142 protein-coding genes, 8 tRNA genes and 1 other RNA gene are annotated in these 181,696 nt (G+C 41.8%); 60 read left to right on the top strand and 91 right to left on the bottom strand.

Going from position 1 to position 181,696, the window contains the following annotated elements:
- The first annotated feature begins 373 nt into the window (after nucleotides 1–373).
- Nucleotides 374–1,579 carry an MFS transporter gene (locus H5164_RS03310; RefSeq protein WP_124016471.1) on the top strand — a complete coding sequence of 402 codons (1,206 nt, stop codon included), beginning with the start codon at nucleotides 374–376 and terminating at the stop codon, nucleotides 1,577–1,579.
- A gap of 45 nt (nucleotides 1,580–1,624) precedes the next feature.
- Here H5164_RS03310 and H5164_RS20005 read toward each other — a convergent pair whose 3' ends face one another.
- A complete protein-coding gene (locus H5164_RS20005; protein ID WP_259396723.1) occupies nucleotides 1,625–1,759 on the bottom strand; it encodes a hypothetical protein in 135 nt (44 codons plus the stop codon).
- 402 nt (nucleotides 1,760–2,161) lie between these two features.
- On the opposite strand from H5164_RS20005, the gene H5164_RS03305 reads away from it, so the two are divergent.
- From H5164_RS03305 to H5164_RS03295, 3 genes are all read left to right on the top strand, one after another.
- On the top strand, nucleotides 2,162–3,154 hold the full coding sequence (locus H5164_RS03305) for a catalase family peroxidase (RefSeq protein ID WP_182754747.1): 993 nt from the start codon (nucleotides 2,162–2,164) through the stop codon (nucleotides 3,152–3,154).
- A 165-nt stretch (nucleotides 3,155–3,319) separates the two neighbouring features.
- Entirely contained in the window at nucleotides 3,320–4,006 is a 687-nt protein-coding gene (locus H5164_RS03300; protein WP_182754745.1) for a glutathione S-transferase family protein, read from the top strand.
- 284 nt (nucleotides 4,007–4,290) lie between these two features.
- Nucleotides 4,291–4,467, top strand: coding sequence for a DUF6435 family protein (locus tag H5164_RS03295; RefSeq protein WP_124016469.1), 177 nt, complete (start codon nucleotides 4,291–4,293; stop codon nucleotides 4,465–4,467).
- A gap of 45 nt (nucleotides 4,468–4,512) precedes the next feature.
- On the opposite strand, the gene H5164_RS03290 is transcribed toward H5164_RS03295, so the two are convergent.
- Nucleotides 4,513–4,941 carry a lysozyme inhibitor LprI family protein gene (locus tag H5164_RS03290; RefSeq protein WP_124016468.1) on the bottom strand — a complete coding sequence of 143 codons (429 nt, stop codon included), beginning with the start codon at nucleotides 4,939–4,941 and terminating at the stop codon, nucleotides 4,513–4,515.
- A 178-nt stretch (nucleotides 4,942–5,119) separates the two neighbouring features.
- Between H5164_RS03290 and H5164_RS03285 the strand changes: the two genes are divergently transcribed.
- Both H5164_RS03285 and H5164_RS03280 read left to right on the top strand, forming a co-directional pair.
- Nucleotides 5,120–5,587: an N-acetyltransferase gene (locus H5164_RS03285; protein ID WP_259396722.1), complete on the top strand. Its 468-nt coding sequence runs from the start codon at nucleotides 5,120–5,122 to the stop codon at nucleotides 5,585–5,587.
- A gap of 242 nt (nucleotides 5,588–5,829) precedes the next feature.
- Entirely contained in the window at nucleotides 5,830–6,159 is a 330-nt protein-coding gene (locus tag H5164_RS03280; protein WP_182696994.1) for a hypothetical protein, read from the top strand.
- Between the two features lie 16 nt (nucleotides 6,160–6,175).
- Here the strand turns inward: H5164_RS03280 and msrQ are convergent, their stop codons facing one another.
- Together msrQ and msrP are read right to left on the bottom strand one after the other, a co-directional pair.
- Nucleotides 6,176–6,781 carry a protein-methionine-sulfoxide reductase heme-binding subunit MsrQ gene (msrQ, locus tag H5164_RS03275; protein WP_182754743.1) on the bottom strand — a complete coding sequence of 202 codons (606 nt, stop codon included), beginning with the start codon at nucleotides 6,779–6,781 and terminating at the stop codon, nucleotides 6,176–6,178.
- Entirely contained in the window at nucleotides 6,781–7,818 is a 1,038-nt protein-coding gene (gene msrP / locus H5164_RS03270) for a protein-methionine-sulfoxide reductase catalytic subunit MsrP (RefSeq protein WP_182743135.1), read from the bottom strand. Before msrP ends, msrQ begins: the two co-directional genes overlap by 1 nt.
- A gap of 297 nt (nucleotides 7,819–8,115) precedes the next feature.
- On the opposite strand from msrP, the gene rmuC reads away from it, so the two are divergent.
- The 8 genes from rmuC (at nucleotide 8,116) to recD (ending at nucleotide 25,840) form a co-directional block, all read left to right on the top strand.
- Nucleotides 8,116–9,618 (top strand): DNA recombination protein RmuC, encoded by a 1,503-nt coding sequence (gene rmuC, locus H5164_RS03265; RefSeq protein WP_182754741.1) that lies wholly within the window; start codon nucleotides 8,116–8,118, stop codon nucleotides 9,616–9,618.
- A gap of 136 nt (nucleotides 9,619–9,754) precedes the next feature.
- Entirely contained in the window at nucleotides 9,755–11,683 is a 1,929-nt protein-coding gene (locus H5164_RS03260; protein ID WP_182754738.1) for a transglycosylase SLT domain-containing protein, read from the top strand.
- Nucleotides 11,684–11,992: 309 nt separating this feature from the next.
- Nucleotides 11,993–12,904 carry a MoxR family ATPase gene (locus H5164_RS03255; RefSeq protein WP_124016462.1) on the top strand — a complete coding sequence of 304 codons (912 nt, stop codon included), beginning with the start codon at nucleotides 11,993–11,995 and terminating at the stop codon, nucleotides 12,902–12,904.
- Between the two features lie 14 nt (nucleotides 12,905–12,918).
- Nucleotides 12,919–14,037, top strand: a complete 1,119-nt coding sequence (locus tag H5164_RS03250) for a DUF58 domain-containing protein (RefSeq protein WP_182754736.1) — start codon at nucleotides 12,919–12,921, stop codon at nucleotides 14,035–14,037.
- The gene (locus H5164_RS03245; protein ID WP_182754733.1) at nucleotides 14,034–16,085 is read left to right on the top strand and encodes a DUF3488 and transglutaminase-like domain-containing protein; all 2,052 of its coding nucleotides are present in this window, start codon (nucleotides 14,034–14,036) and stop codon (nucleotides 16,083–16,085) included. Before H5164_RS03250 ends, H5164_RS03245 begins: the two co-directional genes overlap by 4 nt.
- A 103-nt stretch (nucleotides 16,086–16,188) precedes the next feature.
- Entirely contained in the window at nucleotides 16,189–19,953 is a 3,765-nt protein-coding gene (recC, locus tag H5164_RS03240) for an exodeoxyribonuclease V subunit gamma (protein WP_182754731.1), read from the top strand.
- A complete protein-coding gene (locus H5164_RS03235; protein ID WP_182754729.1) occupies nucleotides 19,953–23,798 on the top strand; it encodes a UvrD-helicase domain-containing protein in 3,846 nt (1,281 codons plus the stop codon). The genes recC and H5164_RS03235 overlap by 1 nt, the downstream gene beginning before the upstream one ends.
- On the top strand, nucleotides 23,792–25,840 hold the full coding sequence (gene recD / locus H5164_RS03230) for an exodeoxyribonuclease V subunit alpha (protein ID WP_182754727.1): 2,049 nt from the start codon (nucleotides 23,792–23,794) through the stop codon (nucleotides 25,838–25,840). Before H5164_RS03235 ends, recD begins: the two co-directional genes overlap by 7 nt.
- Nucleotides 25,841–26,123: 283 nt before the next feature.
- Here the strand turns inward: recD and H5164_RS03225 are convergent, their stop codons facing one another.
- Nucleotides 26,124–27,728, bottom strand: a complete 1,605-nt coding sequence (locus H5164_RS03225; RefSeq protein ID WP_182754725.1) for a methyl-accepting chemotaxis protein — start codon at nucleotides 27,726–27,728, stop codon at nucleotides 26,124–26,126.
- A gap of 364 nt (nucleotides 27,729–28,092) precedes the next feature.
- On the opposite strand from H5164_RS03225, the gene H5164_RS03220 reads away from it, so the two are divergent.
- Nucleotides 28,093–28,704 (top strand): Yip1 family protein, encoded by a 612-nt coding sequence (locus H5164_RS03220; RefSeq protein ID WP_124016455.1) that lies wholly within the window; start codon nucleotides 28,093–28,095, stop codon nucleotides 28,702–28,704.
- A 664-nt stretch (nucleotides 28,705–29,368) separates the two neighbouring features.
- On the opposite strand, the gene H5164_RS03215 is transcribed toward H5164_RS03220, so the two are convergent.
- From H5164_RS03215 to H5164_RS03200, 4 genes are all read right to left on the bottom strand, one after another.
- Complete coding sequence (locus H5164_RS03215) at nucleotides 29,369–30,619, bottom strand: hypothetical protein (protein WP_182754723.1); 1,251 nt, start codon at nucleotides 30,617–30,619, stop codon at nucleotides 29,369–29,371.
- A 335-nt stretch (nucleotides 30,620–30,954) separates the two neighbouring features.
- Nucleotides 30,955–31,218, bottom strand: coding sequence for a hypothetical protein (locus H5164_RS03210; protein WP_182754721.1), 264 nt, complete (start codon nucleotides 31,216–31,218; stop codon nucleotides 30,955–30,957).
- Between the two features lie 197 nt (nucleotides 31,219–31,415).
- A complete protein-coding gene (locus H5164_RS03205; protein WP_182754719.1) occupies nucleotides 31,416–31,760 on the bottom strand; it encodes a hypothetical protein in 345 nt (114 codons plus the stop codon).
- Nucleotides 31,761–32,084: 324 nt separating this feature from the next.
- Nucleotides 32,085–32,306 (bottom strand): penicillin-binding protein, encoded by a 222-nt coding sequence (locus H5164_RS03200; protein WP_182754717.1) that lies wholly within the window; start codon nucleotides 32,304–32,306, stop codon nucleotides 32,085–32,087.
- Nucleotides 32,307–32,761: 455 nt separating this feature from the next.
- Here H5164_RS03200 and H5164_RS03195 point away from each other — a divergent pair, with 455 nt between their 5' ends.
- The 4 genes from H5164_RS03195 (at nucleotide 32,762) to H5164_RS03180 (ending at nucleotide 37,977) form a co-directional block, all read left to right on the top strand.
- Entirely contained in the window at nucleotides 32,762–34,366 is a 1,605-nt protein-coding gene (locus tag H5164_RS03195) for an alkaline phosphatase (RefSeq protein WP_182754715.1), read from the top strand.
- Nucleotides 34,367–34,385: 19 nt separating this feature from the next.
- Nucleotides 34,386–36,305 carry an alkaline phosphatase gene (locus H5164_RS03190; RefSeq protein ID WP_404717399.1) on the top strand — a complete coding sequence of 640 codons (1,920 nt, stop codon included), beginning with the start codon at nucleotides 34,386–34,388 and terminating at the stop codon, nucleotides 36,303–36,305.
- A gap of 97 nt (nucleotides 36,306–36,402) precedes the next feature.
- Nucleotides 36,403–37,134 carry a hypothetical protein gene (locus H5164_RS03185; protein ID WP_182754713.1) on the top strand — a complete coding sequence of 244 codons (732 nt, stop codon included), beginning with the start codon at nucleotides 36,403–36,405 and terminating at the stop codon, nucleotides 37,132–37,134.
- Between the two features lie 516 nt (nucleotides 37,135–37,650).
- Complete coding sequence (locus H5164_RS03180; protein WP_182754794.1) at nucleotides 37,651–37,977, top strand: YkgJ family cysteine cluster protein; 327 nt, start codon at nucleotides 37,651–37,653, stop codon at nucleotides 37,975–37,977.
- A gap of 92 nt (nucleotides 37,978–38,069) precedes the next feature.
- On the opposite strand, the gene H5164_RS03175 is transcribed toward H5164_RS03180, so the two are convergent.
- Nucleotides 38,070–38,546, bottom strand: coding sequence for a hypothetical protein (locus H5164_RS03175; protein WP_124016447.1), 477 nt, complete (start codon nucleotides 38,544–38,546; stop codon nucleotides 38,070–38,072).
- A complete protein-coding gene (locus H5164_RS03170; protein ID WP_182697009.1) occupies nucleotides 38,546–39,718 on the bottom strand; it encodes a PepSY domain-containing protein in 1,173 nt (390 codons plus the stop codon). Before H5164_RS03170 ends, H5164_RS03175 begins: the two co-directional genes overlap by 1 nt.
- A 260-nt stretch (nucleotides 39,719–39,978) precedes the next feature.
- Between H5164_RS03170 and H5164_RS03165 the strand changes: the two genes are divergently transcribed.
- Together H5164_RS03165 and H5164_RS03160 are read left to right on the top strand one after the other, a co-directional pair.
- The gene (locus H5164_RS03165) at nucleotides 39,979–42,084 is read left to right on the top strand and encodes a TonB-dependent siderophore receptor (protein WP_182754711.1); all 2,106 of its coding nucleotides are present in this window, start codon (nucleotides 39,979–39,981) and stop codon (nucleotides 42,082–42,084) included.
- Between the two features lie 544 nt (nucleotides 42,085–42,628).
- The gene (locus tag H5164_RS03160; RefSeq protein WP_124016444.1) at nucleotides 42,629–43,639 is read left to right on the top strand and encodes a D-alanine--D-alanine ligase; all 1,011 of its coding nucleotides are present in this window, start codon (nucleotides 42,629–42,631) and stop codon (nucleotides 43,637–43,639) included.
- An 80-nt stretch (nucleotides 43,640–43,719) separates the two neighbouring features.
- On the opposite strand, the gene H5164_RS03155 is transcribed toward H5164_RS03160, so the two are convergent.
- The 7 genes from H5164_RS03155 to H5164_RS03125 form a co-directional block, all read right to left on the bottom strand.
- A complete protein-coding gene (locus H5164_RS03155) occupies nucleotides 43,720–44,319 on the bottom strand; it encodes a cytochrome c3 family protein (RefSeq protein ID WP_124016443.1) in 600 nt (199 codons plus the stop codon).
- An 8-nt stretch (nucleotides 44,320–44,327) separates the two neighbouring features.
- Entirely contained in the window at nucleotides 44,328–44,798 is a 471-nt protein-coding gene (locus H5164_RS03150; RefSeq protein WP_124016442.1) for a nitrate reductase cytochrome c-type subunit, read from the bottom strand.
- Nucleotides 44,799–44,809: 11 nt separating this feature from the next.
- The gene (gene napA / locus H5164_RS03145) at nucleotides 44,810–47,299 is read right to left on the bottom strand and encodes a nitrate reductase catalytic subunit NapA (protein WP_182754709.1); all 2,490 of its coding nucleotides are present in this window, start codon (nucleotides 47,297–47,299) and stop codon (nucleotides 44,810–44,812) included.
- A gap of 2 nt (nucleotides 47,300–47,301) precedes the next feature.
- Complete coding sequence (locus tag H5164_RS03140; protein ID WP_182754706.1) at nucleotides 47,302–47,559, bottom strand: chaperone NapD; 258 nt, start codon at nucleotides 47,557–47,559, stop codon at nucleotides 47,302–47,304.
- Between the two features lie 33 nt (nucleotides 47,560–47,592).
- Complete coding sequence (locus H5164_RS03135) at nucleotides 47,593–47,751, bottom strand: periplasmic nitrate reductase, NapE protein (RefSeq protein WP_124016440.1); 159 nt, start codon at nucleotides 47,749–47,751, stop codon at nucleotides 47,593–47,595.
- 382 nt (nucleotides 47,752–48,133) lie between these two features.
- Nucleotides 48,134–49,042: a class I SAM-dependent methyltransferase gene (locus tag H5164_RS03130; RefSeq protein ID WP_124016439.1), complete on the bottom strand. Its 909-nt coding sequence runs from the start codon at nucleotides 49,040–49,042 to the stop codon at nucleotides 48,134–48,136.
- A gap of 40 nt (nucleotides 49,043–49,082) precedes the next feature.
- A complete protein-coding gene (locus H5164_RS03125; RefSeq protein WP_182754704.1) occupies nucleotides 49,083–50,279 on the bottom strand; it encodes an AI-2E family transporter in 1,197 nt (398 codons plus the stop codon).
- A gap of 158 nt (nucleotides 50,280–50,437) precedes the next feature.
- Here H5164_RS03125 and folX point away from each other — a divergent pair, with 158 nt between their 5' ends.
- Both folX and H5164_RS03115 read left to right on the top strand, forming a co-directional pair.
- A complete protein-coding gene (gene folX / locus H5164_RS03120) occupies nucleotides 50,438–50,806 on the top strand; it encodes a dihydroneopterin triphosphate 2'-epimerase (protein WP_182754702.1) in 369 nt (122 codons plus the stop codon).
- A gap of 79 nt (nucleotides 50,807–50,885) precedes the next feature.
- Nucleotides 50,886–51,785, top strand: coding sequence for a TIGR01777 family oxidoreductase (locus tag H5164_RS03115; RefSeq protein WP_124016436.1), 900 nt, complete (start codon nucleotides 50,886–50,888; stop codon nucleotides 51,783–51,785).
- A gap of 10 nt (nucleotides 51,786–51,795) precedes the next feature.
- Here H5164_RS03115 and H5164_RS03110 read toward each other — a convergent pair whose 3' ends face one another.
- The 3 genes from H5164_RS03110 to H5164_RS03100 all read right to left on the bottom strand — a co-directional run bounded on the left by H5164_RS03110 (nucleotide 51,796) and on the right by H5164_RS03100 (nucleotide 54,778).
- Nucleotides 51,796–52,692: a LysR family transcriptional regulator gene (locus H5164_RS03110; protein ID WP_182754700.1), complete on the bottom strand. Its 897-nt coding sequence runs from the start codon at nucleotides 52,690–52,692 to the stop codon at nucleotides 51,796–51,798.
- A gap of 406 nt (nucleotides 52,693–53,098) precedes the next feature.
- Complete coding sequence (locus H5164_RS03105) at nucleotides 53,099–53,788, bottom strand: pseudouridine synthase (RefSeq protein ID WP_182754698.1); 690 nt, start codon at nucleotides 53,786–53,788, stop codon at nucleotides 53,099–53,101.
- Between the two features lie 129 nt (nucleotides 53,789–53,917).
- On the bottom strand, nucleotides 53,918–54,778 hold the full coding sequence (locus H5164_RS03100; RefSeq protein ID WP_182754696.1) for a DUF4010 domain-containing protein: 861 nt from the start codon (nucleotides 54,776–54,778) through the stop codon (nucleotides 53,918–53,920).
- A 444-nt stretch (nucleotides 54,779–55,222) separates the two neighbouring features.
- On the opposite strand from H5164_RS03100, the gene H5164_RS03095 reads away from it, so the two are divergent.
- Nucleotides 55,223–55,477 carry a TIGR03643 family protein gene (locus H5164_RS03095; protein WP_124016432.1) on the top strand — a complete coding sequence of 85 codons (255 nt, stop codon included), beginning with the start codon at nucleotides 55,223–55,225 and terminating at the stop codon, nucleotides 55,475–55,477.
- Between the two features lie 82 nt (nucleotides 55,478–55,559).
- On the opposite strand, the gene H5164_RS03090 is transcribed toward H5164_RS03095, so the two are convergent.
- Nucleotides 55,560–58,043 carry an ABC transporter permease gene (locus H5164_RS03090; RefSeq protein WP_182754694.1) on the bottom strand — a complete coding sequence of 828 codons (2,484 nt, stop codon included), beginning with the start codon at nucleotides 58,041–58,043 and terminating at the stop codon, nucleotides 55,560–55,562.
- On the bottom strand, nucleotides 58,043–58,789 hold the full coding sequence (locus H5164_RS03085; protein ID WP_124016430.1) for an ABC transporter ATP-binding protein: 747 nt from the start codon (nucleotides 58,787–58,789) through the stop codon (nucleotides 58,043–58,045). The genes H5164_RS03090 and H5164_RS03085 overlap by 1 nt, the downstream gene beginning before the upstream one ends.
- A gap of 61 nt (nucleotides 58,790–58,850) precedes the next feature.
- Here H5164_RS03085 and H5164_RS03080 point away from each other — a divergent pair, with 61 nt between their 5' ends.
- Complete coding sequence (locus H5164_RS03080) at nucleotides 58,851–59,408, top strand: arylesterase (protein ID WP_165870089.1); 558 nt, start codon at nucleotides 58,851–58,853, stop codon at nucleotides 59,406–59,408.
- Between the two features lie 173 nt (nucleotides 59,409–59,581).
- A complete protein-coding gene (locus H5164_RS03075; RefSeq protein WP_182697019.1) occupies nucleotides 59,582–60,652 on the top strand; it encodes a DUF3083 family protein in 1,071 nt (356 codons plus the stop codon).
- Between the two features lie 90 nt (nucleotides 60,653–60,742).
- On the opposite strand, the gene sohB is transcribed toward H5164_RS03075, so the two are convergent.
- On the bottom strand, nucleotides 60,743–61,753 hold the full coding sequence (sohB, locus tag H5164_RS03070) for a protease SohB (RefSeq protein WP_182754692.1): 1,011 nt from the start codon (nucleotides 61,751–61,753) through the stop codon (nucleotides 60,743–60,745).
- Between the two features lie 122 nt (nucleotides 61,754–61,875).
- Entirely contained in the window at nucleotides 61,876–64,353 is a 2,478-nt protein-coding gene (locus H5164_RS03065; protein WP_182754690.1) for a VolA/Pla-1 family phospholipase, read from the bottom strand.
- Nucleotides 64,354–64,615: 262 nt separating this feature from the next.
- Here H5164_RS03065 and H5164_RS03060 point away from each other — a divergent pair, with 262 nt between their 5' ends.
- On the top strand, nucleotides 64,616–65,353 hold the full coding sequence (locus H5164_RS03060; protein WP_124016425.1) for a YciK family oxidoreductase: 738 nt from the start codon (nucleotides 64,616–64,618) through the stop codon (nucleotides 65,351–65,353).
- Between the two features lie 105 nt (nucleotides 65,354–65,458).
- On the opposite strand, the gene H5164_RS03055 is transcribed toward H5164_RS03060, so the two are convergent.
- The 6 genes from H5164_RS03055 to pspA all read right to left on the bottom strand — a co-directional run bounded on the left by H5164_RS03055 (nucleotide 65,459) and on the right by pspA (nucleotide 69,889).
- Entirely contained in the window at nucleotides 65,459–65,794 is a 336-nt protein-coding gene (locus H5164_RS03055; protein WP_182697022.1) for a ComEA family DNA-binding protein, read from the bottom strand.
- 145 nt (nucleotides 65,795–65,939) lie between these two features.
- Nucleotides 65,940–67,031 carry a TIGR01620 family protein gene (locus H5164_RS03050; protein ID WP_182754688.1) on the bottom strand — a complete coding sequence of 364 codons (1,092 nt, stop codon included), beginning with the start codon at nucleotides 67,029–67,031 and terminating at the stop codon, nucleotides 65,940–65,942.
- A gap of 36 nt (nucleotides 67,032–67,067) precedes the next feature.
- Nucleotides 67,068–68,510: a YcjX family protein gene (locus H5164_RS03045; protein ID WP_182754686.1), complete on the bottom strand. Its 1,443-nt coding sequence runs from the start codon at nucleotides 68,508–68,510 to the stop codon at nucleotides 67,068–67,070.
- Between the two features lie 54 nt (nucleotides 68,511–68,564).
- The gene (gene pspC / locus H5164_RS03040) at nucleotides 68,565–68,960 is read right to left on the bottom strand and encodes an envelope stress response membrane protein PspC (RefSeq protein WP_124016421.1); all 396 of its coding nucleotides are present in this window, start codon (nucleotides 68,958–68,960) and stop codon (nucleotides 68,565–68,567) included.
- The gene (pspB, locus tag H5164_RS03035; protein WP_124016420.1) at nucleotides 68,947–69,186 is read right to left on the bottom strand and encodes an envelope stress response membrane protein PspB; all 240 of its coding nucleotides are present in this window, start codon (nucleotides 69,184–69,186) and stop codon (nucleotides 68,947–68,949) included. Before pspB ends, pspC begins: the two co-directional genes overlap by 14 nt.
- A gap of 19 nt (nucleotides 69,187–69,205) precedes the next feature.
- On the bottom strand, nucleotides 69,206–69,889 hold the full coding sequence (pspA, locus tag H5164_RS03030; protein WP_124016419.1) for a phage shock protein PspA: 684 nt from the start codon (nucleotides 69,887–69,889) through the stop codon (nucleotides 69,206–69,208).
- A gap of 192 nt (nucleotides 69,890–70,081) precedes the next feature.
- Between pspA and pspF the strand changes: the two genes are divergently transcribed.
- The 7 genes from pspF to fabV all read left to right on the top strand — a co-directional run bounded on the left by pspF (nucleotide 70,082) and on the right by fabV (nucleotide 77,864).
- Nucleotides 70,082–71,161: a phage shock protein operon transcriptional activator gene (pspF, locus tag H5164_RS03025; protein WP_182722132.1), complete on the top strand. Its 1,080-nt coding sequence runs from the start codon at nucleotides 70,082–70,084 to the stop codon at nucleotides 71,159–71,161.
- 83 nt (nucleotides 71,162–71,244) lie between these two features.
- Nucleotides 71,245–72,870, top strand: coding sequence for an ABC transporter substrate-binding protein (locus H5164_RS03020; protein ID WP_182722131.1), 1,626 nt, complete (start codon nucleotides 71,245–71,247; stop codon nucleotides 72,868–72,870).
- Nucleotides 72,871–73,902: an ABC transporter permease subunit gene (locus H5164_RS03015; RefSeq protein WP_182754684.1), complete on the top strand. Its 1,032-nt coding sequence runs from the start codon at nucleotides 72,871–72,873 to the stop codon at nucleotides 73,900–73,902.
- Nucleotides 73,889–74,779 carry an ABC transporter permease subunit gene (locus H5164_RS03010; protein ID WP_124016415.1) on the top strand — a complete coding sequence of 297 codons (891 nt, stop codon included), beginning with the start codon at nucleotides 73,889–73,891 and terminating at the stop codon, nucleotides 74,777–74,779. Before H5164_RS03015 ends, H5164_RS03010 begins: the two co-directional genes overlap by 14 nt.
- Before the next feature lie 3 nt (nucleotides 74,780–74,782).
- The gene (locus H5164_RS03005) at nucleotides 74,783–75,790 is read left to right on the top strand and encodes an oligopeptide/dipeptide ABC transporter ATP-binding protein (RefSeq protein ID WP_124016414.1); all 1,008 of its coding nucleotides are present in this window, start codon (nucleotides 74,783–74,785) and stop codon (nucleotides 75,788–75,790) included.
- Nucleotides 75,771–76,556 carry an ATP-binding cassette domain-containing protein gene (locus H5164_RS03000; protein WP_124016413.1) on the top strand — a complete coding sequence of 262 codons (786 nt, stop codon included), beginning with the start codon at nucleotides 75,771–75,773 and terminating at the stop codon, nucleotides 76,554–76,556. The genes H5164_RS03005 and H5164_RS03000 overlap by 20 nt, the downstream gene beginning before the upstream one ends.
- A gap of 105 nt (nucleotides 76,557–76,661) precedes the next feature.
- Nucleotides 76,662–77,864, top strand: coding sequence for an enoyl-ACP reductase FabV (gene fabV / locus H5164_RS02995; protein ID WP_182697026.1), 1,203 nt, complete (start codon nucleotides 76,662–76,664; stop codon nucleotides 77,862–77,864).
- A 157-nt stretch (nucleotides 77,865–78,021) separates the two neighbouring features.
- Here the strand turns inward: fabV and H5164_RS02990 are convergent, their stop codons facing one another.
- From H5164_RS02990 to H5164_RS02940, 11 genes are all read right to left on the bottom strand, one after another.
- Nucleotides 78,022–78,951, bottom strand: coding sequence for a GyrI-like domain-containing protein (locus H5164_RS02990; RefSeq protein WP_182754682.1), 930 nt, complete (start codon nucleotides 78,949–78,951; stop codon nucleotides 78,022–78,024).
- Nucleotides 78,952–79,076: 125 nt separating this feature from the next.
- Nucleotides 79,077–79,700 (bottom strand): pentapeptide repeat-containing protein, encoded by a 624-nt coding sequence (locus H5164_RS02985; RefSeq protein ID WP_182754680.1) that lies wholly within the window; start codon nucleotides 79,698–79,700, stop codon nucleotides 79,077–79,079.
- Nucleotides 79,701–79,778: 78 nt separating this feature from the next.
- Nucleotides 79,779–81,656, bottom strand: coding sequence for a SurA N-terminal domain-containing protein (locus H5164_RS02980; RefSeq protein ID WP_182754678.1), 1,878 nt, complete (start codon nucleotides 81,654–81,656; stop codon nucleotides 79,779–79,781).
- A 216-nt stretch (nucleotides 81,657–81,872) separates the two neighbouring features.
- Entirely contained in the window at nucleotides 81,873–82,148 is a 276-nt protein-coding gene (locus tag H5164_RS02975; protein WP_124016408.1) for an HU family DNA-binding protein, read from the bottom strand.
- A 261-nt stretch (nucleotides 82,149–82,409) separates the two neighbouring features.
- Nucleotides 82,410–84,761 (bottom strand): endopeptidase La, encoded by a 2,352-nt coding sequence (gene lon, locus H5164_RS02970; RefSeq protein WP_182754676.1) that lies wholly within the window; start codon nucleotides 84,759–84,761, stop codon nucleotides 82,410–82,412.
- A gap of 131 nt (nucleotides 84,762–84,892) precedes the next feature.
- Complete coding sequence (gene clpX / locus H5164_RS02965; RefSeq protein ID WP_124016406.1) at nucleotides 84,893–86,173, bottom strand: ATP-dependent protease ATP-binding subunit ClpX; 1,281 nt, start codon at nucleotides 86,171–86,173, stop codon at nucleotides 84,893–84,895.
- A 130-nt stretch (nucleotides 86,174–86,303) separates the two neighbouring features.
- The gene (clpP, locus tag H5164_RS02960; RefSeq protein ID WP_182754674.1) at nucleotides 86,304–86,915 is read right to left on the bottom strand and encodes an ATP-dependent Clp endopeptidase proteolytic subunit ClpP; all 612 of its coding nucleotides are present in this window, start codon (nucleotides 86,913–86,915) and stop codon (nucleotides 86,304–86,306) included.
- Nucleotides 86,916–87,006: 91 nt separating this feature from the next.
- On the bottom strand, nucleotides 87,007–88,311 hold the full coding sequence (tig, locus tag H5164_RS02955) for a trigger factor (RefSeq protein ID WP_124016531.1): 1,305 nt from the start codon (nucleotides 88,309–88,311) through the stop codon (nucleotides 87,007–87,009).
- 392 nt (nucleotides 88,312–88,703) lie between these two features.
- Nucleotides 88,704–88,779, bottom strand: a tRNA-His gene (locus tag H5164_RS02950).
- A gap of 8 nt (nucleotides 88,780–88,787) precedes the next feature.
- Nucleotides 88,788–88,864, bottom strand: a tRNA-Arg gene (locus H5164_RS02945).
- Nucleotides 88,865–88,950: 86 nt separating this feature from the next.
- Nucleotides 88,951–89,027, bottom strand: a tRNA-Pro gene (locus H5164_RS02940).
- A gap of 290 nt (nucleotides 89,028–89,317) precedes the next feature.
- Between H5164_RS02940 and folD the strand changes: the two genes are divergently transcribed.
- On the top strand, nucleotides 89,318–90,172 hold the full coding sequence (gene folD / locus H5164_RS02935) for a bifunctional methylenetetrahydrofolate dehydrogenase/methenyltetrahydrofolate cyclohydrolase FolD (RefSeq protein ID WP_182697030.1): 855 nt from the start codon (nucleotides 89,318–89,320) through the stop codon (nucleotides 90,170–90,172).
- A 71-nt stretch (nucleotides 90,173–90,243) separates the two neighbouring features.
- Here folD and cysS read toward each other — a convergent pair whose 3' ends face one another.
- On the bottom strand, nucleotides 90,244–91,623 hold the full coding sequence (gene cysS / locus H5164_RS02930) for a cysteine--tRNA ligase (RefSeq protein WP_182754672.1): 1,380 nt from the start codon (nucleotides 91,621–91,623) through the stop codon (nucleotides 90,244–90,246).
- Nucleotides 91,624–91,766: 143 nt separating this feature from the next.
- Here cysS and H5164_RS02925 point away from each other — a divergent pair, with 143 nt between their 5' ends.
- Together H5164_RS02925 and H5164_RS02920 are read left to right on the top strand one after the other, a co-directional pair.
- Entirely contained in the window at nucleotides 91,767–92,261 is a 495-nt protein-coding gene (locus H5164_RS02925; RefSeq protein ID WP_124016402.1) for a peptidylprolyl isomerase, read from the top strand.
- 2 nt (nucleotides 92,262–92,263) lie between these two features.
- Nucleotides 92,264–92,989: a UDP-2,3-diacylglucosamine diphosphatase gene (locus H5164_RS02920; protein WP_182754670.1), complete on the top strand. Its 726-nt coding sequence runs from the start codon at nucleotides 92,264–92,266 to the stop codon at nucleotides 92,987–92,989.
- A 64-nt stretch (nucleotides 92,990–93,053) separates the two neighbouring features.
- On the opposite strand, the gene miaE is transcribed toward H5164_RS02920, so the two are convergent.
- Complete coding sequence (gene miaE / locus H5164_RS02915; protein WP_182754668.1) at nucleotides 93,054–93,821, bottom strand: tRNA isopentenyl-2-thiomethyl-A-37 hydroxylase MiaE; 768 nt, start codon at nucleotides 93,819–93,821, stop codon at nucleotides 93,054–93,056.
- 355 nt (nucleotides 93,822–94,176) lie between these two features.
- On the opposite strand from miaE, the gene H5164_RS02910 reads away from it, so the two are divergent.
- Nucleotides 94,177–94,773: a Yip1 family protein gene (locus H5164_RS02910; protein WP_124016399.1), complete on the top strand. Its 597-nt coding sequence runs from the start codon at nucleotides 94,177–94,179 to the stop codon at nucleotides 94,771–94,773.
- Between the two features lie 65 nt (nucleotides 94,774–94,838).
- Here the strand turns inward: H5164_RS02910 and glnS are convergent, their stop codons facing one another.
- From glnS to H5164_RS02835, 15 genes are all read right to left on the bottom strand, one after another.
- A complete protein-coding gene (gene glnS / locus H5164_RS02905) occupies nucleotides 94,839–96,509 on the bottom strand; it encodes a glutamine--tRNA ligase (RefSeq protein WP_182754666.1) in 1,671 nt (556 codons plus the stop codon).
- 158 nt (nucleotides 96,510–96,667) lie between these two features.
- On the bottom strand, nucleotides 96,668–98,980 hold the full coding sequence (gene feoB / locus H5164_RS02900; RefSeq protein WP_182754664.1) for a Fe(2+) transporter permease subunit FeoB: 2,313 nt from the start codon (nucleotides 98,978–98,980) through the stop codon (nucleotides 96,668–96,670).
- A complete protein-coding gene (locus H5164_RS02895; RefSeq protein ID WP_011638067.1) occupies nucleotides 98,973–99,212 on the bottom strand; it encodes a FeoA family protein in 240 nt (79 codons plus the stop codon). Before H5164_RS02895 ends, feoB begins: the two co-directional genes overlap by 8 nt.
- A gap of 196 nt (nucleotides 99,213–99,408) precedes the next feature.
- Nucleotides 99,409–99,945 (bottom strand): GNAT family N-acetyltransferase, encoded by a 537-nt coding sequence (locus tag H5164_RS02890; RefSeq protein ID WP_182722124.1) that lies wholly within the window; start codon nucleotides 99,943–99,945, stop codon nucleotides 99,409–99,411.
- A 69-nt stretch (nucleotides 99,946–100,014) separates the two neighbouring features.
- The gene (locus H5164_RS02885; RefSeq protein WP_124016395.1) at nucleotides 100,015–100,293 is read right to left on the bottom strand and encodes a peptidylprolyl isomerase; all 279 of its coding nucleotides are present in this window, start codon (nucleotides 100,291–100,293) and stop codon (nucleotides 100,015–100,017) included.
- Between the two features lie 93 nt (nucleotides 100,294–100,386).
- A complete protein-coding gene (locus tag H5164_RS02880) occupies nucleotides 100,387–102,216 on the bottom strand; it encodes a DUF885 family protein (RefSeq protein WP_182754662.1) in 1,830 nt (609 codons plus the stop codon).
- A gap of 356 nt (nucleotides 102,217–102,572) precedes the next feature.
- The gene (locus tag H5164_RS02875) at nucleotides 102,573–103,820 is read right to left on the bottom strand and encodes a tetratricopeptide repeat protein (protein ID WP_124016393.1); all 1,248 of its coding nucleotides are present in this window, start codon (nucleotides 103,818–103,820) and stop codon (nucleotides 102,573–102,575) included.
- A 3-nt stretch (nucleotides 103,821–103,823) separates the two neighbouring features.
- On the bottom strand, nucleotides 103,824–104,441 hold the full coding sequence (locus tag H5164_RS02870) for an energy transducer TonB (RefSeq protein WP_124016530.1): 618 nt from the start codon (nucleotides 104,439–104,441) through the stop codon (nucleotides 103,824–103,826).
- A gap of 1 nt (nucleotide 104,442) precedes the next feature.
- Complete coding sequence (locus H5164_RS02865; RefSeq protein ID WP_124016392.1) at nucleotides 104,443–104,847, bottom strand: biopolymer transporter ExbD; 405 nt, start codon at nucleotides 104,845–104,847, stop codon at nucleotides 104,443–104,445.
- A 13-nt stretch (nucleotides 104,848–104,860) separates the two neighbouring features.
- Complete coding sequence (locus tag H5164_RS02860) at nucleotides 104,861–105,388, bottom strand: MotA/TolQ/ExbB proton channel family protein (protein WP_124016391.1); 528 nt, start codon at nucleotides 105,386–105,388, stop codon at nucleotides 104,861–104,863.
- A complete protein-coding gene (locus H5164_RS02855; protein WP_124016390.1) occupies nucleotides 105,388–106,743 on the bottom strand; it encodes a MotA/TolQ/ExbB proton channel family protein in 1,356 nt (451 codons plus the stop codon). The genes H5164_RS02860 and H5164_RS02855 overlap by 1 nt, the downstream gene beginning before the upstream one ends.
- Nucleotides 106,743–107,525 carry a DUF3450 domain-containing protein gene (locus H5164_RS02850; protein WP_124016389.1) on the bottom strand — a complete coding sequence of 261 codons (783 nt, stop codon included), beginning with the start codon at nucleotides 107,523–107,525 and terminating at the stop codon, nucleotides 106,743–106,745. The genes H5164_RS02855 and H5164_RS02850 overlap by 1 nt, the downstream gene beginning before the upstream one ends.
- Nucleotides 107,526–107,905: 380 nt before the next feature.
- Nucleotides 107,906–108,868, bottom strand: coding sequence for a class I SAM-dependent methyltransferase (locus H5164_RS02845; protein WP_182697037.1), 963 nt, complete (start codon nucleotides 108,866–108,868; stop codon nucleotides 107,906–107,908).
- 252 nt (nucleotides 108,869–109,120) lie between these two features.
- Nucleotides 109,121–111,733, bottom strand: coding sequence for a TonB-dependent receptor domain-containing protein (locus H5164_RS02840; protein ID WP_182697038.1), 2,613 nt, complete (start codon nucleotides 111,731–111,733; stop codon nucleotides 109,121–109,123).
- 538 nt (nucleotides 111,734–112,271) lie between these two features.
- On the bottom strand, nucleotides 112,272–114,692 hold the full coding sequence (locus tag H5164_RS02835) for a DNA polymerase II (RefSeq protein ID WP_182754660.1): 2,421 nt from the start codon (nucleotides 114,690–114,692) through the stop codon (nucleotides 112,272–112,274).
- 93 nt (nucleotides 114,693–114,785) lie between these two features.
- On the opposite strand from H5164_RS02835, the gene dinG reads away from it, so the two are divergent.
- The 6 genes from dinG to H5164_RS02805 all read left to right on the top strand — a co-directional run bounded on the left by dinG (nucleotide 114,786) and on the right by H5164_RS02805 (nucleotide 120,294).
- Nucleotides 114,786–116,861 carry an ATP-dependent DNA helicase DinG gene (dinG, locus tag H5164_RS02830; protein ID WP_124016385.1) on the top strand — a complete coding sequence of 692 codons (2,076 nt, stop codon included), beginning with the start codon at nucleotides 114,786–114,788 and terminating at the stop codon, nucleotides 116,859–116,861.
- 8 nt (nucleotides 116,862–116,869) lie between these two features.
- Nucleotides 116,870–117,643 carry a TSUP family transporter gene (locus tag H5164_RS02825; protein WP_124016384.1) on the top strand — a complete coding sequence of 258 codons (774 nt, stop codon included), beginning with the start codon at nucleotides 116,870–116,872 and terminating at the stop codon, nucleotides 117,641–117,643.
- On the top strand, nucleotides 117,640–118,302 hold the full coding sequence (locus H5164_RS02820) for a primosomal replication protein (RefSeq protein WP_124016383.1): 663 nt from the start codon (nucleotides 117,640–117,642) through the stop codon (nucleotides 118,300–118,302). Before H5164_RS02825 ends, H5164_RS02820 begins: the two co-directional genes overlap by 4 nt.
- 9 nt (nucleotides 118,303–118,311) lie before the next feature.
- Nucleotides 118,312–119,013 (top strand): DUF2057 domain-containing protein, encoded by a 702-nt coding sequence (locus H5164_RS02815; protein WP_124016382.1) that lies wholly within the window; start codon nucleotides 118,312–118,314, stop codon nucleotides 119,011–119,013.
- A gap of 2 nt (nucleotides 119,014–119,015) precedes the next feature.
- Entirely contained in the window at nucleotides 119,016–119,927 is a 912-nt protein-coding gene (locus tag H5164_RS02810) for a histone deacetylase (RefSeq protein ID WP_124016381.1), read from the top strand.
- A gap of 70 nt (nucleotides 119,928–119,997) precedes the next feature.
- Nucleotides 119,998–120,294: a late competence development ComFB family protein gene (locus tag H5164_RS02805; RefSeq protein WP_182754658.1), complete on the top strand. Its 297-nt coding sequence runs from the start codon at nucleotides 119,998–120,000 to the stop codon at nucleotides 120,292–120,294.
- Nucleotides 120,295–120,465: 171 nt separating this feature from the next.
- Here H5164_RS02805 and ffs read toward each other — a convergent pair.
- An RNA gene (gene ffs / locus H5164_RS02800) (signal recognition particle sRNA small type) lies at nucleotides 120,466–120,562 on the bottom strand.
- Nucleotides 120,563–121,153: 591 nt separating this feature from the next.
- On the opposite strand from ffs, the gene H5164_RS02795 reads away from it, so the two are divergent.
- From H5164_RS02795 to panP, 8 genes are all read left to right on the top strand, one after another.
- The gene (locus H5164_RS02795; RefSeq protein WP_182754656.1) at nucleotides 121,154–123,328 is read left to right on the top strand and encodes an OmcA/MtrC family decaheme c-type cytochrome; all 2,175 of its coding nucleotides are present in this window, start codon (nucleotides 121,154–121,156) and stop codon (nucleotides 123,326–123,328) included.
- Nucleotides 123,329–123,617: 289 nt separating this feature from the next.
- Nucleotides 123,618–125,579 carry an OmcA/MtrC family decaheme c-type cytochrome gene (locus H5164_RS02790; RefSeq protein WP_182754654.1) on the top strand — a complete coding sequence of 654 codons (1,962 nt, stop codon included), beginning with the start codon at nucleotides 123,618–123,620 and terminating at the stop codon, nucleotides 125,577–125,579.
- A gap of 96 nt (nucleotides 125,580–125,675) precedes the next feature.
- Nucleotides 125,676–126,665 carry a DmsE family decaheme c-type cytochrome gene (locus H5164_RS02785; protein ID WP_124016377.1) on the top strand — a complete coding sequence of 330 codons (990 nt, stop codon included), beginning with the start codon at nucleotides 125,676–125,678 and terminating at the stop codon, nucleotides 126,663–126,665.
- 12 nt (nucleotides 126,666–126,677) lie between these two features.
- Nucleotides 126,678–128,765, top strand: a complete 2,088-nt coding sequence (locus H5164_RS02780) for an MtrB/PioB family decaheme-associated outer membrane protein (protein ID WP_182754652.1) — start codon at nucleotides 126,678–126,680, stop codon at nucleotides 128,763–128,765.
- 472 nt (nucleotides 128,766–129,237) lie between these two features.
- A complete protein-coding gene (locus H5164_RS02775) occupies nucleotides 129,238–130,395 on the top strand; it encodes a sugar diacid recognition domain-containing protein (protein ID WP_124016375.1) in 1,158 nt (385 codons plus the stop codon).
- 130 nt (nucleotides 130,396–130,525) lie between these two features.
- Nucleotides 130,526–131,884 (top strand): GntP family permease, encoded by a 1,359-nt coding sequence (locus H5164_RS02770; RefSeq protein ID WP_124016374.1) that lies wholly within the window; start codon nucleotides 130,526–130,528, stop codon nucleotides 131,882–131,884.
- A 20-nt stretch (nucleotides 131,885–131,904) separates the two neighbouring features.
- Nucleotides 131,905–133,074: a glycerate kinase gene (locus H5164_RS02765; protein ID WP_182754649.1), complete on the top strand. Its 1,170-nt coding sequence runs from the start codon at nucleotides 131,905–131,907 to the stop codon at nucleotides 133,072–133,074.
- 370 nt (nucleotides 133,075–133,444) lie between these two features.
- Nucleotides 133,445–135,085 carry a pyridoxal-dependent aspartate 1-decarboxylase PanP gene (gene panP, locus H5164_RS02760; RefSeq protein ID WP_182754647.1) on the top strand — a complete coding sequence of 547 codons (1,641 nt, stop codon included), beginning with the start codon at nucleotides 133,445–133,447 and terminating at the stop codon, nucleotides 135,083–135,085.
- 545 nt (nucleotides 135,086–135,630) lie between these two features.
- Here the strand turns inward: panP and H5164_RS02755 are convergent.
- The 10 genes from H5164_RS02755 to H5164_RS02710 all read right to left on the bottom strand — a co-directional run bounded on the left by H5164_RS02755 (nucleotide 135,631) and on the right by H5164_RS02710 (nucleotide 144,285).
- Nucleotides 135,631–136,656, bottom strand: coding sequence for a hypothetical protein (locus H5164_RS02755; protein ID WP_182754645.1), 1,026 nt, complete (start codon nucleotides 136,654–136,656; stop codon nucleotides 135,631–135,633).
- 1,420 nt (nucleotides 136,657–138,076) lie between these two features.
- Nucleotides 138,077–138,162, bottom strand: a tRNA-Leu gene (locus H5164_RS02750).
- Nucleotides 138,163–138,211: 49 nt separating this feature from the next.
- Nucleotides 138,212–138,285 (bottom strand) — tRNA-Cys (locus H5164_RS02745).
- Between the two features lie 41 nt (nucleotides 138,286–138,326).
- A tRNA-Gly gene (locus H5164_RS02740) sits at nucleotides 138,327–138,402 on the bottom strand.
- Nucleotides 138,403–138,639: 237 nt separating this feature from the next.
- Nucleotides 138,640–139,188 (bottom strand): CDP-diacylglycerol--glycerol-3-phosphate 3-phosphatidyltransferase, encoded by a 549-nt coding sequence (gene pgsA / locus H5164_RS02735; RefSeq protein WP_124016366.1) that lies wholly within the window; start codon nucleotides 139,186–139,188, stop codon nucleotides 138,640–138,642.
- Nucleotides 139,189–139,232: 44 nt separating this feature from the next.
- Nucleotides 139,233–141,065 (bottom strand): excinuclease ABC subunit UvrC, encoded by a 1,833-nt coding sequence (gene uvrC / locus H5164_RS02730; RefSeq protein ID WP_124016365.1) that lies wholly within the window; start codon nucleotides 141,063–141,065, stop codon nucleotides 139,233–139,235.
- A gap of 44 nt (nucleotides 141,066–141,109) precedes the next feature.
- Complete coding sequence (gene uvrY, locus H5164_RS02725) at nucleotides 141,110–141,754, bottom strand: UvrY/SirA/GacA family response regulator transcription factor (RefSeq protein WP_011638098.1); 645 nt, start codon at nucleotides 141,752–141,754, stop codon at nucleotides 141,110–141,112.
- Between the two features lie 250 nt (nucleotides 141,755–142,004).
- Nucleotides 142,005–142,424 carry a secondary thiamine-phosphate synthase enzyme YjbQ gene (locus H5164_RS02720; protein ID WP_182742643.1) on the bottom strand — a complete coding sequence of 140 codons (420 nt, stop codon included), beginning with the start codon at nucleotides 142,422–142,424 and terminating at the stop codon, nucleotides 142,005–142,007.
- 702 nt (nucleotides 142,425–143,126) lie between these two features.
- Nucleotides 143,127–143,813 carry an LrgB family protein gene (locus H5164_RS02715; RefSeq protein ID WP_182754643.1) on the bottom strand — a complete coding sequence of 229 codons (687 nt, stop codon included), beginning with the start codon at nucleotides 143,811–143,813 and terminating at the stop codon, nucleotides 143,127–143,129.
- A 1-nt stretch (nucleotide 143,814) separates the two neighbouring features.
- Nucleotides 143,815–144,285, bottom strand: coding sequence for a CidA/LrgA family protein (locus tag H5164_RS02710; protein ID WP_182754641.1), 471 nt, complete (start codon nucleotides 144,283–144,285; stop codon nucleotides 143,815–143,817).
- 106 nt (nucleotides 144,286–144,391) lie between these two features.
- Between H5164_RS02710 and H5164_RS02705 the strand changes: the two genes are divergently transcribed.
- The gene (locus H5164_RS02705) at nucleotides 144,392–145,294 is read left to right on the top strand and encodes a LysR family transcriptional regulator (protein WP_182754639.1); all 903 of its coding nucleotides are present in this window, start codon (nucleotides 144,392–144,394) and stop codon (nucleotides 145,292–145,294) included.
- A gap of 168 nt (nucleotides 145,295–145,462) precedes the next feature.
- Here H5164_RS02705 and ptsG read toward each other — a convergent pair whose 3' ends face one another.
- The 5 genes from ptsG to H5164_RS02680 form a co-directional block, all read right to left on the bottom strand.
- Nucleotides 145,463–147,214: a PTS glucose transporter subunit IIBC gene (gene ptsG, locus H5164_RS02700; RefSeq protein WP_124016352.1), complete on the bottom strand. Its 1,752-nt coding sequence runs from the start codon at nucleotides 147,212–147,214 to the stop codon at nucleotides 145,463–145,465.
- A 47-nt stretch (nucleotides 147,215–147,261) separates the two neighbouring features.
- A complete protein-coding gene (ptsP, locus tag H5164_RS02695) occupies nucleotides 147,262–149,844 on the bottom strand; it encodes a phosphoenolpyruvate--protein phosphotransferase (protein ID WP_220492630.1) in 2,583 nt (860 codons plus the stop codon).
- A 494-nt stretch (nucleotides 149,845–150,338) separates the two neighbouring features.
- A complete protein-coding gene (locus H5164_RS02690) occupies nucleotides 150,339–151,634 on the bottom strand; it encodes a carbohydrate porin (protein ID WP_182754637.1) in 1,296 nt (431 codons plus the stop codon).
- Nucleotides 151,635–152,313: 679 nt separating this feature from the next.
- Nucleotides 152,314–152,763 (bottom strand): copper resistance protein NlpE, encoded by a 450-nt coding sequence (locus H5164_RS02685; RefSeq protein WP_182754635.1) that lies wholly within the window; start codon nucleotides 152,761–152,763, stop codon nucleotides 152,314–152,316.
- 898 nt (nucleotides 152,764–153,661) lie between these two features.
- Nucleotides 153,662–154,447 carry a PRC-barrel domain-containing protein gene (locus tag H5164_RS02680; protein ID WP_124016349.1) on the bottom strand — a complete coding sequence of 262 codons (786 nt, stop codon included), beginning with the start codon at nucleotides 154,445–154,447 and terminating at the stop codon, nucleotides 153,662–153,664.
- Nucleotides 154,448–154,620: 173 nt separating this feature from the next.
- Here H5164_RS02680 and H5164_RS02675 point away from each other — a divergent pair, with 173 nt between their 5' ends.
- Complete coding sequence (locus tag H5164_RS02675) at nucleotides 154,621–154,806, top strand: hypothetical protein (protein ID WP_124016348.1); 186 nt, start codon at nucleotides 154,621–154,623, stop codon at nucleotides 154,804–154,806.
- A 595-nt stretch (nucleotides 154,807–155,401) separates the two neighbouring features.
- Nucleotides 155,402–156,100: a Crp/Fnr family transcriptional regulator gene (locus H5164_RS02670; protein ID WP_124016347.1), complete on the top strand. Its 699-nt coding sequence runs from the start codon at nucleotides 155,402–155,404 to the stop codon at nucleotides 156,098–156,100.
- A 406-nt stretch (nucleotides 156,101–156,506) separates the two neighbouring features.
- Here the strand turns inward: H5164_RS02670 and H5164_RS02665 are convergent, their stop codons facing one another.
- Nucleotides 156,507–157,889, bottom strand: coding sequence for an NAD-dependent succinate-semialdehyde dehydrogenase (locus tag H5164_RS02665; protein ID WP_182754633.1), 1,383 nt, complete (start codon nucleotides 157,887–157,889; stop codon nucleotides 156,507–156,509).
- An 82-nt stretch (nucleotides 157,890–157,971) separates the two neighbouring features.
- Nucleotides 157,972–159,060 carry an alkene reductase gene (locus tag H5164_RS02660; protein ID WP_182754631.1) on the bottom strand — a complete coding sequence of 363 codons (1,089 nt, stop codon included), beginning with the start codon at nucleotides 159,058–159,060 and terminating at the stop codon, nucleotides 157,972–157,974.
- A gap of 607 nt (nucleotides 159,061–159,667) precedes the next feature.
- On the opposite strand from H5164_RS02660, the gene H5164_RS20000 reads away from it, so the two are divergent.
- Nucleotides 159,668–159,979: a hypothetical protein gene (locus H5164_RS20000; protein ID WP_235781782.1), complete on the top strand. Its 312-nt coding sequence runs from the start codon at nucleotides 159,668–159,670 to the stop codon at nucleotides 159,977–159,979.
- Nucleotides 159,980–160,096: 117 nt separating this feature from the next.
- Here the strand turns inward: H5164_RS20000 and H5164_RS19995 are convergent, their stop codons facing one another.
- From H5164_RS19995 to H5164_RS02630, 6 genes are all read right to left on the bottom strand, one after another.
- Complete coding sequence (locus tag H5164_RS19995) at nucleotides 160,097–160,990, bottom strand: FMN-binding glutamate synthase family protein (RefSeq protein WP_310736165.1); 894 nt, start codon at nucleotides 160,988–160,990, stop codon at nucleotides 160,097–160,099.
- Entirely contained in the window at nucleotides 160,990–161,586 is a 597-nt protein-coding gene (locus tag H5164_RS19990) for a hypothetical protein (RefSeq protein ID WP_259396719.1), read from the bottom strand. The genes H5164_RS19995 and H5164_RS19990 overlap by 1 nt, the downstream gene beginning before the upstream one ends.
- 9 nt (nucleotides 161,587–161,595) lie before the next feature.
- The gene (locus tag H5164_RS02645; RefSeq protein WP_182754629.1) at nucleotides 161,596–163,332 is read right to left on the bottom strand and encodes a thiamine pyrophosphate-dependent enzyme; all 1,737 of its coding nucleotides are present in this window, start codon (nucleotides 163,330–163,332) and stop codon (nucleotides 161,596–161,598) included.
- A gap of 103 nt (nucleotides 163,333–163,435) precedes the next feature.
- Nucleotides 163,436–164,785 carry an APC family permease gene (locus H5164_RS02640; RefSeq protein WP_182754627.1) on the bottom strand — a complete coding sequence of 450 codons (1,350 nt, stop codon included), beginning with the start codon at nucleotides 164,783–164,785 and terminating at the stop codon, nucleotides 163,436–163,438.
- A gap of 37 nt (nucleotides 164,786–164,822) precedes the next feature.
- Nucleotides 164,823–166,535, bottom strand: a complete 1,713-nt coding sequence (locus H5164_RS02635) for an FAD-dependent oxidoreductase (protein WP_182754625.1) — start codon at nucleotides 166,533–166,535, stop codon at nucleotides 164,823–164,825.
- A 167-nt stretch (nucleotides 166,536–166,702) separates the two neighbouring features.
- On the bottom strand, nucleotides 166,703–167,362 hold the full coding sequence (locus H5164_RS02630) for a DsbA family protein (RefSeq protein ID WP_124016339.1): 660 nt from the start codon (nucleotides 167,360–167,362) through the stop codon (nucleotides 166,703–166,705).
- Between the two features lie 403 nt (nucleotides 167,363–167,765).
- Here H5164_RS02630 and H5164_RS19985 point away from each other — a divergent pair, with 403 nt between their 5' ends.
- A complete protein-coding gene (locus H5164_RS19985) occupies nucleotides 167,766–167,888 on the top strand; it encodes a hypothetical protein (protein WP_259396718.1) in 123 nt (40 codons plus the stop codon).
- A gap of 275 nt (nucleotides 167,889–168,163) precedes the next feature.
- Here H5164_RS19985 and H5164_RS02625 read toward each other — a convergent pair whose 3' ends face one another.
- The 3 genes from H5164_RS02625 to H5164_RS02615 form a co-directional block, all read right to left on the bottom strand.
- A complete protein-coding gene (locus H5164_RS02625) occupies nucleotides 168,164–169,870 on the bottom strand; it encodes an amidase (RefSeq protein WP_182754790.1) in 1,707 nt (568 codons plus the stop codon).
- A 78-nt stretch (nucleotides 169,871–169,948) separates the two neighbouring features.
- The gene (gene aguA / locus H5164_RS02620; protein ID WP_182723311.1) at nucleotides 169,949–171,061 is read right to left on the bottom strand and encodes an agmatine deiminase; all 1,113 of its coding nucleotides are present in this window, start codon (nucleotides 171,059–171,061) and stop codon (nucleotides 169,949–169,951) included.
- A gap of 833 nt (nucleotides 171,062–171,894) precedes the next feature.
- A tRNA-Ser gene (locus H5164_RS02615) sits at nucleotides 171,895–171,984 on the bottom strand.
- A 273-nt stretch (nucleotides 171,985–172,257) separates the two neighbouring features.
- On the opposite strand from H5164_RS02615, the gene H5164_RS02610 reads away from it, so the two are divergent.
- Nucleotides 172,258–173,997, top strand: coding sequence for an AAA family ATPase (locus tag H5164_RS02610; RefSeq protein WP_124016527.1), 1,740 nt, complete (start codon nucleotides 172,258–172,260; stop codon nucleotides 173,995–173,997).
- Between the two features lie 75 nt (nucleotides 173,998–174,072).
- A complete protein-coding gene (fabA, locus tag H5164_RS02605; protein ID WP_124016336.1) occupies nucleotides 174,073–174,588 on the top strand; it encodes a bifunctional 3-hydroxydecanoyl-ACP dehydratase/trans-2-decenoyl-ACP isomerase in 516 nt (171 codons plus the stop codon).
- A 91-nt stretch (nucleotides 174,589–174,679) separates the two neighbouring features.
- Here the strand turns inward: fabA and rmf are convergent, their stop codons facing one another.
- The 5 genes from rmf to rlmKL all read right to left on the bottom strand — a co-directional run bounded on the left by rmf (nucleotide 174,680) and on the right by rlmKL (nucleotide 181,281).
- A complete protein-coding gene (gene rmf, locus H5164_RS02600; RefSeq protein ID WP_124016335.1) occupies nucleotides 174,680–174,856 on the bottom strand; it encodes a ribosome modulation factor in 177 nt (58 codons plus the stop codon).
- 230 nt (nucleotides 174,857–175,086) lie between these two features.
- Nucleotides 175,087–176,976 (bottom strand): DUF3466 family protein, encoded by a 1,890-nt coding sequence (locus H5164_RS02595; RefSeq protein WP_182754623.1) that lies wholly within the window; start codon nucleotides 176,974–176,976, stop codon nucleotides 175,087–175,089.
- A 25-nt stretch (nucleotides 176,977–177,001) separates the two neighbouring features.
- Nucleotides 177,002–178,918, bottom strand: coding sequence for an ABC transporter ATP-binding protein (locus H5164_RS02590; protein WP_182697068.1), 1,917 nt, complete (start codon nucleotides 178,916–178,918; stop codon nucleotides 177,002–177,004).
- Nucleotide 178,919: 1 nt separating this feature from the next.
- Entirely contained in the window at nucleotides 178,920–179,156 is a 237-nt protein-coding gene (locus H5164_RS02585) for a glutaredoxin family protein (RefSeq protein WP_182697069.1), read from the bottom strand.
- A complete protein-coding gene (gene rlmKL, locus H5164_RS02580) occupies nucleotides 179,143–181,281 on the bottom strand; it encodes a bifunctional 23S rRNA (guanine(2069)-N(7))-methyltransferase RlmK/23S rRNA (guanine(2445)-N(2))-methyltransferase RlmL (RefSeq protein ID WP_124016331.1) in 2,139 nt (712 codons plus the stop codon). The genes H5164_RS02585 and rlmKL overlap by 14 nt, the downstream gene beginning before the upstream one ends.
- A gap of 296 nt (nucleotides 181,282–181,577) precedes the next feature.
- Between rlmKL and H5164_RS02575 the strand changes: the two genes are divergently transcribed.
- Nucleotides 181,578–181,653: transfer RNA gene (locus H5164_RS02575), tRNA-Met, on the top strand.
- Nucleotides 181,654–181,696: the final 43 nt, after the last annotated feature.

Genomic DNA, 181,696 nt, shown 5'->3' with positions numbered 1-181,696 from the left:
CACTAAGATTAACCGCTAAGATTAACCGCTAAGATTAACCGCATGATTACATCACATTCACGACTTGGACAATAAAAGGACACATTAAATAATCATAATAGCCTGTTTATAATAAAAATTTAATTTATTGCGGCCTTTTATTAAAAATCTAATAAACTGTGGTGCTTTATGATGTCGCAGTCGCTAAGTTTCCCCTAATAATAGTGAATTTACTGTCGATGCAATCATGTTTAACCATTATGTCTTTGGCACATTAAAGCTTGTTGCTTGTTGCCAGATCTTAACCGTAATAATGTCTTTACATAACATGACTATCATAAGCTTAAAAATAAAACTCACCACTATTCGTCTCTTATCAATAACAGGATTACATATGACACCGGCGGCAACATCACCAAGCCAACTAAACACTACCGCCATTTTACTCGTGTTAGCGCTAGGCACCTTTATTTTGGGATTATCTGAATTTTCGATGATGCCAATGCTGCCATTAATTAGCGAGACATTTGCCTCTACGCCATCACAAAGCGGTTATGCTATTAGTGCTTATGCGATAGGGGTTGTTGTCGGTGCACCGATTTTGATGCTGACAACTGCCAATATGAAAAAACGTCATGCATTGGCGATATTTCTGACATTAATGTTTATCTCAAATGGCTTAAGTGCCATGGCCACTTCACTTGAACAGCTTATTGTATTTCGCTTTTTAAGCGGTCTACCTCACGGCGCTTATTTTGGTGCCGCAATTTTATTGGCTGCCGATATTGCCCCACAACATAAACGTGCCAGCTATATGTCTAAAGTGTTTATGGGCTTAACCATAGCGACCATTGTTGGGGTTCCAATTGTCACTTTAGTCGGCCAAAACTTAAGCTGGCGCTATTGTTTAGCAGGTGCATCTGCTCTCGCTTTAATCGCACTTGTGTGCGTCTATGTGGTAATTCCAAAAATAGAAAATAGCCAACCATCTAATTTAATTAATGAATTTAGTGTGTTGAAAAATAAATTGGTGTGGTCAATTTTAGGCATTGTGATTATTGGCTTTGGCGGTGTGTTTTGTATTTACACTTATATCGCCGACACCATCTTAGTAGTGACACAAACACCGGCCTACACGATTTCAATTGCCATGGTGATGTTTGGTATTGGTTGTACCTTAGGTAACTATGTATTAGGCAAAGCGGCCGATCGCGCCGCCTTAAAAACCACAGGTATCGCATTAGTGTGTACGATTATATTTTCTGTGGCCTATGTGAGCGCCAGCCATAATATTTGGCTATTGTATGCGGTGATTTTCTTTATAGGTTGCAGTGTGGGTTTAGCCACATTAATTCAAACCTTACTGATGGACGTATCGCCAAATGGTCACGCCATGATAGGTGCATTAGTGCAATGTTCATTTAACACCGCCAATGCTATCGGCCCTTGGGTGGGAGGTATGTTTATCGCACAAGGTGCCATGCCTAACGAGACCGGTTATGTGGCGGCAGTGCTATTTGCCGGCGGCTTAATCATGTGGCTGTTAAGTTATCTGCAAATGAACAAGAAAAATACTCAACTGGAACAGTGTTCAGCATAAATTAACAACGCTTTCCATTTTATGGAAAGCGTTGTTAGCTTCAAACTAGGTGCCAATATCAACGTGTGCGAATTTTAGCAGGAAGTGACTGAGAGCTGCCGCACCGACCACCGAACCAAGTAATACGTCTTTCCCTTGAGCGGTTAGGTCAATGTACAAATGGCCGGAAGTTTGTCCCATTAATACTTCATGGCCTCTGCTTGATGAGCATGAGATGCATTATAAAAATACCGCAACAGATAATGTTATGGTTTAACTCATAAGCAGCCTTCAAAACTTTCTCAATGCCCCAAAAAGTAACTAGAGAAAAATGCACTATCTAGTTAAGGGTACAACTTTAAAAAAAACCATTGGTAAAATCATCTAGGGGTTATTTTTAAGCCATCTCTTTATGACTAACACAATTATCTCGTTGACCTAAAAAATGATCAACGGTTCAAATAATGGCTGTCATTGATATACGTTACATTGAGATTTTTAATTTTTTTAAGCGTAAATATAAAATAAATACCTTAGCGGTGAAATATTTCACGGGTTCTGCCTGTCTATACTGATTACATTACCCCACTAGGAATAATAAAAATGACAATTCGTCGATATCAATTACTGTCAAAAATCTGTTTACTCTCTAGTCTTTCTATTCTATCAACGTCACTTTATGCATCAGAAAAAACCATGCAAGAAATCGTTGATGCTGTTAATGGCACACCTGATATGGCGAGTCGAGAAGCAGGTAAAAAAGTCAAACTGCGCAATCATGCTAAAGGATTCTGTACCTCTGGATATTTTGCACCTAACCCTAAATTAAATGATGAATTAGCAATTCCTTTCTTTGATCAATCAAAGATTAATGTCACCGCGCGTTTTTCAATGGGTGGCACAAATCCACACGCTTCAGATAAAACTGCCGGACGCTTTATGTCACTTAAAATTGATGGTGACAAAGAAAACCTCAATTTTGTCACCACAAACTCACCGGTATTTTTTGCCGGTAACCTAGATGATTTTTTTACTTTTCAAGTTAAAGTAAAACAAGGGCCAGAAGGCAAACAATGGTTAATCGATAACAAACCCGATGCCAAGGCATTTTTTGACTTCGTTAAACAGTTGCCACCCAGTGCCAGTTTTGCCAATAGCCCGTATTTCGGTGTTAATAGCTTCCTATTCACAACCAAAAATAACGACATAGTACCTGGCCGTTGGATTTTTGAACCTGAAGACGGCGTCGTTAATTTATCTCAAGCTCAACTTGCAGAGCTTCCAGATGACTTTTTAAAAGAAGAATTATTATCACGAATTAAACATGAGCCCGCAGTCTGGAATTTATTCATTAAGCTTGCAGAAAAAGATGATGAAATTAATAACCCAACGGTACTTTGGCCTGAAGACAGACAGCGTTTATTAGTTGGCCAAGTTATCATTAACGGCGAAAGAGATAACGAATCAACGATCCAAACATGTGGCAATGGTATTTTTAACCCTGTGTTGTTACCAAAAGGGATTACACCGTCAGCGGATCCTATTTTAAATGCACGGACTCCGGCTTATATTGAATCGTTTATTAGACGTCAGTAATAGCCGCTGACCGACACAGCATGATCCATTACATCTTTAGCAGGATCATGCTGTGAGGTTCAATCAGCCAGCGATATTTGCATTACGCTAAATGAAATCGTGATGGCTGCTCACTAGTAATTAACCTACCTAGCTTATGAATTTGTTAACTAACAAGGATCTATAATGAGCCTAATTGTCTATGGCGTGCCACTTTCTCCTTATGTACGTAAACTGCGTTTATGTCTGGCCGAAAAACAGCTCGATTATCAGTTGGTCATTGTATTGCCCTTTGATCAACCAGCTTGGTTTAAAAAACTCAATCCTCTGGGGCGTATTCCAGCTATGAAGGATGGTGACTTAACCTTGGCTGATTCAAGCGTGATCTGCCAATACCTTGAAGATAAATATTGTGAGCTTACTCCTTTACTAGGACAAACCGCAGAGCAACATGCCAAGGTACGTTGGTTAGAAAAATATGCTGATTATGAGTTGGCCCCACTGGTCACCTTTACCCTATTTCAACAGCGTATAATTAATCCCAGTATGGGCCATCTTTGCGATGAACCTTCGGTAATGTCAGCCTTAAATGAAAAACTCCCCATCCACTTTGATTACTTAGAATACACCTTAGGTAATGCTAAATTCTTTGTGGCAGACACCTTAAGCCTCGCAGATTTAGCGTTTGCCTCTCAGATGGTCAATATGGAGCACGCAGGAGAGCAACTAGATGCACAGCGTTGGCCGAGTCTTTCAGCGCTTTATACGCGGATCAAGGCCCGAGCATCAATGGCGGATTTATTACAAGGTGAGCAAAAAATATTATCTTCATTAAAAAAAGCCACATCAAAGCAAGCGTCATTTGAAATCTAATCAATAAAGGTGTGATGACAGCGCAATGAGTCATGCAAAAGATCTCCCTTGCACCGATTATTTTTAATGATATTAATTGATTATCTTACGAAAAATAGTCTGTAAACCTTCTTTGTCGACTAAATAATGGCAAGCGGTTTACCCAGTCTTTTGATTTTATCAATAGGCCGAACAACCAAGCATATTTGAATAAATGCTAAAATAGACAAAAACCTTATTCACATTGAGCTGAAACCTCAGTCACTTCGTATTTAATACCAATCGTCATCACAAAGAGCACTATAATGTTTTCATTTTTAAAGCCAGATCCAGTTAAAAAATTGCGCAAAAGCTACGATGCAATACTAGAGCAAGCCATGCAAGCGCAGCGAAAAGGCGATATTAAAACCTACTCTTTACTGACGGCTGAATCGGAACAAATTTGGGCTAAAATAGTCAGCTTGGAAGCAGAGAGTAAATAATCCTATACTAAGCCAATACAATGAGTAAGAGATCAATGGAAGTCATCATTGTGGCTCGGGTAATATAGGTTCACTTGAATCCATGTAGGTTAAATAGTTTTGCCAAATATTATGAGTACGCTGCACCGTAAGTTGCAGCATACATCCTTGATACATAACCCCTCTTATTGTGCCATCTCGCCATAATTGGTATATCGCATGGCAATAAGACTCTCGATAAGTCAGCCAGTCTCTTTGCGATAGCTGGAGTGCTTCAAGCACTACAGGATCATCATGAAAAGTGTCACTAGCCTTAGCGATATATTCATCTAACCTAACTTGCGCCACTTCAAACTCCTGTCTCGCGCATTGATTAATATCAACCGTACTCATTGCTGCATCGCAATCGATATCATGTTCAGTTTCTTGTGCCCTGCTGGCACCACTTATGATTAATGTGAAGCTGAGTAACCCTACAGCCATATATGCCTTCATTGCCAACACTCCTGTGGTGTTTACCTTAATTCAACAATCATTTGTAGCTTATTGATAGTGAGAATAATGCTATTGTATTAATTTTGCTAATAAGTGCTTTGTATCCATAAGGGATAATCACTAAAATCACTTTATCAGTCATCGCTAATCATAAGTTAGATAATAAGGATATTATATTTTGCCTCTTGATCAACTGCCGATCCATTTCGCCCAAAAAACTGATTTAGCTGATATCCATCAACTTGAAAAGACGATATTTGGTGAACCTTGTTACCCTGCCTTTTTCTTTAGACAAGCTTTTGATTGCTGGCCTAAAGGACTATTAGTTGCCAAACAGGATAGCTCATTATTAGGCTATTTATTATGGGTTGAGTCGAACGCTCAAGCTGGTGATGCTTGGATTTTATCATTGGCCGTTGCAACACAAGCTCGTGGTAAAGGAATTGCTCGTGGACTAATCAATCACGCTATCGCTACTGCCCGCGGTGAATCCAATGGGGCAATTAAACGTTTATTACTCACAGTTGCGCCTAACAATCTTGTCGCTTTGTCTTTATATCAATCAATGGAATTTATTATTCTGACTAACGAAAATGATTATTTTTCCCCTGGTGAAGCAAGGTTAATACTGGCGCTCAAATTGTAATTTAAGCCTGCGCCTAGCTAATCATCGCGCCGATAAATAATACCCTTGAAATAACCCTCAGTTAATCACTGATTATCGAGAATCATTAAGCTGACAAATAAGTAATTTGTGAACCACAGCCAACAATCAGCCATCATTTAACGCTATGCTGCATTATTCATCGCCAACGATATACACACTTATAACACTTTTGTAGTGGCACTATTGGCATTCGTTGTGGCGTATTAATGAGGAAGAATGGTATGTGGTGGCGAGTAACCATAATTAGTTTAGCTTACCTGTTATTAGGCGCGCATTTTTTACGTTTTGATCAGCACGTCTTAGCCATTATTGCCATGACCTTACCATTACTCATGCTTATTCGGCATTCATTTACCCACACATTACTCAAGATAGGTTTACTGGTAAGCGTAGTATTTGTCTGGTCGGTCAGCGCATTTAATTTTATTGATATGCGCATTGCACTGCAACAACCTTGGTTAAGATTGGCCATTATTATGCTGTCTGTGATGGTATTTACTGTGTTTGCCGCCTTTTCAACTAACGGCCTCAATCAAAAATTGAGACGTTAGTTAATAAAAAATAAGCTTATTTTTTCGGTTTAATCCATTTATAAATACTGTCTTTTCGGTACAGCAATAACGCTACAAACAGCACAATATAAATACTCGGCTCAATAATTTCAGACTTTACCGACCAATAAAAATGGATAGGTGCCAGAATCGCAGCCAGATAAATCCAATTATGTAATGACTGCCAGCGCTTTCCCATGCGGCGTTTGATGCTATTAGGTGACGTTAGCGCCAGTAATAAAATGATTAGTAATGCCGCAGCGCCAACTAAAATATAAGGCCGCTTAATCACCTCTTCAAACAATAATCCCCACGCAAACAGTAAGTCTAAACTGATAAAAGCACTAATATGTAACAGTGCATAGGCACACACATACAAGCCCACCAAGCGGCGAGTTTGGATTAGCGCGGCTATCTTAAAACGTTTAGCGATAGGTGAAATAAGCAAAGTAGCTAACAAGCTATTAAGCGCTCCCATGCCCGTATAATGAATAATATACTGCACAGGATCGCCGCCCGCATTGTCAGTTAACACTAGCGCCACGAGATAAAAGGCTGGCAATAAAAAGCTAATATGTAACAACACCTTTAGCCAAAACAGCCCTCGAGCACTTATGCGCATTAGTAAAACTTCCTCAGGTCAATATTTTTATACAGGTCGGCGACTGAATCGCCATAACCATTGAACATTTGCGTCGGAATACGTTTCGCGGAGAAAAGTCCACCCTCCCCAATACTGCGCTCAGATGCTTGTGACCAACGTGGATGATCAACCTCTGGATTGACATTGGCATAAAAACCATACTCACTCGAAGCTAATTGATTCCAACTCGTTGGTGGCTGCTTATCCATCACGCGGATTCTCACTACTGATTTAATGCTCTTAAAACCGTATTTCCAAGGCACGACTAAGCGGATAGGTGCGCCATTTTGTGGCGGCAAGGTTTTACCATATAAACCGACGGCTAAAAACGATAAGTCATTCATTGCCTCTGCAACCGTTAAGCCTTCAACATAGGGATAATGGATCCCACCACCCATTAAGCGACTCTTTTGTCCGGGCATTTGCTCTGGATCAAACAAGGTCTCAAAAGCAACGTGAGTCGCGTTACTTTGCACCCCAGCTTGTTTAAGTAAACTGGCTAACGAAAAGCCCACCCAAGGTATCACCATCGACCAAGCCTCAACACAGCGTAAACGATAAGTGCGCTCTTCAAGAGCGAAACGGGTCGTCAATTCATTAAGGTCTAAGGTGATCGGCTTATCGACCAAGCCATCAATGGTCAGAGTCCAAGGATCAACCTTAAAGTTTTGCCCATTGTCATAGGGATCGGATTTACTGGTACCAAATTCATAGAAGTTATTATGACGAGTCACTTTATCTTCTGGGGTTTTCGGATTGGATAACACAAACTTAGCGGGAGTTGTATATTGCAGACCTTGAGTCACAAAAGGATGTTGCGCTTTTTGCTCGCCAAATAAATCAAAAATACCGGCTTGAACTTGACCAGGCAAACTGGCTCCCAACGCTCCTAACCCAAGTGCTTTGATAATGTTACGGCGATCATTAAATACCGATTCGGGAGTCACTTGGTTATCAGGAATATGCCAAGCCGCACGTTGTTGTATGCCTTGAGTAAAGCGTTTTTTACCGGTCATAAATCACCTCAATAAAATATTTTTCGACAGCAAAGTATTACCATAATCTGCCATACTTATCTCAATAGACAGGTAAAAACCTATTTTTATTTCAGAATATGACTAAAAAAAACCAAAAGGCCGTCAACCTTTATCGATTGCCGAAATGGTGTCACTGCAAATGCTATACGAACCTATATAAGAGTTAGGTTTAAATTTAATCATTAACAATAATATTTGATTAAATCCTCAGTTTACCTCTTGCAGCGGATTATTAGCCGTGCGACCCTTAACCATTATTTTCTATCGGTTTTTGTTATGCCTTTTGCAGTGTCGTTAACTCCTCCTCAAATTGCAGCTTTGATTGCTGTCGCGTTTGTTGCCTTTCTCATTGGCGCCCTAATCAATCAACGATTAACTCGTAAACGATGGGAGCAACTTAAGCTTCAACATGAACAGCAAACGCTTCAACAACTCAATGAAGTCCAAATTGAAATGTCCAGATTACAAGATAATCTCGATGACAAAATTGATCACAGTAATCATCTGCAAAGTAAAATTGAAGATCTGATTGGCCAACTGTCTAGCGCAGAAACCAAAGCAGATCGGGTTAGTCTTGTTGAACAACAAATGGTTGATATTCAACATCGTTTAATGGAATCACAGCTCAATTTAGCGAAGTCTAATGCAGTGCAACAAACGATTCTGGTCAAAGCTGAAACTGAGCAAAAATCATTACAAGATAAAATAGCCTTACTCGAATCTGCTGAAGAACGCCTTAAACTGCAATTTGAAAACCTGGCAAATCGAATTTTCGAAGAACGCAGTGAAAACTTTAAACAACAAAATGTCTCGCAAATAGACGGTGTTATCGGGCCGCTGAAACAACAATTAGAAGGCTTTCGACGTCAAATTCAAGAGTCGTACACCCATGAGCAATCTGAGCGTAGCGCGTTAAAGCATCAATTAGACAATTTGCGCGATCTCAACTTAAAAATGAGCCAAGATGCCATTAACCTGACCAAAGCGCTTAAAGGTGACAATAAGCAGCAAGGTAATTGGGGCGAAGTGATTTTAGAACGCGTATTACAAGAAAGTGGTTTACGCGAAGGCCATGAGTATCAAACACAGCAAGATTTAAAAGACGATAATGGCAAGCGTTTTAAACCCGATGTTATCGTGCATTTGCCTGAGCAGAAAGACGTGGTAATTGATGCGAAAATGTCGCTAGTCAGCTATGAGCGTTACTTTAATAGCGAAGATAAAGACATTCGCGACCAAGCAATAAAAGAACATGCGTTATCAATTAGACAACATATTAAGGGTCTTGGCCAAAAAGATTATCATAAGCTGCATGGGCTGAAGAGTTTGGACTATGTGCTAATGTTCATTCCGATTGAGCCAGCATTTTTACTGGCCATTGAATATGATCCAAGCCTAGTTAACTTTGCCTTAGAGCAAAATATTATGCTGGTGAGTCCAACCAACTTATTAGTAGCTTTGCGCACCATCAACAATATATGGCGTTATGAGTACCAAAACCAAAATGCGCAAAATATCGCTAAGCAAGCCAGTCGTATTTACGATAAATTATGCGGTTACCTTGAAGACATGGAAAAGCTTGGCCGTGCCTTAGACACTGCAGACAAAAGCTATCAAAGTGCCATGGCAAAATTATCCTCAGGTAAAGGCAATGTCATTAGACAAGCACATTACATGCAGCAATTAGGTGTCGATACCAGCAAGCAGTTAGATAAACAATTGCTCAACCGGGCACTAGATGAATCAGTCGAAAAACACACTAGTGATAGTGAATTGTAATAATAAGTAATAATTAATCTTTATTTAATTAATAAGACTAATAGTGATTTAACAACGTACAACGACTGTTTAGCAAAAGCATTAATCACCCATTCTTTTTAGGAAACAAATTACTGTGGCGGAGATCCTTATTTAAATGCGTAACACTTGGGCAAACATGTTAATGGCTAGCGCATTATTATTCAGTACATCATTGGCCTTTATAAGCCAAGCTAATGCGCTGACCTCACAACAGCAACGCTATCTTGATGCTCGTCAAGCACTGGATAAAAACCAGCTGGATAAGTATCAAGCATTACGCAAAAAATTAGCCGATTATCCATTAACGGTTTACCTCGACTACCACGCAACCATCGACAGCATAGTGCACTCTCCAGGTAGCATAGCACTCAATGCTATCAACAAATTTGATACTACACCGCTGTACAATAATGCCCGTTATCGCTATCTGCTTAACGCAGGTAAGAAACAACGTTGGCAAGACTTTCTGGTGATATCACCAGACACGCCTAATGATATCCGTCTGCAATGTTATTACTACCAAGCACAACTTGATGCGGGTAATAAAGAAATGGCATACAAAGGTGTAGAACGCATATGGGTTTATGGCTATTCACGTCCGAAAGAATGTGATGCGGTGATTAATCAATGGACTAAAGCGGGCTATCGCACTCAAGAACTTATCTGGGCCCGCATGCTACTTAGTTTCGACGCTGGCCAATCCAGTTTACTCAACTATTTGTCTCAAAAGATCACCCAACATGATGACGAAGCCAAACTATTATTGTCAGTGTATCGCGACCCAAATAGCTTACGGCACATGAAAAAGTTTGCCAGCTCAAAACCTATCATAGGTGATATTGTTGATGCCGGATTGCGTAAACTGGCCTACAAGGATTTACATCAAGCAATTAAACTGTATGTGAAATATCAAAAATTAGATCGATTCAGTGACTTTGGCGGACGCCAACTTAATCGCTATTTAGTTCGCCGAGCACTGATAAAGCAAGACGATAAATTAGTGTCACACATTGACACCATGTTGCCATTACTCAAGTCTGATGATTTATATGAAATGCGTTTACGCTGGGCCATTCGTCAACAGGACTTTGCGACTGTAGAGAAGTATTTAGCCTTGTTAAGCGACCAAGGTAAAGCAGATCCTCGTTGGCAATATTGGCAAGCTAAGATGACCTCTAGCCATGACAAAACCCGTGCAACACAACTGCAGTTGACCTTAAGTGGTGAACGTAATTTTTACGGCTTTAATGCCGCAGAAGCGCTCGGTAAACCTTTGGCGATGAATGATAATAACTTAGCACCCAATCCAGAATTGCAAGCTAAGTTAAATCAAGATCCCGGCCTTGCTCGCGTGATTGAATTAATGGCTTTAGATAAGCAAATTGATGCTCGTAATGAGTGGTTGTATTTAATGCGCCGCCATAACAGTGACATGACGGCACAATACGGTTTGTTAGCCTTAAAAAACGGTTGGCATGCATTGAGCGTTGAATCAAGTATTCAAGGTAAGTTATGGGATTCACTGGCACTGCGCTTTCCGGAAGCGGCTAATGATGAGTTCGTTAACGCCAGTAAAAAATTCTCGGTTAATATTGATGAAATTCGTGCTATTTCTCGTCGCGAAAGTGCCTTTTATCTCTATGCAACCTCAGGTGTAGGAGCCAGAGGTTTAATGCAGTTAATGCCAGCTACGGCCAAACAAACGGCTAAAAGAAATAAAATCCCTTTTAATAACGTAAAAGACCTATACGACCCGAAAGTGAACATTATGCTGGGCAGTGCGTATTACAGTGAATTACTTAAACAATTTGATCAAAATAGAGTACTCGCAACTGCGGCTTATAATGCTGGCCCAGGTAGTGTTAAACGCTGGTTAAAAGACTCCAATGGTCGCCTAGATGTAATGAGCTTCATTGAAACAATTCCGTACACTGAAACCCGGGAATATGTTCAAGCAGTACTGAGCTATCGCATGATATTCCAACAGAATAAATCATCTAAAGACGGTATGTTTAGTAGTAAAGAGCTTAGCTATCGTTACTAGTAATGATAAATCGTGACCCGTTTTAGCTCTGGTTTGACGCAATAATCGCCATTCAATGGCGATGTATTTTGCTAACATGGGTTCACAAGATAACCTATGATATAGGTATTGTGCTGGCATCATAGGTGTTGAAGCGCTTGGTGGTGATTGATGCTAATCACAATGGTCATCTATCACCATTAACGCACAGTAATCATAAGCCCGAATGACAAGGATAGAGATTAAATACTGAACGACAAACCGTAACCCACAATAAACCCTTTCGACAACAAACCAATAAGGGGTTATTGCAAACAAGTTGGAGTTTTCGTGTCGCAATCAAATATTCAAACATTACTCACTCAACTCAGCCAAGTTCTGCTCGGTAAGCCAGAGCAAATAAAACTTGCTGTCGCTTGTATCCTCGCCAAAGGCCATTTACTGATTGAAGACTTGCCCGGCATGGGTAAAACCAGTTTATCCCAGGGTATTGCCAACAGTTTAGGCATGAGTTACCAGCGTATTCAATTTACCAGTGACATGTTACCGGCTGATATTCTTGGTGTATCCATCTACAGTAAAGAGCAGCAACAGTTTATATTTCACAAAGGTCCAGTGTTTAATCAAATGTTGTTGGCCGATGAAATTAACCGCGCGAGCCCGAAAACCCAAAGTGCTTTACTTGAAGCCATGGCAGAACAACAAATTACTATCGATGGCATAACCCATCAACTGAGCTCACCGTTTTTTGTTATTGCGACCCAAAACCCAGTTGATCAAGCCGGCACATTCCCCTTGCCAGAGTCGCAACTTGATCGATTTATGATGCGAATTTCCATCGGCTACCCTAGCGCAGAAGCGGAATTAGCCATGTTAAAATCGCGCACTCAAGCGAATAAACCGGCTTCATTATCACAATGCTTAACCCCGCAAGAGCTAATGCTACTGCAACAACAAGTGGCGCAAGTGTCGGCATCTGATGCGGTACTAAATTATTTAATTGCCTTGGTCGATTTTTCTCGGCAACACAATACCGCTAACGGTTTATCGCCACGCGCCAGTATTGCTCTGCTACAAGCGGCAAAAGCATGGGCTTTTATCAATCAACGCCAGTACGTAGTCCCTGAAGATATTCAAGCGGTATTTGCCTCAGTAGCAGAACATCGCATTCGCAGCAGTAGTCAATTTCAAGGCGAAGCGTTGTCTGACACTATCCTCGCTAGTGTTAACCCAATACGTTAACGGCGCAGATACCCATGGCTAAATCGACGACAGCAAAAAAGCACTCTTCGCCAACCTATGCCAATGGTGCTATCAAGCCGTCACGGTTGCGTCGTTTAATTCCAGCATCGTTAACCCAGCGCTGGTCAAGGTGGATAAGTAAGCGCCTACCAGCACAAAAGCAAATTACCCTCAGCCACAAAGGTATTTTTATTATCCCCAGTGGGTTTGGCTTGGTGTGGATTGGACTCATTGTTTTACTGTATTTATTTGGTACCAATTATCAAAATAACTTGGTGATTGGCTTAAGCTTATTACTCGCCAGTGTGTTTCATACCTGCATCATATACAGCTATAAAAACCTCGCTGGGTTAACCTTTAATCCAGTCACGCCGCCACAATGCTATGCTGGCGACAGCATGCCATTTCCCATCATGTTAACTGGTCATACTCGGCAGAAAAATCCCGATACCACCCACCAGCAAATTTGTTTGCAATTTAGTTATCAGCGCCATGTCCGCGTCAAACAAATGCACGAGCAAACTATTGCTATCGTGCCATTTGAAGGGGCTAAGCGTGGTCAATTAACCCCTGGGCGGATCAAAGTCTCATCCTATTTTCCGTTAGGATTATGCTGTGCATGGTCCTATGTAGACTTAGATATTCATCATGTTATTTTCGCTAAACCAGAAATGTGTGACATTGAGCTTGCAAGCCACATAAGTGACAATGATAGCCAATATGAGCACGGTAAATTACGCCCAGGCGTTGATGACTACAAAGGCTTACGCACTTATATTCCGGGGGAATCACTCAAACAAGTGGCATGGAAACAATGGGCCCAAGACAAAGGCATGTTATCCAAAGAGTTTGCAGAGCCTGAAGGATTACCCGTTTGGTTAACCTTGGCCAACACATCGGGCAATAACATTGAACACAAACTGAGTAAGTTAGCTTGGCAAGTTGATAAACTCAGCCAAACCAAGCAAGTATTTGGCTTAATTCTGGATGAGCATATTATCAGCCAGCAAACAGGCGAAGCACACCGAGTGGCTTGCCAAACCATGATTGCAACTTATCGTTTACCCGCCAATATGAACCCAGATTTTAGCCCAAGCGATGTGACTTCCTCAACGGTAGGTAAATCACTATGACCGATAACTTTGATGCCATTATTAGTCGCAATACCTTGTTTTGGCTTTTGGTCACTAATGTCGCCATCCTCAGCCCCTTGTATCAACAAGCCACCTTATGGAGCATCGGCATCTGTGCAATTTGCTTTGTTTGGCGAGTAGGCATTTTTCTCGGTAAAGTCGCTGCGCCGCCTAAATTACTGGTAACTTCTTTGGCGATTGGCGCCGCGATAACCCTTGCTTTAGTGTCATCTGAAATCGGTTTACTCAATGCCTTGGTTAACTTATTAATTTTAGGTTACGCATTAAAATACATCGAAATGCGCCAACTAAGAGATGTAAAAGCGATTGTATTAGTAGGGTATTTCCTTATTGGACTCACCCTGCTTGATCAACAAAGCATGCTTGATACCTTGCACTTATTGGCCGTTGCGGTGCTCAATACCGGTGTGTTAATCAGTGTTTATCAAGACACATCCAACAAAGCGGCTAACCTCAGTTTTAGTCTAAAAATCATCTTACAAAGCCTACCATTAGCCATATTACTGTTTGTGGTGTTCCCAAGGCTCGGGCCTTTATGGTTAGTGCCCAATATGAAAACCGCCAAAACTGGATTATCCGATGAAGTCTCCTTTGGTGACATAAGTAAGCTCACTCGTTCAGCAGAATTAGCCTTTCGCGTCGGTTTTGACAACCCAGATGGCAGTACCCTAGGACCGGCAAACCAAGACTTATATTGGCGCACCTTAGTGATGGAAAATTACGATGGTAAAACATGGCGCCAAGACCCAAGCATCAAACAAATTCAACAGCAGGCATATTTTAAAAAACCCGATCGCCAAGCCCCTGCTGCCAACAGCAATAATAGCAAAATCGATTATGTGGTGATTAGCGAGCCCAGTCATCAAAAATGGTTGTATGGCTTAGATGAAGCGTTTAGCAATAATGATCAAGTGGTTGAATTAGCGGATTATCGTTTGTATTCACTCAGGCCTGTCGATCAGCGCATGAGTTATCGAGTGACCTCATATCCCGATCAGATTATGGATAAAAAACTCGATCGCAATACCAAACAGCTAAACCTTGAATTACCGCCCAACAGCAACCCAAAAACCCTTGAGCTTGGTTTACAATTTGCCAAAGATTATCCAGATCCGCAGACGCGCATTAATGCGATGATGAATTATTTTGCTGAGCAGGCCTACTATTACACTTTAAGTCCGCCGAGTGTTGGTGAGCAGCAAATTGATGACTTTTTATTTGAAAACCGTGCTGGATTTTGTGCTCACTACGCCTCAGCGCTGGTGTTTATGGCTCGCGCCAGCGGCATACCAACGCGGATGGTTACCGGTTATCAGGGCGGAGAATACAATGCCAAAGCAGGCTATTACAGTGTGTATCAATACATGGCGCATGCTTGGACCGAAGTGTGGTTAGAAGGCCAAGGTTGGCAACGTTTTGATCCTACCGCAATGATTGCCCCACAACGGATACTCGATGGCTTTGATGCCACCTTTGACAGCCAAAGCAGCTACTTACAAGACAGCCCGTTTAGCACGCTGCACATGAAGCAATACCCATGGTTAAATGAATTACGCCAACAGTTTGCCAGTGTCGATTATTACTGGAGCGTGTGGGTATTAGGTTTCGATGAACAACGAAAACAACAGGTATTAGCCAAGCTATTGGGGGATGTCAGCAGAACTAAGATCGCCTTATTGATGATGTTTAGTTTTATCATTATCGCGCTGATTATTGCTTATTATGCTGGGTTATTTAGTACCGATCGCCAACAAGACCCACTCAATAAACGCTATCAGATCATTTGCCAACGCTTAGCCAAAAAAGGCATCGCCCGCCAACAAGGCCAAGCACCGTCCGATTACGCTGCGGCAGTCAGTGCACATTTAGGTGCCCTTACCCCTCAAGTGGCAGCGGACTTTGCGGCCTTGAGCAGTGCCTATGTAGCTCTTAAATATCAACCACTGACAGCGTCGCAAATCCAGCAACAACAGCAACATTTTAGCCAGTTATATCGTCGCTTACGCCTGCGACTCTTTCGCAACTGATCTTGTGCACTACAGCAGCAATCATCCTGATTATTAACGGTTTTGATTGATGATTTAAGGCAGAGTCCATAGAATGAATTAATCTCAAATTAGCGGGTCGCCCATGCTTACTTTAATTCAATCTAATCAGATGGAAGTATTATCTGAACAACTGGCCAAACTATTGGCTATTCGCTTAGATAATGTCAGTTTATTAGCCTGTGAGCATGTGTTAGTTCAAAGCCCGGGGATGTCGACTTGGCTGCGTTTAGAAATCGCTAAACACAATGGTATCGCCGCCGCATTATCGTTCCCGTTACCCTCGAGCTTTACCTGGCAATTATGCCATGACTTGCTGCCCGATGTGCCAAAAGATAATGCCTTTACCAAAGCGGCAATGACGTGGAAATTAATGGACTTATTGCCAAGTCTGCTAGATAACCCAGACTTTAGCCCGCTCAAACAGTACTTATCACCTCAAGTTGATTCCACAAGTGATATTACTGATACAGCTATCGATGCGAATACTGGTGCTGATATTGATACTGAAACTAATGTTCATACAGCAAACACCCACGCCATATTGCAGCTTAATCAGTCACATGACGCGATTAAGCTATTTCAATTGTGTGGCCGCATTGCCGATATTTTTGACCAATACTTAGTTTATCGTCCCGAGTGGATTTTAGCGTGGGAGCAAAATCAGCCATTATCGAGCCTAGACAATCGCTTAACGTTAGATGAAAACCAGCAATGGCAACCGATCCTGTGGCGAGCATTAATCGATTATAACCAACATCATTTACACGCCAGTCATTATCATCGCGCCAATTTACATGCCGATTTAATTGCAACCTTGGCGAATCCAGATACTGACTTATCCATGTTGCCGGCTCGATTATACGTGTTTGGTATTTCATCCATGCCGCCACAAACCCTCGATGTGCTGTACCATTTAGCCAGTCGCATTGATGTGATTATGCTGTCTCTCAGCCCTTGCCAGCATTATTGGGGTGATATTATTGAGCCGAAAACCCGTGCCCGCATGGCGTTGCAATATGCCAATAAAAAACAACTCGACCAAGACTGGGAAGACAAGCTAGAAGTGGGTAATCCTATACTGGCCAATAATGGTCAAATGGGCCGTGAACTACTGGATTTATTACTGTCCTTACCGCCAGAGCACACCGATTTTGGTTACGACTGTTATGTTGAACCTGAGCCGAATAATCTGCTGCACGGGGTACAATACGACATTTTACAAATGGAAACACTCGGTCAGCCATTAGGGCCAAATGCCAGTTTGTATCAAGATATTGATGCCCGACGCACCTTATTGCCAAGTGATGACTCGATTACCTTACGCAGTTGTCACAGTGCCTTGCGTGAAGTTGAAACCTTACATGATCACCTGTTAGAGCTGTTATCAAACAACAGCGACTTAAGCCCTAAAGACATAGTGATCATGATGCCCGATGTCGCGGCCTATGCGCCGTATATTGATGCGGTATTTGGCACAGCCAACAGTCAGTATTTTGCCGACAAAAATCCGCAAAAAGGCGATTACTACATTCCTTACGCCATTGCCGACAGGGGCGCAGCGCAAGAGTCACCGCTGATTAATAGCTTTTTAAGCCTGTTAAATATCAATCAAAGTCGCTTTGGCCTCACTGACATGATTGGTATTTTAGAAGTGCCGGCTATTTTGCGTCGTTTCCAACTCGATGATGACGAATTGTCATTAATCCGCCGCTGGTTAGATGATGCCAATGTCCGTTGGGGCCGCAGTGAACAAACTCGAAGCCAACTGGGTGTGCAGCCTTTTACGCAAAACTCATGGACATTTGGCATTAAGCGTTTAATACTGGGTTACGCCTTTAACGACGATGCAGATATTTATCGCGATACCTTAATGGTGCAAGGCATTGAAGGTCAGTCATCGCAGGCATTGGGTAAGTTGCTCAATTTCTTAGAAACCATCGACACCTATTTCACTTTATTTGCCAATGACTACAGCACCGCAGAGCGCCTTGAACAATTACAACAGCTACTCACAGATTGCTACGACACCACAGATGACGAGCGTGAACAAATCCAAGCCATTCGAGATGCATTAGTCACCCTAGATTCCGAGCTTGAAAGCGCCGGCCATCAAGGCCAAGTCGATATTGAAGTCCTAAAACAGTGGTTTAATCAACGCTTAACTGAATCTCGAGTCGGCCAGCGTTACCTTGCTGGTAGCGTGAATTTTTGTACCTTAATGCCAATGCGATCAATCCCCTTCAAAGTGGTGTGCTTGCTGGGCATGAATGACGGCGTCTATCCGCGAGTACAACATCCTGTCGGGTTTGATTTAATGGCGCATTTTGGGCCTAAAAAAGGCGACCGTTCGCGCCGATTAGACGACCGCTACCTATTTTTAGAAGCATTACTGTCTGCTAGAGAGCAGCTTTACATCAGTTATATTGGCCACAGTGAGCGCGATAATGCTGAACGTATCGCCTCAATGTTAGTGTCTGAATTGGTAGAATATTGCCAACTCAGCTACCTACCGCAATCCTTACAGCAACAGCTTGAACAGCAAGCCGAAATAAACCTTGATGATGCTGATAACTCCGTACTGGCACAGCTTATTCAAGCGCAACCTTTGCAACCATTTGACGCTAAACTATTTCGAGAGACACCACAATCAGCGGACAGTGTCAGTAAACTGCAACACAGTTTTAATGCCCAATGGTGTCCGCCAGCCGCCAATGCGACCATTAACAATCACTTTTTTGAGCAAGCATTACCCTTGTCAGCTGAACAGGCAGATGAAGTGTTCGCCCATAGTCACATCAATAGCGATGGCATAAAAGTGGTCGAACTCGAATTGTCGGCATTAATCCGTTTTTACCGTAATCCTGCGCAATTCTTTTTCAACCGCAGTTTAAAAGTTGATTTATCACTGGATATTCAAGCCGATGACAATGACGAGCCATTTAGCTTAAATGCACTCGAGCGTTATTTATTGCAATCACGCATGCTCGACAATGCCATTGAACATCAACTCGACAGCCCAGATCACGAATTACTCAGCAAGCTCAAAACCAGCGGTGAATTGCCCATGGCGCCGTTCGACGACTTGTTAATTAATCAATATTTACGCGATATATCGCCGTTGATTAATCGGGTGCAGTTTTTACAAGATCAACAAACCATGCACACGCTGAATGTGGATCTTAACTTTGATCTACCGATGCAGGATTTACCAGCAAGAGCAGATCCAAGCCAATCGTCGACAGTGCGAGTCAATCTTGTCGGCCGTATTGACGATATTTTGCCTAAAGGCTTAGTCAATTACCGCCCCGGCGCTGCCCACGGACGAGATTTTATTCGGGTGTACTTACGCCATTTATGCATCAACGCTATGGCCAATTCGTCAACCGCGGGCATGGGTAAAAATCAATTTAGTTACTTACTCGACATTGGTCATTTTCATGCCTTTGCGCCTATCACCGCCGAACAAGCGCATGCGCAAATCCTGCGCTTTATCAGTGGTTTCATTCAAGGGCAAACTCAACCCTTGTGCTTTATGCCTAAAACGGCTTTTGCCTATGTTGAAACCGATGGCGACCATGAAGAAAAGTTACTCAAAGCCCAGCAAAAATGGGATGACGGCCAAAACCCATTCGGCGAAGGCCACGATCCACATAACCAGCGATTATTCCATTTCCCAGAAGACTTTAGTGAAGCGACATTTGGCGCATTAGCCAGCCATTTACTGCAACCGATGTTAAGCCTGTATCACAAAGATAAACTGGCAGAATTAGACACCTTTGTCAGTGGCGCCGCAGTCGATATTCAAGCGCAACTCATTGCCAACGCAGCTAAACCAGGAGCGCATTAATGGACGCTATTACCGTGACACCGCTTAATGCCCTCACCTTACCTTTTAATGGTTCCAGCTTAATTGAAGCCAGTGCCGGTACGGGGAAAACCTATACCATTTCGGGTTTATACTTACGCTTATTGTTAGGCCACGGTGGTAAAGCGCCATTAAGTTGTGAGCAAATTTTGGTGGTAACCTTTACCAACGCTGCCACAGAAGAACTCAGAGACCGTATTCGTAAACGGATTAACTTAGCGTTTAAACGCTTTTTAGGCTTAGCCGTCAATGATGAGTTTATTGAACAGCTTTACCAAGACACCTTGGAAGATGAACGTCCTATTGCGTTAAGACGCTTGGACTTAGCGTTAAAGTCGTTAGATGAAGCGGCCATTTTTACCATTCACGCCTTTTGCCAACGCGTATTGTCAGACATGGCATTTGAGTCGTCACTGCTATTTGAGTCCGAATTCACCCTCGACGACAGTGAGTTTTTACACCATGCAGTGCGCGATTTCTGGCGTGAAGTGTGTTATCCATTACCGCCCTTTTTGGCCCAAGCCATTAGTGATGTGTTTGCTGAACCAGACGTGTTAGCGCAAAAGCTGCGCCCGCTATTAGGTGCAAGCCAAGCTGTGTTGTCAAAGCAACCACTGGCCTTTGAAACCCTACAACAGCAGCTAAGCCAAAGTATCAGCCGCTTCACCTTATTGTGGCAAAGCCTGCACGACAGTACCCTTGAATTACTACAATCGCTGCCGCTAAATGGTCAACGTTTTGGCAAAGGCGCCGACGGCTACCCTAAACTAAGTCAACTGTTTGATAGTATTAGCAACTGGGTAAAATTTGGCCAAGGATTACCGCCAATAAAAGCGCTGGAGCAATTGGCATTATCCGAGCTTAAACTCAATAAAGGGGGCGTTATTCCCACTGCTGCTGAAGCGCCGTTGCTGGATCATATCGAGCGCTTGCTTGAGTTAATTAATCAGCTTATTCCGTCTTTTTTAGTACGCGCCCGCGAGGGGATTCGTCAACGCTTTGCTGGCCAAAAACAGCAACGCAATTTAATGACACCCGATGACCTATTGCTCCGCTTAGCCATGGCGCTCAGCCAAAACCCGATCACCCTAGCCCATGCTATTGCTAAGCGTTTTCCGGTCGCATTAATTGATGAATTCCAAGACACCGACCCTCTGCAATTCACCATTTTTAATCAGGTATATCAACAGCCGCTAGCATCGCAACTGGACTTAACCACAGCGACCACTGTGCACAGCCCAGCTAATGAAGACAATAGTAATGACAACAAAGCTAACGACGCCAGTAAAGGTCAGCTGAGCTTATTAATGATTGGCGATCCTAAGCAGGCGATTTATGCTTTTCGTGGTGCCGACATTTATACCTATATTGCCGCGCGCCAACAAACACAGGCCCATTATAATCTTGACACCAATTACCGCTCATCGACTCAATTAGTCAATGGGGTTAATCAGCTGTTCAGCCAGCACCAAGACCCGTTTATTAGCCAAGCTATTCCCTATGATATTGTTAAAACCCCATCATCGGCAGCCAATAAAAACCTGAGTGAAGCCACAACCAATCCTGCCGCTCTGCGGATCCGTTTATTAGCAGAAGACGATGTTAATGGCCTCAATAAAATCAGCGCAAGACAACGCTTGGCCGCTGATGCTGCCAGCGAAATAAAGCGCTTACTCACCGAAGCGCAACAAGGGTTATGCCGAGTGAATACCAACCTTGAGCAGGAAGGTAAACCGCTCATTGCCAAAGACATTGCCATATTGGTGCGCGACCGTAACGAAGCCGCCGTGATGAAAGCGGCGTTATCAGCACGTAAAATTGGTGCGGTATTTTTAAGCCGAGACAGTGTGTTTAACACCATTGAAGCCCGTGAAATGGCTATTTTATTGTATGCCTTTGCCACGCCTAAAGATGAGCGTGCTATCCGCGCCGCACTGGCCACTGAGCTTGTCGGGTTTAATGCCCAGCGGATCCATCAATTTAACCAAGATGAAGAACAACGCCAACAGGTATTAGATCAATTCACTCATTGGCATCAGTTATGGCTACAACGCGGCGTTATGCCTGCGCTGCTTAACTTTGCCAGCGAAACCAAACTGATCCATCGTTACCTGTCGCAATCTGTCACGGCTGACATCAATAGTGTTAATGAACATAACGCTAATGCTCACAGTGATAGCACTTATAGCAGCAATAGTGACAACAATAGTGACAATAGCTTTAATGATGCTGATGACGACAACGCAGCAGATCTCAAAGCCTCTGGTGAACGACGCCTAACCGACTTTAGGCATTTAGCCGAATTACTGCAGCAAAAGGCCACTGAGCTCGATGGAAGCAGCGCGCTTATCAATTGGTACGAGCAACAACTGATTGGTAACAACGGCGGTGATGAGCAGCAACTGCGCTTAGAAAGCGAACAGAACTTAGTGCAAATTGTCACTATTCATAAAAGTAAGGGCTTAGAATATCCGGTCTGTTTTGTGCCGTTTGTCAGCTTAGCCCGTGGCAATAAAAAACGCCCTGCACCTATGATGTACCATAAAAATGAGCAGCTCATTTGGGATATCGACGCCACCGACGAAGGCTGGGAACAACTCAAACAAGAAACCCTCGCTGAAGATTTACGCCTACTGTATGTGGCGCTAACGCGGCCGGTTTACGTGTGTTATTTGTATATTGCCAACCAAAGCCGTCAGTTAAAAGCGGGGATCAGCAGCCAATTACCTGAAACAGGCATCGGTTATCTGTTGGGCATTACCGACAAGAAAACTGACTTTGCCCTTATTCAAGCCAAAGTGAATGCAATTGCCATCTTGCCAGCGATGAGTGTGGAATGCTTAAGCAACGATATTGACGATTCTGTGCTCGCCGATATCCACGACAATAATGAGCCACTAGCGGCCAAAAAAGTCACGCGAGTACAGAGCCTTGCATGGCGCGTGGGCAGTTATTCTGGCTTAGTAAAACATCTGCCTCATGAGAGAGTCGCGCCCGGTGCCGATGACGAAGACTTCACCGATGAGCTTATCCAATTACAGTTACAAGATGAGCTAACCAGCGAACCCGTACTTAATCGCTTTACCTTTGAACGCGGCGCCAACGCCGGTAGTTTTATGCATTTAGTGTTAGAGCTGTTTGATTTTACCCAAGCAGACACTGAACTGACACCTGCGCTAACGAAAGCCATGAAACAATATGGATTTGACGAAGCCCTGTGGCAACAGCCGTTAATGGACTGGTATCAGCAAATATTGGCAGCGCCGCTGTTTATCGAGACATTGTCAGAGGACACATCACTGACATTAAGCCAATTATGCATCAAGCAAAAAATGGTCGAAATGGAGTTTTATTTGCCTATTTCAACCTTACAAGCGTCGCAATTAAATCATATTTTGCAGCAACACGGTTATGTCGCCGGACTCGACTTTGACACCTTAAAAGGCATGTTAAAAGGCTTTATCGATTTAACCTTCGAGCACCAAGGCCAATTTTATATTGCCGATTATAAGTCCAACCATTTGGGTGATAACTATAGCGACTACACTCGCTCAGCCATGGCTAAAGCCATTGATGCTCATCGCTATAATTTGCAATACATCTTGTATACCTTGGCGTTGCATCGTTACTTATCGCTTAGATTACCAAACTACAATTATCAGCAACATATTGGCGGCTGCTATTACCTGTTTTTACGTGGCATGCATCCTGAGCATCCTGGCGCGGGGGTATTTTATGACAAACCACCGCAAGCATTAATCGAACAACTCGACCGCTTATTTACAGGTAATACAGACAATCGTGCGCCGGAGACGTCATCATGCTAATACTCACCCATCCAATCACTGAGTTATTGCACCTTTGGCAAGAACAGCGGCTCATTACCGCACTCGATCGTCATTTTGCTTTAGAGCTGGCCAATATTGAAACCATCAATAACGATCCCGCGATGAGCGAACAACAGCCGCAACTGTTCTTGCTTGTTTGCGCCATGCTCAGTCAGCAATTGTCTAATCAGCACAGTTGTTTAGTCATCGAGCAAATTGATTTAGCCAATCCCATGGCAGAGGATAACCGCGGCAACGCTGAAATCAATTGTCGGATTGAACTTAACCATCAACAATTGATTGAACAAATCGTGCTATTTGATGCCGTCGGCCAGCCCGGTGACAACAAACCAATGATTTTTGAACATGGGCGCTTATATTTAAATAAATACCACTTCTTTGAAACTCAAGTGGCGGCTAAGTTGACCCAGTTAGCCAATCAACAAATTGAAATCGACCTAGCTAACAGTAATCTGCCGCAACTGATTGAATGCTTATTTACCGCAGAAGACAGCAATAGCAGCCAGTTTAATTGGCAAAAAATTGCCACGGCCACAGCGTTGGCCAAAGCATTAGCAGTGATCACTGGCGGCCCAGGAACCGGTAAAACCACCACAGTAACCAAGCTATTATTGTTACTGTTAACCCAATCGGCGCTAACAATCCGTTTAGTCGCGCCTACAGGTAAAGCGGCAGCAAGGCTAAGTGAATCGATCAAGGCGTCTAAACATCGTTTACTGCAACAGCTAACTCAAGTCAGCGACCCAGCATTGGCGAAAGTATTAACAGATTCGCTAAAACAAATACCAGAAGAAGCCTCAACATTGCATCGACTATTGGGGGTTATCCCAAACTCATATCAATTTAGGCACCATCAGGATAATCCGTTGCGCTTAGATTTACTGGTGGTCGATGAAGCGTCGATGGTCGACTTACCCATGATGTACAAATTACTCAGAGCCCTACCGTCTCATGGCCGTTTGATATTGTTAGGCGACCAAGATCAACTCGCATCCGTAGAAGCTGGCGCAGTGCTCGCGGATATTTGTGTTGGCTTAAAACAAGCCAACCCGGTACAGGTATCCCCTTGGTCAATGCGTTACAGCGCCGCACAGGCAAAGCTCATTGAGCAATTAACCCAACAAGATGTCAGTCAGTTTATTCATCAACAGCCTAAAATTGGTGACAGTTTGTGTATGTTGATGCACAGCCATCGTTTTAAAGGTGATGCAGGTATTGGGTTATTGGCCAATGCGGTTAATCAATCAAATGTGCATGCGATTCGGCAAGTATGGCAAGATAATCATGCTGAATTGAATTGGTTTGAACATCAGCATAATGCCCAGGGAGATAACACAGGTAAACAAGCATTATTGGCATTATCGGTACACGCTTATGGTGACTACCTTAATTTGGTACTACAGAATCAACAGGCCATTATCGATCAAGCGGATCGGCAAGACAGCGCCATAACACTGCCGCATGCTGAACAAACCATCATCGACAGCTTTAACCAATATCGAGTCTTGTGTGCCATGCGAGCAGGTGAATTTGGGGTTGAGGGCATGAACATCGCCATCACCGACAGCCTTAAACACGCCAAACTGATTACTCCTCAAAATGAGTTCTATTTAGGCCGACCGATCATTATTCAAAGTAACGATTACAACTTAGGCTTATTTAATGGCGACATTGGTTTAATCTTGCAAGACAGCACTAAGCCAAGCCGCTTAATGGCCCACTTTGTTATGGCTGATGGCAGCCTGCTTAAAGTATTGCCCGCACGCTTACCCAGCCACGACACTTGCTACGCCATGACAGTCCACAAAAGCCAAGGCAGCGAGTTTGATAAAGTCAGCTTTGTATTGCCACATAAACCCAGCTCCGCCCAATGGCAATTACTCAGCAAAGAACTGCTTTACACCGCCATCACCCGCGCCAAAAACCATTTCTATTGTTTAGGCACGGCAATGATATTTGAAAAAGCCAGCAAACAAGCGACATCACGAGCATCAGGGCTAGCTTGGAGATTGTGGGGCTGATTTTAAGAGAAATAACATGAACGCTATTCAAGGGTAAGCAAATCTGCACTATCACAAATTAGTCGGGACCGAATTTGAACAGCTTTAGCTGACCTAAAGTTGAGCACTATGGGTGACAGCGAATAAAATCTGCCAGTGCACTTATCTGGTTTGTTGGCCATTTGAGCAAGCGGCTCATTCAAGCAACGTATAAGCCAACTTATTCCAAGCCCACTCACTAAAGTGGGCTTCTATTATCGTCTTTTGAACAACTTATAGGCAGCTAGAACGAGTTGAGCTCAACTTATTCACTTAAAAAAGAAGCTAACTCATCAACATGAGATTGAGTTTCATTGATGAGTAGGCCTATTTGAACCGCGGCGTCATTTGACGTTTTCGCAAGATTACGAACTTCGTCCGCAACAACGGCAAATCCACGTCCGGCTTCACCTGCTCTTGCTGCTTCGATGGCTGCATTGAGGGCTAATAGGTTAGTTTGATCGGCGACCGCATTAATGGTCGTTACTGTATTTTGAATTTTACTCAACACTATAGACATAGCACTGTGCGTTTCGGTCACTAACTTATTACGAGAAGAAACATTACTACCAAAAACAATATACTTAGAAATATTTCCATTCAAATCCGTAATTGAAGAAATAACACAATCTAAAATCACTTCATTGCCTTGATGAGTCAGTTTCATCATGACTGCTGTCGGTTCGCCTCGTTGGATCATCTGCGTACGAGAATGGTCTAAGTGGTCTTTTAAATTTCCCACTACATTTTGCATTTGTATATCGTCGTGTAAATTTAACTGCTTTTTAGTATAGTCATTAGCTGAAATAAACTGACCACTTTGATTAAACTCTAACACTGCCGAATGACTGCTTATTGCATCTCTTTGATTAATCTGTTCTAACACAATACGTTTGATTTCACGCACATCAGAGCTCACACCAACAAAACCTGTGTGCTCACCCTTGTCATTAAAAATCGGATTTACTGCCAATACAATCCAATATGGCACTCCATTTTTATCAAAATTCAATATTTCTTCATAGAAGGCTTGTTTTGCTTTGAGCTTTTGAGATATGCGCTTAATCGTTTCTTTGTCGGTTTGTTCTCGTTGCAAAAGTATACCGGGTTTTTTGCCCTTTACTTCTGCAAGGGTCAAGCCTGAAAGTTTTTCAAAACCAGGGTTTACATATTCAACTAAACCATTTTTATCAGTGATCAATACACTAGTGCTAGTGTTACTTACCACCTTTGATAACATTTCAAATTGCTTAATGTGCTGGTTTTGCTCTTGATGGGATAATACATAGGCGGTGAACTTTTGATTACCAGAATTTATTTGATGGCGCGCCACATGAACATAGACCTTATCCTGCTCAGATAAACAAAGTAGGTGTTCTTTATTGTTAAGCCCATTTTTTAACGTTCTCTGTAAATTGATATCTGCTTGATTTAAATAAATAGAGTCAGTATTTACTGGATCCAAATTAGCTGTTACTAACTTTTCATTGTTATCAAATACAACATAGGCCTTGCCACTGAAAGCTAATAACTCTTGCCACACACTTTCAGTTAATAACGGTGTTGATACAGCATCAAACGTATAAAGTGAGCAAGACTCTAAGTTTTTATAAGTCAGTTGGATAACTTGCTGACTAAGGAGTAGGTTTTCATCACAGCGAATAGTTTTGCTGCTACTGTCATAACGAGTAAGCAATAAAGTAAAGGTTTGATTATGATCAGCTTGTTTTAAGCGCTTGCTTAATTGATTAAAAGCATCATTAACGACAATAATATTTTGCTGAGCATCGACCACAACAGCAGCTGACTGATGCGTGGTAACTAGCTGCAATGCTAGCGCTTTCCGACTAATTTTCGAACTAAACCACATAATAGATCTCTAATAAAAAAGTAACAACGTCAATACGTTAGTCGAGCGTTAATCGATCACTATTTAGGGTCTCAGTAATTGGGGTCATCGCAATAACTGGTTTAGTCTTTAAATCATTACATTGAATATATAACGGGTAAAAAATATTGCTCTTATTTGAGAAAAGTAACAAAGCCAGCGATTTTTATGATGATTGCGCAAACACTCTTAACTGCAGTTGCCACTCACTAAAGGATAATAAAAATAGCGCCGAATAAAGCAAATATGCGCTTACCTCCTATACTGTTATTTAAGACACACCGTAGTGTGCCAGTAACCTTAGTTTTTATAAAAAACTGCAGCTTGAAAAAAGCGAGGAGGAAGCATGATTAATCACGTTTGGGGACTTGTACATCATCCTGATAAAGAATGGCGCAACATAAGTAATGAACATGAAACGGTCAGTCATTTGTACACGAGTCATGTACTGTGGTTGGCGGCGATCCCGGTGGTCAGTACTTTTATTGGTACGACACAGTTTGGCTGGACTTTTGGTGGTGAAGACACAATCAAGGTCTCAATGGAGAGCGGTTTAAGCCTGGGAATTTTATTTTATGTGTTAATTTTAACGGCAGTGACAATAGTCGGTAGTTTGATCCATGGGTTGGCGCGTAAATACCCTAATTGCCCAAGCAGAAATGAATGTATTGTCTTTGCTGGTTATATTGCCACACCGATGTTTTTAAGTGGCCTGTTTGCGATATACCCTATGATTTGGTTATGTACACTCGCCTGCATTATGGGGATTTGTTATACAGGCTATTTACTCTATCGTGGTACACCAAGCTTTTTAGGCATAAGTAATCAACAGGGCTTTATTATATCAAGCACGACGCTAGCTATTGGTGTATTAGTACTAGAGGTTTTACTGGCTGCTGTTGTATTGCTGTGGAGTCTTGGTGCAGACAATACCATTATCTGGAACCTATTCAGATAGACCATATGTTGTGAGTACATCGACGGAAAACGCCTTAATAATTTGGCCAAAGATACATGAGCTGTTAAGCATGAAGTTGAGTATCAGGAGATGAAAACCTGCTACTCATTTTTATGATGATATACTTGATAGAGCGAAACCGCTGAGGTTTTGGCTTGTGCAACTCTTGGGATAGGACGCGACTTCGCGCGGCCTATCTTACTTAGCCAAGGAAAGCCCAAAAAAGTGGTTATTATTGCATTCGTCAGTAAAGATGGTAGTCATCCTTAATTCGATGCTAAGAGATTGCTTTATGTAGTAACTTAGTTAATATTCTGAAATTATTACCAATAATGGCAGAATACCTAATAATAATTACTGCTAATAGCAGATCGATAAAGCATGTAAAAGAAACATAAAGCTTCCCCATTAATACTTCTAAATTGTGTCCCCATTCTTATGATTCATACAGATGCTCAAAACTTTCATCTGTCGAGTTTTAGATGGCACATAAAAAGGCTTTACACTCAATACACGAGTAATATTGATAAGGTGTATCTTCTAAGCTAACGATCATTTGTCTTAAACTAGCCACCTTCATTTTTAAGGAGAGTAATTAAAGCGTAGTTGAGTGTTCAATATTTATTCAAATAGAGCGATCAAATTAACATCACTTGGACCGTGACTAATGATTTTTTGTTGGTCCTTTAAACACTTGTTCTCCGTGTGCATTGAAACCAAATATGATGGATTCATGTAAAGGTAAACGTAGTACGACTTTTTCGTTTGGCTCCTCCTCAACACGTAGTCGGTCAAATGGTATAGCGTTTAATTCATTTTTCCTTCTTATTTCAATAATACATGGATATTTATCTCTACACCATTTACCTTCAAATGAGATTAAGTCGTGATTGTTAATATACCAATCTGGTCGAGTATTCGTGTATGTCGTCCTCGGCCAAACGACATCGACATCATGCTGCCCAGGCATAGTTGACCATACGCCGCCCAAATTATCAGTCAAAATAATGGGCTTTTTCGGGTTAAATTTGTTTAAAATTTTATTATAAATAGGATTTTCAAATTCTAACGTTTTCGACTCCATTAAATTAGTTTGACTAATTGTGAGCGGATTGACGCCAGTAAGATTAGCCAATTCGTTTGCTAGCCAGATTCTATTGTCTTTAATGTTTTTTTCTAAAATATGACTATAGCCGCAATGAATTATAACTTTGGCATTTTTATTAATAGAAAATGAAGTGTTATATATTTTTTTAGCTGCTACCTTCTCCCTTTCACTACCCGAAGAATCATCATACGTTATAATTTGATAACCAAGTTTTTTAGCGGTTCTGATCATTTCGGCATATACGGGTTCGTTAGAATATGTACCAGAGCGTTCGATAGCATACCCTCGAATATTGATGTCAACATCTCTCTTTGATAGAGTTTCAATTGCTAAGTAACGATATCCACTACTCCATAATTTTTGCAGTAAAGATGTTGTTAAAGTGCGATGAAGAGCTATGTGATGAGCCTCATTTATCATAACAATTTGAGTTTCTTTGGACATTGTTAGTATTTTTTCAACTGCCGATATAGGAGAAAGGTTTTCAATAAGGTCTTCGGAAATAAGTGGTTCATCAGTCGGAAAGCTAATAGCCTTTTCATACTGTCCTACATATGAATATAACGTTGTTAACGGTTGATTTATGGCGAACAGGCTTTGTTGGTCGCCTTTATATTTATCTTTTACTTCAATGACTTTACCAATTGCATCATTATATGATTTGTTTTTTGGCGCATCGATGACTTGCTTATACAAAAAACCTAACTCGCTTGGTTCATTAGCATATAATTGATTTGTATAAACCAGAAAGATAAGGGGAAGTAAGTAGATATTTGGCAATATAAGTAATTTATTATTCATGCGCATGTATATATCCTTCTAAAATTTTTAAGTGGTGGTGAAATTTAAAATATGTATATTTACGCATGTGTCAGTAACATTGTAATGATAGTACTCGAGCTTGGGCGAGATCATATTGTGTTAACGATAAGGATTATAATCATGGCCATATTATTGATATAAATGGCATGGGCTAATATCAGTATGAATACTATTTTTCAATTTAAACACCAATATATCCTTGTACATAACACAATAATTATCAAGCTATAATATTTTACTAAAGATTGTGATAACGGAGTAAAGCCAAACATCTTACGTATTTGTTAAATACAATTGTTATATCACGATTATGAGTGAACCTAAATAACACCTAGGACAAGTCCCACTACAAATATTATCCAGAAAGTAAATGTGTCTCTGAAGCGATCGAGTAGCCAAAAATAAATAAACGCTAATACGCCAGAAACAGCGGTACCAATTATTACATCGATAAAACCGACATCAACTATTAAGCTGAAAATGAAAAAAATTGCTGCATAAATACCAGCACACAGGCCTGGACTTTCTGTTTTGAGTAAAAGTTGCATCAAGCCGATTAACAACAAAATTTTAAATGCGATCATTTATACTTTCCTTAGTAATATAACGCTCCGCTATATGTGTTTAATTCCAACATTCACTGCAGTTTCAGCCACAGATTTTAGTATTTAATAATTTTCAAAAAATGGCTAAAGTAACTCTCCTGCATTTTAATAGTTAGTATTATATGAGTTAACAACATAAATCCAAACCAACTCTTTTTGTCCTTGTTTATTGATTCTTAGGTTTTTGTCAGTTCATATGCACGGGAGATAACTAAAGGAAAAAGATCTCCTTCCAAAATAACAGCCCATTGACCATCACCAAAACGTTCAACCCGATTAACATCCATTAAAACATTACACAGATCATCAGCAGATGCTGTTGTTATGTTGGACATAATATTCTTTATTTGTCGAGGATCGTAATCAATTTTCCCCCATGGAGGGCAACAAAGAGCATTCATAAATTTAGAGATAACGGCTGGATAGTTGGGATAACCACTCGATCTATCAATATCAGGTAATGCCTGTTTGGCTAGCATATAGCCCTCTTCAAGTTTTTCTACATCATTTTTTAAAAACATACTCACTCCATAAAATCTACGCCACAACAATAGACTAAGTGATTTTAGCTAAAATAGTCAGCAACGAATGCTCGCAAAATGTTACTGGTTAGCAGTGTATTGATGAATAGAAAATTCAGACGGAAATGATGCTGTAAAGCCAAACAAAAACGTCGGCATGGCGGAATGAACATTTAAAAGCATCTTTACGATATCCTTTGAATTATAAGTGTATGAACAAGATGACAATATAGTATTGCAACTAGAACCGCTTACTGGCATGCGAGTTTAAAAAGGCAAATAATCCATTTTTATCACGCCTTAACTGACATTCACTTTACTCTATCAATACGATGAGTTGGGCGTACTCTCAGGATTAACCTCACCATAAACCTCTTCAGGATCGACATCATTAATCAATAATATTTCCCTGACTGTTTCAATGTGATCTAAAATCTTTTGGTAATCATCACCATACTCATATTTAGTCACTTCAATTGATTTTGGCATGTAAGTAAACGCAATTTTCAATGCGTTTAGCGCGGATTCACTTATTTTTTCACTCATATAGAAGGTCCTTATCTGATAGTTTGAATTGATAACATCTAACTCAAGCATTCTGCCACTAGGTAGCATTGAAATTGATTGTGTCAACAAGCGCACAAGCGAGACCAGAACTCAACTGTACCCTTATACAGGTAAACAACTTAACCTCTTTGAACTCAGATTACGATAATTATTTTTGATCACTTACTTATAGAATATTTAATTTAATCATAGTATTGGATGTTAATTGCATTCAGGGTAATTCAAGTGCAGACAAGGTAGCAAGATTATTTATCTGCAAAATTACGAGACGGTATCAATTACTCAATAACTATAAAAATTAATAGCTTGATAGATATAATTAAAACTGAAACTCGATTGTAAACAAATTGTAACCCAGGTGTTACTTTATGTTCATTATAAACCTCTATGTTATGGCTAGGTCCTTAAATAACTTAACTACAACATAGGGTAATATGAATATGCTCAAACAAGGCTTATCAGTGGTTATCGCTAGTATATTGTCTTCGGCAACATACTCTGGTTCTGCAACCGCAGCGACAACGACTGACACACAACTCAATAATGCTTGGTATAAAGACGGCCAAGCAACCATCACCGAAAAATTACAACAATCAAGATCAACAAGAGCAAAAAATGTCATCTTGTTTGTTGGCGATGGTATGGGTATTTCTACACTTACCGCTGCTCGGATTTTAAAAGGACAATTAGCTGGTAATTCTGGTGAAGAAGGTTACTTAAGCTTTGAAACATTTCCTTATTCAGCTCTAGTTAAAACATACAATGTAGATGCACAAACACCAGATTCAGCTGGCACAATGACAGCCATGATGAGCGGCTTAAAATCAGACGCTGGTGTTTTGGGTGTTGACGAAGACGTCGTTCGTGGAAGTTGTGCTTCCGTTAAAGGCAACGAAGTTGTAACGGCTCTAGAGTTAGCCGAAATAAAAGGCTTGTCGACGGGTGTGATATCAACCGCTCGTATTACCCACGCAACGCCAGCCGCCACATATGCAAAATCAGCAGACCGTGACTGGGAAGATATCTCAGATATGGATATTGACAATAATGCTGAACGTGCAAATTGCGAAGATATCGCATCTCAACTGGTTAACTTTGAAAAAAATCTAGAACAACGTTATACCGGAGTTGATGTAAATGGTATTGATGTTGTTATGGGCGGCGGACGTCGACATTTTCTCCCTAAAGACGCCGCATTTAATAGTGTTGATGCCGTTAGCGCTATTGAAGGCGATCGAACCGATGGACGTGATTTGACCGCAGAATGGAGCGCTATGTATCCAAATGGTAAATACGTTATCGACCAAGCTGGATTTGATGCCATTGATACCGAAACGACTGAACGTGTTTTTGCTTTATTCAATGAATCTCATATGCAATACGAAGCTGACCGAGGCAATGATATTGCCGGCGAACCAAGCCTTTCTCAAATGACCGACAAAGCCATTAAAGTATTGGATAACAACCCAAAAGGTTACTTTTTAATGGTTGAGTCTGGACGAATTGACCATGGACATCATGCTGGTAGTGCAAGCACAGCCCTTAATGACGCTATTGAGTTTTCAAATGCTGTTCAAGCGGCATTAGATGCAACAAATGATGAAGAAACGCTCATTATTGTCACCGCCGATCACAGCCATGTGTTTACGATTGCTGGCTATCCTAAACGTGGTAATCCTATTTTGGGTAAAGTTGTTGGTATTGGTGCTTCTGAGCCTAGTGAAGATTCAGACGGCAATCCTTACACCACATTAGGTTATAGCAATGGACTGGGTTTCAGAAACTTAGGCGCAGAAACAGATGGCGACGCATCATATGCTGCTGAAGCTGTCGCTGGGCGTCAAGACATTACCGCAATCGATACAACAACCCCAGGTTATCACCAAGAAGTGACTGTTCCATTAGATAGCGAAACTCACGCGGGGGAAGATGTTGCTATTCATACATCAGGCCCAGGTGCGCATTTAGTTCAAGGTATTGTTGAACAAAGTGTCGTATTCCATTTAATCAATCGTGCTCTTGGTTTAGTTGGTCAATAGACCCTATAAGGTTTTTATGATGAATAAATTTATATTATCAACAATAACAGTTTCTTTGGTTTTTGCATTATCAGCTTGCGGCGACAACGGTGACAATGGCACAGATGGAAGCAACGGCATCAATGGTTCAAATGGATCAAACGGAACGAATGGTACTAACGGAAACAACGCGTTAATAACACAAACTCCCTTGCCGGTAGGTAATGAAAATTGTCTCAATGGTGGTGTGCAAATCGACTCGGGTATCGATACCAATGCTGATACCGTTTTAGATGCGTCTGAAATAACATCCACTCAATATGTATGCTCGCCTGCCGCAACCTCAGTAAATGATAGCGAACTGCTAAGCAGTTTAAATAACTCATGGTTTAAACAAGGTGCTGCCGAAATAGAAACGGCAGATGATGTTTGGAAAAAAATAGATAGCCAATTAGTAAATAATGCCAACGTATCGATTGCAACAGCATCTACCGCGGCTGAAATAACAGCACTTAAAGGCTCAGCTAAGAACGTGATTTTATTTGTTGGTGACGGTATGGGTATTTCAACTGTAACTGCCGCGCGTATTTTAGATGGTCAAAATAAAGGCATGATGGGTGAAGAAAACCAATTAAGCTTTGATAAGTTCCCATTTTCTGGTTTAGCAAAAACCTACAACGTTGATGCACAAACACCAGATTCTGCAGGAACAATGACAGCGATGATGTCGGGCATTAAAACGGATGCTGGCGTGTTAGGTGTTGACGAAAATGTGGTTCGAGGCAATTGTGCTAGCACTAAAGGCATTGAGATGATTACGGCCTTAGAATTAGCTGAGATTGCAGGTAAATCAACAGGGGTTATTTCTACCGCACGCATTACCCACGCGACACCTGCTGCGACTTATGCAAAGTCAGCAGATCGTGACTGGGAAGATATCTCTGATATGGATATTGCCAACAATCCTGAACGCGCTAATTGTGAAGATATTGCATTACAGTTAGTCAATTTTGAAGCCAACTTAGAAGCTCGATATACCGGTGTAGATGTTGATGGTATTGAAGTTGTTATGGGTGGTGGTCGTCGTCATTTTTTACCTAAAGATGCAGCATATAACAGCAATGACGCAGTCAGTACGATTGAAGGTGATCGTACTGATGGCCGTGACTTAACCGCCGAATGGCAAGCTAAGTATGCAACAAGTGCTTATGTATATGACCAGACTTCATTTAATGCTATCGACACTGAAACAACACCACACGTATTTGGTTTATTTAACGAATCACACATGCAATACGAAGCTGATCGTAAGAATGATATTGCTGGTGAACCTAGCTTGTCAGAAATGACAGCCACTGCCATTAAGGTGCTTGATAATAACAACAAAGGTTTCTTCTTAATGGTTGAATCTGGTCGAATTGACCATGCTCACCATGCCGGAAATGCTTACAACGCGCTAAATGACGCGATTGAGTTTGCTAAGGCTGTACAAGTAGCGGTTGATGCAACTAGCCAAGAAGACACCTTAATTATTGTTACAGCAGATCACAGCCATGTATTTACCATTGCAGGCTACCCTAAACGTGGTAACCCAATCTTAGGTAAAGTGGTTGGTATTGGTGAGACTGAGCCAAGTTTAGCCTCAGACGACATGCCTTATACAACGTTAGGTTATGCCAACGGCCTTGGTTTTAGAAATTTAGGCGCACAAACCGATGCTGATGCAAGCTATGCAGCTGCAGCAGTAACAGGCCGCGTTGACTTAACTGATGTTGATACATCAACTGCTGGGTTCCACCAAGAGTCGTTAGTACCACTCGATAGTGAAACGCATGCGGGTGAAGACGTTGGTGTTTTTGCTGTTGGACCTGGTGCCCAATTAATAACAGGAACTAATGAGCAAAGCTTAATATTTCACGTAATGGATTACGCAGGCAACCTTTCAGGTACAGCCCAGTAAAGAAGTAAAGCGTTATCAATAAAGAATAGGGGCTTGCCCCTATTCTTTAACGTTTAGCTTCCACCTTGATACTTAATCAGCCAAAAAGATGAAACACATGAAAACTCTATTATTAATAACCGCTATCACTTTGCCGTTATTTGCTTCAGCAAGTGAAGACTGCCAATCAACTACCCTTATGGCGACTTATAATATTGAACAAACAACTCACGATGCAGCATCAAACAAACAAAACCAACTGGTATTATTAAGAGCCCAAAACTCGGTATTTCACATCAGCAATCAACAAGTAGCAACACAATGGACCACACTGCCAAATAATCACATGAAAAAAACCTCATATTTTATGGATGATAAACGTGCAATTGAATACGAAGCGACCAAAACGAAATCTAATCAAGCATGGCAATATCATGCACAATTACTGAATCCGTTATTTAAAAACCAGTCAACACTCATTGAAACTACTGGACAAGGTTGCAACAAACTTGAGCATTATCAAAAACAAACAAATACAAAAACGGTTGATATATGGTGGTTTCCAGCAAAAAAATTAGTACAACGCATTAGTACTGTATTGTCAGATAAAAGTGAATCTGCAGATAAAGCCATAAATTGGCAATTAAGCGAAATAACTTACGACAACAACATTATTCAACAACAGTTAGATACATTATCTGCGTACCAATCGACCGACTTTGCTGATATTGGCGATAGTGAATATGACCCATTTTTTAGAAAAATGATCAACTTAGGTTTTATTGAGCACAGCGCATCAGGATTTTATGACAGTGAAGGTAATTCATTATCGTCAGCACATCAGCATTAACATTGGCATTGGCATTGGCATGAGCCATAGTACATATGGGTTTATGTGATCAAAGCCGTGACAGTTATTTTCGCTCTTCGCGCCCCAGTATTAAGTAAACTGAACATTAACCAGACTATTTGTCTCGCTATCACAGGGAAGTGAAGCGTTACTCCCGTAATGCGGGTCACTAAACATAATGCCGTGACAAACTAGACTGATTGAAGGCTTCTCGCTCAATATTGACAACACCTTACTAGACGTCGCGCTGGGTTAATGAAAATACGGCACATGCGACAATAAACTCAGCAGCGATGACACTTGCCTATGTGGTAGCGGCATTATTATTGCGAGCATGTATCAACCGCTAAAGTGGTTGTCTTATCATCCTCAACCACCAAGCGCTTTTGAGTGAGTTTGGCGAGTATTCTAATCTCATGATTATTTGCGCTAAGATAACGTCAACGCCGCAAAATTACGGTATCCTTAGTCCAAATGTTCAACTGCAGCCCTTAAATGCCCACCAATATCATTACCATGTTCCCTGAGTCGTCCGATAAATCATCGACTCCCGCATCGATAAGCGCTGTAGAGCAACCAGCAGCTGTGACCTGTTCAAATTGCCAGGCCTGTTGTTGCCGCTTAGAAGTAATGTTAATCACCGAAACCGGTGTACCTAAAGTGTATATAGCCAAAGATAATTGGGGCGGAGAAGTGATGCGCCGTCTTGATGATGGTTGGTGTGCCGCGCTAGACCGAGACACTATGATGTGTTCAATTTACGAAGTTCGGCCACTGATTTGCCGTGAATTTGATATGGCCGAATACGAATGTGTCTCTGAACGCGAAGCTTTCGGAATATAAGCCCTAAGACATTGATGTTAACTGTAATGCCATTACAGTTAACATCAACAAACTGCTCAATGAAATTAAGCCATCCCAAAAGCTACAATGCTTTAATTTGATGACTGATAAAATACATCTGGTAACTTCCAGCTAATAACTTGCTGTTGCCCCTGCCAATTTTCAATGGTTAACCACGCCTTGTGTTCTGCTGTTAATATTTCTGGCGCAATAGCATGAACTTCTTGTCCATGCTGACTTCCATGCAAGATACCTGCATCACCCATTTGCAGTGTTTCTAATGGTAAGGGCTCTGTGCCAATATTTAAATATGCTTGACGGATCTGGTTTACCTGCCCCTTACTAAACAATAATAAAAAATCTTTAGTGTAGGTACCATCGTGAAGATATGGCGGATCAAGATTATACGGCATAGGTGTTATTTCAAAATCTCCGACCGCTTGGGTTTCCCATGCATCAGGGAATTGCGGGAATAAAGACTGATATAGAAAATAACCAACTAGCACTAGCATTAAGCCATTTATTTTATACTTGTAACGATTCCATATGGTGTTTTTAATGCGGGCCATTAGTTACCTTCCTGCTCGACTAGCGATGAGTTATGCATTGTCAACGAATCGTCGAGTTCGGTTCTGGCAGCTTTTACGGTTCGACTTCCCCACATTAAAAATCCTGTGATAGACATACCCGTTAGAAATACACCAAAAATAAACCAAATCACCTTGGTCCACAAACCGCCGATAGTGCCGTAATGCAGGGGATTAGCGATATGTGATAGCGTTTGTAAAGTCGTCATTGCCGCTGGCGATCTTTCACTTTCAATATTGCCGCTCCAAGGATTAACCGTCACACCATAAGCGTATTGATCATAGAAAATATGATCTCCTTGACCATACACTTTGTAAGTATCTCGATTGTGCTCAGGAAGCATAATGTAAGTACTTTTAAAATCCGCAAAGGTTTGCTCTGCGAGATGAAGTGCATTAGCCAAAGTATATGGCCTAATTGGCGCACCATCGGTTGTCGTTATAAGCTGACTGACCTCCACTAAAGGAGGATGTTCTTCAATCTCGATATGATTGTGCCACATAATCGCCTGTGCTAAATACCATAACCCCGTAATGCTCATTAACATTAAAAACCACATTGACCACACGCCAGCCAATCGATGGAGATCTGCAAGCAGCGTTTTTTTACCTTGGTTTATTCGTAATTTAGGCTGAGTAAAAGCGCGCCAGAACTTTTTATAAATCACCAGTCCAGATACCAGCGCTCCTAACATAACAATGGCCATGAAACAGACAATGTAATAGCCAACACTGTAATTACTGTGCCAAGGAAACAGCAACCAGCCATGTAAGGAACGCATAAAATTAGTGAAGGTCATGCCAAGGTTGATTGCTTGTATTTGGCCTGTGTATTGATTGACGTAAGCGATAGCAAAAGGCACATCGCTATCACTAAAGATCACTGCATTAACTAGATAAGACTCAAAGCTCATCACTGTGGTGATGTTTGCTGTTGGGTGCGCTTGTTGCACAATGTCAACGAGTTCTGACATCGGCTTTTCAGTCAAATTTTGCGGATTAGTTGCGCGAGCGTCAGGATTGGTCAGCCAGGTTAACTCATGACTTATCACTGAAATGGTCCCGGTAAGGCACACAAAACAAAATATTATCCATACGGGTAATGAAAACCAGCCATGAAGCTTAAACCAAAATCGATTACTACGTTTTGCCATCTGTTTTCCAAATTTGTTCGCTGTCGTTATATACATGAATATCCCGCACATGCTAATACGATTGATAACCAATCTCAACAAATATTGAGTGATAATTATTATCAATTGTAAATTTTGGGTTAATCCTCGCATTTTTATCAATCTGACCTTAATTATATTTGCTAATGATAATCGTTAGCAATAACATTAGCATCTAATAAGCGCTATGGTTGGCCGTTAATATTATTCATCGTTTGAAAAAGATACAGGTAAAGCAAAACATGAAACCGAAACACATATTTGCACTTTCATCATTAGTTTTGGCGATGGGCTTTGTAGTACAGCCCTTCGCCCTAGCAGCCGAACAACAACAAAATGCTGACAACAATGATCAAAACATTGAAAAAATCCAAATCTTAGGTGTACGTTATAAACGCGTTAGCCAAGGTGCAACAGGCTTAACCATGGAGATTAATGAGACACCTCAATCAATCAGTGTGGTCACCAACGATCAAATAACTAATTTTGGCGCTAATAATCTTAACGACGTACTTCGTCTTGCTACTGGTATTAATGTTGAAGAATGGGAAACCAACCGCACACAATATACTTCTCGTGGTTTTGAAATTAAAAGTACCCAAATTGATGGCGTTGGATTGCCAAATGACTGGGGGATAGTCACTGGTGCAATGGAAGCTTATGGTTATGAAAAAATTGAAGTTATTCGTGGCGCTAACGGCCTACTAACCGGAATAGGTAATTCTGCTGGTACCATTAATTATGTGCGTAAACGCCCGACGAATGAAAATGAAGGTGAAGTAGGCATCTCATACGGTTCAGATGACTTTAAGCGCGTACAAGCTGACTACTCTGCCCTATTAACAGAAAGCGGTAGTTGGGCTGGTAGAGTTGTTGCGGTAGTAGAAGACAAAGGGTCATACCTAGATGGCCTAGAAAATGATCGTGGTTATCTTTACGCTGTCGTTGATGGTCAGCTAACAGATAACTCAACCTTAACGTTAGGGTTTTCTTACCAAGATGCCAACACAGACGGTAATACCTGGGGTGGATTAGTATTTAACTATACTGACGGTACCCAAGCTGAGTGGGATACTAGTGCGACTACGAGTCAAGACTGGACCATGTGGGACACCATTAATACAACCGCGTTTGTTGAGTATACTTACATATTGCCTAACGATTGGGATCTCAAAGTTGCCTATAATCATCAAGGATTAGAAGATGAAAGTAAGCTATTTTATGCTTCTGGCACCATTGATAAAGAAACTGGTTTAGGGTTAATGGGGTCGCCAGGTCGCTATGACACTGAATTTTCAGCCGATATGTTAGATATCACCACAATTGGTCATTACGGCTTATTTGGTCAAGATCACGAACTGACCTTAGGCTTAAGCGGCTCAAAAAGTAAAAAATACATGTACCAACATCCATTTGATTATACTTCCACGCCGGCATATGGGCCCACGCCAGCCTTCCCTTACGATCTCGATGCTATTCCTGAGCCAGAATGGGCCGATAAAATCGAGTACTCTGACATAGATGTTAGCTTACTACGCGCTTATGGTTCGACTAAGTTCAATATCAATGACAGCCTATTTGTCGTTGCTGGTTTTAATGCGATTAAATATACCCGCGAAGGTATTAATAGCGGTGTTGATATTGACAACGATGAGAGTGAATTAAGCCCTTATGCAGGCGTGGTTTACAGCATCACAGAGGATATAAATACCTATTTCAGTTATTCAGATATTTACCAACCACAAGAGCAATATGATTACGATGGGTATTTTTTAGACCCAACTAAAGGCGTCAATTACGAACTGGGGCTAAAAACCCTGTGGCTTGATAATGATTTAATGGCTACCTTTGCACTATTTAGTGCTGAGCAAAATAACCTCGCTAGCTACGCCGGCCTTAATGCTAACGGAAACTATTTTTATAAAGGTGTAAACGTCGAATCAAAAGGATTTGAAGTTGAAGTAACGGGACGCATCACAGACAACCTCAATGCAGTATTCGCTTATACGCTGCTTGATATCGAAGATGACAACGGCGCTGAAGCAAATGAGTGGGCAGCCCGAAACGTTGTTAACTTTTCGATGGATTATACCATGCCACAATTGCCAGAAGTAAGCGTTGGATTAGGCGGCAGATGGCAATCAGAAACCAAAAATGTTGATCCTAAAGTAGAGCAAGATGCCTATTTAGTGGTTAATGCTTTTGCAAGTTGGAACATTTCTGACGATCTTAACCTAAGAGCGAACATTAATAATCTCACCGATGAAAAGTACATTACTAGCTTGGCGACAATAGGCTATTACGGTGCACCTGTGAATGGTTCGGTGAACTTAACTTATCGCTTCTAAGTGGCATGAATACGCTAACGCGTAACGACTGAATTTATGCCATCAATTTAAGTATTTGCGTTTAATGCGTTGGTTACCACATCAATATAATTGGTGCGGTAACCACGCTAACAGGCAATATATTGATTGATAAAAAACCTCTTTTTATAAACATAAAAAGAGGTTTTTACTTTTACAGCTGATACATAAAATTATTTACAGGCCCAACACAAAGATAGCGTTGAGCTCGTCGTCTACAACTATATCGCCTTATTGACGATTCAATCTGCCGCAGGTTTTGCGCGCTTATAAAAGAGTGATAATCGAAACAGGTATAGCCAAAGCTTATAAATACCCTCACTTTGTCAGGCGAGTAGATATGCCGCTGTTTATTATTTCGTTGAACTTATTTAAGCTACTTAGCTTCGAAAATAAACCTAATAAGCTAAAATAGTATTAACTCTTACTTGCGCTGTATGGCTAAGGGTCTTTATCATAAGCATTACTTATTTAGGGCGAATCCAATCCAATCTAGCCCATTCTTTTTGGTCTTTCAGGAGCAAACATGCCAAAGATTAATCTGCTGCTATTGTGCGGCGGTGGCGGTGCAGAACACGATATTTCATTAATGTCTGCACGTTTTTTTGAGTCATCACTGGCAAAGTCAGATAAATTTTCGGTACTTAAGCTAGTACTCGATAAACACGGTCATTATCACACTGAAGACGGAAAATTATGCGACCTGACTAATCGGCGTGAGATTCGTTTTGAAGATAACAATACGCCAGCATGGCCGGTTGATTATGTGATCCCGTGTATTCATGGTTTCCCGGGTGAAACCGGCGATATTCAATCGTACTTTAACTTAATCCAACTGCCCTACTTTGGCTGTGAGTCTGAAGCCTCAAGTAATTGTTTTAACAAAATCACCGCTAAAATGTGGTTTTCAGCTTTAGGTGTGCCAAACACCCCTTACATCTTTTTACATCAACTAGATGATGATGCAATCAAGCAAACTGAAACAGCATTTGATCATTGGGGATCCGTTTTCGTTAAAGCTGCTTCACAAGGATCGTCTGTGGGTTGTTATAAGGTTGATGTGAAAGCCAATATCGCTAACGTACTTAAAGACGCATTCAGTTATGCCCCTTATGTGGTCGTTGAGCAAACTATCCATGCGCGTGAATTAGAAGTCGCCGTATACCAGTATCAAGGTGAAGTAGTCGCGACCTTACCGGGCGAGATTATTTGTGACAGCAATACCTTTTATTCATTTGATGAAAAGTACGCTAAAAATAGTAAGGCCCGAACCGACGTGGTTGCAGAGAACCTCAGCCCTGAGATCAGTCAACTGATCCGTGATTACGCAATAAAAGCCTTTAAAGGGATGAAATTACGTCACTTGTCGCGTATCGATTTCTTTTTAACTGATGATAATCAAATCCTTTTGAATGAAATCAATACCTTCCCTGGGTTAACGCCTATTTCAATGTTCCCGAAGATGTTGCAAAACCATGGTCATGATTTCACTGAATATTTAATTGATGTGATTGGGCAACAGCTTGATTTAACGTAAACAACTTTAGTTCGAAATGCATAAAACAAAAGGCCAGCAAATTTGCTGGCCTTTTCTATACGCTTACAATATTAACCCGTTTAGAACCCTTCTACACCCGCCATATCAGGTAATTGATGTGCAATCCCTTTATGACAATCGATACAGGTTTTTTCGCCGCTAGCCAGAGACGTTGAATGCATTTGTGATGCACGCTTAGACTGACGAGTGAAATCCATATAATCAAAATTATGGCAGTTACGGCACTCTAATGAATCGTTAGCTTTAAGGCGTTGCCATTCATGTTCCGCCAGCTCTCGACGCTTGCCTTCAAACTTTTCTCGCGTGCTAATAGTACCGAATACTTTACCCCACACTTCTTTAGACGCTTGCATTTTACGGGCAATTTTGTCGGTCCAGTTATGTGGCACATGGCAATCCGGACAGGTTGCACGCACACCACTTCGGTTAGTGAAGTGAATGGTGGTTTGCAGCTCCTGATAAACGTTGTTTTCCATTTCATGGCAACCGATACAGAATTGCTCGCGGTTAGTCAGTTCTAAAGCGGTGTTAAATCCGCCCCAGAAGATCACTCCTGCGATAAATCCACCAATGGTTAAGAAGCCAAGACTGTAATGGACACTCGGACGACGCAGCACTTTCCACACGAGTTTTAGTTGCTCAAATAATTTTGCAAACATAGTCACTCCTAGTGCTTAACTGCGGCTTTCGCCTTCATTAAGTGGTCTATATCGACAAAGTCATTTTCAACCAACAACTTGGCATCTAACTGCGGTGCATGACACTGAGTACAGAAATAACGACGGGGTGATAAATCAGCCAAGAAATTATTGTCACGGTCCATATAGTGAGTCACGCTCACCATTGGCGCCTGTGAATGACCGGTACTGGTACGCGCATGACACTGGATACACTTGTTCACTTTAAGATCGATTTGATAACCATCAATCTTGTGCGGGATCACCGGTGGCTGCATAGGATAATTACGAACCTGCTTAACATCGGTATTGATCACCGCTTGCATTGCAGGCGGTGTCGGTTCGATATTAATTGGCGCTAAACGTAATGTGTCGATTTTGTCTTCAGGTATGCTGGTAGCCATTACACTGACAGAGAAACCTAATAACGCGATAATCGATAATAATTTACCTGTTTTCATGGTCTGTCTCCTTAAGCCTTAACAATCTTTACTGCACATTTTTTATAGTCAGTTTGTTTTGACAAAGGATCTGTCGCATCTAACGTCACTTTATTAATGAGCTGACTGGCATCAAACCAAGGCACAAACACTAAGCCTACAGGCGGCTTATTACGTCCACGGGTTTCAACACGGGTTTTAATTTCACCACGGCGAGACACAACTCTAATCTCATCACCACGGCGTAAACCGCGCTTTTTAGCATCTTCAGGGTGCATAAAACACACTGCATCAGGAAAAGCTTTATAAAGTTCAGGTACACGTTGGGTCATAGAACCAGAGTGCCAATGCTCAAGCACACGCCCTGTTGATAACCAAATATCAAACTCTTCATCTGGCGACTCTGCCGCAGGCTCGTAAGGCAAGGCGAAGATAACCGCGCGACCATCTGGTTTACCATAAAACTCAAAGTCGGTACCGGCTTTAACGTAGGGATCTGACCCTTCACGGAAACGCCATTTGGTTTCTTTGCCATTCACCACAGGCCAACGTAAGCCGTGTTCTTTGTGGTACACATCAAAGTCAGCTAAATCATGACCATGACCGCGACCAAAGGTGGCATATTCTTCAAATAAACCTTTTTGAACGTAAAAACCAAAATGCTTAGCTTCATCATTTAAGTATTTTGGATCAGCATCTGCCAATGGAAATTTATCGACATTGCCATTGAGATAAAGCACTTCATATAAGGTTTTACCTTTAAATGAAGGATTAGCAGCTAACACTTCTGCAGGCCACACTTCGTCAGTGGTGAAACGCTTAGAGAATTCCATTAACTGCCATAAATCAGACTGTGACTCGCCGGGCGCCTTGACCATTTGATGCCAAAATTGAGTCCGACGTTCAGCATTACCATAGGCACCTTCTTTTTCGACCCACATTGCTGTTGGTAAAATCAAATCGGCGGCTTGAGTCGTCACGGTTGGGTAAGCATCAGACACCACGATAAAGTTTTCTGGATTACGGTAGCCCGGTAAACCTTCTTCGTTAATATTGGCGCCTGCTTGGATATTGTTGTTCACTTGTACCCAGTAGCAATTTAAATCACCATCTTTTAAGCGACGGTTTTGCTCTACTGCATGGTAGCCAGGTTTAGGGGGAATAATACCACTGGGAATGTGCCAAATCTCTTCGGCGCGCTTTCTGTGTTCAGGGTTAGTCACCACCATGTCCGCTGGTAAACGATGTGAGAATGTGCCCACTTCACGTGCTGTACCACAAGCAGACGGTTGACCCGTTAATGAGAATGGACTGTTACCTGGAGTAGAAATTTTACCGACTAACAAGTGAATGTTATAAATTAGATTATTACACCACACACCACGAGTATGTTGATTAAAGCCCATGGTCCAGAATGACGTTACTTTACGATCAGGATCAGCATACAGCTCTGCCAACTCAATAAGCTTATGTTCTGGTACTCCAGACAACTTACTCACAGATTCAACATCATAATCAGCCACAAATTTAGCAAATTCGTCAAAATCAATCGGTGTAGAGTCACCCGCTGTGGCTACGTTTTTGGCTTTCATTTCCAGTGGATGCGTTGGCCGTAAACCATAGCCAATATCCGTTGTACCCTTGCGGAAATTAACATGCTTTTTGATAAAATCTTTATTCACTTTGCCATTTTGGATAATGTAATTGGCAATAAAGTTAAGCATCGCCAAATCGGTTTGTGGCGTGAATACAATTGGCAAATCAGCCAGGTCAAATGAACGATGTTCAAAGGTCGACAACACGGCAACTTTAACGTGTGGCGCACTTAAACGACGGTCGGTTATACGAGTCCACAAAATGGGGTGCATTTCTGCCATGTTTGAGCCCCAAAGCACAAACGCGTCAGCCGCTTCCATGTCGTCATAACAGCCCATTGGCTCATCAATACCGAAGGTACGCATAAAGCCACCTACCGCAGATGCCATACAATGACGCGCATTAGGGTCGATGTTATTTGAACCAAAGCCAGCTTTCATTAACTTAACCGCGGCATACCCTTCCCAGACGGTCCACTGACCAGAACCAAACATTCCCACCGCAGTTGGGCCTTTGGCTTTTATGGTGGCTTTCCAACGCTCCGCCATAGTGTCGAAGGCTTTTTCCCACGTAATAGGAGTGAATTCACCATGCTTGTCATATTTACCATCAGTCATACGCAACATAGGCGTTTGCAGACGATCACGACCATACATAATTTTAGAAAGGAAATAACCTTTAATGCAGTTTAAGCCGCGGTTAACTTCACTGTTGGCATCGCCATGTGTGGCAACAACTTTACCCTCACGGGTGGCAACCATCACAGAACAACCGGTACCGCAAAAACGACAAGGTGCTTTGTTCCATTCTAATTTGGTTTGTTCTGAGCTAGTGATCAGGTTGCTTGCACTGGTCGGTAGTGCTAATCCTGCAACACTTGCCGCTGCGATAGCGGCATTGGCTTTCATAAAATCGCGTCTATTCATGTTCATACTTCACCTTCTTCAAGCTCTTCACTTTGGTGATACACCATGGTGGCCGTCAACACACCGGGAATGGCATTAATGGTTGAGATATCATCCATCAACGATCGTTGGCTCGAACCTTCAACGACAACCACTAACTTAACGTCATTATTAGCTGACAATTCAGCATTCTTGATGGCCATAATTTTTTGTCTTACGTCAGCCATTTTATCGGGGTGTACTTGGACAATTAGGCTGGTTACGTGAAGTTCATTACTCATACATCGCTCTCGCATTGTTGATTATTTTTAGGATTAGCCCGCGCCTGGAGGCCCAGTTAAAATTTGGCTAAACCAGATAGTAAAACCTAGTGCGCTAACCAGTAATACAGATAAAATTGGGGCTAGAAAGACAGTTAAAAAGATAAAAATCTTTAACTCTAAACCTTTTTTACTTTTGATTTGATTACTCATGGGTCCTCCAAGAGTGGGGATATAAGCAATAATTCATCATTGCTTTATTGCTTGTTTATTCGGTCCATGGGGAATGTTAGCGTTAATGCAGCAGCGAACTATATACTCACAAATTGGTAAACACGGATTAACATGATCTAAATCAACATTTTAAATAGCTAAAACGCGTGAACTGAGTGATTAAGCATAAAAAAGTAGTCAATAAATGCGGGCTCGATCATGGTTGAGGCAGCCATTTTGACTATTGCATCCTATTACTCATATATGAAATAGTGCAAATAATGACCTCGCCCACGCTGAAGATGGGTAGACTGAGCCGAGTTTATAGACAAAAAAAACCGACAGCCAAATGGCTGTCGGTTTTTTGTAACACACGAAGAGATTAGCTTAAGCGATAACGCAATACTTTTAATGATTTCTGTTCATCGATATCGGCAAAAATATGCGGATTAGCAATTCTTTCAATATAGGTAAGCTGTGGCGCCGTATTTGCCACTTGTTGCATCAAAAAATCACACCCTAGTTCTGGCGCATTTAAGCACAATAACACTTCGCCTTGAGGCGCCAGTAAGTCTGGCAGGCGTTTCAGTAGACGCTCATAATCTTTAGTGGCAACAAAACTGCCGCGTTGATTACTTGGAGGATCGGCCACAATCAAATCATACGGTCCAAGCTTAGTTAACTTACCCCAAGACTTAAAAATATCGTGGCCTAAATAACGCGCCCCTGCAGGTAAGTCATTTAACACATGGTTTTGCTTACCTATGCTTAATGCACCTTTACTCATGTCCATGTTGACAACTTCGTCTGCGCCGCCTTGCAAAGCCACTACCGAAAAGCCACAGGTATAGGCGAATAAATTAAGCACCTTTTTATGTTTTGCATGCTGTTTCACCCAGGCTCGACCATTGGCCATATCTAAAAATAAGCCGTGGTTTTGACCGCGTAATAAATGCACTAAGAAACGCGCACCGTTTTCAGTCACTATATGCTGCTCTGGTACTTCACCATGCAATAACTCACTCAATGTTTGGCCACCGTGACGGTATTGATAGACCAAATTAAGTGTTTCAGTTGGTCGTTGTTGCTGCCAAAGTGCCACTATGGCAGCAACTAATTCATCGAGTTGCTCACTTTCGAGCATCTTAAAACTGGTAAGCAATAATACCGGCTTGTACCAATCTAAACACAGGTGTTCATCGCCCGCGAATAACCCACCACGACCGTGAAATAAACGGCAAACATCATCGCCGAATGTCAAATTTGGAACTGCTTGTAAAAAACCTTTCATACACTCTCTTAACTCAATAAACTAAATACAATCAATAGGGTTATGCATCTTTCGTTGATGCCTTGGCAGCATTCTCCACGTCATGGTCATTTGCAACGTCATCAGTGACATCACTATCGGCTTGATGGTTGTTAGCATCACTCGATACGGTTGCTGTTTCAGTTGCAGTTTCAGTTTCAACATTATGGCTTGATTCACTGGGCAATTCATCGACATTATCTGACAATAAAGTCGCTAGCCAACTGCCAGACTGGCTCGATTCAAGACCAATTTTAACAATCATGGTTAAGGGAACCGACAACAACATGCCGACAGAGCCAAGCAACCAGCCCCAAAAAATCAATGATAAAAAAACCACCAAAGTAGACAAGCCTAAACCACGGCCCATAAAACGGGGTTCAATCACATTGCCCATAACCATATTGGTCCCCACATACAATAAGCCGGTAATACCTGCGGCGCCGGGACCCATTTGAATAAAAGCCAATAACACAGCAGGAATGGCCGCAATAATAGAACCAATATTTGGAATATAGTTAAACAGAAAAGCAATCACCGCCCATAACAAAGCATAGTCAACGCCAATGATTGTCAAACCGATACCAACAACCACTGCTGTGGCTAAACTAACCAGGGTTTTAATCACCATATATTGATTAACCGACTGCAAAAACTTGTCGATTTGCTTTAAACGCTTATCTGGAGCATCGAGGGCTAAATGAAACTTTCTAGGCATTGATTGCGCTTCAAATAACATAAACACTATGGTCAAAATAATCAGGAATAAATTGGCCATCACATTACCGACACCAGAGAGCATATTGGTGGTCATGGATAACGCCATACCAGGATCAAAGTAGTCGAGCACCTTTTGCTTTGAAATCTGAATATTAAAGTCTTTGAGTTTTTCAAGGATCCAGGCGAATTGTTCAATCAATTGCTCACGGTACTTGGGCATTTCCTTTGAAAACTCAGTCACTGAACTGCCCACTAAACTGGCCAGCCATAACCCCATTAACACTATAAAGCCCATTAATAAGATGATAGATAGCCATTTAGGAATATGATAACGCGTCATCAACACTATCGCAGGATTACAAATTACCGCTAAAAATGCGGATAATACAAAAGGTACGACTATCGGACTGGCCGTTTTTATCCCCGCTAAAATAATCACCACACAAGCCATTACCACAAAACTGCGCACAGCCATTGGAGATTGTTGTATTCCTTTCATAGGCCGAAAAATCCTTATTATTGCTTATTAAAATGATTCTATATGCTAAGCTGAACTCAGTAACATATTGCAAACTAAGTTAAAATTTGTTGTCGATTCGTATATCAGTTGATGGCAATATTGGCACATCACCACTTTCAGGGATCCACTGACATTATATGAAACCAGAAACCGCTATTATACGCATTAAAAACTTACGTTTACGTACTTATATCGGCATTAAAGATGACGAAATCAATAACCAACAAGATGTCATCATTAACGTAGTAATTCATTATTGTGCCGATAAAGCCCGAAATAGTCACAATGTCGAAGATGCATTGAATTATCGCACTATCACCAAAAAAATTATTGCTTTAATTGAAAATAATCGCTTTTCATTACTGGAAAACTTAACCAACCAAACCCTCGCCATTGCCAGTGAACATGACTGGGTTGAATTTGCCAGCGTCGAAATCGATAAACCCCATGCACTGCGTTTTGCAGACTCAGTGTCGATGGAGTTATGCTATCAAAAGCCCCAGTAACCACCATGGTATGCGCACAATGTGATCACATTTTAAGTTTACCATCGTATATTGCAATATAGAGTAAAGGGGAGTTTAGATGAAAATATTAATCACTGGCGCAACAGGGTTTGTTGGCAAACAGTTAGTCAAATCACTGAGTGACCACCAGCTAGTAATATTGACGAGAAATATTAATAACAGCAAAAACATTCTTGGCAGCCATCATCAGTACTGGCAAACGCTGGCAGACAAATCAGACCTTAACGATATAGATGCTGTGATTAATCTTGCTGGCGAACCGATAGTCAATAAACGTTGGAGCAATAAGCAAAAGAAACTGATCTGTGACAGTCGTTGGGATATCACCACGGCGTTAACTCAGCTTATCCGCAAAAGTACCACCCCACCGCATACTTTTATTAGCGCTTCAGCTGTAGGGTATTATGGCAGACAGGGTGATACCCCTGTGGATGAAACCAGCGGATTTCATGCTGAATTTAGTCATGATATTTGTCAAGAGTGGGAAAACCTTGCGCTTCAAGCTCAATCGCAACAGACCCGAGTATGCATTACCCGCATTGGGATTGTGCTCGGTAAAAATGGCGGCGCATTGGCGAAAATGTTACCGCCCTTTAAGCTCGGTTTAGGCGGTCCAATAGGCAATGGCGAACAAGGTATGAGCTGGATCCACATTGATGATTTAATCAAACTATTTAGCTACTTACTCAATAATTCGAACTCACAAGGCATTTATAACGCAACGGCACCTCAGCCTGTGAGTAATGCCGTATTTGCTAAAGCGCTAGGTAGCGCACTAAGCCGTCCTGCCAAAATAACTACGCCACCATTAGCGCTAAGACTAGCCATGGGTGAAATGTCAGAGTTGCTCACTACAGGCCAATTTGTATTACCTAAACGAGCTTTGGCGGCAGGATTTGAGTTTCAATACACTGACATCAACAGCGCATTACAACAGGTGGTCAATTCAGCAAACTAGGGCCCCGTCCCTAAACTAGCTGTTTAATTTTATCGATAATTGGCCCATAGCGTCGAGCAAGTGGTCGATGCTGTTTATAAATAATGAATAATGGCTCTGCAACCACCACATTATCGCCATGCTCATTGGCAAACGATGCAATACGGATATCTTGTGCTTGAGTAAAATGGTCGACCGCAAATTGTGGTAGCACAGCAAATGCCAGTCCTTTAGCCACAGGTACCAGAATTTGGTTTAATTGGTTAACATAACTGCGGATAGGCACCTGCAATGCTAGAGCCTGTTTTTCACTGAAGTACTGACAGGCTATTTGCGACCAATAATGCATAGCATCAGGATGACTCACCATGCCAAGCGCCATGAGTTGTTCAAATGTAACAGAGTGATGAGGGTATGACTGAGGCAACACTAAGCACAATGATTGTGCGGCTAATGGGGTTACCACCAGCTCATCCATATTAATCGATTGGGTAATGATGCCCACATCAATAGTATTGGCCATAACACTATCAATAATACGTTTATTGGGCGCCGCTTCCAGATAGATTTGTAGTTGATTATATGGCAACTGATAGTCAATAAGGTGAGGATATAGTAGCAAGGCCATTGAACCTGAGCAGGCAATACGACACTCACCAATATGCTCATCATCAACCGCTAATTGTGATAATACTTGCTGTTGTTGTTGCTGCCAAACTAACGCCCGTTGATGTAAAATAATCCCCGCTGCCGTCAGTTCAAAGCTTTTACCTATTCGAATGAGTAAATCAACACCGACCTGCTGTTCAAGCTTTTTAATATGCTGACTGACACCCGGTTGCGTCATAAAAAGCTGTTCTGCTGTGTGAGTAAAATGCCCTATTTCAACCAGTTTAATAAATGTCGTTAACCATTGTTGATTTAACATGCTAAGCCTCTATTGCATCAGATACTAGATCGCAGCCATCTATGTACACTCTCATTAATGGCGATCAAGCAAGACACTAGCATAGCCATTTTTAGGCTGACGATCACACAGTAAATAATATAAATTTATCGTTATACTAATTTTTGATAAATTGAAAATCATCGCAGTGATATCTGAGGTGCTAGCTTATCTCCACAAACGGGGAGAATAACTGCAATTTAGGCTAACAAGGAATATGGAAACCAGCAGAACCACATTTGGCTTATGTCAATCAAACTGGTTATTGTTTGCTAGTTTGGCGCAGTCCCGTATTACAGACTTAATCAATAACGAGCCGTTTGCAGATTATTGAACTGCGGTAACGAACGATCTGCTCATGGTTATCACACCCACTTACATTTTCTAATTAAGCATTAAATGATTTAACTTCTGCATCGGTTAAATACCGCCACTGCCCGACTTCCACATCGGCGTTGACAGCACCAATGCTTTCACGATGAAGTGAGAGTACTTTATTACCGATTGCGGCAAACATGCGCTTAACTTGATGAAATTTGCCTTCAGTTAATGTCAGCAAGACTTCTTTGGCTGTGATGATTTGCAATACCGCCGGTAATGTAAGCCCTTGCTCACCATCAAGAGCAATGCCTTGTAAAAAACGTTCTGCTGCATCATCAACCAGCGGTTTGGCTAACTTAACCCGGTAGACTTTATGACACTCGCCTGAAGGAGAGGTAATCGCAAAAGTCCAACGACCATCATCGGTAATTAGAACTAACCCAGTAGTATCGGCATCTAAGCGCCCGGCAATATGGAGTTCAGATAACCGTTCAACATCCAATAATGAAAAAATCGACGGATAGACACCATCAACATTTGAACAAAGCATATTGGTGGGTTTATTGATTAACAGATAACGAAACGCTCGAGCAGTAAGGTTTTGACCCTTTAAGGTAATTTGATTATTTTCATGCACCTGAACAGCTTCATTCCTAACAGCCACACCATTTACGCACACCTCACCATTATGGATATGTTGGATAGCGTCACACTTTAATAACTCAGTACTTTTACAAACAAATCGATCAAGACGCATAAATAACCTTAACTTGGGATAATCATTTTCTATTGGCTACTCAAGCGGATATTATGCCACAGACATAAATTGCTATTACTATTGGTATTGGTATTGGTGTTGGTGTTAGGGGAAATAGCCAACACATTACTAAAGCAATAAAGAGCAAAGATATGTAACACCGACACTTAACGCAAACCCCACCAACATCATTGCAATAAAAAACCATTTGTGAAAAAAATTGCTTCCTTTAAATACCAAATACGATTTACTGATGCTGTTACCGAGTAAAATTAACAACAATAATTTTATTAAATCAATACCCTGCGGATTCATCGACCATTCGGTCATCACAGAGACTAGAATGGCATGAGCTTCAAAAAATGATACTAGCAAAGTACTGATCCCTCGAGATAGACCAAGTTCACTGCCGATAAAATTCATGCCATAAACAAGTGCGAGGATAAAAATAGATAACTTAGCGACATTTTTCCAGCTTATTGGATGATCAATTAATAGCTCAATATCAACTGTAGATTGTCTTGATTGGTTGCTTAAAAAAAGCAAATTGGATGGGATCTGCACATATGTAATCACCGTAATAAAAAACATTAACTGTGTGACAAAGGGTATGTAAAAAATAAAGGATAATTGGTCGGCCAAAAAAAAGATAATAAATAGGCATTCCAGTAACATAGAGCATAAGGCAAACAGCAATGTCAGTAACAAGTCACGCTCACTTGTTGATGCAAATTTTTTATCATTTAGTATTTGTATAAAAACTGCCGTGCTGGAAATAAATCCCCCCAGAAAACCCTGTAACTGGAATCGGCGACGTTTTGCTAGCAAGTGAAAACTAAAAAAGCTGAATAACTCAAGACAGGCAACTAAAGGAACAATTTTTAAAAGAGGAACGTAGGCTGCCACCACGAACAAAGCCACCAGCATGGTCATGTCAAACCATATATGTTTGTCTTTAAAATGATATGAGAGTGGCGTCTTATGTTCCATCGACAATATTTTCCCCCAACAACGATTTATCAAGGTGGACTAAATCATACATGATTCAGAACTTACACTGTTTAATCACCAAATTAACCACTTTACTCCAAGAAATCGACACGGAACATTATTTAATATAACTGAATTATACTGTAAGCCAACTTAAATCGCCGCCTCCCGTACTCGTATTGATAAAACCTTATCTTAATTTATAGTATCAATGACTTGAGATTGAGTTGATAAAAATTTTTACACTCCAGTTGGTCAAGGCGCATCATATACTCACGCTAAATAAACATCACTCACTTATACTCGAGTTAACCATTAGGGTTAGTCAACTTAGGCCAATACTTTAACAAATTGATTAATCCTTAGCACAAATCATTCAAACACTAATCTAAACTCAGTTAACTAACGTACTGAAGTGCAAACCCAATAACATTATGATACTCAATGCTATCACCACAAGACACTTCAAGGATCATTGAAATGGCATGGGAAGACCGCACGCCATTTGAAGCCATTGAGCACCTTTATGGCTTAACCGAATCAAATGTGATTAAACTCATGCGCTCATCACTCAAACCCAATAGCTTTAAGTCGTGGAGAGCCCGTGTTAGTGGCCGTAAAACCAAACATCTTAAACTGCGCCCAGAAGGGATTGATAGAGCCTATTGCTCAACGCAATATAAAATGCCTCAAAAGTAATCACATCAGTGATTAACTAAGGTAAAAAAGCAGCATAAAAAAGGGAGATGACGATGCATCGCCCTTAAGATTTATAAGTACTTTAGCCCTCTTTTAACATGTCACTGCACGACTTATTAAGTAACTGACGACAACGCCATACCCCAAGAATCGCCACAATGATTGCTCCAGCAATTGGCGTTATCCCCCACCAAGGCCAATGCATATAAACGACCAACTCAAACACTTGGGTTTTAAGCATGTACAAAGCAAACTCAGCAACAATGACTGCCAATAAACCTGCGATGGCCCCAAGCAAAGCAAATTCAAATCCAGTAGCCGCTCTTAATAACCAACCTGATGCACCAAACGTTCGTAATACCGCCAATTCTCGCTGCCGAGTCGCCATACCAGCTTCAGTCTGGGCTATCAGTACTAAAGCACTGGCCAGTAACACTAGAACCAACACTAATGACAAAGATAATGACACTTGATCGATAATTTGTCGTAACTGTTCAACCATAGCGCCAACATCAATAATCGATACCGTCGGGAATTGTTGGATCAATTGCAGCACCACTTTATTCGCGCTCAGTAGGCTGCCGTCCGCGGCTAATTGCGCATCATTAAGATGAAAGCTCGCCATCGAGGTATAAGCAAATGGCGCCAATGCTTCTGGGGTAAAAATCATAAAAAAATTAGGCTGTAGAGTTTCCCATTGAACCTGCCTTATGCTGGAAACCTTAACCGAGAAGGCTTGATTATCTATGCTATAGGTTAGCTTATCGCCCAACACTATACCTAAGCGATCAGCAACACCAGACTCAACCGACACATCATTGTTAGCCTGATTAAACTCACCTTCAAGGAGCTTATTATTAGGTGGTAAGGTCTCTCGATACGTTAAGTTTAGTTCACGAGAAATACCTACTCGCCCTTCAACACCGTCCTCAGACTGCTTGCCTGAAATCAACTCTTCATCATTAATATGCGTCAAACGACCACGAACCACAGGATAAATGTCAGTCGCATTAATATGATTAAGCGTCAAAAAGTCATTCAATGGTTTAGCATCTTCAGGCGCGATATTGACTAAAAAGTAGTTAGGGGCATTTTCAGGTAACTGCTTTTGCCATTCATTGAGTAAATCTTGGCGCAAAGCCAAAATCGTTAACAGTAATACTAACGCACTACTAAAACCGACTAATTGCACCGCATTTTGGCGCGCACGGCGGCGAAGACCAGCCAAAGCTAATTGGAAGGGATTGGTGGTTTTCATGCCAATACCATGACCAAAACGGATCATCACAAATCCAAGCACGCTTAATAACAAACCTAATAGTAGTACTGCAAGCACCACTGTCATGGTCAAGGCTAAACTTCTTGAATATAAATAGCCTAACAAAGCCATGGCAGCCAAACTTAATAGCAGATGTAACCACATCCCCAGTTGCAAACCTTCTAATTGACGCTGCAATACTCTTAAGGGCGGAATAGCTAACAAGCGCATTAATGGATAAGCCGAAAACATAAATGCACTAATCAAACCCGTGCTAACGCCTAGTAATACAGGGCGTAAGTATGGTGGTGAATAAGCGGCGATTTCTTTAGGCAGAAATGCCGTTATACCAAGATCAAGTAATACTCCGCCAAGCAGCCCCAGTGCAATACCCAGTAAAGTCACCAAAGACAGATGCAGTCCAAATAATACTCTAATTTGCTTACCCGAGGCGCCAAAGGTTTTGAGCATGGCAACGACATCATAATGGCGTTGGCAATAACGCTGCGCCGCAATACCAATCGCCGCACACGCAAGGGCTATACCGAGTAAACTGGCAAGCAGCAGGAATCGCTCAGCACGTTGCACCGCCGAAGCGATCGGAGAATCTCCCGACTGCACGTCTACCCATCGTTGGCTGTTATTGAGTAAAGGTTTAGCTTGCTGCTCAAATACGGTTAATTGATCAGCATTTCCGGTAAATTGGTATAAATAAGTCACCCTACTGCCTGGCTGAATAATACCTGTCGCCGCCACGTCATCTAGGCGGATCAGTAACACTGGCGAAGATGCAAACGGATTAAAACCAGCATCAGGTAAACGCTTAATCTCTTCGGTTAGTGATAGCTCACTATTGCCTAACTCAATGCTTTGCGGGAAACCAAGTAAACCACCTAGACGACTCTCAAACCATGCTTGACCTGTCTTTGGCAACTCCTGAGTGACACCACTACTGAGTTCGATATCGCCTTTTAATGGGTAACCATCACCTACAGCTTTGACCGTCACTAACTGAAATTTATCTCCGGAATATACCATCGAATTAAATTGCATATTGGTGACATGGGCGAGACCAAGCTTATCCGCTATGGTCAGCACTTGTGGGTCAAGCTCAACTGGCGAGTCAATAATACGGTCGGCAGCAATAAAGTTGGCCGCTTCACCGTTAATAGCAACTTGTAAACGCTCACTGACTCGTGCAAGCCCAGTTACTGATAACACTGCTAAGGTAATCGCCAATACAATAAGAATTAATTGCCCTTGAGCGAGTTCACGTTTAAACAAGCGCCACGCAATTTGCCATTCCATTAATTAACCTCCGCAGTAAACTCAGAGTGTTGTTGACTCGAGAGATTGACTACATTGGGTTCTGATAAGTGACCATTTTCCATCACTAACTGCCGGCCACAGCGCTTCGCAAGATGCAAATCATGAGTCACCAAGACCAGCGTGGTGTCACTTTCTTGGTTTAAAGCAAACAGCATATCGGCAATTTTGTCACCGTTTACACTGTCCAAGTTGCCTGTGGGTTCATCTGCAAACAATACTTTAGGCTCGCAAATAAAGGCTCTAGCAATGGCAACACGTTGCTGCTCGCCACCGGATAATTGTTTAGGTAAGTGATTTAATCGATGAGATAAACCAACACGCTCGAGCATGGATTGAGCTTTTTGTTTGGCATCTTTAACACCAGAAAGCTCTGCTGGTAACATGACATTTTCTAAAGCCGTTAACGTGTCAACCAACATAAATGACTGAAAGATAAAACTGACTTTTTTCTTACGCAATGCGGCTTTTTGTTCTTCATTTAACCCAGATAGTGCTACACCATCTAACACGATTTCACCAGAGCTAGGAGTATCTAATGCAGCAAGCAAACCTAGCAGTGTCGACTTGCCTGAACCTGATGGTCCCAAAATGGCGATACTGTCTCCTTGCTTGACTTCTATATTAATGCCGTTGAGGATAGTCAACTCTCCCTCTTGGGTCACGACAGTTTTATTGAGGTTAGTTACAGTAATGGCACTGATATTTCGATCGATATTATTAGACATACAATCCTTCTTCTATTCGTCACTTAAACGCGTGCTTAGTAGTGTGTTTTTACTGATAGTAATGAGTGTACCAACCTATGCTGCCACGATTTTGATATTGGGTGATAGCTTAAGTGCAGGCTATGGCATGTCAGAAGAGCAAGGATGGGTGCAATTACTCCGCAACGAACTGCCACAGCATCAAATTATAAATGGCTCTGTTAGTGGTGAGACCACGGCGGGAGGATTACGAAGACTCCCGGGTTTACTGACCTCAAGCCAACCTGACTTAGTTGTCATTGAGCTAGGCGGTAACGATGGATTGCGGGGTTTTCCGCCCAGCAAACTGAAATCAAATCTTACACAAATCATTACCTTATCACAGCAACATGGCGCCAATGTTTTATTAACCGAGATAATGGTACCACCTAACTACGGCCCTAGGTACGCCAAATCTTTTACTCAGATTTACCACCAATTGGCCGATGAATATAGCATTAAGCTAATACCCTTTTTCATGCAAGATATTGCGCCAGACAAATCTCTAATGCAGCGTGATGGCATTCATCCAAATGAGCAGGCGCAAGCTACTATTACGCAATGGATGTTACCTTGGATCACTCAAGTATTATCCGAGTAAACACTTAAAATTAAATGAGTTTTGCTTAATATGTTAAAAAAAAATTAATATAGTGATCAAAAGTCATTTTAATTTAAGCATCTGTGTTTAAAATGGACACAGCAAGCAGATTAAATCACAATCAATAAATAACGATAAACTTTAGACAACAACAAAGGCAATAAGGAAATAATATGTCCGTCAGTCGTCAAAAAAAAGTATACTTGCCAACAGCAACACGTAAAAATCAATACATTACCATTGGTTTTCCATTAACCGATGAATACCTTAATACGTATGCTGACTTAGAAACTTGTTATGATGAGTTTAGTAAACTTGTCTATCAACTCGCCGAAAAACAAGAATTATATAACGTCCACGTTGTCACCACAGACAAACTGCCTATGGTTCGTTTCCATAGCGAAGCTTACTGCTTAAGTTCAAACGAACAATTACGTTTCTTTTATAATCCAGCCCACCATGAAGCTAACCGAATCCACAGCACTCCTGGGTTTCGAGCACGCAAATTACGTATTGTGTTCCTAGCCACAGGTGATGATCTACGCAGTAATTCAGCGAGTTTCCACAGTAAAGTTCAGCATTTTATTTCTGAACTAGCGCCATTATTGCCCGTTAAGAATGTGCCGATTAAAATTCGTGACCATCAACATATTTCTTATGACTTTTTTGCCAAAGCCAAAGGCTTAAAAGAAACTTATGGGTATAAATTACGAGCGGTTGATAGTCGCTACCAACGTCGTCACTGTGAACTGCCTGAAAACGTCAGTACTCTAAACTACGTTACCATCAATATCCCAGTTGATCGCAGGATTAAAAAACAATTACTGGCTAATGATAATGTCGACTTTGGCAGTATTTATCAAAATGTTTATGACAAGTTTGTCCAAGCTACGCAAAGTAAACAATTAAGCCGTGTCGCTATGGTTGCTAATGGTAAGTTGCCATTGGTACGTAATAGTAAATATGAGCAACTTACTAGCACTGATGAATTCCAGATGATTGGTTTTGACCCAAATGTCCAATCACCAGCACCTATCGGTCACTGGGACAGCAATAAACTAGTCGATGTATTTCGTTTTGTTATTGTCGCTGGCAAGAGTGATGAAACAGATGAAGGCTATGGTCGCTTTATGAACCAAGTTGAAGATGCGTTACGAATATTTACGCAAGAATTTGATATCGACAAAGAACACGTTGATGTCATCTTACGCTTCCACCAGCATATTAGTTATAAAGCACAATAATCTGAATCATTCAGTTTGATGCTTAATATAAAAAACGACAGCAAAGGCTGTCGTTTTTTATGATAAAACGTTTTACTTACCATAATCAGATTAAACCGATTGATTGCGCTCAATCAGTTTATTCATGACAGCATTAACTGATAACGAGGCACCATGGGCAATTTTATCAGCCAGTTTTTTCTTCATTTGATATCTAATTTTGATGACTTGATGGGTTTTTACAAAGTTTAGAATCACATCATCACTGGTAGACACTTCATCAATCAAGCCTAAATCGATCGCTTGTTGACCATACCAATGCTCGCCAGTGGCGACTTTGGCTATATCCATACTTGGACGATAACGACCAACAAACGCCTTAAATAGCACGTGTGTCTCTTCTAACTCTTGTTGGAATTTAGCACGACCTTCATCAGTATTCTCACCAAATACCGTTAACGTTCGCTTAAAATCACCGGCAGTGTGTTGCTCATAGTCAATATCATGCTTTTTAAGTAAACGATTGAAGTTAGGCACCTGCGCTACAACCCCTATCGACCCAACAATAGCAAATGGTGCGGCATAGACTTTGTTAGCCACACACGCCATCATATAGCCACCGCTTGCTGCCACTTTATCAATACAAATCGACAAGGGGATATTGGCTTGGCGTAAACGGTCTAACTGACTTGATGCTAGGCCATAGCCATGAACCATACCGCCACCACTTTCAACATTAACCAGCACTTGATCATCTTTATCGGCAATCGTTAGAATAGCAGTCACCTCTTCACGTAATGAGGCAACCTCACTGGCATCAATACTGCCTTTAAAATCAATTACAAATACTTTCCCTTTGGTTAAATCTTGTTTCTCAGCGGCTTTCTCTTCTGCTTTTACTTGCTTTTCGTAGGTCTTAAATTGCTTTTTAGTCAGTAGTTCTTCTTTCAACTCATGTTTAAGTTGAATTAGCTCGTCTGAAATATCGGTCAGGCGTAATTCACCTTTATCAGCTTTATGCTTCATGCTGCTAGCGAGCACCAAGATCACCACGGCAGCTATCGCTAGCACTATTGTCACAGCTTTCGCTAAAAATAAGCCGTATTCATATAAAAATTCCAAATCTCGCTCCATACAAGGAAAACATTCTGGCGACATTTTAACAGTAATCACCAATAAATAGAGAATAAAAAACCCAGCAAATTGCTGGGTTTTAATTAAAAACGAACACTAATTAGTAAGTATTAGTTACAACTCTTAATAACATCGCTATTTGACACGACTATCGTTGCTTGTCCAGCACCTGCCGACTTAGCAAATCCAGCTACTTGAGATTGCATTTCAGCCGTTGCTGCAGCAGCCATACCGTCAGTGACACCTTCCACTTCACCAGGGCTCACAATAGAACTGTGATGACCTTTAGAGAAACGAACCGCACCTGAGCCTGGCATAGTTGAATCAACACAACCTAAACCAATTGCACTAATTAAAGGCTCAGTACCCGATAATGGGAAGCCTTCAACACTGTTAGGCAATGTCTGGTCTGGTAAGTTTGTCGCGTCGCCAGCAACTTCAATTAAGTGAACAGGTAAACCTGTTGCCGCTAACATTGCACCATGGTTTACAGGATCTGCAGAGTCCATAGCTGTTTGTACCGCTAATGCAAACGATGGAAGAAATCCAGCGTATACCGCTTGTACTAACGCAGCATATTCAGGAGTGCCTTCTTCGTAACCGGCAGTATTTGCCGTAGCTAATAAAGCAGCGAACGTGCTTGAGGCCGTGACATTATCAAATAATTGTGGACCAAAAGCAGCAGAGCCGGCAAATGCGCCAGCCAAACCACCCGCAGGAGCCACTAACGATGCTGCGTTAATCGCATAAGCGTTAGGTAAAGTATCGCCCGTCATTGGGTTAACTAAACCTGTGCTGGCATAAGTAGCAAATGTTGTTCCTACAATGCCACCTAAGCTTAAGCCTTGCGCACTGATTTTTGACACATCAAACACTTGTGGTTGATTTGCCGCCGCTAATTGCTGCGCCATTCCGGTCAATAATAAGCGTAATGCTAAATGGTCTAAGGTTGCCTGACGGAAGTTATCACGCACCGTTAATGTACTGGCAATGTTAACAAACACTAGCGGGTTACCATTTTCGAAAGCATCAGGAGTACCAATAACATTACCAAATGCAGGTGCTGTTGCTGAAATCTCATAGATACCATCTTTATCTAAATCAAACGAGCGAGCACCATGCAAAGGCATATCGATTGAAATAGTCGCCACACCAGCAGCTGCATAAGTTCCTGCATAAGCTAGCGCCATTTCTTTACCACCGCCTAAACCATGCATAGCAATTGTCACAGGCCAGCCATTGGTTGGTGCAACAAATGCATCACCTTGAAACGCTGCTAATTTAGCCGCGTTGGGTATGGTAATTTGCACTGGAATCGTTTCATAACCTTTAATAGCAGGGATTGGGTTAAGACGAGTTAGATGCTTAGTTTTATCAGCTGATGTGCCGTCGTCAAGCATCCATTGCTTACCAGCAAGTAATGCAGGATTGGCTAACGCAGCTTGTGGGTCAACACCTTGTTCAGACGCTTGAGCGAAGAAATTAGCTTGGCTTAATGTTCCCGCCTGAAGTGACAACAATACTGAAACTGGACTATCACCTTGAGCAAACCAGCGACCGTTTGGTGCAGTTGGCTTACCATCAACAACAGGAATCACACAGCTGGCAGAAGAACAGTCACCATAGAATGGCACTTTAATTTTTGCCGTATACACGTCGGCAATATTGGCTAGCGTATAAGCTAAACCACTCGCTTCCGTTAAACCAACAGCCTGAGCAACCGTGTAACCTGCTGGTGTTGGCGCTTGGACAAATGAAGGTGTATAGGCAGGATTAGATGCCATTAATAACTTAGTGGTTTCATATACATTAGCAACTGACTGAGTGGTAAATAAGCCAGAGTAAATAATATTGTCTGGATCAACACCATGGGCTGCTGCAGCCCCTTTTTCGTAGCTATTAACTAAACCTTGTAATTGTAACTGCGCTGCAGTTTCTAGCGGCTTAGTTTCAATATCTAATTTTAATAAGTTATACGTCGTCGATGCAGCAATACTTCGACCCAATGAGTCGTGGATTAAATCAGTTGCAACATATAAATAAGATTGGATCGGCTTAAGCGGCTTAAGTGGCACAATAACAACGTTGTTGCCTGAGGCTTTAGTCACAAAATCAACACCAAATGTTAATTCTTCACCCACTTTACAAGCTGAAACTGAGGCCTGTGAAGTACACTCAGGATCGGTAGATAATGAACCGCCCACTGTGGCTTCAAAAACGCGCACCGCGCCTGGCTGGAATACTGAGTCAGCATCAATCGTTAATGCATTACCTTGAAGGTCTTTTGCTAACTCCATTGTTATTGATATTGGTGAGCTAGTTGACCATCCATCTAATGCACCCAGTGCAGTTTGAGGATTGGTATAATCGACACCGGTTTCACCCGGAATTGTCAACGTGCCATCCGTGGTGCCACTAAACAATAAATCGTTCGGTAAAGGTAGCTTGCCATTAGCAGGATCGAATTGAACGTGTGATAAAGGCACCAAAGGTTCAACATTATCTTTTGCTTCGTTAAAAGTATCACCACCACATGCCGTTAAGCCAAGAGCAGATGCAATTGCAACACCCAAAATGAGTCTTTTCATCTTTTTTTCCCCAAATCTTGTTTTAATAATTTTGTTTTCCCCAAGAATTGGTCACAATAGTCCTATCATGCGACCAAATAAGGACTTATGTTAGTCCTCAACTATTCTCAAGTTAACGTAAAATTATTGAGTTAGCTACAAGTTTGTTACATGCAAATGACCTATTCATACACAATTATCAATCATTTGTTTCAAACGGTCGTTTATTTTTTATCCGGTACTAGATTTGACGGGCGATTGCGCGTAGAGGAAATAATTAATCATGTTGGAATATCAAGCGACAAAAGATTTACTGAATAACAAAACAATCTTGGTTACTGGTGCTGGAGACGGTATTGGCCGTGCAGCATCAATCGAGTTCGCGAAACACGGCGCAACCGTTATCTTACTGGGTAAAACGGTCAAAAAACTTGAAAATGTATACGATGAAATAGTGAATGCTGGATATCCAAAACCAGCTATTGTGCCCTTAGATATGAAAGGTGCGACTGAACAGAATTATATTGATATGGCAGACACCATTGCTGAACAGTTTGGTTGTTTAGATGGCTTATTGCATAATGCGTCACAATTGGGGGCATTAGGGCCATTTGAGCATATTGATTTAACCTCTCTTGAAACCATTTTAAAAGTGAATGTCACCGCTCAAGCCATCATGACCAAATCGTTATTGCCGATTATGCGCAAAAGTGAACATGCCTCAATTATCTTTACCTCAAGCAGTGTGGGTCGTAAAGGGCGTGCTTATTGGGGACCTTATGCTTTTTCTAAATTTGCTACCGAAGGCATGATGCAAGTTTTAGCCGATGAATGTGATAACACTTCCGTAAGAGCCAATAGTATTAACCCAGGTGCGACTCGCACTGAAATGCGCGCAAAAGCTTATCCTGGTGAAGATCCACAGACATTGAAAACAGCACAAGAAATCATGCCTACTTATTTATTTTTGATGGGTAATGAATCTATTGGTACAAATGGCCAAGCATTCAACGCTCAATAATCAGCTGACATAAGGCTAGATTTTAGTTTTTACTGAGATGACTTTAGCTTTGCATAAAAAAACGGAAGCCATTGCTTCCGTTTTTAGTGTGAATGAGCATCTAGCCTAGAAGCTCATATTCTCGGCATTCTGGCTAACTAACTTATCACCAATACCTGTAACCAAAGTGAGCTGTTGCACATCGGTGAATTTACCGTTTTTGGTTCGATAATCCACAATCGCTTGTGCTTTGGCTTGCCCAATACCTTTGAGCGCTTGTAATTCTTCTGCGCTGGCTTTATTTATATTGATCTTTTGCATTTTGGTTGATGTTGTCTCAACCGTTTTGGTCACTTTTTTTGTGGGTTCGGCCATCGTCTTAGCCGTTTCTGCTGCATAGGTATGGCTACTGAGCAAGCAGCAGGCCCCTAAAAACACTGCTGTTAAAGTCAATGATTTCATTCGATTCTCCTTTCTTTCCTTGATTTGCTGGTATGTTGTCCTTCTCCATTACCAAGCTCGAAAGATCCGCAACGCTTTACCGTTTGCGGATCGGAGGCTAAATGTAGTCAATAAAATCGAATTGTTCAAAAAAAATACATATTTTTTATTCACTCTTGTCGACTGTTTGAGTTTGTTTCGATTTACTTTTAGACATCATTGACGACGTAAACTGCTTTAATTCGCCCAGTAAATGCTGATGTACATGTGATAATTTAGGCTTATTGTGTTTATTAAAGGCAATGGGACGACACAAGGTCATCGCTTGATAACCTAGCCGTGCGGTAAGTAAACCACCACCAAGCCCTTGTGCAATTCGGGCAGATAACTTACCAGTCATTTCTACTGATAATAATTGGGTTCCTAAATCGGTAATCACCTCGGTACTGCCTGCATAAATAATATTAGTCACAATGCTACGGATCAGTTTTATACGGCTCCAGTACCCCAATTCCACCGCATAAATTGCAGCAACTTCATTAATCATTTTTTGATTTCGCCACAAAATAATAGCCATATCCAAAGCAGCTAATGGACTTGCGGCTAATAGTAATGCCGATTCAGCAGCAAAGCGGTTAACACGTTTCTTGGCCAGTAAATCACGTTCGGACAACACAATATCTTCAAATAATAATACAATCTCAGCATCATTATGTTCATGGCTACAGGCTTGTAAATATTGTTGTTTAGCCTGGTTATTAGGATATTTTGCCAATATTGGTGCCAAAAATGATTTGGCCTCGCCCATTTGCATACTTAGTGACAATCGTTCAGCTTTAGCTTGATGATCGCTGACCTTTTTAAGATTAACTAATTTGCGCCATTCTTTGAGGGTAATCACACATGCCCACAAACTCACAATAGCCAGCACTGCGGCATAAAAACCAAATAGCCATGGACTTTGCTGCAAAGAATCAATTAAGCCCATCACGGTTTGCACTACAACCAATAGCACCAAAGCAAATACTGACAGTTTGGCCAGTAGCGACCAACGCTTTGATTTTGGAGGTTGAATGCTTTCTTCCATTGATGCTGGTAATTCTGTTAGTGATTGCTCACAAATAAAATCAACTTCTTCAAACGATTTAGTCGGCTTAATAGTTTGTTCAGCAGAATGAGTTTCATCTGCCACAATAAGGTCTGACTCGGTAAATAATTGCGATTTCTTTATCGGCGAATTGCGTGTAGGTTCATTCATAACTAATGCTCACATTTATTCTCAAAATAAAAACTATTAAGATAATTTATCGCCTAATAGAAACTCCAACAGGTGGTCGAGACGAATGTGTTCGAATTGCGGATTATTATCATGCATATGGCTCAAGTTGGGCGGTAGAAAAGCACTAAAGCTAAAGCCTTGTTGTTGCCAAAACTGAGCATCGGGTAATGATGTAGGTACATCTCCTGGGTATACAGTGACTTGCTTACCATCAAGCCCAGTGCCTTTTACCACTTCTTGTTGACCCCCCGCTATATTAACCATCCCGTGCTGAGTGGCTTTAATGGCACTTATCGCCATGGTTTCAACTTCACTGCCTTCAAAGTTGGCATAATGCTGGCTTTGTTGCAGCATGGCGGTTAACAAACTAAGCACATGACTTTGCTGATCACGGGTCACTCGGTCTACTTGGCTGGCAGCAAATAACACTTTATCTATCCGTGGTGAAAATAAACGTTTAATTAAGCTCGATTGGCCAAACTGAAAACTTTCCATAATGCTGTTTAACGCACGCCCCATGTCATTAAATTGTGCCTGACCATGATTAAGTGCGTTTAAACAGTCAACCAATACTAGTTGACGATCAAATCGAGAAAAGTAGTCGCGGTAAAAAGGCTTAACCACTTGTGATAAGTACTGATCATAACGGCGTTTAAGAACGTGGTAGTTTGAGTCACTTGAGCTTGCTGATAATTCTGTGTGCTCAATAGGACTTAAACTAAGCAAGGGAAAGAATGTCAATAATGGAGTATTTTCATACTCTCCTGGTAATAACATGCGCCCAGGCTGCGCGTGGTAAAAGCCCTGTTGTCGTACCAAATCAACCAATAAGATTTGATACAAATCGGCAATGTGTTTAAGTTGCTGCTCGTCAGCTAATTGACTTAAGTCTAACTGTTCTACAGCCTGATTAAATGCACTGAATAAAGGTGAGTGGCGTAAACATGACACATTAATTTGTTGTGATAAGCACCATTGGCTGAAATCTTGTTTAAGCATAGGTAAATCAAGTAACCACTCACCGGGATAATCAACAATATCAACATACAAGGTTGCGGTATGGGTAAATTTAGCTAACAAACCTTGTTGTGGCTGGTACTTAATCGCTAAACGTAATTCAGTAATATTTTTGGTCGAAGCAGGCCAATAAGGAGGTGATGAGCTTAATGCATTCATTGCGCCTTGATAATCAAAACTGGCAATGTCTAAATCAGGTTGCATAGCCCGATTAACGGCAATTAACCGACCTTCACGTGCGACTTGCCACAAGGGTAGCGGATTGTGCTTAGCACTTTTACCGGCATGCAATAACTGATTGACTAAACCACTGATAAAAGCTGTTTTTCCTGCTCCTGATAACCCAGTAACGGCTAATCTGACATGACGATCTGTACTGCGATGAACCAAAGATTGCGCGGTTTGAGTGACACGAAACAAAGAACGGTCTAAAAATCTCATGATGGCTGATGGCCCCCCTAAAGAACAAGGGCGGATAACCGCCCATTAGAAGAATTAAAGACTATTGATTTGGCGTTTAAGATCGAAATTGTCTGATGTGACATGTTCCTCGAGTCGTCTTAATCGGACTTCTAATCCATTAAATTGACGATTAACATCAAACAATGCTTGCTTTGCAGGCTCACCTGCTTGCCAAACTTTCTTTTTAATTTCAATATCTTTGTACTGTTCCTTGTGTTCTAGGTCTTGTGGTTTAATATCTAATATCATCCATAATGCGATATAAATAACCAACACGACCCCTGTCCCACCCAGTAACAATATCGACACAGCAATCACTCTTACTAGCCATGTCTCAAAGTTAAAGTAATCAGCAAGACCTGAACACACCCCAGCCACTTTACCACTTTTTGGGTTGCGGTATAGGGTACGACCATTAGCTGAGCTCATGTTTTGCTCTCCATTCTGGTGATTCAGTATCTAAAATCGCTTCTAATGTTTCGATGCGACCACTCATTTTTTCTGCTTTAGCGATTAGACCATTAAGCTGATTGAATTCTTCCTCGGTGAGCCCCTGGCTCACTTGTCGCTTACTGCGATAATGAAGAACCAACCAGATAGGTGCCACAACCACCATAAAGATGATAATTGGTGCAATAAGAAGATCCATATCCATAACTCACCTCTGAATAAATTTACGCTTTCGATTTAGGTTGTGCTTTTGCACTCATTTTTGCTTTCAATGCTGCTAATTCATCATTGACAGAATCTTCTGCCTCTAATGCTGCAAACTCGTCAGCAAGGACGTTCTTTTTACCTAAATCATATGATTCTACTTGTGCTTCAAGTCCTTCAACTCGACGCTCGTATTGTTCAAACTTCATCATGGCATCATCAATTTTGCTTGAATCAAGCTGCTTCTTTACTTCAAGACGTGAAGTAGCAGTTTGCTTACGCATAATAATGGTTTTTTGACGAGCTCGAGCATCGTTCAGTTTTTCTTGAAGTTGGGCTATTTCGTCTTTTAAACGGGCAACATGTTCTTCAACAACTTGTAGCTCGTTTTCAAGACTGGTTAATAAACCAACCGTTTTTTGTTTCTCACCTAAGGCTGCTTTTGCTAAGTCTTCACGATCTTTGGATAGTGCTAACTCAGCTTTATTTTGCCAATCTTGGACCTGCTCTTGAACGCGAGCAATTCGGCGAAGTAATTCTTTTTTCTCAGCTAATACTTTTGCAGAGGTTGAACGAACTTCAACAAGTGTGTCTTCCATTTCTTGAATGATAAGACGGACCATTTTTTCTGGATCTTCTGCTTTATCAAGTATTGCGCTAATATTTGAATTAACGATATCGGCGAAGCGAGAGAAAATTCCCATAATGTGTTCCTCAAAGTTAACATGGATGTCGCAATAGGTATTACACATTACGTGCCAACATTTCCAAATACAATAATATCAATCGTTTAAACAAAAAATTAACTTTTTCTTTCATTTATTACTTAAGCCATTTATCATGATTTTCACTAATTATTAGTCGAATTCACCAACAATTTTGCGAGTAAGCTAACTGTGAGCAAACAATTCCAGCAAGATAATCTCATCGGCCAATCTAATGCTTTACTTGAAGTATTAGAACATGTGTCTAAAGTTGCGCCATTATCAAAGCCTATACTCATCATTGGTGAGCGCGGTACTGGCAAAGAATTGATTGCTGAACGATTACACTACTTATCGCCTCGTTGGGATCAAAACTTTATCAAATTGAACTGTTCTTCACTGAGTGAAAATTTACTAGAAAGTGAACTGTTTGGCCATGAGTCTGGTGCATTTACTGGTGCAAAAGGACGACATGAAGGCCGTTTTGAACGCGCTGACGGTGGCACACTGTTTTTAGATGAGTTAGCCAACACATCTGGATTAATCCAAGAAAAATTATTACGTGTTATCGAATATGGTGAATTTGAACGGGTTGGTGGCAGTAAAACGGTTCAATCTGATGTTCGGCTTATTTGTGCCGCCAATGAAGATTTACCCACCTTGGCTGACAATGGTGAGTTTAGAGCAGATTTACTCGATCGTTTAGCCTTTGATGTGATTACCTTGCCCCCATTAAGGCATAGAACCGAAGACATTATGCCGTTGGCAGAACATTTTGCGATTAGTATGGCAAGACAACTATCACTAGAGTATTTTGGTGGATTTAGTCCACTCGCGATAGAACAATTAATGATGCACCGCTGGCCTGGAAATATCCGCGAATTGAAGAACGTTGTTGAGCGAAGTGTGTATCGTGAAGGGGCTGATGGCCAAGAAATTGATCATATTATATTAGACCCGTTTGCATCGCCCTATCGTCCGGTTAATCGAATCAAAACCCGCGAGCGTCAATCGGCGCCAGTTGAACATGTTGCAGACATCATCACAGAACACCAAGCGCCAAGTACTGAAACAGATGCATCAGTGTTGCTCAATAGCATCGAATTTCCAATAGATTTTAAAGAATATACCGAAAAAAGCGAAATAGAATTATTACAACGCGCGTTAGCTGAAGGCCAGTATAATCAGAAAAAAACCGCAGATTTACTAGGTTTAAGCTATCATCAACTGCGCGGAATTTTGAAAAAGTACAACTTACTCGACAAGAGCTGATTCTAGGTGGGACATGCTCATTGCCCCAATGCAATGAACACTGTTAAAATGTACCTTCAAAATCGAAAAAATATGATCACACTATGCCTGTTATTGTAAAACGCTGGTATCAGCTGATGTCTTTATGCCTCGCCAGCATCATGTTGACTGCGTGCGGACAGGCTCAATTGCCTTCTGGCTTGGTATATTGCAGTGAAGGTAATCCAGAAAGCTTTAATCCTCAGCTTGTGACATCAGGAACCACTATTGATGCCACTTCTCACCAAATTTACAGCCGTTTAGTTAACTACAGCCAAGAAAAAGCCGTTATCACACCCGGTTTGGCGACATCATGGCAGGTGTCTGACGATGGCTTAAGTTATCAATTTACCTTGCGTGAGCATGTGAGTTTTCATAAAACACGCCATTTTAGTCCCAGCAGAGACTTTAATGCAGATGATGTATTGTTTTCATTTAACCGTATTATAGATCCGCTCCACCCCTACCATTTAGTCAGTAGAACTGGTTATCCATTTTTTCAAAGCATTGGATTTGCAGAGTTAATCGACAATATTGAAAAAGTAAATGACTACCAAGTTATCTTTCATTTAGTGCGTAAAGATGCATCTTTTTTATCTAATCTCGCTACTGATTTTGCCGTTGTGTTATCGGCTGAATATGGCTATCAGCTTTTAGTCCAGGGCACCCCTGAAGATATTGATTATTACGCCGTCGGCACGGGTCCTTTCCAGCTAAGCCAATATGTGAAGAACGAATATATTCGTTATAAAAAGAATCCTGTTTATTGGGGCCCCACGGTTGAGATCGATCAATTAGTGTTTGATATCACTCCCAGAAGCACCGCACGTATTGCCAAATTAATTACCGGTGATTGCAGTGTGTCAGCACTACCCAAAGCCGGCGAGTTAGCCGTGCTTGATCAACATAAAGATATTATTGTTGATGCCAAACCTGGACTAAACGTCGCATTTTGGGCCTTCAACACTCAAAAACCACCGTTGGATGATGTGCGAGTAAGACGAGCCCTTGCACATGCTATTGATAAAAAGAACATTCTAGACGTGGTGTACAATGATACCGCAGTAGAAGCGACGGGGGTGTTACCACCAGCATCTTGGGCTTACAGTAAAAATTTATCGCCCAATGAATATAATCCTGAAAAAGCCAAGGAATTACTTAAACAAGCAGGTGTGTCTAATTTATCGATTAATGTGTGGGCCATGCCTGTAGCGCGAATATATAACCCGAGTGCACTGAAAACAGCTGAGCTCATCCAAGCAGATTTAGCCCGAGTTGGGGTAAAGCTGAATATCATTAGCTATGATTGGAGTGTGTTCACACAGAAGCTAGCCAGTTCCAATTATGATTCGGTTCTCATTGGTTGGAATGCCGATAATAGTGACCCTGATAATTTTTTCACTCCGCTACTGAGTTGTGCAGCGTTAGCATCTAACAATAATCGCTCTCGCTGGTGCCAAAAAGACTTCGAACATCTATTAACTCAAGCTCAGAGCGTGTCGACCCAACCTGAACGTAAAGCGTTTTATCAATCAGCGGAAGCCATTATTAGCGATCAAGTTCCGATGGTGACGCTCGCTCATGCTAAAAAAGTGGTGTTAAAAAAGAACAATATCACTACCATGCAAATTAGGCCTTATGGCGGTATATCTTTTGCTAAAACAACCCAAATAATAGAGGGAAGCGAATAAATGTGGCGATACCTTTTTAGTCGCATAACCCTGTTTATGGCTACATCATTGATAATGATAGCCGTATTATTTATGGCATCGGGGCAGTTTCCTGTAAGTAAAGCGTATTCACTTTCGGGTATCCAATATCCAACGATTGAACAACAACAGCAAATTGAACAGGATTACCAATTACAAGATAACCAACTACTGCAATTTACCGCTTACTTGCGCCAACGCTTATCAGGTAACTTTGGTATTTCCAGTAACTCACAGCAAGAAGTATTGGAAGAGTTAGAAGCGGTATTGCCAGCCTCTTTTGAATTATCGTTATTTTCTGGTTTTATTGCGGTGTTCTTTGGTGTTCCTATCGGCATACTCGCCGCGTTAAGCACTAATAAAGCACTGCAGAATAGTATTTTAGCTGTTACTTTAACCGGCTATTCTATCCCAGTGTTCTGGCTTGGCTTAAGCTTATCCATGTGGTTTGGGGTCAATCTTGGCTGGTTGCCTATTTCAGGACAGATTAATTTACTGTACGAAATAGAACCCGTCACAGGGTTTATGTTGATAGACACCTTATTATCCGAGTCGACATATCGGATACCTGCATTTCATGATGCATTGCTGCACTTAATATTACCGGCAGTAACCTTAGCAGTATTGCCTTTTACCTTGGTCGTGAGGATCACTCGACAAGCCATTTTAAATGTGATGAATCAAACCTATATTCGCGCCGCTGAAGCACGAGGCTTACACACGGCTAAAATTCTGTTTCGTCATGTATTGCCCAACGCCTTAATTCCGGTAATAAAAAGTATTGGCTTAATGTTAGGCTCATTTGCCAGTTATGGCATTGTAGTTGAAGTTATATTTTCATGGCCAGGAGTCGGCAGTTGGCTAGCATCGGGCATTTATCAACGCGATTATACTGTGATTCAAGCGGGTATTTTATCTGTCTCATTATTAATTATTTTCTTAAGCATTTTAATTGATTTACTGCATACAGCAATCAATCCAATGAGCAGAAAGGAATTGTATGCCTCGAATTAAGATATACCAAGAAGACCATATAGCCTCTCCTATGTGGCGGATGTGGCAAACATTTTCGGCAAATCCTTTTGCCGTGATAGGTTTGTGGGCAGTGATTTTTTTATTAATACTCACCATTTTCGCGCCACTGCTTGCGCCATATTCACCCGAAATGCAGGACCAACAAGTACTGCTGTTGCCGCCATCTTGGGATCCTGCCGGATCTGTAGAACACTTTCTCGGCACCGACGATCTAGGACGTGATATTTTTAGTCGTATTTTACACGGCGTGCAATTAACCTTTGGCATGTCATTAATTATTGTTGCCGCGTCGCTATTTATTGGCTTTATTATCGGTTCGCTTTCAGGAATGATGCGCGGAATTAAATCGAGTATTTTAAGTCATTTATTTGATGCTTTGCTGTCTATCCCTTCGTTACTCATGGCTATTTTAGTGGTTGCCGTAATGGGACCTGGGCTTAATAACGTGTTTTGGGGCGTTGGAATTGCCATGGTTCCGCAGTTTGTACGCGCGATCCATCTCGCTGTGCATGAAGAGCTTCAAAAAGAATATGTTACTGCCGCAAAATTAGATGGTGCAAATTCATTGCAAATTTTTTGGTATGTCATTATGCCAAATGTGTGGGATGTAGTAATTATTCAGGTCACAATGGCCATATCAGCAGCAATATTAGATATCGCAGCATTGGGTTTTTTAAACCTTGGAGCTCAAGCACCGAGTCCAGAATGGGGGGCGATGGTCGCACAAGGGCTGGATAATTTGTTACTCGCCCCTTGGACGGTTACTATACCGGGTGTCGCAATCTTGTTTACCGTATTATCGGTCAACTTAGTTGGCGATGGTTTACGTTCTGCGCTTGCACCGATAAGAAATTAACCTATGCCTTTACTTGATATTCGTAATCTCACCATTGAATTAGATACCCCTGAGGGCACAGTAAAAGTGCTTGAAAAAGTCAGTTTGACCATCAATCCCGGAGAGATCCATGGGCTGGTAGGTGAATCAGGCTCGGGACGCAGTTTATTAGCCAAAGCAATATTAGGCGTGCTCGGTCCTAATTGGCATATTATTGCCGATCGTATGATGTGGGATGGAAAAAATCTATTAGAAATGAGCGCCAAACAAAGACGTAACCTAATGGGTAGCGAAATGGCAATGATTTTCCAAGATCCGTCAGGCAGTTTGGACCCAGTCAAAACCATAGGTAGTCAATTAATCGAAGCTATGGTGCCCAACAAAAACATTCCTTTTTGGCGCCGTGGACATGATACCTATTTAAATGCCCAGAAATGGCTTCACAAAGTTGGCATAAAGAAGCCCAGAATGCTGATGAAATGTTATCCATGGGAATTGTCCGAAGGTGAATGTCAAAAAGTGATGATTGCGATGGCGGTAGCGAATCATCCTAAATTATTGATTGCCGATGAGCCGACCAACTCCATGGAGGTCAATACCCAAGCGCAAATTTTTAGGTTGTTATCGCAACTCAACCAACTGCAAAATGTGTCGATTTTATTAGTAAGTCATGAACTTGAAACCATGGTGCATTGGTGTGATAACTTAACGATTTTGTACAGTGGTCAGGTGATGGAATCTGGACCTGTGAGCGAAATGGTCGCAATGCCCTATCACCCTTATACTCGGGCATTATTAAAAAACCTGCCTGACCACACTGAGAAAATGCGTCACAAGGCAACCTTGCCCACATTGCAAGGATCGTCACCGTCGTTACAACATTTACCAGCCGGTTGTCGACTTGGTCCTCGCTGTCCAGAAGCGCAGAGAAAATGTGTAAAACAACCTAATCTTGAACATATAAAAGACCGCTATTTCGCCTGCCATTTCCCTTATCAAAGTGAGCAAGAAGATGACGACGCCATTGCTTAAAGTTACCGACTTAAGTAAACAATACTTAACTGGTTACAAGCATTTTAAACCTCAATACTATCAGGCATTATCTCCAGTTTCATTTGAACTGGGTCGTGGTGAAACCTTAGCGATTGTAGGGACTGTTGGTTCAGGTAAAAGTACCCTAGCCCGAATTCTCGTGGGCGCAGAACAACGCAGTGGCGGCGAAATATTTTTTGAAGGTGAAGCCTTAGGTTCACGTAATTTAAAACAACGCTGTCGTTTGATCCGGATGATTTTCCAGGACCCAACGACCTCGCTAAACCCACGTTTATCGATTGGTAACTTGCTTAAAGAACCCTTACGGTTTAATACTCAGCTAAACTCACAAGAGCGTAAAACCTTGGTGATTGAAACCTTAAGAAAAGTGGGCTTATTACCAGAACACGCAGAGTTTTATCCACACATGATTTCAGAAGGGCAAAAACAGCGAGTCGCTGTTGCGCGGGCCTTAATGCTTAACCCTAAAATTATTATTGCAGATGAAGCACTAACAGCTTTAGATTTATCGGTTAGATCTCAAATTATTAATCTGCTATTAAAGCTGCAAAAAGAGATGGGATTATCGTATATTTTTGTCTCGCATAATCTCAATATTATCCGACATGTGAGCGATAAAATCATGGTGTTGCAAAATGGTCATATGGTTGAAAAAACAACCACAGAAGCCTTATTTACTTCACCACAGCATGAATATACTCAGCGACTCATTCAAGAACAAAGTCAATTTATGCAAAAACGCTAAACTGCTCCAACCACTATGGTTTAGAGGCCGTTTTTGTAAAAATTAGTGCCATTTGGCCGCCGAACTATTTATCCTAGAGCCAATGTTAAAGGAAGAAGCTTAAATATGATTATTAAACCTAAAATTCGTGGCTTTATTTGTACCACAACTCATCCTGTTGGTTGTGAAGCTAACGTTAAAGAACAAATCGAACTCATTAAAGCCAAAGGCAAAATTGCTAATGGCCCTAAAAAAGTATTGGTTGTCGGCTCTTCAAGTGGCTATGGCCTTGCGTCTCGTATCACGTCAGCATTCGGAAGCGACGCTGCAACCATCGGCGTGTTTTTCGAAAAACCCAGCTCTGAAACTAAACCTGGTACAGCAGGTTGGTACAACACAGCGGCATTTGATAAGTTTGCTAAAGCAGAAGGCTTATATTCAAAAAGTATCAACTGCGATGCATTCAGCCATGAAGCGAAACAAAAAGTCATTGAATTGATCAAGCAAGATTTAGGTCAAATCGACATGGTGGTGTACTCGTTAGCCTCACCGGTTCGTAAAATGCCAGACACAGGTGAAGTTATCCGTTCATCACTGAAACCCATTGGCCAAACTTATACTGCCACGGCTGTTGATACCAACAAAAACACCATTATTGACACTTCTGTAGAGCCTGCAACTGAGCAAGAAATTACTGATACCGTCACGGTAATGGGCGGCCAAGATTGGGAATTATGGATGAGTGCGCTAAGCGACGCTGGCGTATTAGCTGACAACTGCAAGACAGTTGCATATAGCTACATTGGTACTGAATTAACTTGGCCTATTTATTGGCATGGCGCCTTAGGTAAAGCCAAAATGGATTTAGACCGTGCAGCCCACGCCCTTGACAGCAAATTATCTGCTACTGGCGGCTCTGCTAACGTTGCAGTGCTAAAAAGTGTCGTGACACAAGCAAGCTCAGCCATTCCAGTCATGCCGCTTTATATTGCTATGGTGTTTAAAAAGATGCGTCAAGAAGGCTTACATGAGGGCTGTATTGAGCAAATACAGCGTTTGTTTAGTGAGCGTCTGTATCGTGTTGATGGCCAAGCACCCGCAGTGGATAGTGAAAACCGTTTACGCCTTGATGACTGGGAACTTCGTGAAGAAATCCAGCAGCATTGTCGTGATTTATGGCCACAAGTGACTACTGAGAACTTGAGCGAATTAACAGACTACAATGAATACAAAGAAGAGTTTTTAAAACTGTTCGGTTTTGGTATTGATGGTATCGATTATGATGCAGAAGTCGATCCTAATGTTAGCTTTGATGTAATTGAATTATAAATAATATCGCTCTTAGCTAGTGTGAACAAAAAAGCCATAATGCCGTGCATTATGGCTTTTTTATTGTCTTAATCTTCAGCGATCACGCTGAGAATTAACACATGTTAGCATTGTGTCACTCACGCTGCATGTTGGATATATTCGCTGCAACACAAACTTAAACTATGGGTAAAAAGATAAGCAGTTGCGGTGAACCCGCTAACGATTTGGCTTGTTGATCTTCGATCATCTTGTCAGCAATCACATCTCGCTGCACAAACAATGGAAAATTCCTTAAGCTGACATCGTTCAAATTAAGCCAATTGCGATACAGGTAGTCTATTGCAACCCCTAAGCCACTATCATTGACCGCTTGCTGGCCACTTAAACGGATCATGGCACATCGTCCCTGTGGGATCGATTTAAGTTTAATCTGACTCGATTCTAACGCCACTGTCTCTAAGCTTGTCAGTGTCTCGTTATCTAACGAGACACCAATATCAATTCGATATTGCGCTTTAGCAGCTAACTCAGAGGTTGAATAAAACAGATTAAAGGTTTTACTGCCCATAGGAGATAAGCCATGCTGGCGACGCCATTCAATAAATCGCGCAATGGTTTGAGGTAATAACGAGGGATCACCATGATGTTCCATCACAGCTAATGTTTGCGCAGCAAACGAAACAATCTCAACTGAATAAGATTGCTCATCTTGCTGATTAACTTCTGTTTGAAACGATTGTAGCGGTTGTTGCTTAGCAAAAAAATTGCCCCAATCAGGTGCTTGTTGGAACGATTCAGGGCTTTGACCAATACTGCGAGTGAACGATTCGATAAAGTGTTGTTGGTTACGATAAGCCAGTTTTGCCGCTATACTGGCAAAAGGTACCTGCTTACCAAAACCTAATAAATGGGCAGCCTCTAAGCTTTTAAGCAGTTCGACATAAGCTTCAATTGATATGTGGTACAGCGCATAAAATAACGCTTCAAAGTGGCTTTGGGGAAGCTGGGCAATATTGGCCAACATGTTGAGGTCAACAGGCTCATTTAAGTGTTGATCTAAATAGGCAAGTGCCCGCTCAAATGCTTGATCTAGTCTGTGGCTCATGCCCTCTCCTTTTGAAGTAAATTATTGCAGCCTAATATTTATCATAACGAAAAAAATGTAAATTAACCTGTGGTTTCTGCGCGTCTAATCAGCGCATTTTGGGGTTAAAAAGGTGACGATGTAAACTAGTCGACTAATTGAATATCCAACCCCTCTAGCAAACTCAGTGCCTCAAATCGACTAAATATGGCTTGCTTAACGGTATTAGCCGTAATATCAATTTGATAATTCGACGCATCAGTAAAATTGGCGCCAGTTAAATTAGTATGACTAAATTGACTTAGATTAAGATCGGTTAAACGCAAATCGGCTTTAGTTAAATTAGCCTCTCTAAAGTCGACATCATGGGCACGACAATCAGCAAGTGTAAGCTCGGGTAAATTAAGTGAGTAAAAATTACTGCCGTCGAGCAAACATCGTTCAAACTGAATCGTAGTTTGGGTCATAAATTGTGGCCAATGGGCTTTAGTCCAATCAATACCTATAGCTTTACAGTCGCGAAAAATAACTGCATCAAACTCAGTACCAATCACAGACAACACACTCAAGTTACACTGACTAAAAGTACAATCGATAAATTGGCAATGATAGAAATCGCTCTGGTTAAAATCACATTGCATGAAGTAACAGCGCTCAAACGTAATGTTCTTGAACTGTAAATCCACTCCTTTAAGGAACTCGAATGAATCATCATTATAGTGCGATAAGGCAAACAATTTACTCGTTTGTTCTCTAGTTACCTTGCTCATGGTTGATATCCCCTTATAAACAAAAAGACCTAGACGTGAGCCTAGGTCTTTAATATTTCATTGACTACAAAAACGTAATTAGTCTGCTACAGGATACTCAATTTGAGCATCTGCCTTAAGTGAGGCAACTACAGCACGGTAATCAGCTTCGCTGTATTGAGGTGCAATACGCTGTTTAAGCGACTTAATCAGATTGTCATTAATGCCTTCGGCTTCATTGACCTTATCAACTACAATCACCGCATAACCAGTTGCTAACGCTGCGGTATCAATAGTGACACTATTCTCAGCAGGTGCAGCAATCTTAAAGGCTTTATTGGTGATAGCTTGATCGATATCCTGATTAAAACGACCTAACTTAGCTAACGTGGTTAATGATGCGCCCGTTAAGGTATCATTACCCGCTTTTAACTGTGCCATATACTCAGCAGCTTTATCACGAGCACCATCATTGGCTTTATCTTGCTTCAAACGTTCAACAATACCCGATTTAACATCAGCAAAACTCATGATGCCAGCAGTCTGATGTTTTTTCATGCGCACAACCACAACATGGTTTGGCGCAAGCTCAATGACATCACTATTCAAACCGCTCGCTAATACTTGGTCAGAAAATGCTGCTTTGATGAACTCAGGGTTATTGAACTCAGCGGGTACATCATCACGAGAAAATAACGCCGTTGATTGCACTTTGGCGTTAACAGCTTGGGCTGTTTCGGCTAAAGTATCCGGGATTTCGTAACTGGTATCAGCTAATTTGGTTTGTAAGCTATAAAACACATCAAGTGCTTTCTTTTCTTGAAGTTGAGCAACAATTTTCGCTTTAACATCTTCAAAAGCAGTAGCTTGACTTGCTTGAACATCTAATAGCTTGATGATGTGATAACCGAACTCACTTTTCACAATAGATGAAACTTGACCTTTTTGTAATCCAAAAAGCGCTTCATCAAATGCAGGATCCATCACACCTTGTTCAAACCAATCTAACTTACCGCCTTCTTGTGCGCTAAGGTTATCATCAGAATCCGTTTTAGCCACTTCGGCAAAATCTTCACCCGCGGTTAACTTAGCTTCAATTGCATCAGCTTTAGCTTTGTCGGAACTGTCATCATCTGTTGCGGCAACAAAAATATGCGCAGCAAGACGTTTTTCGGCTGTTTGATATTGTGCTTTGTTCTCGTCGTAGTAAGTTTTCACTTCTTCGTCAGAGACGTCACTGTTTTTAGCCATGTCAGCAGCATTTAATTCAACATACACTAGGCTAACTTTTTCAGGGCTCATGTATTGCGACACGTTAGCATCATAATAGCTTTGCGCTTCTTCATCAGACACAGAAACAGTTGATAAGAAAGGCGTTGAATCAACAACGAGATAACGGATATCACGAGTTTGACCTTGGACTTCAGCAAGTTGCTTAGCTTCACCGTCTAACACAAACTCACTGCCCACGAGTGCATTTAATAACTGACGACGGGTCATATCGACGCGCATCATGTTTCTAAAACTTGTGGTTTGATAGCCTAACTGACGCAATACCGCTAGATAGCGCTCATTATCAAATTTACCGTCAGTTTGAAATGCAGGCTCTTCAATAATAGCTTTTTTAATTTGCTCATCAGATACACGCAAGCCGAGTTTATTGGCTGCTTGATCAATGAGTTTGTCAGCAATTAAACGATCCAGTACGTTTTGTTTAATGCCATTCATATAACTTTCGTCAGCGGCTAATGCTGTAAACATTTCACCAAGCTGTTGCTCTATACGAGAGCGTTCATTTTGAAAAGCCTGCTCTAGCTCGTTGGCACTAATTTCGTCACCATTAACAACAGCAGCAGGTACACCCGTGTTCGAGCCTAAATAACTGCTCACACCGGCAAAAGCAAAAGAAAGTATCACAAGTACTAGAATTGTTTTTGCAACAATCCCCTGTGATCCTTCACGAATTTTTTCTAACATCTGAATTCTCGCTTGTTGCGATTAATAAAATAAAAAGGCGCATCACCTTGTGGATGCGCCTTATTGTAAATTATATGGAGTTATCAGACGCTACCACGGGTATGACCCAATACTCCCAATATTGATTATGCAGAACATAACAATATTGCTTTTCGTAAAAAGCACCGCCTAAGCAGTGCTTGTATTACGAATGCCTTACAAAGGCAACGTTATTAACTATGAGTTAACCGCGTCTTTTAGCGCTTTGCCAGCTTTGAACGCAGGAATGTTCGCAGCAGCAATTTTAATTTCATTACCCGTTTGTGGGTTACGGCCAGTACGTTCAGCACGTTGACGTACTTCAAATGTACCAAAACCAACTAGAGAAATCTTATCGCCATCTTTAAGACCTTCCGTTACAGCAGCGATAAAAGAATCCAGTGCGCGGCCAGCAGCAGCTTTAGAAATATCAGCACCAGATGCGATTTTCTCGATTAGTTCAGATTTGTTCATGTCATCCCCTTGAATGTTATTGTCGCGCCGCAACCAAATCTATGTTTAGAGCGGTCTGCGGAGGCTTTATTTTATAAGCTTGATAACACATCAAACTTAGTACGAAAACCAAAAAATGAAATTGGATACAGCTCAACGTCAGATGCCCCAAGGGCTTGGTGCGTCTGACTCTCCACCAACCTAGGCTACCACAGGTCAGCGTTTTGTTAAGCCCCTTTTTTGATTTTTTTTATGCTCTATAGCAATTTTTTGACTAACAAGCTATTTTTTGACCACTTCGAAGCCTTCAACTGGTCGCTCAAGCGCCAATTTTAGGACTTCATCAATCCAACGTACTGGATGAATGGTTAAATCTGCAATCACATTCGCTGGAATTTCTTCCAAATCGCGTTCGTTTTCTTGAGGGATCAATACGTGCTTGATTCCGCCACGATGTGCAGCCAATAACTTTTCTTTTAAACCACCAATTGGCAGAACTTCACCGCGAAGGGTTATTTCACCTGTCATGGCAACATCACTACGCACTGGATTGCCTGTTAAGCTCGACACTAACGCAGTACACATAGCCGCGCCTGCTGAAGGGCCATCTTTTGGTGTTGCCCCTTCAGGTACATGGACATGAATATCACGTTTTTCATAAAAGTCGTTATTAATACCCAAATTTTCCGCGCGGGCACGAACGACTGTCATCGCAGCTTGAATAGACTCTTTCATGACATCACCGAGTGAACCGGTATAGGTTAATTTACCTTTACCTGCTACAGATGTTGCTTCGATGGTTAATAAATCACCACCTACTTGAGTCCATGCAAGTCCGGTCACTTGGCCTATTTGGTTATTCGATTCAGCTTTACCAAAATCAAAACGTTGTACGCCAAGGAATGACTTTAAATTATCCTGGTTAACTTCGACTACTTTGACTGTTTTATCAAGCAGAATATGCTTAACTACTTTACGACAAATTTTTGATAATTCACGCTCTAATGAACGCACACCCGCTTCACGAGTGTAATAACGAATAATCCCTAAAATAGCACTGTCATCGACAATGATTTCTTTTTCTTTAAGGCCATTACGTTCAATTTGCTTGGTCAGTAAATGCTTCTTCGCGATATTAAGCTTTTCATCTTCGGTATAACCCGATAAGCGAATCACTTCCATACGGTCAAGTAAAGGACCCGGTATATCCATAGAGTTTGAAGTAGCCACAAACATTACATCAGATAAGTCGTAATCAACTTCAAGATAATGATCGTTAAACGTTGCGTTCTGCTCTGGATCAAGTACTTCTAACAAGGCTGACGATGGATCGCCACGCATGTCTGAACTCATTTTGTCGATTTCATCGAGCAAGAACAATGGGTTTTTAACGCCCACTTTGGCCATTTTTTGAATGACTTTACCTGGCATTGAACCTATGTACGTACGGCGATGACCACGAATTTCTGCTTCATCACGCACGCCACCTAGTGCAACACGGACATATTTACGTCCAGTGGCTTTAGCAATTGACTGCCCCAGTGAGGTTTTACCTACACCCGGTGGTCCAACTAAACACAAGATAGGTCCTTTAAGCTGTTTAACACGACTTTGAACCGCTAAATACTCAAGAATACGTTCTTTAACTTTTTCAAGTCCGTGGTGATCGGTATCAAGTACTTCTTGTGCTTTGGCTAAGTCACGCTTAATTTTTGAGCGTTGTTTCCAAGGCACAGCTGTCATCCAGTCAACATAGCTGCGCACAACCGTGGCTTCAGCAGACATAGGCGACATCATTTTAAGCTTGTTTAATTCAGCAATGGCTTTTTCTTTCGCGTCGGTTGGCATACCAGCGTCTTCAATCTTACGCGCCAATACTTCAAATTCGTCGTGGCTTTCGTCAATATCGCCTAATTCTTTTTGAATGGCTTTCATTTGCTCATTCAAATAGTATTCTCGCTGACTTTTTTCCATCTGCTTTTTAACGCGGGTACGGATGCGTTTTTCAACTTGCAGCAAGTCAATTTCTGATTCCATCATCGCCATCAGATATTCAAGACGCTCACCGACATTGATCATCTCAAGCACAGATTGCTTATCTTCAAGCTTCAATGGCATATGTGCAGCCATGGTATCAGCTAAGCGAGCCGCTTCATCAATACCCGATAATGAGGTTAATACTTCAGGTGGGATCTTTTTATTTAGCTTGATGTAGCCTTCGAATTGGCCAATAGCACTGCGTACTAAGACTTCTTCTTCTTTATCACTTAACTGCTCAGACTCTAGGTATTCAGCCGTTGCAGCAAAAAACTCTTCTTCTTGAGTGTATTTCTTGATTTTGGCACGTTGGCCACCTTCAACTAATACTTTTACCGTGCCGTCAGGAAGTTTAAGAAGCTGTAAAATAGAGGCTACGGTACCAATATCAAAAATGTCGTCTTTGGTCGGTTCGTCAAGATCTGCATCTCGCTGAGCAACTAATAAAATTTGCTTGTCTTGTTCCATTGCCGATTCCAGGCAACGAATTGATTTTTCCCGTCCTACGAATAGCGGAATTACCATATGCGGGTAAACCACCACATCTCGCAGTGGTAATACGGGGAGTTTGATATGCGCTTCACGCTCTTTAGTCATGGCTCGATTCCGTTTAATGAAATAGACTTAATACTGATTATATTGGGGTGATGTTATCAGTTTCAATGGTCAATACGAAAAAAGGAGTCCAATGGACTCCTTATTTTTCAACTTACTAGTTATCAGTACAATTATTGCTCGCCTGAAGCGGCCAGAGTCTCTGTATTTTCGTAAATCAAAATTGGAGCTGATTCACCTTTAACAACGGATTCATCAACAACCGCTTTAATCACTCCCTGAGTCGATGGAATATCGTACATGGTATCAAGCAAAATGCTTTCTACAATTGAACGTAATCCACGTGCACCCGTTTTACGTGACATCGCTTTTTGAGCAATCGCTTGTAATGCATCATCACGGAACTCAAGTTCGACATTTTCCATCTCAAATAATGCGCTATATTGCTTGGTTAACGCATTTTTAGGCTCAGATAGAATTTGTACCAGTGCAGCTTCGTCTAACTCAGTTAGCGTAGCAACAACAGGTAAACGACCAATGAACTCAGGGATCAAACCAAATTTCACTAAATCACCAGGCTCTACTTGGCTTAGTATTTGTGAAATGGTGGCTTTATCCGCCTCGCCTTTTACTTCTGCACCAAAGCCAATCCCGGTTCCTGTGTGAGCTCGTTGTTCAATGACTTTTTCAAGTCCAGCGAACGCACCACCACAGATAAACAGAATTTTAGAGGTATCCACTTGCAAAAATTCTTGCTGTGGGTGCTTACGTCCGCCTTGTGGAGGAACAGAAGCTACCGTGCCTTCAATTAGCTTCAGTAGCGCCTGCTGAACACCTTCACCCGACACATCGCGAGTAATTGAAGGATTGTCAGATTTGCGACTGATTTTATCAATTTCATCGATATAGACGATACCGCGTTCAGCTTTTTCAACGTCGTAATCACACTTTTGCAGTAACTTTTGAATGATGTTTTCAACATCTTCGCCCACATAACCTGCTTCGGTTAGCGTGGTTGCATCTGCCATAGCAAAAGGAACATTGAGTGAGCGTGCCAGTGTTTCAGCTAATAATGTTTTACCACTACCAGTTGGACCTAATAGCAAGATATTACTTTTACCAAGCTCAACACCGTCTTTTATTGCGCCATTACGTAAACGCTTGTAATGATTGTATACCGCAACAGATAGCACTTTTTTAGCTTGATCCTGACCGATTACATAGTCATCAAGATGTTTGCGTAGCTCATGCGGTGTCGGCAACTTGTCTTCATCACGCTTAGGTGAAATCTCTTTGATTTCTTCACGGATGATGTCATTACATAAATCAACACACTCATCACATACATAAACTGATGGGCCAGCAATCAGTTTTCTGACTTCATGCTGACTTTTTCCGCAAAAAGAGCAGTACAGCAATTTGCCGCTGTCACCGTTATTTTTGTTATCGCCCATTATTCTACCTCTGTTTCCAACTTAGGTTAACCCTAAGCGCTGCTTGTAGATACTTATCATAACCACATAGATGACTTAACGTCTTTCAGTACAGAATACCTGAAAGATTAGAGAAAATCAGCTATCGGTTTTAGCCGCGACTTGTTAGTAATGAATCGACAATACCATAATCAACAGCTTGAGTAGCACTCATGAAGTTATCACGGTCAGTATCGCGTTCAATGATTGCCAACGGTTGGCCAGTATGATCAGCCAACATTTGGTTTAATTTATTCTTGATGCCTAGGATTTCCTGAGCATGAATGGCGATATCTGATGCTTGACCTTGGAAGCCACCTAATGGCTGATGGATCATCACACGAGAGTTAGGTAAGCAATGACGTTTACCTTTAGCGCCGCCGGCGAGTAAGAATGCACCCATACTAGCAGCTTGCCCCATACACACTGTACTGACATTAGGCTTAATAAACTGCATGGTGTCGTAGATCGCCATACCCGCTGTAACTGAACCGCCAGGTGAGTTAATGTACAAATAAATATCTTTATCTGGGCTTTCTGACTCTAGGAATAATAACTGAGCAACAATAAGGTTAGCCATGTGTTCTTCTACTTGGCCAACTAAGAAGATGACTCGCTCTTTTAATAGACGAGAGTAAATATCATAAGAACGTTCACCTTTAGCTGTTTGTTCAACAACCATAGGTACAAGAGCATTGAGTACTGATTCTGGTGCTTTATGCATTATTCATTTCCCTAAAAATAAAAATGGCCCGCATGAGGAACCTCATACGAGCCATTATAAATGGCGAACCACTTGTTAAGTCAAGCTTAGCTTACGCTCGTCCAGTAGCCTTGTTCATAAATTCTTCAAAAGCAACGTCTTTAACGGTTACTTTTGCTGATTTTAACAATGCTTCAACAGCTTGCTCTTCAAGCGCTACGTTGCGCATGTTTTGCATGAGTTCTTTATTTGAGTTGTAGTATGAAACAACTTCAGATGGATCTTCATACGCTGAAGCCATAGATTCGATCAATGCGTTAACACGATCATCTTCAGCTTTTAGCTCGTTAGTCTTAATCACTTCGCCTAGTAGCAAACCGATTTTAACACGACGCTCTGCTTGCTCAGTGAAAAGTTCAGCCGGAAGTTCAGGCATATTTTCAGTTTGGCCACCAAAACGCTGCATTGCTTGTTGACGAAGCACATTCACTTCACCTTCAACAAGTGCTTTAGGGATAGAGATGTCATTTGCAGCTAATAAACCAGTAATAACTTGCTCTTTCACATTCGCTTTCAGCGCTTGCTCTAGTTCACGAGTCATGTTTTTACGGATTTCAGCTTTAAGTGCGTCTAAGCCACCTTCAGCAATACCAAACAAAGAAGCAAACTCATCATTCACTTCAGGTAAGTTAGCTGCTTGAACTTCAGTTAACGTAATAACGAACTTAGCCGCCTTACCTTTTAAGTTTTCAGCATGGTAATCTTCAGGGAAAGTCACTTCGATTTCGAATTCATCACCCGTTTTATGACCAATGATACCGGTTTCAAAACCAGGGATCATACGATTGCTGCCTAATTGAAGTTCAAAATCATCAGCTTTTCCGCCTTCAAATTCTTCACCATCAATAGAACCAATGAAGTTCATTTTAACTTTGTCGTCAGCTGTAGCTTCACGTTCAACAGCAGCAAAAGTAGCATGTTGCTTACGTAACGTTTCAATCATTACATCAACGTCTGCATCATTAACTTCAGCTTTAGGCTGTTCAACTGCAATGCTATCTAAACCCGTTAAAACAACTTCTGGGTAGATTTCAAATGTTGCAACGAATTCGAAAGAATCACCTTCAGTTGAACCAGGAGTAAATACTGGTGCGCCTGCTGGGTTTAACTTCTCAGCTACAATAGCTTCTATAAAGTTGCGTTGCATCACTTCACCAGTGATGTCTTGACGAATGGCTTTACCATAACGCTTGTTGATTTCGCCGATAGGCACTTTACCTGGGCGGAAACCTGGAAGACGAGCACGCTTAGCTTCACGCAATACATTGTCTTTAACCAATTTCTCGATTTGCTCAGCAGGTACAGAAATAGTTAGGCGACGCTCTAGGCCTTGAGTTGTTTCAACAGAAACTTGCATTTTTTTACCTCGAAATATGTCTAACGTTCTTTGAATGGTCGACAACTCAACCATTAGGTATTCGTTTCTTGACTACGGGTTTAGCTCTGATACCCAGCACAGCGATAATATCGATGCTGAAGACGCTGTTGGTATAGGTAGCTTATTTTTGATATTTATCAAGACGCGACATTATAGCTACCGTTTTTAACAGAGTCGAGCCTGAAAAGGTCGATTTACGTGATAAAAGAGCTAACTGATGGTCAATTTTGATGTGTTTGCACGTTTAATGCGCGAAATGAGTTTTTATCAGATTGGATATGGATTGCAGTAAATCAACTATGGTAAACAAATACATTTATCAGCAACACAATGAGTGTCTCAAAATACACGTTGATTTGAACAGAAAAAAATGGGGTGACTGATGGGGCTCGAACCCACGACAACCGGAATCACAATCCGGGACTCTACCAACTGAGCTACAATCACCATTGAAATGGTACGCCCGGCAGGATTCGAACCTGCGACCACCCGCTTAGAAGGCGGGTGCTCTATCCAACTGAGCTACGGGCGCATAGTTACAGCAATAAGCTGTTTCCTGTCTGGCTGAACAAGTTTACTTGTTCTATTACTCGCTACTATAGCAAATAACATTTAATTTGGTCGGTGATAGAGGATTCGAACCTCTGACCCTCTCGTCCCAAACGAGATGCGCTACCGGGCTGCGCTAATCACCGAAATCTTACTTTGTTTTCGAAATGTTTATTACTGCTATACAGTAACCTTGTTGTCTCGAGAACGGAGCGCATCTTAACTAGTCACCTTGATATCGTCAACGATTTTTTTAACTCTGGATGCTATATGACGAATTTAGCAGCAAAAACCATGATTAGCATCATAGCGCGAATAGTTTATTCACTGTATTTTCATCGTCTAGCAAATGACACTCTTCATTGCGCCTGCTAGAATAACCGCCGTTCGACCATCGACTTCAACACCTGCGTCACTCAAAGGAAACTCTACAGCCATGACTGCTCAACTTATTGACGGTAAAGCCATTGCACAATCTATCCGCACCACACTAAAACAAAAAGTAGCACTTCGAAGACAAGCTGGATTCCGCGCGCCAGGTCTTGCGGTTATTTTAGTGGGCAGTGATGCCGCATCTCAAGTCTATGTCGGCAGTAAACGCAGAGCTTGTGAAGAAGTCGGTTTTGAATCTCAATCTTTTGACCTGGACACAAGTACAACCCAAGCTGAACTATTAGCGTTAATCGATGAGTGTAATGCTAATCCCAATATTGACGGGATCTTAGTACAACTTCCTTTACCTGATCATATTGATGATTCAAAAGTCATTGAGCATATTCGTCCAGATAAAGATGTTGATGGTTTTCATCCATACAATGTTGGCCGTTTAGCTCAACGTATCCCGGTTCTGCGCTCTTGTACGCCGATGGGGATTATGACGTTAATCAAGTCTACCGGTATTGATACTTACGGTTTGGATGCTACTGTTGTCGGAGCGTCGAACATTGTCGGCCGTCCAATGACACTGGAACTCTTATTAGCTGGTTGTACTACAACCACCTGTCATCGTTTTACCAAAAACTTAGAGCAAAAAGTGCGTCAAGCCGATTTATTGGTTGTTGCTGTGGGTAAGCCTGGTTTCATTCCTGGTGAGTGGATAAAACCTGGCGCTATTGTGATTGATGTCGGTATTAATCGCTTGGAAAACGGCAGTTTAGTCGGTGATGTGGAATTTAATATTGCCGCCGAAAAAGCCGCATTTATAACTCCGGTTCCTGGCGGCGTTGGTCCAATGACCATTGCGAGCTTATTAGAGAATACTCTTTATGCTTGCGAGCAGTATCATAGCTAGTCCAGCTGGCTGCGGATGAATAATAAAAAAGCCTGCTATTGCAGGCTTTTTTGTTTTATGGGCAAACTAAATTACTTTTTACGCCATGTCGTTCCGCTAGGGCCGTCTTCTAACACAACGCCTAACTCATTTAAGCGATCACGCGCGATATCGGCTGCAGGCCAATCTTTTTCAGTTCGGGCACGGTTACGCTCAACAATTAGTGCTTCAACTTCTGCCACTTCATCGTCACTGCCCTCACCCTTAAAGAAAGCCTCAGGCGTTTGGCTGATAAGACCAAGTACATCGGCTAATTGCTTCAAGCTGACACCTAATGCCGATGCAGCTGCCATATCGGTTATTTTAAGACGATTAATTTCACGTACCATATCAAATAAAACCGAATAGGCTTCAGGCGTATTAAAATCATCATCCATAGCAGATTTGAATTTGGCAACAAACGCTTCAGCAGGCGCGGCGTCGACAGTCAAATCTAAATCTTTAATGGCTGTGTATAAACGCTCTAATGCTGCACGTGCTTGCTTTAAATTATCTTCAGAATAATTTAACTGGCTACGGTAATGACCTGACAATAAGAAATAACGTACAGTTTCAGCGTCATAATGCTTAAGCACGTCACGAATGGTAAAAAAGTTGTCTAATGATTTAGACATCTTTTCACGGTCAACCATCACCATTCCGGTGTGCATCCAGTAATTTACATAAGGCGTGTCATGGGCACAGCAAGACTGCGCAATTTCATTTTCATGATGTGGAAACTGTAAATCAGATCCGCCACCATGAATATCAAAATGTAAACCTAGATGCTTACTGTTCATGGCAGAACATTCAATATGCCAACCTGGGCGACCAGGACCCCAAGGTGATGCCCATGTAGGCTCACCGGATTTAGACATTTTCCATAGCACAAAATCCATAGGATTGCGTTTAGCATTATCAATCTCAACCCGAGCACCAGCTTGAAGTTGGTCAAGGTTTTGCCCAGAAAGCTGGCCATATTGAGGGAACGACGCAACACTAAATAATACATCACCATTACTGGCAACATAAGCATGGTCGCGATCAAGCAAACGCTGAACCATATCGATAATTTCTTCAATATGTAACGTAGCTCGCGGCTCAAAATCAGGTCGTTTCATGTTCAGCGCATCAAAATCTTGATGCATTTCGCCAATTAAACGCTCAGTAAGTGACTCACATGACTCATTATTTTCAGCAGCACGTTTGATAATTTTATCATCAACGTCAGTAATATTGCGCTGAAAGTTCACCTCATAACCTATGTAACGTAAATAACGTACTATCATGTCAAACGAAACAAAGGTACGCCCGTGACCAATATGACATAAATCGTAAATGGTCACGCCACAGACGTACATTCCGATTTTACCTGGATTTATTGGTTTAAATTCTTGTTTATCACGGCTAATACTATTGTAAATCTTCAACATCGATTGTTCTCTTTTACACTAATTTATAACGGTAAATGTTAATGCAGATTCTAACATGATGTCACCTGTTTTGAACACTGCACTTTAAGCGGCAGTTAAGATAAGTTAGAATCGCGCAAATTAATATTTTCAAGTGAGATAACATGATTACTTTACATACCAATATGGGCGATATTACTTTACAACTAAATGAAGAAAAGGCGCCTATTACTGCCGCTAACTTTATGCAGTATGTTGAAGATGGCTTTTTCGAAGGTACTATTTTTCACCGTGTTATTGACGGTTTTATGATCCAAGGTGGTGGTTTCACTGAAGACATGAGCCAAAAAAGTGTTAAAGCATCAATCAAAAACGAAGCTAGCAACGGTTTATCTAACCGCAAAGGCACTGTTGCAATGGCGCGAACCTCTGATCCTCATTCAGCAACTGCACAGTTTTTCATTAACGTCAAAGACAATACGTTCCTTGATTTTAAATCAGAAACCTCGCAAGGCTGGGGTTACTGTGTGTTTGGTGAAGTCGTTGAAGGGTTAGACATCATTGAGCAAATCAAAAATGTCCCAACAGGAAATAATGGTATGCATCAAGATGTACCATTAGAAGCTATTGTGATCAAAAGCGTTAGCGTTAAAGCGTAATTTTGAAAACAACAATCTTTGTGGGCGATTTGCACTTAAGTGCTGATCGTCCCGATATTACTCAAGCCTTCGTGTATTTTCTAAATCATGGTTTAGACGATGCTGAAGCGCTTTATATCATTGGCGATCTATTCGAAGTGTGGATGGGTGATGATATTGCTGAGTCATTTAGTGTTGCTATCGCTGATGCAATCAAAATGGTATCAAACACGCTACCTGTATACTTTATTCATGGTAACCGTGACTTTATGGTGGGTAAACAATTTTGCCAACGAGCAGGCATGCAAGTATTACCTGAAGTGTATTGTATCGACTTGTACGGTGTGAATACTGTTATCTTGCATGGTGATAGCCTTTGCACACTTGATGTTGACTATCAGCGATTCAGACGCTTTAGAAGCTTTAGAGTCGTGCGCTGGTTATATGCTCGCTTACCTAAAAAGACACGCTTAAACATTGCTGCAAAAATTCGTCAAAAAAGTGTCCAAGGTAATCAACAAAAACACTACGAAATTATGGATGTTGAACCAAGCGCAGTGACTGCTCTGCTGGCGAGTACTGGCTGCCAACGCATGATCCATGGTCATACGCATCGTCCGGCGATTCATCAATTATCTGTAACACATCAACGCGTAGTAGTGGGCGACTGGTATACTCAAGGTAGCGTCTTAAATGTGAATGAACATGGGTGCGAGTTAGTTACACTGCCCTTCTCAGACACCAAATAGGCTCACTTGTGATAATGATGACACATTATCTGTGAGCCTTAATGAGATGCGCTCAACCATTGAGCTATTGACTCGGTACACCACTGTGAAAACGAAATTCGCTGTCCTCAGCCAAAATCAATCTCTTCTCAATTTGTCGAAAGTAATCAATTCGTTCGCTGATATTAACGCCTGCTATATCTTGAGCAAGGGCTAAATAATCTTGAAAATGCCGAGCTTCAGAACGAAGTAATGAGGTGTAAAACTTAGCCAGCTCATCATCTAAGTGTGGCGCAATTTTAGCAAATCGCTCACACGAACGCGCTTCAATAAACGCCCCAATAATTAATTTATCAATAATGGTCAGTGGCTCATGGGTTCGCACATGAATGATCAATTGCCTGGCATAACCCCCTGCGCGAATATTACTGTAATCAATACCTCGTGCCGTCATAATCTGTAGTACTTGTTCAAAATGATGGAACTCTTCTTTGATCAGGCGCACCATTTTACTCATGACATCAGCACTATAAGCTAAGTGCTCATTGGCGACTAATTCACTAGTGATATCATTCTTTTTACTATCGCGAGCCAAAAAGGCATGTGCGTCACGGTCTTGTTGGTAAACAAAATCCTCGTAGGGCTTTGCCCAAGCCTTTAATAGATGAGCGCTACTTTTATCAATCGCATATTTGCGGATCATTAAAATAGCTGTTTGCGCAGCTTTGAGCTCGCAGTTGCAATGGTCAATAAGCAATTGGATTAATTGCGACGGTTGTTTTGCTTTTTCAACCCAAAGGTCTGGGGTCTCACAACCTAAAAAGTCATGAATTGGCGCAAGTAATTGCTGCATAGAATGAATAACTCAGTCAAGAATCTACGCTCAGTTTACCTGTAGAGTGATCATTTCTGAAGCCAAAAACGTAATACTCCTTGACGAAAGTCTATTTATGTTCAATAAATAAGCTAAGCATCTAATTTAACGCTTTTATAACAGATGCAATCGATCACCTTAAATGATGATTCTAGTGTGGGATAGGGTCATAACTGAACAACATAGATATTGGCAACGATGGAATGAGTTTACTGCCAATACAAAATAGGTTGTTAAGTTGATGTGGACTGATTAAGGCGATGGATAAAAAGCTGTAGTCAGTTCGTCGTTGTTTGGCGAGCTAGGTCAAAAATGCTAAACAAGGATAACGATAATGGTATTGAATCACTTAATGGGGCTTTACACTCATCCGAAAAAAGAGTGGCAAACAATTGAAAAAAATCATGAAGCACTGAAAAGCAGCTTGAGTCATATATTGCTTATTGCGCTCATTCCTGCCGTTTGTGCTTATTTTGCAACGGCTCATATTGGATGGCATCCAGGCGTCGGAGAACCACTATTTCTGACATCACAAAGCGCACTATTAATGTCAATTGCGATGTATTTTGGCTTAATTATTGGCGTTCTGGCACTCGCCTACTTAGCTTTTTGGATGGGTAGAACATTTGATGCAGATCCAACCTATACTCAAGCGCTCGAATTGGCTTCCTATACTGCAACCCCCTTATTCATGGTCGGTCTTGCAGCACTCTATCCTGTATTATGGTTCATAATGGTCATTGGATTAATCGGATTATCCTATTCGGTGTATCTGCTCTATGCAGGAGTGCCCATCATTATGAATATACCTGAAGAAAAAGGTTTTATTTATGCCAGCTCAGTTGTTACAGCAGGTTTAGTATTACTGGTTGCACTGATGGCAAGTAGTGTCATTTTATGGAGTATTGGTTTAGGCCCAATGATGCAATAATCATTTAGTTAAAAATATAATAAAAAAGGCGCTTAAAGCGCCTTTTTTGTATCATTCAACACTCATTAAGCAAAGGTGTCTCTTAACGGTACCGTTAAGTTAAATACTAAGTGATCAGCGCTGGAATCTTTACTGTCTGCGCAGAAATAACCTTCACGCTCAAACTGATAAGATTTCTCAGCAGGAGCATTGACTAAACTAGGTTCCACTAGGCCATTTAACACCACCAAAGACTGTGGATTAATGACCTCATCGACAGTTTCAAATGTCGCAGGATTTTCTTTGGTAAATAGACGATCATAGATACGAAACTCAGCTGGTTTCGCCGTTGCCGCGTCAACCCAATGAATCACGCCTTTAACTTTACGGCCATCGGCAGGGTTTTTACCTAAAGTATCTACATCGTAACTACAATAAACGGTAGTGATATTGCCATCAGCATCTTTATCACAACGTTCAGCTTTGATGATGTAAGCATTACGTAGGCGGACTTCTTTACCGAGTACAAGACGTTTGAAATGCTTATTAGCCTCTTCTTTAAAATCTTCTACATCAATAAAAAGTTCTTTGCCAAAAAATAACTCACGAGTGCCCATAGCCTCATTATTAGGATGAGCAGGCGCCGTAATGGCTTCTGGTTGTGCATTAGGATAGTTTTCAATCACGATTTTAATCGGTCTTAAAACAGCCATTGCACGAGGGGCATGTTCGTTAAGCTCTTCACGGATACACGCATCTAGCATGCCTACTTCGACTAAGTTTTCTTGTTTAGTAACGCCTATACGCAAGCAAAACTCTCGAATTGATGCAGGAGTATAGCCGCGACGACGAAGGCCAGCGATAGTTGGCATACGCGGATCATCCCAACCGTCGACTAAGTTACGGGTAACTAAATCGTTTAATTTACGTTTAGACATCAGAGTATATTCAAGATTTAAACGCGAAAACTCATATTGACGAGTACGGTTTGGTGCTTGAAAATCATCTAAATGATCCAGTACCCAGTCATATAAGCGGCGGTTATCTTGGAACTCTAACGTACAAATCGAATGGGTGATATTTTCGATCGCATCAGAAATACAATGGGTGAAGTCATACATTGGATAAATGCACCACTTATCACCTGTTTGATGATGGTGAGCAAAACGGATACGGTAAATAATAGGATCGCGCATGCACATAAATGGCGATGCCATGTCTATTTTTGCGCGCAGAGCACATTCACCTTCTTTGAATTCGCCTAGACGCATTTTTTCAAATAATGCGAGGTTCTCTTCAACACTAGTATCACGATAAGGGCTATTTTTACCCGGCTCTTTTAACGTACCACGATGTTCTCTGGTTTGTTCCCCATTTAAGAAACAAACATAAGCGAGACCTTTGGTGATTAACTCAACGGCATACTGATGTAATTGGTCAAAATAATTTGATGAATAACGGATATCGCCAGACCATTCAAACCCTAACCAACGCACATCTTCCTGAATAGACTTAACATAGTTAATATCTTCTTTTTCAGGGTTAGTATCATCGAAACGTAAGTTACATTGACCTTGGTAATCTTTTGCGATACCAAAATTCAAGCAAATAGATTTAGCATGGCCAATATGTAAATACCCGTTTGGTTCCGGTGGAAAGCGTGTATGTACTTGGCTGTGCTTACCGCTTTTTAGGTCTTCGTCTATGATATTACGAATGAAGTTACTTGGACGTACTTCAGTGTCCATATGACTCATGGAATTCCTCTTGGCGCACAATGGCAATATGAATAAAAATAGATGATCCTACAGATCTTATGTAGTTACAACTCCTAGGCTTGAAAAAGTTAACCCGATAAAGCAAATAAACCCAGCTTTGCTGGGTTTATCGAGTAAATCAAAACGTTTTAGCTTAACTACTCAGTGATGATGCGTATTCCAGGAATAATTTGTTGAGCCTTTCTGCCCTTTTTGTTTAACCAAAAATAAAAACCAATCAAAGCCATAACAAAAAAGCCGATCCAACTGGCAGATTGCAGAGGATGCTGAGTAAAGGTAGCCCCTTGATATACAACTGTAGCTGAGCCGTAGGCTAATGAGAATGTCCAAATAGCAGCAAAACGCGCCCATTTGGTACCAAACTCATGCACCAAAGCTCCCATAGCCGCCACACACGGGGTATAAAGCAAAATAAATAACAAGTATGAGAACGCCGCTATCTGACTTTTAAAGCCCGTTTGCAGCGCACTGAAGGTCGTAGAGTCAACAGATAATGCGATGGCAGCTTCATCTAAATCACTAATACCCGCGATAGCAATCGATAATGGATCACCAGCCTCAATACCAAGTAAATTTGCAGGAATAGTGGCTAAACCTATTTTGACGCTATCCCAAATTGAAACCAGTTCAACTTGTTCGCCTTCATCATTGCTATATAAACTATTCAATGTACCGACGACAGCTTCTTTAGCAAAAATACCGGTGATAATACCTACAGTTGCCGCCCAGTTATCTTGCTCTATTCCCATAGGCCTAAACAATGGGGTAATTTGTTGACTGGCAACACTGAGCATAGATTCTTTACTATCTTCATGTCCAAAGGAGCCGTCAGTACCGATAGCATTGATAAAGTTAAGCAGTGTGACGACGATAATGATAGTTTTACCTGCGCCCATAATAAAGCTTTTAGTGCGTTTCGTGGTGCGAGAGAAAACCGCTTTAGATTTAGGCATTTCATAACTTGGCAATTCCATGACAACAGCGCTACTGGTTCCAGGCAAAACTGTTTTTCGTAATAATAACCCAGTACCAATCGCGGCAAAAATACCAATAATGTACAGTAAAAATACTAAATTTTGACCAGACTGCGGGAAAAATGCCGCGGCAAATAATGCATAAACCGGTAGCCGAGCACTGCAAGACATGAATGGCGCCATCATTCCAGTAACGATACGTTCACGCTCACTGCCTAAGGTTCTCGTTGCCATAATGGCAGGCACCGAGCAACCAAAACCAACAATCATAGGCACAAAAGCTTTACCCGGTAAACCAATGCGACGCATTAGACCATCAACAACAAAAGCTGCTCGAGCCATATAGCCTGAGCCTTCAAGTACCGAGAGAGCCAAAAATAGTGCGGCAACAACAGGAATAAAGGTCGCAACAGTTTGAATACCTTGGCCAACGCCGCCAGCCAAAATGGTTACAATCCAATCTGGCGAGCCTATTGACGACAACAAGGCACCAAAATGATCCACAAAAATAGCGCCAGCAGTAATATCAAAGAAATCAATAAATGCATTACCAACATTAATACTAAATAAAAACATTAGGTACATGACAAACAAGAAGATAGGGATACCTAGCAGTGGATGTAACACGACTTTATCAAGCCTATCGGTGACACTAACATGTGTGCCAGTACTTACTGATGCCTCAAACACCTGTTGAACAAAATCATAACGGGTGGTGGCGATCATAATATCGATATCTTGACCGGCTTGTTCAACCCGTTGAGTACACTGTCTTACCGTGTCATGTAATTGGGTTTCACTTGAACCACAGTCATTACCATGGCTGTTAGCTAAAATAGCCAGTGCTTGTCCACGACTTAGCTCTGCAAGTCCTTGTGCATCATTTTGTATCTGTAAAGCAATAACACTTGCTTCTATATCAGCATGATACTGCAATAATAAAGATGCTGCGGTATTACCTTTTTTCAATAATGACAATAGTTCAGTTTGTAGATGCTTAACATCGGCTTGATTTCGAGAGCAAATTGCAATGACAGGACAACCGAGGCGGACCGACATGTCGTCAACATTAATGTTAATCCCCAGCTTTTTCGCTGCGTCAATTTTATTAATGACAACGATAATAGGAATGCCTAACTCACGTAATTGGGTAGTCAAATACAGATGACGCTCAACATTGGTTGCATCAACTAAGTTGATGATAGCGTCCACTTGTTGGTTTGAAAGATACGCTTGCGCAATTTGTTCATCGAGTGAACAATCACAACTATTTCCGGCTGGTAATAAATCATAAATACCGGGTAAATCGGTGAGAAAAATATCTATACCAGAGTCACTAAACTTCCCAGTCTTCTTTTCTACGGTAACACCGGACCAATTACCCACCTGCTGGCTAGCGCCAGTAAGGGCATTAAAAAGAGTCGATTTACCCGCGTTTGGATTGCCCACAGTGACACAATGAAATTGTTTAGTCATTTTTTAGAACTACCTCGATAATATCGGCTAAATCACAACGCATACATAGTTTACTGCCACGTAAATCTAACTCAACACCCGAGCCCATAGGGGCACGGCGAATAAAATGAAAACGAGTGTTGGGAGTAATGCCCATGGATAACAATTTACGTTTAACCGTTTGCGGTAAAGTTAATTGACCGATTTCAGAAATAATTGCCTGATCACCTGGCTTAAGTTCACTCAGCTTCATGTCACACTACCTTCAACAACATTAATAACGCTAAAAATTTTATCTGAACTGAACCAGTCAAACTCAAATCTAGATCAAAGTTTCACTTGTTAACGAGAATAGTTTTCAGTTGTATTACGTATTATGTGACAAATGCACGCTAGAATATAGTACCAAGAAGATTTAATTTTATTTAAAGACGCGATGAGTAAAAGCGTTACTCTCTTTGCGCTGTCAACAATCCCATGTAGCAATCATCTGACCATATTTGATCAATACAGTTATTATGTCTTAACGTTCCTTCAAGAATGAAACCGACTTTCTCAAGGACTCTACGTGAAGCGGTATTGTGTTGGTCACAAATACCGATGTATTTATGCATATTAAATTGCAAAGCTCCCCAGTCGGTTACGGCTCGCAAGCTTTCAGTAGCGAATCCAAAACCGTGCTTTTCTGGTGCAATAAGGTAACCCACCTCTGCTCTGTTTAATTGAGCATCATCACATCGAAAGCCAATAAGGCCGACAAACTCATTCGTGTCGATCTGCTCAATGACCAGAGATAACCATTCACCAGATTCAAATTGCCAAGCGGCTTTACGTTGCTCAAATTTAGCAACGATATCTGACTCAGATTCAATACGGCGAATATATTGATTTATATCTTTATCGAGGTGCAAGCGAAGAAAGTTCGGCCAATCCTTCGTTTGTAAATTTCGTAATATCAACCGATCGCTAAAAAGATTTATGTCCATACACCCTCTATTTCTTATCAAGAAAAATGGCAGCCTAGGCTGCCATTTTTGATACTTAATTAATATACACTAGGCGCGACTAGTCACTTCAAGTAAATGATAACCAAATTGAGTTTTTACAGGTCCTTGAACAACATTTAACGGCGCACTGAACACTACTTCGTCAAATTCTTTGACCATCATGCCAGGACCGAAAGAACCTAAATCACCACCCTGTGCTCCAGACGGGCAAGAAGAGTTTGCCTTAGCAATCTCAGCAAAATCGGCGCCGGCTTCGATCTGTTGCTTAAGTGTTTCACATTGTTCCTGATTACTCACAAGTAAGTGTCTAGCTGTTGCTTGTACCATGATATGGCTCCTATAAATGTAATATCTACTAAAAAATAACACTAACATAATGACAAAATGATGACACCATTTAGTCACCAAACTTGTGCAACATTATTTGGTTGATTCAGATTGAATCCAATCAGCAATCTTGTTTTCCATCACCGCCATAGGTAAAGAACCTGACGTTAACAACTGGTCATGAAAAGCTTTAAGGTCAAACTTGTCGCCAAGCGCTTTTTCGGCATCAGCACGCAACCTTAAAATTGTCAGTTGCCCCACTTTGTATGATAAGGCTTGACCAGGAATTGCCATATAACGCTCTACTTCAGCAATGATATCGGACTCTGCCATTGGTGAGTTGTCCATCATGTATTGAATAGCTTGCTCACGACTCCAACCTTTGGCATGAAGACCTGTATCAACCACTAATCGCATAGCTCGAAGCATTTCATCTGATAACTTACCGAAATACTGATAAGGGTCGTTAAAGAGGCCCATTTCAACACCTAAATACTCTGAATACAGTGCCCAACCTTCTTCAAACGCAGTATAACCTTGGAAGCGTTGAAATTGCGGTACCTCGGTCAACTCTTGCTTAATTGAAATCTGAAAGTGGTGACCAGGTGAAGCTTCATGCAAAGAAAGGGTTGTCATTCCCCATTTCGGCTGCGCTTTTAAGTTATAAGTATTGATATAAAAGATCCCCGGACGAGAGCCATCCACAGCAGGAGATTCATATGATGCACCTGCTGCTGACTGTTCACGGAAACTTTCTACTGGTTTAACAATATAATCGGCCTTTGGCATCACATTAAAATACTGCGGTAACACCTGATTAATTCTATTTTTAATGGTCATATAACCATCAATTAAATCTTGTCTATCTGTAAAGAAATACTGAGGTTCTGAAGATAAAGAGGCAAAAAATGCCTTTAGATCACCGCTGAAACCAACTTGTACTCTAACTTTGTCCATTTCGGATAAAATACGCGCAACTTCAGATAATCCAATTTGATGTATCTCATCGACAGGCAAAGTGGTAGTTGTGTGACTATTGGCTAAATGCTGATACCAGTCTTTACCATTAGGTAATCCCCACCAACCATCAGAAGCACGGGAGTTTGGTAAATAATCATTCTTTACGTAATCACGCAACTGAGTTAAAGCAGGTAATAATTCGGCATTGATGAGTTGAGTATACTCAGTAGTAAGTTGTGATTTTTGTTCCGCAGTAAAATCATCTGGTAGCAAGTTTATCGGTGAATAAAATATACTACTCTGTGCATCCGTAACAAGTTGAGCATCTAACTGAGGAATGATGCGCTCCACAAGTACTCGTGGTAATACGACTTTGCTAGCGATGCCCTCATCCATTCGTTGTTGGGCAAGCTTGGTCCAGTTAATAAATCCACGTAAACGAGCCAACCAATTTTGATAATCTTTTACCGTCTTAAATGGTTGAGCACTTTCACCACTTCCTAACTGAACCATAGTAAATACTGTGCTATAAAACTGGTTAATTGGTAAGAAATATTCAGGATAAGTTTCGCCAATAAGCTCCATATTTCGATCGTAGATAAACATGTCGTAACTGAGTTTAAGTGAAGCAGGAAGCTTATCAACATCAATAGTTTTGGCTTGACTGAAATATTGACTATTCAACTCATGACGAGCCTTTAAGTATTCATCAGTTAATGCACCACCAAATTGATCGTTATAATCATTTACGCCTACAAAAGTGGCATAAATTGGTTCAAGCTTAAGTTGATCATTAAAAAAATTATCTACCATAGCTAAATACTGCTCAGAGACAGATTGAGGCATAACGGCTGCGCTAGGCTCTGAAGTGGTTTTAGATACAGACGTAACCGTTGAATTGTCAGAACAACCTTGGGTAGCTAGGAGTAAGGACACAGTTAACGCCAACAATGTTTTATTCATTTTTATTATTCCTTAAACACAAATTAACTCACGCCTTGTTATCCTTAAAAGGTCAAAGGCTTAATATAAAGATGACGATGTATCACAGTACAGTTTTTAATCTAAACAACATTATTAACCTTGTACAATAATGTCATTGTAACTTTGGCTTGCTCGACAAGAAACTAAACTTCACTAAAAACACACAAACTAACAATTAATCGGTAGTGAATATGTACTGATATGCATTTACAACTATGATGACAGACCGCTAAACATCGGAATAAAAACCATTTCAAAGACATAACCAATTGATTTAATATTTTTTAATAGCTAATAAAAAAGCCCCTAGAAGGGGCTTTTTTTGCGAGCTTAAATTAAAGCGCTACGTTGTGAATCCGAGCTTTTTCTTTGATGTAAGAAATATAGCTCTTAGCACTACGTTCGGTCTTCTTATCATTCGCGGCAAGCACCGCACGATTATAAGCAGACTTGTACTTTTTCAGGCTTAAGTATGCTAAAGCTAGCTCAAACTGAGCTTCACCCGGATTATCGATGCCTGCATCAAGTGCTTTTTTAAACACAGGAATAGCGTCATCGAACTTTTGATCTAAAGCAAGAATGCGACCTTGTTTTAAATACAAATCACCCTTATTACTAACGGCAGCGGCTTTTCCATAATAGAAAGCGGCTTCTTTTAGCTCTTTAGCATTATGATAAAAACCAGCAAGGGTTGATAAGCTCTTCTCGTTTTCAACAATAAGACCAGACTTTAAATGCTTTTCGAAAATGGTAGCAGCTTTGTAAGGCGAACCTTTTTGTGCTAACAACTGAGACAAACGGGTAATGTTACTGTCTGTCTCTAAAAAGCCATTCTTATAGGCTAAATCATATGTTGCAAGTGACTTATCATAATCTTCAGTCATTAAGTAAAACTGAGCTAACTGTACCCAGAGACGTTTATCGTCTTGGAACAAAGGCACCATAGTTTCTAATACTTTTACGGCTTCTTTGTATTTTTTCTGGTTAAAGTAAGCGGTTAACTTCATCTGATATAGGCCCTTGTCAGGCGATTCAGCTAAAGATAAACCTTTGTCAGATACTTGAAGGACTTTATTCCAATCTTTTAACTCAGTGTAGGCAATACCAATACGGCGATACATTTGCGAATCAGCCTTACAGGTAAAATCCATCCACTTGTAGTAGTAAGGAATAGCCTCTTTAAACATTTTTTCCTGGAGTAATAAATCAGCATACAAACGCATTGTTGCAGCATGATCGGTACCACCAAGAATATCAGCGTCAACAGCAGTCTTTAAATATTTGATTGCTGTCTTCATCTGGCCTTTTTCGGCATAGAAGTTACCTAACATACGATCGACATAAGCTTTATCGAAATCGTTTTTAGCATTAGCCTCAAGCAAAATTGAAATAGCTTGGTCTAAATTTCCTTCAGTGTATGCTTCAAAAGATTTTTGAACTTTTTTTGCAGCGCTTTCGCCAACAGCACGAGATTGACGTTTATCAATTTCACACTTTTCAGCAGCCACTACAGAGTTTGACAATAGTGCGCTTCCACAGACTGAAAGTAATAACGCTGTAGCGATACTAGTAACTTTACGCATTATCTACCTCCCTTTCTCTAGTGTGAAGTCAAGCTGAACTGTCATACCGGTTTGTTTTAATGGCTTGCCATCAACGATCTTTGGCTTATATTTCCATTTCTTCAATGCGCGAATCGCTTCGCGATCGAATAAACGTTTAGGTTCAGCCTGGATGACAGAAACATCATCAACACCACCAAGTTCGTTAATCGTAAATGAAAGTTGAACATAACCCTCTTTACCATCACGAGCAGCAGCAATTGGATACTGTGGCTCAATACGAACGATAGGGGTAGCATCACCATCACGAGTCATCATATTGCCAAGTTTAAAACCTGTACTTGGTCCACCAGCTTCGATACCACCCATATTGAACGCCATATTAGTGTCAATATTAGTTGATGAATCTGGCGGAGTAGTATCCGGCTTCGGTGGCTGCTCCGGTGGTGGAGGTGGCTTAGGTGTAACCCTTGGTTTTTTCTGTGCCTTCGAATCCTGTTTATCCATCGTAATTTCAATAACAGGGGATTCCACTGAGTCGCCGTTGCGTTGTGCGCCACCGCCGACTAGGAAAGCCATGAAAGCAAACAGCCCAAAAGTCACTGCAGCACCAATGATTATTGATACGAGTGCTCTTAGCATATTACTCATTCCCCGCTGATACTGAAATTTTGTCAATACCGGCAGCTTTAACATTATCAAGCACTTTAACGACTAAACCATGTAAAGCGTCTTTGTCTGCTTGAATCAATACAGCTGCTTCTGGTGCTTCCGCTAACATACGCTCTACGTTTGCAGTTACACGCTCGATATCAACCTGACGGTTTTCCATCATAATGACGCCAGTTTTGCTGATGCCAATAAAGATGTTTGCCGATGGTTTAGACGTAGCCTGTGACGCTTTAGGCTTGTTGTAGTCTAAGCCTGATGGCTTAACAAACGATGTTGTTACAATGAAGAAGATCAGCATGATAAACACGATGTCTAGCATCGGGGTCATATCAATCTGCGCTTCCTCTTCCATACTGGAATGCTTCTTACGTGCCATGTTCAATCTCTCTCTAGTGGTGAGGCATGCTGTCTTTTAGCTTTTCTAAACTGATTCTCATTTTTGAGTCTAAACGAGTGCTAAAGAATACACCCGATAGAGCTGCAACCATTCCTGCCATAGTTGGCATAGTGGCCATAGAGATACCAGCGGCCATTAAACGAGCATTACTCGTCCCCTGAACTGCCATCACATCGAATACTGAAATCATACCGGTTACAGTACCTAATAAACCAATCATTGGACAAATGGCTACTAAGGTTTTGATTAACAGCATACGTGCATTCAAATCTTGCTTCGCTTGGGATAACCAAGCTTCACGGATACGGTGAGCATGCCAAGAAGTCGTTTCTTCTCTTGCTTCCCATGACGCGATAACGGCTTGATGTTGTTTTGGTGATATCCAGTTGAGATACCAGTAACGCTCAAGCATTAACACCCACATTAGGAATAGCACAGCTGCAACCAGCCAGAGGACATCGCCTCCGGAGGCCATGAAGCCCCTGACGGAATCCCATACGTCCATCAGGATTAGCATCATTAGTCAGCCCTCTTCTCAGCATGTTCTGCAATGATACCAGCACTTTGTTCTTCAAGAACTTGAACAATAGACTTGCTACGAGCTACTACGATTGCATGTAATAACATTAGAGGCAATGCAGCGATAAGACCTTGAACAGTCGTAATAAGCGCCATTGAAATACCACCAGCCATCAATTTAGGGTCACCAGTACCGAATAATTGAATTGATTGGAAGGTTGCGATCATACCGGTAACAGTACCCAATAGACCCATCATAGGAGCAATAGCTGCGATAACTTTGATGATAGAAATACGCGCTTCTAAAGCAGGTGTTTCTTTTAATATCGCTTCATCAAGTTTCAGCTCAAGTGTTTCAACATCAACATCTTTGTTTGATTGATACACTTTTAAGATGCGACCTAAAGCGTTATTACCAGGCTTCTCAATGTTCTTACGTTGGCTATTAACTTTACCGCCAATGATAGTAAGAGTCACTAGACGCTCAATAGCAATTAATGCACCCAATGCTAATAAAGCAAGAATGATATAACCAATAGTTCCACCGGCTTCTAAACGATCTTCTAGGCTAGCTTTGTTAGTGAAAATATTCAATAACACGCCACGAGCAGGATCGATATAGAAAGGAGCTACACCTGAAGTAGTGTCTTCCCATGTACCAACAGCGCTAACTTGGTAACCTTCTGGCTGTTGTGATAGCTGTTGAATTAAACCAAGTTCTGGCTTGTAAACAACATATTTACCATCAGCAGTTAAGTTGAAAGGACCTACACGGTGGATAGAAGTGGTCTCAACATTGCCATCGATCGCGGTGACGTCACCTTGGAATTTAACAACTTTACCAGATTGAACCATTTCAAAAAGCTGAGCTTCCCAAAACTGCTCTAACTCTTCAATTTTAGGTAGTGACTTACGCGCACCAAGTTCAGCAATAAAAGCATCGCGACCTGGATACTGAGCACTAATGTTAGATGCTGCTAGCTTACCAGCGAAATCACCAGCTTCACCTTTAACAACACCAAACATCTCACCTAAGTCACCTTGTGCGGTTTTTAAGTCTTCTTCTAACTGAGCAATTTTACGCTCGTTATCTAAAAATGCTTGGTTTAAATCTTTACCACGTTGCTTTTCAGCAGCAAGGGCATTTTTCTCGCGCTTAAGTAATTCAGCTTTATCACCACGTTCAGCTTGAAACTCTTGTTCACGCTTAGCGTTTGTTTTGCCTTCATTAGCACGATCAACTTTAACTTGTTGTAATAGTTGATCAATGGTTTTTGGTGCATCTGCAGCAGAAACCATACCAGCCGTTAAAGAGAAAGTTGCAGCCACTAGCACTGATGTAATTAACTTCTTCATTATTGTGCAGTCTCCGCAGCAGGAATTGGTAATGCGAATAGGTCTAATGCGCCTTGCTTACGAGCAATACGGATACCTTTAGTAATGTCGCGTAGATAGCTGTCGTCTAACTTGTTCCAAGACTTAGCATCAGCATCGTACATCCATGCTATTTTTTGATCTAAGCTTTGTGCGTAAAGTGCAACGCGGCCTAAATTAAAGAAATCAACTAGCACTTCTTTGCCGTCAAGGCTTAGCTTACCGGTATGTACAGCAACGAAATTACCATACTCACGCTCAATGCTATAAGCATCAAGGATTAGACGATATTTCTCTGCCAATGTAACTTCTGCAGTATTAAGAATATCTTTTAGATTTTTAACACGGTTCTGACGAACTTCCGTATTAAAAGGTAAATCTAAATTAACAAACTGTTCTAGAGCATCAACCATTTTAAACATTAATGGCACAACACCTTGACGAAGTTTATCAACGCCATTGATATCAGTTTGAATTAAATCAAGTGAATTTTGTTGATCAGCTACCAAGCCTGCAACGTAATCATTGTATGCTTTCAATGATTCACGCTCATCAGCTACGCTGCCATACTCAAAAAGCATGTCTTGTGCTTGGTCAAAATATTTGTCGACTTTCTGTTGTGACGCAGCAGAAGCAGCATTAAGGCTACTATCCGCTTTTTGAACGTCAGCTAGAGGATCTGCAACAACGAAGTTGCTACTAGCTAAAGCCAGAGCGCCAACAAGTGCAGTAGCGATTTTTGTTCTATTGCTTACCTTGGACATAGTTCCCAACCAATTTGAAGTGAATTAAAAAGTTCAACTTTGTGAAATAGCGATGATCTAAAATTGTGATCAATGTTACTTCAACTAAGTACGTCTTTTTCTTGTGATTGTTAGTTTTTCTTCCTTTTTCTGCACCTATTAAGGCGCAGACCCATTAGCATCATTCCACAAAATGTTGACCTATGTCAACATTTGAAAAGTTTAAAAACTAGTAGAAAGAGCCGTTATAGGAGCGAATGTTGATGAAAGGTTAATAATTAAACATGTGCAAGATGATTATGTAGTAATTAAGTGTTAAGGGATAATTTTTATTTGTTTTTATTCAATAGCTTACAAAGTAATGGCCAAGTTACTTTATTGTAACCTCACCTTTTTTCTAATTATGAAAATAATTTTGAAGCATGCAAATACCAAGCTAATACTTCATCTTGATCATTCTTAAGTATTTTAAGTTCATTTAACGTCATATTATTGAGCTGTAGTTTTTCCAAAAAAATAGCTAACTTTGATTCATCAAAAGATGCATCAACCAATTCAGTTAAACGTAATTTTAACGTATCCATTTGTATTGTAATAAATTCAATAAACTCTAACTTTTTTGTAACAGGCCAGAATAATCCATTTTTAAAAAATTGAGCCACAAAGCGCATCAACTCGCAATCTTGAGCTGCCGCGTCATCAAACATTACTAGCGATTTAATCAATTGATTGATTTCTGTTCTAACGCTCTCACATTGTGGATCTTTTTTAATACGATCAACATCTTTCGAATTATTGACATTGCCCATTGCATTAGCCATTTTGACTAAACACTCTATAAGCAAATTGACTTCTTTTTTCTGTATTAAATTCAAAATTCTTCGGTTTCGATTGAGGATCATCGAACGTTTATGGTGAAACACAATAACAAACTGACCATCACTTTTTATGACTCTATTTGCTTCTTGAAGAGATTTTTCGACATTTGAATACTCAAAACCAAATTGGGATATATAAAGGTCTACGGAGTTTGCCTCAAATGGGAGCTGTTCACAGCGAGTATTAGACATCAAGGCGATATCAATATTATGATTATTTTGGTTTTCAGAGCTAGCTAAACTAACTTCTGCTAAATCGACACCAACAACCTTACCGGTTAATTCACTGGTTAATAATTCATCGCGAAGTAACAGAGGTAATGAGCCATTACCAGTACCAACATCGACAACTAAAAATTTTTCAGTTAAGCCATTAAAAATCGGTTTCCACACACTTTTCAATATGCCGTCATAATTACCAGATAAAGCCTCACCGAATGACGTGGTGTGTCCTTGCTGCCAATATTCACTCCAGTGATTATTCATTGATTCTCCTTAATTAATGACAATGTATTGCTTAATTATCTCAACTCAGGATGAGATAAATTGATAAAAATGAGTTTAACTCAAGCCAACGATACCTAACCTTCACATAAATATACTCACAAGGAATAATATTGATATCTGAATTATTTTCCATTATGAGTTAAACAGCTAAGCCAAAAATACCGTGGGTAAATATAAACTAAATAAAAAGGCTCCCGAAGGAGCCTCTCTTGTCTTATGTCTAATTAAATATTAGAACTTAAGAGTATAACTTGCACGGTATTCACGACCGTAGTTGTTATATAGATCAGGGTTTTCGTATATTCCAACAGAACTCAGTACTGGATCTTCATCTGTTAGGTTGTTAACACCTAATAACAATGAACCATAGTTACCTGCATCATACACGTAGCTGATATTGTGGATTAACCAAGAATCTAAATGGCCAGTATCATCATCTTCATAAGTAGATGCTGTGTAGCTCATGTTCCATGAGAATCTGTGATCGCCCATGCTGTAGTTAGTGGTAAAGTTAGACTTGTAGTCAGGTGAACCATTCCAACCAGCGATGTCAACGGCTTCAGAACCACCTTCAACTTCTTGGATATAATCTAGCACGAAACTGTTGTTCCAGTTGAAGCCGATATCACCAATTGCCGTTTCAAACTTAGCGTTAAGCGCGACGTCAATACCAGTAATTTCTAATTTGTCACCGTTACCATAACCAGTACCAACTTCTAAAGCACGTCCTAATGAACCATCAACGCCATTTGGAGCACGTTTAACATAGAAAGTGTCATTTTCTGCTAGAGTACCAGCACCAATACCACGCATAACGTTGGTAATTGTACGACGACTGATTACGTCATCAATTTTTAAGTTAAAGTAATCGACCTTAACACCGATATCATCAACGATATCCCATGCAACACCTAGGTTAGTATACTTAGATGTTTCAGGACCTAGGCTATCGTTAGCACGAATATAAGTATCATACTGTTTTGAACTACAATCTGCATCAGAGATACCTGCAGATTCACAGAACGGATAATCGGTACCTGTATCAGCACTGAATGTTGTTGCTGCATACAACTGATCTAATGAAGGCGCACGGAACGCTTCAGAGTAAGATGCACGTACTACAACGTTATCAAGAGCTTGCCAGCGAACAGAAGCTTTTGGTGCTACGTTATCACCAAAATCACTGTAATCATCGTAACGAGCTGCAAGGTTTAATTCAATGTCATCTGTTAACGGTAATACCGCTTCATAGAACATTGCCCATACTTGACGATCGCCACCAGCAGAGTTACCAGCACTACCACCAACTAAGCCAGCTTCTGACTGAGCGTCATACACTTCGCTATATTGTTGGTCGAAATATTCCATACCAACGTAATGTGCAACAGCACCACCTGGTAATTCGAACGCGTCAAAACCAATACCAGCACTGTATTGATCAAATGTAGCACGACCTTGTGTTAAGGTTGTGGTTTTCATGTTATTGATACCAGCTTCAGAGCCTAAATCAATATCATTTGCTTGGTTATAAGCTAGACCAGCATAGCTTAAGTAGTACTCACCGATAGACTTGTTATCAGCGATGTTGTGGTGGTAGTAAAATTCCCACTCAGCATCGTTTAGCGCACTAATCGTACCACGCAAACCAGTTAAATAATCTTGGTTGTAATCGTCAACGTTACCGTCACGAGTACCGATACCAACCCAACGGAAATAGCCAGTGGTTTCTTCACCATATGGATTATGTGGGTTGTCTGCTGCCATGCTATTCCAAGCTGCTGCAGGAGGCGCATAACGACCAAATGAGTTACCAGCAGTAACCATCACACGGCCAAACCATTCAATGTCTTCTGCAATTTCATAGTTAGCATCAACATAAACAGTATTACGCTCTGTAGATGCTTTGTTATAAGAAACGTTAGCAAAAGCATACATACAATAAGTAGAGCCAGCTCCACCCCAATCATTGTCAGCTTTAACAGTTTGGAATACATCTGAACCATACTGTGCTTCTAAGTCATTACATAATAATGATGCTTGTGCAGTAGAGAAATCTGGAGCAGCTACAGTTGCACCATAAATACTCCAACCTGAAGTTTCTTCATAAGCTTGGATTTCACCGTCGCCGTTGAAATCTGTCATGCTCGCTGCAGTGTATGGACGGTCAGCGTCAGAAATACCTTTACGATCCTGGTGGTCAAACGAGAAAGTAATGTTACCTTTGTCCATTTGATAACCAGCAACAACAGAGAATTCTTTACTTGTTAATCCGCCGTCTTGGTCACGAGAACCACCGCCAACGTTGAATTCGATACCTTGATAATTCTTCTTCATGATGATGTTAACAACACCAGCAATCGCGTCAGAACCATAAGTAGAAGATGCACCGTCAGTCAGAATGTCAATACGTTCTACTGCGGCCATTGGAATAGCGTTCAAGTTAGCAGATGCACCACCTAGAGTAGGTGAACCTGGGAAACGCTTACCATCGATAAGTACTAGAGTACGGCTTGAGCCTGCACCACGTAAATCGATCGTTGCTTGAGATTGTGCAGAACTACCTGAACGCTCAGAGAATGAACCGAAAGAGTTCAAGTTACTGTTACGAAGTGCGTCAGCAACTGTAAAGTTACCTTCCATCTTCATATCTTCAGTTGTAATAGTCGTAATTGGTGAAGCGCCTTCAAGGTCAGAACGCTTAATGCGCGATCCAGTAACCTCAATACGTTCTACTTTTGCGCCATCTTCATCAGCAGCAAAAACTGCTGGTGAAGCGAATGCAGCTGCTGCTGCACCACTGATCAGTGCTAAGCGCACTGATTTAGCTAATACGTTCTTATGCATTGTCTATCTCCCTGGACTTTTTTATGTCTTTCTTATAATGCTAACAACTTTTTAGTTGTTAGTTCAATGAGAGGATGCAACAGAAAACAATCACAACCACCCAATTACAGATGCAATAAAATCACATTTGAAACAACTAATCAACAACTGATGAACTGTAAGCACAAAAGTTAATCAAATGTAACAAAAGCAACTGTTAACAATTATGAACAGGGTGTTTTTTTTACTATAAAAAACAACAGACTAGGTTTGACGGCTTTTTAAGTAAGGCTTTGCTAAATCTAAATAGAGAAAGTTAACATTATGTTTTAATTTACCATTTGTTCGAAGTAAGCTTTTTTCATCACTTGGAGCAAATATAAAAATCTTATCGACTAATAAAAAGAGATATGTTGATAATAATTTAACATTTCATCAACTGGATTGCTTTTGATAAATGTAAACAATCCTAACCTCTCTTATGGAAGAGTACTTAACCATTCCAGCTAAATGCATGCTGTTATCTTGTGGCGACAAGCTAATATTTGAGATGAATAGATTAAAGTAATAGCAGTTGATTATTTACCAGTGAGTCAAAAGAATGCCCACAAAGTTGTAGGATGGGTTCTGCGATGGGTTGAATTTGTTTACTGATGTAATATTCATAATCAATATTAGTCGGTTTGGCTTCAATGGCCTGTGCTCCCGTTAGAGTCATGACATAGCGGATTTTTTGGCCTTTTCGGGTAACGTTTTTGTCTCCTAGAATATCGGCAAGCTGTTTAGCCGCTTTCACATGAGGTGATGATTTTGCGGTATAATCTTCGACATTACGTCTTAAGCGCTTTGTAAATATCAGTTCATTGTCCCTGGCTCCATGATTAATTGCTGCCAGCTCATTGGTTAAGTAATCAATCACATCTTCGCCTTTAAAAAACAGTTCGTACAAATGGTATTGCATCCTACGGGCAATCGGACTCCAATCGCTTCTTACCTGCTCCATACCTTTAAAGGTTAATAGCAATTGTTGAGCCTCATTTAATACAGCACCAACATAGCGTTTTTTACTGCCTTCATCTGAGCCTCTTAGTGTGGGCATAATAAATTGTTCGAAATGTGTTTCAAATTCAAGTTCGAGATAACTGTCTAATTGATATTCTTGCGTGCACCATTGAAGCCAACGCTGAGTAATCGATACCGACAGGTGCTTACCCACAGCTTGAATATCGGTAATGCCATGATTATCGCCTAACCACACAAAAGTGGAATCGGTGTCACCATAAATCACCTGATAACCGCACTCTTCTATCCACTGTTTAGTCAGTTTCATAATTTGGTGACCGCGCATGGTAATTGAACTGGCTAATTTTGCATCATGAAAAACACAACCTCGAGAGCCGAGCACTCCATATAAGGAGTTCATAATAATTTTTATTGCTTGCGATAAAGGCGCATTTTTATCACTTTTGGCTAACTCTCTTTGTTCTGCAAGACTAGCAACCAGTGCCGGTAAAATTGGCGAGTTACGACTAAAATGAGCCCCTAAATACCCTGCTACTGTGTTTGTGTCACCTGTGACATCATTTATATACATGCCTTCGACTAATCCTTTAGGATCAATAAGAAATGTTCTGATTATCGATGGGTATAGACTTTTAAAATCTAATACTAAAACATCTTTATAATAGCCAGGGATAGAGGACATAACATAGCCACCAGGACTCTCTAAACCATTACTGGCAGGATGTGCTGGTGCCACAAACCCACTTCGATGTAAGTGAGGAAGATACAAGTGATAAAATGCCGCAATTGATGCGCCAACGCGGCCAAATTCCAAACCGGTTAACTTGGCACGTTCAAGTGCGAAGTTTAATAACTGAGTTTTTTCAAAAATATCCCAGACTAAGCGACAATCGGTAATATTATAAAAAGCCAGCGCATTTTTATCTTGTTCAAATAAATGGGTAATTTCCTGACCACGATTTTCAACATGGTCAATGGCTTTTCCTTCTGCCAATAATTGTCGCGATACAGACTCTAACGAAAAGCTATCAAATTGATAAAAAGCCGCTTTAAGCCAATCAATGCCATCCAACACCACTCGCCCTGGGAGCGATAAGGTTTCTGGTCGATATTTTTCGGCTACTTTCCAGCTTAACTCGGTATTTCCACGGCCAATGATTAAAGGGATGTTATGTAATACGCAACGTTTATATAATAAAGCTAAATCGAAGGTGACCACTGCCCAACCGATAATAATATCGGGGTCATATTCACTAAACCACGCAATTAATAGCTGTATCAGCTCAACTTCATCTTTAACCCAAGTAATAAATTGATGACAATCCGCTTGCGGCTCGCCAACCATAAATACACATTGATATTCGCGGCCATACAAACCAACAGAATATAACTCTCCTGCAAAGCTGCACTCAAAATCTAACGAAATCATCTTAAGCGGTATACTAACCACTTGGTCTGCAGGTATTTTTCTGGCACGATTAATCGATAACACTGGCATTGATGAAGCGGAATACATATCTTGATAACGACCAACACACTCAATGTCTAAAGCGATAAAGCGCTCAATAAGAAAGCGTTGTTCTGGCCTGATATCGGTTTCAAATAAGGTAATACCGATATCTTGAGCAATGCGACTGACTAATTTTAGCTGGGTATTAGACTTTAGATACAATGCACTAATCGGTTCATGGGCAAAACTCATCAGTGATATTGATTCCGCTTTAAGGACGAAACCGACTTTTGGGCTCAATAGATCAACATCTTGCTGACGACAGAAACATATCACCTCACTGTGATAAAGCTCTGCTAGCACAGGCCCCTGAGCGGTTTTAATATAATATTGCAAGACTAATTGCCCATGTCGATAAATCGCATGGCGCGTTAATACTTGTCCCTGAACATTATGATCAGTAGCCGGGTTATTTGTTGGCTTTACTTCGGGTTTGAATTCCTGCACCAGTTTACTCAATTTGATTTATTACTTCGTGGCATGCTAATTCACTGTTATTATGTACAGCATAATTCAGTCTATGTAGAAATCATACTTCCTATGCTACCGGATAAGATAAAAAGTCAAATTCGTACCATTTATAAAGAAATTGCCACATCAATGCCGCAATTTCGCTCGCGTCGCGAGCAAAACTATATGGTAGCGGAAATATCTAAAACGTTAGCAGGTGAATATGACAAAGACCGTCGGATTATTGTGGTTGAAGCGGGTACTGGTATTGGTAAATCCTTGTCCTACATTTTAGGCGCTATTCCTTTAGCCGTTGCCACGAAAAAGAAAGTCTGCATTGCCACTGCAACCGTAGCACTTCAAGAACAATTACTGCATAAAGACTTGCCATATTTTTTACAGCAATCCGGTATTGATTTTAAATTTGGTCTGGTAAAAGGCCGTCAACGCTATGTCTGTTTAGCCAAGCTTGAAGCTATGATCGGCGCACAAGACAGCTCGCAAATTGCTATGTGGCAAACCAAGCCCGATCAAAGTCAAATTAATGAATTACAAAAGCTACATCAAGATTTCCACCAAAAACGTTGGAATGGTGAAATCGATACTTTAAAGCACCCTATCCCTGATTTTTTATGGCAACAAATTTGTTGTGACAAACACAGTTGCCACCGTCAAGTATCGGCGCACCATAATTGTCCATTTCATAAAGCCCGTGAAGACGTCGACACATGGGATGTGTTAATTGTTAACCACAGCCTCTTATTTGCCGATTTAGAGCTTGGTGGTGGCGTCATTTTACCTGAACCGGAAGACATGTTTTATGTCATCGACGAAGCTCACCATCTCCCCATTGTCGCAAGAGACTTTTCCAGTGCTCAAGCCACATTGCGAGGAGCATGTGATTGGTTAGAAAAGGCCTCAAAGACCTGTTCTAAGCTGCAGAATCAGCTCAAAACCACCCATATTATTGCCCCAGTGCAAGCGATGCTTGATCACACCACAGATTTAACTAATTTACTCACCCAAGTGGCTCATTATTGTGATACTCAGCCGCAGCTATTTGCCAATCCTGAATCTCGGCTTCGGTTTGAACATGGCAAATTACCGCCATCATTATTAATACAGGCAGAAAACCTGGCCACGGCATCGGGTTCTGCTGTAAAGCAGTTTAATAAAGTCGTTTCTGTGTTAAATGAAGCCATCAAGGATGGAGAAGTCCCTAAGCATCAATCTGAAGGTTTGCTGTCTGAAACAGGCTTCATCTTACAAAGACTAGATAACTTACATAAGTTATGGAAAATGATGGCTAAAGAGGACAGCAAAAAAGGCGCACCAATGGCACGTTGGGCTGAACTAATAACAGGCAAACAGCAAGATTATCTATTTTGTTCATCGCCTATAGAAGTCGGCTTTATGCTTGAGTCCATGCTGTGGCAAAAAGCCGCTGGAGTCGTATTGTGCAGTGCCACCCTGCGGGCATTAAATAGCTTTAACCATTTTGCTCACCAAATTGGATTATCAATCAACGATGGCAGTCGTTTTTTAGCTTTACTGTCTCCTTTTGATTATGAAAATAATGCCACCTTATTCATTCCTCAAATGGTTAATGAACCTACCGACGATAATTACACTGCAGAACTGGCACAACATATTGTGACATTAATTGATGGTGAAATGGCCACCCTAGTGCTGTTTGCTTCCTACTGGCAAATGGACAAAGTGGTTGAATTAGTTGAAGGAAAAATTTCTAAAGAACAACTTTTTGTGCAAGGCGCTATTCCACGTCAACAAATATTAGAACAACATAAAAAGCGCTGTGATGACGGCTTACCTAGTATTATTTTCGGCACGGGCAGTTTTTCTGAAGGTCTTGATTTACCCGGTGATTATTTAACAAATCTCATCATTACAAAGTTGCCATTTGCAGTGCCGACATCACCGGTTGAACAAGCTCACGCGGAATACTTAAAAGTAAAAGGCGGTAATCCATTTTTACAGCTGACAATTCCTGATGCTTCACGTAAATTAGTCCAAAGTTGTGGCCGACTGCTACGCAAAGAACAAGATTATGGTCGTGTGACCATTTTAGATCGTCGTTTAGTCACTAAACGTTATGGCAAATCATTGATTGATGCCCTTCCTCCTTTTAGACGTGTCATTGAATAGGTATTGAGTTGGATTTATTATTAGACCCTAGCCACTGGGCTGTATTAGCGGTCATTGGTATTATTGCTGGTTTTATTGATGCTATTGTTGGTGGTGGTGGGCTGCTTTCTATTCCTGCATTACTGACTGTAGGTATTCCACCTCATCTAGCGTTAGGAACAAATAAGCTGGCAGCTTGTTTTGGCTCCTTTACCTCAAGTTACACCTTCTACAAAAAACAATTGTTTACCCCCGCATTATGGAAAACGTGCTTTTTTGCTACCCTTATTGGATCGATAGCAGGTTGTGGCTTAGTGTTTTTGATTGACCCACAATGGTTAGATAAAATATTACCACTGCTCATTATTAGTATCGCGATATATACTTTATTTAGCCCCAAAGCGATGGGCCAAGAAAATATACCCGCGCCAAAATTTAGCTCATCTAAGTACAAACAAATTAGCCAAGGATTTATTTTAGGTGGCTATGATGGTTTTGCCGGCCCAGGTATTGGTGCTTTTTGGACGGTATCGTCTATTTCGCTGTATAAGCTGCCTCTTCTGCAGAGTTGTGGATTAGCACGAGTCATGACAGCAGTGAGTAACATCACCGCATTAATCATTTTTGCATCGATGGGTCAAGTGCAATGGATGCTGGGCTTATGGATGGGGGTATGCATGATGGCAGGTTCGTTTATCGGCGCAAGAAGTGCGATTCGATTTGGAATACCTTTTATTAAACCAATATTTATTATTATGGTATTGTCGATAGCGGTCCATCTTACGTGGAGTGCCTGGGCATGAACACCCAACAATTGGTCTCAATGTTAAAACAGCAGCTTGCACAACTTGAGCAAGATGCGTTAATCCACGACCAAAATTTAGCACCGTCACAACGGCAATCATTAATCGACATTGAACGTTTTAACAGTCAACTGTTTGCTCAACAAGGCGCTCAATTAAGCCCTTGCATCATCCAGTTGCGCCAAGACATTAAACAACTTGAAAAACAACTATTTCTTAAGTTGGGTGGTAATGTTATTCAACTCAGTTGTAATCGTATTCAAGACAGATTTAGTGCCTTGCGCAGAGCATTACTCACCACAGATATCAATCTTAAATCCGAACAACAGCGCAAAGCCAGTAATCGGGCTCGATATGCAAAAAAACAACAACAAGCTATTCAAGACAGTGGTTTTGGCTGGATAGCCAGTAATGTGATGCAAAACAGCCATCAACTCTATGCCGAACTCAATAAACATTTAAATTGGGCGAAAAAAATAGAGCAAAAAATACAACAAATGGAAGCAACGCTTGAATTCTGTCATAGTAATGACAAAATAAAATTGCAAAATGATATCCTTTCAATGCATCGTCGCTTAGGGAAATGCAAACAAGCAACCAGTTATATTGAAGAGCGTATTCAACTTTTTGAAAGACCTCGCCAAAGTTACCCACGTTAAGGAGAAACAATGAAATCTTTATTTACAACAAGTGCGCTTTTGGCATGTTTAACATCATCATCGGTATTAGCTGCTAATTTAACCATCCCAATGTCTTTTGAGTACCTTGCACTTGATGGTACAGAAGTTGAAACGAGCATGTTCAATCACCAATCGGATTTAGCCTTAACCAATGGCACCCATAAGATTGCGATTCGTTATCATGATGTGGTCGATGATTCCTTTAGCGATAGTCAAACGTTTATAAAATCAACCCCGCTAATTGTTACCTTAACGGTGGATGGCGATCATCAGTACTTATTGCAACCCGCTCAAGGTGACGTGATTAAGAATCCAAAAGCATTTGCAAAAAAACCACAAATCAACATTAAGCGTCAAGATAATATGGCTGTAACTTACAGCGTTGAACAAACTAATTTTACTGAAGACTCATTTATTACCAGCCTATTTAACAAAAAAAACCAAAATGATATTGAAACCCTATCGGCTTCGGCAACGGGTAGCGGTATTCAACCAACACAAACAGTAGCAGTGCAATCAGATGTTGCATCGGCTACAACAATCAGTGCACCAGTTATCGCAACAGTGCCTGCAGCAGCGGCTCAAAAAACCACCCCAGCACAAGCAGAACAAATGCTCCAGTATTGGTGGTTACAGGCCGACGATAAAACCCGTAAAGAGTTTATGGGCTGGGCAATCAAGCAACTCTAGTCTTGAAGTATATTCCCTTTGTATATCACGCCAGCTATTCACAGCTGGCGTTGCCTAGCACCCATCGTTTTCCAACCAGCAAATATCATAATTTGTACCAGCATGCACTCAAGCATCAATTGTTATTTGAGCAGTATCGCCAAACTCCTTCGCCCATTGATAAAGAAATACTGTATGGCATTCATTGTCCTCTGTACGTAGAACAATTTATTAATGGCACCTTAGATCACAAAGCCCAGAGACGTATCGGCTTCCCATGGAGCAATGAGTTAGTCAGGCGAACTTTACACGCCGTAAATGGAACTCGTTTGTGTGCTGAGCTAGCGCTTGAGCACGGTATAGCGGTTCATTTAACTGGTGGCTATCACCATGCACATTACGATTTTGGCAGTGGTTTTTGCATCTTTAATGACTTAGTCATCGCGGCTAGATCGGCCATTGATGCTAAAAAAGCAGATAAAGTACTTATTTTTGATTGCGACGTGCATCAAGGTGATGGCACCGCCACATTGACTCAAGGTCACTCAGACATCATTAGTTGTTCAATACACTGCGCGCAAAATTTTCCATCAAGAAAACAGCAATCTGACCACGACATCGATCTCGATAAAGGCTGTACTGATAGTGATTATCTTGACCACATAAGACAAATATTGCCTTACCTCATTCGTCTGCATCAGCCTGACCTGATCATTTATGATGCTGGAGTCGATATTCATCAGCATGATGACCTTGGCTACTTTGCTATTTCGACTCAAGGTATTCTCGATAGAGATAAACAAGTCATATCGATCGCAAAAATGCACAACATCCCACTTGCAGCGGTTATAGGTGGAGGCTATAGTCGTAATGAAGATGAATTAACACTCAGACATAGCCAATTATTAATTGCAGCAAATCAATTATGGTTGTAGCAGAGTAAAAAAATACTCTCGACATCGAAGTGAATGTCGATAAATCGAACCGTCTCAATGGAGCGTAATAATGCAATTAGAGATCCGAAACTATTATGAAGTTCTATTAATGGAAATGCTGAGAGATGAAGGCTTAATGGACGAGTTGCCAGAAGAATACTTAGCCGATTTATGTTGCGTCACATTGAATCAGTTACCGGTTAGGTACATTCGTCATTTAGTCGACACCTATTTTTTTGAAAATTATCAAGAACTCAAACAGATGAAAACTGAAATAAGTGAAGCACTGGAACGTTCAAGAAAATTTCTGAAAATGAATTTGCAAAAACGCTTACAAGAAGAAGCTGAAATTGCTAGCGAGCAATAAGGTATGGCGAAACCATGTTTAACTGGCAACTAATAAGTTAAGTCGGTGCTTTAGGTATGAGTTGAAATAGACTAATAGGGATTTATTATTCAATAGTCGCTAGATTAAGGTATTTATTAAGCGCATTGATTGATGCTGTTGAGTAAGTCATTGGGGGGAATAATGGAGGTTCCCCTAGAGCCACACCCCGGCACACGAGTCACTTGCTGCGGTTGCTCCCTTCCAGGCCTGGCCGAGTTCACAAGTTATCATTGCGGGGGGACCCTAGGGTCACCATTGACTTCTGAAACATGAAATATAACGTTTATGTGTCAGAACGGGGCGATTATCCCCTAACCTATTGCCTTGATCAAGCCTTTATCTTAATAAGTTCTCAATCACTTACCTAACTGCGCAATACTTAACCTTAACGCGAAATTCAACATGTAATAACTGCAGGGTTAACCGACAAAAATTTATCCATTTTTAGATCATCTATATCAAACTCCCCCATTCATTAGCTAACAAGACTCATTTACGCAGCATATTTCAGCAGCTGGCAGTCCATTTAAGCAGAAGATATCGACAAAGAGTCATTGCTTAGGCCTTATCATTGACGAGATAAAACAAGAACCATATGACTGCTTAATGGATCCATTAATACCTGTACTCACGTCTTAAGCTAATGCGATATCTCCTATCAACATAGGCCAATCTTCATCAAGTATTGTTACCCACAAAGGAATAGTCAGATCTTAGTCACAACTCTAGACTTAATTCAATGAGTAAGTCGCCAAGGTTAGCTAACATAAGAATTGAATAAAATCCGCATACGTTTAACCAACAGTGAATGCGAGATAACAAAAAATGCAGGGAATACATGATGAAGACAATAACAGTTAGTCCCGCTACAAAGGCGGTATTTAGTGCAGGGCTTATTGCTTTTGCGCTTACAGGGTGTGGAGGCAGCGATGGAACTAATGGCGAGGACGGACCTGACGGCATTATTGGTGTCAATATTGATGCAACATCGACCTTAAAAGCAACTTTTACTGACGCAAGCATAGTCGATGGGAAAGTCAGTGTTGCCTTTAACCTTAAAAATGCCAATGGCGTTGCGGTATTGGGACTAACAAAAGATCATGATCTCCGTTTTGGTATTGCCCAATTAACCCCAGTGACCGAAATGGTTGGTGCTGAGGGGGCTAAAGTTGAAGTTGACCGTGGTTATCAATGGCAGTCTTATATCAACTCGGCCAAACAACCTAATGCTAGCTGGATAGCTGATGGTGAAACCAACATATCTCCTTCAGCACAATATCAAGCTGAGGTTGAAGCTGCATCAAAGTGTGTTGACTGCTTAGTGGATAATCTCGATGGTTCATACTCATACACTTTTCAAACTAATATTGCTCAAGTAACAGACCCAATAAGTATTACTTACCAAGCTGATGACACTCAGCGTATTACCTTAGAATTAAAGCAGCCACTAATCACTGCAAATGCCCATTATGATTTCCAACCATCAACCGGCTTAACCGAAGGTATTGCGTCACGGGATGTAGTATCGATAACGGCTTGTTATACCTGTCATCAACCGGAAAGCTTAGCATTACACGGTGGTCGCCGAGTCGATCTTGAAAACTGTGCTTCTTGTCATACCGCAACATCAGGCGATCCTGAAACCGGCAACAGTGTTGATTTTACCTATATGATCCATGCGATTCATAAAGGTCAAGATCGCGTCACCAGCACCGCAGACGGCGAAGTAGCTGCCCCTTACAAAGTCATTGGTTATGGCGGCGGATTGCACGATTACGGTAAGGTTATGTACCCACAAAAGCCTGCTGCAGATTGTAGTGCATGTCATGTTGAAGGGACTAATGCTCCCAAAGATGCCGCGCTGTTTAATGCCAATAAAAGTGATACCGCTTGTATTGCATGCCATACAGAATTGGCGTCTCAACAACATGTTGGTGTCGGTACAAATTGTACTTCTTGCCATGTGGAAGAAGGCTATGGTCGCAGTGCAAAAGAAGCTCATGGCGATGTCATGAAAGCCTATAATGAAACCCAAACCATGAAGGTAGTCTTTAGCGATGTTACCGTGACAGCTGATAACAAGTTCAGTACTAATGTGAGCTTTACTGATGCCAGTGGTCAGATATTACCCGCTGAGTATATTGATGATGGTAGTCGTATTGTCATGGCATGGGACAGTGACAAAAACTACCCTACGTATCAAGATGCCAGTTACAGCAATCGTCGTATTAAATTAAGTGAAGGTACTGCCAACACAGATAATAGCTGGACGTTAGTTTGGGATAAGGTCACCTTACCAACAGATTATGTGGGTAAAACATTTGAACTATGGTCAGCAGTCACAGCCTGCTTTAATCATGGTGGCTACGGTAGACCGGAAGTTAAACTCACTGCTTGCAGTGCTGATGATATCCAAACAGTGGAAATCAAAAGTGAGCCTTATCATTTTGTTATGGCTGCAAGTGTAATAGACGATAGCCAAACCGCTACCGTACGTAGAAATATTATCAATACCCAAAGCTGCCAAGGTTGTCACAACCAAGAAGTGTATCACTATGATAATGGTGTAAATTGCCAAACATGTCATACCGCAGATAAGACTCTTAAGACTGACAACACTTATCCTGGTGGCAAAAAATCAACCAGCTTTGCCTTTAAAGCTCACAGTGCTGAAGGCCATTACCTCAAGCATGCCGGTGTAGAATCTGGCACTGTGTTAAAAACCGACTGTAAAACCTGCCACACGGCTGATGGGATACAACTTGGTAGAGCCGCTGACAGAGTATGGCGTTATGGCGACATAGAAACGGGTGCAGATGTGTGGATGTCATCAGATACTGGAGCCTGTTTAAGTTGTCATCAAAAGTATCGTACCGATGCCACTGTGTCTCATATTGAGTCCAATGGCGGTATTGTTGATGGTATGAGTGAAGACGATGTTCATACTCGTGCATCTGAAATATGTTCAACCTGTCATACGGTTGAACGAGTCACTAAAACCCATGGTTTCTAAGCTTAATATATAAATACTTAAATTGTTTTACCCATCAAAGACCTTAGCATATTGCTAAGGTCTTTTTTCTAGCGAGAACAATCATTCCCCTACAAACCCTGTATTTTATGTACCCCTTAATTAATAGGCAGATCGCCATCACACAATTACGTTCGCTTTACAGACGAGTTGCCGTTTGTAAAGTAATCTTAGTGTTGGGAAAATTAATTCCAACATCAACTTAACTGAAAAAGATAATTGCAGAAGATACTGCCAGTAAGTTAGATGGATGACCTTTGCAGGGAAAAATATGATGAATACAAAATACACAAAAATGGCATTGTTACTTGCTATGTCAGCGTCAATGACACTAGTAGGGTGTGGCGGAGGCGATGATGGTGAACCTGGCAATCCTGGCAACCCTGGCGGCGAGCCTGCTGAAGCGATCAAAACACTAAACTTAGATATCACCAAAGTCACTTATCAAGACAACAAACCGACTATTGAAGTTTTTGCAACCAATGAAAAAGACCTTCCGATTGCAGGCCTTAAAGACTTGGAAGTGAAAAAAGTGGTTCAATTGATTCCAGTTGGCGCTAGCGGACCGGGTAATTCAGCGCAATGGCAATTTATTGGATCCGAAAAAACCTTTACCGACCACGGTAACGGGAATTACAGTTTTACCGTCAATGTTGAAGGTTTTAATCCAGAGCTGACACAACGTTACAACGTCATAGCAAGTGCTTCTACTTTGCAAGACGGGGTTACCAGTGTTCCGCGAACCGAAATCACCGAAGATTTTGACGGCGAAGGGTTTCAAGCTAAATACACCAAAAACATAGTAAGCGGAGCCACTTGTAATACCTGCCATGCAAAGGGTGAAAGCATTTATCATAGCTACACTGACTTAGAAACCTGTACATCTTGCCATACCAACGAAATGGCCATTGAAAAAGACAAGGTTCAAGTTGAATTTAGCCATTTGATCCATAATGTTCATAACAATGCCAAAATGTATGGCCGCAACTTAGACAAGAGTGCAGAAGCAGCATATGCGATAGTCCAAGACAATTGCACCACTTGTCATGTCGATTCAGAACAACTAAGCGAATCGAGCAATTGGTCTCGAATTCCAACCATGGAAACCTGTTCAAGCTGCCATACCAATATTGACTTTAAAACAGGTCAAGGCCATCCACAACAAGTGGACAATTCAAATTGTATTGCATGCCATAATGCAAGCTGGACAGAAGAAATACACACCACTTCATATACTCAGAAAAAAGCATTTATCGACTCATATGGCATGACCGCCACATTGACCGCGAATAAATCTAGCCCTGAAGACAAATCAGCAACGCTATCGGTAACGATTTTAGATGCTAAAGGCGTAGCCATTGATGCTGCAAGCTTAGTCAGCAAAATTCAACGTGTTGAAACGCTAACTAACGTTGGTCCTAACTTCCCGATTATGGGATATAACCCTAGCCCAGGCAGTGGTTTAGCTAAAATCAGCAAAGACTTTATCAAAGCGGGTCTATTACAAGCGGATGTGGTCATTGAATCAGGTAACTTGGTATATACCATTCCATCATTACCGTTTGGTGCCGGCGACACAGATACAGCCTTTAGCTTTATCGGTCTTGAAATGTGTAATGATGGTATCCAAGCCATTGATTGTGCAGACGGCGTAGCAACCACCAGCATGAAAGCTGAACTTACCGTTGGCACTTTCTCTGGTAATGCCCCTAGCTATCGTCACACTGACTCGGTCAATTTTGATTCATGTGATAATTGTCATGGCGACACGTTTGAGCTCCACAAAGGTCACCATGCTGGTTTTGTCATGTCAGAACAATTAGGCCGTGAGCTTAATGGCGAACTTACCGTAGGTTTAGACGGTTGTGTGGCTTGTCATACACCCGATGGCACTTATGCATCTGGCGCTAATCAAGGCGCGATTGAAATGAAACTTCACAGTGTTCATGGTGAACAAGGCATTATCAAAGACTGTACTCAGTGTCATAACGACTTTAATCTTGATGCATTCAAAGTTAAAGGTGCACTCGCCACTTCTGCTGGCCTGTATACCACGCCTATCACAGCGACATGTGCTTCTTGTCATGGTTTTGACACGATTAAACAACATGCTGAAAGTCAGGGCGCAATTGTGAATGGTAGCTATCAAGAAGCCAATGATGCTGCGCAGTTAGAAACCTGTTTATTCTGCCATGCACCTACCATTGAAAATCACACACAAGTGAAATTTTAATTTGTTCATTGAGAGAGAAGCACAGCTTCTCTCTCATGCTATGACTTACTTCATCAAATGTTGATCATCAAAATGGACAAATTAGGAAGTCTACTTATGAAGACCACAAACTCAATCAATACCTTATTTTTCGCTCTACTGTGTCTAACAGCTTCGACTGTTTTTGTGTCGACTCACGTACAGGCGGCAAAGTGGGATGCCAGCATGACGCCGGCAGAAGTTGAAGCCACGTTAGATAAAAAATTCGCCGAAGGCAAATACTCGCCTAAAGGCGCCGACTCATGCCTGATGTGCCATAAAAAGTCTGAAAAAGTGATGGACTTATTTAAAGGCGTTCATGGCGCTATCGACTCTTCAAAAAGCCCAATGGCAGGCTTGCAGTGCGAAGCGTGTCACGGCCCACTAGGTTCACATAATCGTGGTGGTAAAGAACCCATGATCACCTTTGGTCCTACCTCTACACTCGCTGCAGATAAGCAAAATAGTGTGTGTATGAGCTGTCACCAAGATGATAAGCGGGTAGCATGGGACAGCAGCCATCATGCCAATGCTGATGTAGCTTGTGCATCTTGTCATAGCGTGCATGCTGCTCACGACCCTGTATTGTCAAAGCAAACTGAAATGGAAGTGTGTACCAGCTGCCATACCAAACAAAAAGCCGATATGAACAAGCGCTCAAGTCATCCTATGAAATGGAACCAAATGACCTGTAGTGATTGCCATAATCCACATGGCAGTTTGAGTGACTCAGATCTGGTTCAACCAACGGTTAATGAAACCTGTTACTCATGCCATGCAGAAAAACGGGGACCAAAGCTTTGGGAACATGCACCCGTTACCGAAAATTGCGTCAATTGCCACAACCCACACGGTTCGGTCAACGACGCTATGCTTAAAACTCGCGCGCCACAGTTATGCCAGCAATGTCATGCAAGTGACAACCATACCAGCAACGCTTATCTAGGTAACACGGATATGGGTTCAACTGTCAATGGCAATACCTTTACGGGTGGTCGCAGCTGCTTAAATTGTCATACTCAGATACATGGTTCAAACCATCCTTCTGGTAAATTACTGCAGCGCTAAGGAGATAATATTATGAATACTAAATTAAACCTCATTACCTTAGCGTTACTCACTAGCACCAGCTTTAGTCTTATGGCTGATGGGTATGGCCTAGCAAACGCTAAAACTGACAACATCAAATATGATGCTTGGAAATGTAAAGGCTGTGTTATCGCAACCGGTACCACTGGCACTGTTGGTGTGGGTATTGGTTACAACAGTGAAGATGATGTTCAATCCGCGAATGCATTTCATAGCAGCAATCAAACTGCAGGCAAAGTAGATGCTGATATTCGCTATCGCGGGAGTGATGGCTATCAAGCAAACTTGGCAGCCAATAACTTAGGTATGGACAACGGCCGCATGGAAATTGATGTTGGTAAACTAGGGTTGTATCGAATCAATCTTGGCTATCGATCCATTGCGACCTATCAAAGTAACAATGCATTAAGCCCTTACCAAAATATCGGTAGCGATAACCTAACTTTAGCCAGTAACTGGATTACCGCAGGTGCAAGTTCAGACATGCCAATGTTGTATAGCAGTTTAAACCCATTTGAATTGTCGCTTAAACGTGAACGTGCTGGACTTGGGTTTGAATATCAAACTGAATCAATGTTCACCACTTATGTTAATTTTCAGCGCGAAGAAAAAACGGGCACTAAGATCACCTCAGGCAGTTTCTTCACTCAATCGATGATGTTGCCAGAGCCTGTTGATTACACTACAGACATTTTAAACGCTGGGATTAAACTCCGCGGTGACAACTGGTTTACTAGTATTAACTACAATGGTTCAGTGTTTAGTAATAATAACCAGCAACTCGGCTTTGACAGTGCTTTTAATCCAACCTTTGGCGCACAAAATAGAGGTTACATTGCATTAGACCCCGATAACGAAGCTCATACCATTTCGTTGTTAGGTCAATATAACGATTCTATTACCAGTCTAAGTGGTCGTTTACTCTTAGGCCAAATGACGCAAGATCAACAATTGACCCAATTAGGGTATAGCTACTCATTACCTGCAGACAGTATTGATGCCAAAGTCGATATTACTGGCATGACACTTAAAGCGGTAACTAAACTCAGTCGTGCATGGCGCCTCACTGGTAGCTATGATTATAACGACCGTGAAAATAATACCCAAATTGAACAATGGACCCAAATTAGCATTAGCGATGTTACCGGCAAAGTAAGGGATAACACCCCATACGATCTCACCACTCATAGAGCTAAATTATCAACTGACTACCGTATCAGCCATGGTATCAAACTCGATGCTGGTTATGATTTCAGGCGCGATGAGCGCAGTAATCAAGGGCGAGAAACCACTGACGACAATAACGTTTGGGCTCGTTTACGCCTTAATAATTTTGATATGTGGGACATGTGGCTTAAAGGCAGTTTCAGCAAAAGAGATGGTTCTGAATATAAAGCATCAGAGTCATCATCAGCGGAGCAGAATCCATTATTGCGCCGCTACTACTTAGCTGATCGCGACCGCACTCAAATTGAGGCCCGCGTTAATCATAGTCCTATGGATAATTTGAATGTCGATTTTGGAGTTCGTTATGCTCTAGATGACTATACCAACACCCAGATAGGCTTGACTGAGTCCAAAGACACTAACTACGATATCAATATTAACTACATGATTAATGACGATATCAATGCGAGCACATTTTATAACCATCAAATCATAACATCCGCTCAATCTGGCAGTGCTAATTTGAATATTGCAACTTGGCAAGCCGAGATAGAAGATACAGTTGATGTGGTTGGTGCTGGCCTAAGTTATAACAACTTAATGGACAGTCGTTTACGCTTAGGCGTAGATTATACTTACTCAGACTCAGACAGCACGACCCAAGTCAGACAAGGTATTAGTGGTGATTACGGCGACTATTTTGCCAAAGTACATAACATTAATGTTTATGCACAGTATCAAGCAACCGAAAAAGTAGCCTTGCGAATAGACTACAAAATGGAAAAGTATCTTGATAATGACGACGCCAATGATATCGAACCCGATACCATTTGGAATGTGATGAGTTTCGGCAATTTACAGCATGACTACACAGCACACATGATTATGCTCAACGTCAGTTATAAACTGTAAGTAAAATAATAATGATGTGACAAAGTCAGTCATATTACAGAAAACGCCAACCTCTTTAGGTTGGCGTTTTGCTATCTGTCGGTTTGACATTAGCTATCGCGTAAATAGCTTTCTCGTCTAACGCTTAAGCTCATCGATTAATTTTAGAGCTTCACTGTATAAAAAACTTGCAATCCATACATATTTAACATTATATTAACAAAGTGAATTGCTTGTGATTGAAAATTGGGCAAAAGGATTTTGCCCCCCATTTTATTATTAATTGTTTTATGTCTCGCCTCCCCCGTCAAAATTAGCACTGCTAATCTTTATTATCTTATCGGTTATGTTCAGGTGCTTTATAGGCGCATTGTTTAGGATTAACAGTAACGGACTTTTTACTCATCAAGTCCATATTCACATCAACCAACTCCCACTACTTAAGCAACATCAGGTATCATTCAATACCGATATTGATGACTCAGAGAAATTCATGTTTCAGATTGATACCCAAATTGCCGCTAAAATTGTCAACCGGACCATGAAAATTATTGGCCATAATATCAATGTTATGAATGCGCAAGCCGTCATACTAGGTTCAGGCGAAGTCGAGCGAATTGGCACCATACATGAGGGCGCATTATTGGCTATTAGCCAAAATCGCAATGTTGAAATCAATCAAACCATCGCTTCAAATTTACAAGGGGTGAAGCCCGGGCTTAATTTGCCATTACATTATCAAGGTCAAGTTGTTGGTGTGATTGGTATCACGGGTGAACCAGACACATTGAGCCACTATGGTGAGCTACTTAAAATGACTGCCGAAATGATTGTTGAACAAGCTAACCTACAAGAACAATTACAATGGCAAAACCGTCAAAAAGAAGAGTTTATTGCTCAATTGATACATGCAAATGAGCAAGACTTACCCTCATTAAAACAATGGGCGCTGCAATTAGGTATCGATTTTAGCGTACCTAGAGTGGCGGCGATTATTGAACTCGACAGTCATAACCCTTTGTATCAGCAAGACAACCAGGCATTGAAACAAGTTCTGTATTTATTACAAAATCCGGTACGAGATAACTTAATTGCCATGACGTCGCTCACTCAGCTGGTTATTTTGAAACCCGCTTTTTTAGACGGAAAACAATTTGATCCTGAACTTGAAAATCAACGCATCAATAAATTACTCAAACGCTTGCCCGCGAACATGCAGCTTAGCTTGCACATTTCCTTAGGCCATTATTTCAGTGGTGATTTAGGCATCAGTTACTCTTACCGTACGGCCAAAGAAACCATGGACATTGGCAAGAAACTGCATCCGCAAAAAAGCAAATATTTATACCAAGATTACAGCTTACAGGTGCTGTTATCCGGCTTACGTCATCACTGGCGCGGTAACGCACTGGCAAGTCCCTATATGAAACTGATTGAAGTAGATAAAAACCAACAATTACAAAAAACACTCGCCGCGTATCTTGAACATATGGGTGATATACAAACCTGTGCTAACAGTCTATTTATCCATAGAAACACATTACGTTATCGATTAGATAAAATTCAAACCATCACCAATATTGATTTGCACAGCTTTAATGGATTACTGAGTTTGTATTTAGGTCAGCTCATCCACCAGCCCAGCGCTTAGTTGTGCATTAGTACAAAAATAGTCTATTTGAGCATTGTTATTAGTGCGGATGAACAAAGTAATTTATCACTAAAGGTTTACTATGATGAATAACTAAACCACTCCAATAACAATAAATAACGAGTACTCTATGGGACTAATCTTGATCTTACTCGGCGTGATCGCCTTCATCGTCATCGCCACCTCCAGATTCAAACTTCACCCTTTTTTAACCCTTATCTTAGCGTCGTTTCTCACCGCATTTGCTTATGGCTTACCCAGTAACGAAATCGCTAAAACCATCACAGGTGGTTTTGGTGGAATTTTAGGTTATATAGGCCTAGTCATTGTATTAGGAACAATTATTGGCACTATCCTTGAAAAAAGCGGCGCAGCAATCACCATGGCAGATGTTGTCATTAAATTGTTTGGTCAACGCTTTCCAACCTTAACCATGTCAATGATTGGCTATTTGGTGTCTATCCCTGTGTTTTGTGATTCAGGGTTTGTGATTTTAAACTCATTAAAGCAATCAATGGCTAACCGCATGAAAGTGTCTCAGGTTGCCATGAGTGTCGCCTTAGCAACTGGGTTATATGCTACTCATACCTTTGTACCGCCAACGCCAGGCCCAATTGCAGCTGCAGGTAACTTAGGCCTTGAATCACAACTGGGGTTAGTTATTGCCGTCGGTGTGTTTGTTGCCGCGATTGCCGCTTTTGCAGGTATGTTATGGGCCAACCGTTTTGCCAACGAACAACCTGACGGCGAAGGGGCTGAAGAACTTAATGCACAACTACCAGACTTTGACGATCTGAAAAAGGCATACGGCGAATTACCTAGCCCGCTAAAAGCCTTTGCGCCAATTTTTGTGCCTATTATCTTCATTTGTTTAGGTTCTATTGCCAATTTCCCTTCAAAACCGCTTGGTGAACAAGGTTTATTCGATTTATTAGTCTTTTTAGGCCAACCGGTAAACGCCTTAATGATTGGCTTATTTTTATCATTATTTTTACTTAAAGGGACTGAAAAAGTTAAAGAGTTTAGTGAACGTATTAGCCAAGGCTTAGTGGTTTCGGCGCCAATTCTATTGATCACCGGTGCTGGTGGAGCCTTCGGCGCGGTGTTAAAAGCCACTGAAATTGGTGCATTTTTGGGTAGCAGTTTATCGGCATTGGGCGTGGGTATTTTTATGCCATTTATCGTCGCGGCCGCGCTCAAATCGGCACAAGGATCATCAACCGTTGCCTTAGTCGCCACCTCGGCCTTAGTGGCACCATTGTTAGGCGATATAGGCTTAGCCTCAGAAATGGGCCGCGTTCTTACCGTTATGGCCATTGGCGCAGGGGCAATGACAGTGTCACATGCCAACGACAGTTTCTTCTGGGTTGTGACTCAGTTTAGCCGCATGAGCGTCAAACAAGCTTACCGCGCGCAAACCATGGCGACATTAATTCAAGGTATCACGGCGATGATCACCGTTTATCTACTGAGCTTAATTTTACTGTAATTTATTATTCAGAGTCTTATATGAAAATCGTTATTGCTCCAGATTCATTTAAAGAAAGCTTAAGCGCCCTTGAAGTGGCTAATGCCATTGAAGATGGCTTTAAACAGGTGTTTCCTGATGCACAATATTGCAAAGTGCCGATGGCAGACGGCGGTGAAGGTACAGTACAAGCCATGGTTGATGCTACTCAAGGGCAAATCATTAATCTTACTGTTACTGGCCCGCTGGGGTTACCTGTTGACGCTTTTTACGGTGTGTTGGGGCAACTCTATGAAGACGGTAAGCAAACTGCAGTGATTGAAATGGCTGCGGCATCAGGGCTACATCTGGTGCCCGTCAATCAACGCAATCCGTTATTGACCACCAGCTTTGGCACAGGTGAATTAATTGCCGATGCGTTAAATCGCGGCATCCGTCATATCATCTTAGGTTTAGGTGGCAGTGCCACCAATGATGCAGGCGCAGGAATGATGCAAGCCTTAGGGGTAACACTTAGCAATATGGCTAATGAGCCACTGCCTTTTGGTGGCGCAGCCCTTGCCGCATTGCATCATATTGATGTTCAGTCGTGCCATCCTGCCATAAAAGAGTGTGTTATTGAGGTAGCTTGCGATGTCGATAACCCATTGTGTGGTCCTCGCGGTGCCAGTGCGATTTTTGGTCCACAAAAAGGGGCCACAACCGAGATGATTGAACAGCTCGATCATGCTCTAGGCCATTTTGCTCACACGGTTAATCAACAACTTTATCAATCTGTTGATACTCACTGCCAACTGCACCCTGGGGCTGGCGCGGCTGGAGGTATGGGTTTTGGGGTGATGACAATATTAAATGCCTCCCTAAAACCTGGGGTCGATATTGTCACCAACAGTGTAAAATTAGCAGAGTATTGCCACAATGCCGATTTAGTCATCACAGGTGAAGGTCGTATTGATGGTCAAACTGTGTTTGGTAAAACCCCCATGGGCGTATTACATGTCGCTAAACAGCTCAATATCCCAGTGATTGGCATTTCCGGATGCCTAGGCCCAAATGCAGATGCGATTTTAGCCGAAGGCATGCACGCTATTTTCGCTATTATTCCGGCACTACAGCCATTAGAACAAGTGTTGTCTGAAGCACAGGTGAATCTCACCAATACCGCCCGTAATATTGCGGCAATGTTGTCATTATCATTAGTGAAAAAGTAATCCTGTCAGCATAAATATCAATTGATATTTATGCTGACTTTACAATGCTAAGCAGCATTTATCGCAGTATGGCTCCCCTATTGATATCCATTTTAGATTAATAACCTAGTATTGATCTCGAGTCACACATGCGCCGACCAATAACCACAATGTCATCTGCATTATCACCAAGAGTATTCTGACCACAACAGATAAGCAGTCATCAGTATTTTTTCTACCCTAACCATCAGCATTAACACGATAAATACTTGAAGCCTAACCAGCCATACAGTAAAGTTAGCACCCTCATTTCGTCCTGAAGGTGCAGCGTTAATCGTAATGCATCAGTCAATGCTAACAGGATGGAGTTTTCATCATTACGGCAAGCAAAATGACCTCGAAAATCACCCGTCAAGCATACGCTTCAGAAGACAGCTTACTGCGTATTTTTACCGCACCTGAAGATTCAACCTCGACGTTGAGCATTATTGAACAGAAGTTGTCACAAGACCTTGCAGGGTTTTTAGGTAACAGCATCGCCGCACTGGAAAAGCCGCTATCAGAAATAGAAACCGATTTTAACGCTTATCAGATCCCCACCGATCCTAAGTTCGTTTCTGATTATGCCGACGAAATCATGCAAAATTTAGTGGCGCACTCAGTTCATACCGCTGCACCGAGTTTTATTGGTCATATGACATCAGCATTGCCTTATTTTGTGTTACCGCTGTCGAAGATGATGGTGGGACTGAACCAAAACTTGGTTAAAATCGAAACATCAAAAGCCTTTACGCCTCTTGAGCGCCAAGTATTAGGCATGATGCACCACTTGGTTTATCAACAATCAAACGACTTTTATGACCAATGGATGCACAGCGCAAATCATTCGCTAGGCGCATTTTGTTCAGGTGGCACGGTAGCCAACATTACCGCCCTGTGGATAGCCCGAAACCGATTATTGCAACCTAGCGGCGAATTTAAAGGTATTACTCGTGAAGGCATGACCAAAGCATTACGATTTTATGGTTATGATGACCTTGCCATATTAGTGTCTGATCGGGGTCATTACTCATTAGGGAAAACGGCCGATTTATTAGGTATTGGCCGAGATAACATCATTAGTATCCCTACGGATGAACATCATAAAGTCGATGTTGCTGCCATGCGTGCAACCGCGGCTAAACTAGCACAACAAAATATCAAAGTGATGGCGATTGTCGGCGTGGCTGGCACAACCGAAACCGGTAATGTCGATCCATTAACTGAGTTAGCCGCTTTAGCCTGCGAGTTAAATTGTCACTTTCATGTCGATGCTGCTTGGGGCGGCGCCAGTTTATTATCCAACAAATATCGCCACTTACTAAAAGGCATCGAGCTAGCTGACTCAGTCACGATCGACGCCCATAAGCAAATGTACGTGCCAATGGGCGCCGGTATGGTGCTATTTAAAGACCCAGAACTGGCCAAAGCAATTGTGCATCATGCTGAATATATTTTACGCGTGGGTTCAAAAGATTTAGGCAGTCAAACGCTGGAAGGTTCGCGCCCAGGCATGGCGATGTTAGTGCACGCTTGCCTACAGATAATTGGTCGCGATGGCTATGAAATACTCATTAATAACAGCCTAGAAAAAGCCCGTTATTTTGCAACGATTATTGAGCAACATAAGGATTTTGAATTAGTCACTGCGCCTGAGTTATGTTTACTAACCTATCGCTACGTCCCCGCATCGGTACAAGCAATATTAACAACAGCTATATCGAATCAAGACACTGAGTTAGTTGCAACAATCAACGAACTACTGGATGGATTAACTCAATTCATTCAAAAACATCAACGTGAACAAGGCAAATCATTTGTGTCACGAACACGGATTAAACCGGCAAAATACTTGCGCCAACAAACCACAGTATTTCGTGTGGTACTCGCTAATCCGTTGACCAGTCATCAAATATTACATGATGTCCTGAGTGAGCAAGTTGAGATTGCCGCATTAGACAGTGAATATTTACCACAACTGTTGGCGTTGTAGAGCACAGACTCATAATAACTTCGATGTTTATAGCTTGTTAGCGACCTTTTCGTCATCCCGGCAGTGTTTTCAAGCCGGGATCCCGGTGTTTTCTTTGTACTTTTGTACTCATGGCCTACGGCCACTCACGTCGTGGCGCTTCGCCCACACCAGACCAAGAGGAAACCAACGGCTGTTCCCTCTTGGAACTCCCAGCCGCCCCGCAACATTTTCGCTTTTTACAAAACAACAGCTGCGAAAAGTCGCCATGGGGTCAGATTTAACTTTGACCTACATTTGCAGACTGCTTCGGCCTTATTCGAAAATGCTATCGCTTCCGATAGGCCATCCATGGCCAACGAAAGCTAGCCTGACGTCCTGTCAGGCTCACGCTATTTTCTTCAACGGCCTCAAGTGCAAAGCTGAATTTAGGCTTTTTCAATCAAGGAATCTAAATCATTTATGGACAAAAGTGAGTCAAGGCTTAGGTCTCAATTTGAATCGTGGTATTAATAAATCGATGATAATCTGCCATATCGTAACACTATGCATAACTGCAAATATTGTTAGGCATTTTTATCAAAATCTCTAGATAACATTTGGGATGCAGCAGAAGCCTCATACATACCAACCCCTTTAATTTGCTTTGCTACGTCATATCCTTCATCTCTAAATTTGGCAAGCATTGAACTTAGCTCAGTCAACTTGCTTGTATTCAGAACCATTCGAACTGCCGTACCTCGGCATACATGCGAAAGTTCAATATGTTCTTTTCCACTATCATCGAGCTTAATTCCGTGATCACCAGAACAGATCAGAAAACTGCCACCTAAACGGCAAATTCTATTATTCATATACAGCCCAAACCCTGAGTTATGCCAAGGGTTCTTTGTATCTATAAATGCTCCTTTATAATTTTTACTAGAAATTGCGGGCATTAAAGCTTGCTGAATAGCATCACAATGAGTGTCAATTTGAACATGAGGGTTATTCTTAAGGGAAGCTTTCAGACCTATTCCATGGTCAATAATAGCAATCTCAACTTTGTTATAGATAGGCCAATACTGCGCGCAATACTCTAAACTCTTCGACTTGCTGTGCTCATATACATTGCGCATGATCTCACGTATTGAAAATGTAAGCGCATCAACAAGATTTCCGTTATTCTGTCGAGTCAAAATTCCAGCAAGCTGAGCTGATCGACGCTCTATAATTTCCTGTTCTGCTTCCCACTCATTAGTGGCCTCATCGACAATAGTTTGCACTCGGAGAATTGTATAAGGAACAAACTTATCATTTCCATCAACGCAATTAGGCTCTCTGCCATACTTGAGCCCGAAAGCTCTAAAGAACGCCATATTTGCTGCATAATCCTTATATTCATAGCCGCAACAAGAAACTACAGTGTCTTTGTTTCGTCGATTAAATTCCCTGATAAATTTTGCAACATAAACCATCGTAAATGGCTCTATCCGTCCCATACTGGAAAAATTAATTACAACCTCTTTCTCTCCTGAGCATTCTTCAATCTCATCACAAAATTTAAAAATGGCTTTTAGGTCACATGTTGAAGGATAGTTAATTAATGGCACATGACCTCCGTAGGCCCAACATATTAGCGATAACTCTGATAAACATTCTGGTTCACATCAGGATAAACCGACTTTGATACTTTAATTATTAATAGTTTTAGTAAAAAACCAATTAAATTGCATTAAAACAATCATACTTTCGACTAGGTAAAGCGATAATTAGATAAACGAGAATATTTGCTTCAAGTTATGTATATTCAACTTTCCATAAAACGTATAACTTCAAGCAATTAATTTCTCCATAAAAATAAAACTGCAAATTTATTAAATTACATAATAATATTTAAATCATTGATTTTTTAATACTATTAATAGAAAACTGTATTGTGATACCTAAGGCGTAATGGGGCAAAACCAAGTTAGTTTTTAACTTAACATTCGTACCAAATGAAGCTAAATCGAAGAGATAGTATGAACCAGTGTAGATGCGACTGAGGGTATCGAAAACAGGGACGTTTTCGTTAAGCGGCCATGGATGGCGCAAAGCGTCCCGAAGCAGTATCTGCACATAAGCCCACTGCAGGTGATTGACGACAATGAAGGTACAAGCTTCAAACCCATTTAACCAATACCCACTCAGCTAAACACTACTCAACCAAACATAAAAAATGCCAAACCTTCATTCGAAGGCCAAAAAACTTCGAGCACAAATGTGTTACATACCTTGCTTGTAAAAAGTGAGATTCAATTCTGAACTTGAGGACGTTGAAGAAAATGACATGTAACTAACATTCTATGGTCACATCATACATAAATATCACTGTGCTAATTGTGAAACCAAACAACCTACCTACTTTCCGAATCACCCGCGCTTATAGCCGCGTAGCGAACTAGCAGGACGAAGTCCGCTCTAGTATCTAGGTTCTCGACACACCACTCTCTATTGCTAGAGATTATAATGGTACCCGAGGCCGGACTTGCGCCTGTACGTCTGATGTTCAACCAGAGCGCGAGGGATTTTATCTTCACTGCTTATGTCTTCTTACCTTTGAATATATAAGCCAAATTGCAGACGTAAAAAAGCCCCAACTAATGTTGAGGCTTCTTTACACCATACTTACGTATGTAAATGATGGTACCCGAGGCCGGACTTGAACCGGCACGCCTGATGTTCAACCAGAGCGCGAGGGATTTTATCTTCTCTGCTTATATCTTCTTACCTTTGAATATATAAGCCAAATTGCAGACGTAAAAAACCCCAACTAATGTTGAGGCTTTTTTACACCATACTTACGTATGTAAATGATGGTACCCGAGGCCGGACTTGCGCCTGTACGCCTGATGTTCAACCAGAGCGCGAGGGATTTTATCTTCTCTGCGTATATCTTCTTACCTTTGAATATATAAGCCAAATTGCAGACGTAAAAAAGCCCCAACTAATGTTGAGGCTTTTTTACACCATACTTACGTATGTAAATGATGGTACCCGAGGCCGGACTTGAACCGGCACGCTTATTCAGCGAGGGATTTTAAATCCCTTGTGTCTACCGATTCCACCACTCGGGCAAAGTGTTGTTTTAACCGCTACTAAAAGTAACCATTAAACGCAATTTTGTGGAGGCGCGACCCGGAGTCGAACCGAGATAGACGGATTTGCAATCCGTAGCATAGCCATTCTGCCATCGCGCCATCTTTAACCAAATTCAAATCCATCGGATAAGATAAGAAATTGGAGCGACATATCGGGTTCGAACCGATGACCTATACCTTGGCAAGGTATCGCTCTACCAACTGAGCTAATGTCGCGTATTCAATCATTTTTATGCTTCATTACATCAAAAAGAAAGGTATCGTTTTTCAACCTATCTAACTGAGCTAACTATTCATAAATCGTGTTGGTTAACATCGCGCCCTAGGGTTTGTTGTTGACTCATCACTTGTCTACGGGGTGGCATTCTACCGAATTAACCTCGTGTGTCAATTATTGATTTATGCATTTTTGACTGTTTGCACACTAAATAATCTTATTGAACTATTATTACGCTATTCTGCCGTTAAATCTTTCCAAGCTGCTGAAATGTAACTCATCATCGACCAGAACGTCAGCGCTGCTGCAATATAAAACAACCCATAAGCCACATCAGTTAACCAAGGTGTAGGCTTCCAAATTAATCCAATAATGGCGATCATTTGCGTGGCTGTTTTGTATTTACCGATCCAAGACACCGCAACAACACCGCGTTTACCTATTTCAGCCATCCATTCACGCAAGGCTGAAATAACAATTTCGCGGCCAATCATAAATAATGCAGCTAAGGTTAAATACACATTGTCATTTTGCTGAACCAACAACACTAATGCTGTCGACACCATCACTTTGTCAGCTACAGGATCTAAAAAAGCCCCAAATCGGGTTAATTGGCCGAGTTTACGAGCAGCGTAGCCGTCTAACCAATCGGTCAAAGCGGCCAGCCAAAAAATAAATGCCGAAACAAATGGTGCCCATGAATATGGTAAATAGAAAACCGCGATGAATACAGGTAACAAAGCAATACGGAATAATGTCAGTGCAATAGGTAAATTAAACGGCATAAAAAGACCAATTTGTCAGAAGCAGCGCCAATCTTGCCTTAATTTTAGCCCCCTCGCAATGCATCATGAATTGTTTGTGCCATTTCTAAGCTAATTCCGGGAACTTTTGTCAATTCTGCCACGCTAGCGCCCTTCACCTCTTGTATTCCGCCTAAATGTTGCAACAAAGCTTTACGTCTTTTAGGCCCGACTCCGGCGATAGATTCTAAGGTTGAGGTGTTACGCGTTTTCTGACGTTTATTACGATGCCCGGTAATCGCAAAGCGATGGGACTCATCACGAATATGCAACATTAAATGAAATGCTGGTGAATCACTCGCAATATCAAAACTTTGCTCACTGCCACCAACAATAAAGGTTTCAAGCCCTGCTTTACGGCCCTCACCTTTGGTCACACAAATGAGTAACGGTGGATGGTCGATATTGACACACTTCTCATCGACAATCGTTTGCGCCACTCTTAATTGACCAATACCACCGTCAATAAAGACTAAGTCAGGTATTTTGCCATTATTATCAATTTTGTCGAAGCGACGACTGATTGCTTGTTCCATCGCTGCATAATCATCTCCCCCCGTGATGCCAGTAATGTTGTAGCGGCGATAATCGGCTTTATGTGGCCCTTCACGATTAAACACCACACAGGAGGCAACAGTGCTTTCGCCCATAGTGTGGCTAATATCAAAACATTCCATTCGCTTAATCGGCTCATTAAGCTCAAGTGCCTCTTCAAGCAATTGGAATCGTTGCTCAACCGTGTTTTTATGCGACAACCTGGTGGCAACAGCATTACTCGCATTGGTCATCGCTAAGCGTAAGAAATTAGCTCTGTCGCCACGCACTTGGGTTTTTAACTCAAACTTTTTATCCAGTGCATGCTCTATCGATGCTTCCAACTCTTTTATACCATCAAAGTGATGGCTGAGAATGACTTCTTTAGGAATAGTGCGCTGGATATCCGCGTTTAAATAAAACTGACCTAAAAATGACGACAGCACTTCTTCGATTTCAGTTTCTGCTGGTACAGAAGGATAATAACTACGACTGCCAAATATTTTACCGTCGCGAATGAACAATAGATGAAAACAGGCAATACCAGAGGCGTAATCGACACCAATGACATCCATATCACCTTTATGATTAGACACTTCTTGCTGCTCTGCTACACGCCTTAATGCGGTAATTTGGTCACGATACTGAGCCGCTCGTTCGTATTCCATCTCAATTGCAGCGGTTTCCATTTTCGCCACCAGCTGAGATATCACTTGCTTGTCTTTGCCGCGTAAAAATAAACTGGCTAATTTGACCTGCTCACTGTATTCCTCATCACTGACAATCCCCACACAAGGCGCACTGCAACGATCCAGTTGATACTGTAAGCAAGGACGAGAACGCGATTTATAGTACAAATCATCACACTGGCGGATAGGAAACAGTTTTTGCATTAAGTGCAAACTTTCACGCACTGCGCCGCCATTGGGATAAGGACCAAAATAATGGCCTTTTTCACGCTTTGGACCGCGATGATATGCCAATCGAGGATGCTTATGGCCGCTCAATAAAATATACGGATAAGACTTATCATCACGCAGCAACACATTGTATTTAGGCATGTACTGTTTGATGTAATCGTTTTCAAGTAATAACGCATCGGTTTCGCTGTGCGTAACGGTTACATCAATATGATCGATATGCGAGACCAATGCTTGAGTTTTTACATTGGCAATGTTAGCTCGAAAATAAGAAGTCAGGCGTTTTTTGAGATCTTTGGCCTTACCAACATAAATAACCTGCTGGCGCTTATCGTACATACGATAAACACCAGGTGCTGAGGTAACATTTTTTAAAAAAGATTTGGCGTTAAAACCACTGGACATGATTAAAGCTACTTAATGCGTTGCGAGGAATACACTATTCCTGACTAAAATGAACCTGTATCAAGCATTTTGTAACGGATAGCTAAACGGGTTAACTCAACGTCACCGCCGATCCCAAGCTTAGCGAATAACCGATAACGATAGCTATTGACGGTTTTCGGGCTTAAATTTAATTTTTCAGAAATGTCATTCACCTTCTCGCCATTAGTAATCATCATCATGATTTGTAATTCACGTTCAGACAAACTGCTAAATGGGTTCTCATCAGAGTGATTAAATTGGCTCAACGCCATTTGCTGAGCAATTTCAGGCGATAAATACCGCTGACCACGGGCCACTTGAGTAATAGCACGCAACACTTCAGGTGATGTTGACCCTTTGGTCAAATAACCAGAAGCTCCCGCCTGCATCACTTTGGTCGGAAATGGGTCTTCAGTCTGCACCGTTAACACGATAATTTTTGCATCTGGTTGATAACGTAAAATTTTACGGGTAGCTTCTAAGCCGCCCATACCTGGCATATTCATGTCCATTAAAATGACATCAGCTTCATTCTGTCGAGACCACTGTACTGCTGTTTCTCCATCTGGCGCTTCACCGATGACTTTAATACCGCGTTCATCTTCCAAAATACGACGGATCCCCGTTCTCACGAGTTCATGGTCGTCAACCAAATATACAGATATCACGTTAACCCACCTATTATTATGCGTAATTCATTTTTGAATTTTAGGGCCGTTTTTTTATATATAAAACATTTATTTGCAAAATGTTATATCAATATTTCGCAGCTAAAAGTTACATTCATTTCATCTCACTTATCTGAATGAATTTAACATCTTTACATTTACTTACACAAGCAAAGTCACCATTGACCGCAAAAGATGCATATAAAACAAACAGCTTTGTTACCTAAGTATTACAATTTAACCTTTTTAATCATTCACCTTGAAGCGTCACAATAATCGTGCGCGCCGCAGCATGATCACGATGCTCGCATAAATATAGCCCTTGCCAGAGACCTAGGTTCAATCGTCCGTTGGTAATTGGAATAGACTGACTAGAACCAATCAAGGTCGACTTGATATGAGCAGGCATATCATCTGCCCCTTCAAAAGTATGCTCAAAGTATGGCGCACCTTCTGGTACTAGCACATTAAAATGTCGCTCCATATCACCACGCACTGTCGGATCGGCATTTTCGTTAATGGCCAGTGATGCCGAAGTATGCTGAATAAACACATGCAATAAGCCAACCTTGATATCTCTTAGCTGTGGTAGCTTCGCAATCACTTCATCAGTGATTAAATGAAATCCACGCCGGTGAGGCTTAAGTGTTATCTCTCGTTGAAACCACATCACATAAATCCTATATCCAGACAACACTCGTAAGCACTAAACACGTATACGACTAATTATTAACAATATATTTTGCCGCACTGTGGTAAATGATACATCAGAATGAGGTAACGTTTAACATAGTAATCCATCTAGTTTTTACTGAGCAGCTTAACAATAAATAGTACCATCAATAGTTGCGACTAAAATACAACTATTGCGTCACACTATAACGATTGGCAGTAATAATAAAAAGTTGTCTGACTATGGAGCAACCCACTCAACACCTTTATTGATAGCCCAGCGTTTTTGGAATATTGATTATCGTTTGTCATCCCAGCGATATCGCCATATGGCCACGATATGCACCACTGGCCATTAAGCGATTGACGACCAGCACACAGTTACCCGAATATCTTAGCTACAAACAAAAAAGCCCCATGATTTAAATGAGGCTTAAGGTCATATTAATTAACTACACAGATACAAGATTACTTTTTTGTGAACCATGATGACCATCACGCTTCCAATTGACATCAAGTAATTCGGAGCCCGACAAGCTAATCAACTCGGCATTTGTATTATGGCTTTTATCGGGCTAACCCTATGCTCTGGGGAATCATCAATTTACATTTAGACTCAATCAAATCACTAGCGAGTACGACCTGTAAACCTACGATTGGGGTTGTTGTGATTTCAATATACAAAGCCAAACACTCGCGATTAAAAAAGCAATGCAAATAAGGGCGCGGTAATGACCATGGCAATACCGGTAAAAATCATGGTTAAACTGGCGATAACGCCTTCTTCCCGGCCAATTTGATTCGCTTTAGCCGCTCCAGCGCCATGTGCTGATGCACCTAAAGAAATCCCTCTGGCTAAGCTGCTTTTTATGTTCGCAGCTTTAAAAAGGGGATCGCAAATCAGCATGCCCATTATACCTGTCACTAAAACTAACATCGCGGTTAATTCCGGTATGCCACCAAATGCGCTCGTGGCCTCTATCGCAAACGGAGTTGAAACCGATCTAACAATCAAGCTTTTAGACAGCTCAGACGGCATATGGGTAAATTGAATAATCAACCATGACGATCCCACGCCCAAACATAACCCTACTATCACCCCGATACTGATGGTTAATGGGTAACGCTTAATCAATGCGCGCTCCCGATAAATGGGTACCGCAAACGCGATAGTTGCAGGAGCTAATAACGCGGGTAGCCAATGGGTAAATTGAAAGTAGTCAACCAGTGGGATTTGAAATATTACTACGGTCAGCAAAATAATCGTCGGTGCCATTATGATCGGAGCAAACCAAACACGTTGCCGACGTAGATAAAGTCGCTTACTAAAGTAATAGCCTGCCAATGTGAGTAACAAACACAAAAAGCCTAATAATGAACCATTCATGCTACTGCCTATTGTATTCAAAATTGAGCGGAGTTTCTTTAAGGTGTAAGCGCTGTGATGTAATGCTGTTTAACCTTTGTTTACGTTCAAACTTAAATAACTTATCAACGATAAATGCCGTGCCTAATAATACGCTAGTGCTGGCCAGTAACATGCATACAATCAGCTCAGCACCATAGCTTTCGAGTATTAATTGATATTTGGTAATCGCCACAACTGGTGGAATAAAAAATAGCAGTAAGTCACCAATTAACCATGCTGAACCTTGGTTAACGATTTTTTCGGGTACCCAGTGGCATGACAATAAGACTAATAGAATGCCTAAGCCTATAACGCTACCAGGAATAATTGAATCAACAGATTGAGCAGCCCACTGACATAACCAAGCAAATAGGCACAGACCACTCACTTGAATGAATAAGGTTGTTTGGCACTTTAAAAAGGCGCTATGGGTATTTAATGAAGATAACATTTGATTTCACACTGGGTGTTTTTAGTTAATATGAACAGTTTACTCTTGCTTAATTCATAAAAAAAATGAATATTAATGATTGATTGAATCACTTTTGGTTATGTATATGGATCTTAAAGCACTGCACTATTTCACTGAGGTTGTTAACGCCGGTGGTTTCGCTAAAGCGTGTCATGCGGCATTTGTTACTCAACCCGCTCTCTCAAAGGCAATACGCTTGCTTGAAGAAGAACTTGATATGGTATTGCTAGAGCGCGGAAAACGCGGCTCTCAGATCCGCTTAACTGAAGCTGGGCAAGTTGTTTATCGCCATGCGTCTACTTTGTTAGAAGGTCGCCAACTGATGATAACCGAGCTGGATCATTTGCGAAATTTAAGTGGCGGTTTACTTAAATTAGGCTTAGCTCCCTTAGGCAGCGCCGAATTATTTGCTCCAGTAATAGCAAAATTTAGGCAGCTACATCCTAACGTTGAATTACAGTTACTGGTGCGCGGTGGGATTGAACAAACAGTGGCCTTACATAAAGATGAAATTGAACTTGCAACAGGCATCATTGATTTTGACGATGAATTTGATGGTATTCGCGTCCGTAATGATTCAATGGTGGTCGTATTGCCTTCGGCCCATGTGCTCGCGAGTAAATCAATACTCCAACTCAGTGAGCTTAATCTATTGGCTCAAGTAATGTTTGAACCCGAATATGCCCTATATGAGCTGGTACTTGAAGCGTGTGCAAAGGCGGGATTTAAGCCAACAAATATCACTCGAGTCAGTCATGCTGATTTTGGTATTGCCCTGGTAGCCGCTGGCACAGGAGTCATGATACTGCCAAAAATTATTGCCGAACGATACCGAGTTGGCGCGGTTGTCAATATTCCTTTAGCAAGTGAAGACTTACGCTGGGAATTATCATTGTTTTGGCGTAAGCAAAAACATTTGTCTTTTGCCGCGCAAGCAATGATAGCGCTGGTTAAGCAGCACTTGAGTCAATTAGAGAGTGAAACGTAAATATAGTACGTTCAACACTCGAGATAAGAGATGCGATAAGTGAGACTAAACGGCAGGCACCACACTAAAAAAAGCGCCTATTGGCTATCAATAGGCGCTTGAGGACGTAGATACTGATTTAACCTTTACAGGTAAAAAACACCATTATTAATGGCTTGAACCTCAGGTTTAATCGGCAAAAGTCTCGTTCAATACATTGGCGATACCCGCAGTATTGGCACTAAAAATTAAATGCACCAAATTCGGATTTAATACCAATATGGCTTCAATTCCCTGAGCTTGCAAAGCCGTCTTATCTAATTGACTTGCATCTTTCACTTCAAGGCGTAAACGGTTATCCGCAATTGCACGACATGAACTGACCTCACCTAAAAGTGGTTGAATGGCAAGCGCTTGCTGGCGATCACTCGACGTAATGTTAACGGCATCCGTTTCTGTGCTTGCCACAGGACCAGCAACAACATAACCACCAGAAGCGAGCATTTCATCAATTTCAGTGCGTGACACTTCGGCGATAGTTCCCACAATAGCTTGTACGGCATTGCCTGAAATCAACACACCACTAGCGCCGAGTTGCTTCAATCTCGCCTGATCCACTTTACTGGTATCAACCACATCCATACGTAAACGGGTGATACAAGAATCAACATTGGTTAAATTCTCAGGGCCACCAAAGGCTTCAATAAAGTTACGCGCTCTTTCCGTTCCTTGTGTTGATACAACCTCTAATTCAATATCCATGCGTCCAGGCGTTTTCAAATCGAACTTTAAGATTAAGAATCTGAATACCATGTAATACAGCACAGCATAAATGAGGCCTAAAACAACCAATAACCAGATTTTTTGCGAATGACCAGAAAGAACAAGGAAATCGATTAAGCCATGCGAAAACGAGGTTCCATGAACCACACCCAACATATTCACTAAAACATAAGCAAAACCAGCCATTAATGCATGCACAACATACAGTAACGGTGCCGCAAATAAGAAAGCAAACTCAATAGGTTCAGTGATCCCGGTTAAGAATGCAGTTAACGCCGCCGAAATCATGATACTGCCGACCATCACTCTATTTTCTGGGCGCGCAGTATGCCAAATCGCCATTGCAGCAGCTGGTAAACCAAACATTTTAAATAAGTAACCGCCGGCTAATTGACCAAAACCATTCCCCGCAGCTCGGCTAGCATCGTCTGCTTGCAAATAACATGTCAGTACGCCTGTTGCCGGTTTACCTAAACTGTCAACACAATTACCCGCTTCGAAGAAGAAAGGCACGTTCCATACATGGTGCAAACCAGCTGGAATTAACGAGCGTTCTACCACACCGTAAATACCAAAGGCTAATGTTGGATTTTGATATGCCGCCCAATGAGAAAATGCAGCAATAGCATTGCCTATCGGAGGCCAAATAAACGATAAGATAACGCCAGCAAAAATCGCTCCAAAACCGGTAATAATAGGTACACTTCGTTTACCTGAAAAGAAGCCCAGATAAGAAGGCAATTGAATTTTAAAGAAGCGGTTAAATGTCGAAGCCGCAATTGCACCTGCAATCATACCGCCAAACACCCCGACATCTGTGCCTGGTTCAAGTACACCAATGGTTCTAACCATGATAGCGTATCCAACCAACGCCGCCATAGCAGCCACACCATCATTTTTAGCAAAACCTAACGCAATACCTATGGCGAAAAGTAATCCCATGTTGCCAAAGATAGCTTCCCCGGCTTGGACCATTAACACATTGACGATATCGGGTAATACGCTAAAACCTGCGCTCCCAACACCTAACAGAATACCCGCGACAGGTAATACAGAAACCGGCAACATAACCGATTTACCCACTTTTTGTAATACCGAAAATGCGCCACTCATCATGGCCTTCTTCGGCTTAGCTGTTTTTATTGTTTTAGATGTCATAATACAACCTTAGAAATTTCAATAGATAACCAAGTGATCAACGCTTTTTAGATCTCGCCTTTAACAGCTATTAGCGTATTAGGATCTCGCATTAATGCTCGAACATCTTTGGCATCTGCGCAGCTCATCGCTTTAGCAGCAATAAGCTGACAAGCTTGCTGATTTAGATGACGTACTTGATGTTTCACTTCAGGGATCGAAGGCACACTCACGGACAATTCATCAATGCCTAAACCAACCAATATAGGCACTGCATCTTTTTCGCCAGCCAAACCACCACAAATACCAGCCCACTTACCTTTGGCGTGCGCGGCTTTAACGGTCATATCGATAAGGCGTAATACTGCTGGGTGTAAGCCATCAGCAATGGCAGCCAACTTAGGGTGACCACGATCAATCGCTAAAGTATATTGAGTTAAATCGTTGGTACCGATAGAGAAAAAGTCAACATGCTCAGCTAATACATCTGCCATTACAGCAGCTGATGGCACTTCAATCATGATACCAATCTGAATACCACTGATATCAATCGCCAATTTTTCGGCTTCTTCTTTTACCACTTGTTTGGCTAACTTAAGCTCGAACAAAGACGCCACCATAGGGAACATAATGCGTAAGTTACCCGCATCGGCCGCTTTCAATAAGGCTCGTACTTGTTGGCGTAATACTGCCGGTTTATCTAAACCAACCCGGATCCCTCGCTCTCCAAGGAATGGGTTATCCTCTTTAGGTAAAGGTAAATACGCTAAAGGCTTATCACCGCCGACATCTAACGTGCGCACCACCAATGGTCGCTGGCCTAAGGTCTGCAGTACCGCACGATAGACTTGCTCCTGTTCATCTTCTGAAGGAGCAACAGATTGATCTTGATATAGGAACTCTGAGCGTAATAAGCCAACGGCTTCACCACCCATGTCGACTAATTTCTGGGCATCGCTGACTTTGGCAATATTACCGGCGATTTCAAACCGCACTCCATCCAAGGTCACGGCTGTTTCATCTTTTTGCGCAAAAGCTAAGGCTTTTTGTTCTTCCGCAGCATCTTTAATGACGTTCAATTCGGTCATTTCAGCTTCGGTTGGCGACAATAATAGGTAGCCTTTAGCGGTGTCGAGTAATACCTCGGTACCGTGCAAGGACATGATCTTAGCTTCAACGCCAGCCATAGCAGCAATGCCCATTGCTCTTGCCAAAATAGCACTGTGGCTCGATGCCCCACCTAATGTGGTGCAGATGCCTTTAACAAATGCAGGATTGAGTTTTGCGGTATCAGAAGGGGTTAAATCTTTAGCGACTAGAATAGTATTTTCAGGGAGATCAGTAGGAATCGTGTCTTGAGATAATCCCGCCATAATCCGTGAGACACGGTTGCCGACGTCCATAAGATCCGTTGCACGTCCAGCCAACAAGGGATTATCCATCCCAGCAAGTTTATCGGCTTGGCGGCAGATGCTCTTACTCCAAGCATACGGGGCTGACTTGCCTTGTTGTAATTCAATAATACAATCGTCGTACAAATCTGGATCTGACATTAGCTCTTGATGAGCGACAAAAATATCGGCTTTTTGCCCCATATTTTTGCGCTGTAATTCTTCAACTAACTCAGCTAAAGTGGCATCGGCTGTTTTCATCGCATCGTCAAGAATGTTTTGCTCAACCTGTGCATCATCAGCAAAAGTGTCAAATTTAGGCACCTCAGCGTTAATCACATATAAACGCCCTCTCACTTGACCTGGAGATGCTTCTACCCCAATTAACTGACGGGGATCTTGGCTTGTTTGCAGTAGCAGTGACGGCTCGGAAAAAGGATCAAAATCACTTTTAACCTTGTTAGTCACCTGTGATGCATCTGCACCCTCTTCACCTAAACCTGAGCTTATCGCCTCAGCTAATGCCGCGATTGCCGCTTGTTGATCTTTGCCTTTAGCGAGAATAACAATCTGCTCCCCAAAAGCGATGTCTAACCCCATCAGACCAACCACACTGCGGGCATTGACTTGCTTGCCTGCTTTTTCAATCATCACGTCACATTCAAATGACTTAATCGCGGTAACGATGGCGGCAGCGGGACGAGCGTGGATACCGGTTGGATTAATGACAACGATAGGGTCTGAGCTTATCATGTCATCTGACTTTGTTACCGCTTCACCTGCCGCAGCTAACTCAGCACTAAACAACAAATCTCCGGCGTTAACACATTTTTCCATGGTCGGAGTTAAGTTAATAATTCTTGTCATATCGGTAAGCAGTATCACTGTTCGCAAACTTTTGACGCTACAACCTACTTTATCTAAATCTAACTCAATGAGTGGCGTTTTGGCTTTGACAACATCCCCCACCTTAACCAAAGCCTTAAAACCTTCACCTTTCAATTTAACGGTGTCGACACCTATATGAACCAGAATCTCAATGCCTGTGGCAGTTAATAAGGTCACGGCATGCTTTGAAGGGTGTATTTGACTAATAGTGGCATCACATGGCGCGTGAAGTATGTTTTCAATGGGGTCTATCGCTAGACCATCGCCGACCATCTTTTGTGAAAATGCGGCATCAGGAACCTGACTCAGTGGACAGCAAACTCCTGTGAAAGGGGCGAGCAACTGAATAGTGGTTGAAGTTTTTTTGTTCATTGGAACTCCGAATTAAACACTTAACTGCATAATATTAGTGTATTTTTTATTTATTGCAGTGGAATAGGCAAAGTAAAAAAGCGGCTGCTTACATTTTTACTCACTATTCCAATATCAATCAGACTATTAGTACAATTTAATGTACTTATTAAGGAGACCAACGATTACCACTCCTTAATTTGTAGGAATAACTACACTATTTGGTTGAAACCTCGAATAGTCGAGGTGACTACGTGAGTGATCAGACATCAATTTAACAAAGCTAAGATGTGATGTCACAATCAGATCTCCAAGATATGATGTCGGTAACAAAATTACCTAATTGTTACCAACATCCTAAATAGTTCAAACCATCGATAAAGGTTACAAACCATCCTTTTATGTGGATTTCACTCACTCATTTTTCATAAAATCGAAAAACTTAATATAACGGCAATATCTTTATTAGCACTCAATTAAGTGACTCTGACAATAACTTGCCATTTGAACCTTACTTAAAATGCGATATCACCTTTAAGTGTCACCACCCAAGTATCGTCATTCTCACTGATAGCACCTGGATTAATGATGTATTGAATTTCAGGACGAATAGCAGCATATTTAGTGACTTGAAATTTATAATAGCTTGCAACTACCGTCTCAGTGTCTTTGACAGGCATATTAACTACATGATTATTATTGTAAAGATGTGCACTATCGGCAAAACTATCGTTTACATGTAAATAGGTTGCGGCTAAGCCCCACTTATCATTTGCACGTGCTGCAAATGGACCTTGATAATTAACACCTAATGCCAAAGAGTGATCAACAGTAGTGATATCTTGGTCGTTCAACGTCCCCATAAAGAACACACTAAGACCACGTTCAGAATCACCACCAACAGAAGTCACTTGTTGTTCAGCAACAAAATAAGCCCCATCTTTACTGTCATGTTGGCGTGCTTTACCGCCATCAATAATCAAGGGGTTACCCTCTTCATTGTAGTAAAGGTCTTCACCGCCAACGGTATCATGCCAATAACCGAGTTTATAAGTACCCGGTAAGCCATTAATCTTCGGCATCCAAGCAAGTTCAACAGGAATCGTCACCCCCAAAGTGCCGTGAGGACTGTCTAAGTTAAGATTTTGGCTGTTTTTAAGCCAGCTTGGGTTCATCTGGTAAATACCTGTTTTGACATACCACTCTGGCGCTAGCTGATATTTAACAACACCAGCCCATTGACTGATAGGCCAGTTGTATATAGTTGAATTAAAGTTACCAACTTGCGAACCACAGAATCCAAGATAGGCAAATTCACACTGAAAATCGCCAAACTCAGCGCCCACATTCATTCGGCCTAATTTGATATTGAGGTCACCGCTAAGCAAATGTTGCTCATAGTAGAATTCTGAAATACGGGTAACTCGGCCACGACCAAACACTTCTATTGACTGCATTAATTGGCCAATTTCGGCTTTATCATTAATGTTTTGGCTCTGCCCACCTCGATTAGTTAACGCAACGTGGAAGTTGACACCGGACAGTTCAAGTAATTTTTCGAGGTCGAAATTAGCACCAAGGACAGTTTGGTCGGCATAGCTAGTCGCATGACGTTGTCCACCGTTTAGGTTGCCACCTGTTTCAAAGGTATAACCTAAGCTAACGTCAACACCAGCATTATGCATCTGGCTGCGAATACCACCAATATCACCAAACAGGTAGTTATCAGCAGAGAAATTATCGGCTTGCACTGGACTACTGCAAATAAGTAACAGCACTGAGGCTGTCGTAAGAGTGTTGATACTTTTCATTGAATACTTCTTATAGTCAATTGGAAAAGGCAATGCATCGTTATAAGATAAATGCACTATGGAATGTTACTTAAAAGATTTTTTTGTATCAAAAATAGTAATTACAGAACAATAATACAGTAATAAATTTACACGCTAATGCGGAAAATGTTGATTTTGAGCGTTTGATCTCAAGTTGGTAAATGTCATTATGATTGCTGAACACCTTGTATTTAGTTGGCTTTTAGATTGCATAGTGATTAAGAGAAGCAGGCTCAACACCCACTGTAGAAAGGACTATCGACAACCGTCAGCGCTTTTAAGTATCAATACTTAGTTAGATTTACATTCAATAAGCACACCGACTTAGCGTTGAAATAGATGTATATTTCAAACAGAGCTCCATCAGCCTGCTTAGTATTCGTGCTGACCTAACGCCATTAATGACTAAGTGGGTGAGCAATCTCGATAGCGGATCCTTGGTACTTGTGGATTCAAAGTCACGCTTTAGCTGAATATGTCATATTGCGGTACAGCCCAAACTAGAATTGATATCGTCAATATCGATAAGAGTTACTCATGTCTGAGTCTGATAACCGTTCCCTGGTTGAGCTGTTAATATTTAATGTTTTAGAGGCTAGCGTATTTTTCATTGCCATAAACTGAAGTGCGACGTTCAGTTCTTCATATAAACCCGCTGCTATGGTTTCTTTTTCAACACATAATTAGCAGCAAGCTGACTAGTAATTCTATTGCCTTGAGTGTCCAATCTGATCAGCTGATTTTCACCAACTAGATATTGTGTGCCATCTGGCAAGATGATTTTTTGGCCCTGCTCGCCCCATGTCACTTTGCCAATCAGTTTGAAAATTTTCTCGTCTTTGCCCAAATAAACAGTTTCCTCAACAAAGCTATTATCAGCTTTAAGTGTCATTAGGGTTTGTATACCTTCACAACTTGCGCAAGGCAACACACCTTCATAGCTACCTGCCCAATCGAGCGAATGTTGACTGCTGTCACCCACAGGCACAGGATTGGAAACATCTGTTTGAACTTGGCTCGTACTAGCTGCAATGTCTTCTTTCGGGGCTTCAGAGCAAGCCGCGGTGAGTAAAACCAAAACGGCGATACAAGATATTGATTTGTTCATAATTTCTCCAAGACAATTTGGGCATAGTAACGCGTTATGTTCATTCATCATACCTGCCAAAAACGAGCTAGTCTAAGTTTGACTATTTTTATTTTATAACAGCAACTTAAGTTGTATTTTTGTGATATTTAAGTAGTGAAAAGGTTGGTAATTCATGCCAAAGCTGTAATTAATGATGAGAATAATATCTCTTTGAAATTCGTTACTTTCAACATCAAATCTATACTCAAAATCAACCATGAAACCCACTTATTGAGTCAATAACATAATGATTTAGCGATGAGGTTGCGATAGATCTTGTGCTATTCCAGATGTCGATTATCACTCCACCTGTACACATATTGAGTCAGAAATATGAAGTTTGTCACTTAGCAGCTGAGACAAACCCTGCCTTTAAATAGTCAGCATGATTAAATTGAAATAACCTAAAAACCGGGGCTAATCATTATCGACCAGTGCACGCCCGATGACGATATCGCGCGGTTTGGTCAGTAGGAAGATGTTATATCCGCAGAAAACCAAGAGTCAGTCAATTAGCGGCCAATGCCATGCGGTTTAATAGGTGTTATTTGTGACTCGACATCTTGTTATCAAAAGCGGGCACATATGTCTCAGTTTTCCATTTTTGGCCTGAGAATATGATTGTTCAAATGCTATAAAGAAAAAAGCCATTGATTATCAATGACTTTTTGATTTTAAAATGCGACCAAGGGATAGTAATTTGCACCTAAGGCCCTCGTATTAAATGTAAATTAGTGTTGTATTTTCACATACTAATAAAAGTTAATTGCCAATAGACACGCAATGGCTAACTGAGATTGCCTATATTTTCACATTGAAATTATTAAATGATTCACGTAAACACACCAGCTAAAGCCCAGATAAAGAGGTAATAAGGTTATTTATCATTACGACCATAATGAGTTTGCAAATTTTGCTCATGTTCAAGACTAAAAGGCACTGAGGGGTCGAAGGTGGGTGCATCTTTCACTTGCTGCTGCGTCATATCTACATAAATTTTAGAGGTAGGCCAACTTACCTCTTTAATCCACTTAGGCGCAACCAAAACTAGATGACCCAACCACCAATTACTGGTGTTAATAATCAAATAACGGATAGCCCAAGTGTCGGTATCTATCAACATACCTTGTAAGTGGCCCAATTCACCGTCTATGGCATCAAGGTGATAATCCGTCACGGCCTCACTACTGCGCAGATGATGATCATCATCCCGTGATAATGCAGCATCGACGTCTGCGGACATCTCTGAGTTATCTATGTTATCTGGTTTTGGCGCGACACTATAATAACCAGGAGACATCATATTAGGACTGGGCTCACTTCCCCAAATACCTGTGTTCCCCCAGTAATGTTGGTAACCATAATATTCCATATGATCGACCTCATGCTGCCTAGAGACGGGTTTTTCGCTATCGATGTCAGGGCTATTTTTTACCTGCTCTCTTGAGATTGTGACAGTAAGCGTCTTCTGCTGCTGATTAAACTCTTTGATTGATATGGGTGAAAGCAATATTTTTTTGCTTGATAACCAAGATCCCGTTTCCACCACCAAGTATCGGATGACCCAATGCTTGTCATCAAAATAAAAATCTTTAGTTAATCCAATATCGCCATCAGAGGCGTGAATAGCTAAACTTTTTAAATCATTCAGTGTATATAACATGATGTATTTGCTCCAGATTAAAGATGGCAAACAATAAGTCATTGCTTTGCTAATAGAGTGAATAACTATCAGCTTGCACCAAATTTCCTATTCAATCTGTTCGGTGTCGCACTGAAGAAGCACGAATACTAGCCTAATCTAAATCTATCTATACATTTTTAAGGTGAACTAGCATGACTGACATAGAAAAATTAGAGTTAGCGGCCCATCGCAGCGATATCATCGATGACGTCAACAATTTGATTGAGAAATATCGCGCTATTTTTGGATGGGATGTGCCCGATATCGATGAAGACTTGGCAAACAGATTAATTTTGAATGAAGTTCGTCAGGCACTTGATGATATTCAAAATAAATAAATGGCAAATATCAGCCAAAACACCTCAACATGTGAGTTATAAGTAGATGAAAAAGTCAGGTGCTAAGTGCACCTTGCATCAGACTGCACCTAAACTTAAAGCACATAAACTTAACTAACTCCGGCGGTGAGGCCGACTGTCTAGCCGCTATAAAATGGCTCTTGCCATCACTTTGCTGCTCAGCCTTTTTATGCCATTCATCTTCACAAAATAGCAACCTTAGTCGCTGACTTTCTGCCTCAAAGTAATCGCTGTAGGCTGTTGTTTAGTCTCTTTCCTATGAGCAAAACGCAGCTTTGCAAAGACCTTTTTTACTATCTGCCCTCACTAAATTTCCTGTCGATATCCATAAATACCACCCAAAATGCAATAGCTTTTACACGGAAAATAATGGCTCCACTGCCTGCAGTGATAGCTAATGACGCTAATGACGCTAATGACGCTGAGCAATGCACTTTACCCTACTCGATTCAACAAACTCTGTTATATTGATAATGAGATTACTTAAGCATTATGCAATCTTGAATAAAAGCAATAACATAGGAAATTTCATAGCTAGTGGTGAATGATTCACTTTAATATAAAAAGGTTATCAATGATTGACCCAAATGAGAACGCATTACTTAAAGCATTACCTGAAGAGACAAAAAAGCGCTTATTTCCGCAGTTAAAGATAATAAAACTGCCCTTAGGTAAAGTTATTTATGAAGCTGGTCAAAACCTTGAAAATGTCTATTTCCCCATCGACAGTATTGTCTCTTTACTGAACGTTCTCGAAGACGGGGCATCGGCAGAAATATCTGTTGTCGGCAATGAAGGTTTAGTGGGCATTGCGGTGTTTATGGGGGGAGAAAGCACCATAAATCGCGCCATAGTACAAAGCGCAGGTCGAGCCTATAAATTGTCCGCATCAGTATTGTTCGATGAATTTAACGATAATCAAAACCTTCGCGAATTGTTATTACGTTACACCCAAGCACTGATGGCCCAAATGGCACAGACGGCAATATGTAATAGACACCATTCTATCGATCAGCAACTTTGTCGTTGGCTGCTGCTATCACTTGATAGACTGGCTAGCAACAATCTCACTATGACCCAGGAGTTGATCGCCAACATGTTAGGCGTCAGACGAGAAGGCGTAACTGAAGCCGCCGGTAAACTGCAAAAACTTGGGGTAATCAACTATAAGCGCGGCCAAATTACCGTGACCAACAGACAAAAACTCGAAACCCTGTGCTGCGAATGTTATGCCGTAGTAAAAACTGAAACCGATAGACTAGAAACTTATTAACTAAAATATCTATGCTAAGTTTCACTCATTGGCGTCTTGACAGATAAGCGACTATCTTGTGATTTAACATAAATCATCCCAGCCTTATAGAATATCGTCGTGCCGTTTCGATATCCGCCAAGCAAGGTTAATCGGCTTCACAACTAGACGCTTAAGATGAAATGAATTGATTTCATTTCATTCAAACCCAGTGTTGTGAAGCCATGATATTTTGAAACCATAGCATTATGAAATCATAGCATTGTGAAACCATAGCCACCTACCCCATTGATTTACTTGAGTCCTCAATAGTGATGTCGCTATCTTAGGTGACTATGCGCGTTCGCCATGTTATGCCGTTGCCTTATAGGGTATTGCTTGTGAAATATTAATATTTTCATTTTGCTAGCCCCTAGATGTGCAACCGTTACACCGGTGCTGCCATCGAAATGGTGCGAACCAACTTCTTATTAACGAACTGCTGAATGCCCATTTCGCCGAGCTCGCGGCCATAACCGGAATCTTTGACGCCGCCGAACGGCAGCGCGGCATCGGTCCAATCAATATTGTTGATGAACATCATGCCGGTATCAATCTGACTGGCGACGCGTTTGCCACGAGCTGCATCTTCGGTAAACACCGACCCACCAAGTCCGAAGTCTGAGTCGTTGGCAAGCGCGATGGCCGCAGCTTCGTCCTTGACCCGAAAAATTAACGCGACTGGGCCGAAGAACTCAGTGCGATAAGTAGGATTGCCTGGCGCAATGTTGGTCAGTATCGTGGTCTGCATGAACGATCCCGGGCAATCGATACGCTTGCCGCCCATTAACACCTTAGCCCCATGGGCTACAGCATCATCGACCTGCTTCAAAATATTAACCAGAGCGGCTTCTTGCGACATCGGCCCCTTGGTGGTCTTTTCGTCCATCGGATCGCCAGGTTGCTGAAGTTCAAGCGCGGTTTGAAACTTGTCGATGAATTTATCAGCAATCGAATCGAGCACAATAAAGCGTTTCGCAGCACAGCAGGTTTGTCCCTGGTTGTACATACGTCCCCAAACGGCCCAAGGAATAGTGTTGTCGAGATCTGCGTCATCAAGCACGATAAAGGCATCACTGCCACCGAGCTCCATTGACGAGGGTTTGAGGTTCTGCCCTGCTCGGGCGGCAACGCTTCTGCCAGCGGCAAAACCACCCGTCAGTGCCACGCCCTTGACGCGCGGGTCGTCGATAACCTGGTTAGACTGTTGGTGCGAAACCAGCAGGTTGGTGTACAGGCCTTCTGGGGCGCCCGCATCAATCAGCAACTGCTCAAAGGCAATTGCACACTGGGGCACATTGCTGGCATGTTTCACCACCAAAACATTGCCCGCCATCAGTTGCGGGCCAGCGACACGAGCAAGTTGATAAAAAGGAAAGTTCCACGGCTCGACGCAGAAGATCACGCCTATCGGGCTGCTTTCCATATGGGCTTCACCATGTTCCGGGTCAAGTTTCTCTGGAGCTAAAAACGCTTCCGCGTGCTCTGCATAATAGCTGAGGATTTTGCCACTGAAATTCACTTCGCCACGGGCTTCATCAATTCGCTTGCCCATCTCCAGTGTTGCCAGTTTGGCATAGTCATCAGTATGCGCATGCAGAAGTTCAGCAGCCTTGGTCATAATAGCGGCGCGTTGCTTATAGCTGGTGTTTTTCCATGTTTGGTAACAGGCGTGCGCAGCGGCAAGCTTGATCTCAAGCTGTTCATCACTGATTTCATCAAAGGTCTTCAAGATTGTTCCGTTATTGGGATTAATGCTTTTGTAGGTCATAGTGAAATCCTGTTTTAATTTGGTCTTATGGGCGCCGCAAGCTTGTGTTTAATTTGTGCGGCCTCGGCGATGACTTTTGACGTTAACGTTCTTGTGACGTCGCCAGAGTGGGATAGTCGGTGTAGCCCTTGGCGCCAGGTACGTAAAAAGTCGCTTCGTCTGGAGTGTTGAGCTCGGCACCTTGGCGCATCCGAGCGACGAGATCAGGGTTAGCCAAAAACGGACGGCCAAAGGCGACCAGATCACCATGTTTATCGCGTAACGCCTGTTCAGCACTTTGATGATCGAACCCTCCTGAGAGGATAAACAAGCCATCGAAACCAGCGCGCAGCTTGAGCTTGAAGTCGGCAGGTACAGTTGGCGCCCCCATGGATGAATGATCAACCAAGTGGATATAGAGAAGTCCCTGCGAGGAAAGCGCCTTGGTCAATGCCAGGTACTGCGTCTCTATGTCAGGGAATGCACCGGTGCCATTGAACACACCATAAGGCGAGAGCCGGATGCCGACCCGGTCGCTACCGATGGCAGCCACTGTCGCAGCCACAATTTCCAGCGCGAGTCGGTTGCGGCCTTCAATGCTCTCGCCATAACCGTCAGTGCGTAGGTTGATTAGCGGATTCAAAAACTGCTCAATCAGGTAGCCGTTGGCGCAGTGTATTTCGACACCGTCAAAACCGGCTTGCAGCGCGAGTTTTGCCGACGTCACATACTCTTTTATCACATGAGCGATGTCGGCCTCGGTCATTTTGCGCGGCGTACTGTGGGGCTGCATGCCTAGGGCGTCGGTATACATCTCGCCGGGACATGCCGCGGCATCAGGCCCGAGTATTTCGGCACCTGCCGGCAAGTTGTCGACATGCGCAACTCGACCGCAGTGCATCAACTGTAAGAAGATTTTACCGCCTTGGGCGTGTACCGCTGAAGTGCTTGCCTGCCATGCATTCATCTGAGCGCTATCGAAAAGACCGGGAATGCGTGGGTAACCCAGTCCGTTGGGGCTGGGCGAAGTGCCCTCGGTAATAATCAGTCCCGCCGTTGCACGTTGGCCGTAGTAAGTTGCCATCAGCGCGTTCGGCATATGCTCAGGCGTAGCCCGACTGCGTGTCAACGGTGCCATTACCATGCGATTGGCTAGCTCTAGCGAGCGGTTAGAAAACGTTTCGAAAAGCATAAGCTAGATATCCTGTTATGTATGATGAGGATGAAACCTGCCGAGCCCGAGGAAAAGATCATTGCGGCAAGTCCTGATAATTACAGCTTGCGCGCTGGCATTTGGCTGGTCTGTTCGTTAGAACACATACCCACAAATGGCGTCTGCAAATCTAATAGGGTCATTGGCTGGCAGAAAGTTCGCTAGCGAACAGATGAAATGTCATCAATAGCATATTGTATATGTGATGCTTACTCGTCAGACATGAGAGCCAAGATGATTTAACAAGGAGTCTCGTGAATGCTGCGCCTTCTGTGTTTGGATCTGGCTTAGCCTGCTTGTTCGCGCCCCTACCACTGAGCAGAGGAATACTATGATATCCAGACCAATGATACCGACAACACTTTGGGGATCAGTATCCCGACACATTACTGAACTGACCCTACTTGCAATACTAACCCTATGTGGGCCGACCGCTGTCGCAGGCGATGGACCATGGCCGTCATTTACAGCGACGGCGCTTAGCGGCGAAAAAGTTGACAGTAACAAACTGATAGGTCAACCGACACTGCTGATACTTACGCCGTCTCGCAATGCCGCAATATCCACTCGGGAGTGGGTTAACACATTGCGCTCAGAGATAGATCATAGTAAATATCGGGTTCGCGACGTACTGGCTGTCAATTTACCCTTCTTTATGTCGGAAGAAGATGTCATTGGCCGCGCCAAAGAACAAGTGCCGCAGCGCTATCACGATCAAACCTGGATTCTCAACTCACAGATCATGGAAAGCGCCTTGGGTGTGCCGTCCGATAGCGAAGAGGCGGTCATTGTTGTTTTGGATAAAAACGGTAATTTGATCTCGCAGGTTCATGGTAAAGTCACGGCGGCGCGGATGAGTGAGATCACCAATGCTTTGCAGAGCCTCGCGAGTGACTAATAGTCTCCGTCACTGACAATTGTTGTACGTAATATCCCTGCCAATAGTATATTGGCAGGCGTGGACCCTTCTTCTGTTATAACGATACGGCGATTGGAGCGGCATGATTCATAAAAATCAGCGGGCTTTTACCACTTCAGCATAGGAAAGCCAGTGCTTATCCACCTTCCTGTAAATTAAATTTTGATTCATTTCTTCAAGTGAATGGCAACCCGAAGCGGCCATTAGTTGCAAAAAATCGTCCAACATATGTTGGTGATAATTCCTGACCCTTTGCCATTTTTCTGCAACCACCAAGCCTCGCACTAATTTGGGGTTATTTGTGGTGACGCCTGTAGGACACTCATTGGTGTTGCATTTCAAGGACTGAACACAACCCAAAGCCAGCATCATGCCCCGAGCGGAGTTACACACATCAGCCCCGATACAAAGGGCTTTAAACAAATCAAAAGCGGTAAATATCTTAGTCGCCGTAATCACTTTTATGTCTTGTTTGAGCTTGTAGGTATTGAGCGTATCCACGACAAAAAGCAGTGCATCTTCCCAAGGCATACCAACATAGTTTGAGAAATCGATAGGTGCCGCGCCCGTTCCCCCTTCTGCACCATCCACAGTGATGAAATCGGGTTTGATGCCTGTTTCGAGCATTTTTTCACATATTTCAATAAACTCTTGTTTACTGCCTATAGCAAGTTTGAAGCCGACAGGTTTTCCGTTGGATAACACTCTTAATTGCTCAACAAACTGTAATAACCCTGCTGCATTGCTAAAAGCGGAATGGCCGGGAGGTGAAAGCACATCGGTATGGGGTTTAACGCCTCTTATGTCAGCAATTTCCTGATTATTTTTGGCTGCGGGAAGTACTCCTCCATGGCCGGGTTTGGCACCTTGTGAGAGTTTAATTTCAATCATCTTCACCTGCGCCCAATTGGCCTTTTGTTTAAATTTTTCCGCATCAAAACAGCCATTTTCGGTGCGACAACCAAAATACCCTGTACCGATTTCCCACACTAAATCGCCACCTTGTAAATGATATTCGGATATACCGCCCTCGCCGGTATCGTGAAAAAATCACCGGCTTTAGCGCCCAAATTTAAGGCTTGAATGGCATTTTTGCTCAAAGCACCAAAACTCATGGCTGAGATATTAAATAGACTAGCACTGTAAGGTTGTTGGCAATCTTTGCCACCAATCACAACCCGTGGCGGTGTGTCCATTTTCTTAGCGGGATAGATGCTGTGCTGCATCCATTTATAATTATCATCATATACATTGAGCTCAGTGCCAAAGGGAGATGTTTGATTCTGCTCTTTGGCTCGCTCGTAGATGTACCTGCGATGATTCTTATTAATCGGTTTACCATCAGTATCCGACTCCACGAAATATTGATGCAGCTCTGGACCTATCATTTCTAATAGGTAACGAATATGACCAATGACAGGAAAGTTTCTCAGTATCGAGTGTTTTGTTTGAAATAAATCATACAATCCAAGCAGCACGAGCAAGGCTACAAGAACAATAAGACCCGCTAAAGGCCAGAGTATAATGCCGATAATGACGACAAAAATAACCAGGACGATTGTGGTGAACCTAATAGCTTGCTTCATAATGTTTTATCATAATTCCCGTAAGTATTTTAAATCGTTCTTAGTGGTATCGACTATTTCGGCAAATTTTCCATTGACCATTAATTTTGTCATCGATGCCGCAAAGCCTTTTACTTGCTCAAAGTTTAAGGTAGGTGGCATTGCCAAGGCATTGGGATCAGTAAAAATATTGATTATCGCAGGTCCCTTATGCTTGAATCCGTTTGCCAGTGCAAGCTCCACATCTTTGGACTCCGTCGCCTCCCATGCAGCAATGTTCATCGCCTCTGCCAATTTTATAAAATCAGGATTAACCATATCCGTCTGCCACTCCATATAACCTTCTACCCGCATTTCAAGCTTCACCATAGCTAACGAACGGTTATTAAAGATGATGATTTTGACAGGAATTTGATATTGGCTAATGGTCATTAAATCGCCGAGCAGCATTGAAATACCGCCATCACCACAAAATGCAATCACTTGCCGGTCTGGTTGTGATAAGCCTGCCCCCATCGCCATAGGCATAGCATTCGCCATCGAGCCATGATTAAAGGAACCTGTCAGGTAACGATTGGCTCCCGCTTTCAAATAACGCGCGGCCCATACGGCGCTCATGCCCGTATCAACGGTAAATATCGCATCATCATCGGCGAGTTTATCCACCAAATGGGCAACATATTCTGGGTGAATATTTTTTTCAGAACCCTTTTCTTCCACATAGCTCTCATAGATAGCTTCAATTTCTTGATGCAGTGAACGGGTTTTGTCGAGAAAATCCGTGGACATTTTGACATCAATTAACGGCATAAGATCTTCAAGGGTTGATTTAATATCACCACAATAGCCCAAGTCCACTTTAGCTCTGCGACCTAATTTTTCGGGTTTAGTATCTATCTGAATAATTTTGCATTTTTCGGGAAGGAACTCACTATAAGGAAAATCCGTGCCCAGCATCAACAGGACATCGGCTTGATGCATAGCTTCAAAACCGGATTTATTGCCTAACAGCCCATTTAATCCAACGGCATAAGGATTTTCTTTACGCTCAAAAAATATTTTGCCTCGAAAGCTATATCCCAATGGGGCATTAAGCCTTTTGGCCAATTGCATGACTTCTTCAACGGCATAGCGACAACCATGGCCGCAAAACAGCATCACTTTTTCATGTTCATTAATGACGTTTGCCAGTTCTTGAAGCTGTTCATGGCTTGGGGTTATTCTGGGTTGGGTATAGAAGTTTTTATTCGCCGTATGCACAGATTCCAGACTTGCTGAAGCCACATCACCGGGAAGCCCGAGCACAGCGACCCCTTTCTTGCTGATGGCATGCTGAATCGCCGTTTGCAAACCATTGACAGCTTGTTTAGGGGTATTGGCGAGAAATACATATTTTGAGCAATCTTGAAATAACGCTTCGGGTCTTGTCTCTTGAAAATTGTCCAGGCCCATTTTTTCAGTATGGATAGTTGAAGCAATCGCAATAACCGGATTTTCAGCTCTATTGGCATCATAGAGTCCATTGACTAAATGAACATGCCCAGGACCACTGCTGCCCATGCAACAACCGATACCATTTAGCTCAGCTTCCATAGATGCCGCATAGGCGCCAGCTTCCTCGTGCCTAACATGGATCCATTGCAGTCTACCATCCCTTCGCACAGCATCGTTGACCGGATTAAGGCTATCGCCAGTCACGGCATAAACTCGCTTAACACCGGCTTCTACCAGCATTTCGACTAAATGATCTGATACGTTTTTTGACATAATTAGCTCCAATGTTTACATAAAAATATTCGATATAATGACCAAGCTAACCTGCAGCAAAGAAGCACAGCGAAATGTCCATCTGCTGCAGCTACTATTTACTTTATCCGTGTTTGTGGTCTTTTGATTCGATAGGGTGATGCCTTAAAAACAGCACCTCGACAAGCAGAATAGCCAGCATGACCGCACCAGCGACACCGACCACCAATGGATCACTGTTTATCTTGACCCAGACAAAACCACCCAGAACAATCAGATCAAGGATAATGGCGGTGATCAAAATACTGAGTTTTGCATCTATGTCATGGCGCAAATGTCGCAAGATCCCCCAATGTACCGCGATATCCATAATCAGATAAAAGATGATGCCCATAGCCGCAATCCGCGTCAGGTCAAAAAATATGGTCAACAGCAAACCTAAAATGACGGTATAAACCAGGGTGTGCTTTTGGATGCTACCGGGCATGCCAAAATGGCTATGGGGAACAAGTTTCATATCGGTCAGCATTGCCAACATCCGCGAAACCGCAAATATGCTAGCGATAACACCGCCTGCTGTTGCCAACATGGCCAGAACAACCGTAAACCAGACGGCATATTCGCCCAGTGCAGGCCTTGCAGCGGCGGCCAACGAGTAATTTCTTGTTTCGATGATTTGCTGAAGTGACAGGTTACTGGCGACGGAATAGCCCACCAGCGTATAAATCACCACACACAAAGCAATAGCGATCATAATGGCTCGGCCTACATTTCGGTGAGGATCGATAAGCTCTGAGCCACTATTGGTAATGGTGGTAAAGCCCTTAAAGGCCAAAATACCCAGCGCGGTTGCACCAATAAAACCAGCGATTGTTGCACCAGAAGTTGAAGCGTCTGGACTGACTGTTGAGAAATCGACTTCTACCGAGCCAGCCACCATTACGCCAACGATACCGAACAAAACGATACCGCCAATCTTAATAAAGCCGAGCACCGACGCGACACCTTCGATCATCTTGTTGGCGGACAAATTGATCAGAAATGCCACCAGCAATAATCCGGCACCCAATGTCGGCACCAACAAGCTAGTATCATCGATACCAAACAGCTGCAATGTATAAGTACCAAAGGTACGCGCCAGAAAACTCTGAGCTATCACCATTGAAAAATACATCAGCAGGGAATGAAAAGCGGTTGTCACCGTGCTGCCGTAGGCTTTTTTCAGGTACATGGCTATGCCACCGGCGGAAGGATAGGCATTGGACATTTTGACGTAAGAATATGCACTAAATATGACAACCACCGCAGCCGAAAGAAATGCCAGCGGGAAAAGGCTTCCGGTCATCTGGGCCATCTGGCCCGTCAAGGCAAATATACCAGCGCCAATCATAACGCCAGTGCCAAGCGCAACGGCACCGACCAATGTCAGGCTATCTTTTTGATAATGCGACTTTTTATCCTCATGATCATGCATAAGTCCTCCGCTATTTGTGTTTTATATAAGCTACTCTTTATCCGGCAAGCCCAAAGGCGATTAGACTTATTGATAACATAACCATGACGATTAAACCAACATCCAACACGTTTGGAAGTTTGCAGTAATAAAGCACATCGTCTATTTTCCCAAGGACGTTCAACACCAGAAAGTTCGACTGTGGAATGACCTTAAGTTGCGGCTCAAAAACCTTTACCGCCAGCTTGCCACTCTCAACCGCGGCCTCAATGCTCCACACATCTGCGGTCGTTTGGGTGTGAGCTCCGGCAAGAACAAGGTTGGATATTGTCGTCTTTTGCTGTGGCATATATTGCTGGGTATTGGTCGAATTCACCCATTTGGGTTGCGCCGATGTTATTCCTTCAGGAGAAAACGTCCATTCATGCCAAACTGTGATTTTTACAATGGAAAAATCTTGCCAGCTTTTGCCGCCGTTAGCCTTTTTCACCAGTTCATCTAGGGCATGACTCTGTTTTAATTGAAATAACACTTCATCAAGAAATTGTTCCTCAGTGCATTGTTCCAAACAAAGACCATGAACCGGGCCTGGGACTTTTGAAACGCAAGCGGTGACAGTCCACAATGATTGAATATCGTCCCCCAGAGAACTCGACTCTCCCCACGCTTGTTCCTGAGAAAAAAGCGTCAGGTTAAAGGCGGAGTCTGATATAACCAGCGCGCATCTTTGTCGCAGCCAAGACATTTTTTCTTTGAAGCCAATTCTAAAAGACACTTGGGTGTGAGGCCCCTGTTGTACCAAGGATTTAAAAAGATTAAGTTGCGGTTTATTTTCAAGCACAGGGGTTCTTGCCAAGATATCTGCCGCAGAAAAAGGATTCAGTGCCAGGACATAGATATCGGCTTGAACGGTTTCGCCATTGGCGAGCTCTGCCGCTGTGATGCTGTTATTCTCAAAACTCAAACGATAAAGTGGGGTCTGCCAATGAAACTCGACCTGCTTTTGCTTCAGATCATCGACCCATTTATCAAACCAAACCTCACTGCTTGGCCCGTTCAGAAGCAGCCAACCGTCGCGCGCCGTGTGATCCCACGGGCCGCCTTCTCTGTCTCCTGAATGATGATACGAATACTTGGTGACTAATTGTTTACGAAAAAAATGCGCCACATGATGGAAAGAAACATGACACCAGTCGGAACCCACCCAAGGGCCAAAAGTGGAACTCCAGGTGCTCAGCGTCGAAGGGGCTAAATAGGGGCGCCAAGCTTCTTTAGCATTGATGTTGCTGTACTTTTGGCTGCTCCTATTATTTGAACACCATGCTTTTCCCATCAGCCAACACCAAAGCCATTTTTCTTTGGTCGTCATACTAAACAGGTTTTCCAAATCGACATTTTTGGAATTAGAATCACCAAAATGCGCCGTGCCTGAATTGGGCGCCAAGCCGAATACTACCGGCCTTGAAAGGATGTTGTCATAAAGACTGGAGTGTTCATCAAAGGGGATTTCCTTGATGAGTTCGAAAAAATTGTTATACCAAGGGCCCATTCCATGCCAGGAGTATTCAGAAGGCATATCTTGATCTTCTTTTCTTCTAGCACTTCTAAAAAAACCACCGGCATCAGGATTGGCTTCGAACACTTTGACTTTATAGCCAAGTTTTACAAATTCATGCGCTGCCGTTAGTCCGGCAATACCGCCACCAAAAACAGCAACCGTTTTCGCTTGTGTGGCTGATTCTGTGGACGTATACATAGATTCGACTACCATTTATCACCTCTTAACATTATCGTCGCTCTTGTCTAACGTGCTTGTAGGGGGGATTTTAGGATTCGTGTTTCTCTTTATGTATCGAATGGTCCAAAATCCCTTCATCGCTAAGCAGGCATCTGATCGATGTCACTATCGATAGCATCAATGAGCGAGTCGCGCTCATTTCAGCACCAGCTTGCCTCATCTGTTGGATGCTTTAAAAGCTCTTCAACATTGGCAAGAATGACGCGAAAACCTACGTCGCCGTACAATATTTGTCGCCCACCATCAAGCACAAAAGACGGGCTACCGTTAATGTTTTGTTGCTTTGATTTTTGATAATCACCCATTAAAGACGCCATAGCAGAACCATCACGAATACTGGTATCGATGGCGTTTAGGTCAAGTCCATTGGCGTTAGCTAAATCATAGAGCACGTCAAGATTGCTAATATCCAAGCCATCGACAAAAAATGCACTTCGAAACGTTAGCGCCATATCGATACTTTTCTTTTTATCATAAGTAATCTCTATCGCTTTAAGCATCAAATGCGCATTGGCTGAAGTCGTGGGTCTAACTTGCGTCCATACTTTCGGGTTTACATGAGCGTATTCAAAGGCAGACACAGACTGTTGTATGTGCTCGGCAAAGCCAATAAAACCGCCTTTTGATTGCCACTGGGTGTTTATTTTTGTCGGGACATCACCAAAAACATCAACGTAGTAACATTGAAGTTCGATGCTGTTTGCCAATGTTTTATTAAGTTCATCGACACGTTTTTGAGCAATCCAAGCCCAAACACAAAGAATGTCAGTGTAATAATCTATGACTAAGGTTTTATTCATTTGGCATGTCACTCCTGCACCTGAGGCGGTTTAATGACACTATGGGATAAGGTCAGAACTTCAAATGATGCCATCAGTCGATCACACTGTCTGTGCGACTGCGTACATACACTTATCTACAGACATCTCAGCACCATTACCTGTCAACAAGCGTGCAAATGAATGGCACGATTTCGTAATCTCTTGAGCCTTAGTCAATAGCTGGCCTAGTGCAGAAAAAGAATTTCTGTTCTAGGTAAAGTGCTGACAATTAGGTTTGATTGTGATCAGTAACTTCAGGTGTGAGTTTGCCCTTAACACTGATCAACCATTTTATTGAAAGTGATTCGACTGAATCGGTTTAGATCACAACATTTTGGCAAATTGATAACCCAACGACACCCTTTCGCGCTGAGAAAAAGTGATGGGGCAAGCGCTTTTAGCTGAACGATCAGCGAAAGGCTTAGTTAAGATTGACCTTGGGCTTGGCGCACCGTTGAGCGTTGGCGGCCAATATATCGCCGTCGAGTCTCTGTGGAAACAATGACGATTAATGCGTAACAAATAGGTGACCATTTTACATGCCACTCATTTGCTCAAACCTAGATCACAGTATTGATTTCGCCATTAATAATCGACGCTATGATTGGCAGTAAAAGGCCGTCTTAAGTGGTGTTTTGAGGACGTTTGCTCTTTGACTATGCTCAACGACATCTTTGCATCATGTGTATGTTAACGATGTATTTACGTTGGCGTTAAAAAACGGGATTGACGTGTAGACGCCAATCCCGTTCTGTATTACTAAGTGCTTTGGCTTAGTGCTTATTGACTAAGCTCTGGCGTGCGCGCAGGTATGATGCGCTTGCTACCAGTTGCCTCAAATGCACCAGCAAACCTCAGCAGATTATTGTCGTCATAAGCACGGCCCGCGAACGTCAAACCGACTGGCATGCCAATATCGGCCATAACCCCCATAGGCACGGTCACCGTTGGTACACCTAAGTGACGAATCGCTAGGTTGCCGTTAGCGACCCAAATACCATTACTCCAGGCAATATCTGCGGAAGCTGGATTAACATGCGCATCCGCCGGCCCCACGTCTGCCATGGTTGGGAACAGCACGGCATCAAGTTTTAACTCGTCCATCCAATCTTCGAGATCCAGCTTGCGCGTCTTCTCTAAGCCACGCAAACCATCCGGTATGCTGTCGATTTGGTTATACGACTTGAGACCTCGTTTGGCCATGTTGACGTACTCATCCATACCAGCGGCAAGATCGCCCTCACGATTTGGCAAGGTGCCAAGGTCGTGCGGGAAAATCAAATGGCCGTTGACGTCAGCCAGTTTGTTGAGTTTAGGATCATTATTGGCACGCAAGAATTCATCAAATGCCCAGCCCGATAGTGCCCACAGCTCATCATCGAGAAATTCAGGCGTAACGATGCCGCGATTAAACACAGTCGGCGCGCCTGGGCGGTCACCTTCGCAATTTGACACCAGCGGGAAGTCAACTTCAATCACTTCGGCTCCGGCAGCTTCCAGCGCTGTGCGTGCAGCTTGCCAAAGGTCGATCACTGATGCACGCGTATTAATACGCTGACCGGTCGGGCCGCCAATACCAGGGGTTTCGCTGGTGCCAGCTAATTCATCCTTATTAATATACATGCGCGGCACCCCGAAACGCTTACCTTTGAGCGTATCGGCTTGAGCGGCAAGCGCCACATAAGATGCTGGACGGATTGTTGATGCTTTGGGAATTTCGACCCAAGGTTGCAGACGCCATAGATCGCCACGGGTGATAGGGTCGTCAGCAACGATAACATCCAGCACTTCGAGCATGTCTGCCATAGTGCGAGTGTAAGGCACCACTACATCCATGGTCGGTGTCAACGGCCAGTTGCCGCGCACAGAAATCACGCCCCGAGACGGGGTATAGGCACACAGACCGTTATTTGATGCCGGCCCACGCCCGCTCGACCATGTCTCTTCAGCTAGGCCAAAAGCAGAATAGCTTGCTGCCGTACCAGTACCCGCGCCGTTAGAAGACCCCGAGGCAAAAGGTGCGGTGAGGTAGTTAGCGTTGTATGGACTTTCGGCGCGACCGTAGTGACCGCGTTGCATACCACCATTGGCCATAGGTGGCATGTTGGTTTTACCTAAACAGATAGCACCCGCAGCGCGCAAGCGCTCAACGGCAAAGGCATCGTATTGGGCAACCAAGTCCTTGAACGCTGGGCTTCCAGAAGCTGCCGTCAGCCCCTTAACCAAGTAGCTGTCCTTGGCAGTATAGGGAATACCGTCAAGTGGGCTAAGTGTTTCACCATTAGCTCGGCGTGCATCTGAAGCCTCAGCTTCCTTGATCGCATCAGGATTGCGGACTACTAATGCATTCAGCTTAGTCTGTGTCGCTGGGCCGTCGTAAGCATCAATTCGTGCAAGATAAGACTGCACCAGTTCAACCGCAGTAGTTCGACCGGATTCGAGGGCGGCACGTAGCTCGGCAATAGAAACTTCAGTTACTTCAAACATGCGACACGCTCCTAATGAAAGCCAATTGTGTTGCAACAACAGTGACATACATGGTCATTGTGTTCTCCTTGGGTTCACTTATTTTCCAGAGGGGATCTGTTGGGTAATACAATGGATATTGCCACCACCTAATAAGATCTCGCGAGCAGGCACACCGACAATCTCATACTCAGGGAAAATCTCCTGCAATTTTTGGGCTGCGATATCGTCGGTTGCAGGATCGAGTAGCGGGAAAACGATACGCTGATTGGTGATTAAAAAGTTCGCATATGAACCCGCTAAACGCTCACCCGCAGTGCGAGGCACACCAGTTCCTTCTATTACGCCTTGAGATTCCTCTTCGGTACAATACAAAGGACCCGGTTGTGGCAATAGATGGATTTTTAACTTACGCCCCTTTGCATCCACAGTACTTTGCAAAATATCCAACGCGGCTTTTGAACGAGGATACTGGGGATCGGTTTGATCATCAGTCCAGTGTAAAACCACTTCGCCAGGGCGAACAAAACAGCACATATTGTCAATATGTCCGTCGGTCTCATCCATGTACACGCCTTCTGGCAACCAGATAAACTGCTGCACATTTAAATAATCGCCCAGTAATGCTTCTATCTGTTCACGACTCAGATCTGGGTTGCGGTTGCTGTTGAGCAAACATTCGGCTGTCGTTATGCAGGTGCCTTCACCATCGACATGAATTGAACCACCTTCGAGGATCAGCGGCGCGACATAACGTTCAAAATCATGCTGTGTTAGCATCTTTTGTGCGACTTGTTCGTCCTTATCCCATGGAGAGTACAAGCCACCATTGTGACCTCCCCAGGCATTAAAGCTCCAATCAACACCACGGCGTTCGCCCTTGGCATTCATTACTACAGTAGGCCCAGTATCGCGAGCCCAACAATCGTTGCTCTCTATTTCGACCAAAGTGACATGGGAAGGCATCACTGTCTTAGCTTGAACTAAAAATTCTTTAGGAACACCCATATAAACGGGTGTAACTGCACCAATGGCATCGGCCACTTTGGCAAACGTCGCCTGAGCATAAGCCCCAGCAGAGCGCCAGTTATCAGGACGATACGGCCAAATCATCCACACCGCTTGTTGCGCTGCCCATTCAGCGGGCATGTAAAAACCATCTTGTGATGGCTTAGTCGTTAACTGCGTGGCATCCACTGTCACGTTTGTCATGAGTTTTGTCTCCAGTAATGCTGAAAATCTATAAGGGTGTGCGTCCTAACATAGGACGACAGAATAAAAATACACCTAACGTTAATCAAATCAATAAATCGAATTACCGCATTCATCAGGCGATAGTTAGGCCAAAATTGCCACGTCTTCACTCGGTGAGTTTCAGCTTGGTTGAAATATTACTGTGTATCTTATCATTTAAGACTGCTTGCGTTGGATAGTTGTATGCAGGGCATAGATAATAATTTGTAAGGTAAGAAGGTTGCAAGCTTAATGCACTCTTGATGAGTGCAATCACGCAATGGGACACATAATTTACGCCTTAAGGCACATTTCTGGGCAATTTTTAGTGACATAGTTATTAAGGCTTTTTAGGTGTTGCTAATATCTAACGGACTACCTTTATGAAGTGTCTACTATTCTAGAAGCTTACTAGGTTCAAAGTCTTATCTTTCGCCAAACAAAAAGCCTTATCATTTCTGATGAGGCTCTCTCGTTGAATCTTGAGAACGGATAGCTTTCTTTTATAAAGAGGACCCGTGGGTTTAAAGTCCTATCTATCGCCTAAACGAAAAAAGGCTCATCATTTCGGATGAGGCTTTCTCGTTGAATGTGACTGAGGGATAGTGATCTTTTATAAATAGGAACCCTAGGTTCAATTTCCTATCTATCGCCTAAACGAAAAAAGGCTCATCATTTCTGATGAGCCTTTCGTCTTTAATATGGCGGAGGGATAGCGATCTTTTATAAATAGGAACCCTAGGTTCAATTTCCTATCTATCACCTAAACGAAAAAAGGCTCATCATTTCTGATGAGCCTTTCGTCTTTAATATGGCGGAGGGATAGGGATTTGAACCCTAGAACGGGATAAACCGTTGCCGGTTTTCAAGACCGGTGCATTCGACCACTCTGCCATCCCTCCGAACGGGCTGAATAATATAAGTAACGCGTTTGCTTGTAAACCATAATTGTAAAAAAAACATCTGAATGCATAGCAATTAATCAGCATGAACATATTTTTATCATTATTAAAGCATTTTTGAATCAGACTGGCCTTAGTAAAGTCGCTTTTGGCGGCTGACAGGCGTAATAACCATGAGATAAGCGCTAACAATTGAATCTGCTAAGGCTTTTACGACGCTTTATGCTAATATCATTTTATTATTTTTCGTTGCCGCAGCTAGATTACTACTATATGAATTCAACGCTATTGCCTAGTGCCAAACTCGCTCCTCAGTATCATTTACCTGACCCATCGACTTCAGCATTTTTTCCAAGTCATATCTTACTTGGTCAAGAACGAGTAGTTGATACCTTCAAACTAATGAGCAAAATTAATTCGCAACATCTATTTCTTGCTGATTTTTTGGGTGTGGATAGACCACTATTTATTAATGCGTTAGTAACCCAAGCTAATACACCGTCAAACCAATATCTTGTTGCTACAAAAAAAACGCACGAAGAAGATGAGATCCAGTTTAAGTGGCAGCAAACTCTGCCACCAGAGCATGTCGGTATTATTGCTAGGCAAGAATCCTTGTCTTGTTATTTACAGGGGACGATTCGCCGTGCAGACCTGCTCGGAAAAATGCTTAAAACCGATAAATCCAGTGTTTATAAACCTGGAGCATTAGCGAAAAATCATTTTGTGTTTATTTGCTTAGCATCATTGTGGCAACGTGAGAGTTTGTGGGATTTGTTGATGCAGATTCTCCACGACGGCTTTTATCGGATTAATAACGAACTCGCTCCTATTCCGCTTAATTGTAAGATCGTGCTTGTCGGAAGCGGTTTATCCTATAGCCAGCTTCGTGTTGAAGATAGGCACTTTAGTCGACATTTTCCGCTGCTGGCTGAAATGAGCAATGAAGTAGATTTAACCCAACATCCTGAGTCTTCATATGTGCAGTGGCTAAATGTACTTGCCCAGAGTGAATCAGTTGAGTTAGAAACGTCAAGTTTACTGCCGTTGTTTTGGTATAGCTCTCGTTTGGTCGAGCATCAGCAACGTTTAAGCTTAAGTATGTTGGAGTTTAGGCACCTGTTAGGTCAAGCAAAAGCCTATTGCGGTCAATCAGCGTTAAATGCTGCGGCGATAGCCAAAGCACTCGAAAAATTAACCTTCCGCCACAATAGTTCTGAAGTGTATTCAGCCCAAAGTTTTGATGACAACTTCATAAATCTGCCAACTAAAGGTGCTATGGTAGGTCAAATTAATGCGCTTACTGTTATTGATACTGGAGACTATACCTATGGTGAGCCTGCACGTATTACCTCATCAGTGCATTATGGTGATGGTGAAGTCGCGGATATTGAACGTAAATCAGAATTGGGTGGCAATATTCATGCAAAAGGCATGATGATCCTATCGTCTTGCTTGTATCGTATTTTCGGTCGAGATGCACCTCTTCACCTCAATGCTAATATCGTGTTCGAGCAGTCTTATCAAGAAATTGATGGTGATAGTGCTTCACTTGCTGAATATTGCTGCTTAATGTCTGCAATAGCAGAGCAACCGATTATCCAAAGTTTAGCGGTGACTGGTGCATTAGATCAGTTTGGTAATGTTCAAGCCATTGGTGGTGTGAATGAAAAAATTGAAGGCTTCTTTAATTTATGTCAACGCCGCGGGTTAACAGGCGATCAAGGTGTTATTATGCCTAAGGCCAATGTCTTGCAGTTGAATCTTGAACCGGATGTGATTGAAGCTATTGATAAAGGATTATTCCATATCCATGCAATTGAGCATATGGATCAAGCAGTTGAACTGCTAATGCAAATGCCCGCTGGCGTTGCTAATGAAGATAATGACTTTGCGCCAGAGACGCTTTACGGATTAGTACAACAGCGTTTAGATAAGTTAGCAGGGCAAGATGATGATGACGTTGAATTGAACTTTTTTGCTAAATTGTTAGCTAGATTACGAATTATTTAGTGATCGGAGTTGTTTAGCGTACACGTGTTCGCTATCTTGTTAAGATTATCAGTCAATTAAGTGGTATCGATTTCAATGGAAAAAGCTAATAGTTTCACTAAAGAGCAACTTGTCGCATGTGGTCATGGCAATCTTTTAGGCCCAAATAGACCCCGTTTACCTGTAGACAATATGTTGATGATTGATCGTATCATTACCATTAATGAAGATGGCGGTGAATATGGTAAAGGTGAAATTATTGCCGAACTTGATATCACTCCAGATCTTTGGTTCTTTGATTGTCACTTTAAAGGCGATCCGGTAATGCCTGGTTGTTTAGGTTTAGATGCTATGTGGCAACTGGTGGGGTTTTTCCTGGGTTGGGAAGGCGCTGAAGGCAAAGGTCGTGCATTAGGTGTAGGTGAAGTGAAGTTTACCGGCCAAGTATTGCCTGAAGCTAAAAAAGTCACTTATAAACTTAACATTAAACGTAAAATTCATCGCAAGTTAGTGATGGGTATTGCTGATGCAACTATGGAAGTTGATGGCCGTCAAATCTACTCAGCTACTGATCTAAAAGTGGGTATTTTTAGCGATACGTCGACGTTCTAATCGTACGGATTTAGTTTTACGTAACTGTTATATTTCACTAATGCCCTCCGATACTTATCGCGAGGGCATTTTGTTGCGTGTTACTTAAGTATTACTTGTTAAATAGTCCATTAAGCCGACCATCAATACCTTCGCGCCACCCGCCTAACCAATGAGACCGTGAATCCAGATTTGAATGGGGACAAATCTCCTTAGAGCGCCCTCCAACTCCGGCTTGAAATCCTTTTGAAAATGCTCTGTCTAAACGATCTCTTTTCTGTCTTTTCATACATGAGTCCTCTTCATTGACGGGCTTCTATTTGACGTGGTGAAGTTGAAGCCTTAGCTATAGGAATAGAACGTTTTTTAATCGAAATCAATTAAAAAAAACATCATTTGACTGATTTTTTATTAAGGTGTTGAGAATTAAGTTAAAAAAAATCGAGGAATTTATCCTCGATTTTTTGTGCTATTAAACTGCCTCTAATTTGAGAAGCTGTTTGCTAACTAACAGTAAAACTATTTTTTTACTCGGCGGCGGAACCATAATAATGGCAAAGCAAACAACCAAGCAAAACTGGCGGCGCCTTGACGCACATAAGGCTCTTCTTCAACACTATCAGAAGTAGTACATGCTTCACCTGAAGTTTGCTTCAAAATAACCATACGCGGTAAATAGGCTGTCACTGGAGCACCGTTACCATCTAATTTGAACAGAGGTAAACCATTGTCGCCAACAACCACGTTACCAGTGATGGGATCTGTTTGATATTGTGGTTTACGAATAAATGCTGTGCCGACAATCGTCCCGTCTTCACTAATACCGTTAGCCTCAACGATTTTAATATCTGAACTATAGGTTAACGTCTCACCTGTGCCGTCTTGAATACTCACCTGATGACGAACCCATTCCCCGTCAGTATTTTGCTCATAGCCTTTCGAGCCACATACAAGACGATCGTTTAAGTTAACAAATTCACTGGTGTTATTATCAAATAAGAAACCCACTTTTGGACGGGGCTTTTCTTTGTCGTAAGTTGATTCAACATAACCAACGACTTGGCCTTTATTATTGATATCTTTAGGTTTGCTACTTAAATCCGACAATGTAGTTTGGAAGTCATTAGGTGTAACAATGCCTTGTTCAGGATTATTGGTATCTAAGGTGAAGAATTTATTACGTAAATAACCGCCAATATACTTTTGATAACTACCGACTAAAATACCATCATCATTTATATCATAAGCAATTGAGTTAGTGACTTCATCGTCCATTTTAACCCAATTATATTGATACTCTCCATTAGCATCCTTTTTCCAATAAGCTGCATCAAAATATAGCTTATCAGTATCACCGCCGCGATAAACGTGTGAACGTCCAGCAACATCACCAATACTATTAATGCCTAATGCTTGCGAGGTATAAATGAGCGTTGAATCTGCTGATGGCGTTAAGCCTAACGGTAATTCAGTACGACCTGGCACACCACTATCGTCTAAATTGTTTAAATCCCACACTAATGCGCGTGTTTGATAAAGAATATAACGACGGTTATTAGTATCTGGGTACTGAGAATCCTGAACACAAATTTCCAAAGGCGTAGGATTATCAGTCTCGGTATCTTGCGCACTGGTAATACAAGTATCAATACGGTCTTTACTTGATGAAACTAATGCTGTGCTGCCATAACCAACAACGAGGTTATTATCATTTACACCAGCAGCAACAGATGAACCGCCTAGCTCTACGGTAGCGGCACTAATATCACCACTTTGAGCACGCTCATAAGTGGTATAAGGCGGCGATAATGAGAATTCAACATCGTCTTTTACAGCAACAGCGCGAAGCTCAAAGTCACGATAATACCAAAGTTTTTGGGTAGTACTCGTTCCAACATAAGGTAAGGTTTTTTCGACACCAGTATATGCGCCTACTTTGGTGCCATTACTGTTTAAACCATAAAAGAAAGTATCAATTGAATTAATAATTAACTCGCCATCACTGCCTACATCTGTAGGATTAGTGGTGCCAGCTAAGCTATAAAATGTCGGTGTCCAAGCGCCTTCAGCTGCGTTTGCACTGGTTGTTATGGTAAAGTTGTTTGCTTCAATAGGCTTTAGCACTGAATAGGTTATTTCTTCAGCACCAGATATACCATCTTCAACATCAATAATGCCGCCGGCAATGTCTTCAGTGCTAAGTTTCTTTTTACCTTTTGAAATGCCTACCACTTCATCTTGATTGTTCACGGCCATGGCATAGCCATTACGTGTACCGTCAATGGTGCCCTTCAAGTCGAAATTTTCGATATTAACAATTTCATATATGGGTGCAGCTTGTGCTGAACCAATCACACTTAATACACCTATCGCAACGAGGGACAAGGCTTTATCAAACTTTAACTTCATGTAACTATTCCTGTTTTATTATATTTTACTTCAGTGACTCAAGCTCTTCCCATCGCTCGAAGCAAACTTCTAAATTTTGTTCTTTTTCTGCTAACAACTGCAGTGCTTTATTAATCGAGTCTTGTGGTTGATTGTAAAAATCAGCACTACCGACAGTTTGCTGCAATTGGGCAATCTCTTGCTCGAGCTGTTCCATTTGGCTCGGAAGCGTATCTAATTCTTTTTGCAATTTATAAGACAGTTTTTTAGTGACTTTTTCAGGTGTGCTTACAGGCTTAGTTTCAACCACTGCGGAAGTTTGGACAACAGTATCTGCAACAGGTTCCTCAGAATAAAATTTTGCGCCTTGAGCAACGGCATCTTGGTAACCACCAACATACTCAGCCCATTGTCCATTACCGGCAAACCACCAACTGCTGGTAACCGTATTGTCGATAAATGCTCTATCGTGGCTCACAATAAGTAATGTTCCAGCAAAATCGGCAAGTAGTGACTCTAGCAACTCTAGTGTCTCAATATCAAGATCGTTTGTTGGTTCATCAAGAATAATAAGATTGGCTGGACGCAGTAACAATCTTGCTAATAGCAAACGGTTTTTCTCGCCACCAGAAAGGGCTTTTACTGGCGTACGTGCACGCATTGGCGAGAATAAGAAATCTTGCAGATAACTAAGAATATGGCGATCTTGGCCATTAATGGTAACGGTACTTTTACCCTCGCCCACGTTTTCTTCGACTGTTTTCTCAGGATCAAGCGCTTCGCGATACTGGTCAAAATAGGCGATATCTAGCTTGGTACCGACTTTAATTTCGCCAGATTGAGGTTGTAGCTTCTCGATCAACAACTTGATTAAGGTTGATTTACCACAGCCATTTGGACCAATTAATGCTATACGGTCACCACGTATGACAGTAGTACTGAAATCTTTAACTAAATTTTTATCCGGCAAATTATAGTTAACATCTTTAATATCAAAAACTAACTTACCAGAGCGTTCGGTATCCGATACCGACATTTTTGCATTACCTTGGCGATTTAAACGTTCGCTGCGTTCGGTACGTAACGCTTTTAGCGCTCGAACACGACCTTCATTTCGAGTACGACGTGCTTTAACACCTTGACGGATCCAGGTTTCTTCGTCGGCAAGTTTTTTATCAAAGTGAGCATTTTTTTCTGCTTCTACGCGTAACCATTCTTGCTTACCATCCAAATAGGCTTGGTAGTTACCTGGAAATGAGACCACCACACCACGATCTAAATCGACGATACGGGTTGCCATTCTTTGAATAAAACCACGGTCATGGCTTACAAATACGATGGCACCTTTAAAGCTTAATAAAAATTGCTCTAACCATTCAATGGTATCGATGTCTAAATGGTTGGTGGGTTCGTCAAGTAACAGTAAATCAGGGTTAACCACAAGTGCGCGAGCTAATGCCACTTTACGCTGCCAACCACCAGACAATTCGTTTAATGGCTTATCAGGGTCTAGACCTAATAACTGACAGTTTTGAATAATCCGCGAATCTAATTGCCAACCGTTATTATGATCTAATACTTCTTGCAGACGCTGCATTTGGTTTAGCATCCGTTCCATCTGCTCAGGATTAGCATCTGCAACATCGTGCGATAGTTGATGATACTTCTCTAACGCTTCGCCAATTTCTTTAAGACCTGCTGCAATATAAGCGTAAACGGTTCCAGTTTCAGCTTTAGGAGGATCTTGTTGTAAACGACTCACATTGACGTCATTGGCAATATTAAACTCGCCATCATCAAGCAGTACATCACCTGATAACACTTTCATTAAACTTGATTTGCCGGCACCGTTGCGACCAACGATACACACACGCTCACCTGGTTCAATGGTAAAGTCTGCATTAAGCAGCAAAGGAATGTAACCGTAGGCTAACGAGCCATTATTAATACGTACCAGACTCAATCTAAACTCCTAAAAAATCTTGTAATTGTGCGGCATCGAAAGGCCAGAATAACTCACGTTCACCCTGTACAAATACAGGGATGCTCATGCCATAACGCTCTGCAAGTATGGCGTTATCACATATATCGATGTGCTGATAATCTATTGCGGTTTGCTCAACCAATGCTTGGGCGATATCACACAGATGGCAACCCTCTGTGTGATATAACACATAAGCGACTGAACTATTTTTTTGCATGAGTCAGTAGCCACACATTATGGATATGCGGATTACGCTTATAATCCAGCGGTAAACATAAATGGTCAATATTCGTCACGTCGATACCTGCTTGGTTCAACGCTTCGATATCCATTTTAAATTTACGTTTGTTATTGGAGAAAATAAGCTCGCCATTTGGAGACAGTAGCTTAATCAACCCGCCTAACATCTCTGCATGGTCGCGTTGCACATCCCAACTGTCTTCCATGCGTTTTGAGTTAGAGAACGTAGGAGGATCAATAAAGATAAGATCAAACTTCTGGTGGCTGTTTTCTTTAATCCACTGTAAACAGTCTGCTTGAATAAAGTCATATTGTTTACCAGACAATCCGTTTAAGGCAAAGTTTTCTTTAGCCCAACTGATGTAGGTATTAGACATATCAATAGTAGTGACGGATTTTGCCCCGCCAATTGCAGCATGTACAGACGCAGAACCAGTATAAGCAAATAAATTAAGGACATTTTTACCCTTAGATTTATCACCCACTAATTTACGCGTAACACGGTGATCAAGGAACAAACCTGTATCTAAATAACCAGTTAAGTTAAGCTTGAATTTAGCACCGTATTCTTCAGTGATAACTTCTACTTTGCGCTCATCGATCTTCTGATACTGATTAGCGCCTTTCTGACGTTCACGAGTTTTTAACGTAATACGATCAGGATGGATCCCTAAAGCACTAGGCAATGCTAATAGCACATCACTAATACGGCGCTTGGTAACCGCTTCAGGAATGGTTGCTGGAGCAGAATACTCTTGGATAACCACATAATCGACATATCGATCAATCGCAACATTATATTCTGGTAAATCAGCATCATATAAACGGTAGCTATCAATACGTTCTTTTTTAGCCCATTTTTCAAACTGTTTAACATTCTTTTTAATACGATTCGCAAATGCTGGAGCTATGTCGATAATATCAACACCTTCAGGCAATTCAGGTACGTCGCGACGGGTACTGTTAGCGTGTAAAGTATAAATGTTAAAAGCACATTCTAATGCACCGTTAAACATTTTCATTTGCTTGTCGGCTTTAAGCTTAAGCGATGAAATGAGTTCAACATCACTGCACAGCATGGCAATTTTCCAGCCACCAAACTCTTTTTTAAACTTATCACCAAGTTGATAATAAAGTTGTAAAAGCTCAGTGACATTTCCTAAACGCTCACCGTAAGGAGGGTTAGAGATCAAAAAGCCTTCGCTTACCGGAGGTGTGACATCGAGTGCATCAGACACGCTAAATTCAATTAATTCAGCAACACCAGCATTTTCAGCATTGCGTTTAGCGATAGAGATCAGGTGTGGCTCAATGTCTGAACCGTAGAATTTGAGTTTGCAACGGGTTTTCCCCAAAGTTGCACGCGCTTGAGCTTCGTCAAAAATAACCTGCCACATCGCTTTATTGTGGCTCTGCCAATTTTCGAAACCAAATTTCTCGCGTTTGAGTCCTGGTGCAATATCAGCAGCCATTAATGCCGCTTCTATTAGTACCGTGCCGCTACCACAAAATGGGTCAAGCACTGTAATTGGATTCGCTTGCCAGCCACTGCGCACTAACATATTGGCCGCGAGGTTTTCCTTTAATGGTGCTTCACCTGTAGTAGAACGGTATCCACGTTGATGCAATGACGCGCCAGAGAAGTTCATTGAAATAGTCAACTGACCATTTCGATAATGGGCATCAATTTTAAAATCGGGATTAACACGTTCTACATCTGGACGAGGAGTACCATCGTCACGAAAACGGTCAACAACCGCATCTTTAATTTTCAACGCGCCAAATTGAGTGTTGTTAATGAAACCACCCGTGCCGTGAAAATCAATACTGAATGTTTTCTTATGGGAAAAATGCGATGGCCAATCAATACAGTATGCCGCGTTATAAAGTTGCTCGGCAGAATCACAGGCTCCTTTATATATCACTAATACGATACGGCTCGCTAAACGAGTCCATAGTGTGATTCGATAAGCCAGCTCTAATGGAGCAGTAAAATACACCCCAGCAACACTTTCTTTAACGTCGGTTGCGCCAAACTCTTTAAGTTCAGAAGCAAGGCTATATTCGAACCCCTTTGGGGCAGCAGCAAAAAAATTAAACATGTATTTAGTCAGTCATCGGTTACGCAAAATTCAGTGCAGCATTATACCTGTTCAAACACATAACCCCAACGACTTATCGAAATGGGCAGTTAAATTCCCTTATTTTAGGCTTAATAACCTTATATCGTTCGATAAAGCAGTAACTCGCTTATTTTACCAGCAAACAAATAGCTACAGCCTAGATTTTACTTGCAAATAGAAACGGGGATCGCTATAGTTCGCCCCGCTTTGAAGCAGACAGTTAAACACGCTAACCAGCGAGTTTGGTAAGCTAAATCAAAGTAGCGTCAATCGGACGCGGGATGGAGCAGTTGGTAGCTCGTCGGGCTCATAACCCGAAGGTCGTAGGTTCAAGTCCTACTCCCGCAACCATTTCTTTAATCAATAGAATAAAAACAATTGATAGCGTTTTATC

It is taken from the genome of Shewanella sp. SG41-3 (assembly GCF_014164545.1).
In the GTDB taxonomy this organism is placed as follows: domain Bacteria; phylum Pseudomonadota; class Gammaproteobacteria; order Enterobacterales; family Shewanellaceae; genus Shewanella; species Shewanella vesiculosa.
The sequence above is the reverse complement of the archived record's forward strand: the minus strand, read 5'-3'. Positions and strand labels throughout refer to the sequence as shown.

Bases quoted from the DNA above. Each gene is read 5' to 3' on its own strand.
- pspA (WP_124016419.1), bottom strand. From the start codon at position 69,889: ATGGGAATTTTCTCTCGCTTCGCCGATATCGTTAATTCAAATATTAGC.
- H5164_RS02840 (WP_182697038.1), bottom strand. From the start codon at position 111,733: ATGCATAAGAACGTATTAGCTAAATCAGTGCGCTTAGCACTGATCAGT.
- H5164_RS03045 (WP_182754686.1), bottom strand. From the start codon at position 68,510: ATGAGATTTTTAGACCGTTCTTTGTTTCGTGTCACTCAAACCGCGCAA.
- H5164_RS02720 (WP_182742643.1), bottom strand. From the start codon at position 142,424: ATGTGGTTTCAACGAGAGATAACACTTAAGCCTCACCGGCGTGGATTT.
- H5164_RS02845 (WP_182697037.1), bottom strand. From the start codon at position 108,868: ATGAATAATCACTGGAGTGAATATTGGCAGCAAGGACACACCACGTCA.
- H5164_RS02640 (WP_182754627.1), bottom strand. From the start codon at position 164,785: ATGCATGATCATGAGGATAAAAAGTCGCATTATCAAAAAGATAGCCTG.
- napA (WP_182754709.1), bottom strand. From the start codon at position 47,299: ATGAATAGACGCGATTTTATGAAAGCCAATGCCGCTATCGCAGCGGCA.
- H5164_RS03115 (WP_124016436.1), top strand. From the start codon at position 50,886: ATGAAAATATTAATCACTGGCGCAACAGGGTTTGTTGGCAAACAGTTA.
- H5164_RS03090 (WP_182754694.1), bottom strand. From the start codon at position 58,043: ATGGAATGGCAAATTGCGTGGCGCTTGTTTAAACGTGAACTCGCTCAA.
- H5164_RS02610 (WP_124016527.1), top strand. From the start codon at position 172,258: ATGAATTCAACGCTATTGCCTAGTGCCAAACTCGCTCCTCAGTATCAT.
- H5164_RS03190 (WP_404717399.1), top strand. From the start codon at position 34,386: ATGAATAAATTTATATTATCAACAATAACAGTTTCTTTGGTTTTTGCA.
- H5164_RS02820 (WP_124016383.1), top strand. From the start codon at position 117,640: ATGAACACCCAACAATTGGTCTCAATGTTAAAACAGCAGCTTGCACAA.
- fabV (WP_182697026.1), top strand. From the start codon at position 76,662: ATGATTATTAAACCTAAAATTCGTGGCTTTATTTGTACCACAACTCAT.
- H5164_RS02795 (WP_182754656.1), top strand. From the start codon at position 121,154: ATGATGAAGACAATAACAGTTAGTCCCGCTACAAAGGCGGTATTTAGT.
- H5164_RS02685 (WP_182754635.1), bottom strand. From the start codon at position 152,763: ATGAACAAATCAATATCTTGTATCGCCGTTTTGGTTTTACTCACCGCG.
- H5164_RS03010 (WP_124016415.1), top strand. From the start codon at position 73,889: ATGCCTCGAATTAAGATATACCAAGAAGACCATATAGCCTCTCCTATG.
- rlmKL (WP_124016331.1), bottom strand. From the start codon at position 181,281: ATGTTTAATTTTTTTGCTGCTGCCCCAAAGGGGTTCGAATATAGCCTT.
- H5164_RS03180 (WP_182754794.1), top strand. From the start codon at position 37,651: ATGTTCCCTGAGTCGTCCGATAAATCATCGACTCCCGCATCGATAAGC.
- recC (WP_182754731.1), top strand. From the start codon at position 16,189: ATGCTTACTTTAATTCAATCTAATCAGATGGAAGTATTATCTGAACAA.
- H5164_RS02855 (WP_124016390.1), bottom strand. From the start codon at position 106,743: ATGAAGAAGTTAATTACATCAGTGCTAGTGGCTGCAACTTTCTCTTTA.
- msrP (WP_182743135.1), bottom strand. From the start codon at position 7,818: ATGACCGGTAAAAAACGCTTTACTCAAGGCATACAACAACGTGCGGCT.
- H5164_RS03205 (WP_182754719.1), bottom strand. From the start codon at position 31,760: ATGTTTTTAAAAAATGATGTAGAAAAACTTGAAGAGGGCTATATGCTA.
- tig (WP_124016531.1), bottom strand. From the start codon at position 88,311: ATGCAAGTTTCTGTTGAAACAACTCAAGGCCTAGAGCGTCGCCTAACT.
- H5164_RS02710 (WP_182754641.1), bottom strand. From the start codon at position 144,285: ATGTTATCTTCATTAAATACCCATAGCGCCTTTTTAAAGTGCCAAACA.
- clpP (WP_182754674.1), bottom strand. From the start codon at position 86,915: ATGCATAAAGCACCAGAATCAGTACTCAATGCTCTTGTACCTATGGTT.
- H5164_RS03170 (WP_182697009.1), bottom strand. From the start codon at position 39,718: ATGGCAAAACGTAGTAATCGATTTTGGTTTAAGCTTCATGGCTGGTTT.
- H5164_RS02660 (WP_182754631.1), bottom strand. From the start codon at position 159,060: ATGCTTTTCGAAACGTTTTCTAACCGCTCGCTAGAGCTAGCCAATCGC.
- H5164_RS03260 (WP_182754738.1), top strand. From the start codon at position 9,755: ATGCGTAACACTTGGGCAAACATGTTAATGGCTAGCGCATTATTATTC.
- ptsP (WP_220492630.1), bottom strand. From the start codon at position 149,844: ATGAACAAAAAAACTTCAACCACTATTCAGTTGCTCGCCCCTTTCACA.
- H5164_RS03175 (WP_124016447.1), bottom strand. From the start codon at position 38,546: ATGGCCCGCATTAAAAACACCATATGGAATCGTTACAAGTATAAAATA.
- H5164_RS02790 (WP_182754654.1), top strand. From the start codon at position 123,618: ATGATGAATACAAAATACACAAAAATGGCATTGTTACTTGCTATGTCA.
- H5164_RS03005 (WP_124016414.1), top strand. From the start codon at position 74,783: ATGCCTTTACTTGATATTCGTAATCTCACCATTGAATTAGATACCCCT.
- H5164_RS03135 (WP_124016440.1), bottom strand. From the start codon at position 47,751: ATGAGTAATCAAATCAAAAGTAAAAAAGGTTTAGAGTTAAAGATTTTT.
- H5164_RS03100 (WP_182754696.1), bottom strand. From the start codon at position 54,778: ATGGAACATAAGACGCCACTCTCATATCATTTTAAAGACAAACATATA.
- H5164_RS03085 (WP_124016430.1), bottom strand. From the start codon at position 58,789: ATGTCTAATAATATCGATCGAAATATCAGTGCCATTACTGTAACTAAC.
- H5164_RS03060 (WP_124016425.1), top strand. From the start codon at position 64,616: ATGTTGGAATATCAAGCGACAAAAGATTTACTGAATAACAAAACAATC.
- uvrC (WP_124016365.1), bottom strand. From the start codon at position 141,065: ATGTCCAGTGGTTTTAACGCCAAATCTTTTTTAAAAAATGTTACCTCA.
- H5164_RS03295 (WP_124016469.1), top strand. From the start codon at position 4,291: ATGTTTTCATTTTTAAAGCCAGATCCAGTTAAAAAATTGCGCAAAAGC.
- H5164_RS03165 (WP_182754711.1), top strand. From the start codon at position 39,979: ATGAAACCGAAACACATATTTGCACTTTCATCATTAGTTTTGGCGATG.
- fabA (WP_124016336.1), top strand. From the start codon at position 174,073: ATGGAAAAAGCTAATAGTTTCACTAAAGAGCAACTTGTCGCATGTGGT.
- H5164_RS03225 (WP_182754725.1), bottom strand. From the start codon at position 27,728: ATGTGGTTTAGTTCGAAAATTAGTCGGAAAGCGCTAGCATTGCAGCTA.
- H5164_RS03250 (WP_182754736.1), top strand. From the start codon at position 12,919: ATGGCTAAATCGACGACAGCAAAAAAGCACTCTTCGCCAACCTATGCC.
- pgsA (WP_124016366.1), bottom strand. From the start codon at position 139,188: ATGCCGTTTAATTTACCTATTGCACTGACATTATTCCGTATTGCTTTG.
- H5164_RS02680 (WP_124016349.1), bottom strand. From the start codon at position 154,447: ATGTTATATACACTGAATGATTTAAAAAGTTTAGCTATTCACGCCTCT.
- pspB (WP_124016420.1), bottom strand. From the start codon at position 69,186: ATGGATATGGATCTTCTTATTGCACCAATTATCATCTTTATGGTGGTT.
- folD (WP_182697030.1), top strand. From the start codon at position 89,318: ATGACTGCTCAACTTATTGACGGTAAAGCCATTGCACAATCTATCCGC.
- H5164_RS02670 (WP_124016347.1), top strand. From the start codon at position 155,402: ATGATTGACCCAAATGAGAACGCATTACTTAAAGCATTACCTGAAGAG.
- H5164_RS03210 (WP_182754721.1), bottom strand. From the start codon at position 31,218: ATGATCGCATTTAAAATTTTGTTGTTAATCGGCTTGATGCAACTTTTA.
- H5164_RS03160 (WP_124016444.1), top strand. From the start codon at position 42,629: ATGCCAAAGATTAATCTGCTGCTATTGTGCGGCGGTGGCGGTGCAGAA.
- H5164_RS03075 (WP_182697019.1), top strand. From the start codon at position 59,582: ATGTCCGTCAGTCGTCAAAAAAAAGTATACTTGCCAACAGCAACACGT.
- H5164_RS03200 (WP_182754717.1), bottom strand. From the start codon at position 32,306: ATGAGTGAAAAAATAAGTGAATCCGCGCTAAACGCATTGAAAATTGCG.
- H5164_RS02865 (WP_124016392.1), bottom strand. From the start codon at position 104,847: ATGGCACGTAAGAAGCATTCCAGTATGGAAGAGGAAGCGCAGATTGAT.
- H5164_RS03280 (WP_182696994.1), top strand. From the start codon at position 5,830: ATGTGGTGGCGAGTAACCATAATTAGTTTAGCTTACCTGTTATTAGGC.
- H5164_RS02635 (WP_182754625.1), bottom strand. From the start codon at position 166,535: ATGGTAGTCGAATCTATGTATACGTCCACAGAATCAGCCACACAAGCG.
- H5164_RS03245 (WP_182754733.1), top strand. From the start codon at position 14,034: ATGACCGATAACTTTGATGCCATTATTAGTCGCAATACCTTGTTTTGG.
- H5164_RS02850 (WP_124016389.1), bottom strand. From the start codon at position 107,525: ATGTCCAAGGTAAGCAATAGAACAAAAATCGCTACTGCACTTGTTGGC.
- panP (WP_182754647.1), top strand. From the start codon at position 133,445: ATGACCTCGAAAATCACCCGTCAAGCATACGCTTCAGAAGACAGCTTA.
- H5164_RS03125 (WP_182754704.1), bottom strand. From the start codon at position 50,279: ATGAAAGGAATACAACAATCTCCAATGGCTGTGCGCAGTTTTGTGGTA.
- H5164_RS03290 (WP_124016468.1), bottom strand. From the start codon at position 4,941: ATGAAGGCATATATGGCTGTAGGGTTACTCAGCTTCACATTAATCATA.
- H5164_RS02980 (WP_182754678.1), bottom strand. From the start codon at position 81,656: ATGTTAGAAAAAATTCGTGAAGGATCACAGGGGATTGTTGCAAAAACA.
- H5164_RS03140 (WP_182754706.1), bottom strand. From the start codon at position 47,559: ATGAGTAATGAACTTCACGTAACCAGCCTAATTGTCCAAGTACACCCC.
- H5164_RS02775 (WP_124016375.1), top strand. From the start codon at position 129,238: ATGTTTCAGATTGATACCCAAATTGCCGCTAAAATTGTCAACCGGACC.
- H5164_RS03235 (WP_182754729.1), top strand. From the start codon at position 19,953: ATGGACGCTATTACCGTGACACCGCTTAATGCCCTCACCTTACCTTTT.
- msrQ (WP_182754743.1), bottom strand. From the start codon at position 6,781: ATGCGCATAAGTGCTCGAGGGCTGTTTTGGCTAAAGGTGTTGTTACAT.
- H5164_RS03215 (WP_182754723.1), bottom strand. From the start codon at position 30,619: ATGCGCATGAATAATAAATTACTTATATTGCCAAATATCTACTTACTT.
- H5164_RS02895 (WP_011638067.1), bottom strand. From the start codon at position 99,212: ATGAAGCTGAGTGAACTTAAGCCAGGTGATCAGGCAATTATTTCTGAA.
- H5164_RS03080 (WP_165870089.1), top strand. From the start codon at position 58,851: ATGAGTGTACCAACCTATGCTGCCACGATTTTGATATTGGGTGATAGC.
- H5164_RS02675 (WP_124016348.1), top strand. From the start codon at position 154,621: ATGACTGACATAGAAAAATTAGAGTTAGCGGCCCATCGCAGCGATATC.
- H5164_RS02765 (WP_182754649.1), top strand. From the start codon at position 131,905: ATGAAAATCGTTATTGCTCCAGATTCATTTAAAGAAAGCTTAAGCGCC.
- H5164_RS02875 (WP_124016393.1), bottom strand. From the start codon at position 103,820: ATGCGTAAAGTTACTAGTATCGCTACAGCGTTATTACTTTCAGTCTGT.
- H5164_RS03300 (WP_182754745.1), top strand. From the start codon at position 3,320: ATGAGCCTAATTGTCTATGGCGTGCCACTTTCTCCTTATGTACGTAAA.
- H5164_RS03305 (WP_182754747.1), top strand. From the start codon at position 2,162: ATGACAATTCGTCGATATCAATTACTGTCAAAAATCTGTTTACTCTCT.
- miaE (WP_182754668.1), bottom strand. From the start codon at position 93,821: ATGCAGCAATTACTTGCGCCAATTCATGACTTTTTAGGTTGTGAGACC.
- H5164_RS02630 (WP_124016339.1), bottom strand. From the start codon at position 167,362: ATGAATAAAACCTTAGTCATAGATTATTACACTGACATTCTTTGTGTT.
- H5164_RS03020 (WP_182722131.1), top strand. From the start codon at position 71,245: ATGCCTGTTATTGTAAAACGCTGGTATCAGCTGATGTCTTTATGCCTC.
- feoB (WP_182754664.1), bottom strand. From the start codon at position 98,980: ATGACTAAACAATTTCATTGTGTCACTGTGGGCAATCCAAACGCGGGT.
- H5164_RS03000 (WP_124016413.1), top strand. From the start codon at position 75,771: ATGACGACGCCATTGCTTAAAGTTACCGACTTAAGTAAACAATACTTA.
- lon (WP_182754676.1), bottom strand. From the start codon at position 84,761: ATGACTAAAGAGCGTGAAGCGCATATCAAACTCCCCGTATTACCACTG.
- dinG (WP_124016385.1), top strand. From the start codon at position 114,786: ATGCTACCGGATAAGATAAAAAGTCAAATTCGTACCATTTATAAAGAA.
- H5164_RS02625 (WP_182754790.1), bottom strand. From the start codon at position 169,870: ATGTTTGAAGTAACTGAAGTTTCTATTGCCGAGCTACGTGCCGCCCTC.
- H5164_RS19990 (WP_259396719.1), bottom strand. From the start codon at position 161,586: ATGAAGCAAGCTATTAGGTTCACCACAATCGTCCTGGTTATTTTTGTC.
- H5164_RS03185 (WP_182754713.1), top strand. From the start codon at position 36,403: ATGAAAACTCTATTATTAATAACCGCTATCACTTTGCCGTTATTTGCT.
- H5164_RS02860 (WP_124016391.1), bottom strand. From the start codon at position 105,388: ATGATGCTAATCCTGATGGACGTATGGGATTCCGTCAGGGGCTTCATG.
- H5164_RS03055 (WP_182697022.1), bottom strand. From the start codon at position 65,794: ATGAAATCATTGACTTTAACAGCAGTGTTTTTAGGGGCCTGCTGCTTG.
- H5164_RS02770 (WP_124016374.1), top strand. From the start codon at position 130,526: ATGGGACTAATCTTGATCTTACTCGGCGTGATCGCCTTCATCGTCATC.
- H5164_RS03105 (WP_182754698.1), bottom strand. From the start codon at position 53,788: ATGCGTCTTGATCGATTTGTTTGTAAAAGTACTGAGTTATTAAAGTGT.
- H5164_RS03310 (WP_124016471.1), top strand. From the start codon at position 374: ATGACACCGGCGGCAACATCACCAAGCCAACTAAACACTACCGCCATT.
- H5164_RS02870 (WP_124016530.1), bottom strand. From the start codon at position 104,441: ATGCTAAGAGCACTCGTATCAATAATCATTGGTGCTGCAGTGACTTTT.
- H5164_RS03220 (WP_124016455.1), top strand. From the start codon at position 28,093: ATGATTAATCACGTTTGGGGACTTGTACATCATCCTGATAAAGAATGG.
- H5164_RS02910 (WP_124016399.1), top strand. From the start codon at position 94,177: ATGGTATTGAATCACTTAATGGGGCTTTACACTCATCCGAAAAAAGAG.
- H5164_RS02985 (WP_182754680.1), bottom strand. From the start codon at position 79,700: ATGAGCAAGGTAACTAGAGAACAAACGAGTAAATTGTTTGCCTTATCG.
- clpX (WP_124016406.1), bottom strand. From the start codon at position 86,173: ATGGGCGATAACAAAAATAACGGTGACAGCGGCAAATTGCTGTACTGC.
- H5164_RS02805 (WP_182754658.1), top strand. From the start codon at position 119,998: ATGCAATTAGAGATCCGAAACTATTATGAAGTTCTATTAATGGAAATG.
- aguA (WP_182723311.1), bottom strand. From the start codon at position 171,061: ATGACAAACGTGACAGTGGATGCCACGCAGTTAACGACTAAGCCATCA.
- H5164_RS03150 (WP_124016442.1), bottom strand. From the start codon at position 44,798: ATGAAAACAGGTAAATTATTATCGATTATCGCGTTATTAGGTTTCTCT.
- cysS (WP_182754672.1), bottom strand. From the start codon at position 91,623: ATGTTGAAGATTTACAATAGTATTAGCCGTGATAAACAAGAATTTAAA.
- H5164_RS02705 (WP_182754639.1), top strand. From the start codon at position 144,392: ATGGATCTTAAAGCACTGCACTATTTCACTGAGGTTGTTAACGCCGGT.
- H5164_RS02990 (WP_182754682.1), bottom strand. From the start codon at position 78,951: ATGAGCCACAGACTAGATCAAGCATTTGAGCGGGCACTTGCCTATTTA.
- H5164_RS02585 (WP_182697069.1), bottom strand. From the start codon at position 179,156: ATGCAAAAAAATAGTTCAGTCGCTTATGTGTTATATCACACAGAGGGT.
- H5164_RS02975 (WP_124016408.1), bottom strand. From the start codon at position 82,148: ATGAACAAATCTGAACTAATCGAGAAAATCGCATCTGGTGCTGATATT.
- recD (WP_182754727.1), top strand. From the start codon at position 23,792: ATGCTAATACTCACCCATCCAATCACTGAGTTATTGCACCTTTGGCAA.
- H5164_RS02885 (WP_124016395.1), bottom strand. From the start codon at position 100,293: ATGGTACAAGCAACAGCTAGACACTTACTTGTGAGTAATCAGGAACAA.
- H5164_RS02645 (WP_182754629.1), bottom strand. From the start codon at position 163,332: ATGTCAAAAAACGTATCAGATCATTTAGTCGAAATGCTGGTAGAAGCC.
- rmuC (WP_182754741.1), top strand. From the start codon at position 8,116: ATGCCTTTTGCAGTGTCGTTAACTCCTCCTCAAATTGCAGCTTTGATT.
- H5164_RS03195 (WP_182754715.1), top strand. From the start codon at position 32,762: ATGAATATGCTCAAACAAGGCTTATCAGTGGTTATCGCTAGTATATTG.
- rmf (WP_124016335.1), bottom strand. From the start codon at position 174,856: ATGAAAAGACAGAAAAGAGATCGTTTAGACAGAGCATTTTCAAAAGGA.
- H5164_RS02690 (WP_182754637.1), bottom strand. From the start codon at position 151,634: ATGAAAAGTATCAACACTCTTACGACAGCCTCAGTGCTGTTACTTATT.
- ptsG (WP_124016352.1), bottom strand. From the start codon at position 147,214: ATGACATCTAAAACAATAAAAACAGCTAAGCCGAAGAAGGCCATGATG.
- H5164_RS02785 (WP_124016377.1), top strand. From the start codon at position 125,676: ATGAAGACCACAAACTCAATCAATACCTTATTTTTCGCTCTACTGTGT.
- H5164_RS02780 (WP_182754652.1), top strand. From the start codon at position 126,678: ATGAATACTAAATTAAACCTCATTACCTTAGCGTTACTCACTAGCACC.
- H5164_RS02890 (WP_182722124.1), bottom strand. From the start codon at position 99,945: ATGGACATAAATCTTTTTAGCGATCGGTTGATATTACGAAATTTACAA.
- H5164_RS03130 (WP_124016439.1), bottom strand. From the start codon at position 49,042: ATGAAAGGTTTTTTACAAGCAGTTCCAAATTTGACATTCGGCGATGAT.
- H5164_RS02815 (WP_124016382.1), top strand. From the start codon at position 118,312: ATGAAATCTTTATTTACAACAAGTGCGCTTTTGGCATGTTTAACATCA.
- H5164_RS03155 (WP_124016443.1), bottom strand. From the start codon at position 44,319: ATGTTTGCAAAATTATTTGAGCAACTAAAACTCGTGTGGAAAGTGCTG.
- H5164_RS02595 (WP_182754623.1), bottom strand. From the start codon at position 176,976: ATGAAGTTAAAGTTTGATAAAGCCTTGTCCCTCGTTGCGATAGGTGTA.
- H5164_RS03110 (WP_182754700.1), bottom strand. From the start codon at position 52,692: ATGTTAAATCAACAATGGTTAACGACATTTATTAAACTGGTTGAAATA.
- H5164_RS02925 (WP_124016402.1), top strand. From the start codon at position 91,767: ATGATTACTTTACATACCAATATGGGCGATATTACTTTACAACTAAAT.
- H5164_RS02715 (WP_182754643.1), bottom strand. From the start codon at position 143,813: ATGAATGGTTCATTATTAGGCTTTTTGTGTTTGTTACTCACATTGGCA.
- pspC (WP_124016421.1), bottom strand. From the start codon at position 68,960: ATGAGCTCAGCTAATGGTCGTACCCTATACCGCAACCCAAAAAGTGGT.
- H5164_RS20005 (WP_259396723.1), bottom strand. From the start codon at position 1,759: ATGGGACAAACTTCCGGCCATTTGTACATTGACCTAACCGCTCAAGGG.
- H5164_RS03065 (WP_182754690.1), bottom strand. From the start codon at position 64,353: ATGAAAAGACTCATTTTGGGTGTTGCAATTGCATCTGCTCTTGGCTTA.
- H5164_RS03015 (WP_182754684.1), top strand. From the start codon at position 72,871: ATGTGGCGATACCTTTTTAGTCGCATAACCCTGTTTATGGCTACATCA.
- H5164_RS03050 (WP_182754688.1), bottom strand. From the start codon at position 67,031: ATGAATGAACCTACACGCAATTCGCCGATAAAGAAATCGCAATTATTT.
- H5164_RS02665 (WP_182754633.1), bottom strand. From the start codon at position 157,889: ATGACCTACAAAAGCATTAATCCCAATAACGGAACAATCTTGAAGACC.
- glnS (WP_182754666.1), bottom strand. From the start codon at position 96,509: ATGAGTCATATGGACACTGAAGTACGTCCAAGTAACTTCATTCGTAAT.
- H5164_RS03095 (WP_124016432.1), top strand. From the start codon at position 55,223: ATGCTATCACCACAAGACACTTCAAGGATCATTGAAATGGCATGGGAA.
- H5164_RS02880 (WP_182754662.1), bottom strand. From the start codon at position 102,216: ATGAATAAAACATTGTTGGCGTTAACTGTGTCCTTACTCCTAGCTACC.
- H5164_RS19985 (WP_259396718.1), top strand. From the start codon at position 167,766: ATGGGGCAAGCGCTTTTAGCTGAACGATCAGCGAAAGGCTTAGTTAAG.
- folX (WP_182754702.1), top strand. From the start codon at position 50,438: ATGAAACCAGAAACCGCTATTATACGCATTAAAAACTTACGTTTACGT.